Here is a 230,686-nt window from a genome sequence, read left to right as displayed (position 1 = left end):
GTCGCGATAAGATCGGGGTTATCAAGCACTGCGCCCCAGCCAACGGATAATGAATAACCTAATTCACCACCTTCCAGAATTTGTCCTGGTGCTTCAGGATTAGCATGTGAAGGATAACCGTATGCTGCTGAGAACTTTTTACAAATATCCTCAATGCCCGTTTCATTATAAGGAATGGTTTCTGGATAGTAGTGGCTTAGAGAGCCTTCAATGAATAAGTTAGCTTGTACGGCAGGGAAGCCGTGTCCTGGACCAACTAAGTAAATAAAGGGACGATTGTGTTTTACAATGAGTCGGTTAACGTTCGCGTAGACAAAGTTGATACCTGGACAGGTTCCCCAGTGACCGAGCAAGCGAGGCTTAATGTCCGAGTGCGCTAGTGGGCGCTTATGAAGTACGTTTTGCTTTAAGTAAATCTGGGAGGTGGCTAGGAAGTTAGTGGCTCTTACGTATTTTTTAAGAGCATTTATCTCATGTGTTGTCGTCATATTAAGCCTCACTAGAGCAGACGGAAGTGAATAATGTTTTCTTGGAGTTACTATATTTGTAATTTTATTACAAAAATGTGCCCTACATCCAAATTTTAAAACTTGTGTTTGTCGTTAACGCATGTGAATGAAGTTTGTTAAATTGTTAATTCAATATTAACAGTAACTTATCTAAGCTTTATGAACGTGAGCTTGTAGCTATTTAACAATGTAAACCTAGGCTTGATCACATGAGTAATTTCGAATACTGTGCTATTTTGCTGCGTTGAATTCGGTAGCCGTGATGTTGTAAATTCACGGAAGGATAATTTGAAAGAATAAATCTACCGATATTCTTACCTTTATTTGGAAGGATTCATTCACCACAAATGTTGCACCTCGCTAAGTATAGGTGGGGGAGGGCATTTGCTACGGGAAGAAGTAAAATAATATGTTAGAAACGATTGTAAACTTTTTGAACGCACTGCTCTGGGGCAAATTGCTCGTTTACGGACTGGTGGGTGCGGGGCTCTATTTCACCTTACGACTTGTATTTATTCAACTTACACACTTCAAACACTCTCTAAAAGTCATGACCATGAGCCGCCAAGGCTGTGAAAGTGGTTTGTCTTCATTCCAAGTATTCTGTACGAGTATGGCTGCCCGAGTGGGTGCCGGAAACATGGCGGGTGTAGCGGTGGCCATTGGCTCCGCCGGACCTGGCGCTGTCTTTTGGATGTGGTTAATTGCCATGTTGGGTATGGCAACGGCTATGGTAGAGTCCACTCTTGCGCAGGTTTATAAGGTGCGTGATACCAACGGCCAATTTCGTGGTGGCCCTTCTTATTATATGGAGAAGGGACTTGGTCAGAGATGGATGGGGGTGTTGTTCGCTTTCTTCCTGATCATCGCTTTTGGTTTGGTGTTTAACGCGGTGCAAGCCAATACCATTACGGGGGCGATGGAGCGCGTGTTTGGCTTCGATCCGACCTATGTCGGTATCGGCTTAGTGTTAGCCAGTGGTTTTGTTATCGTCGGCGGCTTACGTAAAGTTGCGCGAGTATCTGAGTTTATCGTGCCAATTATGGCGTTGGCTTATATTCTAATAGCTTTCATTATTGTGTTGTTCAATTTAGAGCAATTACCCGCAGTTATTAGCCTGATTGTAAAAAGTGCTTTCGGTTGGCAAGAGGCAGCAGCAGGTGGCGTTGCTTATACAGTCGCTCAGGCGATGCAAGCAGGTATTGCCCGTGGTTTGTTCTCAAATGAGGCGGGGATGGGCAGCGCGGCAAACGTGGCGGCGAGTGCCTCACCTAATCCTAATCATCCAGCATCTCAGGGCTTTGTGCAGATGATGGGAGTTTTTGTTGATACTATTGTTATTTGTACCGCAACGGCTGCCATTATCTTGTTGTCTGGTGACATAGGTTCTAGTGATGATGGTATTCGTCTTACTATTAATGCGATGTCGAATCATGTTGGTGATTGGGGCGGTGCCTTTATTGCGATAGCGATTTTTCTATTCTGCTTTACCTCAATCATTGCTAATTATTCCTACGCCGAAACCAATGTGATGTTCTTAACGGGTAACAGTACTAAGGCGTTACCGTTATTTCGCCTGTGCGTATTAGGCATGGTGATGTTTGGTGCCGTAGCCAAAATCAGCTTAGTGTGGAACTTAGCCGATGTGTCAATGGGGCTAATGGCAACGGTCAATATCGTCGCATTGTTGCTGTTATCTGGCTTGGCGATACGGGTTATCAACGATTACTGTGAACAATTAAAGAGTGGCAAAATGCCTGAGTTTGACCGCAGTAAGTTCCCCGAATTGATGGAACAACTTGATGATGGCATTTGGCAGGACAATAGTGCCAATGAGTTGGCTAAATCGCGTACTGAATCTGCGGTTAGTCGCTAAGCTCAAGTTCACTGATTAGCGCTATCGGAAAAACCACGTCATCCGTACGTGGTTTTTTTATGCTTGTTCAGTATCATAGTGGCGTATTTTATTTGTTGGAGCGTGTTAATGTTGATTTTGGTTTCACCGGCGAAAACCCTAGATTTTGAGCAACCTCCCTTGACTCAAACCCATACTCGGCCCGATTTTTTAGCTTATAGCCAAGAGCTCATTCAAGTTTGCCAACGGTTAACCCCCTGTGACATAGCAACATTAATGAAGGTCAGCGATAACATTGCGGGCTTAAATGCGGCACGTTTTGGCGAGTGGACACCCGATTACAGTATTGATAATGCTAAGCAAGCTATTTTCGCTTTTAGAGGCGATGTTTACACAGGTTTTGATGCTGAGACCCTGACACCTGAACAGCTTGAACGTAGTCAGTCGCAGTTGCGCATTTTATCTGGGCTATACGGGTTACTGCGGCCATTGGATTTAATTTTACCTTATCGCTTAGAAATGGGGACGGCCCTTGCCAATCCTAAAGGTAAGAATCTCTACGATTTTTGGGGCAACACTCTCACCGTAGCGGTCAATAATGCGGTCGCTGCGCAGGGGGATGAGATCATTATCAACCTTGCATCCAATGAATATTTTAAGGCGATAAAGCCAAAGCAATTAGCAGGACAATTAATCACTCCTGTTTTTAAAGACTTTAAAAATGGTCAATACAAAGTCATTAGTTTCTTTGCGAAAAAAGCGCGGGGAATGATGGCAAGATATATTATTGATCAGCAAGTGAGTTCGATTGATGAATTAAAAGCATTTGATGTGGCAGGTTATTACTACAGTGAAGAATTGAGTAAACCGAATGAGCCAACATTTTTACGTGAAGCGCAATAACGTATTACGGCTTAAATAAAAAGAGCTGCTTAGGCTTAATGCCAGTCAGTTAAGCTGACTGGCATTTTTCTTCTTATGGGTGAATGATTTACTTATGCGGCTTATTTCGATTCAGTGCTAATGGGCGTTAACACTAAATTTGAGTTTGCCATGATATAAGCAAATTGAGCATATGCCGCCACATTTTGTGCCAGAGCCTTAGGATTGATTTTATCTAAGGTATCGTTAGGTGTGTGGTGATAATCGAAGTAATCGTGGCCATCCTGTCTTAATGATGCAACAGGTACGCCTAATGCGGGTAGCATAGAGACATCAGGTCCGCCAGAGGCCTGATTATTACCAAGGGCGACACCGTTGTATGTCATTGGTTTAATGCTCTCTTGAACTTGGGCGAAAACGTTGTCACTTACTTTAGTATCGATTTGATAAATCGGACCCGCGCCGAAATCTGATTCTGCAGCAATATAATGTAGAGGTAACTCGGCTTTGTGTGCTTCAGCATAAGCCTTACCCCCCACTAAGCCAATTTCTTCGGCTGCATATAGTACTACTCGCACTGTACGAGCGGGCTTTTGTGGAAGATCTTGAATATGTTTTGCTGCCGCTGTCACAATCGCAACGCCAGCGCCATCATCAATTGCACCTGTACCTTCATCCCATGAATCTAAATGGGCACCAATCAGCACGATTTCGTTAGGTTTACTACTGCCAGTGACTTCTGCAATAACGTTGTAAGAGGTATTTGTACCTAAATCCTTCGGTGACATATGTAGCTCGAGCACCGCATTCGGATCGCGTTTTAACATAGCATCGACTAAGTCTGCATCGGGATTAGACATCGCCGCAGCAGGGATTTTAGTCACACCATCTTGATAACGCATCACGCCAGTGTGTGCCATGCGGTCATGGTCGGTGCCTATTGAGCGAATGACGATTGCTACGGCTCCCTTTTGTGCTGCTGCGACTGCGCCCTTCGAGCGGCCGCCGACACTTTTACCGTAACCTTCACCAGTTATATGACGCTCCGTTTTTTGATCGATAAAGGCAATTTTACCTTTTACATCATCAGGGTTGGCTTGTTGTAATGCTTCTAGGCTATCAAAGCGAGCTATTCTAGCCCTAATGCCCGTTACTGGCGTTGCAATGCTGCCACCCAATGCAGTAATCACCAAAGGTTGCTCTACCGGAGAGATAATCTTGGCTTTGGCTTCTCCACGTTCCCAAATAGGAACCTGTACTGGCTCTTTATAAACCTTATCAAACCCGAGGCTGGTTAACTTATTCATTGCCCAGTTCACGGCAATAATGTCTTTTGGACTACCAGCAAGGCGCGGTCCTACTTCTACCGTAAGAGATTCGACAATGTCATATCCAATCGAAGAGGCTAAAGCGGTTTGTTGTAATTGAGAAGGGATATCTGTTTTGACTGGTGTTTCGATATGAGTTTGGCAAGCGCTCAAACCACTAATAAAAAGGCCTGTTATCAACGTTGTTTGGTAGGGTTTCATAGGTTTCCTTTGTTTTTATTAAGCATGTCCCACTTTTGAAAACAATCTAGCAAAAAGTGTGCTTTATGTCCCGACTATATCTGTAAGGCAACGCTATATTAGCGCAGGGGTTAGTTTTAGGAGAAAATGTGCGTAATGAATATTGAATTAATGCAGGAGCGAGCCGATCATGCCGTGGTGCTATTAAAGGCACTCGCAAACGAACGCCGTTTATTTATCCTTTGTTATTTACTGAATGAAGGAGAAATGTGCGTTGGCGAAATGAATAAAAAATTAGGCTTAAGTCAATCGGCACTATCACAACACCTTGCTTGGTTACGCAAAGATAATTTAGTAACCACACGCAAAGAAGCGCAGACCGTATTTTATTCACTGAAGAGTGATGAAGTGCGTGAGATGATCCATTTACTAAACAATATTTATTGTCATTAATGGTTTTCAGCAGATATAAAAAAACCGGCAATTGCCGGTTTTTTTTATTTACTAAGATAATTAAGCAACAAGCGCTTTGATCTTAGCGTTCAAACGAGCCTTATGACGAGCAGCTTTATTCTTGTGAATAAGGCCTTTAGTCGCCATACGGTCAACGATTGGTTGTGCAGCAGCGAAAGCTTCGGTTGCTGTTTTGTGATCACCAGCTTTGATAGCTGCGATAACTTTTTTAACGTATGTACGTAACATTGAGCGACGGCTGGCGTTATGCTGACGACGCTTTTCAGATTGAAGCGCGCGCTTCTTTGCAGACTTGCTATTAGCCAAGGTGCAACTCCTAAAAACTGGATTTGATACTTTTAAAGGCCGAGGAATATGCCTGCATTTAGTCACTTTGTCAATGACTATGATTGAATAATCATCATAAAGATAAATTAATTCAACCTGCCTTGGCTATCTTCAACCCAACTCGTGTAATATGTGGCGCAATTCTAGCAGCTATTACCGCAGTGTGACAGAGCCTGAGTCGATTTTTTGAGATGAATCACCTAATCCATTCGATATAGGTCTGGGGGACGTTTGAGTAAAAAATTATTGAAGTCAGGCATGATTGTTAGTGCTATGACATTGATTTCCCGTGTTTTAGGTTTGGTTAGAGATGTTGTCGTTGCCAATTTAATGGGTGCAGGGACAAGCGCAGACGTTTTTTTCTTCGCGAATAAAATTCCTAACTTTTTACGCCGATTATTTGCTGAGGGGGCTTTTGCTCAGGCATTTGTTCCCGTACTGACCGAATATCAAGAAAAACACACTTCGGACGAGACTCGAGAGTTACTCAGTAAAGTGGCGGGAACCTTAGGGCTGTTGGTGACCATTGTGACGCTTGTCGGTGTCATCGCATCGCCTGTGTTGTCCGCCTTATTTGGTGGCGGCTGGTTTGTGGCTTGGCTTAACAATGAGCCCGATGGCGCTAAGTTTGAGTTAGCAACGGTCGTACTAAAAATCACTTTTCCTTATCTGTGGTTTATCACCTTTACTGCTTTAGCGGGCTCAATCTTAAATACTCGAGGACGCTTTGCTGTATCGGCTTTTACGCCAGTGTTTCTAAATGTGGCCATTATTGTGGCGGCAATGTTTTTCGCGCCGACGTCTTCTCAGCCCGAAATTACCTTGGGATGGGGGGTATTTTGCGGTGGTTTAATTCAGTTTTTATTCCAAATTCCGTTTCTGCTCCGAGAGAAAGCGTTAGTAAAACCTTCGTGGGGTTGGCAACATCCCGGGGTTGTGAAGATTAGAACTTTGATGATCCCTGCATTGTTTGGGGTTTCTGTCTCACAAATCAACTTGTTATTTGATACCTTTATCGCCAGCTTCTTGATGACTGGTTCTATTAGTTGGCTCTATTATTCAGACCGATTATTAGAGTTTCCACTTGGTTTATTTGGTATTGCTATTGCAACCGTGATTTTACCCGCGTTATCGCGAAATCATGTGAATGCAGAAGGAGATGGCTTTGGTAACACCATGGATTGGGGAATTAAAGCGATTTTATTACTCGGTTTGCCTGCGATGATGGGGTTGATAGTGCTCGCGCAGCCTATGTTAATGGTACTGTTTATGCGCGGCGCCTTTACTATCAATGATGTGCAAATGGCCTCTTACAGTTTGATGGCTTACGGAAGCGGTTTACTGAGTTTTATGTTAATCAAGGTCTTAGCGCCAGGATATTATTCTCGCCAGGATACTAAAACCCCCGTACGCTATGGCATCATCGCTATGATCACCAATATGGGCTTTAACTTAATATTTGCAATCCCATTTGGTTATGTGGGTTTGGCGATTGCTACATCCATGTCAGCCTTGCTTAATGCCACATTACTTTATCGCGGCCTGCATAAAGCAGGGGTTTATCGTATTACCAAACCAACTATGGTGTTTTTCCTTAAAGCCGTGGTCTCTACGGCATTGATGGTGGTAGTCTTGTACTATTTATTACCCACGCAATCTCAATGGGTAGAATGGCATTTAGCTTTACGTGCTAAGGCTTTGATTGGCTTGATTGCTGTTGGTGCTATGACGTATTTACTTGGCTTATTGGCGTTAGGAATTCGTCCTTGGTCAATGAAACGGGGAGTTTGATTGCTGATTCTTATCGTTAGCTGTTATATAATCAGCCGATTTGCGCTTGGCAGTTGTCTAAAGTTATGGAATTAATCCGCGGTATACATAACATTTTGTCATCTCACCATGGCTGTGTGCTGACGATAGGTAATTTTGATGGCGTGCATCGCGGCCATGCACAGGTGATTGCTAATTTGGTGCAAAAGGCCAAACAGCTTTCATTACCTCCGACAGTGATGACATTTGAACCTCAACCACAGGAGTTATTCCGTGGTGAGAATGCGCCCGCGCGTCTGAGCTTATTGCGGGACAAAATCATCCTGCTCGATGAGTTAGGCGTTGAACGGTTAGTGTGTGTTAACTTCAACCGTGCCTTTGCAGATCAACCAGCGGAGCATTTCATCGAAGAACTGCTGGTGCGCAAGCTCGGGGTTAAATACCTCGTCGTTGGCGATGACTTTTGCTTCGGTCAAGGCCGAAAAGGCAATTTCGAAATGCTGATGCAGGCGGGAGTTCGTTATGGCTTTACCGTGGTCAGCACCCAGAGTTTTATGGTGGGCTCGCAACGTGTGAGCTCGACCGCGGTAAGAGAACAATTGGCTAAAGGAAACCTGGAGCAGGCGAGACGCCTACTCGGTCACCCCTTTACCTTAAGCGGCCGTGTGGCCCATGGCCAAAAAATTGGCCGAACCATAGGTTTTCCCACCGCCAATATCGCCCTCAAGCGCAATGTGGTGCCAGTGCGCGGGGTGTTTGCGGTGAAACTCTATTGGGAAGATAGCGATATTTATGAAGGGGTTGCCAACATTGGTTTCCGCCCGACCGTAAATGGTCAAGTTTGTCAGCTTGAGGTGCATCTTTTTGATTTTGAAGGTGACATTTATGGCAAGCATGTTGAGGTTGAGTTAGTGGCAAAACTTCGCGATGAACAACCTTTTGATTCATTGGATGCACTAAAACAACAAATTTTGAATGATGCAAATGAGGCCAGAGCTTTATTTGGTAACGATGCAGGCTGATATTTATCAGTTTAATTAACGGTATAGGATCAATGAGCGACTATAAATTTACTTTGAATTTGCCGGAAACTGAGTTTCCGATGCGTGGTAATTTGGCAAATCGCGAGCCAGAGATGTTAGAGCGCTGGACGAAAGACGGTCTGTATCAGCAGATCCGTGATAGCCGAATTGGCCGCACACCTTTTATTTTGCATGACGGCCCACCGTATGCGAACGGCAGCATTCATATTGGTCACTCAGTCAACAAAATTCTTAAGGACATTATTGTTAAGTCAAAAACTATGTCAGGTTTTGACGCGCCTTATGTGCCGGGTTGGGATTGCCACGGTCTGCCAATTGAACTGAAAGTTGAGCAAAAAGTCGGTAAGCCTGGTCAAAAAATTTCTGCGGCCGAATTCCGTGAAGAATGCCGTAAATATGCTGCCGAGCAAGTCGATGGCCAACGCGAAGATTTTATTCGTTTAGGCGTGTTAGGCGATTGGCAAAAACCTTATCTAACAATGGATTTTGCCACTGAAGCCAATATTGTTCGCTCTTTATCAAAAGTGATTGAAAACGGTCACTTACATAAAGGTGTTAAACCTGTTCACTGGTGTACAGACTGTGGTTCTGCCCTTGCTGAAGCCGAAGTGGAATACGAGGATAAAACCTCTCCCGCTATTGATGTGGCCTTTACTGCAACTGACAGCAAAGCCGTTGCCGCTCAGTTTGGTGTAAGCGATTACTCACATCCAGTCGCTATGGTGATTTGGACAACCACACCTTGGACGCTGCCTGCGAACCGCGCGTTATCTATCAGCCCTGAGCTTGATTACAGCTTGGTTGAATTTGTGAAAGAGGGGGCGACTCACGCGGTTATTCTGGCCGACGTGTTAGTTGAAGCTTGTATGACGCGTTACGGCGCCGAGAGCCATAGCGTGTTAGGTAAAGTTAAAGGTGTAGCGCTTGAATTGGTTCGCTTTAAGCATCCATTCTTAGCCTTTGACGTCCCAGCGATTTTAGGCGACCACGTGACCACTGACGCGGGTACTGGCGTGGTTCACACGGCACCAGGCCACGGTCAAGACGACTTCGTGGTAGGTCAAAAATACGGTTTAGAAGTGGCAAACCCAGTTGGTGATAACGGTGTCTACAAACCAGATACTGAGTTCTTTGCTGGCCAACATGTATTTAAAGCAAACGACAATGTGGTTGCGCTGCTGAAAGAAAAAGGCGCGCTATTACACCATGTTGCGTACCGTCACAGCTATCCACACTGCTGGCGCCATAAAACGCCCATTATCTTCCGTGCTACGCCGCAATGGTTTATCTCAATGGATAACCACAACCTGCGTAAGCAAGCATTAGGTGAAATTGAGCAGACTCAGTGGATCCCTGACTGGGGCCAAAGCCGCATCGAAAAGATGGTTGAGAATCGCCCTGATTGGTGTATCTCCCGTCAACGAACTTGGGGCGTACCAATTACATTATTCGTACACCGCGAAACTGAAGAGCTGCACCCTGACAGCGTGTCATTAATGGCACGTGTAGCTAATCGTATTGAGCAGGAAGGCATTCAAGCTTGGTGGGATCTCGATGCTGCTGAATTACTCGGGGAAGAAGCTGAACAATACCGTAAAGTGACCGATACCTTAGACGTATGGTACGACTCAGGTTCAACCTTTGCTTCAGTGGTAGGCGCGCGCCCTGAGTTTCATGGTCATGGCGTCGATTTATACCTCGAAGGTAGCGATCAACACCGCGGTTGGTTTATGTCATCATTGATGATTTCTACCGCGATGACTGGTAAAGCACCTTACAAGCAAGTGCTTACCCACGGCTTTACCGTTGATGGTAAAGGTCGCAAGATGTCGAAATCTATTGGTAACGTGATTGCGCCGCAGCAAGTGACTAACAAACTAGGTGCGGACATTTTGCGCCTATGGGTTGCAGCAACCGACTACAGCGGTGAAATGACTGTATCGGATGAAATCTTAAACCGTAGCGCCGATGCTTATCGCCGTATTCGTAACACCGCTCGTTTCTTACTGGCGAACCTTAATGGCTTCGATCCTGCTAATGACTTAGTGGCAGTAGAAGATATGGTGGCGTTAGATCGTTGGGCTGTGCGCCGCGCGGCCGCTCTTCAGCAAGAAATTATCGAAGCTTACGAGCAATATAACTTCCATATTGTGACGCAAAAGCTGATGCAGTTTTGCTCGGTTGAGCTAGGTAGCTTCTACTTAGACATCATTAAAGACCGCCAATATACCGCTAAGCAAGAGGGCCATGCCCGCCGTAGCTGTCAATCGGCATTGTTCCATATCGCCGAAGCTATGGTGCGTTGGATTGCGCCAATCCTGAGCTTTACTGCCGATGAAGTGTGGCAATTACTGCCAGGTCAACGTGATGCTTACGTGTTTACCCAAGAATGGTATCAAGGTCTGCAATCTATCACTTTAGATACTGATTTAAGCGATGCGTACTGGGAAAATCTGCTGACTGTACGTAACGAGGTCAACAAGGTCATCGAGCAAGCGCGCCGTGATAAACGTATTGGTGGCTCCTTAGAAGCCGAAGTCACACTGTTTGCTGATGCGGCGTTAACTGAACAGTTAACGCACATTGGTGATGAGCTGCGTTTCGTCCTGTTAACTTCAGAAGCTAAAGTATTGCCATTGGCAGATGCGACAAGCGATGCCGTTGAAACTGAGCTGGCGTCATTGAAGTTAGTGGTAAATGCAACAACAGCAGAAAAATGCGAACGTTGTTGGCACCACAGGGAAGAAGTGGGCACGATTGAGGCTCACCCAACGCTGTGCCATCGCTGCGTAACCAATATTGAAGGTGACGGCGAAGTTCGTCTGTTTGCGTAAAGGATCTGTATGCCATTAACTTGGAAAGACAGTGGCTTACGTTGGTATTGGGTAGTTGTATTGGTGTTTTTGGCCGATCAACTATCCAAACAATGGGTCTTAGCCAATTTTGATTTGTTCGAATCGGTGCAGTTATTACCTTTTTTTAATTTCACCTATGTACGTAACTATGGCGCCGCATTTAGCTTTTTAAGTGAAGCGGGCGGTTGGCAACGTTGGTTATTTACCTTAGTGGCCGTTGGTTTTAGTACCTTGTTGACTGTGTGGCTGCGTAAGCAAGCGGCATCCCTATGGAAGTTAAATTTGGCTTACACCTTAGTGATTGGTGGCGCCTTAGGTAACTTAATCGATCGATTGATGCATGGTTTTGTGGTGGATTTTATCGATTTTTATTGGGGTAAGAGCCATTATCCCGCCTTTAATATCGCCGATTCCGCGATTTTTATCGGCGCAGTGCTGATCATTTGGGATTCGTTTTTTAACAGCAAATCCGAACAAGATAAAACCGAAGAGGTGAAGTAGTGACTGTGACACGTTCGTTATTGTGCCATATGAATATTGTGCTTGAAGATGGTTCGACCGCCGATAGCACTAAAGCCTCGGGTAAGCCAGCACGTCTCAATATCGGTGATGGTAGTTTAAGCCCAGCATTTGAAGCGCAGCTTGCCTCCTTGAATGAAGGTGATAAGCACAGCTTTACGCTTGAAGCGGTCGATGCGTTTGGTGAGTCAAATCCCGATGCTATTCATTATATGGATAGAACCCGCTTTCCAGCCGACATGGAGCTAGAAGTGGGTGTTATCGTCAGTTTCGCTGGTCCTGGCGGCAGTGAGATACCTGGAATTGTGCGTGAGGTTGCGGGCGACTCGATAACGGTCGATCTCAATCACCCTCTAGCGGGACGCAAAGTCACATTTGAACTCGACGTGGTGAAGGTATTTTAAGATGAAATTAGATCCTACCAGCCCAAGTTTAAATATTATGCTGGCAAATCCTCGCGGCTTTTGTGCTGGTGTGGATCGTGCCATTAGCATCGTTGAGCGTGCGCTCGAGTTATTTTCACCACCGATTTATGTTCGCCATGAGGTCGTGCATAACCGCTATGTGGTGCAAAATTTGAAAGACCGCGGTGCTGTTTTTGTCGAAGAGTTAGACCAAGTGCCTGATAACAATATTGTTATCTTCAGTGCTCATGGGGTTTCTCAGGCGGTACGTGCCGAAGCTAAAGCGCGTGGGTTGCGAGTATTCGATGCAACTTGTCCATTAGTCACCAAAGTGCATTTGCAGGTCACTCGAGCAAGTCGCAAGGGTATTGAATGTATTTTGATTGGCCATGCGGGACATCCTGAAGTTGAAGGCACCATGGGACAATATGATAACCCTAATGGTGGGGTTTATCTGATTGAATCCCCGGCAGATGTCGAGACTTTAGAAGTTCGCGATCCTAATAACCTCTGCTTCGTGACTCAAACGACCCTCTCGGTAGATGATACTCTCGATATCATTAGCGCCTTATTAAAGCGTTTCCCGTCCATTGAAGGCCCTCGTAAGGATGATATTTGCTATGCGACGCAAAACCGTCAAGATGCGGTGCGTAACTTATCGGCCGATGTTGATTTGTTGATTGTGGTCGGTTCGAAAAACAGTTCTAACTCTAATCGCTTACGTGAATTAGCATTAAAAACGGGTACAGAGTCTTATTTGGTTGATACTGCAGATGATATTGATTCATCTTGGTTTGAGGGTGTAACTAAAGTTGCTGTAACAGCTGGCGCGTCTGCACCAGAGGTTCTTGTACAGCAAGTGGTTCAAGCCATAGCGAAATTAGCGCCAAGTGTGGTGACTGAAGTCGAAGGACGAAAAGAAGATACTGTCTTTGCCGTACCCGCTGAACTACGTTAATTAATGTAGAAAATAGTAGTCAATTGAAAGAGGCCAATGGCCTCTTTTTTATTGTCTAAGTATGACTAAATTCAAACAAAGCATAATGAGATTGCAGCTTATATGCTATTGTTACTGGCCACTTACATTTTACTCATCTATTATTAACTGTTAGCAATGGTTTTATCGTAAGATTAAGATTTAAAAGGGTAAATAGCTGAAAAGCATGTCAAAAATATGACTAAATTCGAACGATTGACACATCAAGAATTTCAACGAGGCTTCTCACTAATAGAAGTGCTTGTTGCATTAGTGATCTTAGTGATTGGCCTGATCGGTATTTTTAATTTACACATAGTGGCTAAGCGCGGCAGCTTTGAATCTTTTCAGCAGACACAAGCTTCTTACTATGCCAACGATATTATTAACCGTATGAAGCTTAATCGAACGCAATTAGCCAATTATAGCGGAGAATATACTGGAACGCTGGCTAAGCCGGCTAAAGAGTGTGATGTTGCTGTTGGCGCAGTCAGTTTATGTTCTCCAGCTGAAACTGAAGCTTGGGACCTTTATCAATGGGAGCAGAGTTTCATGGGCGCTGCGGAAATCGTTGATGGCCAAAATGTCGGTGGATTAGATACTCCAACAGCTTGTATAGCCATTGATGGAACGACGGTGACTGTTGCCGTGGCGTGGAGAGGTATTCGTGAGGGAGCCGGCACAACATACACAGGGAATGAATGTGGTGAAGATCTTGGCACTCGTCGACGTATTTTTGTCGTATCAACAGTGATTATTTAGGCGAGCAGACAAAATGACGAATTTTCAAAAGGGAATGTCGTTAGTGGAGTTAATGGTTTCGATGCTGATCGGGCTATTTCTTACGCTAGGGCTGTTCTCTATGTTTAGTATGTCATCTTCAAATGTGGTAACGACTAGTCAATTCAACCAATTACAAGAAAATGGCAGGATTGCATTGGCGCTGATGGAAAGAGATATTACCCAACTCGGCTTTATGGGTGATATCACTGGAACCGATTTTGTACTTGGCACCAATATGACATTAAGAGATGGCATCGCGAATGATTGTATTGGGGCTGGGATAAATAATGGCACATTGCCCAATAATGAACCTGCACACTTTAGAAGACTGTGGGGATATGAAGCAGGTAAAAGTGCTGTGGAGTTAACGTGCTTAAATGGTGTTAATGCAAATACGGATGTGATCCAAATAAAAAGGCTGATCGGGCCTCCAGTTACAAATCCCAACGGAGAGCGCTATTACATGGCAGCAAATTCTAGTCAAGCGGTGTTATTTAAAGGGGGTAATCCTCCGAATCCTGCGCTTGAAAATGCACGATTTTGGGAATATCAACATCATATTTATTTTATTAAGAATGATGGTTTAGTACCGGTGTTAAGACGTAAAACGTTAACAAAAAACAATGGTATGAACAATGAAGAACAATTAGTCGAAGGCATAGAAAATATGCGTATTCTCTATGGTTTTGATAATGATGGCGATGATACCGCTGATAGTTTTATGCCTGCTGAAAATGTTACACCTTTAATGTGGGATAACGAATTATTTCAGCGTTTAGTTGCTGTTAGAGTTTATTTATTAGTTAGAGCAATCGATGAAGATAAAAGCTATACAAATGATACGACTTACACTTTAGGTGACAAGGAAATCAAAGGATTAAATGACCACTTTAGACGAAAAGTGGTTTCAACCACTATGGTGCTTGCCAATCCTGTGTTAATTCGCAATTAGAGGACGAATAGATGAGAAAGCAGAAAGGGATAGTATTATTTTTCGCACTCATTGTACTGCTTTTAATGACAATAATAGGTGTCGCCTTAGCCGTCAATTCAACCCAAGCCATACGTATGTCTGGAGCCGGAGCTGAGCGGATTGAAGCTAAATCAATTGCTGATGGTGGGCTACAGCAAGTGATACTAAAATATGAAGGCATGCTATTGGCGAATCTAAATGTTGCTACTACGGAAAAACTTTTTAATGGTGTACAGCAACTTACCCCATACCCCCTTACAGGAGTTAGAAATGTAGCCTGTCAGCGAACAGCAAACGCAACTGGGGCTAATTTAGTGAATTGTCGCCGAGTGGAAATTAGTAGTACAAGAACATTTGGTCGAGATGACTTAGGTCAACTAACCGTTGTATCAGGTGTAGAGCAGCAAGTCTTGCCTTAATAGGATTAATATCATGTTAAACAAATTGCTCATTGGAATATTTATAGTTATCACTTTTTCAGCAGGCTTGACGTTTGCTGATGATACTGAACTCTATTTGGTGGATTCAACAGTTAGAACAGGCAAACGCCCGCAGGTACTCTTTATTTTTGATAATTCTGGCAGTATGTCCACCGTGGAAGAAAATGCTGTAACTTCTTATTGCTCTGAGGCAGATAAAAATGCAGGAGTTTGTACTTATCCTGATGGATTTGGAACTTTTTTGGAGAATTACTCAGGTTATATTAACGACAAGGGAACCTACTGGAATGCAGGGGGAATTGATAATACTAGTAATATGCCTACTCCCGATAAGCCTAATGATGGGAGACGATTTTATAAAGATAATAATAACTGCAATACAGCTGCAAAGGCTTTAGTTTCTAAAGGACGTTATACTGGTTATTTAAGAGAGTTTAGTAGCAACAGAAATACATGGAATAATCTTGCTGATAATAATGGTTTTAATCAAAATGATATTGTTGATTGCTATGAAGATATTTTAAATGCTGATCCTGTTAATCCGGGTAAATTGAAAGGTAACTCTTTTGCAAATGGTTATCCCATAAACAATAAATCGATGTATACAACCAGCGCTACCGAAACCGACCGCTTAAATAGTTTAAAAAACACTCAGTTTGGCTCAGGGCAACCAGTGACGCTTTATACTGCTCATTATCTAGTCTGGCACAAATGGGTTACGACAACTAAAGAAGGACAAGAGAGTGGTGGTGTTGGTACTCGTCTTGATGTTGCCAAGAAAGCATTAATTTCTGCTTTAGACTCACTTGCTGTACCAATTGATGCTAGTCTGGCTGTATTTAATCTTAATTTTCCTGATGAATCTAATGCTGATGGTGGCCGAGTTGTTTATGACTTGGCTGAAATGAATTCAGTGAATAAAACAAGTTTAACCAATTTAATCAAAGGTATGCCGGCGCAAACAAATACGCCATTATGTGAAACTCTTTATGAGGCTTACATGTACTTTAGTGGTGGTCCAGTAACCTTTGGAAATAAAGATACTGATTATAAGTCTTTAAATTATAAAAAAAATACCCCGCCAAGCATTCTAATGACAGGAAATTATTCAACTCCTTTTAAAAAATGTCCTGATACAGCTTATGTTATTTATATTACTGATGGTGCACCAACAGTTGATAAGTCAGCTGATTTACTAATTAAAAATTTAACTTCGACAGCTAAAAATAAAGATGCTGATTATACTATATTTAACTTTAAAAATCCTCAGAATGAAAATGATACTAGTTACATGCCGGCTTTAGCTGCCTATATGTACAACAATGATGTAGTTATCGGAAATAAAGATTCTATGGGAGTTGATAACAAACAAAATATTCGTATTTTTACTATTGGTTTTTCGGACGGTGCTGATGCGGCAGCAGATTTATTGGAAGAAACAGCTTTTAGAGGTGGAAATCCGCGCAATAGTGATGGTATTTCTAAAGGATACTATGTCGCAAAAAATGGTCTTGATTTAGTAACGGCTTTGGACGATGCGTTAAAATCAATTTTAACGATTGACTCTACGTTTACATCTCCAAGTATTGCCAGTAATAATTTTGATAAAACTCAAACCTATAATGCCGCATATTATGCTATGTTTCTGCCTGGAAATGGTCCGCGTTGGAGTGGTAACCTTAAAAAGCTAAAGGTGAACTCAGCAGGGGAGATTGTCGGTCCTGGCGGTAGCGCTAATGCTATTGATACAAATGGTAACATTTCTATTGATACATGTACCTATTGGAATGCTTGTTCCGGTGTAAACGATGGAAATAAGGTGCTGTCTGGTGGGGTATTACCGACATTAAGAAGCCAGCTTAAAAATCGCAAAATTTATACTAATAGCGGTACCAATCTAGTGAATTTGGCAACGTCTTCCTTCGTTTCTAGCTATTCACAAACTGATTTGGATTGGTTGTATGGTGTGGATGTCGATGATGATGATAATGACGATAGCACTTCAGATCCTAGGGAGGATATGATGGGCGATCCTCTGCACTCTAAACCTTTAGCAATTAATTTTGGATCTGCTACCACTATGGATGTGAGGATTATTCTTAGTACTAACCAAGGTTTAGTGCATATGTTTAAGGACTCCGATTTGGGTAGTGCAGATTATTCTGTGGGTTCAGTTTCTGAATCCTGGGCATTTATCCCTAATGAGCTTTGGGGCAATATTCCTAAACTAAGAAATAATCCTGCAACGGGTGTGCATTCTGTTTATGGGATGGATTTATCCCCAGTGGCTTACACAAAAACAGATAGTACGGGCAAAGTAAAAGATGCTTGGCTTTACTTAGGTATGCGTAGTGGTGGTACATCTTATTATGCTTTAGATATTTCAAAACCAGATTCACCAACATTTAAATGGATGATTAATTCTGATTCAACTGGCTTTGAAGATTTGGGCCAAACTTGGTCAGAGCCTGTTGTTACATTTTTAAAAGGAATTAGTGATCCTGTATTAATTTTTGGTGGAGGTATGGCATCGGCTCAAGGTTCTGGACAAGCGGTTTATATCGTAAATGCAAAGGATGGCACGCTTATCACAAAATTTACCGATACAGGTATGGGGAGTGTTGTTGCTAAAGTTGCTATACTCGATAGTGATAATGATGGTAATACTGACCGCATATACTCTAGTGATATTTCAGGCAATGTTTGGCGTATGGATTTATTTGGCACAGACAAGGATAAGTGGACAGTATTTAAGTTCGCATCCATTGCCGGGCCTGCACCGGATAATCGTATGTTTTTTGCGGGTCCAGTGGTTGCTCAGACTGAATTTAATAATGTGCATTCAGATGGCGCAACTTTAAGTTATCAAAAAATTCCTTATGATGCTGTGACGATTGGTTCGGGTAATCGTGATAACCCACTAGGCTTAAGTATTAAAGATAAATTTTATGTATTCCAAGACCGTAACGTTGTAACGCAAAATTTTACTACAAAGCCTGTAACATTGACTTCTATGGATCTTTATGATGTCACCAATTCAGCTCCTAGTGATAAAGATGGTGATATTGCATTTGGAAAAATGAAAGGCTGGCAGTACAGCTTTACAGCTATTGGAGAAAAGAGTTTATCAGCATCACTAATTTTTAATGGTAAAGTCTATTTTACCTCTTTTGTACCGCCAACTAATCAATCAGTTGATTTGGATTCAGGTGTGTGTGGTTTTTCAGGGCAAGGTAGGTTGTACGTGTTCGATTTGCATAAGGGGACTCGTTCTTATAGCCAAGTTTATTACGAGGTAGGTGAGCGGGTACCTGATACTCCCCAAATAGTTATTCCTAAGCCTAAAGATGGAGAAAAAGCTGAAGCGTATATTATTGGTGTAGGAAAAGGGGAGTGTGAGAATGGCGAATGCAAAGGAACCATTGGATTGGGTGGTGGTTTAAATACCAATAAAATTTATTACCATATAAATGAATAAGTAAATATGAAGATTAAAGATAAAGGATTTACATTAATTGAAGTGATGATTGTTGTTGTCATTATTGGCATTTTATCGGCAATTGCATATCCTTCTTATACTCGATACGTTGCGCAAAGTACGAGAGCTGAAGGATTGTCGGCGTTGATGAGATTAGCTAATTTACAAGAACAGTATTACTTAGATAATCGTAAGTATGCTACTGATTTAACTAAGCTGATAGGCGCAGATCCCTATATTACTGAACATGGTAATTATTCTGTGACATCAAGTGGTACAACATCATTTACGCTAAAAGCAGTCGCTCAAGGGATACAGGCAAGTCGTGATTCTTCCTGTGCTCCTTTGACCTTAACAGATACAGGGGCTAAAGGTCCAAGTGCGGAGTGTTGGAAATGAAACGAGTCATTCTCTCCACGATTTTGGTGTTGATATCGAGCAAAGTTTGGGCTGTTACTGGAAATCCTCAAGTCGAACAGGATTTCAAATGTTATGTAACGTTTAATAATAATGCTGAAATTGCTTTTTATCGTTGGAAGATGAGTGAAATGCCGTTACGAATGGCTAGCCTTGTAGGCACTCTTCGTCATCACTCAAATGATGGTAAAAAGTCATACATCAATGCAGTTGAAGAATGCGTTGAACTTAATGCTTCTTTCAACAGCCTTAAGGCTCAAGAATTGGATAAGTTGACACCTAGATAAACACTTTTAGTGATTCATTTTAAGCTTAATAAAAACTTAGCGCCAAAACGATGTTTTTAAACTCAGTATTAAAAATGCCAAATCGTTTCATTTGATTTGGCATTTTTGAAATTTAATATAGTGATAATTTGTAAGTGGATGCTCAGTCAGTTATAAGCAACTTTGGTTATCACTTCCCTCTTTAATTAATCCTGATGTACTAATTTTTATGCTTTTAGAACCATCACTTTCTCCACTTGGGCAATATATAATAGATGTTTCAGTAGATACTAGGCCATCAGAAGTAAAGTTCACGGTTTTATCTGTCGGGCCAGTTAGTGAAATCGTATCTTTAGAGTTAAATCCATCTATTACCTTTAGGACTTTTTTTGAACCATTTTTTTCAATATACACACTAAACCCCTTACTCCAGTCATTACCACAGGGGGAGGCTGCATAGGGGCATACTGTGACTGTAGAACCGTAATTCACCGCTTGATTTCGCGCAAAGGCAAAAAGGTCATTAATTTTTTGTATTTCATTTGCGCTACGAGTCGCTTCATACATTGCTGTAAAAGAGGGGACGCCAATAGAAAGAAGTAAAGCCGCAATTGCGATGGTGACCATTAGTTCAACTAAAGTAAAACCTTTTGAGAGAGTAAACATTGAATAATCCTCGCGTTAACTCGGTTAAGTATATGCGAGAGAGCCTACAAGATCAGTAACTATCTAAGATATTCAATATAACCAATAAGTTGTTTTACAGTGTCGTTTATAATTAGCACAGCCAATACACAAGGTTTAAATGGTTTTAGTTATGTACGAGTAATTTATATTCAGTATAGAGAAAGCTGATGCTCTGCATCTCAATACTGTGGCAGTGCATTAACAACTTAGCTGCATTCAATGGGTCGTGTACTAGCATATTTATCAATATGCATTTATTTACAGTCAATATTTTTTGCGGTAGATAAGCGAACTCGTCCCGCTTGATTGACCACTATTGCTTTAGAATTTTTGTTATCTATTGTTCGTGGGCAATATTTAAAGGTTCCGTTACTGCCTGATGCAAGCCCATCTGGCTGAAATCTTACAGAGCTACGGTTGTACTTTATAAAATCTTTGCTATCGAACTCATCAATAGTCATTATCACTTTATCATTTAAATCAAGTGTTTCAGCTGCACCTGAGTCAGTAAAAACTGAGATACCTTGCTGCCAGTTATCAGTGCAGTGTCCATTAACGAGAGGACAAGCAGTTACCCTATATCCGTAGTTTATTGCGGTGTTACGTGCAAATGCGAATGTTTGTTGAACAGTTTTTATATTCGAATCTGCTCTAAAATGGTCAGTTATGTCAGTATACGATGGAGCCCCAATCGTAAGGAGAAGTGTTGATATGGATAAAGTGGTGAATAGTTCTATCAGGCTAAAACCATTTTGATGGGTTTTCATAACAGTTCCTTTGTCATAAGTGTCCCGCGTCCAGCAGGGGTTTAAACATCAACAGCTAACTCCAAGTATAACTGTCAGGCTAGGATCTGCGATGTAATTTTTAGATTTTTATGTGCTAAGAACCGTTTTATAGAAACTGTGTTTTATGAGTAAAGCGATGCCAATGCTTCAATAATGCCTTAACCACGTGTAAGCTAGTGTTATTCTGTTTGATTATCTGTAAGCAAGTGCTGAGGAATGTTTGATGAAGAAAGTTGAAGCCATTATTAAGCCTTTTAAATTAGATGATGTGCGCGAGTCACTTGCTGAGATTGGGATCACGGGAATGACTGTGCTCGAAGTCAAAGGTTTCGGTCGTCAGAAAGGACATACGGAGCTTTATCGTGGTGCTGAGTATATGGTTGATTTTTTGCCAAAAGTAAAAATTGAGCTTGTGATCCAAGATGATCTCGTTGATCAAGCTATAGATGTGATTGTTGAAACTGCACGTACTGGTAAGATTGGTGATGGCAAAATATTTGTGACAGATGTTGAGCGGGTTATCCGGATTCGAACTGGGGAAGAAAACGAAGAAGCGGTTTAAATCTATTCTTTTAAAATTAGGGCCTGAGGGCCCTTTTTTGTTGCCTAAATTTTATCACGTAGCTCATTAAGTCGTTCGATTTCTGAAATATCTTTAATGTAAAATGGTCTGCTTAGTTAGACTAAAGTAGTTATCTCTTATCTGTTCCATGGTATAACTTAGCCACTTAAATGAGCTTGTGAGGTTGTTATTTTGGCTACGAAACGAATCGTGATTGTGGGCGGTGGAGCTGCAGGTTTAGCGCTGGCCTCAAAATTAGGCCGTAAGTTGGGCGGTGGTGATGTCGTCGATGTCTGCTTAATTGATAAAAGCCCTATTCATATCTGGAAGCCAAAATTACACGAAGTTGCTGTGGGGGTTATCGATCAGTCGATTGAGGGATTACTTTACAGAGATCATGGCCTTAAAAATGGATATCGTTATATTCGTGGTGAAATTGAGCAGTGTGAACCAGATGCAAAGACTATTCAGCTTGCTGCTGTATATAGTGATTCAGGAGAATTATTGCTTGAACCTCGTCAGATTGAATATGATTATTTAGTTCTGGCCTTAGGTGGAGTATCCAATAGCTTTAATACCCTAGGAGCGGAGCAACATTGTATTTTTCTCGATAGTTTAGATAACGCTAACTTATTTCATCAAAAGCTCTTGGATGCCTTGTTACAACTCAATGAAACACAAGAGAAAGTCAGTATAGGCATTGTTGGCGCAGGCGCAACAGGCGTTGAGTTAGCCGCTGAACTTCATCATGTGATTGAATCAGTTAAAGAATATGGTTACCTTAATATCTCAAAACATCATCTTGATGTGCATCTTATTGAAGCCTCTCCCAAAATTCTTCCCCAACTACCAGAGCGTGTAAGTGCTAGAGCCCAAGCCGTACTTGATAAAATCGGTATTCGTTTACACATCGGGGTGCAGGTAAAGGAAGTGACGCGTGACGGCTTCATCACTCAAGATGGTGATGTGATTGAGGCAGGCCTAAAGGTTTGGGCGGCTGGCGTTAAAGGTCCAAAAGCCTTCCGAAATTTTTCTAAACTGCCTATTACGCCGCGAAACCAAGTCGAAGTTGATGCCTGTATGCGGGTGAAAGGCCATCAAGATATTTATGCCATTGGGGATTGCGCCCTATTAATTCTCGAGTCTGGTCAACCTGTTCCGCCACGCGCTCAAGCCGCTGCTCAGATGGCAGATACGCTATATGAGAATATTGTGAACCGGCTACAAAATAAGGCTGAAAAGGCTTTTGTCTATAAAGATTATGGTTCCTTAGTTTCATTAAGCCGCTTTTCGGCCGTGGGTAATTTAATGGGGAATCTACGCTCTGGCACTTTCTTCGTTGAAGGCCATATCGCAAGGCTGATGTACATCTCTTTATATCAAAGGCATTTAGCAAGCCTATATGGCTGGTTCTCTGCGATTATTTATCGCATCGCACAAAAGCTACTCAAGTGGCAAAGACCAAAGCTGAAATTACACTAATGGTATAAACACGAGTGAGCTATGCTCTCTCGTGTTTTTAGTATGGCATTTTTCGATATTGGATTTGATATTACTGCTACTAGAGAATCCGTTTACGTACTACGACGACAATGCGCCACTTTTGCATCTCACACTACGAATATAAGTCTAAAACATCAATATATCCTAGTGTTTAGGTGAGGCAGAAGAATCGCGGATAACTGGCTCTGGGGTAAATGTTTTTGCAAATTTAGCATCTAGCTCACGACGTTTATCGATTAACAGTTCTGTCGCAACTTGGGCAATTTCAGAATTGGGTTGATGAACAGTGGTAAGCTTCGGCCAAGTTTGGCGTGAAAATGGGCTATCTTCGAATCCTACAATCGACAAGTCACCAGGAATATCAAGCCCTGCTAAACGTGCGGCAAAAAGTGCTCCTGCTGCAATTTCGTCGTTACAAGCAACAATCGCAGTAGGACGATTTTTAAGTTTAATCAGGATATTTGCGCCTTCGACCCCCGATTCAAATGAGTATTTCCCTTCAATTATGTAATCCTCATTCAGAATTAGATGGTTTTTTGTTAATGCTTGTTTATAGCCAAGTAATCGTTCTTTAGTGGATTCGTGGTGCAAATCACCACTTATAAAAGCGATATTTTTATGGCCCAAATCAATCAAATGCTGGGTTATTTCAACCGCCCCCGACTTGTCATTCACTAAAATGGTGAGCCCATCTGGCTCTTTAACTCCTTCCCCTGCAATAATGCGGACATAATTTGCATCGATCTCGTTGAGAGATTTCAGTACTTTTGGATCTTCTGAAAGTGGCGGTGTTAACACTAAACCTGCAAGCCTCGAATGTTTAACAAGCTGAGTCAGCTCATCACAAATTGTGTCAGATTTAGCATTACAAGGGTGGATAACAAGCTCGTAGCCTTTATCTTTACATGCCGATAAAATCCCATTTTGCATATCAATAATGTAATACGCGTTAGGATTATCATAAATAAAACCAATAGCATAGGATTTTGTCCCTGCCAGATTTCTTGCGGCAAGATTGGGCTGATAATTTAATGCTTTAATGGCCTCGTTCACTTTATCAATCGTGGCTTGTTTCACCGATGGCTCATTATTGGTTACGCGGGAAACTGTCTTGATTGACACTCCAGCATATTTAGCGACGTCGTTGATAGTGACTTTCATTGATCTAAAAACTCTTTATTCGAATTTGCGAAGGGCTAGCAGATTGATGAACCTCAATCCTTTAAGCGTAATTTACAAGCCGACAGCGTTGTCAGTTAACTTTTTATTATGTTGCTTATAGTGCGAGCATTTATGCCGTATAGCAATGCTCATTTGTTACAAACTGCGGCATTTTTCAACTGTTAACACTCGGTTATAAGTTGTAATTTTACATCAAATTATTTAAGTGATTATTTTTGCTTAAATATATTCAGATTCTATCCTGCCAAAGTCAGTGTTATGACATTTTTTTTCGTCCAGAGTTATTTTGTTGTGGCAAGGCTGTTAATTATTGTGTAATGTTTGCTCTAGACATGACAGCGTTGTCATTCCATCGGAATGGTTATGAATACTAAAACGATAATAAAGTTATGGAAGGGAAACGAGATGCGACCATCATCCTTTAAGAAAAGTGTACTAGCTACAAACATTGCTATCCTCCTCGGCAGCGCGGTTTCAATCAGTGCTGTCGCTGCAGAAGCAGCTGCAACTGCTGCCGCTCCTGAAAATATTGAAAAAATTGAAGTGCGTGGTATGAGAGCTTCAATGAAAGCTTCTGTTAACGACAAACGTTTTTCTGACGCTGTTGTTGATGCTGTGACCGCTGAAGATATTGGTAAATTTCCTGACGGTGACGTGGGGGAGTCTTTAGGCCGTATTCCTGGTGTTGCGGTAAACCGTCAGTTTGGCCAAGGTCAACAAGTTTCTATTCGAGGTGCTTCTAGCCAACTTACTAGCACATTATTAAATGGGCATTCTGTCGCCTCAACAGGATGGTTTGATCAACAAGCCATTGATCGCAGTTTTAATTACAGCTTACTTCCTCCCGAATTAGTTGGTGGTATAGAGGTCAAGAAATCTTCTCAGGCTGATGTTGCAGAGGGCGGTATTGGCGGCACAGTGTTAGTTAAGACTCGTAAGCCGCTTGATTTAGAAGCTAATTCTGTATTTTTAAGTGCGAAAGGTGATTACGGTACTGTTTCTGAAGCGACAGATCCGCAGACTTCAGGTTTATATAGCTGGAAAACGGAAGACGAAAAATTTGGCTTTTTAGTTGCTGGTTCATTAGATAAAACTGAATACCAACGTAATGGTATTGAGTCGTTACTTGGTTGGGGGGAAATTGTTCCTACAACTTTCCAACAAGACCGTGAACGCACTGCTGTTAATGCTGCTTTCCAATACAGACCAACTGATAGCCTTGAGTTCGGTCTAAATGTTATGAGTTTGCAGCTTGATGCAAACAATGCCAATACGTCAATTTTCTTATTCCCGACCCAACAGGGTGAAAACAAGTGTCTTAAGAAAAATGCCGCAGGTGTTTGTACTTTAGTTGAGCATACCGATAAAGGTGGTTTTGCATGGGCACAAACTTGGGCTCGTAAGGCAAGCATGTCCTCTGATACAGTGGACCTCGATTTTGCATATCAAGCTGATGCCTATAAGTTAGAAGGCCGTATCGGTAAGACTAAAGCTGAGGGTGGTACCGATTTGACATCCAACTATGGTCAGTCTATTGGTAAAGCGGCTGATTTTGCGGGTATTTACGATGCAACTGGTGATGTTATCAAAATTGACATCGCTAATAATGCTTTCGATGCCAGTGATTTCAATGGCAAGTTGGAAACTGCGGGTTGGGCATTGAAAAAACAACCTAATACTGATGAAGAGTCATTTGCGACCTTTGATATAACCGTTCCAGTTGAGTTTGGTGTTATTACCTCAATTAAATCAGGTATTAGTTATGCTGATCATGACGTAACTCAAACGACTGAAGCTGCGCAATCATCAAATATTACTGCAAAAGACGCCTCTGAATATTACTCAGGAACTATATCATCAGGTGCAGGTTTTACCTTACCTAAGCCTATCTTTGACAATATGATCAGAGATGCTTACGCCGCCATTGATGGCTTTACTTTAGACAAATCTGGTTACGGTACGCTTCAAGAGAAAAACTTAGCTCTATACACTATGGCCACATTTGCTGGTGAAGGTGTACGGGGTAATTTCGGTTTAAGATATATCTCTACCGATGTTGAATCGGATTATTACGCATTCAGCACAAAAGGTACTTATGCCGATGATTTAAGTACAGATAAGGCAAGCTATAATGATGTTTTACCAAGCGTAAACATTGCATTTGATTTAGCAAGCGATTTAATTTTAAGAGCATCAGCAGCACAAGTTATGTCTCGCCCTAACTACGCAGATCTTTTTGCGACTTCTAAATTACCTGGTTTTAACGACGGTACTCCAGGTAACGAAAAGAAAGTAACTGGGAGTGTGAATCTGTTGCCATTTAAAGCCTCTCAAGCAGATTTAAGCTTAGAGTGGTATTTCAGCGGCGAAGGTTTATTTGCAGCAACTTACTTTATTAAAGATGTTAGTTCATTTATTTCAACCCGTGAAAAATTAAATCAACAAATTGGTATTGAAGATCCAAACTTAGTGAGTCAAGGTGGTAGCTCCTGTGGTGCAGGTATATATGACTGTTGGACAGTGAGTGAAAACTATAATGCTACAGGTGGTTCAATCGATGGTATTGAACTGCAATTACTAGATTCATTCGATAACGGTTTTGGTTACTCCGCTAACTACACCTTTGCCGATGCAACCTCACCTGCTGAAAATTATGCTGATCGTGTAGGAGTGTTCTCAGACTCATCTAAGCACACTGTAAACTTAGTCGGTTACTACGAGATGGATGATTTCTCTGCTCGTATAGCATATAACTGGCGTTCAGAGTATATGATGCGTGAATTACCAGGTTTCTACGGTAACCGCGAGCATCAAGCTTATGGCACAGTAGATTTAAGTGCTAACTATAATGTGACAGATTATCTATCTGTAACATTTGAAGTCGTTAACTTACTTGAAGAAGACAGTATTCAGAAAGGTGTTTCACCTGTTGATGCAGAAGGTGTTATTAGTGAATTTAAAGATAACTACCCAGTATGGAGCTTCGATGGTGAAGCTCGCTACAAGCTTGGTGTAGCGTTACGCTTCTAATTCAATTTAATCACGAAAAAGCCTAGCATTCGCTAGGCTTTTTATTATCAATAAATTTAATAATAAACTTAGGTTTCTCCAATTTAGAGGCTCGTGATGACAATCAGAAAAATAGCTATTATAGGTGGCGGTACTTCAGGTTGGTTAGCGGCGAACCACTTAGGCCGAGCATTGAAGGGGCGTTCTGGGTTATCTATTTCAGTGATTGAATCTCCTGATATTCCTATTATTGGTGTCGGGGAAGGTACAGTGCCTTCGATTAGAAAATCATTACAGAGTTTTGGTATTAGTGAGTCAGAATTTATTCGAACATGCGATGTCACGTTTAAACAGTCTATTAAATTTGTGAACTGGTTAGATAAATCGCGTCACGGTAAGCATAATTTTTATCATCATCTATTCGATATCATTAATTTACACCAAGGTGACGCTGTATCGACGTGGTTGGCCGAACAAAGCGGATATTTTGCCGATTTTGTTTCCCCACAGCATTTAGCTTGCGAAGCGGCTAAAGCACCAAAGCTCATTACTACGCCAGAATATGCTGGTGTTTTAGGCTATGCCTATCACCTCAATGCAGCAAAGTTTGCCAAATTACTCGCTAAAAATGCCATTGAGAAATTTAATGTAGAGCATATTTTAACGACGGTACACGACGTGTGCTTAGGTGTAGATGGCGCTATCGAGTCATTGCAGACTGAGCAGGGGAATCTATCTTTTGATTTCTATATTGATTGCAGTGGCTTTGAATCTATTTTGTTAGCTAAGGCATTAAAAGTGCCATTTATCAGTAAAGCGCAGCAACTTTTTATTGATACGGCATTAGTTGCGCAAATTCCGACTCAGCCTGCTGATGTTATTCCTCCTTATACTAAAGCAACAGCACATCAAGCCGGGTGGATTTGGGATATTGCGCTTACCCAGCGCCGCGGTACAGGATTTGTATATTCATCAGCGCATATGAATCAAACTGAAGCTGAACAAAAGTTTGACCGTTATCTTGGTGGTAAACTTGCCGATATTCCCCATCGCAAAATCCCTATGACGGTAGGCTATCGTCAACAATTTTGGGTCAAAAACTGCGTTGCATTAGGGCTGGCACAGGGCTTTTTAGAACCCATAGAAGCGACTTCAATTTTATTAACGGACTTTTCTGCTCGATTTCTTGCTGAACGTTTCCCTGCTAATAAAGATGAGGTGGATTACTTATCAATGCGTTTTAATCGCACTGTTAACCACGCATGGGAAAGGGTCGTCGAATTTGCCAAATTGCATTATTGTTTGTCAGATAGAAATGACTCGGCATTTTGGCTTGATAATCAGCGTGAAGAGACAATTCCTGAGCCGTTAAAAGAGCGGCTTAACATGTGGAAGTCATTTAGCCCTATTGCAGAGGATTTCCCCTCAAAGTTTGAGGTGTTTAACTTAGATAATTACTTATATGTTCTTTATGGGATGAAATATCCGACTCAACCGCATGATAGAGGTTTAGTCGCAAAAGCTAATTTGAATGCTTATATGAGTAACATGTCTAATGTGAAGCGCCAAATGTTTGAGGGGTTACCAGAACATAGAGAATTGATTGATAAGATTTGTACTTATGGCTTGCAAGCTATCTAAGCGCTTTAATTTAATGTGTAAAAAGGAAAAATAAAATGAAAACACAATTTGTACCTTTAAATGACGCAAGTCATAAAAATTTAGCGATTGGGGATAAGGTTGATTACAGCCTTTTTGAAACCATGCATATGCTCCCTCTTCAGGTTCAAGAGTTTATGTCTGCTGCGACCAGTTTCCCTATCGTGTTTACAAAAAACGCTCAAACTGGTGAGTTCCTCTCCATTGCGATTACTGCACTTAAGCCTAATACTAATAAGTTACTCAAAAACGGTCAGTGGCAATGTCGCTATTTACCTATTCAAGTTCAATTGTATCCTTTTGGAATGAGTTATATAGATAACGACAAAGTTATCTTGGGTGTCGATGTCAATAATTCATCAGTGGCAGAACATGAAGCGCATCGTTTATTTGATGATTCAGGCAATCAAACGGTTTATTTATCAAAAAAACTTGAATTGGCGAGTTTACAGGCTAGTTATCATGAGATGACAAAGTACTTTATCAAAGTGTTACTCAATCATGGACTGTTGCAACCACGTACATTAACAGTGACTACACTTGATGGCACTAAAACCAATATTGATGGAATATATACCATTGACGAAGGAAAACTGCAGCAGTTAGATGATACGACATTACTTGATTTTGCTAAACGAGGTTTCTATTCGGCTATTTACGCGCATCTTTGCTCATTAAATTTAATTGATTTAGTGATGGAAAAATAAACTCAATTTTATATAGTTCGTTTTAATAATATTAAAGCGAACTATTGTAATTGAGGCTATTTAGTTTGCTAGCATCACACTCCCAGTCAAAATAATCCAGCTTGCAAAAAACAGTTTTAAGGTTTTGACTGGAAGATATAGCGCCAGCTTGCGGGCTAACAATCCTCCGATAATTGCACCGGGTCCTGCAAATAGCACTAATTCATATAAAGCGTGACTGTGGTCGGAGAACACGTGTATTGGGCTTGCCGACCAAACGGTTATGGCTGATACCACAACGCCAACCGCGACCGCCATCTTGGCGCAGATACCTCGTAACATCAGATAGATTACAATCAGTTCACCTACACCAACAGACAACCAAGCGGTGATGATCCCGCCAAAGTAACCAATAACCGCTAAACAAAAATAGTCTATGGATTTAAGACTATTACTTTGCAGATAGCGGTGTTGACTGCTGAAAATGATTGCTATCCCAAGTGCGATAGAGAAAAGGCTAAAACTGGTGTGGAGCGAAGAGGGCGAAGTCAGTTGCCATAACTCGCTGCTCCAAAGGCCGAGTACTGAAAAGCATGCACAAAGCAAGATACATGGAATAAAACCATACCAAGTTTTATCCATATGGTGATGCCGTTGATAGTATTTTGACCATGAAATTGCGCCAGCAGTCATGCCAAAACACTGGATCATAAAAGACGTTGAAACGCTTTGAGTTTCGGTAAAATCTAAACTAGAGAAAACAGGGATGAAAATAACGCCTCCGCCTGCTCCAGTTGAATTAGCAAAGATAGCTCCTGTTATTCCTAAAAATATAAACTTGCCATATTCTTTAATTAACTCAAATGGTTGTGCGAATTGAACAAACCAAACTATCCATGTGCTTAACAGAGTGAGCAGTACCGTTAACGACCGATAATATTGGCCGCTGAAGGTGTTTTTACGCTTAAAGGTAGGGATATATGTGAGCATCTTTTTAAGATAACTGAGTGTGTCGTTTGAGTTGTTGCGCCTATGTTATCAGTCAAAGACAGCGTTGTCACATAGGTTGATAAATATAGATTTAAATTTAACAAATTGAAATTTAAAGAATAAATTTATTTTTCTTAAAAATATAAAGCTAATTGTCAAAAAAATGTAGAAATCCTGTTCTTTCTTGTGTAATTTAATGAATGACAACGCTGTCATCTGCTTGTGTGATGCGTTGTTTAGTAAGGTCTGCATGAAGAGGATGAGGTCTCCTTATTCATGTGTTTGGCAGAAGTATTGCTGGTCGGGCGGCGGTACGTTTGTCTTTAATATTTGATAGTCTCTCCCCAGAAACTAGCGTTGGCTGGGTACTGTAAGCAGTGCCCAGCCATTTTTTTAGGTAGAGCGACCTTGCTTAGTATAAGCAAACAAGTTAGCGGCATTAATAAATAAAACTCGCTGGATTTTCCAGTTATAAAAGAGGCTGCGATTCATGGTTATTCATATTGCTACATTGCTTTGCAGCGTAGTGACAACTCTGGCTAAGCGTTTGTTGATGTCCATCTTGAGACTCTGGCCGAGCGTTATGCTGTGTGCGTTGAGTTTCACCGCGATAGCCGCTGTGGAGCAAATGTCGTTCACGCTTACTAATGCTGCTTTTGCGGCTGGCACTTCTTCGGCAAGCAATCCCACTCCTATCAAGATAGTGACTACCATCCAACAGCAATGGCAGTTTAATCTGCTTAAAGAGGCGCTGCGCCGCTCCGGCAAGCCGTATCAAGTAGAACAAATGTCGACGCAGATGAACCAAAAACGCAATGCAGAAGAAGCACTTGCCGGCACTGTTGACGTATTTTGGAGCATGACTTCCAAAGAGCTTGAGGAAACCATGCTGCCCGTACGGATCCCACTGTTTAAGGGATTGCTTGGTAACAGATTATTAATTATCCGTAAGAGTGATGAGGCTAAGTTTGCCAACGTAAAAACACTGGCGGATTTTAAACAATTAACCGCTGGGCAAAACCGTTATTGGCCCGATGCGAGCATTCTCGAAGCCAATGATGTGCCGTTGGTAACGAGCTATCAGTACACCAATCTATACCCGATGTTAGAAGGTGGACGGTTCGACTACCTTGCGCTTGGCGCACAGGAAATCGGCGATGAACTTGCGAGCCACCCCGATCCCGCACTTAAGATTGATAGCCATATCCTGCTGCAATATCGCTCTCCGGCCTATTTTTTTGTCTCACCAAAACGCCCCGAGTTAGCTGAGGCAATCTTAGCGGGGCTTGAACACATGATTAGCGACGGTAGCTTCGATGAAATGTTTAATCGTGAACTTAAGATTGAGCAGCTCTACCGTGATGCGCAGTTTGAGCGGCGCGTGATTATCCGCTTAGATACGCCAGATTTACATCCCTTAACGCCGATTGAACGCCAGGAGCTGTGGTTAGATCTATTTAGTATGCAAGGTGCAACATAATGAAAAATTTAGCCTTAAAAGTACAAATTGGGCTAGCTGCGGCGATATTTACGATCGTGAGCGCCTTGTTTGGAGCATCCTATTGGTTGGCGAGCGATAAGCTAATGAGCAGCGAAATGGCCTTTGAAGACAATACGGTCGCTAATCTGCAAGTCACAATGGCACAGCCGATTTTTACCTACGATTACGAACAGATCCGGGCTGTATTATCCGTCATGTTAAAGTCTGAACAAATTTATCAAATTACCGTTGTGGATCATCGCGGTAAGCTGCTCGCAGAGGATAAACAAGCCGAGGAAGTTGCCGTCAACTATCTACAAACAAGAGAGTTACAGTTCAGCGACCAAGGTAATCCTACCGGACGCTTAACCATTACTTTTTCCATTTTGCCCGTAAAAGCGCAGTTATCCGAGTTGTTGCTGAGCTACTTTATACAGGCTTTGTTGATTTTAGCGGGCAGCCTCTTCGTTATTTTCATTATTTTAAAGCGTTTAGTGATCACCCCATTAGATAAGGTTGTCACCGCGTTAGAAGAGATTGCTAATGGTGATGGCGATTTAAGTCATCGATTACCCGTTGAAACTGAAGATGAAATTGGCAAGCTCGCCAATGCTTTCAACGGTTTTGTCGAACACATTCACGGCACGATTTCAAGGGTGCATGAAACCTCTGCTCTGCTATTGGGCGATGCTAAAGCGCTGGGCACGTTGTCGCAAAGTAACAACCAGCGTGTGCAAGCTCAGCTTAAAGAAACCGAAGCCGCGGTCACGGCCGTGACTCAATTGAGTGCCAGTGCCAACGAAGTGGCCATCAATGCTAAACGTACCGCCGATGCGGCAACCCAAGCCGATAGGGCGGTTGACGATGGCCAGCGTCAGTTTGACTCGGGCTTAGCCATTACTCGCCAACTTGCGGCTGAGTTAACACGTTCGGCTCAGTCGGTGTCGCAGTTACAACAGGAAACGCAGCGTATTGATGAAGTTGTGGTGGTGATCAGCAGCATTGCTGAGCAGACTAATCTGCTGGCGTTAAATGCCGCGATTGAAGCTGCCAGAGCGGGTGAGCAGGGGCGTGGTTTTGCCGTCGTTGCCGATGAAGTGCGCTCTTTAGCGAGTCGCACCCAACAGGCGACGGGAGAAATCCAAAAAATGATCCAACAGGTGCAGAGCCGAGTTGCCGAAACCGTGAATGTGATGCAATCGAGTCAGACTCTCTCCAATCAAGGGGTCAACCGTTCGGAAGAAATTAAACTCGTTCTATCTAAAGTGACTGATTTAGTTTCAAATATCAGTAATATGAATATCGAAGTTTCCCATGCGGCGCAGGAGCAGACCTGTGTCACCGAAGCGATTTCTCGTACATTAAATGATCTTGCCAATGTCTCAGGTTCAGCCTCCCTCGATAGTGAGCATCTAGCACAATCGAGTGAGCGACTGTTTCACCAAGGGGAAAGACTGCGGACGTTAGTAACTTCCTTCAGATTGTAGCCATTTCTGAAGCTAGAAAAGGAATATCATGAATAAAACGATTGCCGCCACCGCCATTTTATTTGCATTAGGTTTAAGTGCCTGTAGCCAAGCGCCTAAAACAGTGAATGTGCCAGTGCCAAGCTCAGCCGAGCTCGCCACGCCTGCGTCATTAACCCAAGCGCAATTGCAGCAGTTTGGGGATACCTTGGGCGTGAGTTATCGCGTGCTCACTAACCGACCCGATAATAACTGTGACAAAGCCGCCGCTGAAGGTCGTTGTTTTGTAGCTGAAATTGATTTTGCCCCTGGCGTTGATCTCAAAGGTCACGACTGGGCGATTTATTTTAGCCAGATGCGTCCGGTGCAATCGGTTGAGGGCAAAGAGTTTTCCATCACTCATGTCAAGGGCGATCTTTATCGGATAACGCCTACTGAGGCATTCAGCGGTTTTAACAAAGGGGTTAAAAAGACCTTAAGGTTCCGTGGTGAGCTTTGGCAACTGTCCGAAACCGATGCTATGCCAAACTATTACATCGTTGCTGGGGATTTATCGCCAGTGGTGATTGCCAGCACGCAAGTGAAGCAAGATCCTGAAACGGGGATGGAAGTGCGCCACTATGTTGAGGCGTACACCGATATGGTGAAGCAGTATCGCCGTACTGATGCGGATAAATTAGTGCCTGCGACCGCATCACAGCTATTTAGCAATAACCAAAATGTCAGTGAAGATGCCAGTTTAGCGGTCAATACCATTATTCCCACGCCGCAAAAAGTCGCGATCCATTCTCATGATAAAGCGGTATCACTCACCTCTGGCATTACATTGGATGTCGCGTCAGTATTGAGTCCATCTGCTGGAAATCAGTCTTTTAAAACCGAGCAAGTGGCTGCGGCGCTTGAACGCTTAGCACGTTTGGGCGTTAAAGAGTCAGAACAAGGCTTAGTGGTGAAATTGAGCTGGCGCCAAGGTGCAGAGAGCAGTTATCTGCTGGATATCAAACCCGATGGTATCAAGATTGCCGCAGGTGATGCGGCAGGATTTTCCTATGCGCTATCGTCACTTGCCAGTTTGATTGATGTGCAAGAGCTGCGCGTAAATGCGATGACAATTGAAGATAGCCCAAGATATCCATTCCGCGGTATGCATATCGATGTGGCCCGTAATTTCCACAGTAAGGCGATGATTTTTGCGCTGATTGATCAAATGGCGGCTTACAAACTCAACAAATTACATCTGCATATGGCCGATGATGAAGGTTGGCGCTTAGAGATTGATGGTCTGCCTGAACTGACCGATATTGGTAGTAAGCGTTGCCACGATCTTGAGGAAACTACCTGTTTGTTACCGCAGCTTGGCAGTGGGCCTGTTGCGGAGTCGAGCGTTAATGGTTTCTATAGCAAACAAGACTATATCGATATAGTCAAATATGCCGATGCCCGCCAAATTCAAGTGATCCCTTCGATGGACATGCCTGGCCATAGTCGCGCAGCGATAAAATCCATGGAGGCGCGTTACCGTAAATTACTCGCCCAAGGTAAGCCTACGGAGGCGAAAACCTATTTGTTGTCGGATGCGGCTGATACGACTGTGTATTCTTCGGTGCAGTATTACAACGACAACACCCTGAATGTCTGTATGGAATCGACCTATCAATTTGTCGATAAAGTGATTGATGAAATTGCCAAATTACACCAAGCCGCGGGTCAACCATTAACTCGATACCATATCGGCGCCGACGAAACCGCTGGGGCGTGGAAGCAATCTCCTGAGTGTTTATCCTTTGTAGCCAATAACGATAAAGGCGTGAAATCCATCGAGGATTTAGGCGCTTACTTTATTGAGCGGATATCGAATCAACTGGCGGAAAAAGGCATTGAAGCCGCAGGTTGGAGTGATGGCATGAGCCATGTTCGCCCAAGTTATATGCCAGCTAAAGTCCAATCTAATATTTGGGATGTGATCGCCTATAAAGGATATGAGCATGCCAATCAGCAAGTGAACAACGGTTGGGATGTGGTGCTCTCTAATCCTGAAGTGCTGTATTTTGATTTTCCCTACGAAGCCGATCCTAAAGAGCACGGCTATTACTGGGCAAGCCGTGCCACCAACGCGCACAAAGTATTTAGCTTTATGCCGGATAACTTAGTGGCGAATGCGGAGCAGTGGACCGACTTGCAAAATCTGCCTTTCGAAGCCGACGATAGGGCAAGAACCGATGAGAAAGGCAAAAAATCTGGACCACGGGAGCAAGGTAAAAACTTTGCTGGTTTACAGGGGCAATTGTGGAGTGAAACCATTCGCAGCAACGATACCGTTGAGTACATGATTTTCCCGCGTTTATTGATGCTGGCTGAGCGTGCTTGGCATCAAGCAGAGTGGGAAGTGCCTTACCAATATCAAGGTGCATTGTATAACCAAAGCACTGGGCACTTTACTGCGGCAATGCGTGACGCGCAGGCACAATCTTGGCTGCAAATGGCTAACACCTTAGGACATAAGGAGTTTATCAAACTCGATAAAGCGGGTATCGATTACCGAGTGCCGACTGTCGGTGCCGAGATCCGTGACGGTAAACTGTTTGCCAACGTGGCTTATCCAGGACTTAAGATTGAGTGGCGACAAGCGAGTGGGCAATGGCAATCCTATCAAGCAGGGCAGGCGGTAACTGCGCCCGTTGAGATCCGTGCTATTGCTGCTGATGGTATCCGCAAAGGCAGAAGCTTAATCGTTAATTAATCTGTTATGTATCTTGCTGTATTTTAAAAGAAAAGTACAGCCTTTTTCTTTTTCACTTTCAGTCAATTCTTTCGCCTGACATTTGATTATAAATTGCTTCAAAAAGTAAATGACAACGCTGTCATTTTTACTGTAACATTGAGTTAACTAAAGTTGAGTGTCGTATTAACGGCATAAGTATAAGCAACGGTAGCGCTGCATTAAGAGATGAAGAGGGATGTCATGGGGTTAGTCCAGACAAAAGATCAACAACTGTTTATCGGTGTTGATGGGGGCGGCAGTAAGTGCCGAGCCACTATCTATACTGCGGACGGTACCGTTTTAGGGACAGGTGTTGCTGGGCGCGCTAATCCGCTGCATGGTCTTGCACAAGCATTTGCATCGATTGAAGCATCGACTCGCCAAGCTCTGTTGGATGCGGGCATGAAGGAAACCGATAGCCATTTACTCGTTGCGGGCTTAGGGCTGGCGGGAGTCAATGTGCCGCGCCTGTATCAGGACGTGATCAGCTGGCAGCATCCGTTTGCTGCCATGTATGTCACTACGGATCTTCATACCGCTTGTATCGGTGCACACCGCGGCGCGGATGGTGCGGTGATCATTACGGGTACGGGGTCTTGCGGTTATGCCCATGTAGGTGATGACAGCTTAAGTATTGGTGGCCACGGTTTTGCGCTGGGTGATAAGGGCAGCGGTGCTTGGCTTGGCTTAAAAGCCGCCGAGCATGTGTTACTCGCCCTCGATGGCTTTGCCGCGCCGACTGCTTTAACCAAGATGCTGTTAAACCATTTTGGGGTAAGTGATGCCTTGGGCATCGTCGAGCATCTCGCCGGTAAGTCTTCGAGTTGCTATGCCGAATTAGCCAGAAGCGTACTCGATTGTGCAAACGCGGGTGATGAAGTCGCTCGCGGGATTGTGCAGGAAGGAGCCGATTACATCAGTGAAATGGCACGCAAGCTGTTTAGCCTCAATCCGGTGCGTTTTTCGATGATCGGTGGCCTTGCCGAACCGCTACAGGCCTGGCTTGGCAGCGATGTGGTAGCAAAGATTTCTGAAACCTTAGCACCGCCAGAATTGGGTGCCATGTACTTCGCTCAGCAGCAATTTAACTCAATCAACATTAATGAATAAGCCGTTTTAGCGCATCAGTGCTAAAGCAATACCCGTATTGATTTGTAAGGTAAATAACATGACAAACACTATTATGGAGCAAGAAGCTCGCACCGCGCCGCAGAAGATTGCGGGTCAGTTAGCCGCTAACGCCGATTTAATGCAGCAGTTAGGTGAAAAACTGCGTGCTTTCGATCCCCGTTTTGTGATGATTGTGGGCCGTGGTTCATCGGACCATGCGGGTGTATTTGCTAAATATCTTTTTGAAATTGAAGTCGGCGTGCCAACGTTTGCCGCCGCGCCATCGGTAGCCAGCGTTTATGGTAAAACCTTGAAGTTAGAAGGCGGATTAGTGATTGTGATTTCACAATCTGGCCGTAGCCCTGATATTTTAGCCCAAGCGCGTATGGCGAAAAACGCAGGCGCGTTTTGTGTGGCGTTAGTGAACGATGAAACCGCACCAATTAAGGACATCGTCGATGTGGTGGTACCATTACGTGCAGGCGAAGAAAAAGCCGTAGCTGCAACAAAGAGCTACCTTGCGACTCTGTCGGCGATTCTACAATTAGCCTCGGCGTGGACGCAGAGCGAATCCCTCGCCGCAGCGGTAAGCTCTTTACCACAAGCGCTGCAAACGGCGGTTGATGCTGAGCCACAACTGACGCCTGAATCAGTTGAAAACGTTAAAAACTTAGTCGTGTTAGGCCGTGGCTTAGGTTATGCGGTGTCTAAGGAAATTGCGCTTAAGTTAAAAGAAGTGTGCTCAATCCACGCTGAAGCCTTCAGTAGCGCAGAGTTTCTCCATGGTCCAGTGACCTTAGTTGAGAAAAAACTCACGATTGTGGATGTGTGCATTGGCGATGAGTCTTACGCTAGCCATATCGAACAGATTGAAAATGTGAGCCAACGTGGTGCCGATTTAGTCCATTTAAATCAAACATCGACGGATATTCATCCACGTGTGGCGCCGTTAGCCCTGTTACAACGTTTTTATATCGACGTGGCCGCAGTTGCGATTGCCCGTGGTATTGACCCTGACCAACCCGCAGGGCTGAAAAAAGTCACTCAAACGCTGTAATGGCTGGCCGTTATCGCCGCGTTAATTTGAAAAGAGGTTTGGATGAAATTCACCTTAATTGCCGAGCAACTGTTTGATGGTGAAGCCTTCCATCGGGATGTGCCAGTCACCATTGAAGATGGGCTGATAGCCAGCTTAGACACCGCATCGGGTGCTAAGGAAATTCGCTACCCAGGCACCCTAGTGCCAGGGTTTATCGATGTGCAAGTTAACGGCGGTGGCGGCGCGTTATTCAATAGCAGCCCAACGGTTGCTTGCATTGAAACCATACGCAAGGCGCATGCTCGCTTTGGTACCACAGGCTTTTTACCCACGCTGATTACCGATAATGTGCAGGTGATGGCTAAGGCGGCCGATGCCGTTGCTCTTGCGGTTGCGCAAAAAAGTGCAGGCGTATTAGGCGTACATTTTGAAGGCCCGCATCTTTCGGTACCTAAAAAAGGCGTGCATCCACAAGGCTTTATCCGTGAGATCACCGAGGCTGAACTGGCGATTTTTTGCCGTCAGGATTTAGGTATTCGAGTGGTGACCTTAGCACCTGAAAATGTCTCGCCCGAGGTGATCCGCCTGTTGGTGGCGTCGGGCGTTAAAGTGTGTTTGGGCCACTCCAATGCGGACTACGATACGGTTGTTGCGGCTTTAAAGGCTGGGGCGACAGGTTTTACCCATTTATATAATGCGATGTCACCCTTAGGTTCCCGCGAGCCTGGTGTGGTGGGTGCGGCAATTGAGAGCGAAACCGCTTGGTGTGGTTTGATTGTCGATGGTCATCATGTGCATCCCGCTGCAGCTCGTGTTGCCCTACGTGCCAAACCCCGTGGCAAAGTGATGTTGGTGACCGATGCTATGCCGCCTGTGGGTCTGGATGATGAAACCAGTTTTGAGCTGTTTGGTACACAGGTGCTGCGTGTCGGCGACAGATTAAATGCGGTGACGGGTGAACTGGCTGGCTGTGTGTTAGATATGGCAAGTGCGGTCCATAATACGGTGAATATGCTAGGTTTACCGCTCGGTGAGGCCTTGCGGATGGCATCTTTGTATCCAGCCGAGTTCCTTGGCATTGCCGAGAGCGTCGGTCGGTTAGCCGTAGGGCAGCGTGCCGATTTAGTGCTGCTAGATAATCAACACAAAGTGCTGGCCAACTATATTGCTGGAAATGCGGTTTATGTTCGCCCTTAGTGTGTTGAGTCCGTAAAGCGTTCACCTTGGCCCTTGTCGTATTTTGATGACAGGGGCTAAGTTTTTTTATTGTACAGTCTGCATTTTGCTCTACATCTTGAAAAATAAATTAAATAACAATAATAAAGGATAATGGTATGAGTACGACTGCGCCGGAATCTGTCGCCAATGCGGGCGTTAATGCTCAGGATGCTGCCGCGAAAAAGCGTCAGCCAAAGCCAAGATTGATGTCCCTTGATGCCCTACGCGGGTTTGATATGTTTTGGATTTTAGGTGGCGAAGCCCTATTTGGCGCCTTGCTTATTTTGACTGGCTGGGCGGGCTGGCAATGGGGTGATACCCAAATGCATCATAGTGAGTGGAATGGCTTTCGCTTCTATGATTTGATTTTTCCGCTGTTTATTTTCCTCTCCGGTGTTGCCCTTGGATTATCGCCAAAACGCTTAGATAAACTGCCGATGCATGAGCGCCTGCCTGTGTATCGTCATGGCGTTAAGCGGCTGTTTTTGCTATTGTTGCTTGGTATTCTTTATAACCATGGTTGGGGAGCGGGAGCACCTGCCGACCCTGAAAAAATCCGTTATGCTAGTGTATTAGGCCGTATTGCCTTTGCGTGGTTTTTTGCCGCCTTGCTGGTGTGGCATACCCGTTTACGGACCCAAGTGCTGGTGGCTCTAGGCATATTAGTGGCCTATGGCGCGGCGCAACTCTGGTTACCGTTTCCTGGTGGACAGGCGGGTGTGTTATCACCCACTGAGTCAATCAATGCTTATGTGGATAGCCTTTTATTGCCGGGTGTGAGTTATCAAGGAAGAACGCCCGATCCTGAAGGCCTGTTATCGACACTGCCCGCCGTAGTCAATGCCTTAGCTGGTGTGTTTGTCGGTCACTTTATTGTGAAATCTCATCCTAAAGGTGAGTGGGCTAAAGTCGGCCTATTGAGTGTTGCCGGTGGTGTTTGTTTAGCCTTAGGTTGGTTGCTGGATGGGGTCATTCCCGTCAATAAAGATCTGTGGACAAGCTCTTTTGTGTTGGTTACTAGCGGTTGGAGCATGCTGTTGTTAGCACTGTTTTATGCCCTAGTGGATGTACTGAAATGGCAAAAGCTCGTCTTTGTGTTTGTGGTGATTGGTACTAACGCCATCATTATTTATTTGGCATCGAGCCTAGTGGATTGGAAGTATATTGCCCAAAGTGTGTTTGGTGGCGTTATCGCGGTATTGCCGGAAAATGCTCAACCTTTAGCTGCCGTGATTGGTTTGCTCACCGTTCAATGGTTAGTGCTGTATTGGATGTATCGGCGCAAGATTTTTGTGCGGATTTAATCTTTCGTTATTTTGTGCTTTCAACAGGCCGCAGAGTAAACTCTGCGGCTTTTTTATTTCACATGAGTTATTCGTCGTATGTGTCTTTTGCTTTAAATCAGTAGTGAGTGAAAGTTTAGGAGCCACAGTGGCGTTTAACGCGGTATTTTAGGATTAAATTGCAAATGACAGCGTTGTCTTTTTGTGTTGTTTGTTTTAACATCACTGAAACAATGGTGAGTTCGAATGATAACATTAGCCATTGCAGATGAGTTGCAATAGGGATGTGTGCAATACTCAGCGGATTTTTGTCCCGCAATCACCTTAAAATTAATTACTATAAGAAGCAGGTTTATGGAAATGACACTCGATAAAAGCCAGCAGAAAAGCAGTTTTATCCCCATGGCGATAGTGGCAGCACTCTTTTTCATCCTCGGGTTTGCAACCTGGTTGAATGGTTCTTTAATGCCCTATTTAAAACAAATTTTGCAACTCAATCCCTTCCAAGCTTCATTAATCCTGTTTTCTTTCTATATCGCGGTGACTTTTACTGCACTGCCCTCGGCTTGGCTTATCCGTAAAGTGGGCTACAAAAATGGGATGGCCTTGGGTATGGGCGTGATGATGCTCGCGGGTTTACTGTTTATTCCAGCGGCGAAGACCCAAGTCTTCGCCCTATTTTTATTTGCTCAACTAGTGATGGGGGCGGGGCAGACGTTACTGCAAACCGCAGTAAATCCTTATGTTGTTCGTCTTGGGCCTGAAGAGTCTGCGGCGGCGCGTGTTAGCGTGATGGGTATTTTGAACAAAGGTGCGGGGGTGATTGCACCGTTAGTGTTCTCAGCGTTGATTTTAGATAGTTTTAAAGACCGTATCGGCACAACATTAACGCAAGTACAAATTGATGAAATGGCCAATAGTTTGGTTTTTCCTTACTTAGGCATGGCGGTGTTTATCGGTGTTTTAGCCTTGGCGGTGAAAAAATCCCCATTACCAGAATTATCTAATGAAGATGAAGTCGCTGAGCATACAGATAAAAGCCAGATTAAAGCGGCGTTATCTCACCCTAACTTAGCATTTGGTGTGTTGGCATTGTTTGTGTACGTAGCGGTAGAGGTGATCGCTGGCGATACTATAGGTACCTTTGCGCTATCTTTAGGCGTTGAGCATTACGGGGTCATGACCTCATACACTATGGTTTGCATGGTGCTGGGTTATACGCTGGGGATTATCCTTATCCCTCGCATTATTTCTCAACCGACAGCGCTGATGATTTCCGCAATTTTAGGCATATTACTCACCTTAGGCATTCTGTTTGGGGATAACAATTCCTACGCTATTGCTAACACTTTGTTGGTGCCTTTTGGGGGCGTAGCTTTACCTGATACCTTGCTATTGATTGCTTTCTTAGGATTAGCCAATGCGATTGTATGGCCTGCCGTATGGCCTCTTGCTTTGTCGGGCATGGGCAAATTGACGAGTACGGGTTCTGCGCTCCTTATCATGGGGATTGCCGGCGGTGCCTTTGGTCCAGTGTCTTGGGGTTTAATGAGTTCGGCAACCGAAATGGGGCAGCAGGGCGGGTATATGGTGATGTTACCTTGTTATCTGTTTATTCTCTTCTATGCAGTCAAAGGCCATAAGATGCGCAGTTGGTCTTCAAATTAATAATACATTCATGACAAAAATAACTAAGCCCTCGAAAGAGGGCTTTTTAATGACTTTTGTACTAGGGTGTTTTGTCTAATGAGATAACCCTATTAGAAAGCGTAACTAACGCTCGCGAGGACGGTATCGTCGTTTTGGTATACACCGTCGGAGACTTTTTGATCGCCACTTAAATCTGTGCCAAGCCAAGCAAGTGAAAGGCCAAATCCCATTAATTCCGTGGAGACACCAACAGAATAGTCGGAGTAACTATCGAAGCCTTCACCATCATCTAATGCATCGCCAACGTTGTAGCCGTAATGCAGATCGAGATTCCAGTTTTCGACAAACTCATAGGAATAATTGACTTCACCGTAGTGGTAATCTAAATCAGTGCCACCGTAGTCATTGGTATACCAATAGGCTACGCGAAATCCGCTAAACTCGACGCCAGCCGTTACTTCGAAATAGCCAAGATCACTCTCGCCCGAATAGTTATAGCGGTTCAGTGTCACGTCGTAGCTGACGTTATCATTGATATCACCGCCGTAGGCAACATAGAAGTCATACTCAACATCTGGGCCATTATAACCAGGTTCATCAAAGTCGACGTTACTGGCCCAGGCGCCGACGGAAAATCCTGATTCAAAACTCCAGTCTATTCCACCTTGTACAGCGGGATCTCCAGCGGTTTGCGAGACACCGCGGAAGCGATAATCGTTAGTTAAGCTAATCTCACCAGACACTTCTGCACTGGCTATGCTGGAAAATAAGCTGGTAGTAAGCGCGAGTCCAGCAAGTTGTGCTAGCCGTTTTTTCTGTAGGTTGTTATTCACGGTATTTCTCCCATTTTCTTGATTGACACGGATGCACAAGCTTCTTTTATGTTTTAAAACAGGTCTGTACATCCGATAATTTGCCAAACAACAGCCAAGGAAACTCCGTTGCTGTGACCTCATGGCGGTAAAGCTAACTCACTTTAACTTTGTTCATTGAGGCAAAATGCACCTCTGTATTACTGTGAGTTTTGTTCGAAGATGACATACACCTTGCGACAGGGGGTGACGACTTGCCACACACCTTGAAATCCCGCTGGAATAATAAAGCGATCACCTACGCTAAAGGTTTGAGATTGTCCCTCAAGATCGGTGATCACACTGGTTCCTTCGAGAATTTCACAATACTCATATTCAGTGTAGTTGATTTTCCAAGCGCCTGATTCACTTTGCCAAATTCCACTATGGAATTGATTACAAGGGCTAGAATAATGATTTTGCAATTGCTGGGTGGGATTGCCTGCAATACGCTTTTCAGGGGCGACTTGATAGCTCTCCACTGGCGATTGTGCGCTGGCAAAGCGAATGATCGACGTGACGCTCACTGTCATAAATGGCTCCGGATTATTTCATGGTGGGCATAACAAACTCAGCTTGAGTCTGTTTGCCTACAGGCCAGCGAGCGGTAATGGCTTTGCGTTTGGTATAAAAACGAACACCATCAGGGCCATGCATATGCAAAGGACCAAAGAGCGAACGCTTCCAACCACCAAATGAATGGAAGGCCATAGGCACAGGAATAGGAACGTTAACGCCGACCATACCCACCTGCACATGGTGACAAAAATGACGGGCAGCCTCACCGCTTTGGGTGAAAATGGCGGTGCCGTTGCCAAATTCATGTTGGTTGATAAGTGTAAGTGCACTGGGATAATCGTTGACTCGAACAATAGATAGCACAGGGCCAAAGATTTCTTCGCGATAGATCCGCATATCCGGCGTGACATGGTCGAATAAACACGCCCCTAAGAAGTAACCTTGTTGATGATCGGCAACGGTTAATTGTCGGCCGTCTACCAGTAAGGTTGCTCCTTCCTGAACTCCAGTTTCTACATAGTCAGTGACTTTGGCTAAGTGTTGTTTAGAAATAAGGGGGCCCATTTCCATCTCTGGCGTGAGGCCATTGCCCACTTTTAATTGTTGGATTTGTGGTAATAACTTGTCGACCAGTTTATCGCCCACATCGCCCACAGCCAACACCACCGATATCGCCATACAACGCTCGCCTGCACTGCCGTAGGCTGCGCCCATCAGTGCACTTACCGCTTGATCTAAATCCGCGTCTGGCATCAGCAGCATATGGTTTTTGGCACCGCCTAAGGCTTGTACCCGTTTACCGTGTTTGGATGCGGTGCTGTAGATATACTCAGCGATTGGAGTGGAACCAACAAAGCTTATGGCTTGCACATCTGGATGAGTGAGCAGGGTATCGACGGCCTCTTTGTCGCCATTGATCACGTTAAACACTCCATCAGGTAAGCCAGCTTGTTTGAGCAACTCGGCAATCCGCATCACTGAACTTGGATCTTTTTCTGAGGGTTTCATAATAAAGGTGTTGCCGCAGGCAATGGCGATTGGGAACATCCACATGGGAACCATCACGGGGAAGTTAAAGGGCGCTATGCCAGCGACAACACCTAAAGCTTGATTAACGGACCAGGAGTCCACACCACCGCCAACCTGTTGCGTGTGCTCCCCTTTGAGTAAGTGCGGGATACCACAGGCAAATTCGACAACTTCGAGGCCGCGGATAAGTTCTCCTTTGGCATCATCGATCACTTTGCCGTGCTCTAGGGTGATGAGCTGCGCCAGTTCATCCATATGCTGCTCGACTAACGCTTTGAATTTAAAAAGCACACGGGCGCGATTAAGGGGCGTTACCTGTGACCAAGTCTCAAAGGCCGCTTTGGCGATGGCAATCGCGGCAGCGACTTCATCGCTGCTGGCGAGGGATACTTGACCTCGGCATTCGCCAGTGGCCGGTTCAAAAATTTCTTGGCTTCTTGTACTCGCTGGAGTGTGTTGGCCATTCACATAGTGGGTAATCTTAAGCATACCTAACCTTTCTTTTCCCTAATTTCTGGGCGTGTGATTGAAAATTGTGCATCATCCAACGGCATGAATGGCATCGCTGAGACTATTTACCATTTGGTCAATTTGATGTTTCTCAACAATGAGTGGTGGGGACATGGCGATAATATCGCCTGTTGCCCGCACGAGCGTGCCTTGATGAAAACAGCGCTCGAACACCCGATAACCACGTTTGCCAACGCCTTCGTTATTAGGTGCAAGCTGGAAACCCGCAACTAATCCGGTGTTGCGAATATCAATCACATTGGGTAACCCTTTGAGGCTATGAACAGCCTCTTCAAAATAACGTTCAAGTTCGAAGCTGCGTTCAAACAACTGCTCATTTTCGTAGATTGAGAGCGTGGCGAGTGCTGCGGCGGCAGCGACTGGATGGCCCGAATAGGTATAACCGTGGAAAAATTCAATCAGTTCGGTTGGCCCTTGCATGCAAGTATCGTGGATATAATCCTGCACAAACACGGCGCCCATGGGGATGGCGCCATTATTAATGGCTTTGGCTGTGGTGATTATGTCGGGGATAACGCCCCAACGTTGGCTGGCGAATGCTGCACCTACACGGCCAAATGCGGTAATGACTTCATCGAAAATCAATAAGATGCCGTGTTTTTTAGTGATTTCACGTAAGCGTTTTAAGTAGCCTTGAGGTGGTAAAATTACCCCTGCAGAACCTGACATAGGTTCAACAATAACGGCAGCAATATTTTCGGCGCCATGGAGTGTGACTAATTGTTCTAATACCTCTGCTTTTTCAGCACCGAGGCTTGGTAAGCCACGGCTAAAGGCTGAATGTTGAATATCTAAAGTGTGAGGCAGGTGATCCACGCCTTGCAATAGCTGGCCGCTGAAGGCTTTACGGTTATTGCTTAAACCACCCACCGAGATCCCACCAAATCCTACGCCATGGTAACCCATTTCACGACCAATAAAGCGGGTGCGTGACGCTTGGCCATTGGCTCTATGGTAGCAAAGTGCCATTTTAAGCGCGGTATCTACCGACTCAGAGCCTGAGTTGGTAAAGAATACTTTGTTGAGTCCTTCAGGGCTGAGTTCGGTTAAACGCTCTGCCAATTCAAAAGCGATGGGATGGCCCATTTGGAAGGAGGGGGCGTAATCCATTTCTCGAATTTGTTTGCTGACGGCCTCACTGATCTCACGTCGACCATGGCCCGCATTACAACACCATAACCCCGCGGTTGAGTCTAATACCTTGTTGCCATTGATATCTGTGTAATGCATGCCTTCAGCTTTGGCGAGTAATCGAGGGCTCGCTTTAAATTGGCGATTGGCGGTAAAAGGCATCCAATAGTGTTCAAGTGAAGGATGCTCGTGGGCGAGATTGTTGGGTGAGTCGGCCATAGATGTTTACCTTGTCCTTTTCCTTGTTAAATGGGGTCAGGTCTTCGTTAAGAGTGGCTAATATTTGCTATGCTATGTTAGAAATAATGAACATGGAAGAGGCGTGTGCAGTTATTTGTGGCAAAAATGCTATTTTTGTAAAAAATATTGAATTTTGATGTCTTAAAAGCGTAATCTAGGCAGCAGTTACAGCCTTAGGTCATCTTTGGCAGTTGTTAGTCGAGATAGCCCTTATCCCAATAAAGATAAAATAAACGAATACAAACGATTAAGAGGTCATCATGAGTACACCTAAAACACGGAGCGATTGGGAAAACCTCGCTGCAAGCCTAGCAATCAATGGTAAGGCTTTTATTAACGGCGAGTATCGAGATGCGACATCAGGCAATACCTTTGATTGCATCAGTCCAATCGATGGCCGTTTATTAGCGCAAGTTGCCAGTTGCGATTTGATGGACGCCAATATCGCCGTGGCTAATGCTCGTGAGGTTTTTGAGTCTGGGGTATGGTCAAAGGCTACGCCTGTTAAACGTAAACAAGTGATGATCCGTTTTGCCGAGTTATTGGAAGAAAATGCCAATGAACTCGCTCTGTTAGAAACGTTGGATATGGGTAAACCGATACGTTTTTCAAAGGCGGTAGATATTGCCGGCGCTGCCCGTGCCATCCGTTGGTCGGGGGAAGCCATTGATAAACTCTACGATGAGCTGGCGCCGACGGCACATAATGAAATCGGCATGATTACTCGTGAACCCGTGGGCGTGGTGGCAGCGATTGTGCCTTGGAATTTCCCGCTACTAATGGCCTGCTGGAAGTTAGGCCCAGCACTCGTGACGGGGAACAGTGTTATCCTTAAACCCTCTGAAAAATCACCGCTCACCGCCATTCGTATTGCCGAGCTTGCCGTTCAAGCTGGGATCCCTAAAGGTGTACTAAACGTGCTCCCCGGTTATGGCCATACCGTCGGCAAAGCACTGGCGCTGCATATGGACGTGGATACCTTAGTCTTTACTGGCTCAACAAAAATCGCCAAGCAATTAATGATTTATGCTGGCGAGTCGAATATGAAGCGGGTCTGGTTAGAGGCGGGCGGTAAAAGCCCGAACATCGTATTTAACGATGCGCCTGATCTTAAAGCAGCGGCTGTGGCTGCCGCTGAAGCCATTGCTTTTAACCAAGGTGAAGTTTGTACCGCAGGCTCGCGTTTACTGGTGGAAGCTGGTGTTAAAGATCAGCTGATTGCACTTATAGCAGAAGAGCTCGCCACGTGGCAGCCTGGGCATCCACTGGATCCTGCTACCGTTAGCGGCGCAGTGGTCGATAAGCAGCAATTAGATACCATCTTAAGCTATATCAAGGCGGGCCAAGATGAGGGCGCGAGCTTAGTGCATGGTGGACAACAAGTGCTGGCCGAAACGGGCGGTGTGTATGTGCAGCCAACGGTATTTTCAAATGTGAAAAACCAAATGAAAATTGCCAGTGAGGAAATCTTTGGCCCTGTATTATCTGTCATTGAATTCAATGGTATGGAGGAGGCGATTGCGATCGCTAACGATACCATTTACGGCTTAGCGGCAGGTGTTTGGACAGCGGATATCAGCAAGGCGCATAAAACGGCTAAAGCATTGCGTAGTGGTATGGTGTGGATTAACCATTATGATGGCGGCGATATGACAGCACCTTTCGGTGGATATAAGCAATCGGGTAATGGCCGAGATAAATCTCTACACTCCTTTGATAAATACACTGAAATCAAGGCAACGTGGATAGTGCTATAAGTGGATAGTGCGATAACGCTTTAACGCATACTTGGCCTCTTTCAATGTTATTGAAAGGGGCTTTTTAATGCCTTTTTTACTTCGATGGCTTGGATTTTCATTGGTTTGTCTGTGCAGAATAACTGACATGTATCGCGATTTAATTAAAACCTTACACTCTAGATATCTAGGTTAAACCCATACACTGACTTCCTAACCTGACTTTATAAACTGTGATCTTAGCTTGTGACTTTTCATGTTAACATCATTAGAATAATCTGATTGAAATAAAACTAATGGAGTTTGTTATGGCTGAAAAAGTTGTTGAAGTCACCACACATATGGCAAGCGGTTGGAAGGTTACAGCGCAGGTGCGGGAGCATTTACTGGTTATTGATCAACCTAGCGCTACCAATGAAGGAGCTAACCCTTTAGAGACTTTTTTATTCTCGCTTGGTGGCTGCATTTCTGCGATAGCTAAGATGGTTGCGCGTGAACGCAATATTACCATCCATCAGTTTGATGTGCATGTAAGAGCCGTGATGAATTCGGCGGGATTATTAGGCCAACCCTCGGACGATCCTGTTGGATTTAAAGAAATCGCCATCAATGCCAGCATAGACGCCGACTTAACCGATGCAGAAAAGAATGAGTTTTTAGATACTGTGTGTAATCGTTGTCCCGTCCATGACAATCTGCTGCGTCCAAGTCTGGTCACTCATCAAGTCCAGTGTTAACTCGATACTCATCTCGATTTTTTTAGCGTCTTAAAAGCATAAACCCCAGTGTTCACTGGGGTTTATGTCAATAGTCATATGCTAATCGTGCTATCACGGATTATTTTTCGGAAAGTTAGCTAACACTAACTCAGCCACTTTGCGTAATTCATTGGGGCAAATGCCATTGGTGGCTTGCACAGCCATGCCTTGCAGCACTGTGCCAATATATCGAGACAGTAGCAGCGGATCGGCATCCGCGGGAAGATCGCCTTCATCCTTTGCTCGTTGCAGGCGTTCGCATAAAGCCTGTTCACCATCACGACGGCGGGTGATAAGAGTTTCTTTAATCGCTTGTCCTGCTTCGCTACAGGCGAGGGCGCCTTGTACTATCAAGCAACCTTGGGGGTGGCTCTCATCCACTAAGGAGGATGCAGCGCCATAGAGCATAGATTCAACGACTTGATAGGCAGTTTCTTTTTCAAGAGAAGGATAGAAAAACGCACAGGGGCGCTGTTCGTATAACTCGATCGCTTTCAGAAACAGCTGCTCTTTATTACCAAAGGCGGCGTAAAGGCTGGGTTTGTTGATGCCCATGGCCTGAGTGAGATCGGTTAACGATGTACCTTCAAAACCTTTTCGCCAGAAGACTTCCAAGGCTTTGGCCAATGCATCGTCGGCGTCGAAGGCTCGTGGACGACCTACGCAGGGCGTCTGGGTGACGGTTGACATCATTAGGCTCCTCAATTCTCAATTGCCCCTAGGATAGACATGGGTTTAGTTCATGTCCAGCCACTCTTGCCTGCTGTCTGCGGGTTAGGTGAGTAACTCACCAAAATATATCGTCCATTCAAGCCCACATAACACGTTCGCTGTGGCTAGGGCGTATTGACGTTTCAGGGTTATTTTTGCAGCAATTTAGCTGGCTTTTATGCAAGGCAACGTCCGTGCAGTGTAGTTATTCTACATAAACGGACGATAACGCAGCAGAAACGCCAGCCAAATGCTGCCCGAAGGGTTCGTCTGGCAAGCCCTTGCTCTTACTTTCTGTCATAAGAGCCGCTCGTCATTTGAGTAGAATCACTACACATCATTCCTCGTTTCGCGAGCACGTGCTTGCCAGAACGAACAAAATCTAATCTCGAAACGTCAACACGCCCTAATTACCTCAAAGGCTTAACTACAAAGTTTCACGCTGTCACAAAAAATTAAATACTCATCGGTACAAAAATCTGTTGACAGGGTCATTTTACACTATATATTACCGCTCAGTACATAATATTTTTTACCAGTCGGTATTTATTGGTTTTGACCGAGTGCCTATTACTGATGTCTGTCTTAAACGAGATAAATGCCTGCCACATGAGGATTGTAAGATGAAAAGTAACCAACCTTTACGGATATTGATGTTGACTGCCGTGGCGGCTTTTGTCCTTTCGGCCTGTGGTGAACCCGAAGCCCAGCAGGGGCAAGCACCGGGTGCACCTAAGGTCGATGTTGCGCAGGTATTGCATGAGCGCGTTACCGAGTGGGATGAATTTACCGGCCGTTTGCAGGCGCCAGAGAGTGTGACCTTAGTGCCACGCGTGTCAGGCTATATCGCGTCGGTAAACTTTAAAGAAGGCGCCTTAGTGAAAAAAGGCGATGTGCTATTTCGTATCGATGCAAGTGTGTTTGAAGCGGAAGTGGCCCGGTTAAAAGCAGATCTTGCTAGCGCGCTCTCTGCTGAGCAACTGGCCACTAACGACTTAGAACGTGCCCGCAAACTCTTTGCCCAAAAGGCAGTATCGGCAGAATTACTCGATACCCGCGAGTCTAACAAACGCCAAACCACGGCGGCCGTGGCCTCTGTGAAAGCGGCGCTGCTGCGCGCCGAGTTGGACTTAGATTACACCCAAGTGCGCGCGCCGATTGATGGCCGAGCCTCCTACGCCAATGTCACTGCGGGTAACTATGTGTCTGCGGGGCAGAGTGTGTTAACCAGCTTAGTGTCGACCGCCAGCATGTATGCCTACTTCGATGTGGATGAGCAAACCTATCTGAAATACGTCAAGTTAACTGCCGAGAAAAAGCGTAAAGACCCTCGTGCCGGCGACAATCCCGTGTATATGGCGCTGGCTAACGAACGCGAATATCAACACATAGGTCTAGTGGACTTTGTCGATAACTCGATGGACAGACAGACGGGCACTATTCGAGTACGTGCCACGTTTAGCAATGAAGACAACAGCTTGCTCCCTGGTCTGTTCGCCAGATTACGTACCGCAGGTAGTGGCGCCTACGACGGCATCTTAATTGACGATAAAGCCGTAGGCACGGATCTGAACAACAAGTTCGTCTTAGTGGTGGCAAACGATGGCACCGTGGAGTATCGCGGTGTCACCCTAGGTGAAAAAGTTCAAGGTTTACGCATTGTTAAGCAAGGTTTAGCGGCAGACGACAAAATCGTCGTCAATGGTATGCAAAGGGTTCGTCCTAAGATGCAAATTGAGCCACACCTGGTTGATATGGCCGACAGCGAACAGCTAGAGGCGCTTCGTCAAGCTCAATTACTGCTTGATAAACATCAAGAAAATATCACCACTCCAGACGTTGAAGTAGCGAGCCGCGGTTAAGGAATCCAACAGAATGTTGTCGCAGTTTTTTATTAAAAGACCGATATTTGCAGCCGTTCTCTCGCTGCTGTTTTTTATCACAGGGGCGATTGCCGTCTGGCAATTACCCATTACCGAATACCCTGAAGTGGTGCCACCAACGGTCGTGGTCACCGCCAATTACCCTGGCGCTAACCCTAAAGTCATCGCCGAAACGGTTGCCTCGCCCTTAGAGCAGGAAATTAACGGCGTCGAAGACATGCTGTATATGTCATCGCAGGCGACGTCCGATGGACGCATGACCTTGACCATCACCTTTGCGATTGGCACCGATGTGGACAGAGCGCAAACCCAAGTACAGAGCCGGGTAGACCGTGCTATGCCGCGTTTGCCGCAGGAGGTTCAACGCCTCGGGATTGTGACAGAAAAATCATCGCCAGACTTAACCATGGTGGTGCATTTACTGTCGCCAGATAACCGTTATGACATGCTGTATTTGTCTAACTACGCGGCGCTCAACGTAAAAGATGAGTTAGCACGCATCAAAGGCGTGGGCGCGGTGCGTTTATTCGGTGCGGGCGAATATAGTCTGCGGATCTGGCTTGACCCGAATAAAGTCTCGGCGCTTGGCATGTCGCCAACTGAAATTATCGCCGCCGTACGTGAGCAAAATCAGCAAGCGGCAGCGGGCAGTTTAGGGGCGCAGCCTAGCGGTAATGCCGACTTCCAACTCTTGATTAACGTTAAGGGGCGTCTGACTGAACTGTCAGAATTCGAAGATATTATCATCAAGGTTGGTCAAAACGGTGAGGTGATCCGTCTTAAGGATGTGGCGCGTGTCGAACTCGGTGCAACTAGTTATGCGCTGCGTTCATTGCTGGATAACAAGGATGCGGTAGCGATCCCAGTGTTCCAAGCATCAGGCTCGAATGCGATTCAAATCTCCGACGATGTGCGCGCCGAAATGGCAAGACTGGCGAAGTCATTCCCCGAAGGGCTGCAATACGAGATTGTGTACGATCCAACTGTGTTTGTGCGTGGCTCGATTGAAGCTGTGATCAAAACCTTACTTGAAGCCGTGCTCTTAGTGGTGTTAGTGGTGGTGCTGTTCCTACAGACTTGGCGCGCTTCGATTATTCCACTGGTGGCCGTGCCTGTGTCTTTGGTGGGAACCTTCGCCTTTATGCACTTGATGGGCTTCTCGCTTAATGCGCTGTCGCTGTTCGGTCTGGTGCTGGCCATCGGGATTGTGGTCGACGATGCCATTGTGGTGGTAGAAAACGTGGAGCGAAATATCGCTTCGGGTTTAAGCCCAATTGCCGCAACGCAAAAGGCGATGAAGGAAGTGACTGGGCCTATTGTGGCAACCACTTTAGTGTTGGCCGCGGTGTTTATTCCTACCGCCTTTATGAGCGGATTAACGGGGCAGTTTTATAAGCAGTTTGCGCTGACTATCACTATCTCTACCTTTATCTCGGCCATTAACTCGCTCACCTTGAGCCCTGCGTTATCGGCGTTGTTACTCAAGAGCCATAATGCGCCAAAGGATGGTTTAACTCGTCTAATGGACAAGTTGTTCGGTGCTTGGTTGTTCACGCCTTTTAACCGTTTATTCAACCGTGCATCAGAGGGTTATGGCTATCTAGTACGTAAGGTGATCCGTTTTGGCGGCATTATCGGACTGGTGTATCTGGGCATGGTTGCGCTTACGGGCGTGCAATTTGTGAATACTCCAACGGGCTATGTACCCGGCCAAGATAAACAGTATTTAGTGGCATTTGCCCAATTACCGGATGCGGCCTCACTCGAGCGTACCGATGCGGTGATCAAGAAAATGTCCGACATTGCCTTAAATCACCCCGGTGTGGCGCACTCTATTGCCTTCCCCGGTCTGAGTATCAACGGTTTTACCAATAGTCCTAACTCGGGCGTCGTGTTTGTTGCCCTAGATGATTTTGAGTTACGTAAGCGTCCTGAGCTGTCGGCGAATGCGATTGCCGGGCAATTAAATCAGCAATTTGCTGGTATTCAGGATGCGTTTATTGCCATCTTCCCGCCGCCACCTGTGCAAGGCCTCGGCACTATTGGAGGGTTCCGTCTGCAAATTCAAGACAGAGCCAACCTTGGTTATGAGGCCTTGTATCAGGTGACCCAACAAGTAATGTACAAGGCGTGGGCCGATCCACAATTAGCGGGGATTTTCTCTAGCTATCAAGTGAACGTGCCACAACTTGAACTGGATATCGATCGGACTAAAGCGAAACAGCAGGCAGTGTCGCTCGATCAAATTTTCCAGACATTACAAACCTATATGGGCTCGACCTATGTCAACGACTTCAATCGTTTCGGTCGAACCTATCAGGTGAATATGCAGGCCGACGAAGCATTCCGTCAAAGCCCGCAGCAGATTAGTCAGCTAAAAGTGCCTAATGTGAATGGCGATATGATCCCACTCGGCTCCTTTATCAATGTGAGTCAGAGCGCAGGTCCCGATCGTGTAATGCACTATAACGGTTTCACCACGGCTGAGATTAACGGTGGCCCTGCACCCGGTGTGAGTTCGGGCCAAGCGCAGGCAGCGATTGAGAAAATCCTCGCCGAGACTTTGCCGATAGGCATGACCTACGAGTGGACTGAGCTGACCTATCAGCAGATCCTCGCCGGTAACACAGGCTTGTTAGTGTTCCCTCTGGTGATCCTGCTGGTGTTTATGGTGCTGGCTGCGCAGTACGAGAGTTTGAGTTTACCATTGGCGATTATCTTAATTATCCCAATGACCTTACTCTCAGCGCTCAGTGGCGTGCTTATCTATGGCGGTGATAATAATATTTTCACTCAGATTGGTCTTATCGTCCTCGTGGGCTTAGCGACCAAGAACGCGATTCTGATTGTCGAATTTGCCAAGGAAAAACAAGACCATGGTATGGAAGTCATGGAGTCAATTCTCGAGGCGGCCCGCTTACGCTTACGCCCCATCTTGATGACCTCTATTGCCTTTATCATGGGAGTGGTACCCATGGTGTTTTCAACGGGCGCGGGGGCTGAAATGCGTCAGGCCATGGGGGTTGCGGTATTTGCCGGCATGATAGGGGTGACACTGTTTGGTTTGATCCTGACACCATTGTTTTACTATGCCTTAGCAAAACGCGCCCGTCATAGTACAGCATCAGAGGTCTAACTTAGCTGTGTCATAAGTTCTATTTTATATCGATAAAAAAGGCCTGAAATTTCAGGCCTTTTTTGTATTTTGCAGCTAATTATCAAGGTATTGACTATATTTTAGTGAGGGACAAATAATTTATTAGGAAAATTCAATGAATGCCTTTCAGCCCCATGACTTCAAAGTCAATATTGATGTAAGGCATGCTTTATTAGCCGTTGCGACGGCATTGGATTTTGTTGGGGTGGACGATTTGCACCACGGTCATCGGGTTGGTTATATGGCTTACGAATGTGCGAATGTGCTCGGTTGGCCCGATGAAAAAAAGCAGTTCGCCTATTTTGCCGGACTTATTCATGATTGCGGCGTTTCTTCCTCCGAAGAGCACTTACGTCTGCTCAAATTAATGCAGCCAGAAGATGCGCAGTGCCATAGTCAACGTGGCTATGAGGCATTGCTTAAATGCCCGATTTTAGATGTTTTTGCGCCTGTCGTTCTTTACCACCACACACCTTGGCTTGAGTTGCAATCCCATGAGCTTTCCGTATTTGACCGTGATATTGCAGCACTGATTTTCTTAGCGGATCGTACCGACTTTTTAAGAGCCAGATATACGCATGGTTGTCATGAGGAGCTGATTACATTGCATGAAAGTATGGTCGCAGAGAATTTATTGGCCCATAGTGGAACCTTATTTGAAGCAGAAATGGTCAATGCAATGTGTCAACTGGTCAAAAAGGATGGCTTTTGGTACAACATGGATGCAACTCATATTGAGTTATTAGGTCTGGAGTTCAAAGCTAATCACTTTTACGACAAAGAATTAGATATTGAGGGGGTGAAGCAGTTAGCGCGATTTTTAGCTCGAATAGTTGATGCTAAGAGTCCCTTTACATTTCACCATTCAGAAAAAGTCGCACTGTTAGCAAAATTAGTGGCAAAGGACTGCGGTGTATCAGATACCGATGCTGAATTATTGTACGTTGCGGGATTGTTACATGATGTCGGTAAGCTCAAAACGCCTGACCTATTGCTGCATAAAGAAGGCAAATTAACAAAGGAAGAGTATTCGATTGTCAAACGTCATACTGTTGATACAGAGCATACTTTACATCGTTTTTTCCCTAAGTCTGTAATAGGCGAATGGGCCTCAAATCACCATGAACGTCTCGATGGTTCAGGCTATCCCTTCAGTAAGCAGCAGGGACAATTAGATTTACCTTCGCGTATTCTTGCTGTGGTCGATGTTTTTCAGGCGTTGACTCAAAAGCGACCCTATCGAGGCTCTTTATCGCTATCAGAGATTGGCGACATTATGCAGCCCATGGTCGATAAAGGGCAGTTAGATGCAGGTGTTTACAGTATTTTGTTGGCAGATATAGATAATTTTTATCAATTATCAACCCAAGAATTTTCAGCTTAATATTCATTGTTGTTAGAGCAGTAAGGCATCATCAATCGGATTAAACTGTGTTGCTGCATCCATCAGTGATTTTGCTGTCAGTTGGGGGACGCCATAGACTTCTGTCTTAACGTCATATTTTTGCGTTATTTTCTCAAGCAAGATTGCAAAATCACCATCGCCAGAAAGCAGTATTACGGTATCCACATTGGGAGCGGTATCGAGTACATCAATTGTGATCCCCACATCCCAATCTCCCTTTGCTGATCCGTCACTGCGCTGGATAAAGGGCTTAAGTTTTAACTCAAAGCCGATATGTCTCAAAGCATCTTGAAACTTAAGCTGGCCATCATCACCTCGATGAATGGCATAGGCGACAGCACTGACAATATTTCCTTGCGCACTCAAGTGTTGCCAGAGTTGACGATAGTTAAACTGGCGCTGATAGGCCTCACGGCAGGTGTAATAAATGTTTTGCACATCGACAAAGAGGGCGATTCTTTTCAAGGGATAAGTTATGGCTATCAGTTGGAAGACTCTGCGCACTATAGCACAGCAAGGTAGCTAATGGCGCGAGCAGGCAAAAACAGCAATGGATCTAATCGGGAATGGCCGAGTTTAGCTTTGCTTAACGGATTTTTAGTTAGGTTAATGGATTGATTATTTAAAGTATTGCGCCGGTGTTGTGCCGGTATGTTGTTTAAAAAAGCTGATAAAGGCGCTGTCACTGTTATGCGTCGGACTTGATTTTGCAGATCATGTAGGTTGAATAAAACATAGAAGGAACTCATCTGAAACCTAAATGAAAAAGCCAAGGGACAGCTCCCTTGGCTTTTATGATTTAAGCAAACGCATTATTTCGCGCCTGTTTACATCATGGCGATAAATTAGGCTTTTGCCGTTTGTTCCTGCTGTTTCGCTGCCTCTTGTGCCGCTAACTCTTGTGCTTTAATGGCCGCTTCGAGTTTTGCTTCAACATAACCCGGTGAATGGGTCGCGGCCGAGATTAAACGGTACATTGCCGGGATGACAAACAGGGTGACAAAGGTCGCAAAGGCCATGCCGAAAAACACCACAGTCCCCACCGCAATCCGGCTCTCAGAGCCTGCGCCCGTTGAGAAAATCAGCGGTATCGCGCCGACTAAGGTGGTGAAGGCCGTCATCAAAATCGGGCGTAAACGGCGGGTTGAGGCATCGATAATGGCTTTATCTAAGGCTAAACCTCGGTCACGCAGTTGGTTGGCAAACTCGACAATTAAGATCCCGTTTTTGGTCACCATGCCAATCAACATAATCATGCCGATCTGGCTATAGATGTTAATACCTTGGCTGGTCACTAACAGGCCGAGGAAACCTCCAAATACTCCCATTGGCACGGTAAACATCACCACTAGGGGGTTGATAAAACTCTCAAATTGCGCAGCGAGTACCAAGTAAGCTACTAGTAGCGCTAAACCGAATACAATAAAAATACTACTTTGGTTTTCTTTAAAGTCTTTTGATTCACCGGTATAGCCAATGGAAATATCCTTGGGTAATAACTCTATGGACTTGTTTTCCAAGAACGTTAAGGCCTCGCCTAAGGTGTAACCTTTACTGATGTTGGCCTTAAGGGTGATGGATTTTTGTTTATTGGTATGGCTCAATCTTTGCGCTGAGGCCACTTCTTCGATATGGGTGACCGTATCGAGCGTGACTAATTCGCCCTTGGCTGAACGCATATAGATTTGGCTTAAATCGCCGACGTTGTTAAAACTGTTTTCATCACCGCGCAGATACACATCGTACTCTTCGCCGCGATCCACATAGGTGGTTTCTTTACGACCGCCGAGCATCACTTCTAAGGTTTGTGAGACGTCATCGACGCTGATCCCAAGTTCTGCTGCGCGCTCTTTATCAACGCTGACAATCAGTTCTGGTGTGGTTTCGGCGTAATCCAGATCCGCGCCTTCCATCATCGGGCTGGCATTGGCTTGCTCTTTTAACACCTGTGCCCATTTAAAGAGTTCCGCATAATCAGAGCCACCCAGTACAAATTGTACTGGCTCACTCGATTGCCCCCTAAAACCTGGCATCATAGGGCGAACCATCACATCGGGAATATCTTTCAATGCTTTACTTATAATCCCTAGCGCCTGTTGCGCCGTGACATTGCGATGTTCCCAATCCTCTAGCTGCATGATCACATAGCCAGTTTGATCGCCAGCACGACCACCAAAGGCAGGAGCTTGCACACTGAAAGAACGCAATACACCTTGGCCAAGGAGTGGCATTAATCTGTCTTCGACGATATCCATGTTCGCCGTCATACGGTTATAGCTAGTGCCCTCGGCGCCTTTCACAAAGGCGTAGAGTACACCGCGGTCTTCCTGCGGCGCTAATTGCGAGGGGACTTGCTGCATTAACCATGCACTACCGCCAATACAGGCGAGAATGACCAGTGGTGCCAGTAATCTAAAGCGGATCGCATGGGTTACACCCACACGGTAAACCCTTTCCATGCGCGCAAAACCACTATCCACAATGCGATTGAAACGGTTAGGTTTTACATTGGCTTTGAGTAATTTGCTACTCAATACTGGCGTTAGCGTGAGGGCAATGAGGGATGAGAACAGTACAGACACTGCCAGCATCACGGAAAACTCGGTAAAGAGTAAACCGACCATGCCATCCATAAATGAAATCGGCAGGAACACCATGACTAACACCGCGGTGGTTGCCACGACCGCAAAGCCGACTTCCCGTGTGCCTTTGTAAGCCGCAAGCAGCGGCTCTTCGCCTTTTTCGATATGGTGGAAAATGTTTTCGACCACCACAATCGCATCGTCGACCACGAGACCAATGGCGAGGATTAATGCCATTAATGTCAGTAGGTTAATTGAATAACCTAGCATGTTGGCGGCAATAAAGGCGGAGATTAATGATACTGGAACCGTTACCGCGGGGATAAGGGTTGCCCTTGCTTGACCGATAAAGATATACAGCACTAACACCACGAGGGCGCCAGTGACATAGAGGGTGTTGTAGACCTCGTTGATTGAGCGGTCAATAAAGACGGTGGAGTCAAAGTCGACTACAAGACTGGTGCCATCGGGTAAAAAGTCTTGAATTTTATCGACTTCTTTATGGACTTCCTGAGCGACTACTAATGGGTTTGCATCGGATTGAGTGATCACCCCTAAGCTTAGGTTAACAATACCATCACTTTTAAAGGTGGAGTTTTCATTCTGTGCGCCCACGGCAACATCGGCCACATCTTTTAAATAGATAGGTGTCCCGTCGCTGGCGGTGCGTACGACTAAATAGTCAAAATCCTTTGGGGTGTAATAGAGCCTTTTGGTACGCACCGACATCACTGTGGTATCGTTACGCACTTGGCCGCCAGGGGTTTCGATGTTCTCTTTACGTAGGGCGCTGGTAATATCGGTGACGGTGACGTTGCGCCCCGCCATTTGCTCGGGTCTGAGCTTGACATACATGACCTTATAAAGACCACCCGAAATGCTGATGGAACTCACGCCGCTGATCAGACTGAATCTGTCTTCTAAAACCCGCTGGGCATAATCGGTCAGCTGGGTTCTGTCCATCACGGTTGAACTTAAGTTCACATACACGGAGGGTTCGCCTGAGCCATTGTCCTTCGATACTACAGGATCGTTAGCGTCTTCCGGCAGACGGCGCTGGGCGCGGGCCACGGCATCACGCACATCACTCACCCCTTCGGTTAAGTTCCAACCGAGGAGGAATTTGACCGTGATCCGCGAGCTACCATTACGAGTGGTAGAGGTGATTTCATCGATACCGCTGATCCCCGTGAGTTCATCCTCAAGGGTCTTGGTGATTTGACTTTCCATAATCGCTGCCGATGCACCGGAATAACTGGTGCTGACTGTCACCACTGGGCTTTCAACATCGGGCATTTCCCGCACTGAAAGTTTAGTAAAGGACACTAAGCCAAACACGCATAGCAGTAAGCTTAAAACAATTGCAACGACGGGGCGTTTAACTGAGACATCGGACAGCCACATTATTTCGTCTCCGCAGTGTTGACGTCTGACTTGGCTGGGCGGTTATTACTATTCTTAGCTTCAAGAGCGACTTCATTGATTTTTAAGCCATCGCGCATATTCACAAGCCCTTGAACCACCACTTTATCGCCAATTTTAAGGCCGCTATCGATAAGCACTTGGTCGCCAACACGGGCACCCAAAATCACTTCGGTGCGATGGGCGATATGATCCTCACCAACCACATACACATAGCGTTTAGTGCCTGAATATTCTAGGGCTTGCACTGGCACTATGGGGGCTGAAATCGGTGGGAAGGTGATGGTTGATGACATCATCATGCCAGGTTTTAAGCGATTATCGCTATTTTCAAATTGTACGCGGATCTTCAGGTTTAAGGTTTCTTCATTCACGCGGGGATCGATGGCGACCACTTTGCCGATAAAGGTTTGTCCTGGCCAAGCTCGGCTGGTGGCCGATACTGGCATGCCAATGCTAAGTTGTGACAGAAAATGTTCAGGCACTTGTAAGTCCAGTCGCATGCTGGATAAATCATCTAAGGTCATTAACTCTGTGCCAATACTTACCATCTTACCTTCGCTAAAGTTAATCAGCCCGGTTTTACCGGCAAAAGGTGCAATAAGGGAATGATAATGTAAATCCGCCTGCGCAGAGGCTAAGCGTGCTCTGGCAATATCGACACTGGCTTTTTGAGCATCGATTTCGGTTTGAGTGATGGCATTGCGGCTGATAAGTTTTTCAAACTCTCTGAGCTTGCGGGTTTCATCATTTAAAAAGGCATTAGCTTCAGCCACCGCAGCTTGAGCTTTCATATCATCGAGTTCGATTAGCAACTGGCCTTTTTTCACTGTTTGATTCGAAGTCACGGCAATTTGTTTAATTTTGCCGGTGACTTGCGGCGCGATCACCACTGCGCGCTCAGCGGCCAGTTTACCAATCAGTGAAATAGATTGAGCCAGTGGATGTTCAACCACTTCCCCTGTGACAACCGGCACGGTACGCATAAGCTGGGGGGCACTTTCGGGTTTGGCAGCCTGCAATACATCACTAAAGCTCACAGCGGCGGCAACCGCCGCAACTAAGGCAATGGCTATTATGGTTTTTTTCATTGGAATAATTATCTCGCACAAAGACGGTTAACAGGCGTTAGCACTAATGGCGCTATTCTAGTGAATAACCGTCATCAGGTGGGTAAAAGTTTGTAAAGTTAAGCACTCGAAAGTGAAAGAAATTGTGTTTTGTGTCGAGATACCCCATGGCAATCTCATTCGCCCCATTCGAAGTGCATACGATAGCTGAGTTATTCTGCTAAGGATGTGCTTGTGTTCGTATTTTTTCTATCGGATCTACGGCTGATTGAATTTGCGGATACTGGCTTAAAATTGCCTCAAGACGACCATCTTGGCCCATGCTTTCAAGGCCTTTGTTAAATTCGTCGATCAAGGTGGACTGATCTGTTATCGCCAAAGAGACGCCCAGATGGAATACCTCAGTGGCGATGGGGTCTCCTACCTGCTCGAAAGTATCGGCATATTCACTTTGATTTTGCTTGATTAAATATTGAGCAAGATTGTGGCCGATTAACACTAAGTCAATGCGTTTTAGAAACAATTTCTTAAGATTCATTTCGTCGGAATTACCTTCCTCTGTCGTGAGTCCTGTGGCGGCTATTTCGGGTGGATTGGCGTAACCGCGGCCAATGCCGATGGTAAAGGGCTTAAGTTCGCTTAATTGACTAAAACGTAACGGGTTATCTTTACGTTTGTAGAAGACAATCTGTACGGCTTGTATCGGTGCAGAATAATGCGCCCATTGCTCACGTTCTTTGCGGTACCAAAGTCCAATAATACCATCGGCTTGGCCGGTTTTTACCAGTAATGCTGCTCGCGCAAAGGGATAAAACTTAACACTGGCATTGTAGCCTTGGCGTTTAAAGGCCTCTTTAACGACTTGGGCAACGCCACCTTGCTCGGGTAACGAATCGGCATAAAAGGGCGGATAATTGGTCGCAACTAAGTTTAAATCTCGTCCTGCAAAACTGCGGGAAGGCAATCCTAGCAACAGCAATACAAGGCTTAAATTTATCAGCAGTTTGAAGTCCATACGCATCCCTAACGTTAAAGCGTTATTTGCTGAGTATAGGGGGTGTTAAGCCGATGAGTTGAATTTTGTATAGAGAGGTAAGTTATCGCTTACTCGATATGGAGTCGACTCGTTATCCTTTTATTGAATAATAAAAAGGGCTTATGGATTAAACCTATAAGCCCTGAATCGATTTAAAGTGCTACTTGCTCACCCTTATATAGCCCGCGGGTGAGTTTATTGTCGTCTATCAGTAATAATTCTCCTGACTGACCATCCTTAATACTACTATCTATTGCAATGATTTTATTATGGTAAAGTCCAAGTACTCGTTCCTGTGAAGTGTGGCCGACGATAATATGATCAACCTTAAAGTAGTTTAGGATTCGGTCGATTTCGGGTTCAGCGAGTGCATCTTTAAAGTAGCCACGGTACCAAGTGGGGCCATTAGTGAAAAACAGGAAATTCAACAGATCGTTTTGTTTTAAATCTTCTTTTTTATCGTCTAAATGTTGACGGAATAACTGATTAGCATCGCTGATATTGAGTTTACGCTCGACCCATTCAGGGCTTATTCCTCCGTGCATAAACAGCAGATTATTGATTTTCACCAGCGTGTTTTTACTGCGAAGCCAACGGCCGATTTCGGTGTCTTTATTGTAGAGCGCATCATAGCTGCGATTGAGTAATCCCGCCGAGGTTTGATAGCGCTCATTCACATAACGTAAGTCGCCGCGAAACACCATTTGCTCGTGGTTGCCCATAAGTAAATGTAATCGACCACCGGCGGCTTGGGCTTGCTTATCTAACTCATATAAAAACCACAGAACTTCGTTAACTTGGTGACCACGGTCGAACATATCTCCCGTCATGACCATATGGCCGTCACCAAAGGCCCAGTGATTATTTTCATCGATAATCTGATGGGCTTTCAGCAGGTTAATCATCACATCGAATTGCCCATGCACATCGCTTAAGGCCACTATCTTGCCTGCATGAGTGTAGGTATCAGCTTCAACTTTGGGAGCATCGGTATGGCGTTTGGGCTGTGGCAAGTTGCCACAATCATTTGGGCGAGCCAATTGATTGTTTGCGATAGGGGTTTGTTTTAACTGACTCTGGCAGATCCAGTAGGCGGTATTTTGGTTACCTTGGTCGAGGAAAACATAAGGACCATCGGTCACGGATGATGGCGTAAGTTCAGTGCTAAATGCGCCAACAGAAAATAAACTTAGCAAAGTAAACAGTGTAGCCTGAGCCGAAGTCAGTCTCTTCTTCAATGTGAGCGAAGATATATTCTGTGGTTGAGGTGTCGAGTGACCTAAACCATGGCGGAAGAGCGCGTGCATTCAAAGCTCCTGAGTTATTAAACGTGGTTGGTTAGCATAATGTTAATAACTTGGTAGGGCAAGGGATCCTATGTTGGGATATTTTCATGGTGAGAATGCTTTATCTCTATGTTTGTTGTTCAGCCTGTTTTGTTTTGGCAAGTTAAATTAATGGTATAGCATTTTTTATATTTTTGGGGCAGGTGTTCTCCTTTATTTCCTATAACGTTAATAGCGCATTCTCAATATCATAAGTGTCACTTTTTTTATTTTTTTAGCTCATTACTATGATGGTGATATTTTTATTAGATACATTTTTTATTTATTTGTTGTCAATTCGGTGTGCATAATGGTAATAATTGCTGAAAGTAACCTAAGTTTATGATTTTACTGTTTTACGTTCGGTTAACTTACTGTTTGTTGTGCGGTTAATTTGGCCTTTTTTAAACAATTTAAATCCTAGTTTTGTAAATGCAGGTGCTTTTATTATTCCTTAATAACAGATGCGCATACTGTATGAGTCAGTTTTTATTTAAATGTCAGAAAAGCTCGTTGATGATCTTTTCGCTTAATTACGTTTTATTGAAACATATTTGTCAATCTCGCCTTCAAAACGTCCGCCATACGTTAACATCAATAGTCGCTTTTATTATTTCGAGCCTCGTTGTCGGCGCGGCGAGTTTATTTACCGCGTCAAGCGTTGCTGATGATACAGAGCTTTATGTGTTCGAAGCGTCCGCCCGTAATGGCTCGCGCCCGCAGGTGCTGATCATTTTCGATAACTCCGGCAGTATGAGTAATCTTGCCTATGGGGTCGATGCTCCTTACGAGAATAAACGTAATGCTAACTATGCCCAGTCGGGAAAGCTATTTTATAGCCGAGGTTCGGCTGATAATGCTGAGTTACCTAATCCTGCCTCTTCGCGTGAAATGCGTCAGTTTAATGCAGCACTCAATGGCTGTGAAAGCTCGTGGGATTACCTCAATCGGTATGGCACCTTCACTGGTTTCTTTCGTGAGTATGGTTTTTCGGGGGGGACTGGTGCGTGGAAAGAATTTTCTGAACTAAATGGTAGCTCGATAGCTGCTGTCGATTGCTTTGAAGATATCCAAGAGGAAAGACTCGGTAATGCAGCAGGAGAGGCTAACGGTTTACCCGTTGACAGTTTAGGCTCTGCGGCTAAACCCGTTCGGTACACGGCAGTCAATATTCACTCATCCGAGAGTGCTAAGGCAAGCGCGAAGGCAAAGGCGCAGAAAACAGGTTTTGGCTCCGGCAAAGTGGTCACTGTTTATACCGAAGATTATTTAAAATGGCACCATGGTACTAAAAAGAAGGTCAATAAAACCCGTCTAGAGCTGGCACAAGATGCGATTGAAAGTGTGGTTTTAACTACGCCGGGTGTGGATTTTGGTTTAGCTATTTTTAATATGAATGGGCCACGTGATGGTGCGCGTGACGGTGGGCGGATTATCTCTGGGATTAAGACTATGTCCGCCCAAGCCAAAATTGATTTATTGAAAAGGGTTAATCTTATTAGTTATGCCCAAAATACGCCGCTATGCGAAACGCTCTACGAAGCCTATCGTTATTTTGGTGGGCAGGAACAGTATTTTGGCGATGATGATAGCGATTATAATTACTACGATAATTGGGGGCGTTACCAAGGTACCTACAACGCCAGTTCTAATCCCTTTACTGACCCAGCTGCGCTTATTATTGGAAGTAACACGTACAATTCGCCGTTTAAGCCTTGCCAAAATGAAGCGTATATCGTCTATATCACCGACGGTGAGCCAACGCTGGATAACGCGGCCGATGGCATTATTGAGCGTTTAACCAATGGTGTAGGTAAGCATACCTCCAACCCGAAAAGTTATCTCAGTGCGCTTTCTGGCTGGATGCGAACTGAGGATGTGAATCCTAATTTAGCCGGAAAACAAACCGTTAGAACCTTTACCATTGGGTTTAGTGAAGGCGCAGCCAGTGCTGAACACCTACTGAAACAAACCGCCGATAATGGCGGTGGTAAGTATTTTGATGCCACCGATGCCAGTCAATTGCGTTCTTCATTGCAAACGGCTTTAAATAATATCCTCGAAAAAAATGCCAGCTTTACTTCCCCCTCGGTAGCGAGCAATAACTTCAATCGTACTCAAACCTTTGATTCAGCTTATTACTCTATGTTCTTGCCTAATAAGGGACCAAGATGGCTAGGGAATATTAAAAAGTTCAAGGTGACCAGTGACGGTGATGTTGTCGATAGCAAAGGCAAAAATGTGATAGGCGAAGATGGCAATATCAAAGCCGATGCTTGCTCCTATTGGACATCAGCTGAAGAATGCGGAAGCAGCGGTGATGGTAATGATGTTAAGCGTGGTGGGGTGCTAGCCGCGATGCAGCAGGCGACTAGTCGCACTTTATACAGTAATTTTGGCAGTGGATTGAGCGCTTTTACTCTGTCAAATGCAGCTCGAAAAGCTGGGGATAATGTGCGTTTAGCCACCTATATGGGGGTCGATGAAACAGAACTCACTGGGCTATTTGACTGGGCGAAGGGAATCGATGTTGATAACGATAAAAATCAGGACTTAAGTACTGCCAGTGGCGCAACCCCAAATTGGCGCGCCGATATAATGGGAGATGCTCTACATTCCAAGCCCTTAGCACTCAATTTTGGTTCTGAAGCTAAACCCGATATTCGAATTCTTGTCGGGACAAACCATGGGTTCCTGCATATGTTTAAGGATGAAGGTGATAGCGTGTCTGAGACTTGGGGATTTATCCCCTATGAGCTACTGCCGAATTTTCGCGATCTCAAGGCTAACGCGCCGACGGGCGTACACTCGGTATACGGTATTGATGGCTCGCCAGTTGCCTACACCAAAATGCAGGGCAAACGGATTGAAAAGGCATGGGTATTTGTGGGAATGCGCCGAGGCGGCAATGCGTATTACGCCCTCGATGTGACCACACCTGATAACCCCAGTTTTATGTGGAAGATAGATGCCAGTTCACCCGGTATGGGCGAGTTAGGGCAATCTTGGTCGACGCCTGTAGTTACCACGATTCCAAGCGCTTCAGGGGATAAACCCGTGCTTATCTTTGGTGCGGGATATTCCCCTTCAACTAAAGATGGCGCTGAGATTGGTACTGATGACAGCAGTGGCCGTGGCGTGTTTATTGTCGATGCGCAAACGGGGGCGTTAATCCATCAATTCGGCGGCAGTGGGGCTAACACGCCATTGCCAGGTATTGCCAACAGTATTCCAAGCAGTGTTGCTGTATTAGACGGCAATGGTGATGGTCATACCGATAGAATCTATGCCACAGATATCCAAGGTAATGTATGGCGGATGGATATGCCCTCCGCGAATGTGTCGACCTGGTCGGGATTTAAATTTGCCGCATTAGGGGATAAGAGTTCAGTGGCAGGAGATAGGCGATTCTTTTCTGGGCCTATAGTGGCCCAGACCTTGATCTCCAATACCTTTGAGCTGACTAAAGTCGTTAATGGAACATCGACCAAAGTTGTCACATCACAGAATATTCCTTACGACGCAATTGTTGTCGGGAGTGGCCACAGGGCAAAGCCAAGTGATGTGTCTCGCTCGGATATGTTTTTTGCATTGCAAGATAGAAACATAGTCACTCAATCATTCCAAGGTAAATCAAATCAAAAGCCTGTGCCTAAAACACTACAGTTAAGTGATTTATATGATGTCAGTTCGGCGGCGCCCAATGATCAGGCCAGTGAAATCGTTTTTAGTCAAAAACGAGGTTGGTACTATAACTTCTCTCGTAAAGGCGAAAAAAGCCTGTCGTCTGCGACCATAGTCGGGGGGGAGGTGTACTTCAGCAGTTTTGTGCCTGGTAGTGATGGCTCAGTCAACCAATGTTTGAGTTCGGGCAAAGGCTATCTTTATAAAAAGAATTTGCACAGGGGCACTCGTGGTTACAAAACAGATTATTTGTATGCAGGTGAGTTGGTACTGGATACGCCGCAGTTGGTGATCCCGCCTGCCGAGCAGCCTAAGGACCCGAATGCTAAAGTACCAACGCCAGATATGTTTTTGATTGGTATCGGTAATGCGGTGCCAGATGAGGCGACATGTGAAAGTGGTAACCCTAAGTGTATTGGGGGCGGGCCAACAACGAACAAAATTTATTATTACATCAGTCAATGATGTAAAGAGTTAACGAGTCGAGATGAGTAATAGCCTTATGATGAAATACGGTGCCCTTGGTTTGTTGCTGCTAGCGGGATTCCAATGGTCAGCGCTGGCGACAGAAACTGAGAAGCGACAGGATTACAAATGCTATTTAGAAACGAATCAAGGATTTAAATTGATACGTTTCTCGTGGTTTGAATCTAAGGTGAATGACTATTTACTCAGGTTGCCAGGTACACAATTACCGCGTTTACCTCGGGATAAGCCGATTCCGCTCTACGCGAAAGCGGTACTTGAATGTGTAAAAAGGAGTGAGCCTTTTACGCTAGAACAGGCAAAGCAAGCCGAGCTTGCGCCCGAGAATCAGGGTTAACTTGGCCTGTGGTATCAACATTGAAAATGCCGATGGGATAAATCCTATAGTGACTTATCCCATCGTTTAAGGGGGAAACCCCAGACTCAAAAAGCCAAGGTTTGAGTCTTCATAAGTAAAATGTAAGACTGGCGCACTTTCAAGAAAGTGGCGTGTTAAGACACTTGTTCATTCAGATACTCAAGCCACTTGCTCGGATGACCGTAAAAACGGCTGTGATTGAGTAAACGCAGATTTCCCTCACTTGTCGTGAGTGCTACTGAAGGGAAACCTTGGGCACCCAGCTGATTCATCAGCGCCCGTGATGCCAAAATGTGCTGGTAAAACGCGTCTTCATTTTGGGCAAATTCCTTCGTAAAGGCAGCGCCATCTATTCCCATTTTTTCCGCTAAAAGATGTAGATTCTGTTCATCGCTGGCGTTTTTGCCATCGCGATAATGGGCGAGTTGCACTGCATGTAGGTAAGCTAGCTCATTGCCCCCTAAGGCTGCAACGGCAAGCATAGCTCTAATGGGGGGCGCAGAATCCAGTACAATGCTGGTATCACGTAATAAGCCTTCATAATAGTTTTCACCAAAGGCTTGTCCGGTTAACGCGGCTATCCGTTGATCATGGGGCATCACATAATCGCGCCATTGGTTATCTATCTGTTTGCGCCTTGGGCCGGTGAGCATGCCGCCTGCGTGGAGTTTGATGGTAAATCCGGCAGCGGCTGCTGCATCAAACAGCGGTGCGGCTGCGTAACACCAACCGCACAAGGGATCGATAATGGCATGTAACACGGCCTTAGCTTTCATGGTGGTATTGATAGTTGGGTTCATCGCAATTATTCCTACAAAAAACAGTCTTTTGTTCTGGCTTTTTGGCTTAAGGGCTAGCCTAAGCGCGAATGTCAGATTGAATGGGACATGGAGATATCCATGCCCCTATTCCCTTACATTGGCCAGCGCATTTCACCCATGATGACTTTGGCACTGATCTCAAGCCCTGCATCTAAAGGAATTTGTGGGTAGAGTGCGAGCATCTTGGCGATTAAGTCCGCAGAATCTTTTGCTGTTTTGGCTGCCTTTTCAAAGGCATTAATATAATCGCGAGTAAAAGCGATGGCGCGCTTATCAAATCTGGCATCACCGAGATAATGTCCAGGGATAACCTCTTTGGGAGATAAGGCTTCCATCTTTTCTAAATGGGTTAACCAGGCTTTACGCGACTCAACACTTTGGGTATCTGCCATCCAAACATGGGTGTTATCAAACACTTCAACGCCACCAGTGATGGTTTTAGCCGACGGTACCCACAGGAAGGTATGCTTAGGGTGAGCATCCTCTAGCCCTTCTATCAGCACTTGTTCACCGTCGATACTAAAGCGATTGGTGGTGACCACTTTTGGCAGCACTAATTGGCTCGGAGCATTGTCCTTTAAAATCGGTCCCCAGTAGGCGAGCTTGCCGTCCATCGAGGCTTTAATGTCATCGACCGTAGTTTGAGTGGCGACGATTTCGACCTCGGGGAAGTTTTGTTTAATCACATCCAACCCAAAGTAAAAATCCGGATCGCTATGGCTGATATACATCAAGGTAAGCTTTTTACCGCTGGCTTTAATGGTATCCACTAAGGTTTGGGCATCATTTTTTTGAAATTGTGCATCGACCAGCATCATTTCATGTTCACCGCTGATAAAGCTTGAAGACACCGCAAAAATACTGTTTTCGCCCGGATTAAAATGGCTCACTTGCAAAGGTGCTGCCTGAGCAGTAGCCATTCCCGCCACCAGCATGGTTGCGGCTAACTGGGGTTTCAAAGAGGTTAATTTTAGAGCATTCAATAGTGTCATTTCTGTTCTCACTTATTCATTCAAATAGGATTCGGTGATTTGCACTGCTGCAAAAGTGAGCTTAGTTTAGGTTGCAAAAAACGTTAGATAAACACGGAAACTTGCGCTTATTTGTTGCATAATTCGGATGAATCAACGTTTGAAACCGATTATTTAGTGCAAGGCAATCAACACAAGGGGCGGATAAACCATGGATAGACTCGAAGCGGCAAAGGTATTTGTGACTATCGTTGAGCGGGGCAGTATGATTGGCGCCGCAGAGGCGTTGGATATGTCTCGCTCTATGGTGACCCGCTATTTAAGTGAGATGGAAGAATGGTCAGGTGCACGCTTACTGCACCGTTCGACAAGACGTTTGAGCCTGACCAGTGCGGGCGAGCAAGTGCTCGATTATTGCCAGCGCTTGCTTGAATTAGCGCAGGAAGTCCCCGCGGTCAGTCATGTACAAAGCGCCCAACCGCGAGGATTGCTGCGGATCAGTTGCTCACAATTTATGGCCCATTTACTCCTTCCCACGGTCGTGCGTCCTTACTTAGCCCAATATCCTCAGGCGAGTGTTAACTTTCATGTTAGCAGCCAAACCGTTGATTTAGTTGCCGAACGTATTGATCTTGCCATACGTATCACTAATGAGCTCGATCCTAGTCTAATCGCCAGACGTTTAGGGGAATGTGAGTCCGTGGTCTGCGCCGCACCGCGTTATCTTGCCACCCATTCACTTATTAGCCATCCCGAGGATTTAACTCGGCATAACTGTTTAACCTATTCCTACTTTGGCGATGTGATGTGGCGTTTTACTCAAATTAATCATCCTGATGGTATCGAGGCGGGACAGCTTTTTAATATTCCCGTAAGAGGTAATTTAAGTGCCAATGATTCTATGGTGGTGTTAAACGCTACTTTAGCGGGGGAGGGGATTGCCATGCAGCCCCTGTGGGCGGCGAAGCCCTATCTCGACACTGGCGAATTAGTGCCATTGTTGCTGGAGTTTCAACCTCAAACCTTGGGCGTATACGGCGTATATCAATCCCGTAAACATATGCAGCCTGCATTAAGAGTGATGATGGATATGCTAGTGGCCTACTTTGCTAGCATGAACCAGCATGAATATAGTGCCAGCCTTAAATAACGGAAAATCCTCACCCTAAATTCAATGCAATAAAAAGGAGCTTAACCCTTTCGAGTTAACCTCCTCAGATGCACGCTTGCCTAGATTCTAGATTCTAGATTCTAGATTCTAGATTCTCGATCTATTTCGTCATACGCTTGTATTTCAGGCGGTGTGGTTCAATCACATCGGCACCATAGGTGTTCTTCAACCATGCCGAGTATTCGGTGTAGTTACCTTCGTAGAAGTTCACTTGGCCTTCGTCGCGGTAGTCCAGAATGTGGGTCGCGATACGGTCTAAGAACCAACGGTCGTGCGAGATCACCATAGCGCAACCTGGGAATTCGAGGATCGCTTCTTCCAGTGCGCGCAGGGTTTCAACGTCTAAGTCGTTGGTGGGTTCGTCGAGGAGCAGTACGTTACCGCCAGCCTGCAACAGTTTAGCTAAGTGAACACGGTTGCGCTCACCGCCCGATAGAGTACCGATAATCTTTTGCTGATCTGCACCACGGAAGTTAAAGCGGCCCACATAGGCGCGACTTGGAATTTCCATGTTGTTGATGCGCATGATGTCTTGACCACCAGAGATTTCTTGCCAAATGGTGTTTTTGTCATTCATCGAATCGCGGAACTGTTCAACCGACGCAAGTTGCACGGTTTCACCTATCTCAATGGTGCCGCTATCGGGTTGCTCGCTGCCTGACAGCATGCGGAACAGGGTCGATTTACCTGCACCGTTGGCACCGATAATACCGACGATCGCGCCTTTAGGTACAGAGAACGACAGGTTGTCGATAAGGACGCGGTCACCATAGGATTTGGTTAAGTTCTTCACTTCGATGACTTTGTCACCTAAACGTGGTCCGGGCGGAATAAACAGCTCGTTGGTTTCGTTACGTTTTTGGTAATCGTTAGTGTTCAGCTCTTCGAAGCGCGCCATACGGGCCTTGCCCTTAGACTGACGGCCTTTTGCGCCTTGGCGAACCCATTCTAATTCTTTCGCAATGGTCTTTTGACGCGCGCTTTCTGCGGCAGATTCCTGCTTCAAGCGAGCATCCTTTTGCTCCAGCCAAGAAGAGTAGTTACCTTCCCATGGGATACCCTCACCACGGTCAAGTTCTAAAATCCAGCCAGCAGCATTGTCGAGGAAGTAACGGTCGTGGGTAATCGCCACAACGGTGCCCGAGTATTCCTGCAGGAAGTGTTCGAGCCAAGCGACTGATTCGGCGTCCAAGTGGTTGGTCGGTTCGTCGAGTAGCAGCATCTCTGGTTTTTCCAGCAGCAGACGACAAATTGCCACACGGCGACGCTCACCACCCGATAACACTTCAATCTTTTCATCCCAATCTGGCAGACGCAGCGCATTCGCCGCACGTTCGAGGATGTTGTCCAGATTATGGGCGTCCTGCGCCTGAATGATGGCTTCGAGTTCGCCTTGCTCTTTGGCAAGCGCGTCGAAGTCCGCATCGGGATCGGCGTAAGCTGCATAGACTTCGTCTAAGCGTTTGAGGGCATTTTTGGCTTCAGAAACCGCTTCTTCAATCGCTTCACGCACGGTTTGCGTTGGGTCGAGTTTCGGTTCTTGCGGCAGGTAACCAATCTTCAGGCCCGGCATTGGACGCGCTTCACCCTCAATTTCGGTATCGATACCGGCCATGATGCGCAGTAGGGTGGATTTACCAGAACCGTTAAGACCTAACACACCGATCTTAGCGCCGGGGAAAAAGCTTAAGGAAATGTCTTTAAGGATCTGCTTCTTAGGAGGAACAACCTTGCCCACCCGCAGCATGCTGTAAACAAACTGAGCCATTTTTCTGCATCTATAAGTGACTAATGATGCGGCTAATTCTACTCGATTGTGCGCCGAACTCAACTCGGCATTGAGGCGAGTTCAAGGTAAAACTGTAGGATTTTCATGTTTCAGAGACTGGGATTGTCGGCTCGTTACGAGTAGAATACCGCGCAACCCTACCTACAAGAATTGGCAGCTGGAGTAAGCAATGCTGAAAAAAGATATGAATATCGCAGATTATGATCCGGAACTGTTCAACGCAATTCAGAACGAAACTCTGCGTCAAGAAGAGCATATTGAGCTGATTGCTTCTGAAAACTACACCAGTCCACGCGTGATGCAAGCGCAAGGTTCACAATTAACCAACAAGTACGCCGAAGGTTACCCAGGCAAGCGTTACTACGGTGGTTGTGAGTATGTGGACGTAGTTGAAACCTTAGCGATTGAGCGTGCAAAACAACTGTTTGGTGCGACTTACGCAAACGTACAACCTCACTCAGGTTCTCAAGCAAACAGCGCCGTTTACATGGCATTGTTAAAACCAGGCGATACCGTTTTAGGTATGAACCTCGCTCATGGTGGTCACTTGACCCACGGTTCACCTGTAAACTTCTCTGGTAGACTGTACAACATCATTCCTTACGGCATCGATGAATCAGGCAAAATCGACTACGACGAAATGGAACGTCTGGCGGTTGAACATAAGCCTAAGATGATGATCGGTGGTTTCTCTGCTTACTCAGGCATCGTTGACTGGGCAAGAATGCGCGAAATTGCAGACAAAATCGGTGCTTACCTGTTTGTCGACATGGCGCACGTTGCGGGTCTTATCGCCGCTGGTGTGTATCCAAACCCTGTGCCACACGCTCACGTTGTGACGTCAACTACTCACAAGACCTTAGCCGGTCCTCGTGGTGGTATCATTCTGTCTGCTGCCGACGATGAAGAGCTGTACAAGAAGCTGAACTCAGCGGTATTCCCAGGCGGTCAAGGCGGTCCTTTGATGCACGTTATCGCGGGTAAAGCGGTCGCCTTCAAAGAAGCTTTAGAGCCAGAGTTCAAAGCTTACCAACAACAAGTGGTTAAGAACGCTAAAGCCATGGTTGAAGTGTTCTTAGAGCGCGGTTACAAAATCGTTTCAGGCGGTACTGACAACCACTTAATGCTGGTGGACTTAATCGGTCGCGACCTGACGGGTAAAGAAGCCGATGCCGCGTTAGGTAGCGCAAACATCACAGTAAACAAAAACTCTGTGCCAAACGATCCACGTTCTCCATTCGTGACCTCTGGTGTACGTATTGGTACGCCTGCGATCACTCGCCGTGGCTTTAAAGAAGCTGAAGCGAAAGAGTTAACCGGTTGGATCTGTGACATCCTCGACGATGCCCACAACCCAGCGGTTATCGAGCGCGTAAAAGGCCAAGTATTGGCACTGTGCGCCCGTTTCCCTGTTTACGGTTAATTCGTTAATTTATCTGAATATGACGGCTGAGTTCACAACTGCTTAGGGTGTCACTCTTAGGTGGTTAACCTCAGCCGATAAATAGGATAAAATCCCATGGCCGCATTAAGCGGCCATTTTTATTGCTAAAATCTTAGACTTAAACCCGCTCGGTTTAAGCGAGAAACAGCGAAAGCCACAGGCTTTATTCCATTCACGGCAGGAGGCTCAATGCATTGTCCATTTTGCAGCGCGACAGATACTAAAGTGATCGATTCCCGATTAGTGGCGGAAGGCCATCAAGTGCGTCGTCGCCGAGAATGCACCGAATGCCACGAAAGATTTACTACCTTCGAAGGGGCTGAATTAGTCATGCCACGGGTGATTAAACGCGATGGCACGCGCCAACCCTTCGATGAAGAAAAGCTGCAAGCAGGCATGTTACGCGCGGTCGAAAAGCGCCCCGTGTCTATGGATGAAATCGAACAGGCCTTAAGTAAAATCAAGTCAACGCTGCGCGCTACTGGCGAGCGCGAAGTGCCATCCGAGATGATAGGTAACTTGATGATGGAACAGTTAATGAGCCTGGATAAGGTTGCCTATATTCGTTTTGCCTCGGTTTATCGCGCCTTTGAAGACGTCTCCGAATTTGGTGAGGCGATTGCGAAACTGCAAAAGTAACATGGGTTATCTTAGGTTAGCGCTTAGGTTAGCGCCTCGTTATGCGCCGCATTCGGGCACGCTTCCTCAAGATTTCATAGGGTTTATATGAATTGGTCAGAACTCGATAACCAGATGATGAGCCGAGCCATACAACTGGCTCGCAAAGGATTTTATACCACTCGCCCCAATCCCAGTGTGGGCTGCGTTATCGTAAAAGATAATCAGATTGTCGGTGAAGGTTATCATCAAAAAGCCGGCGAGCCCCACGCCGAGGTGCATGCACTGCGCATGGCTGGCGAGCTTGCCCGTGGCGCGACCGCCTATGTCACCTTAGAGCCTTGCAGCCATTATGGTCGTACGCCGCCCTGCGCCTTGGCGTTGATCAACATAGGTGTAAAACGTGTGGTGGTGGCGGTTGAAGATCCCAATCCTCAGGTCGGTGGTCGCGGTATTCAAATGCTGCGCGATGCGGGCATTCAAGTGGATGTCGGTTTACATCGCGATGAGGCCTATGCTTTAAATCTTGGTTTTATGAAGCGCATGGAGTCGGGCCTACCTTGGGTGACGGTAAAGCTTGCCGCGAGCCTCGATGGTAAAACCGCATTATCCAATGGTGTCTCTAAGTGGATTACAGGCCCCGAAGCTCGCCGCGATGTGCAGCGCTTACGTTTGCGCGCCTGCGCACTGGTCACTGGGATTGAAACCGTACTGGCCGATGATCCATCCCTCAATGTGCGTTACTCAGAGCTTGGCAGTCTTAACTCACTATTGAGTGAGGCGCAAATTTTACAACCGCTACGGGTGATTTTAGACAGTCGCTGCCGCATGCCGATTAAGGCAGCCTTGCTTGCGATTGAATCGCCGATTTTATTAGTCTCAACTGAGCCATACTCGCCAGCCTTTATGGCGCAGTTGCCGTCCCATGTGACTTGTCTTCAATTACCGGCGATTGATGGTCGAATCTCGCTGCCCACACTCTTAAGCTATTTAGGCAAAAGCTGTAATCAGGTGCTTATCGAAGCGGGCGCGACCTTAGCTGGTGCCTTTATCGGCGCGGGATTAGCCGATGAGTTAGTACTGTATCAAGCGGTGAAAATTCTTGGCGGCCAAGGACGTAATCTACTTGAATTACCCGATTATCAAATGATGGCCGATATTCCGCCCCTCAAATTGGTCGATGAGCGTAAAGTGGGCGCAGATACGCGCCTCACCTTGAGGCTCGAGTCCAATCCATCTTTATCGAATAAGTGAGTTAGCCATGTTTACTGGGATTATTGAGGCCGTTGGCACGCTGCGAAAGCTAGAACGTAAAGGCGATGATATTCGCTTAACGGTCGCCAGTGGCAAACTGGATTTAAGCGATGTGCGTTTAGGCGACAGTATCGCCACCAATGGTGTGTGTTTGACTGTGGTTCAGCAATTAGCCGATGGCTATGTGGCGGATGTGTCGGCTGAAACTGTCAGTCTCACAGGCTTTGCTAACTACAAAGTGGGTACTAAGGTTAATCTTGAAAAAGCCGTTACCCCGACAACTCGCCTCGGCGGGCACATGGTGAGCGGCCATGTGGATGGCATTGCCACCGTAGAGCAGCGTCTTGCTCGTGGTCAAGCGATTGAGTTTTGGTTAGCGGCGCCAACTGAGCTGGCTCGCTATATCGCCCATAAAGGTTCTATCACCATCGATGGCGTGAGCCTCACGGTAAACGAGGTCGATGGACACCGTTTTCGTTTAACCATAGTGCCTCATACGGCGGGTGAAACCACACTGGTGGATTTGAAAGCCGGCGATAAGGTGAATATTGAAGTGGATTTAATCGCCCGCTATTTAGAGCGTTTAATGCGCTTTGATACTAAAGAAACCCAAGGCGGTGGGGTGACCATGGAAATGTTAGCCCGTGCTGGCTTTGTGCGTTAGGGCACTGGCACTTAGCTCACTTAGGTATAGAATTTCATAACAACAGTAAAATCATAAAGGTCCTACAATGGCGCTGCACAGTATAGAAGAGATCATCGAGGATATTCGTCAAGGCAAAATGGTTATTTTGATGGATGACGAAGACAGAGAAAACGAAGGCGACCTGATTATGGCGGCCGAGCTGGTCACGCCTGAAGCGATCAACTTTATGGCGAAATACGGCCGCGGGCTCATCTGCCAAACCATGACTAAAGCCCGTTGCCAGCAGTTAAATCTGCCCTTGATGGTGACTAACAACAATGCGCAGTTCTCGACTAACTTTACGGTATCGATTGAAGCGGCAGAAGGCGTAACCACCGGGATTTCGGCCCACGATCGCGCTGTCACGGTGAAAGCGGCCGTAGCAAAAGATGCCAAGGCATCGGATTTAGTACAACCTGGTCATATCTTCCCATTAATGGCGCAGGACGGCGGCGTGTTAACCCGCGCAGGTCACACTGAGGCGGGTTGTGATTTAGCCCGTTTAGCGGGGCTTGAGCCATCGGGTGTGATTGTTGAGATCCTCAATGAAGACGGCACTATGGCCCGTCGCCCTGATTTAGAGATTTTCTCTGAATTGCATGGGATTAAAATCGGCACTATTGCGGCGCTTATCGAATATCGCAACACCAAAGAAACCACTGTCGTGCGCGAAGCTAAATGTAAGCTGCCAACCCGCTTTGGCGAGTTCGACATGGTGACTTTTAGGGACACTATCGACAATCAACTGCACTTTGCCTTAGTGAAGGGCGAGGTGAAACCGGATTGTTTAGTGCGCGTACACTTACAAAATACCTTCAACGATTTACTCCACTCAGAGCGCGATCAGCAGCGTAGCTGGCCGCTTGAAAAAGCCATGGAGCGCATTTCTGCCGAAGGTGGAGTGTTGGTGCTGCTGGGCAATCAAGAGCATACCTGTGAAATTCTCGCTAAAGTCAAAGCCTTTGAGGCGGAAGATCAAGGTCAGGCTCCCGCACCAGCAAAATGGCAAGGTACTTCACGCCGCGTGGGTGTTGGCTCGCAAATCCTTGCCAGCCTTGGAGTAACTAAAATGCGACTCTTAAGCTCGCCTAAGCGTTACCATTCACTCTCAGGCTTTGGGCTTGAAGTGACCGAATACGTGGCGGAGTAACAGGCCGAGCTTGTTAGACGTTACACTAAGGTAAAATTAATCATTTGTATAATTTGCATAGGGCTGTGGGCGATTGACTGTGGTATTATGTCGCCACTTTTCGCCCAAGCCGGGTGCTTTAGCTAAATTAGGTAAGAAAATGAACGTAGTTCAAGGTAATATCGAAGCGAAGAATGCCAAAGTTGCGATTGTAATTTCGCGTTTTAACAGCTTTTTAGTTGAGAGCCTGCTTGAAGGTGCACTTGACACGCTGAAACGTTTTGGCCAAGTCAGTGATGAAAACATCACTGTCGTCCGTGTACCTGGTGCGGTTGAGTTACCACTGGCTGCACGTCGTGTTGCCGCAAGTGGTAAGTTTGACGGTATCATTGCACTTGGTGCTGTGATCCGTGGTGGTACCCCTCATTTTGATTTTGTTGCAGGCGAATGTAACAAAGGTCTAGCTCAAATCGCATTAGAGTTCGATCTGCCCGTTGCCTTCGGTGTATTGACGACAGATACCATTGAACAAGCTATTGAGCGTTCAGGTACTAAAGCGGGTAACAAGGGCGGCGAAGCTGCGCTAAGCTTGCTTGAAATGGTCAACGTTCTGCAACAGCTTGAACAACAGTTGTAATAGTAGGAAAAATAATGAAGCCTTCTGAGCGCCGCAAGGCCCGCCGTTTAGCCGTTCAAGCCATTTATTCATGGCAACTAAGCGGGAATAATATTGCCGATGTCGAGCATGAGTTTTTAACTGAACAGAGTCTCGATGGTGTAGACGTAGCTTATTTTCGTGAGCTATTTGCAGGCGTAGCAACTAAGAAAACCCAATTGGATGAGTTGATCATTCCACACTTAGATCGCCCCATTGATGAGGTGTCTCCAGTGGAGAAAGCCATAGTACGCCTAGCGGCCTATGAGCTGACTTTCCGTAAAGATGTGCCATTTAAAGTTGCCATTAACGAGGCGATTGAATTGGCTAAAGCTTTCGGTGCGGATGAAAGCCATAAGTTTGTTAATGGATTACTCGACAAACTGGTTGCACGTAAGTAATAAGGACAAACGGTATCTTAGGATACCGTTTTTCATTGCTAACAAAGGTGGCCGATGTGAGTCGCGCCAAACTGTACAGTGAAAGAATTCCAGCTTATTGAATGTTATTTCAATCACCGCGGCCCAGCACGCCGTGATGTCAAATTGAGTATTGGCGACGATTGCGCCCTTGTGCAGCCCGCCGAAAACAAGTCGATCGCCATTTCCTGCGATACCTTAGTCGAAAATGTTCACTTCTTCCCCGATATTCCACCTCAAGCCTTAGGTTACAAAGCCTTAGCTGTAAATCTTTCTGATTTAGCGGCAATGGGGGCCGAGCCTGCGTGGATGACGCTTGCACTCACTTTGCCAGAGGTTAACGAGACCTGGCTGAGTGGTTTTAGTGAAGGCCTGTTTGAAGCGGCAGAATATTATGGCATCGCCTTAATAGGTGGTGACACAACTCGCGGGCCTAGGGCAATTAATATCACAGTGCACGGGCAAGTCCCCCATGGCAAAGCCTTGACCCGTCATGGCGCTAAGGCCGGTGACTGGATTTATGTAACGGGTACGCTTGGTGATTCTGCGTTAGGGCTGGACTTGATCCGCGGCGTGCAACATGCGCGAGCGGAGCATAAAGAGTTTTTGATTAATCGCCATTATCGACCCACTCCTCGAGTATTGGCTGGGCAATCATTGCGCTCTTTGGCATCCAGTGCCATCGATTTATCCGATGGTTTTATCTCGGATATTGGGCATATCCTCAAGGCATCAAAGGTTGGCGCTGTAGTCGATGTGGGGGCGATTCCTTTGTCGCGTGCGATGCAAGATACCGTGAGCGAAGAACATGCATTAGGCTATGCGCTGACGGGGGGCGAGGATTATGAACTGCTCTTTACCGTGCCTGAGGCACAAAAAGGTGCGTTAGAAACCGCCCTCAGCCATGCTGGCACTAAGTTTGTCCGTGTTGGGCAAATCTGTGCGGGCAGTAAGCTTAAGTTGCAACTTAATGGTGAGCTATTTACGCCACCGTACCACGGTTTTGAGCATTTTTAATGAAGTTGTTATCCCAAGATCAGGCGCTGTCGCGCCTGTCCCTTAAAAATCCTATTCATTTTTTAGCCCTTGGTTTTGGCAGTGGTTTAGCGGCTAAGGCTCCAGGTACTTTTGGTACCTTGGCGGCAGTCCCGCTCTATTTATTATTGGCCCAGTTGCCCTTGAGTTGGTATTTAGCCGTGACCTTAGTGTGCGTACTCGCGGGGATTTATATCTGCGATAAGGCCGCTAAGGACATGGGCGTACATGACCATGGCGCGATTGTATGGGATGAAGTTGCAGGTTTATTGATCACTATGATTGCCGCCCCCGCTGGTATTCTGTGGCTCGCTGTCGGTTTTGTGCTGTTTCGGCTATTCGATATCCTAAAACCTTGGCCGATACGTTGGCTCGACGCCAAAGTTGAAGGTGGTTTTGGCATTATGATAGACGATGTATTAGCAGGATTTTTTGCACTTATTTGCCTGCAAGTAATTGTCTTTATTAGCCAATAATATCTTTAGTTAACCCAAACTAAAGTTCGTTACCCTATAAATGCCAATGCATTATCTGCTGTAGATAAGGCATTGGCTATCAAGCTTTATTTTCGTTGCAGTGGCTTACTGTATTTTTACTGTAATAGTTCTCGTGCATTGGCGAGAGTGTTAGAAGTAATTGTATCGCCACCAAGAAGTCTGGCTAATTCTTGGATACGTTGCTCCCTATCCAAAGGCATCATTGTGGTTTCTGTACTGCCCGCCTTGTTGAATTTATTCACAAACATATGTTGATGGCCATTACCAGCAACTTGAGGTAAATGGGTTACACAAAGTACTTGAGTCGATTCCCCTAGACTACGCAGCATTCTGCCAACCACTGCAGCGGTCGGGCCTGAAATTCCCACATCCACCTCGTCGAAAATCAGGGTAGGAGTGGCAACCTTTTTCGCGGTAATCACTTGGATGCCTAAACCGATACGCGACAATTCACCGCCAGAGGCTACCCGTGAAATCGGTTGTAAAGGCTGGCCAGGGTTGGTTGTGACCATAAACTCGATGTTATCGCTGCCATTTACCGACATAATCTCGGGATTAAAATTCACTTCAATGGTGAACTTACCCTTGGGCATGTTGAGTTCGTGGATAGATTGAGTCACTAACTTATCCAGTTCTTTTGCATAACGGGCGCGGCTCTGGCTCAGTTTTTGTGCGTTCGCTAAATAAGCTGTTTTACTCGCTTCAACTTGGAGTTGGATTTCCTCTAACTTAGTTTCATCGTCATCGAGGGTTGTGAGTTCCGCTTTGAGCGCCAAATGATGTTCGGCTAATTTGTCAGGGCTAACATGATGCTTACGGGCCAGTTGCATAGCCTTTGAGAGTCGTTCCTCTAAATAGGCAAAATGTGCGGGATCGAGTTCGAGTTTACTCAGGTAATGCTGTAATTCTCCCGCGCTCTCTTGTACTTGAATGAGGGCCTCATTCAACATGGTACTGACATTGGTTAATGCGGGATCGTAGCTTTGCAAATTTTCAGCAAGGCTTACAGCCTTGTTAAGCAGTGATTCAATATTGCTCTCTTCGCCATCTGTGAGTAAATATAGGCTGGCTTGGCAGCTATCCACCAGTTCAGTGCCATTGGCGAGGCGTTTATGCTCTTGCTCAATATCTTCAAATTCACCGATCTTGAGGTCGAATTCATCTAGCTCTTCAACTTGATATTGCACCAGTTGTTTTCGGGCAATACGTTCATGCTGTGAGGCTTCTAATTGCTTGAGTTCGGCTTCGATTTGTTTGCAGCGTTGATAGCTTGCTGCCACTGTGTCTATCAGTAGTCTGTGATTGGCGTAGCTGTCGAGCAAGGTGAGTTGATGATCACTCTTTAGCATAGCGTGGTGGGCGTGCTGACCATGAATACCGACCAGCAATTGCCCGAGTAATTTCAGTTGAGTTAACGGCACAGGATTGCCATTAATGTAGGCGCGTGAGCGGCCATCACTGCCAATAGTTCGACGCAGAATACACTCATCATCAAGTTCGAGATCGTTATCTTCGAGCCAACGTTTGGCAAGGGGAACATCGTGTAGTGAAAATCGAGCACTGACTTCGGTTTTACTTGCACCAGGGCGAACACTACTGGCATCGGCACGATTACCTAGGCACAAACCTAATGCGTCGATGGCGATGGATTTACCTGCGCCAGTTTCACCAGTAATGCTGGTCATACCGGGACGAAAATCCAGTTCGAGAAAACGAACGATAGCGAAATTATTGATGCTGAGTTGGCAAAGCATAATGAGTTCCTGTCGAAAAACTTACCAAATCACTGTATTGATAAACAGTATATACTGATTTTATATACAGTAAAGTGGCTTTGGGTAAATATTCGACACATTGCAATGAGCTAGAGTTTAATCGCTTGTTTATGAATAGGTTTTAACAAGTTGTTCTAAAATAGGTAAGCTAAAAAAAGTCACTATAGTGCCAAATAATATCCCCTGCGCACTGGTTGAGGCTTGGGTGTTATAGCGCTGAGCAAGTAAATAGACGCTGGCCGCCGTAGGTAAGGCACTGAGGATTACACCCATCACTAAGTAATCTCCACTAACGCCAACGCTTTTAAGCATGAAGAAAACCAATGCGGGTTGTAGGATTAATTTAAAGAGGTTGATAAGGCTAAGTTCGATAAGATTCGTCAGGCTAAATACCTTGCTATCTTTTTGGTAGCGCATGGCTTTGGCTAATACCATGCCAACGGCAAATAAAGCGCAGGGGCTTGAGGTATTGCCAATTTGTTGGATCATCATCGCTACGCCAGAGGGTAGTGTTATCCCCAATGCCGAAATTGCAATGCCGATAAAGCAGCCGATAACGATGGGATTTTTAACCACAGCTAAACACATGATCACTACGGCGTGGTGTTGTCTGTGGGTATTTGTCGTAAGCTCCAGCGAGACCAAGGCCACGGCAAACATAAGCACGGACAATAAACTGGCTATGGCGGCGGCAACTAGGGCGCTTTGTTGTTCAGGAAATATAATCACCAGCAGCGGAATACCAATAAATGCGGTATTGCCAAAGGTGGCATTTAAGGCGCGCACGGCGGCAATTGCATGCTGTTTAGGATTGAAAAGTAAGGATATACCAACACAAATCAGATAAATCATCAGCATGGCGGCGCTATAGCCTGCAATAAATCCCCATTGCAGAATTTCTTGGATCGGTTGCTGGGCCAGTGCAATCAAGAGAATGGCAGGAAACGCAATATAGTAGACATATTGATTGAGCACTTGGTCGGTTTCTACTGGGAGAAAACGCAGTTTTTGTACAAGTGTGCCGAGCAGCATGATCCCGAAGACGGCAAACAGAGGGGTTAAAATGGTCATATCCCTCACTCATCCTTTTGTGTTTTTGCTTTCCCGCAAGAAGACGTTGTGGGTGCGCTAGCAGGGAATAATACCTAGGGTAATTGACAATAATCGGTGTTAGCGCAGTAAACTTATTGGCAAAATAGCATAGGATTAACCTTGGAAGCTATTGCGCTATGGTCGTAGAAATGAATAATTCTACGTTTAAAACACAATGAGTTAGTGCCTTATACCTGTGAGCGGCACTCACGCTAAACGATGGGATTGAACATGGCTGATGATGTTGGCGCTGAGCTGCAGTTAATTTATCTGTTTGTGCATTTGGTGAATGCGGGCAGTTTTTCTCAAGCCGCGAAAGTGCTCGATATGCCTATCGCCACCGTGAGCCGTAAGCTGGCCAAGCTTGAAGAAAAACTCGATAAGCAATTGTTTATGCGAAGTACCCGTAAGCTGAGGTTAACCGAGGAAGGTTTAGCGTTATTTCAGCGATATCAGAGTGCGATTGCACAGTTCGATGAGCTCAGTGGCATTGGCAGCGATAAACCTGAAGGCACATTGCGGATAGCTGCGCCAATCTCAATTATTTCAATTATCTTTATTCACGCATTAAACGAGTTTGGCCGTTTATATCCCGATATTCGTTTACACATTTCCCAAAGCAATGAGTTAGTGGATTTAATTGATAAAGGGATTGATGTCGCGATTGTCGGTGGTGCACAGCCTGATTCTTCTTGGGTGTCGAGTACTTTAGGTGAGCTTGATTATCGTTTGTTTGCGACGCCGGAATATTTAGCCCATGCCCCTGAATTAATCCATCCCGATGATCTTGAAAACCATCAGTTGATCAAAGTTTGGCCGCTGTTTAATTGGCATTTAAAGCATCCTAATGGCGAGTCTTTCTATTTTAATGGCCCAACAAAACTCACGCTCACGGATCTCCATGGCGCGATTCAGGCGACCTTAGATCATGGTGGTATTCTGTATGGGCCAGAATTATTTGTAAAACAACAGATTAAAGAAGGGCGTTTAAAAGTGCTCTTACCGGAATGGATTGGCGAACAACGTAGAATTTCGATTCTTTATCACCAGCGTAGTCAGCAACCGCTGAAAGTGAAGGTGTTTATCGAGTTTATGCAATCCAAAGCGCCCGAACTCTTTTCAATGGCTTAAGATTAACGTTTACGGGGTTTTAAAGTATTTTGGCTCATGGAGTTTTGCGTTTGCTTCGCATCTTGCAGGCTCGCGCGGGTGGCGGGCACAATCCCAAGCTCACGGTAATAATTCACTAAACGGCGTAATTCAAATAGAGAACCAATACGGTTTTGCCCGCCTATGGTGAGTTTCCAGGTATCGGTAAGGCCTTCGCTATTGGTTAAAATAAAACCTTGGTAAACAATTTTTTTCATATTGAATGGGTTATAGAGTTAACTCTATCCTCCGGTGATTCAAACCCGTCGTTGATGCTACCTAAGCAGTAAAAATGTTAGGTAACATCACCGGATTTTCAAGGCAACTGAAGAGATAAACCCTAGACCTTAAACGGGTTTATTATGCGACGCTGATCCCGATATTCGATACACCCGCTTCGATAATCTCTTTGCGTAAACCCTTCACTAATTCGGCAGTGATCTTAGGGTTTTCTTCGATAATTTCCAGCAGGGTATTTTGTAGCGCGCGCTCTTCTTCCATCACTTCATGGGCGAAGACGTAGTCATCTAAGGCATCATCGGTTAACTCTACATCGCTGATAGTCTCGATATAGTTCGCCACAGTGCTTGAGGATAACTTACTGATATTGGTGATATCTTCCTCAAGGTTGGTTTGAATCGCCCCAAGCAAAGTGGAAAGTGCAACCACGGCATCCATTGCTGGGTATACGCCATAGCTATCAAAATCGGCAGGATCTGGGGTGTTATCTTCTAAGCGTTGCAGATGCACATCGATGTTGAATTTCAGCTTATTGTCGTACTGGGATTGCCAAAGAAGCTCGAGCACAGTGCTTAATACCGCAGGATCACCAAACTCACAAACCTCTGAAAACAGTTGATAGTTAGGCAACATTCGTTGGCAAAGGGCAATGGCAAAGAGTTTTTTCTGTGGTAGTTCTAGCGCTTTTAAACGCTTAAAGAAGCCCGTTTTTTTGGTCATCTGTTATTTCCGCTGATAGCTGTGATAGCACTTGTTTTGCCGCCGATTCTACCTTAGTTAGCTCATCAAGTAACTCTAGTATTTCCGGTTCGAGATCTTCGACACGGGCATCACGTTTCAATGCCGATTCAATCTCTTGGCATAATCGCTGTGTGGTCGGCACCCCGCAATAGCAACTGGCGCCATGAAGTTTATGGATAGTGCTGAGCATCGTGGTTTGATCGTTTTGACTCAGTGCCGTCTCTATCGCCGAGACCGTTTGAGGTAACGATTCCAATAACATGCGTAGCATATCTAATGCTAGGTCAGACTTATGGTTAGCTTGGGTTAAGCAAAGATCCCAGTTGAGGGTATGTAAATCAAAGTGAGTGAATTTGGGCCGAGTAATCCAGCGGTTAATCTCTGCTTTAAGTGCGGCTTCATCTATGGGTTTGGGCAAATAACCATCCATGCCACTACCTAAAATTAGCTCACGTTCCTCGGCAATGGCATGGGCGGTTACGGCAATAATCGGCGTATTGCGGTTCATCGACCCTTGGCGAATTTGCTTGGTCGCACTGATGCCATCGGTGCCCGGCATCTGGATATCCATAAAGATAAGATCAAAAGTGCGAGTCTTTGCCTGTTTTACCGCTTCTTCACCGCTATTGACAGCGATAACGGTAGTGACTAGTTCGTTAAGCAGCGTATCAATCAGTTTTAAATTGGCGAAGTTATCGTCCACCGCTAATACGGTAAGCGATTGGCGCGCCGCTGGAACTGTAATATTTGCGGGTGGTAATAGGTCATATTCCATTGGTGGATAGAGCATATTACGCGCCAGTTGGTGCTCGCTTACTGGCAGAGACAATACCACGTCAGCATTGGGGCGAATAAACTGACTTAACATGTCTTGCTCTTGGCAGTCGAATAGCACGACTAAACAATCTGTTTTTGTCTTGGCTAGATTTAACGTACTCACCAATTGATTGGGATTGCTAAATCCATGGCAACTCAATAACACATAATCAAACGGATGCTCAGTCGTTGATAGGGTTGTCAGCAAACTAGGAATATGTTGATGATGAGTGACCTTAGTATCCCACTGTGTTAGTTGGCGACTAATCACTGAATGGGTGAGCACTCTGGGCTCATAAAAGAGCACGGTTTTATCTTTCAGTTTTTCAAGCGGTAGTGAATCACCAATTTGGAATTGACCAAGGCCCAAAGGCAGCGTAAACCAGAAGTTCGAGCCCTTATCCACTGACGAGGTAAAGCCAATTTGCCCGCCCATTTGGTTGACGAGGCGTTTGGTGATGACTAATCCAAGCCCTGTTCCGCCAAAGCGGCGGGAAATCGAGGAGTCCGCTTGACCAAAGGCTTGGAACAGGAAGTCTTGCTGACTTTCATCAATCCCAATCCCAGTATCGATAACATCACAGCGCAGCACCACTTGTTCATCGGTCTGCGCTTGTAATTCTAATTTAACCAGTACGCTGCCTGAGTCGGTAAACTTGATAGCATTGCCCACTAAATTATTGATAATTTGGCACACTCGCATGGCATCGCCGTTAACGTTGTCGGGGACGTTGGGCGCAATATCGACGACCAATTCCAGCCCTTTGGCCTGCGCGCTACCGGAGATTAAAGTGATGGTTTCACCCAAGGTTTCCCTTAGGCCGAATGGCATGTTTTCTAACACCATTTTGCCGGCTTCAAGTTTCGAGAAGTCGAGGATATCGTTGATAATCGCCAGTAGATTAGTCGCGCTGCGCTCAATGGTATTAATGTAATCGACTTGGCTCGAGTGCAGCGGGGTTTTAACGAGTTGGCGCGCAAAACCAATCACACCATTAAGCGGTGTTCGCAGTTCATGGGACATATTCGCCAAAAACTCTGACTTAATGCGGCTAGCTTCTAACGCGCGTTTTTTGGCTAAATCGAGCTCGACGTTTTGGATCTCAATTTGTTCTAAGGTTTCCCGCAGATCCGATGTCGCCTGATCGATATTTTGCTGCATCTCATCGTGGTATTCCGATAACGATCCTGCCATGGCATTAATGCCGCGTTTTAGCAGATCCAGCTCGCCGATAAGATTGCCTTCGAGCCGCGCATCCAGTTTACCCTCACGGATTTTGGCGACCACCCGCACCATTTCGGTAATCGGCTGGGTGACGTTTTTAACCAGACGAAAGGTAAACAACAGGTTCAATTGCACCCCAATCAACACGATAATAAAGGCGGCCACGGCGGCTCTGTGTTGCTCTAGCAAGGCGCGTTCTTTATTGATAATGACCGAAATATAGCCGAGTAACTCGCCATTATCGGTTTGGATATCAAAATTTGCAGGCTCGCCACCCGTAGGCTGAGCGGTGGCAAAGATCGGTGTGCGTAGAATAAGGCTGTCGCCTACATGTTCAATTTCGGTTTTGTGCAGATTGGTTAGCGCCTCTTTGTAGCGCATGATCTCGAAATCTTTATGGTAGTGCGATGTAACAAAGAGTTGATTATGGATATCAAAAATCGCAATCGATTTAACCAGCGTGGATTTATTGAGTTGGGCTGCGGCAAGGAGTCTTTTCGTTGCTTCCCTATCATTACCGACCAGTCCCACTTCGCTGGCAATTGCTAAAGGCTCGATAATATTACTGCCCTGTTCAATCAGCGTATCTTCGAGTTCATAGAAGCGATTTATGGTAAAGTAGCTGCCCAGCAGAATACCGACTAAGATCGTCGGCGCAAGCGCAAGCACCAGAACCCAGGAACGTAAGCTGTATTTGGTCATGTTGTTGACAGGGTTCATAGCCGCAGCGCAGTTTCCTAAGTTCTAGGGACGATATAATTTTATAAGACTGCCAGAAAAAGGGCGGTCTTGACCAGTTTTTTATTGATTTAGAGGCCGGAATGGCACAATTTTTTAAAGCAAAACCAAATAGTTCCAAGCAATTGTCCGCGAAGCAATCCTTTAGCGTGCAACAGCTCGATCACCTTGGGGCAGGTATAGCACAACATCAGGGAAAAGTCGTATTTATCCCCGGCGCCTTGCCCAGTGAAACCGTGCAGGCGCAGCTGACCGAACAAAAGAAAAACTATGCCCGAGCCAAGCTTATTAAAGTCGAGACGCCAAGCGCTGAGCGGGTTTTGCCGTTATGTCCACACTACCAAAGCTGTGGTGGCTGTGATTTGCAGCATATGTCATTAGCTGGCCAGCGTGAGCATAAGTCGGCGGCCTTGATTGATATTATGGCCAAATTTGCTGGCGCCGAAGGCAACTCAGTGCCCGCATTGACCGGCGAAGGCTGGCACTATCGCCGCCGCGCACGCCTTGCGACCCTATTTGATAAAAATACCAAGCAGTTAAGCCTTGGGTTTCGTGCCTCAAGCAGCAACCAAGTCGTACCTATTGATAGCTGTTTAGTCTTGGCTAAGCCCTTAGCGGATTTAATCGCCCCGTTTGCTAAGTTACTTAATCAACTGGCGGCGAAATCAAGCCTTGGGCACTTAGAATTGATTGATGCCGACAATGGTCATTTTGCGGTAATTCGAATCACAAAAACCTTAAACGATAAGGATATGGCTAAGCTTGCGCAGTTTGCCGAGCAGCATCAAATCCATATTTGTTTGCAAGACAACGACGGCGAGTTCCATGGGGTGAATGGCTCGCTGTTATTGCCCGTCTATCAGCTGCTCGATGATAAAGCCGATGCAACGCCTGTGAGCTTAACCTTTACCCCTGGCAACTTTGTGCAAGTCAATGCGCAAATTAACAAGGCCATGGTGGCGCAGGCGTTAGACTGGTTAGCACCGCAGCCGGGTGAGCGCATTCTCGATCTCTTCTGTGGTATGGGGAACTTCAGTTTGCCTTTAGCTAAACTGGGCGCCGAAGTGATTGGGGTTGAAGGGGTGCCAGAAATGGTTAGCCAAGCCCGTGAAAACGCGGCGGCAAATGGCTTAAGCAATTTAACCTTTTACCATGGCGACTTAAGTGCCGATTTATCCTGCGAGCCTTGGATGGGTAAGATTGATAAATTGCTACTCGATCCAGCACGCGCGGGTGCATTTGAGAGTTTGCAATGGCTTAAGAAGATGAAACCCCGCCAAGTGGTGTATGTGTCTTGTAATCCGGCGAGCTTAGCCCGCGACAGTGCGGTGTTGCTCGAACGTGGCTACAAGTTACAAAAGTTAGGCTTAATCGATATGTTCCCGCAGACACATCATATCGAAGCCATGGCGTTGTTTGAGCTTGCAAAATAAGTCTTGTATGTCGGGCAAGGTTTTCTCATTTGCCCGCGTTATTCGTGTGTAAAGTAAGCAAAGCGTTTGAATAACGTAAAAAATGTGAAGTTTCGTCTCGTTGGGTTTGACAAGTCCGTGCCAATGCTGAAGATAGGAGTGCCGAGGTGGTGCCACTTTTCTCTGAGCACGAATAAGGAAACAAATTAAGATGGTCTCTGTTCGCGAAGCGCACTTTAATGATCCCGATTTTCATCTTGAAGAGTGGGTGGCTCGCTATGTTAGTCATGTCGATGAGGCGCAAACCTTACTCGACCTGATTGAGCAGGTCGATGCTTTACCCGCTAAGAGTCCTGCCGCGAAAAGAGAACTGCTTGAACGTGCCCGCGAGATGATTGAAATCCTCGCGCCTCTGAATATGGACATTGAGACGCTGCAAGCGGCCATCCTGTTTGTGGTGTTTGATGCGGGCTTATTAGACGAAGAAGCGATCAAAGAAAAGTTTGGTGAGCCGCTGGCGCGTTTAGTCGCCAGCGTGGTGACCATGGATGCTATTGGCGCGTTAAAAATCAATCCCAATAGCCGCTCAACCGAGCCGCAAATCGACAATATCCGCCGCATGTTGCTGGCGATGGTCGAAGACGTGCGCGCCGTGGTGATAAAACTGGCCGAGCGTGTTTGTTTGCTGCGCGCCGTGAAAAATGCCGACGAAGAAACTCGCGTCTTGCTGGCCCGCGAAATCGCCGATATCTATGCGCCGCTCGCTAACCGTTTGGGTATTGGTCAGTTAAAGTGGGAATTAGAAGATATTTCCTTCCGTTATCTGCATCCAGATACCTACAAGGATATTGCCAAACAGCTTGATGGTAAGCGGTTAGACCGCGAAGTCTATATCGAAAAATTTGTTGAACAGTTGCAACAACGCCTCGATGAGGATCATATCCGCGCTAAGGTGTATGGTCGTCCAAAACATATCTACAGCATCTGGCGTAAGATGAAGGGCAAACACCTCAAGTTTGATGAGTTGTTTGACGTGCGCGCCGTGCGGATTGTCACCGAACGTTTGCAGGACTGCTACGGCGCCTTAGGGGTGGTGCATACACTTTGGCACCATATCCCGCGCGAGTTCGACGATTACGTGGCCAACCCTAAACCTAACGGGTATCAATCCATCCATACTGTTGTGGTGGGGCCAGAGGGTAAAACCGTTGAAATTCAAATTCGTACCCAAGATATGCATGAAGATGCAGAGCTGGGGGTTGCCGCGCACTGGAAATACAAAGAGGGTAATCACTCCGGTAAGCAAAGCGGTTACGAAGAAAAAATCAATTGGCTGCGTAAAATTCTGCAATGGCAGGAGGACGTGGTCGAAAGCGGCAACTTGGTTGAAGAAGTCCGCAGCCAAGTGTTTGAAGATAGAGTCTATGTGTTTACCCCAAGCGGTGAAGTGGTCGACTTGCCACTTGGCTCAACCGTGCTCGACTTTGCTTACTATATTCACTCGCAGGTCGGCCATAAGTGTATCGGTGCTAAGGTCGATGGCCGCATTGTGCCGTTTACTTATCAGGTTGAAACGGGTGAGCGTATCGAGATCATTACCTCGAAGCACCCCAATCCTAAGCGCGATTGGCTCAATCCAAACTTAGGTTATATCCGCACATCGCGGGCGCGCTCGAAAATTCAGCATTGGTTTAAGCAGCAAGACCGCGATAAAAACATTATCGCCGGTAAAGAAATGCTCGAAGCCGAGCTGGCGCGAGTGAGCCTTAAAATCAAAGATGCTGCCATCGCTGTTGAACGTTTTAACATGGCAAGTATGGACGACTTGCTTGCGGCCATCGGTGGCGGTGATGTGCGTTTACATCAGGTTGTTAACCATATCCAGAGTAAGTTGCGCCTCGATGAGGCGAGCGAAGAAGATGCAGTTGAAGAATTAGTTAAGAAGAGCCAACCCAAATCTGGTACCAACAGCCGTGGGCAGGTGGAAGTGAATGGCGTGGGTAACTTACTCAGCCATATCGCCCGTTGCTGCCAGCCCGTGCCTGGGGATGAGATTTTAGGCTTTATCACTAAAGGGCGCGGTATTTCGGTGCATCGCTCCGACTGTGAGCAGGTGAAAGAGTTAATGCGCGTTCACCCAGAACGTGGCGTCGATGTGGTTTGGGGCGAGAACTATTCAGGTGGTTATCGCATGCGCCTGCGCGTCTTAGCCCATGATCGCAGCGGCTTATTGCGGGATCTCACCTCAGTACTCGCCGCCGAAAAATCCAATGTACTCGCCATGAGCTCCTCATCGGATATTAAGAATCAGACGGCAGCCATTGAGCTGGAATTAGAGCTATACAACCTCGATGGCTTATCGCGGGTGTTATCTAAGCTCTCCCAAGTCGATAGCGTGATTGAAGCGCGCAGATTGTAATTCTCGACGCTGTGATGATGCGTTGTAAAAAAGCGGTAGAGCATAAAGCGCTACCGCTTTTTTGTATCTGACGGGCACAAGTAAGTTAAAAATAGACTGCATAGCTCCGCGGAGTTGGGTGATGCTTAGATGCAGAGGTTGGCTGCTCGTGGGGCATGGCATTTTATCTATTCAGGGCGTTTATTATCATTATTTCGCAGTGAAAGTTGCACGTACGGTTATTAGTAGGGCGATAGTGAGTACAAAAAAGGGGAGTCAGTTAATCTGACTCCCCTTGATATTTAAGGTTATGTTGCGCTTAGAACAGCAGGTGAGCCACGCCGGCAATTACTGGCAGAGTCACTAAGGTGCGCAGTACGAACACGACAAAAAGCTCAACAAAATTCACTGGGATCTTACTGCCAATCAGCAGTGCGCCCACTTCACTCATGTAAATTAGCTGGGTTACGGATAACGCGGCAATCACAAAGCGGGTCATATCCGATTCGATAGAGCTGGCTAAAATCGACGGGATAAACATATCGGCAAAGCCAACAACGATAGTTTTAGAGGCTTCGGTGGCTTCTGGGATATGCAGCAGTTCCAGTAACGGAATGAATGGCATACCTAAGTAATTGAAGATAGGCGTATGCTCGGCGATGATCAGCGCGGTGGTACCAATGGCCATTACTACAGGGAGAATGCCAAATATCATATCGATAACGTTTTTAATACCTTCATTTAAGACGGCTTTGATACCACCAGCACTGGCCGCTTTCTCGAGCGCTTTATCAAAGCCCCAAGAGAGTGCGCCGTGTCCTGCGGGGATCATCTCATCATCGGGTTGACGTGGCGTATCGTCGATATAGTTATCCTTCTTCCACGACAGTGGCGGTAACTTAGGTACAATCACGGCCGCCGCAAAACCCGCTAAACACACGGTCAGGTAGAAGGGCACAAACATATGCTCTAACTTCACCTGTGAGATCACCACTAAGCTGAAGGTAATTGACACCGCCGAGAAGGTGGTACCGATAACCGCGGCTTCCCTTTGGGTGTAAAAACGCGCTTCGTATTGCTTGCTGGTCAGCAGGATCCCAACGCTACCATCACCTAACCAAGAGGCCATACAGTCGATGGCGCTGCGACCTGGCAGGTTAAACACGGGGCGCATCACTTTAGTCAGCAGAGTACCAAATAGCTCTAATAGACCGAAGTTTAATAGCAGTGGCAGCAACATACCGGCGAAGATAAACACCGAGAAGAGTACCGGTAACAAATCGTTCAGCACTAAGGCACCGGTACTTGAAGAGTTAATCGCTTCGGGGCCAATGCCAAAGTAGGTCAGCACGATAAAGACAGCGCCAACGACACGGGTGGTAAGCCACAGCGGGCTGATATTGAGTAAACCATTGAGGAAGTGATTGTTCAGCACAAACTTAGGTTTGAGTAACTTTGTCAGCACAGAGGCAAAGGCCATGGCGACAACAATCACAGTCACGATTAAGGTTAATACATCGCTTAACACGCTTTGCAGTGCTTTAGAGATGATTGCGATGGGAATAGTTATCGCATCGTTATAGCTGATAGGGGTCATAAACAGCAGCAGACCGATCAGCGAAGGGACGATAAAGGTGAGTATCGTCTTAATGTTGCGGTTTTTATGTTCAGTAGCCAATGGTGTACACCTTAAAGTACGAGTCGCACAAATAAACTTGAATCAATGCTCTCTCAAAACCGCATTCTTTGCTGGGGTGAGGTGCATTTTAATTCAACTCAAAATCGAGAAGGGGGAAGATTACTCGCTTAGCGCCGCTATGTAAAACGATTCGGAAATTTGTTTGAGATAAGCAGCAAAATAGCATAGTTATTTGGGCGATTTCTAATGAATGATTTGGGCGTAAAATAGCGTTTTTATGCAGATTATTTTAATTGAATCAAGTGATTACATTGTTGTGTTGCGAATTGTTTATTGAGTTGTTTTACTCTTGGGGTTGTTGGTTTTTTTGTGATATTTTGTTCAAAATTTTCTCAATGGATCTTCACTAAATACACTTTTAGATGCTTTTTTGTCCATGAATCGTATCGGGGCTTCAGTTGTTGCTAACTTAATGTGAGCGAACTAACACTGGTGGCAATGATGGGTTAACCTTTTGGGACGATACAGCGATAATTGAATTTATTGTGATTATTTATTCATTTTTAACTTTGGATTTGCATATATTTTATTGAAAAATGACTAAATTCGGAGTGTTTTTGCGATGACTAAAAAATCGCGAATAGTGATGAAATAAAATATTACGCTAAAGAGGATAGGGGCCGCTTTAATTCTTTGTAATTCCATGTAAGTTAGTACTACTTTGGTTTGGCTAAATTATCCATGACTGTTATAAAAATGAATATGGCAACAAGGGGCTCGGCACTTGCCACTAAGTTTGGTTTTCTTGGTATTTTTGGATTGATGCTGGGGATCTGTGTGGCGGTATTCGGATTTGATTATTCTGAAACACGCTCCTTCAATTTTTTAAATCATACACTGAGTGAATTGGGTACCTATGGCCATTCTAGCTTTGCCGTGGTGCTCAATGGCGGTTTATTTTTTGGCAGTTTAAGCGTTGTTTTTTATTGTCTTTCCTCCCTACAGACTGTAAGCGGGTTTTGGGGGTATCCTTTCTTTTGCGCTTTAGCACTGACGTTTTTAGCCTTAGCCTGTGTTGGGCTATTTCCAGTCAATGTGTATCACTTGCATATCCTCGCACTTAAATGGTTTTTCTACTTTGGCAGCTTAAGTGCAATTTGTTATCTACTATGGGTGGGATTCGGCTCGCAGCACCGTCAGCGCTTGACGATATTATTAGCGCTGTTGGTATTGCTCAGTATGATGACTTTTCTCTATGTGCCGCTGTTAGCATTGGGCTTAACGGAAGGAGACAGACCTTTCTATCAAGAAATGGTACTGCAATTGCCAAGGCCCGATTTATGGTGGCCTGCATTGCTGGAATGGATTGGGCTTGGGAGTCTATTAAGTTGGACGGTGGCGCTGCTATTAACACCACCATCATGTATCCCCACATTGACCCAGCAGCAAACGCTTGAGTGAAGTAGGCTATGTCTTTTATCTGACCAAGGATTTTAGCCCTGCTTCGCCAAACCAGTAACCGTTACAGTGATCATCGCTAAGAGGAAACTGAGCGTCCGTTGCCTCGCTAGTTAATGCCTCGACCAGCGTATCGGCCTGAGTGATACAGGCTACGCTGCTGGGCGAAACCCGAAACACATCTACGCCAACCTTTATCATTTCATTGATTTCGCTGCGCAAATCGACACAGCTGGCCGACTGGGTTTGAATGCCATTTAACCTCAGCAAAGGCTGAGCTTCTTGGGTTTGTGCTAGTAAACCCTTGCTGTATTGGCGGCAAACGGTTTCGCAGCTGTCCTTCGACAAATGTTGATGCCTTGCAGTAAAGCAACGCGCCGAGTGGGCGAGCGGCAAGTAGCCATGGCCGAGTACTTCGACTTCGAATTCGGGCTTTTGCGCGACCACTTGGCTAAGCCAAGTCTTCGACAGTTCTACCGGCATCACAAAGCGCTGCATGCCAAAGCGCTGCAAAATATCTAAACTGGCGCGGTTGTAGTTATTGATGCTGGCGCCGCAGACAAAGGGCAGCTTGTGCTCCTTGGCGAGATACACGGCCGCCATGTCGTTGGCCTCAATGCTAAATTCGCCATTGTCGACTTGGCGTTTAAGCTCAGTGTATTCAGAGGGCGCTTCGATTAGGGCGAGCGTCGACAGCACCACCTCTTTACCCGCAGATTTAAGCATTTTGGCCAGTTCAAGATAGTCGCCAAACTTGAGTTCGCGTCGACGGCTACAAACGGCTTCACCCAGATAAACTAATGGGATCTGGCTGTTGGCTACTTGCTGGTAAAAGTCGATGACCTGTTGTTTTTCCCAGCAATAGAGCAGTGGGCCGAGGGAAATTTTCATAATCGTTTCTTCTTCGTGGTTATTGCTAGGGCTATTGCCAGTCACGCTCGTAGGCGCCTAAGGTGGTAATTTGACCTTCGGAGACTTTTGCTAGGGCTTGCTCCCAATGGGCCTGCGTCTGGAATTTATCTGGCTGTTTAAGATAAGTATCAATCGCTTGACGCCAAACTTTAGTCACTTGCTCCACATAGGCTGGGCTGCGTTGACGCCCCTCAATCTTGAGTGACACTATGCCCGCCTTGGCAAGCTCAGGCAGCAAGCTAAGGGTATTTAAGCTGGTGGGAGACTCGAGCAGATATTGCGGTTTATCATCGTCTTGGGTGAGATAACGGCCCTTACAGACCACAGGATAGCCCATTTGTTCATCGAGCCCTGATTTATCAATTAAGACCTCGTTGAGGCGAGTCAGCCTGTCTTGGCCCTGTTCCTGCCAGCGCACGTGTTTCGCTGGCGAGCAAGAGCCACCAGTGTTTGGCGATTGACCGGTAACATAGGAGGATAAGTGGCAGCGGCCTTCGGCCATAATGCACAGGCTGCCAAAGGCAAAGACCTCTAAATCGACTGGGCTGACCTTGGCTAAGTCACGTACTTGTTTCATCGACAGCACTCTGGGTAATACCACCCGCGCGATATTAAAAGCCTCTTTATAAAAACTCAGTGCGCCCAAGTTGGTGGCGCTGGCCTGTACCGATAAATGCAGCGGAATATGCGGATATTGCCTGTGGGCATAGTCGAGCAGCGACAGATCGGCAACGATTAAGGCATCAACGCCAATACTGGCCGCCAAGTCGATAGCTTGATACCAACGGTGCTCTTCATTTGGCTTAGGAAAGGTATTTAAGGTGAGGAAGATTTTCTTGCCCCGCTGATGGGTGAGCTCGGCGGCTTCCTGTAATTTTGCAGGGGTGAAGTTTAAGCCCGCGAATGAACGTGCATTGGTATCATCCTTTAACCCAAGGTAGACAGCATCGGCTCCGGCCTGCAGCGCCGACTTTAGCGAGGCCAGGTTTCCTGCTGGACACAACAACTCCATAATGGTGCTCCCGATAAAATAACAGGGGCAGAGTGTAGGGAAGATTGAATGGCGGTGAATTGATTTAAAACAGGTTTAAGATCATAAAATCTCGGTAAACTGGGAGATATAGTGTTTTTTATCCTTAGGTAACTGCTTATGTCCGCTGTTTTTTCAGCTAATCTTGCTAAACAATTGTTAGAACTCACCCCAAAACTGATCCGTTTGCCACTCTCTAAAGTGCCCTTTAGCCTCAAGGCCAAGGTGCTAAGCCAACTACTAACACAGTTGCTGGCATCGCAGGCCGAAGATGGCGAGTTAGATTTTTTGGCAGGTAAGTGGGTTGCGATTCGAGTTGAAGATCTAAATCTGCATTTTGAAGTGAGTTTCGATGGCCGTTGGCAGGTGCGTGAACTGACCGATGCCCAAGTGACATTTAGTGCCAAGTCTGCGGAATTATTGTTGGTTGCGGCGGCGAAAGAAGACCCAGATACGCTGTTTTTCCAGCGTAAACTGAGCATTGAAGGCGATACCGAGTTAGGGCTTGAGGTGAAAAACCTGCTGCTCAGTATCGAATTTGCTAGCTTACCTACGCCGATCCGCTTAAGCGTTGAAAAGCTGGCCGATGCCATTGTGCGTTTGCAGCTTGAGGCAAAACCGACGGTGATTTTAGCTAAATCCCCAAGCTTAAGCTGATGCGAACGTGGTTGTAATCAACCGATAAACAAAGCCCCGCTTACATTGCGGGGCTTTTTGTTAAGTTTAAACGGCTGACGCTCACTCAAATTTTTTGCGTGAGAATGGCAAATTTGACCAACAGCTCGTCGTGGGACTCGACGCGGTTAGGGTCAGGGTCAATACAATCAATCGGACAGACGGAGACGCAGGTCGGCTTATCGTAGTGGCCTACGCATTCGGTGCAGCGGTCTGGGTCGATTTCATAGATTTCTTCCCCCATGGTGATGGCCTGATTTGGGCATTCAGGTTCACACATGTCGCAATTGATGCAGCTGTCGTCGATCAGTAATGCCATGCCTTAGCCTGCTTCGTGTGGGTTACGGGTATCCTGACCTTGAGGCAGGTTACGCAGTAAAATACCGTGGTTCAGATCAACCTCTTTTGGCACGGGCAAGTAAACGGTATGGCCTGAACCTAAACCTGCCTCAACCGCTTCGGCTTTGCGGTTTTCGAGTTGTTCGATAGTGAGGCTGATATTGCCCTGCGGCGTCATTAATTCAACACTATCACCGACAGAGAATTTGTTCTTCACTTCGATTTCGGCAAGGCCAGCCAGATTGCGTTTACCGGTTAATTCACCGACAAATTGTTGGGTATCGCTAACCGAGTAGCCATAGTCGTAGTTTTGGTATTCATCATGCACGTGGCGACGTAAGAAGCCTTCGGTATAGCCGCGGTGCGCTAAGCCTTCGAGTTGGTTCATTAAGCTGCGATCGAAGCTCTTGCCTGAGGCGGCATCGTCGATGGCCTGACGGTATAGCTGGGCGGTACGGGCCACATAGTAGAACGACTTAGTACGACCTTCGATCTTCAGCGAGTCGATGCCCATTTTGGCCAAACGCTCAACGTGTTGGATTGCGCGTAAGTCCTTAGAGTTCATGATATAAGTGCCATGCTCATCTTCAAACGCTGGCATGTATTCGCCGGGGCGATTGGCTTCTTGCAGCAGGAAGATTTGGTCGGTCGCAGGACCCGCGCCTAAGGTCGGCGTCTCGATTTGCACCGCATTAGCTTGTGGCGACAGAGCGATGATATCGCCCGAGTCGGTTTGCTGCGCTTCATGCACATCGTATTTCCAGCGACAGGCGTTAGTACAAGTGCCTTGGTTTGGATCGCGTTTGTTGATGTAACCCGACAGTAAACAGCGGCCAGAGTAGGCCATACACAGGGCGCCGTGGACAAACACTTCTAACTCGATATCCGGGCAGCGTTGACGGATTTCTTCGATTTCATCTAAGGATAATTCGCGGGATAAAATCACCCGTTTAATGCCTTGGGTCTGCCAGAATTTGACCGATGCCCAGTTAATGGCGTTGGCTTGTACCGATAAATGCACCACTTGCTCAGGGAAGGCTTCACGCACCATCATGATTAAACCTGGGTCTGACATGATCAGCGCATCGGGCTTCATCGCCACTACGGGTTCCATATCCTTGATATAGGTTTTGAGCTTAGCGTTGTGGGGGGCAATGTTACTCACCACATAAAGCTTTTTACCTAACGCATGGGCTTCTTCGATACCTGTGGCTAGGTTTTCCATTTTAAAGTCGTTATTACGTACCCTTAGGCTGTATCTCGGCTGACCGGCATACACGGCATCTGCACCATAGGCAAAGGCGTAACGCATGTTTTTCAGCGTCCCAGCGGGAGATAACAACTCTGGTTTAAACATAATGACTCTCGAATTGGTTGGTAGATGGAGGCGCAGTGCGCGGGGGCGGCATTTTACACAATCAAAGTAGGGTTATGCAAATTGCTACGTCTAAGATTAGGTATAGTTCGCGTTTTACGAATATACCTACCATTCTTGCTCTGACGATCGCGCGAGACCATTAATCCATTTGTGTGTTTCCATTGATTTTCACCTTTAACTTAATCTGAGATATCAAAGCGTAAAATGTTTTGTCGTGAGACTAAATTGATAACAGCGTCATACAAATAATTAACGTCTGATGCTTTTTTCTGCCCATCAAATGATCGTCAACTGATATACTCCAACTATTACCGCTTTATGTTTGCAGATTGATGGGAGCGAAGATGTCTACTGAACATCTACTGTTAGTCGGATTACTTAAAAAATTAAAAGATGATGCCTTAGTATTGCCAACCTTGCCTGAAGTCGCCATGCGGGTGCAAGAAGTGGTGAGCCGCTCAGATGCAAGTCTTAAGCAAGTGGCAGAGGTGATCGGTCAAGATGCGGCCATTTCGGCGCGTATTATTAAAGTGGCCAACAGTGCCTTGTATAGTCGTGGGATTCCCGCCGAGAGTATTAATAGCGCAGTCTCCCGTATTGGCTTAATCCAAATTAAGAGTATTGCGACATCAGTGGCGATGGAGCAGCTATTTATTTCCACCAATGAAATGGTGTGGGAAGTGATGGATGAGGTTTGGCGTACTTCTATCGATGTGACGGCCGCGGCTTGTGCCATATTGCAGATGTACAATAAGCGTCGTCCTAGCCAGTTAAATTTAGACACTTTAACCCTTGCAGGTTTAGTCCATAATATCGGTGCTTTGCCTGTGCTCACCGAGGCGGAGGCCCATCCTGAGTTATTTACCAGTATTGAGCAATTGCGTTCTTTAGTACGTAAAATGCAAGGCCCTTTAGGTCGTGCCGTGTTAAAAAGTTGGGATTTTGCACCAGAGGTGATGGAAGTGGTTGAGCGATGGGCTGATTTGCCCTATTTACCCGACCATGTTACCTACTTAGATTTTATTCGCGCCGCGGCATTTTACACTGGTGAGTTACGCGCAGGAGCTGATTTTGAGCAGCGGATGGATGTGTTTGTTAGCCGTGGATTGCCCGTCTCGGCGAATGACTTAGCAAGTGATGAATTTATGGATAAATTCCATTCAATCAAAGAAAGTTACCAGTAATCCTAGGGCTTAGAAGGAAATTAATCTTGTCCTATGGTGAGGAAATATTGGTCATTAGCTTACGCTGTAAGATTGAGGCCTAGATATGGTTATTCTGGAGTTTATCAGTTTAGCGTTGGTTATCGTTTTGATCGCCGTGCTGTTTCTTTTACGCACAAGATCCCAAGCATTGCGCCAACAGCAGCAATTCTTAGCACAGTTATGCCCTCAACTTGAAAAGCAAAAGACGGACCGAAGCCCACTTAACATTACAGACGTGCCGCAAGAGTATGCGTCCCTGTATCATTCCTTAAATGAGATGTTAGCCGCGTTACCCGCGGGCATGGGCAAAGATAAGCTGACAGGGTTAAATAATCGTGTTGGACTTAAACGCGCACTGGCTTCGTTAATGCCTATCACACAAGGTACTTTAGTACTTATTGATATTTATCGTTTTCGCTATGTGAACGATCTTTTTGGGTTTGTGTTTGGCGATATTTTGCTAAAACAGTTTGCCGAGCGGTTAACTGGCTTAAGCCTAAAGCCGAAACTGATTGCCCGCTTAAATGGTGATGAGTTTTTTCTCTATTATGAGCAGAGTTTGTCGCAGGAGTCGTTGCTGCATTTACGTGGTCGCTTGCAGGTACCCTTTAAAATTAAGGATACGCCAGTCAGTGTGCGCCTACAAATTGGCTGTTTGCAATTAGCGCAGCACCATGCCGACGTGAGTAATATGCTCAGAAGACTCGATTTGGCACTCAAAAAAGCCCGTTCAACTCGAATCGAAATTGCCTGTTACAGTGAGAATGACGATATTCGCCAGCTGCGAGAATTAAAGATTATTGATAGCTTGCCTAATGGTTTACAACGCAATCATTTATACATGGTTTACCAACCTAAGCAGGATGTTGCTTCAGGCGGATGCACTCAGGTCGAGGCATTAATCCGCTGGGAACATGAAGAGCTAGGATTGGTTTCTCCTGGGGAATTTATCCCACTTGCCGAATGCGCGGGTATGATCGATCTCGTTAGCCATTGGGCCTTAGAACAAGTGCTCCAGCAGCAGGTAAAATGGCGATTAGCGGGGATTTCTGTTTGTGTTGCGTTGAATTTATCGACTCGCGATCTCGATAGTGAAACCTTACCCCATGAAATCGATGCGCGCCTAAAGCATTACCAGTTACCGCCAGAATGCTTAATGATTGAAATTACTGAGAGTACTTTGATGGCAGATTTAAATAAAGCCGTTGATACCTTAGCGCAAATCCGCAGCCTTGGGGTAAAACTCGCCATCGATGATTTTGGTACTGGTCATTCTTCCCTCGCTTATTTAAAACACTTACCTGCAAACGAAGTGAAGATTGATAAAGCATTTCTTGAGGATCTGAAACCGAACGAACCCTCTGAATATATCCTTGAGGCCAGCATTAATATTGCTAAAAAACTCGGTTATGAGGTAACGGTCGAAGGCGTCGAAACCCAAGAGGTGCTTAATTTCTTAGTCAAGATGGGCGTCGATCGGATTCAAGGCATATGCTACGCCAAGCCAATGCGGGCAGTAGAGCTTGAGATGCACTGGCATCGACTTCGTCCTGCTCCCAAAATGCTTTGCGTCAATATGGGGTCACATTCCTAAGCTTAATTGAGTTATTAACTCTGCTGGCATCGGCGCGAGTTGTCGCGCTTGATTCATACAGACCATTTCAATGGTGGCCGTAACCGCAGGTTTTTTGCCGTTGGGTCGCCAAATTTCCTGCTGCCATACAGTGCGGTATTTACTCTCAAAGTAGAACTTAGTGCGGATATCGATGATGTCGGCAAATTCCACGCCTTCGTGGCACAACATATCACTGCGATACACGGCGAAACCTAATTGTTGCTGTTGCCAGAGCTCGCGTAAACGCTCGGCGCCAATCACATGCTCACGGGCGCGCTCGAAGTATTTCAAAAAGTTCGGGTGATACACCACACCAGAAAAGTCGGTATCTTCGTAGTAAATTTGCACAGGAAAAGAATAAGTCGGGCTAAATTGCGGCATAAAATCATCGATATAGGATTATTCATTTGAGCGCAGTCTAGCGGTTTATTTTGTGAAACAAAACCCAAGAGAGTCGCTCAGTCCCATTGGAATGGGGGATGAGTATAAAAAGCAAAAGTAAAAAGCCATATTCGCCGAAACGAATATGGCTTTTTTGTAGGGTAATCGATGCGTTAGCGAATGATCATTTGATCGCGCTCAGGTCCAACTGACACCATGCTGACGCGCACGCCCATGAGGGCTTCGATGCGTTCAACATAATGTTGTGCAGCCTTTGGCAGACTTTCGAAGGTACGGCAAGTGGTGATGTCTTCACTCCAGCTTTCCATTTGCTCATACACTGGGCTTAATGCAGCCGTTTGTGGCCAAATTGGGTTCTCAGTGTGCTCACCGTCGTAGGCAACACAAATCTTGAGATCTTTCATGCCTGTCAGGCAGTCAATCTTGGTCAGGGCGATTTCAGTTGCTGCTTGCAGCTCAACACCATTACGAGTAGCAACGGCATCGAAGTAACCCATATCACGTGGACGACCCGTAGTCGCACCAAACTCGTTGGCGTTTTTACGGAAGTCATCCTGCTCTTCCATCGCGGTAACTAAAGTACCTGTACCGACAGATGAGCTAAAGGCTTTGGCTACGGCAATGATGCGCTCTGGGCGCAGCGCGGGTAAGCCACTGCCTAAACCTGCGAAAGCCGCCGTCACGTTAGAAGAGGTTGTGTACGGATATTCACCGTAAATTAAGTCACGACCTGCGCCTAATTGCGCTTCAAACAGTAAGTTAGCATCTTGTTTTTGCAGCGCTTTTAATGGCTCTGTCACGTTACAGATAAAGGGACGCCATGGCGCGGTGACATCTAATAACCACTGAGTCATTTCGGCGGCAGTTTGGGAGAAGTCACAGCTTGGATAGAGCGCCTTTAACTGTGGTAGCTTCCAATCAAGCATAAATTGAATGCGCTCTTGCAGTACTTCGGGTTGCTTTAACCAACCAACCAGAATGCCTTTTTTCATCACACGATCGCCATAGGCGGGAGCGATACCTTGACGGGTTGAACCGTAGGCCAGATCGCCTAAGCGTTGTTCTTCTAAGGTATCTTCCAGTGCGTGGATAGGTAAGCAAAGGGTTGCGCGGTCAGAAATGCATAACTTAACTTCAATGCCAGCCGCTTCGACTTCGGCGATTTCAACACTGAGTTTTTCAGGGCTGATCACCATGCCTGGGCCAAGTACTGCAACGCAGTTTGGATTGAAAATACCGCTAGGTAATTGGTGTAATTTAAAGGTGCCATAGTCGTTTACGACTGTATGGCCTGCGTTGTTACCGCCTTGAAAGCGAACACTCGCAGCAGCATCAGCGGCTAAATAATCTACGATGCGGCCTTTGCCTTCATCACCCCAATTTGCACCCACAACTACGATAGACGGCATAACATCATCTCCACAGGAATTAAGCGGTTATGCTAGACCCCGTTATCGAATAAGAGAAATTAATTATAGTTATCGCATCGATAAGAAAGTCATATATCATGACGCAATTGGGAATGATGGATGGAGATAAAAGCAATGCTCGAACTTCATTGGCTAAAAACCTTTGTGACATTGGCTGAGTGTAAACACTTTGGTAAAGCAGCTGCGGCGCTGCATATGACACAGCCCAATGTCAGCCTACATATCAAACAACTTGAGCAGAACACGCGGGTGAAGTTGATTGAACGCAATCCGTTTAGGTTAACTCAGGCGGGGTTCCGTTTGCTCGAGAGCAGCCAGAAGACCTTGATGGAGTTGCAAGTGTGTCAGGCGGATCTCAATGCCATCAACGATCTTAGCCAAGGTACCTTAACCATAGCGGCTAGCGACATCATTTCTCGCTTTTTGTTAATTCAGCCTTTTCAATTGTTTAAAGCGGAATTCCCCGGGATTGATTTTTCCCTGCTTAATACGACTTCGTTTCAAGCTTCGGAACTGGTCACCAATGCCGAGGCGGATTTAGGTTTTGTTATCGCTCAAAAGGAAAGTCAGCCGCTACATTTTACTGAGTTGCAGCAAATCAAATGGTGCGCACTTGGGAACAATTTAGCGCTATGGCAGCAGAGTCAAGGGCGTGATGATATGCCATTAGCGGAGCAACCTACCTTGATTTTACTTGGGCACGATACCCGTACCCGCGAGCTGCTTGATCCCGCCTTACCTAGCTTAAATTTGCCTCGCTATCGGATTATGGAAGTCGGCAGTGTTGATGCCCAAATCGATTGGGCGGAGGCTGGCTTTGGGGTGGCTATTGTGCCTGAGTTTTCCATTTACACTAAGACAAACTTAAAGAGTAAGGTGACACCACTGCCGGATTTTCCAAGTACAAGCCTAGGCTATATTGTGCGCCAAAATCAGATTTTATCTAAAGCCATTAAACAGTTATTGCAGTGGGTCAATCAAGAGATTATCCGCATTCAAGGACAGAGTGTGGGGAGCTAACTTCAAGGCTGGATTAGGTAATTAATTAGCACTCAACAATTGCTGATATTGGCCATTTTCTTTCAGCATGGATAAGCCTTGATCGAGGGCTTTAGCCAATAACGCAGCTTTAGGGTTTTCCTTCGAGAACGCTAAATAAATCTGACTGCTGTGGTTGTCAAAGGCGGCGATGACTTCATCGCTTACACCCATTTTTTGCAGGTTTTCTTGTGCGACAAGATCAAACATAACAGCCGCATCGATTCGGCCAATCAGCAGTAAATTGATAAGTTGCTGTTGGGTGGCGACCGTGACGATGTTCAATTGACGTTGTTTGACTAATTCAGGAAATTCGTCCCCATATTCATAGCTTTTTATTACTCCAACATTGCTGCCTTTTGGTATTTGCCATTTGTTTTCAGCAAGTAAAGAACGTTGCTTTCGTTGATAGAATGAGGCTGTTGCGACAAATAATGGCATCTGCCCAAAGACGAAACGTTGCTCAGTGCTGGCTTCTCTGGTGACATTAAATACTCCATCGACAGCCCCTTTTTCGGCCATCATCAAGGCTCGGCTGTAGGGCACAACAAGACTATTGACCTCAATGTGAGCTTGTTTAAATGCGGCTTCGATCAGTCGATGAGAAATGCCTTGGCCAAACTGGTTTGCAAATGGGGGCCAACTGTCTTCGGCTGCTAAGGTAACAGTCTGAGATGAGGAGTTTTGTATAACATTTTGACTTTCTTGAGCTTTAGCTTGATGGCTGACTAAGAATAACAATAATAGTGAGGTACTCAGTAAAAAAAACAGTGTCGAAAAACATCGCTGCTCAATTTTAGCCTTAGTCTCACCGCAAACACGCATTTTATGTCCATATTAGCCTATTCCTAATGGGGTAACTTATAGCATAAGTCTTTATTATGAGGCCAATTATTTTGAGCTGTGCACATACAATTGTGACTCTCACTTTACCTACAGATAACGAGTAAACGGTACCTATGAGACTAGAAGTCGTGAAGGCGAAGATGGCTAGCTGATGAGCTAGGGTTAAAGATAAGATGGTTTATCTGGCGCTACCTCGGTTTACTCTTTGCAGTAACTAAAGTTGAGCGTATTTTTTATATTGTTATTCAATGTATTGGCTTAGTTTTGATTCAGCGATTATAGGCCGTTAAGTATCAAGGTTATCGAAAAATGCTTGTTGCACCTGTAGAAAATAGCTGGTTTAGTGGAGGTGAATCACCACAAAGCCTAAATCATTTTGAAAGTATTTAGGGGGCGTTTTCAGGTTAAATTGCTGTCAAAATACCTCGAAACTTCAATACGCCATTAATGCAAGATAATCGCGATGGGGTGTTGAATTTGAATCAATAAAACAACAATAAGGACAACCAATGGAATATCCTCTCGTCAGTACTCAATGGCTCGAAGCGCATCTTACCTCGCCTGATTTAGTGTTACTCGACGCCAGTATGGCCGTGGTTTTGGGCAAAGAGCCGATTGTCTATTCAGAGCCTGTATGTATTCCTCGCTCGAGGTGCTTTGATGTGGAAGAGGATTTTTGCGATAAAACGTCTTCTCAAACCCATGCGTTACCCAAATTTGAACAGTTTGTAGAAGGAATTGCCAAGCTTGGTATTAGCCCGAACAGCGTGGTTGTTATCTATGATAATCAAGGTATTTATTCATCTCCGCGCGCTTGGTGGATTTTCAAAGTAATGGGATTTCACCGTGTGTATGTGCTCGATGGTGGCTTACCTCAATGGATGGCTGAAGATAGAGTCACCTCATCTCGCTACCAGGAAGAAGGGATAGATTATGGCGCAAGCGATAGTGAGGAACTGACTGCTGTACTGGAATATCAGCCTGCGAAGGTGATGGATGCTGAGGCTGTGTTAGCCAAACTTGATGATAGCGATAGTGCAATTATTGATGCACGGGGATCGGCGCGCTTTTTAGGCCAAGTGAGTGAGCCGCGACCTGGAGTGCGCAGCGGGCATATTCCCCATTCGGTCAATCTCCCCTTTGGTGACGTGCTCAATGGCTTCAAAATCAAAGATGTGGCCGAATTGGTTAAGCTGTTTCAAGGGCTTGTTAGCGATAAACCGTTAAGGATTTTTAGCTGTGGCTCGGGTATTACCGCCTGTATTTTAATCTTAGCCTCGGTCGCTGCGGGGCATACTGATGCTGTACTTTACGATGGTTCTTGGGCGGACTGGGGCAGTCGCAACGATTTACCCATCGAGCGTTAAACGATATTAGGTGGAGTGCAGTCCTTCGGAATGCTAACCTTGCCGCAATCAATTGACGGTGATATGTCCTTTGACTTATCAAGGAGTTTGTCATGATAACCAGATTGTTCGATAAATTGATCTTTGGCTTTATCTTAGTGATGGCGCTGCAACTCCCCCAATTAGCCGATCATTATCAGCAATTTTTGGCGGGGCTCTATACTTCGACTCAATGGCAAGTTGAGGGCTATAAGGCCACGGCTAAGGCGTATCACTTCAGCGATGTGGAAACCATGATCGCCCGCCATTTGCAAAATGAAGAGCCTAGCGTTAGGGCGGATGCCGAGCAAAAGCGCCAGACGTTGGCTCTGCTGCAAACACTTCAACAGGGAATGCAGACTTTTGAGCAGGGCAATCTCTTCGAGAAAACCGCCTATATGTTCAATCCCGCTCGTTTTGAATATTTAGAGCAGACTATTGTTAACTTTAAGCCTGGCATCCCGTTAACCGCCAGTGGTATCGGTTTTGGCGTGTTGGTGGCGTTAATCGTGCATTATCTTGGTTCACTGCCTTTTATTCTGTGGGCAAGGCGGCGTAGGCGGATTAAATTAACCCGCGCCCTATAGGTCGTTGGATACTTGCGCGTTTATCCAACGACAGAGCAAACCTTAGAATAAGTCCTTAAACCTGTGGTACAGCATACCTGCAGCCAGCATAGGCGAGCGGAATGTGGGGCCGCCAGGGAAGGTCATATGCTTAATCTTGGCGAATACATCAAAATATCCTGCTTGCTGACAAATGGCTTCGGCTAGGAGTTTTGCTGCCATGTGGGTGGCATTTACGCCATGACCTGCATAGGCTTGGGCGTAAAAAATATTACTCGCATCGGGTAGGCGACCAATTTGCGGCATACGGTTGGCGCCAATGCCTATCATGCCGCCCCATTCGTAATCGATGCGTACGCCTTTTAATTGTGGGAATACCTTTTCAAGATTGGGCCTAAGCGCTGCCTCTATATCCTTTGGGTCTTTGCCTGAATAAGTACAAAGGCCACCAAACAGTAAGCGTCTATCCGCTGATAAGTGGAAGTAATCTAGGGCGATTCGCATATCTGCAAATGCCATGTTTTGCGGGATAAGGCTTTGGCATTGCGCTTCTGTGAGTGGTTCAGTTGCAAGTAGATAACTCCCCGCAGGAAGCACCTTACCGCCGATGTAGCTATTTAATTTATGGCCAATATAGGCGTTGCCTGCGAGTACGAGATATTGGCAAGTCACTTCGCCTTTTGCCGTTAATACTCGCGGTTTATTGCCTGAAATAATCTTTTCTACGGCGCTGTATTCAAATAATTGCGCACCTAATTCACGGGCAACACGAGCCTCACCCAAGGCCAAGTTAAGTGGATGTAAATGGCCACTTCCCATATCCACTAGGGCACCTTGGTAAAATTCTGAGCCGATAACTTCACTGAGTTGGGATTGGGTCAGCAGCTTTATTTCATGCTGATATCCTAGGCTTTTAAGACTGTCGAATTCGTCTTGAAGCTCAATCATATGTCGAGGCTTCACTGCAAGATCGCAATAGCCCATTTGTAAGTCACAATCGATATCATGGGTCTGTATCCGATTTCTAACGATCTCCACGGCTTCAAAGCCCATTTGCTGGATCGCACTAACACCTTCTTGTCCAATTTCGTTTATAAATTGCGCTGGGTCATGGCCAATACCTCGGATCAGCTCGCCGCCATTGCGTCCTGAAGCGCCCCAGCCAATTCGTTTTGCCTCAAGCAACACCACACTTAAGCCTCGCTGTCTTAGCTCAATCGCTGTGTTAATGCCGCTAAAGCCGCCACCCACAATACAAACATCTGCCGTTATGCTGCCTTCAAGTTGAGGGTGAGCGTAAATTTCTTTAGCAGTATCAAGATAATAAGAGTGAGGGTATTGTTCACTATGCACTGGAGGTTTAGTGGCCATTAGGGCTCCAAAAAATTGTTTTTATTGTAAATTGGGCTTGTCTCAGTATACTCATCACACTTTTGTGATACTGCTTTAAAGTGTTCGTTTTATTTAACACACTTTTTAGCTAGAATACAACGGAAGCGATTAAACTCACGCTTTTAGGGCTAAAATGTGTTTGGGATGGTGTTTATCCTGAACAACCGTTCTTCATCTATCGGGGCGACCGATCCTTTGGGGAGATGTGAAATTTGGATATTGGAGCCAGTCTCAGAACTGTTCGAAAAATGAAAGGCTTATCTCAACGCGAGTTGGCTAAGCGTGCTGGTGTGACTAACAGTACGATTTCAATGATCGAAAAAAACAGTGTTAGCCCATCCGTCAGTTCTTTGAAAAAAGTATTGTCGGGTATCCCTATGTCTTTAGTCGATTTTTTCTCAATTGAAGCTTCAATTGAGTGTGAGCAAAAAGTGGTATATCGCTCCGATGAACTCCTCAACATAGGTACAGGGCCATTAGAATTCAAATTGATTGGTCGTGATTTTCCCAATCGTGCCATGTCGGTGATGAGTGAAACCTATCCACCGGGTTCGGATACGGGCGAGGAAATGCTGAAACACGAAGGTGAAGAAGCTGCCATGGTGATTGAAGGTAAGTTCGAGCTTACCGTTGGCGACGAGGTATATATCTTAGAAGCGGGTGATAGCTATTACTTTAATAGTGAGCTACCCCATCGATTTCGCAATCCCTTCGATGAGCCTTGTCGGCTGATCAGTGCTACAACCCCTGCTAATTTCTAATTGCGTAACGCTGTCCTAGATTGCCTAGGGTAGCGTTCTCTTTGAGAACCCACCAGTTACTCACCATGTTAGTCCGGCTTTGGATTGTAATATATCATTCAAAGTGTAAATAATATTTTTCAAATGAACTTAGGTTTTCAGTCTTTATCTTTGGCTAATTTTTATCCTAACAATACTGCTGGTGGTTGTTTTATCATCAAAAAACAAAGATTGTTAGTTTAAGTTTCTGTATTAAAACTAAAAATTACGCATTAAAATCAAACTGTCATTAACAAGTGTTTAACCTCTTGCCTGGGGTTAAATTTCGGTGTACTGTGTGAAAAAATGAACATTAAAAATTAACTTGTTCATTGTACTCGTGAATAAATGCTTGGAAGGTGAGTTATGTCTACCCTGTTACCCCTTATTGGTGTTATTGCGTGTAACCAACGATTGGGTTCACACCCTTTTAATATTGTTGGCGAAAAATACCTATTAGGTGTGGTAAATGGTGCTAAGGGGTGGCCACTTGTGATCCCATCCTTAGGCGCGGACCAACCTATCGAAGCCATTCTGGCAAGACTTGACGGTATTCTGTTTACGGGTTCGCCCTCTAACGTTGAGCCACACCTTTATGCGGGGGTACCGAGTGAAGCGGGTACTCACCACGATCCTAAGCGAGACGCTACGACACTACCACTTATTCGAGCTGCCATTGCTGCGGGAGTCCCCGTGCTTGGGATTTGTCGCGGTTTTCAAGAAATGAACGTGGCTTTTGGTGGCAGTCTGCACCAGAAGTTACACGAAGTGGGCGGTTTTATTGAACATAGAGAAGATAAAGAGGCCTCGTTAGAGGTGCAATATGGGCCATCCCACAGTATTACTGTGGAGCCTGGGGGGGTCATTTACGAGGCTTGGGGCCGTAACTCTGCAGAGGTTAACTCTGTGCATACTCAAGGCGTGGAGCGCCTTGGGATGGGGTTGCGGCCAGAAGCTTGTGCTCCTGATGGTCTTGTGGAGGCTTTCTCCGTGATCGATGCCACTGAATTTGCCCTCGGTGTGCAATGGCATCCTGAATGGAAAGTAAGTGAAAACCCATTTTACCTCTCAATATTCAATGCCTTTGGCGATGCGTGTCGTCGTAGGGCTACAACTCGAGTGAAATAAAATGAATAAGCTAATCGCTTTTTTAAAAGAACGAAAAATCACAGAAGTCGAATGTGTTATCAGCGATATGACTGGTATCGCCCGTGGCAAAATTGCCCCAGTAGATAAATTTCTCGATGAAAAAGGTATGCGCTTACCCGAAAGCGTGTTGCTGCAAACCGTCACCGGTGACTTTGTCGACGATGATATCTATTACAGTTTGCTCGATGATGCCGATATCGATTTTGTCTGCGTTCCCGATGAAAATGCAGTATTTATGCTGCCTTGGACGATTGAAGCTACGGCACAGGTGATCCACGATTGTTACGACAGAATGGGCAATCCTATCGAATTATCACCTCGTAACGTCTTGAAAAAAGTGTTGTCTCTTTATGATGAAAAAGGCTGGGAGCCTGTTATTGCACCTGAGATGGAGTTTTACTTGACCAGCCGCAGCGATGATCACGATTTACCCCTCAAGCCGCCTATTGGCCGCTCAGGCAGACCGGAAGCGGGGCGTCAGTCTTTTTCAATTGATGCCGCCAACGAATACGATCCTCTGTTTGAAGATATGTATGACTGGTGCGAAATTCAGGGTTTAGATATTGATACGCTTATCCATGAAGATGGCCCAGCACAGATGGAGATTAACTTCAGTCACGGTAACCCGTTATCATTGGCGGATCAGGTATTTGTGTTTAAGCGCACTCTACGTGAAGCGGCATTAAAGCATAATGTTTGCGCTACCTTTATGGCAAAACCCGTAACCGATGAGCCGGGTAGTGCTATGCATATTCATCAAAGTGTGATTAACAAAGAAACCGGTAAAAATATATTTACCAACGAAGATGGTACGCAAAGTGCGTTGTTTTTGAGTTATATCGCAGGGCTACAGAAATTTATTCCTGAACTCCTACCTTTGATGGCGCCAAATGCTAACTCATTCCGTCGATTCTTACCGGGAACCTCTGCGCCCGTTAACTTGGAATGGGGTGTTGAAAATAGGACCTGTGGTTTACGTATTCCGGAATCTTCACCTCAAAATCGTCGTATTGAAAACCGCATTCCTGGTGCGGATGCTAACTGCTACTTAGCCATTGCTGCGAGTTTACTCTGTGGTTATATCGGTATGGTCGAGGGACTTAAACCCTCCACACCCGTTCAAGGTAAATCCAATGAAAGCCGGAGCAATAACCCACACTGCTTACCATTAACCTTGGAAGAGGCGTTAGCCGCGATGGAAGAAAGTGATGCCTGTAAGGAATATTTAGGTGAGTCCTTTACCACGGGCTTTGTGGCCGTCAAACAGGCCGAGCTTGAAAATTTCCGCAGAGTGGTGAGTTCGTGGGAGCGAGAATTTTTATTACTCAGTGTATAAAATGTTTTACATAGGTTGCACTGTTTTTGTTCAATGTTGCCATGTTGTTAACGGATTCTAACGCCTGACAATGAGAACATTCAAACAGTGATTAAAAACTCTCTGCACCATTTTGGGTTGCTTGCTTAACTTTGGTGCAGAGTGCTTTTAACCTTAAGTGCTTACTTTGGATAAAGGGAAGATTTATCTGCTCTTTTGAGTGCTCATTCATTTAGTGTCTCTGTGTGCGGTGCTTGGGTCCTAAGAGTAAATACATAAAGTTGAACCTGTAAGTTTGGTTTTAACTGGCTGTTAGTTAATAACTTTGTAAGATGGTTGCAGCGGTTTCCCTAGGGGCTTGAGGCATTTGCCTTAATATTGCAAGATGTATGGTGTTACGATAACTAGTCTATTTTTATGCTTGTTAATGCAAATATAGATATAGATAAATTTGGCATGAAATCTGATAATCCCATTCATTGCAGCGACCTAGAGATGAAGGCATTATGGTGCTGTAGAGACTGCCGATGCGGTTTTTAAGGTGTAGCATTGGTCGAGAATAACAACAATAACCGAGCAGATGGTCGGTGACACAATTTCAGAATTGTTAAAGGCAATTCTGCTACCCGAGAAAGGAGAAAGCATGAAGCTATTTAATAAGATGACGACTTTGGCGCTAGTAACCGCAGGATCACTTGCCAGCGTAGCTGCTCAAGCTGAAGAAGTTGTGCGTGTATATAATTGGTCTGATTATATTGCAGAAGACACCTTAGAAAACTTCAAAAAGGAAACTGGGATTCGGGTGATTTACGATGTGTTTGATAGCAACGAAGTCGTCGAAGCTAAGTTATTATCTGGTCGCAGCGGCTATGACATCGTTGTCCCATCTAACCATTTCCTCGCTAAACAGATTAAGGCCGGTGCATTCAAGCCACTAGACCGCTCTAAACTCACCAATTTTAAAAACCTCAATGCTGACCTGATGAAGCTGTTAGAGAAGGCCGATCCAGGTAATCAATATGCAGTCCCTTATCTCTGGGGAACGAATGGTATTGGTTACAACATCAATAAAGTGAAAGCGGCTGTGGGTGAAGATGCACCATTAAATTCTATGGAGCTGATCTTTAACCCAAAATATGCTGAAAAAATCTCTAAATGTGGCTTTGCCATGTTAGATTCGGCCGATGATATGGTGCCACAGGCGATGATTTATCTTGGGCTCGATCCTAACAGTACTAAGGCCGAAGATTACGAAAAAGCCGGTGAGTTACTCGAAAAGATTCGTCCCTATGTGACGTATTTCCATTCATCACGTTATATCTCTGATCTCGCCAATGGTGATATTTGCGTGGCTTATGGTTTCTCTGGTGATGTGTTCCAAGCTGCTGCCCGCGCCGATGAAGCGGGTAATGGCAATAAGATTGGTTACTCTATTCCTAAAGAAGGCGCCAACCTGTGGTTTGATATGTTAGCCATCCCAGCAGACGCCACTAACGTGGAAAATGCTCACAAGCTTATCAACTACTTACTTCGCCCTGAGGTGATTGCACCTATCTCTAACTATGTGGCTTACGCAAATCCTAACGATCCTGCACAGCCCTTAGTCGATGAAGCGATTCGCAATGACCCAGCGATTTATCCACCAAAAGAAGTATTAGATAAATTGTATATTGGCGAAATTCGTCCATTGAAAATCCAACGTGTATTAACTCGCGTCTGGACCAAAGTGAAATCTGGCCAATAATCGACATGGGGCAAGCACAGCTTGCCCCTTTTGATAAACAAGACAATGGCTGCTCCTTTGGACATTAAGTCTTCAAGATTAAATCTCTATTCATTAATTCATTGTGTAAATCTCAAGTGTTGAATGTGTTATCACATCAATACTCGGGTGGAGAAGTACTATGGCAAGCACCTCGGGCGTCACCAATAAACCCACTACAAAGACGCAAGAAAAAGTCCTGCTTAAGATTGAGCGGGTCAGTAAGCTGTTTGATGATGTGCGTGCAGTTGACGACGTATCATTGACGATCAATAAAGGCGAAATTTTTGCCTTACTTGGAGGCTCAGGCTCGGGTAAGTCTACCTTGTTGCGTATGCTCGCGGGGTTCGAAAGACCGACCTCTGGGCGGATTTTTCTCGATGGTGAAGATATTACCGATCTACCGCCTTATGAACGTCCGATCAATATGATGTTCCAATCCTATGCGCTATTTCCCCATATGACAGTGGCACAAAATATCGCCTTTGGTTTAAAGCAAGACAAATTACCGAAAGCTGAAATTGAGCAACGCGTACAGGAAATGCTCAAGTTGGTACATATGGAGCAATACGGGAAACGTAAACCGCATCAGCTTTCTGGTGGTCAGCGCCAACGGGTCGCCCTTGCTCGATCTTTGGCAAAACGTCCGAAATTATTATTGCTTGACGAGCCCATGGGTGCGCTAGATAAAAAACTGCGTACTCAGATGCAGTTGGAAGTGGTTGAAATCCTAGAACGTGTTGGTGTGACCTGTGTGATGGTGACCCATGATCAGGAAGAGGCCATGACCATGGCGGGCCGGATCTCGATTATGAGTGATGGTTGGATAGCTCAAACCGGCTCTCCTATGGATATCTACGAGAGTCCAAATAGTCGCATGATTGCCGAATTTATCGGTTCAGTGAACCTCTTTGGCGGTGAGATTGAAGTGGACGAAGTCGACCACCTCATCATTAAACCCAATGATTTAGTACAGCCTTTCTATGTGGGTTACGGGGTAACCACCAGTGTTGAAGAAAAGCACGTATGGCTCGCTGTCCGCCCAGAGAAAACCATTATCAGCCGTGAACAACCTGAAGGTGAATACAACTGGGCTAAGGGCATAGTGCATGATATAGCCTATTTAGGTGGGATCTCGGTGTACTACATTCGCCTTGAAAATGGTCAGATTGTGCAATGCAGTATGACAAACCGTGAACGCCGCGCCGACCATGCAACCTGGGATGATGAAGTGTTTATCAGTTGGGAGGACACCAGTGGCGTGGTGTTAAGATCATGAAGATAAAGTCCAAACTTAAATGGCTTAAAGGACGCTTCTGGACGATAAGTCTACCTTATACTTGGCTATTGCTGTTCTTCGCCTTGCCCTTTGCCATTGTCCTTAAAATTAGTTTCTCTACGGCGGCGATTTCAATTCCGCCCTATGAGGCGACTTTTCAATATGCAGATGATGTACTAAATATCTTCCTGCATTTGGGTAACTATTTGATGTTGCTAGATGATTCGCTGTATTACACCGCGTATCTCAGCTCATTAAAAATGGCGCTCATTTCAACCATTGGTTGTTTGATCATTGGTTATCCTATGGCCTATGCCATTGCCCGTGCGCCAGCAAGGTTGCAAACTGTGCTGTTGTTATTGGTGATGCTACCTTCTTGGACCTCGTTCTTAATCCGCGTTTATGCCTGGATGGGGATCTTAAGTAACACGGGTATTATCAATAACACATTGATGTGGTTAGGTGTCATTTCTGAGCCATTGCAAATCTTGAACACCAATATCGCGGTCTATATCGGGATTATCTATGCCTATTTGCCCTTTATGATCTTGCCGCTGTATGCGACCTTAGTGAAGTTAGATATGAGCTTGATTGAGGCTGCTTCGGATTTAGGATCAAGCCGGATTAACACTTTCTGGAAAATTACTTTTCCTTTATCCAAAAGTGGGGTGATTGCTGGATCGATGTTGGTATTTATTCCGGCAGTCGGCGAGTTTGTGATCCCTGAACTGCTCGGCGGTCCAGATTCGTTAATGATAGGTAAAGTGTTGTGGCAGGAATTCTTCAATAACCGTGATTGGCCTATGGCCTCATCACTGGCGATTGTGATGCTGGCACTACTGATTATTCCTATTACCTTATTCCATCGCTATCAAGCACGTAGTTTGGAGAAAGACCTATGAAAAAGCTGAGTTTTTCTTCTGTAATGCTGTGGTTTGGGTTGTTCTTTTTATACGCGCCTATGCTGATTCTAGTGATCTATTCTTTTAACGAATCCAAGCTTGTGACAGTGTGGGGCGGTTTTTCACCTAAGTGGTACGGCGAGCTATTTGCCGATCAGCAGATCCTCGATGCCGTATGGACCAGCCTAAGAATTGCGTTTTACAGCTCCACTATGGCGGTGATTATCGGCACTATGGCTGCCTTTGTGATGACGCGGTTTAAGCGTTCATGGGCCAAGCTCACTTTGTCAAATATGATCACAGCGCCCTTGGTTATGCCAGAGGTCATCACGGGTTTGTCATTACTGCTGCTATTTGTGCATTTGGCAGATCTTTTAGGTTGGCCGAAAGAGCGCGGCATGGTGACTGTATGGATTGCCCATTCGACCTTCTGTGCGGCCTATGTGGCTGTGGTGGTGTCTTCAAGATTGCGTGAGTTAGACATGTCAATCGAAGAGGCGGCAATGGATCTTGGTGCAACACCGCTTAAGACCTTCTTCCTGATCACTGTGCCTATGATTTCGCCGGCATTAGTGGCGGGGTGGTTGTTATCCTTTAGCCTGTCACTCGATGACTTAGTGATTGCAAGCTTTGCCTCAGGCCCCGGTGCGACGACCTTACCTATGGTGGTGTTCTCCTCGGTGCGCTTGGGGGTATCGCCTAAGATCAACGCCTTGGCAACACTTATCATTCTGTGCGTGTCGTTAATTGCCTTCCTGTCGTGGTATATGGCAAGACGCGCCGAAAAACGTGAACGAATGCCGCTTAACTAACGTGTACTAACATACACAAATAAGCGGGGATTCCAGTGCTGAGATTCAAGAGCAGAGTGAGCAAGCACTGAGTCGAAATCTCGAGTGAAAAAGGATGGCCTTAATACCAAAGGCCATCCTTCTCTCTTCCCGCCAAGTCTTCTTATCTGTACCTCTACACTCAATTTTCAAATCTGTTTAAGACATAAAGGACACAATGTTTGAAATATCAAACATTGTGTAAATTATTGTGCTTTTATGGCTAGTGTTTCCCGATTTGAAGGTGTAGGATGTGATAGTTGTTTAAAATAATGAACATAAAAATCAAGGGAACATCATGTCAGCCATACCTCACACTGGATCATATTATGCGGCATCGGCCAACGATAAGGTTGAGCGCGCGCGTTTACAGGAATCGATTGAAGCCGATGTTTGTGTGATTGGTGCGGGGTATACAGGCCTGTCTGCCGCACTGCATTTACTCGAATCGGGTTTTAGTGTGGTGGTGCTCGAAGCGGCGCGAATTGGTTGGGGAGCCTCGGGGCGTAATGGCGGACAAATCGTCAACAGCTATAGCCGTGACATTGATACCATTGAAAAAACCGTTGGCAAAGAACAAGCCAAGCTCTTTGGTCAAATGGCCTTCGAGGGCGGACGCATCATCCGTGAACGTATCGCTAAGTACAACATTGACTGCGATCTCAAAGATGGCGGCGTATTTGCGGCGATGAACGAAAAGCAGATGGGACATTTACGCCATCAAAAGCAGTTATGGGAAAGCCATGGTCATGTTGGCAAGCTTGAGATGCTCGATGCAAACGGCATTCGAACTGTGGTAAATACTGAGCGCTATGTCGGCGGTATGTTGGACAAGAGCGGCGGCCATATTCACCCGCTGAATTTAGCCTTGGGTGAAGCCCGTGCAGTAGAATCCCTCGGCGGCAAGATTTTTGAAGACTCAGCGGTGCTGCGGGTCGATGAAGGCGATAGTCCTGTCGTACACACCGCTAAGGGTAGTGTAAAAGCCAAGTTTGTGGTGGTGGCAGGTAACGCTTACCTCGGTAAACTTATGCCAGAATTACAAGCCAAGTCTATGCCTTGCGGTACACAAGTGATCACCACAGAGCCCTTGGATGAAGAGCTGGCTGCAAGTCTGTTGCCCCAAGACTACTGCGTCGAAGATTGTAACTATCTGCTTGATTATTTTAGGCTGTCTGGCGACAAGCGCCTGATCTACGGTGGTGGTGTCGTGTATGGTGCCCGCGATCCTGCGGATATTGAATCCCTGATTATCCCGAATATGCTCAAAACCTTCCCACAGTTAAAAGGAGTTAAGGTTGATTATGCTTGGACGGGTAACTTTTTATTGACCTTATCGCGTCTACCACAGGTCGGTCGTATTGGTAAAAATATCTATTACTCACAGGGTTGTAGCGGCCATGGCGTTACTTATACCCACTTGGCAGGCAAGTTAATTGCCGAAATGCTCAATGGTCAAGCCAAGCGTTTCGATGCTTTTGCGGCGCTGCCCCATTATCCCTTCCCCGGCGGACACGCCTTACGTGTGCCTTTTAGTGCATTGGGGGCATGGTATTACAGTCTAAGAGACAAATTAGGTATTTAATTTGAATTTTTTATACGAGGTAAGGCATTACCTCGCAGCGAGAGGAATTTCCAGTGTTGTTAAAAGACCCGAGTCTGCTGCGTCAGCAATGTTATATCAATGGTCAGTGGTGCGATGCGCAGTCAAAAGAAACTGTCGCTATCGCTAATCCCGCGACGGGCGCGGTGATCGCAAGCGTCCCTGTGATGGGGCAAGCCGAAACGCAAGCGGCGATTGCGGCAGCTGAAGCGGCGTTGCCTGCATGGCGAGCACTTACCGCAAAAGAGCGTGGTGCCAAGCTGCGTCGCTGGTTTGAATTACTCAATGAAAACAGTGATGACTTAGCGTTAATGATGACCACTGAGCAGGGCAAACCCCTTGCCGAAGCTAAGGGGGAAGTCACCTACGCCGCCTCCTTTATCGAATGGTTCGCCGAAGAAGCGAAACGCGTCTATGGCGATACGATTCCTGGGCATCAGGGCGATAAACGTATCATGGTGATCAAGCAGCCCGTGGGCGTGACTGCGGCCATTACCCCTTGGAACTTTCCTGCGGCGATGATCACCCGCAAAGCCGCGCCAGCACTGGCGGCGGGTTGTACTATGGTGGTGAAACCTGCGCCGCAAACGCCTTTTACCGCATTAGCTTTGGCCGTGCTTGCCGAGCGCGCCGGGATCCCCGCTGGAGTGTTCAGCGTGATCACTGGTGATGCTATCGGCATTGGTAATGAGATGTGCAGTAACCCAGTCGTGCGTAAGTTGTCTTTCACCGGCTCGACCCAAGTGGGCATTAAGTTGATGGAGCAATGCGCGCCGACGCTGAAGAAATTATCTTTAGAATTAGGCGGTAACGCACCATTTATCGTATTCGACGATGCCAATATCGATGCGGCGGTTGAAGGTGCCATGATCGCTAAGTATCGCAATGCGGGGCAAACCTGTGTCTGCGCTAACCGCATTTATGTCCAAGCGGGCGTGTATGACGAATTTGCCCGCAAGCTCAGTATTGCCGTGGGCAAATTAAAGGTCGGTGAGGGCATTACTGAAGGCGTCACTACGGGACCGCTTATCAATCGCGCGGCGGTCGAAAAAGTCCAGAGCCATCTTGAGGATGCGCTCAGCAAAGGGGCGACGGTGGTTGCGGGCGGCAAGCCCCATAGCTTAGGTGGCAACTTCTTCGAGCCCACGGTACTGACACATGTCGATAGCAGTATGCGCGTGGCCCGTGAAGAAACCTTTGGCCCACTGGCGCCGCTGTTTAAGTTTACCGATGTGGACGATGTGATTAAGCAAGCTAATGATACCGAGTTTGGGTTAGCGGCTTATTTTTATGGCCGTGATATCTCCTTAGTGTGGAAAGTGGCCGAGGCATTGGAATACGGCATGGTAGGCGTCAACACTGGGTTGATCTCCACCGAAGTCGCGCCGTTTGGCGGAATGAAATCCTCAGGGCTCGGCCGAGAAGGCTCTAAGTTCGGTATCGAAGAATATTTAGAAATCAAATATATCTGTATGTCTGTTTAAGTGACTGACGCTTGACAGGCAATGCGACTTCAGCAAGTTGGGAATGCAAGTAAGGAACACAAAATGAGCACAACTAATGATTCATTGATGGCACGTCGCCAAGCCGCTGTAGCTGGTGGAGTGGGTCAAATTCACCCAATTTTTACTGCCCGCGCTGAAAACGCGAGTGTGTGGGATGTTGAAGGTCGAGAGTTTATCGACTTTGCAGGTGGTATTGCTGTGCTCAACACTGGGCATTTACATCCTAAGGTTAAGGCGGCTGTTGCGGCGCAGCTTGAGGACTTCTCCCACACCTGTTTTATGGTGCTGGGTTATGAAAGCTATATTCAAGTCTGTGAAAAACTGAATCAGTTAGTGCCGGGGGATTTTGCCAAGAAGACAGCCTTATTTACCAGCGGCTCAGAAGCGGTTGAAAATGCAGTTAAAGTTGCTCGAGCATACACTAAGCGGGCGGGCGTGATTGCCTTTACCTCGGGTTATCATGGTCGCACTATGGCGGCACTGGCGTTAACGGGAAAGGTTGCGCCTTACAGCAAAGGTATGGGATTAATGTCGGCTAATGTGTTCCGCGCTGAGTTTCCCTGTGTGCTACACGGCGTGTCCGATGATGATGCGATGGCGTCTATCGAACGCATCTTTAAAAATGATGCTGAGCCAAGTGATATTGCCGCAATTATTCTCGAACCTGTGCAGGGCGAAGGCGGGTTTTATGCCGCATCGCCAGCCTTTATGCAACGTTTACGCGCACTGTGCGACCGTGAAGGCATTATGTTGATTGCCGATGAAGTGCAAACGGGTGCGGGTCGTACCGGGACCTTCTTCGCGATGGAGCAAATGGGCGTGAGTGCCGATATCACCACCTTTGCGAAATCCATTGCTGGTGGCTTCCCACTCTCAGGTATTACGGGTAAAGCTGAAGTCATGGATGCCATTGGCCCCGGTGGCCTTGGCGGCACCTACGGCGGTAACCCGCTGGCCTGTGCGGCGGCGCTTGCCGTACTTGAGGTGTTTGAAGAGGAAAAGCTGCTTGAGCGTGCCAATGCGATTGGCGAGCGGATTAAGTCGGCGTTAAATACAATGCAAGTCGAACATCCACAAATTGCCGATGTGCGTGGTCTAGGGGCGATGATCGCCATTGAATTAATGGAAGATGGCAAACCTGCACCTCAGTACTGTGCTCAAATCTTAGCCGAGGCAAGAAACCGAGGATTGATTCTCCTCTCCTGCGGCACCTACGGAAACGTGCTGCGGATTTTGGTGCCATTGACAGTGCCAGACGAGCAGCTTGGAGCGGGGCTGGGCATTCTTAAAGCCTGCTTCGATGCCGTGTTAAAAGGTTAATAGCCATAAAAAATCCCGCTTAGGCGGGATTTTTTATGGGGTGGTTTAACACTTAAGTGCCTTTAATCTCCATTAGGATTTGCAGTGCTCGCTCACGTTTGTCCTGATCATACAAATCGTTGGTAAAGATAAACTCATCGACACCTAGTTCTTTCACTATCATCTCTAAGCGGTGCTTGATGGTGGTGGGGCCACCGGTGACGGATAAGCCTAAGAAGTTATCGACATAGGTTTTTTCCTGCTCGCTCCACAAGCCATCCATGCTCTCCACTGGCGGTTTTAACCAAAGCGCCTCACCACGGATTAGCGCAAGTACTCGTTGCTTGGAGGTGGTACTCAAGTATTCGGCTTCGGCGTCTGTCTCTGCGGCGATAAGCGGCAGGCCAAGCATGACATAGGGCTTATCCAACACCTTAGATGGCTTAAAGTCGCGGCGGTAAATCTCAATCGCATCGTAGAGGAACCTTGGCGCAAAATGCCCTGCAAAGACATAGGGTAAGCCGCGCTGTGCCGCAAGCTGGGCGCTAAACAGGCTCGAGCCGAGTAGCCAAATCGGTACATGGGTGCCTTCGCCGGGAATCGCTCTCACGGGATGATGGCCATTGTAGTCGCCGAGTAGGGTTTGTAACTCGCTCACCTCGGCGGGAAATTGCTCCGCGCGGCTCATATCGCGGTTAAGGGCGCGGCTGGTGATTTGATCGCTCCCTGGGGCGCGGCCAAGCCCTAAATCGATACGCCCAGGATAAAGACTCTCGAGCGTACCAAACTGTTCGGCAACCACTAATGGCGCATGGTTGGGCAGCATAATCCCGCCCGCACCGACGCGAATGCGTTTAGTATTTTCGGCAATAAAGCCAATTAGTACTGATGTCGCGGCGCTGGCGATACCGGGCATATTGTGGTGCTCGGCAAACCAGAAACGATTAAAGCCTAAGTCATCGGCTACCTTAGCGTATTGCAGGCTGGCGCGTAGCGTGTCTCCGATACTGGCGCCATAGCGAACAGGGGCAAGCTCTAACAGTGAAAAGGGAATCTCCGCCAGGGGAGATTTAGCCGCGGGCAAAGCCTGCGATGGGATGACAGATGATGTGGATGGTGTAGCCATAAATTAAGCGCCTCTTTGCGTGTGTCAGCCCTGTAGCAACGGCTTTATTTGTCTCCCACGGATGAATGTGGTGGGCGCTAAAGCGATTGTTCTATCAGTGCTGATGGAGTCTTACCCTAGGATATGGTGACGTATCAACAATAAACAAGCTCAAGGCTTTAGCTTAACACTGAGTTAAAATTGGAACCGAACATCTTAGTTTTGCAAACAGGGGTGAAAGCCTTATCCCAAGCCTATGCATGAAAAATCAGCACAGAAAGTTCAGATTGTTTGGTGATGAGCAGTAACCTAAAGGTATAAAAAAACTGCCGCAAGCGGGGCTTGTCGGCAGTTTTTATTGCTCACATATGACTTATGTGAATGAAGAATTATTGCTCGGCTTTCACATCACGTAGTGATGCCGCCGCGTTATCTTCAATGCTGTTATGGGCGTGATGACTTTCTGTCAAACGGCGCATTAGCGGTAATACGGCTAAGGCGATAAAAGTACAGACCACGGCCGCAATACCTAATTTATTGAATAGATTGGTATAGACGGGCAGAGTTTGCAGTGGATCGACTAAGTCCTGTGGCACGCTGGCAAAGTTAGCCACAACGCCGCCCAAGTACTGGGAAATCCCCGATGCCACGAAATACGCGCCCATCATAAAGCCGCCCATACGAGCCGGTACGTAGCGAGCGATCATGGCTAAACCAAGACCACTGACCAGTAATTCACCCAAAGAGTAAGAAGCGTAACCCCAAATCATTACCCAAGAAGAGGTTTTACCCTCAACGGCAAATTGACCTGCAAATCCGTAGATAAAGAAGCCAATCGCGACAACCGCAAAACCTAAGGCAAACTTAGCGGCAATCGAAAAGTCTTTATTATTGCGACCAGCCCAAGAATAACTCCAAGCCAGCACAGGGCTTAACACCATGATCCAGATTGGGTTAAGTGCTTGGAATTGTGCAGGAGACCAAGTCCATAAATGGGTACCAAAGACTTGGAAATCCCAATCGACGTTACGCAGCGCAAACAGGGCCAGCGAAGTCGACATTTGTTGATAGAAGATAAAGAAGAAGACGGTTTGCACTGTGAGGATAAGCGCTGCTATAAGGCCGGCACGCTCACTTGGCTCACTGGTACGAATTAAGTGGAAGAAAATCCCTAATACTGCCACACCCGCGGCATACACGAATACTCGGGCAACATCTTCATATTCAAGAATGATCGCCGAAGCAACAACGGAAAGTGCCGCTAATATCAATACGATCGCAAGATTCTTTTTGTTGACGGGGCGAGTATCAGGCTCTGAACCATAGTTGGCGAGGCTCTTATACATCAGGGCATAGTTACCTAAGCCGACGATTAGGCCCACACAGCACACGGCAAAAGCGGCATGCCAGCCAAATTCGTTACCATATTGCGCGTTAACATAGTCCTTAATCCAAGGCGTTAACAGCATAGAGAAAGTCGAACCTACGTTTACCGCCATGTAGTAGATGGTAAAGGCGCTGTCGATCTTAGAGTCATCACCTTCGTAAATCTTACGGACTAAGTTACCGGCATTGGGTTTAAATAGGCCGTTACCGACCACAATCACCCCAAGAGCGGAGAACATAAACCAAGTGTTTTCGGTCGGCACTGTCATCAGGGCATAGCCGACAGATAAAATCCCCGCACCGAGCAACATAGTGCGTTTGGTGCCGAGAATTTTATCCCCAACCCAACCACCTATGGCTGGCGACACGTAAATCAGCGCCGCACAGGCACTCCAAACTAAGTTTGCACGGGAGTCATCAAAGCCAAGACGCTGCACCATAAAGTACACGATCAGCGCTTGCATGCCGTAATAACCAAAACGTTCCCATAATTCGATAAGTGACACAGTCATAAACGAATGTGTCTTGCTTACCTGATTGGTACCAAGAGTCATAAAGCTTGCTTCCGTTATTGTTGTTTTGTGTTTAAGGCCAAGAGTATAAGGCGATAGCCTGCGCAAACCAATGCCACAACGCCAAAGAATAGACTTTGTTACAAATGAAATGGGTGTTTTTAATCTGGAATTAATTTTTGTAAAAAAGTGTGGCTCGCTAATCTTTGTGGTTTGTGAGTTTGGTCATATTTGCGTTCATCGATTTGGGATAAATATCAAATTGCCACCTATTGGGATAAAGGTCGCAATTGGCCCTAAATCTGTCGGTGAAAAGTTTTACTTATAGTTAACAATTCACTATCTTAAAGACTGGTAATCCCGACGCAGAGTGCTATTTTTTAAATTAGTCAGCAAAAATAAAAATGAACTAGATCAAAATAATTAGGCTCTTGACCTTATATTTGGAGTTTACTCGATGAAGCATTTGTCCATCAGTACTAAGTTGTTGTGGATCACTTCCGCCTTATTTCTCTCAATAGTGGCTATTCTCTCCATCAGTCTATGGTGGACCCTCTCGGATCAAAATGCTGAACTTTCCTACCAGGTTCAAGAAACATTGCAAAAGGAGACCCACGATAAGCTTGAAGCGCGAGCGGGCGAATATGGCGAAATGGTCGCAGGTTTTATCAACGAAGCTTACCGGATCCCTTATTCCTTTTCAGGCATACTTGAAAGCACGTCAGAAGAATTGCCACTCAAGCGTGATCGTTTAGAACTCGCTGTGGCTGCTGTGTTAAAGAAAAATACGCAAATCTCGTCAATGTATGCCCAGTTCGAAGCTAATGGGTATGATGGACTCGACAGTGAATTTTTAAATGTTAATGTCAGCCATAGTGTTGCTTCATCTGGAGCATTGGAGGTGTATTACACTCGCAATGATGATGGCACAGTTGAACATAACCAAGTTGATGATTCATCGGAAAAATATAAAACAACTCTCAACGAATTTGGTATACGAGATGCTGAATGGTTTTTATGTGCAAAGGAGACCTTAAAGCCTTGTTTAATGGAACCTTATCTCTACGAAATCACCCCTGGCAATACAGCGTTAATGACGTCGTTAACGGTTCCTGTACTTAAGCATAAACAATTTATTGGTGTGGTTGGGGTGGATCTCAACCTACCAGTATTCCAAGTGTTAATTGATAAACTGTCTAAAAGCCTTTATGACGGCCAAGCTAAAGTGACTTTGCTCAGTACCCGTGGTTTAGTGGTTGCCGCAAGCCACTACAGTAAAAAGGCGCGTCCGTTAGCCGAGTCTATTGACCCCAAATTGGCAACACAAATTGTTGGATTGCATAAAAATGGCGGTTACATGGCAAATGACGATGAAATTATCGTCGCCTATCCGATTAATATTCCCCTTGCCAACGCAGAGTGGTCACTTGCGATTCAAGTCCCTAAATCAATGGCACTCAAGAGTTCGATTCAACTAAATGAAAAAATGGACGAAATGGCAACATCACTTGGCAGCATCTTATTGATTGTTGGCCTAGCGGTTTCCATTCTAGCGGTTGTTACCATCAGCATAGTAATCCGCAGCGTGATTGCACCGCTCAAAGTCATTCAGGGACGCGTTGAAAATTTAGCCAGTGCCGATGGCGATTTAACTCAATCGATTGAAGTCGATTCACACGCAGAACTTATCGCTCTGGGTAAAGGATTTAATTCCTTTATCAATAAACTTAAGGATTTAATCTCCGAGCTTAAAGCGTTGGCAGGGCGGACACAGGAGGAAAGTTTATCCTCTGCAAAAATTGCAGAATTAACCCGCGATAGCGTACATCGTCAATATGGTGAGATTGAGAGTGTTGTGACTGCGGTTAATGAAATGAGTGCTACAGCCCTTGAGGTTGCCAAAGCTTCTGAACAAACCGCTGCCGAAACGGAGGCTATGTCACGCAATGTGCGTCTCAGTGAAGAGAGTCTGACTAAAGCAATGGATTATGTGACTACTATGTCGCAAGAGTCTATGCAGGCTAAAGTCGCCGTCAGTAAAGTGGCTGAAAGTAGCACTAATATTAGCCGAATCCTCGAAGTGATTAGCTCGATTGCCGCGCAAACAAACTTACTCGCCTTAAATGCGGCTATTGAGGCTGCTCGCGCAGGTGAGCAAGGACGGGGTTTTGCGGTGGTGGCCGATGAAGTAAGGGCACTTGCCTCCAAAACCCAAAGCTCCACCGACGATATTAGCGTGCTGATTGATGCGCTCCAAAAAGAGGTTCTTAGTGCATCGGGGATTATTGATAAAGGTGCTGAGCGTGCACAAATGGCCGTTTCGCAAACGGAGCAAGCGCTTACCTCCCTTAATTCTATGGTTAGCCAGATTGAGGAGATTTCAGCGCAAGTGACCCATATTGCTGCGGCGGCAGAGGAGCAAAGTGCCGTTACTGAAGAGGTTAATCGAAATATTACTGGCATATCCGACTCAGCCTCTGAACTCGCTCGTCTTGCTGGCGAAGCACAGCAAAGCAGCGTCGTTCTCGCCGAGCTGGTAAAACAACAACATCAGCAATTAGGTAAGTTAAAAACCTAACCAGATGGTCAGCCTCCTGCTATTTAAGGTCTGACAGGTTTTCTAACCTTATCAAGGCGCTAACGTGGTTATCAGTTAGTGCCTTTGTTTTTGCTTTAATTGGGCCATTACCTAAAGGGACAAATCGAAAGCGCGTTTGAGTTAGTTATCGGGAATGAGTCGCGTTGGTATGAGTCAGTATCGACAGATTGCAGAAACAAAAAAGCCCATTATTAAATGGGCTTTTTTGTTGAATTTGGTGGTGGCCCCTCACGGACTTGAACCGTGGACCTAACGATTATGAGTCGTGTGCTCTAACCAACTGAGCTAAGGGGCCTACTAAAGGCAATCGTCATCACCTAAAGCGAGTGGCAGTATACTAAGCTTGTTTGCGCTTGTCACCCGTGTTTTTCGATGAAATTCACCGAATTGATTCAATTGGTTATCTGTTAATCAACAGTTGTTTCTGCAAAGGTTTTTTGCCGTGCGATTCATGGTCAAGGTAATTTAACTCTCTGATTTTGAAAGAGGGTTGAGCTGTATATTGTGCTGGTTTGTTACTCGTTAACTGAATGATGGCGAAAAAAAGCCCCGCAGTGCGGGGCTTAGGCTTAATATTTGACACTTATCTATTCGTCTATCTATTCGTCTAAGAAGGACTTTAAGATTTCTGAGCGTGAAGGGTGACGCAGTTTACGCAGCGCTTTTGCTTCAATTTGACGGATACGTTCACGGGTTACGTCAAATTGTTTGCCCACTTCTTCTAGCGTGTGGTCGGTGTTCATGTCGATACCAAAACGCATGCGCAGTACTTTGGCTTCACGGGCTGTTAGGCCTGCTAATACCTCATGGGTAGCGCTCTTCAAGCTTTCGCTGGTGGCGCTGTCCAGAGGTAATTCGAGGGTGGTATCCTCGATAAAATCGCCTAAATGCGAATCTTCATCGTCACCGATTGGGGTTTCCATGGAGATCGGTTCTTTAGCGATTTTCAGTACCTTACGGATTTTGTCTTCCGGCATCATCATTCGCTCTGCCAATTCTTCAGGTGAGGGTTCGCGGCCCATTTCCTGTAGCATTTGGCGAGAGATACGGTTCAGCTTGTTGATAGTTTCGATCATGTGTACTGGAATACGGATCGTACGGGCTTGGTCCGCGATTGAGCGGGTGATTGCCTGACGGATCCACCAAGTCGCATAGGTCGAGAACTTGTAACCACGGCGATATTCAAATTTATCAACAGCCTTCATCAGACCGATGTTACCTTCTTGGATTAAGTCCAAGAATTGCAGACCGCGGTTGGTGTATTTCTTAGCGATAGAAATTACCAGACGTAAGTTTGCCTCAACCATTTCTTTCTTCGCACGACGAGCTTTAGCCTCACCGATTGACATGCGGCGGTTAATATCTTTAATCGCGGCAATAACTAAGCCTGTTTCTTCTTCGATGGCGGCCAGTTTGCTACGGCAGCGCTGCACGTCATCCTCAACCATTCTTAAGCCTTCGGCATAAGGTTTGTTTGAGGTTTTTTCTGCATTAAACCAATCGAGATTGGTTTCGTTACCAGTGAAGAACTTAACAAAGTTTTTCTTTGGCATTTTGGCTTGTTCGACGCAAAGCTTCATCAGGAGACGCTCTTGTACGCGAACACGGTCCATCATCGAACGCATACTTTTCACTAAGCGGTCAAATTGCTTAGGTACCAGGCGGAACTCTTTAAAAATCTCACCGATCTCAAACAGTGCTTTGATCGATTCTGGATGTTCACGGCCTTTGGCTTCGATGATTTTGAGCGCGTTTTCGTAGGCGGTTCTTAACTGGCTAAAGCGTTCACGAGCCTCTTCAGGATCGGGACCTTTATTACCATCATCATCGCCGTCGGCATCACCGTCTTCGTCTTCCTCGTCTTCCTCATCATCTTCATCTTCAAGATCTTCTTCTGATAATTCAGAACCGATGTGAGTAGCGGTTGGGCCTAAGTCTTCTTCGTCAGGGTTAACAAATCCAGAGATAATATCAGACAGGCGCAGTTCATCGGCTTCATACTGGTCGTATTGCTCAAGGATCATGGCGATCGCTTGTGGGTATTCGGCTACTGAGCTTTGAACTGTGTTAATGCCTTCTTCGATGCGTTTAGCGATAACGATTTCGCCTTCACGGGTCAGCAGTTCAACGGTACCCATTTCGCGCATGTACATACGCACAGGATCCGTGGTGCGGCCAAGCTCACTTTCTACCGTGGCAAGGGCGGCGGCTGCTTCTTCTGCTGCATCTTCGTCTGTGTTGTCTTCCGACATCATCATGTCATCGGCATCGGGAGCCTCTTCGAATACCCGAATACCCATGTCATTTATCATCTGGATAATATCTTCGATCTGGTCAGAATCGACCATGTCTGCAGGTAAGTGATCGTTCACTTCTGCATAGGTTAAGTAACCTTGCTCTTTACCTTTGGCAAGCAACAGCTTGAGTTGCGACTGCGGAGTATGATCCATAGATATCATCCAAGTTGGGAAACTGTTACAACGACGGACAGTTAGCTCGTGCTAAGTGCCGCGCAAATCGTCAATTATAGCCATGTGCACTTACCTGTGCTAGTCACTGGGATACTGAATGAGGACATTTTTGCCTCAGTTTAGTCCTTTCATGACTGAGATCAGCTTCTGCAGCTGGATCTTTTCTTCCTTAGTATGGGTCTGTTTTAGACTCAATTCCTGATATCGTTGTTCAATATATTGATTGTTCAACCAAACCAGGGTCTGTTTAAACTTTTCGAGCAAGTTTTCTTCCGCCACTTGATGGTCCCATTGGGCTAATTTATGCAGCGTCCCGCTGTGGGGGCTGTCTCTGAATTGCTCAAGTAGTTGTGCGCTGTTTAACTTATGCTCTCGAGTTAACGCCAACAGCAATGGCAGCAAGTCGATGCCTGGCATTTGCAGATGGTTTAATGCTGGTTGCGGAGATAACCCCAGTCCCAGCTCGGGATGCTGTACTAACAAGGCGATGGCAAGTCGCAATGGTGTACCGCGTCCTTTGAGTCCTTTTCTTTCTATCGAATGAGTTGCAAATTTAATTTGAAGTTTTTGTTTAAGTTCTTCAACTGACTGCATTTGCACTTCTTTCATTAACCCATGTAGCAATATATTTTGTAGCAATGGGTCTTTTACTGTTTCGATCATTGCTTTTGCTTTTTCAGCAATTAGTTTTTTGTCATTGGAATATTTTTGCGCCAATGTATCAAATAAAAACGTTTCAAGCGGTTGAGCATTATCAATTAACAGCTCAAACTGCTCCTTACCTTTTTGCCGTATTAAAGAGTCTGGGTCTTCACCTTGAGGCATAAACGCGAATTTTACGGTATTACCTGGTTTTAACATTGGTAAGCCCGTTTCTAAGGCTCTCCAGGCTGCTTCACGGCCAGCTCTATCGCCGTCGTAGCAGCAAATGACTTCTTTAGCACTACGCAGCAACAATTGAAATTGTTCAGCTGTCGTCGAGGTGCCAAGCGATGCAACCGCATAATCGACACCATATTGGGCTAGGGCAACGACGTCCATATAGCCTTCGACAATCAGTATTTTGTCTGGATCACGATGACGTTGCTTTAGCTCGTATAGGCCGTAGAGTTCATTGCCCTTATGAAATATGGGCGTTTCTGGAGAATTCAAGTACTTGGGTGTGCCATCTCCCAATACTCTGCCACCAAATCCAATCACACGACCACGGCGGTCGCGAATGGGAAACATCAGGCGGTCACGGAATCTATCGTATCTTTTACCGCTGTCATTGCTGATCAGCATGCCTGCGGTCAGGAGTTTATCCTGTGCATCTTGACTGTGTCGGTAGCGGCTTAATAACCCATCCCAACCGTCGGGTGCAAAACCAATCCCAAAATGCTCAACAATATCATCGGATAATCCGCGATAGGCGAGGTAGTCGATGACTTTTTGTTTGTCTTGGTGTTGTCTTAACTGGGTTTGAAAAAAGCGACTGGCTTCTTCCATTAATTGGTAGAGATCACGGCTTAGGCCATCGTCTTGGCGTTTACCCGTGCCTTGTTCCCTTGGGACTTCTAAGCCCAGTTGTCCGGCAAGATCTTCAATAGCATCGATAAAATCGAGTCTGTCGTACTCCATCACAAAATCGATGGCGTTGCCGTGGGCTCCGCAGCCAAAGCAATGATAAAACTGTTTATCGCGGCTAACGGTAAACGAAGGTGATTTTTCACTATGAAAAGGACAACAGGCCGAGTAGTTTTTACCCGCCTTTTTCAAGGGCACCTTGCGGTCGATCAGTTCGACGATGTCGGTGCGAGCGATTAGCTCATTGATAAAATCACGAGGTATTGCCATTGAGTGCTTAAAATCTCGCCTTGCGCGAATTTAAACAAACAAGCCGCGCATAGGCACGGCTTGTTCATACATTGAAACGCTAATTATTGCAATTTTGCACGGATCATAGCGCCGATAGCGCCCATGTCTGCACGTCCTTGAACTTTAGGTTTTAATGCTCCCATTACTTTGCCCATATCCGCCATGGAGGATGCGCCTATTTCAGCAATAGCAGCATCGATGAACGCGGCAATTTCCGCCTCAGAGAGGGGAGTGGGCAGGAAAGTTTCAATAACTTGAATCTCTTCTGCTTCTGCTGCGGCCAACTCGCTACGACCCGCTGCTTCATATTGAGCAATCGAATCGCGACGTTGTTTCACCATTTTGGTTAAGACAGCTATAACCTGCTCATCATTCAGAGTTTCGCGGGTATCCACTTCAATCTGTTTGATGGCTGCAAGTGCCATACGAATAGTGCTCAATCTCGCCTTCTCTTTGGCGATCATGGCCTGTTTCATATGGTCTTTTAGCTGATCAATTAGGCTCATAAGAGATTAGTATAAACGTACGCGACGTGCGTTTTCGCGAGAAAGCTTTTTAGCTAAACGTTTAACTGCAGCTGCTTTTGCGCGCTTACGAGCAGTAGTTGGCTTCTCGTAGAATTCACGAGCACGCACGTCGGCTAAAATACCAGCTTTTTCACAAGAGCGCTTGAAACGACGCAGAGCTACGTCGAATGGTTCGTTTTCACGTACTTTAATAATTGGCATACGCCATCACCCCTTAGGTGTAGGTTGTCTGGTTCAATGACTTGAACCAAGTGTATTTAAAATGGTGCGGAATTTTATACCGAGACCACTAGGCTTGTAAAGCCCTAATCATTTCAGCTTGGTTTGGGGGGCTGGATAACGTGATTGTCGGCTGGAGTAATTGTCATCATGCAGGTAGAATTAGCGCCCTTTAAACGTTTTGATTTGAGGCACCATGCGGGTTCTAGGTATTGAGACATCCTGTGACGAGACAGGTATTGCCGTTTATGACGATAAGCTGGGGTTACTTTCCCATGCTTTATATAGTCAGGTTAAGTTGCATGCGGATTATGGTGGCGTGGTGCCTGAACTGGCCTCCCGCGACCATGTGCGCAAAATTGTCCCGCTGATCCGCCAAGCGTTGAAAAACGCCAATACCGACATTGCCGACATCGACGGTATCGCTTATACCAAAGGCCCTGGATTAATTGGGGCTTTATTAGTGGGCGCCTGTGTTGGTCGCTCACTTGCCTTTGCGTGGAACAAACCCGCCATCGGTGTACATCATATGGAAGGGCATTTGCTGGCGCCTATGCTTGAAGAAGATGCTCCGGAGTTTCCTTTTGTTGCACTGTTGGTGTCAGGCGGTCATTCCATGTTGGTCAAAGTCGATGGTATCGGCCTTTATGAAGTCTTAGGTGAGTCGGTGGATGACGCTGCCGGTGAAGCCTTCGATAAAACGGCCAAGTTAATGGGGCTGGATTATCCTGGGGGGCCACGGCTTGCCAAACTTGCCGCCAAAGGCGAGCCTGCTGGTTATCAATTCCCGCGTCCAATGACAGATAGACCTGGGCTTGATTTTAGTTTCTCTGGCCTTAAAACCTTTACCGCCAATACCATTGCCGCTGAACCTGATGATGAGCAAACCCGCGCCAACATCGCCCGAGCATTTGAAGAAGCGGTTGTAGATACCTTAGCGATTAAATGTCGCCGCGCCTTAAAACAGACCGGTTATAACCGTTTAGTGATTGCCGGTGGCGTGAGTGCCAACACCCGCTTACGCGAAACCTTGGCTGAGATGATGACCTCTATTGGTGGTCGCGTTTATTATCCTCGTGGTGAATTTTGTACTGATAATGGCGCCATGATTGCCTTTGCTGGATTACAGCGTTTGAAGGCTGGGCAGCAGGAAGACTTAGCAGTAAAAGGTCAACCGCGATGGCCGCTCGATACCTTGCCGCCTGTTGCTTGATATTCTGCGAGTTAATCTAAATAAAAACAGTGCATTAAGCACTGTTTTTATTTATGTATGATAATGCTCAAATGGCTTAGGGCGGAGGAGGACGCTTTTTACGTGATACCTTAGATTCTTCCCCTTTGAGAAGTCGCTGAATATTCTCTTTATGGCGAATGATTATCAGGGTCGAGAGCATCGCAACTGGAATGGTAAACCTATCGTCAAGCCACCAAGTATAAAGTGGTGCAAGCAATGCGGTAATAATGGCAGCAAGTGAAGAGTAGCGGCTAATCAAGACTAAGACGACCCAGGAAGCCATCAAGCAGATGGCCAAGTCATCACCAATTGGCGCCATGGCTCCAAATGCTGTTGCAACGCCTTTGCCACCTTTAAAACCAAAAAAGATCGGATAGATATGGCCAAGACAGGCGGCGATTGCGATAAGGCCGAGGGAAATGGCGTCAATTCCCATTAAATAGGCAAGATACGTTGGTAGAGCACCCTTCAGCATGTCGAAAAATAACACCATGGCAGCCGAACTTGCGCCGCCAATGCGCAGCACATTGGTTGCTCCGGGGTTGCCCGATCCCTGCGTTCTTGGGTCGGGAAGGCCTCTTATCCTACACACTAGCACAGCACTTGAGACAGAACCGGCTAAATAGGCGGCCACAATCATCAAAAGTGTCAGTGTTAATTGACTCACATTGGTTTCCTTACACGTCTTAAGGTATTATCGCGCCACAATTTAACGGCCACTTGGCAAGCATTCAGTCATAAGCGATGGCGATTACGCAACTTATCAGGTTGCGATAGTTTCTGAACGAACAAATCCTTTTGGGCGTTATCCTACTTCGGATTGGCCCGAGTAGAAAGTAAATTAGTCGTTCAATTGAACGGTGGATTATACAGACTCTATGGCGTTTAGCTTATCAGACCTCATTGGTATGAGTGAGTAGGAATTAATATGGATAAAGTGCTTATTCGACAATTACGTATTGATACTGTGATTGGCGTCTATGAATGGGAAAAGAAAATTCACCAAAGCTTGTTTTTAGATCTGGATATGGCTTGGGATAATAAGGCCGCAGCGGTAACAGACGATTATCAATACGCGCTCTGCTATGAGACGGTATCGAATCGCCTGACTCAGCTCATTACCGAAAAGCCCATTGAGTTGATTGAGACGGTTGCCGAGCGGGTTGCCCAGTGTTTGCTGACCGAGTTTAAGGTGAGTTGGGTAAAAGTGGTGGTGATGAAGCCAGGTGCTGTCCCTTCAGCCGCTTCTGTTGGGGTTGAGATTGAGCGCTCACGTTAATTGAATCTTTAGATTCGGGTTTTCGGTTTGGACGGTTCGGACATTCGTATGGCACGTATATACATTAGTTTAGGTAGTAATATAGAACCCACTCGCTACCTTAAGGCGGGCTTGCTGTCCTTACGGGAATACTTTGGCCCGCTGCAACTCTCCTCAATGTACGAGAGTGAAGCGGTTGGATTTAATGGTACCAACTTTTTAAACATGGTGGTCTGTGCACAAACGAGTCTGAATATTGCTGAGGTAGTTGCGCAGTTTAAGCAAATCGAGCAAAATCACGGCCGGTTGGTGGGGGCCAAAAAGTTTAGTCCAAGAACCTTAGATATTGACCTATTGCTTTACGATGATGTCGTTTGTCAGACCCCAGTGGTACTGCCCCGCGCCGAAATTGTCAGTAATGCTTTTGTGCTTTGGCCTTTAGCGGAAATCGCCCCTAATTTGATTCACCCATTGCAGCTAAAAACCTATGCCGCAATGTGGGATGAATATGATAAAACGTCACAAAAGCTGTGGCCGGTGGCCTTTGAATGGCCTTTGGGACTGACTTTTTAATTGATTGATAGGATTGTCATGGATACGTTTCAGGTAATTATTTTAGCGTTAATTCAAGGATTAACAGAGTTCCTCCCCATTTCAAGTTCGGCGCACCTTATCCTACCTGCACAGCTTTTAGGCTGGGAAGATCAAGGGTTATCCTTCGATGTTGCCGTGAATACAGGTTCATTGTTTGCCGTAGTGATTTATTTTAGGCATGAACTTTGGGCTATGTTTAAGGCGTGGATTGCCAGCATGGTTAAAGGTCAGCATTCTGACGATAGCAAACTGGCATGGTGGATTATTCTTGCTACTTTACCTGCTGTATTTTTTGGTTTTATGGCCAAAGACTTTATCGAAACCCATTTACGCAATGCCGGCGTTATTGCAGTGACAACAGTGGTCTTTGGTTTGCTGCTTTGGTGGGCTGATAAGATGTCACGCCGTGATTTGACGGTTTATCAAACGGGGTGGCGCAAGGCATTATTAATTGGTTTTGCTCAGGCGCTGGCGTTAATCCCGGGGACATCTCGCTCAGGTGCGACGATGACCGCCGCGCTGATGTTAGGTCTTAGCCGCGATGCTGCTGCGCGTTTCTCGTTCTTGATGTCTGTACCTGTCAGCTTAGGCGCGGCTATTTTAGTGGGTAAAGATTTGGCTGAAAGCCCGCTTCCCATTGACTATCAAGCGCTTACACTAGGCACTGTGATTTCTTTCGCTGCGGCTTATCTGTGTATACATTATTTCTTGAAAATCATTAGCCGCATGGGTATGACGCCTTTCGTTATTTATCGTCTTGCCCTTGGTGCTGTGTTGTGTGGATTTATCTTCTTATAATGCACTCGCTCTTTTGCCAAAAAATCGGGTCAAGTACCCGATTTTTGTGTTTTTAGGCATGAATTTTCGTATTTGGAGTTGTTTATGAGCCTTCAATATCAATGTCCTACATGTAGTTTGCCACTGATGCAACATCAGGCGTCCCAAGGTTTTTATTGTGCCAATAAGCACCACTTTGATAAGAATGAAGCTGGATATTGGGTGTTCACCAAGCCTGCTCGTCAAAAGCCGACGGGGGATAGTCGTCAACAGGTCAGAGCTAAACGTTTCTTACTCGAGTCGGGGATTTTTACGCCTTTAATCGACAAAATGGGTGAGATGATTGCTGCGCATTTACAGGCTGATGATTGTTTGTTGGACTACGAGTGTGCTGAGGGCTTTTATTTACGTGCGTTATCTTCGTTGCTGTCAAGGCTGACAAATGGGATGAACGTCCACTACAGTGGCGTTTCGGATGCAGAAAATACTATTTTTGCTGCAGCTAAAGCGCAAACGCCAGCATCGCTCTATCTCAGTACATCCAAAGCGTTACCCTTTGCAGATAATTGCTTCGATTTTATTACTGTTGTCGATAAGCCGTTGAAGGGAAAAGAATGCGTCCGCGTGCTTAAAGAGCAAGGGCTTATGTTGCAGGTGATCCCAGGTGCTCGGCATTTATGGCAACTCAAGACACTCATTTATCCAGAACTCATTGAAAAATCAGTCCAAATAAATTTACCTACTGGGTTAATCGTAAAAGAGCAGCAGCGAGTGCAATTTAGTTTATCGATAACAGGTGAACAAGTTTTGGTATTGCTTGATATGACACCTTATGCGTGGCGTGCATCGGATAAAGTCAAACATCTTATTCGGACTCAAGTATTCAATAATCTAGAAATTGACTTTATTTTAGTCTTAGCACAAAAGTCTTTAATCAGATCTTAACTCGCTAAAATAAATAATCGTATTGGGTGTTTTTTAACCTATTCATAAGCTTAGGTATTCTATTTCTTGATGCTTCTGTAGGGTGAATAATGCAAGTGCATGATAATAATCGAGCTTTTATGTTGCTTTCATGTTAACCCAAGACTGCATGCCTTGAAGTTTGTATTTATTCAGCCGTCGTTCATTACAGATATAACCTTTTAACTGCTTTTGTCTCGCAAATTGCTTGAGTTTGCGCTGTTGTACTTTCATTAAAATACCCGTTAAGAGATTTAATAAAAATAACGTTTTTAGTGAGAACAGGGGAGAGGATTATGAAAAGTGAAAAATCGATTTTACGATGGATATACCAGTTTAAGAATGATTAATACTGGAAAGTCGTTTTCTTTCGATAAGAGTTTATCTTGATGTCAAGCTGAGAGTTTGGTTTGTGAAGCTAATAAGCATTAGCTAAATTTCAGTTATTCAACACAGCTTGGCTTATTACGGAATTAGCTTGTGAAAGCTGACAATCAACCATAAAAAAAAGGCTTGGATCGATGTGCTATTCGCTTTCATCTCTCTCAAGCCTTTGATCTTAACCTGATGAATTACAGGTTAATTACCTATCATTACTTCTTGTAACGAGAAGCAACGTTGTCTAGACGGTCGTTAGCGCGTTTAGCTTCTGCTTGTGCGTCCATAGCTGCTGCTTTAGCATCTTTAACGTCTGCAGACAGTTTGCTTTGCTCTGATTTCAGAGAGCCAACATCAGCTGACAATTGATCAACTTTGTTGCCCAGAGTTGCAACGCTTTCTTCCAGAGCAGTAGTGTTTGCACAACCACCTAGTAGGGCAGTCATTGCTAAACCAGCAATCATCAGTACTTTTTTGTTCATTGTAAAAAATCCCTTAAAATAGGTTGGATTTGAATGTTTCGTCACTTGGTAATCGAAACTGCCTAATTATGACATAGCTATTTTAATTTGCTACGAATATTAATGCGTTTAACCACTATAGACATATAAATTTTTTTTTAAAAGCGTTTTTTCCCGGTTATATCGTCATCTCTCATCGAAAAATGGTGTCCCATTTACTAGAAAGTGTTTATGTGTTTACAAAAAAATTACAATTTTATGGCGTCAGTTTGGCTTGTTGGTGTGGCCAGTTGAGTTTCACTTGCTCGACGTTATCAATCCGCCTCAAATTGAGCGCTTGTTTTATCTGTCCTCCCTGAAATCCTGCTGCGATGATGGCTTTTATATCCACATTATTAGCGGCTAAAAAACACGCATTAAGGTAGTCACTTTGCGGGTAGGCTTGATGCTCGAAGCCTGTGCGTCCTCGCATATCGGCGATACAAGCCAATAGGAGTTGATTTAGTCGTTCTGGTTTACGCCAAAAATCGGCTTTATCGAAGACTTTAACAATTGTCTCCGCTCTTAATTCAAATGCTTGGTGCACGTTTTGGTGCTGATCACTAACCAATAGAGCGAGGTCGCGATACTCGTTAGGGACTCGTAACCGTTCACACAGTTTTTTAATGATGGGTAATCCTTTTTGTCCATGGCCATGGTGTTTAGGCCAGTGTTCTTTGGGGCTTAATGCCTTACCCAGATCGTGCACTAAGGCTGCAAAGCGTACGGCTTTGTCTTGAGTCAGTAATGTTGCCTGTGTTAACACCATCAGAGTGTGCAGACCTGTATCTATCTCAGGGTGCCACTTTTCTGGTTGTGGGATGCCAAAAAGTGCATCAATTTCGGGGAATAGGATTTTCAATGCACCACATTGACGCAGCACTTGGAAAAAAATCTCTGTATTGGGGCCGCCGAGACTTTTATCGACTTCTTGCCAAACGCGCTCAGGCGTAAGCGCCGTTAACTCCTCGGTTTGGCTCATATGCTGCATCAAGGACATGGTTTCTTTGGCAATCTTGAAACCTAAACTATGAAAACGTGCGGCAAAGCGTGCCACTCGTAACACCCTTAAAGGATCTTCTGCAAAGGCTGTTGACACATGCCGCAGTTGCCGTGCCTGTATGTCCGCGACACCATTATAGGGATCATACAAATTGCCTTCTTCATCTTGGGCAATCGCGTTAATGGTGAGATCGCGTCTTAGCAAATCTTGCTCTAGGGTAACATCGGGACTGGCATAACAGCTAAAACCACCATAACCCAAACCCACTTTACGCTCCGTACGCGCTAACGCATATTCTTGCTGGGTTTTAGGGTGTAAAAAGACCGGGAAGTCTTTACCTACTTGGCGATAGCCCAATTGCTGCATTTGCTCAGGAGTGGCGCCGACAACCATATAATCTTTATCTTTTATTGGAAGGTTTAGCAGGCTGTCTCGTACAGCGCCGCCAACTAAGTAAATTTTCACAGGATTATTTTAGCGAGTGTGCCATAGGCATAGCTTATCATGATGATGCCATTGCAAGGCGAACTAGAGTGTAGATATTTATTAGAATGTCACATCCATGTTGCTGATGCTTTGACAATATCCTTTGGACGTTTTAACGTGGGGCGTTATTTTTAGCTTAGGATGATTGGTGGTATGTACAAGGCCTTTTATGGACTCAGTGATAACCCTTTTTCGATTGCACCCAATCCACATTATTTATTCTTGAGTGACAGACACAGAGAAGCCTTAGCCCATTTAACCTATGGGTTAGGTGAAACGGGTGGCTTTGTGTTACTAACGGGAGAGGTCGGCACAGGGAAGACAACAGTATCTCGTTGTTTGCTTGGGCAATTACCCGATCATACCGATACGGCGTTTATCTTAAATCCTTCGCTGACGGAGTTGGAATTACTCGCTACACTCTGTGATGAATTGAAGATTAGCTATGGTGAAAACCCAACCCTTAAACAGCTCACTGACCATCTGAGTCGTTTCTTACTGGCCAATCATGAGAAAGGCCGCAATACCGTTCTCATCATCGATGAGGCGCAGCATCTGCGTGCCGAAGTATTAGAGCAATTAAGGTTGCTCACCAATCTCGAGACCGATACGAAAAAACTGCTGCAAGTCATTTTGATTGGCCAACCTGAACTGCAGCTGCTACTCAAACGACAAGAACTGCGGCAATTAGCCCAGCGGATCACTGCTCGTTATCATCTATTGCCTCTTAATGAAGATGAAATCGCACTCTACGTTTTGCACCGTTTACAGGTGGCGGGTCGTTTTGAACCTTTATTTACGCGAAAAGCCATTAAGGTACTGCATAAATACAGTGGTGGTATTCCTCGTCTCATCAACTTATTGTGCGAGCGAGCCCTTATGGCTGGGTATGCTCAATCTAAGGTGCCCATTGATCACCATATGGTGAGACAAGCGGCTGCTGAAGTATTAGGGGAGGAAGAACCGCAGCAGCATAAGTATCTGTGGCCAAGTGCTATCGCCGCCGCATTGGTACTAGCTTTTGGAGTATCCTATTGGTTGTTTACGGATAAACTCGCGGTTGCCAATGTGACGACCGAGCCTGTGACCCACGCCGAACAAACAGTTGTAGCTGACAATTCTGTTCAGCAAAGCCAAACGCCAGTAAATAATACTGTACCAGCACTCACTCAAGTGCAAAATACTGTTGTAGCGGCTGATCCAAGTCTGCGGGTATTACAGGAGGCTATCAAACAAAGTCGAAGTATTGATACCGCCTTTGCAGGTCTTTTTAATGTGTGGGGTAAAGTCCCATTTAAAGGCCTCACTGCCTGTCAGTCTGCACGGGAGCAGGGGCTGTCATGTTATCAACAGCAGGGAAATTGGATGTCGATTACGCGGCTAAATTATCCTGCCGTTGTATATTTAGTTGATGATAATCAACAAGATTTTTATGGTGCTGTCATTGCAGTTGATGGTGATCAGCTATTGATGCAATTGGGCGAGCAGCAGCTTTGGGTTGATAGAGCTTGGTTCAATCAACACTTTAGCGGCACTTTTGAAATTCTCTGGCAGGCCCCAAATTTACCTATGCTGGAAATTAGCCAAAAATCGAGCCCTGGGCAATTACAGTGGCTGGAGAATGCGCTTGCCCATGTGGCTAAACGACCTTCACGCCGAGTCAGCCAATTTGATCTTAAGTTGGAGAATGATCTTAAAGCCTTTCAAAGCCAACATGGGTTGAAGGCTGACGGTATTGCAGGCAATCAAACGTTAGTGAGACTGAATTTGTACTTAAGTGATCAAGGGCCGCGCCTAACCGATAATGGAGCCCAGAGTTAATGTCCATTTTACTCGACGCGGTAACCCGTAATAAACAACAGCAAGCTTCACCTTTACCCGATGCGGTACTAACGCCGAGGGCAAGTTATCCTGCGCCACGCAAGGCTTCTTTCCCTGCTGCAAAATTGTCGCTGCTTGCCGTTGCGATTACTCTTGGTATCGGTGTGGCATGGGGCGTTGCGCATTGGCAACAGGTCAATTCAATGATGCCCTTGAAGGCTAATGATGATAATAGAAGTGATCTTCAAACGGGCACAGTGATAACTCAGCATGCTTCAAATACAGGTTCTGATAGCTTTGTCTCAACGAGTCAGGCTAACCGGACCGCATCCTTAAATGACCCAGTAAGTGCAGCCACTACGGTTGCCACGCAGGAAGATACTGTTATTCAGGGGAACGCCGCAGGATTTCGATTAGCTGGGAAGGTCGCTTTGCCCAGGGAGCAGGTATTAAATGATGTGCCTTTAAGCGCCCAAGCTTATCCGAGCGTAGATTCGTCACAGGTTGTCGCTACAAATACTTCCTCAAATGCTGATCCTAGTTATGATGACTATCTTGCGACGTCAGCGGCCTTAGATGAAACAACTCGCGCCCAGCCATCATCTGCCGAAAATGGGGAGCTGGCGCAAGAGTTTGCCGATCCTGAACCAATAATGTTGGGGGCGAATGCTAATCGTCAAGGGTTAGCAACACTTGAGGCGCTGCGTCAACAAGTTAATGCTGCGGCGACGGATGTTGGCTTGGATACGGCGCAGAGTCGTCAAGATGATGAATTGGTCGCGACCTTCCAAGATGCACTGAAAGAGGTGGAATATGTCAAAGCGGCTAAAACGCCTGTGACAGAGCCTAAGCTTGATCCTATCCCTAAAACGGAAAATGGCGATATTCCTAAATACGGGCAACTGCCAGCGGGATTACAACTACAAGTACCGGAATTTAATATTGTTGCCCATGTTTATTCCACGGATGCGAGTCAACGTTGGTTAAACGTTGACGGTGCCGAGTTACAGGAAGGCGATATGATTGGTGGTAAGTTGAAGATCATTGCCATTCGTCCGCGGGATGTCGTTTTAGACATTCAAGGAACACAGTTTAGGGTTCCGGCGATGTAAGGCATTCTCTTAAGACAAAAGGCGCCTGTTGGCGCCTTTTGTTTATCGTTTTAAATTAAGCAAAGAAGTTATATGCGAGGAATAAAGTTAAGCCATAGCCAACACAGTAGCATAGGAATAGTGCAGGTACATATTTCAAGTAGCTTACAAAAGTGAGCTCTTTTACTTTGCTCATGGCGACGATACCCGCAGCCGAACCAATCACTAACAATGAACCACCTACGCCCACACTGTAGGTTAAGCCTAACCATTCTGGAGTGTTGAGTACAGGTTCTGCTTTTAATAGGGCAGCAGTGAGTGGCACGTTATCGATAAGAGCTGAACCCATGCCTGTGACAAAGTTTGAGATATTTGGATTAAATAGGGCATAGGCCTCGGTCAGCATATCTAAGGTGCCGATTTCTTTAAGCATGCCAACTAGCAATAAAATCCCTAAGAAGAATAACAAAGTGTCATATTCAACTTGGCGGATATATTCAAGGATCTTGATTTCTTCTTTATCGCTGCGCGTTGTATGACCAATCAGGAACATGATGGACAGACCGGTTAAGAAGGTCAGTACTGGAGGGATGCCAAACAAAATGTTGAGTAACATGGTCATTAAAATCGTGCAGAAGAACACGAGGGCAATCAGTAGATCAACCGTTTGATAACTATGTTTAATTGGGGTTGTTGAGACGATACCTTCAGCTTTTAGCGAAAAGAGCGTTGCCAGTAAAACGACACTCACGGCTGATGGGATGAATAGCATTAACAGTTCGGAGATATGTACGTGACCCGCGAGGAAGATCATCAGCGTGGTGACGTCACCAGTGATCAATGCTACACCACCTGAGTTCACTGCGAAAATAATCAACACCGCCATTCTGCGACGCATCTGTTTATCGAGTTTGAAGGTGGTTAATAAGCCCAAAGAAACCAATGTAGCGGTGACGTTATCACAAAAGGCGGACAGAATTAGCGAGAATAATGCGACTTGTATCATCAATAACCGAACAGAAACCTTTTGTGGAAAGAGCTTCTGCACCATGATTTGAATCATACCTTTGGCGTTAAGATAGGCCACAAAGGTCATTGTCGACATTAAAAATAGCCACAAGGTGGCAATTTCAAGCAAGTTTTCATTGAGTTGATGAGCAACTAACTTCTCATGGCTAGGATCTCCAGCAGCCATGAATAGTGCTACCCATGAAATACAGCCAAAGAATAAGGTGGTTTTTGCTTTATTAAGGTGGGTTACTTCTTCAAAAATAATACTGAGCAATGCAAGCAGTGCCAGTATGATCAGAAAGGTATATAGCATAACTGCAATTCCAACTGCTGTTTTAATGTCGTGGCAGGCCAAAGGCGAGCTATTGAGTGGCATTATCAAGGCTTAATTAAGTTTGCCGTGTTAACGCGTGCGGATCAGAACATAATGGCGCGAATAACGCAACTGTTAGCTGTAACTCAGTTTTGCGTTGCTTTGTGATGTGTATCTCAGTTGTTTGGGTGTGTTTTTAGTTTTAAATACTGTCTTGTGGTTTTTTGTTGGTTTTTTATGTTGTTTATTTTGGGTTGGTTATTGAGTGTAAAGTAAGATCTACGATTAAAGTCTAAGCCGTTATTTTATCGATCCTGCAATTAATTTTTCTTTAGAGAGAAAATTCTGATTGAAAATTCAATGGTTCAAATTAGATGCTGGATTTGAGTTTATTACCGACAATTGTACGGAATGTGCTGAGTGAGTCACAGATATGGCCACGTCGAAATATTGACCGAACAGAAAGTGAGCGGTATCTTGTGCCTCTTTTATCGTTAGGACACTGGATGTTGTATTTTGAGGATGATGCAAAATGAACTTTGTACTCCGGAGTCTCTTACTCTTAGGCTCTTTGGTTTGGCTGATCTACAGTGGTAAACAATTACTTGCTTTGGGTATATTCCACAATCCTAGCTTAGTGATTGATCACATCACGTTAACTCTACAAGCCTTAGTCGCAGCGATTATCTTTAAGTCGGCCTTAGGTTCAAAAAAGTCCGATAGCTATTGATTGGGCTAAGATTTGCACAATATTACTTTCAAAAGCTAAGTAAGAAAAAGGGACGCTAATGCGTCCCTTGATATTTTAAGCGCTCGCTTACATTGCCGCTTTCATGCGAGCTAATACGCGATCAGCCGCTTCAAGCGTGAGGCGCAATTCTTCTTCGCCATGGGCCATCGATAGGAAGCCAGCTTCATAAGCACTCGGTGCTAAGTAAACGCCTTCATCTAACATGCCATGGTAGAAAGTGCGGAAGTGCTCAATATTGCACTTAGTCACTTGGTCGAAGCGAGTGATCTGCTCTTGCTCAGTAAAGAAGAAGCCGAACATGCCGCCAACATAGTTGATCGCCATTGGGATGCCGTGCTTATCCGCCGCCGCTTTAAAGCCTTCGGCGATGCGCTTGGTTTTAGCGCTCAGCGCTTCGTACAGACCTTCTTCACACAGAGCTTCCATTTGTGCTAGACCCGCTGACATCGCAATAGGGTTACCTGAAAGCGTGCCTGCTTGGTATACAGGGCCAGTTGGTGCGATAAACTGCATCACATCTTTACGGCCACCAAATGCACCTACAGGCATACCGCCACCGATGACTTTACCGAGTGTGGTTAAGTCTGGTGTAACGCCATAGTGACCTTGAGCGCCACTTCTTGATACACGGAAACCTGTCATCACTTCGTCGATAATCAGCAGCGCACCAAACTCATCACACAGGCTACGCAGACCTTCGAGGAAGCCTGGGATAGGTGGAATGCAGTTCATGTTGCCAGCAACGGGCTCGATAATGATACAAGAAATCTCAGTTGGATATTGCTCGAACAGCGAACGAACAGAATCCAGATCGTTATACACAGCAGTTAAGGTGTGCTTTGCGAAATCTTCAGGAATACCAGGTGAGCTGGGTTGGCCTAAGGTTAATGCACCGGAACCTGCTTTAACTAATAGACAGTCAGCGTGACCATGGTAGCAACCTTCAAATTTTAAGATCTTGTCACGATTAGTAAAACCGCGCGCTAAGCGAATTGCACTCATGGTCGCTTCAGTACCTGAGCTCACCATACGGACTTGCTCGATAGAAGGTACCATGGCGATCACTTTCTCAGCCATTTGTACTTCAAGTTCGGTCGGCGCGCCAAAAGACAGACCATTATGTACCGCAGCCAATACGGCTTCACGGATCTTCGGATGGTTGTGGCCGAGGATCATCGGGCCCCAAGAACCGACATAGTCGATATAAGCTTTACCATCGGCATCGTAAATATAAGCGCCATCAGCTTTTTCAATAAACAGGGGGGAGCCACCTACACCGTTAAATGCACGAACCGGAGAGTTAACACCGCCGGGGATGGTTTTTTTAGCCTGTTCAAATAGCGCTTCGGAACGGGTCATGTTAAGTCCTTAAAGTATGTAGCCGATTAGCGATCGGCTTTACGTGAATACCAATTAACGGGACACTCATATTTTTCGAGTTGCGAGTCAACCCCGAGTGTCAATGCAAACAGTGCCATACGAATTAACAGTCCATTGTCCGCCTGTCTGAAGATAGCGAGATTAGGATGGCTGTTTAAATCATTATCTAACTCATTAGCTTGTGCTCGCGAATCCCGTGGCAGTGGGTGCATGATCACAGTGTTAGATTTGCAATGTTGGGTGTAAATACTGCGATTCAAACGGAATTTACCGCGGTATTTGTTTGCTTCTTCCTGAGATGGGAAGCGCTCTTCTTGAATGCGGGTCAGATAAAGAATATCTGCTTTATCTAAGTGGCCTTCAAGCTGGTCTGTTATTTTGATGCTATGGCCAGCATTTTCAATGTCTGAGATCACATAATCAGGCATAGCTAATTCAGCTGGTGAAATCAGTGTGAAGCTGATGTTCTTATACATGCACAGCAAGCGCGACAATGAATGCACGGTGCGGCCAAACTTTAAATCACCGACCATAGCGATATGCATGCCATCGATACCTCGGCCAGCATGACCTAACTCTTTTTGAATGGTAAACAAATCGAGCAATGCTTGGGTTGGGTGCTCGTTCGAACCATCACCGCCATTGATTACGGGGACGCGGCTACCTTCGGCAAACTCTTTGACAGAGTATGAGTCAGGGTGGCGCATCGCAATCACATCGGAATAGGTTGAGAGTACGCGGGCGGTATCGTACAGGGATTCACCCTTAGATAAGGACGAAGAGGCCATACCAGTGGTTTCACGCACATGGCCGCCGAGTAAGTTAAAGGCACAGCCAAAACTGACGCGGGTACGGGTACTTGGCTCGAAAAACAGGTTACCTAAAATGGCGCCTTCGAGCACTTTTGTGCGCTTCTCACGAAGTGCATAGGGCATCATGCGGTGGGCGACATTAAAAATAGTTTGGATTGAATCAAGATCTAACTGGTTTACGGAGAGGATGTGGGATCCTTCGAACTGGTTCATCAGCCTGTTTTCCAATTGCTAGGGGGCGTTCAAGTGCAGATATTGCGCTCGTAGCCCTAATGTTATGTAGGGTGGCTGAGGCGCGATTGTAACAGATGCACCAAGGCAGCGAAATAGCACCCTTGCCTCTGTAATGTATTTTTACCGTGAAACAACAGGATTTTGTGAATCCAATCCACTCTTGGTTGACTGTTTAGTCTGTGATTTGGCTTAGACTTGGCCTGAGCGAATTTCTTGCTGTAGGTTCGACCAACTAATCACCCCTACCACGTTATCTGGCGTGTCTTGATAGATAAAGACTTCACCGCTGCGCTTGGGTGACAGTATTGAATAGACCTCATCTAAGGTTTTGGTATCACTTAGTCCCTGCATGGGATGGCGTGAGAGGGTGATGTTGTCATCAAAGGATTGCATCTCAAGGCTGAGCATTTCTATTAGCCCATCGGCATTACGTACTAACACAGGGCGACCTTCGGCGCGTTTTAACACCTCGAGCAGTAGCTCATCGTTGTTGTTAACGATAACGAAGCGCTTATCCATCAGGGCGCGTACGCCTTTTTTCTGTAGCGCCAGATTCACGGGGGCCACTTTATAGCCTAAGCCCATAATTTCTAACTGCTTGAAGAAGATAGAGTTAGTTTTAAAACCTTGATAGGCAATCAAAAATGCGGGAGCTGTGACAAACATCGCGGGCAGAATAATACTGGCATCGTTGGTCATTTCGAGCAGCGCGACTAATGCAGCGAGCGGCGCACTTAGGCAAACGCCCATCATGGCCGTCATGCCTATCACTGTATAGAGGCCAACGTAAGGCGCAATCGAAGGGAATAACATCGCACTGACTAAGGCTAAGATAGCACCGATCAAGGCGCCAATGCCGTAGAGCGGGCCAATCAATCCGCCCGGGATCCCAAGCCCTATAGCCGCAATCGTCGCAATAATCTTTGCGGCAAGCAGGGCGATTAACAGCAATAAACTGGGATGCTCGCTAATGGCTTCACTGATCGCTAAATCTCCAGTGCCCAGCGCCTGCGGCAAGATTAAGCCAATCAGGGTGGTGATACCGCCCGCCAGCAAAAGCCGATAAATCAGTGGCCAGTTTTGCCCCGTAGCAGTGACTTTAAGGAGCGCGTAATTGAAGAAGGCGGCGGCGCAGCCTAGTGCAATACCGCCAAGGGCTAAAATCGGATAGTGATCCAATGGAATATGGATCACCTGAATGCGGTCAAACTCATGCACATTGCCAAACACCAGCTGGCTGGAAACCGCGCCGCAAATGGCGGATAGCATAATCGGGAAGAAGTAATGCACTTTGTACTCGCGCACGATCACTTCGAGTACAAAAATCACTGCCGCTAGTGGGGCGTTAAAGGTGGCGGCAATCCCCGCGGCAATGCCGCTGGCGCACATAATCCGTACACTATTGTCGGGAAGATTAAATTTTTCGGCTAGAACACTGGCACTTACGGCGCCAAGGTGAATGGCGGGGCCTTCACGGCCCACCGAAAAATTAGTCCCTAAGGCAAACAAGGCCTGAAAAAATTGCCCTGCAGCAGATTGCAAGGGGATTTTGCCGTAATGCAATTTAACCCTATGTAATACATAGGCAATCCCCATGCGCTTGTAACGTTTAGAGCCGAGTTTGGCGACAATCCAGATCAACAAGGCGCCAAAAAGTGGCAACAATGCTCGCCAGTCGGTGATGTTACCCGTAAAATCCTGCGTCTCGATTTGGGTGTAATGGTTTGCCCACTGGAGTAAGAGTCGAAACAACAGGATCACGCAGGAGGCGAAGATGGCGAATAACAAGGCCAGTAAGCACAGCTGCGCACTGATCTTGGCTTGAGATAAATGATCACGTAGCTCGTTAGTTAAGTACTTTTTAGCTGTGCTGATAGCGTCTTGAATCGCGGCTTTATTTATCGTTAATTGCACTGCATTGGCCTGAGTTGTATTGTATCGAACTCGTTCTTGAGTTGATTGTATTTTATATAAGGGGCTGTTACCTAATGCCAAATTATCATCGTTGGCTAGACCGGCTGCAAGTCATGGATTTAAAGTATCGTCCATCGACCAAGTATTTATTGCTATTAGTTTTTGTAGCATTTTTATTGGGCGCTTGGGTGAGCTTTATTGTATTAAACAGTGATGAAGCTGTCGTGAAGCACATTGGTGGGGGTAAATTACAACGTGTTACCGCTGAACTTGAGTTGCAAACCCAGGAACTCGCTACCCGCAATTTAGAGCTATCTGTCGAACGCGAAGCCAATGCGCAAATGCAAGATATGTTTGCACAGCAGATGAAAAAACAAAAAGAGCTAGAGCACGAATTAGCCTTTTATCGCAGCATTATGTCACCAGATGACAACGCTGAAGGTGTGGCTATCCATGGCCTTGAAATGACGCCAGGGGCCTTAGTTGATGAATATAATTTCAAACTGATTTTGACTCAGCTGCAAAAACGTAAGCAGGCGATTCAAGGCCGCACCGAAATCACGCTTATTGGTGTGCAAGATGGTAAATCTGTTGAGTTAAGTGTGAACAAACTCACGGGTTCTAAGCTTGAATTTGATTTTCGCTATTTTCAGGTCATAGATACCAAAGTTACTGTGCCAGCTGGCTTTAATGTGGTGCAAGTCAAAGTGAAAGTGGTGGTGCCTTCGAGCCGCTGGACTAAAAATTCGCAGACAGAACATGTCTATAGTGTCCCTGAATTATTACAGGGTGAAAAAGAACCGCGGGTAATACTTGAACAAAATAGTCAGGTAACGGATAATTTGCCCCAGAAAACTGATGTAAGAGGTAGTAATGACTGATCAAGCTGACGCAACAATGCCAATTAAATTTACCGATGCGGCAGCCGCTAAGGTAAAAGGCTTGTTGGAAGAAGAGCAAAATCCTGCACTTAAGCTACGCGTGTATGTTACTGGCGGTGGTTGTTCTGGATTTCAGTACGGCTTTACCTTTGATGAAAAGGTCAATGAAGGCGACTTCACTGTTGAGAAACAAGGCGTCCAATTGGTCGTCGATCCCATGAGCTTACAATACCTCGTTGGCGGTGAAGTGGATTACACTTCAGGTCTCGAAGGTTCGCGTTTCTTTGTGAAGAACCCTAATGCCACAACCACCTGTGGCTGTGGTGCAAGTTTCTCTGTATAAGCTTGTGTTACAAATGTAGTTAGCTGATATAGAAAATAAAAAAGCCGTCGACAAGACGGCTTTTTTATTGGTAATGATCTACTGAGCTGCGTTGGTATAGGCCGTTAGTTCATAATATTGAGGTTTAACTTGGGCTTAAACCAAGCTTTAACGTCCTTATCGAATGCGATCCAAACCTGCAATAAAGATAAGACAATCAACACAGTAAAAATCACATAGTCAGGTAGTTTTCCCTGCCACTGGCCAAGGTGCACGGTGGTTGGTCCTGCGACGAGGTTGTCAGGATCGTATAACAGTACTGGTAGCATACTCACTAATGCTAACTGCACTAAGGTATAACCTCTTAGCATAATTAGCCCAGCCTTTTGGCGACCTATAATCCCGAGCACCATCAATAGGGTTAACAGGCAGAAAAGTACCCCTTGTTTGGCGATTAAACCGCTTACCGATGCTGCGACGTAAAGTAGCAGCAAAGCAATTAAGCGTTTAGGTAAACGGGCTTTTGCCAAGTGTGGCGTAGCCTGCGTTGCCAAAGAGGATTCTTGCTCGCTCAGCGACATTGTGGTTTGCCCTTGTGGATTAGTGGCTTTGTTTAGTGACTAAACGTTGATCTAATTCATAGGGTGGGATCACCACACCTAAGTCGTCCTGTACAGGGAATACGGCAACGAACAGATCGTCATCTTCCATGCCTGGTACCCATCGTTCATGCCATTCATCATAGGGAATCGCTAAGGTTTGGCAGTCGCTCCAATCATCGACTGCCCAAGATTCAGCCGCTTCTTCGGTTGGCCACATTGGGATACAGTCTTCATCTTCAGTGGTTAGCATCACGCAACCATCTTGATCTTGAAGCGTCCATAACACTTTATGTTGCTTGATTTGTTCAACGAGGTAGTCGTAACGCGCTTCTGGAGTCATGCCAGCGGCTTCTGCAAAGGTTTTAACAGTCTTGCTCATGAAAATATCTCTTATGCGTGAATAGGGCGAAGCCTGTCGTGCCACAAAAGTAAAAACGTGGGCACAGCAAAACTCACCAGTTGCCAAGATGGTAACATTAGAGCGGGGTTTGAAAAAGCACAACAGCGCAGCCAAAGCGCTGTTGGCATAGAGGGATTACTTGGCAGCGTTGAAATAACGGTAGATAACGCCCGCTAAAATGGCACCAATGATCGGAGCTGCCCAAAATAGCCATAATTGTGAGACGGCCCAATCACCAACAAATAGCGCTGGGCCTGTGCTGCGGGCAGGGTTTACTGAGGTGTTAGATACAGGAATACTGATGAGGTGGATTAGGGTTAAGCATAAACCAATAGCGATCGGGGCAAAGCCTTTAGGCGCTCGTTCATCGGTTGAGCCTAAAATGACGAGTAGAAAAAATAAGGTCATTACAATTTCGCAGATCATTACCGATATCATGCTATAGCCGCCTGGAGAATGTTCACCAAAGCCATTAGAAGCAAAACCTGCCGCGAGACTAAAACCTTCTTGCCCTGAGGCGATTGCGTACAACACGCCAGCACCGACAATACCGCCCGCAACTTGGGCAATGATATAAGGCAACAGTTCCGATGCAGGAAAACGTCCGCCAGCCCAGAGCCCAAATGATACCGCTGGGTTGAGGTGGCAACCTGAGATATGACCAATCGCGAAGGCCATAGTGAGAACGGTTAAACCAAAGGCGAGTGACACTCCGAGTAAGCCTATGCCCACCTCAGGAAAAGCTGCTGCCAGTACTGCACTGCCACAGCCACCAAGTACCAGCCAGAGTGTACCCAAAAATTCTGCCGCCATTTTTTGTGACATATTCATTGATTGATTTCCTATTCAGTCGATTGATGCCGGTATGGCTTTTTGACGCCATTGCATAAACCATTGTTAATCTTGCTGGTTAAGTGTAGCTAGATAAATAACCATTCCCTTAATTGAAGTGTTGTGCCCGCAGATTGTTCGGATCTCTATAGACCATCACAACCTGGCTTTGCGTATTTACGGCTTAGTTAACAACCACTTTAGCAAGTTTGCATGACACAACTGTGATCAAGCATAGATGGGTTTTAAGTATTTAGATTAATATCAAAGACAAAGATAACTTTAATGTGAGGGGATATTGGTTGTTGGCGGTGTTTTTGAATTGGCTTTATTAAAAGTGATTTAGTCGATAGAAGAGAATCATCAGGACACAAATACTCAAGAGCATTTGTGTCCATTAATATTACTTAGCGCTAAAACGTCCACCCAAAACGGCTTCGCGGGAAGCGCCAGTGACGGCAGGTAGATTGGCTGGCAGGCCTAAGTGATGGCGCATCGCAAGCCATGCAAAGGCGATGCCTTCGGCCCATTTAGGATCGACTCCGAGTGCAGAGGTGGTATTGATATGATAATTCGGCAGTAACTCCGCTAAACGCTGCATTAGCTCGCCATTGAAAGCGCCACCACCACAGACAAATAATTCCCCTGCTTGGGCGAGTTTAAGGATGTCGCGGGCAATACTGTGACAGGTTAAATCGAGCAGTGTCGATTGAATATCTTCTTCATCTAATTGATTAAACGCCGATAATTGCTGCTCTAACCAGGCCTGATTAAATAGTTCTCGCCCAGTACTCTTTGGATAAGCAAGGGAGAAATAAGGGTGCGACAACAATTGCGCGAGTAGCTGTTGATCGGTTTTACCCGATGCTGCCCAAGTACCATTTTTGTCATAGGGTTCATTCTTTACTTGCTGAATCCAGGCATCAATTAAGGTGTTGCCCGGCCCAGTATCAAAACCTAAGACTTCATCGCTATTACCCGGCAGATAGGTGATATTGGCAATACCACCAATATTGAGGATGATGCGTTTTTTTCCGACTTGGGCAAAGGTTTGCTGGTGAAAAGCGGGCACTAATGGCGCGCCTTGGCCGCCTAAGGCGATGTCTTTGCGGCGAAAATCGGCAATCACATCTATGCCCGTTTCGGTTGCTATGGTGTTGGGATCGCCAATCTGCAGGGTAAAACCTACCTCAAGATTTGGCATATGGCGCACAGTTTGGCCATGGCTACCAATGGCTATGATGTCTTCTTTGGCTATCAGGGCTTTGGCGAGCAAGTTATTGACTGCAAGAGCAAATAATTTGCCAACACTGCGGTCTAGGCGGCCAAGGCGGTTAATTTCATCATTGCCTGGCAGACACAGGCGTTGTAATCCTTTGAGCAAATGGCTCGGGATCGCCTCGGTATGCGTTGCAATCAGCTGCGGCTGCTCGCCCGCAAAGTCGACTAGCACAGCATCGACACCATCCATACTGGTGCCTGACATCAGTCCAATATAATAAGCCTTGTTCATTTGATGGGATCCATCCGTCGTTATTGCATCGCCAATTGGGTTTGCTTGTTCTGTGAAATGCTTGCCATCAACTGTTTGCTGATAGTATCGAATTGAGATTTTTCTTTACGGGCGATTGATTCGGCCTTGGGCAAATCCACTGTTCTTGGATTGCGGTGCACCCCATTGACGATAAATTCATAGTGTAGGTGAGCACCCGTGACGCGTCCTGTTTTGCCTAATGTGCCAATAATTTGCCCCTGCTTAACGCTAGCCCCTTTGCTGACATTACGCTTGGTCAAATGTAAATACTTGGTCGTGTAGGTATCGTTGTGCTTAATGAACACATAGTTACCATTAAATTGATTGTAGCCGGATTCGATAACTCGTCCATTGCCTGCCGCTTTAATGGGGGTGCCAATTGCGGCAACATAGTCAACACCACGATGAGCTTTAACTTGTCCTGTCACTGGATGCAGGCGTCTAGGATTAAAGTTTGAACTGACATATTTAAAGTCAACCGGTGAGCGTAAGAATGCCTTACGCATACTTGTGCCATTTTCGGAATAGTAGTTACCGTCGGTGTAGCGCACTGCAGTGTAGCGCTCATCTTGGTTAATAAACTCCGCAGCTAAGATATTGCCATTACGTAAAAACTCGCCTTCGGCATACTCTTGCTCATAGATAATGGCGAAGCTATCGCCCTCGCGTAAATCTAAGGCAAAGTCGATATCCCAACCAAATACGGTTGAGAGTTGCATAATTTGGTTAGCATTTAAGCCCGCATCTACGGCAGCGTTCCAGAAGTTACTCTTAATTTTCGCGCTGGTGAATTGAGTGCGAATTTCAATGTCTTTTTCGGTGATTTTTTCAAAATACCTGTCGTGATCTTTAGTGATCACTAAGGTTGATATCGCATCAACACGGTAGCGCACTTCGGTTAAATCACCATTGACGTCCTTAGAGATCACAATTTCTTCGCCAGGAATGATTTTTAATAGATTCTGCTTGGCGAGCGGTAACTGAGTGATTTCATATACATCTTTGCTGGTGAGTCCTGCTCGCTCAAAAACGGCGGCTAAAGTATCGCCATTCTTAACATTAAAATGCTCAACATCCCTATGGTGGGCGCTCTCTAGGGTTTCGGGGGCTGAATGATTACCCGCAGCTAACGCGTCTACTGAAGACAAGGCTGTGGCTCGATTTGCCTCATCCTGTGTTTGTCCTTCAATGCCTTCTGGACGCTCTGGTGAGCGAAAGGCTAAGGGCACATCGTAACGGGTGTTGACTTGATGATCTGCAATACCTTGAGTTTGTCTTGAAGCTTGGGCTTCTTCAGAGGGAAAGAGCAAGGTTATCATTGTGATAACAGAAAGAATGCTGAGGAGAATTTGATGCTTTTTAGGCAACAATTTAAATAACGTTATAACCTTTCCCATTGACGCCGATACCGATAACCTAAGGCTTGAATAATCCCGTTAGTGTACACACTTTCAATTGTGGTGGCTAACAAGTAACATAAGTCTCCTCATTTTATGACTATGGCCTTAGGAGTCCCCGCCGAGATGGCTGATTTAGACCAAGTATTAGCAGAAATTAGACGTGGTACCGACGAGATCCTACTCGAATCGGATCTGCTGGAAAAACTCAAAGAAGGACGTCCACTTCGTATCAAGTTAGGCGCAGATCCTACTGCACCGGATATCCATCTTGGACACACAGTAATTTTAAATAAGTTAAGATTATTCCAAGAGTTAGGTCATGAGGTCATTTTCTTAATTGGTGACTTTACCGGTATGGTGGGTGATCCAAGTGGTAAAAACAGCACTCGTCCACCACTGACTCGTGAGCAAGTGTTAGCCAATGCCGAGACCTATAAAGAGCAGGTTTATAAAATCCTTGATCCCGCAAAAACGCGTATTGAGTTCAACTCGAGCTGGTTAGAGCCATTAGGCGCGGCTGGGATGATTCGTTTAGCCTCACAGCAAACTGTTGCTCGTATGATGGAACGTGATGACTTTAAGAAGCGTTATGCATCGGGTCAATCAATCGCTATCCACGAATTTATGTATCCGCTACTGCAAGGATATGACTCTGTAGCGCTCAAGGCCGACGTTGAATTAGGGGGGACTGACCAGAAGTTCAACCTATTAATGGGTCGTGAGTTACAGAAAGCCGAAGGCCAAAAACCACAAGCTGTGATTATGATGCCACTGCTTGAAGGTTTAGATGGCGTGAAGAAAATGTCTAAATCGGCGCACAACTACATTGGTGTGAGTGAGCTCGCCAATGAAATGTTCGGCAAGATCATGTCGATTTCTGACGAATTAATGTGGCGTTACTTTGAGCTGCTGTCATTCCGTCCTTTGGCCGAGATTGAACAGTTCAAACAAGATATCGCCAACGGTGCTAACCCTCGTGATACCAAGATTGCACTCGCGAAGGAAATCATTGCGCGCTTCCACGACGAAGCCGCCGCTGAAAGTGCCCATCAAGCCTTTATCGACCGTTTCCAAAAGGGTGCTATCCCTGATGATATCCCAGAGGTTGAACTAGCGGCGGGTGAAGGCTTAGCGATTGCTAACTTACTTAAAGATGCCGACTTAGTCGGTTCGACTTCCGATGCGATGCGTATGATCAAGCAAGGCGCGGTGAAGATGGATGGTGAGAAGGTTGACGATAGCCGTATGACCTTAAGCGCTGGCACGGTTGCCGTATTCCAAGTCGGTAAGCGTAAGTTCGCGAAAGTGACTCTGGTTTAAGCTGAATCGGATATCACCATGTGACTACAGCCAGTGAGTGCTTAAACGGTTAATAAGTACTTACCAAGCAGTAAAAAGAGCGCCAACTAAGGGCGCTCTTTTTATCTCTGTATTTTATCTGGTGCTGGCTACATCTGAGATGCAGGCTTAAGGTGCCGTACTGGCCTCATGTTCACCAATATTACATCTGTCGGTGCCAAAATGCTGGCCATCACGACACTTCCAAGCTAGTTGAGCTGAATCGACCTGCCAGCGTTGGGCATCTTTTTTGAGTGATAAAATCAACAGCATTTGTGGATGTTGTTTAGATATTTCACTCACTTGATAGGTCAATATTCCATACTTTGTCGGCTGGGTCCGAACTAGGGTGAACTTTTGCCCCGCGTATTGGTTACTTATGGTTTTGGGATCTTCACTCCAAGCTTGATGTTGTGCTTGGGCAATACGCAGTTGTTGATTGAAATGGCTTACAGGTTGCACCGCATAGGAAACAATAATCGGCTGCTGCGCCTGTGCGTTGGGCACGAGTATCAAAGCATTTAGGGCGAGCAGGGCAATCAGTCCAAAAAACTTCATACAAACCTCATTGAAACTAAACGAACGAATTAGGCATTCAGCGCCATGGTTCGGTCGCATGACTCATTGTAGATTTCGACTCATTTTTAGGGCTCAAGTTTCAATCAAAGCGAAATTTTGTGATTATTGCATCGCTAATTGGTCTGACATGGTCTGATAGTCAATCAGATCCACATGCTCTGCGACTCTATGGTTGCGCATATCAAGTTTAAGGCTAGTCACGCCAGGGATAGCGACATCAATGATTTTGCCGGGCTTACCAAATTGCTCCCCTGGCCCCTTAAAGTGATAGTTACCAATCATCACCACTAATGAGCCCGCGTTATACATATGCTCGATATTAAAATCATATTCGAGCACTCCCTCATGGGCGCGCTCGAAAAAGTCGATAATAAAACGACCACCCGTGTATTTACGATTGGCAGTTTTATCGAAGAAAATACTATCGCGGTTATAGAATTTGCCGAGTGTTTTATAGTCGTGTTCAGTGAGCGCGTTCATATATTTGATGGCTAACTGTTGTTCCGCAGGCATTTCTCCTGAGTTTGCATGTACAGACACAGGAAACAATGCGGGAATAAACATAAGGCAGACTAAAAGACACAATATTCGCAAACTATTCCCTCTTGGTTTTGAGATCAAAGGCGGGTAACGACAAATGCCATTTGATGGCGCATAGGCGGATCATTAATGCACTGGTCATGGCTAAAAACAGTGCCGTTTTTTCGCCCATACCCAAGGCTAAGCTTACGGTATAACCAATACCGCCGATAATTGAGGCCGTGGCATAGATTTCAGTGCGCAACACCATAGGGATTTGTCGGCACAGTAAGTCTCGAATAATGCCTCCTCCTACGCCCGTGATCAAGCCCATCACGACGGCAATCATGCCACTTAGCCCCATATTGAGGGCTTTTTCTGCACCAATCACAGTGAACAGGGCTAAACCTAAGGCATCAGCTACGGGGAGCGTATACTCAGGCATCTTGCGTGGGCGACGTACTAACAGCAAACAAGCCACTACAGTCGCAAGGATAACGATGATGTAGTTTGGGTCGCGGATCCAAAACACGGGTGTGGCACCAATCAGCGCATCACGGATACTGCCACCACCTACAGCAGTAACCGATGCAAGCACTATCACCCCAAAGGGGTCCATGCGATGACGTCCAGCAGCTAAGGCGCCAGACAGGGCAAATACTGCCGTGCCACATAAATCGAAGAAGTAAATCCAATGGTTCATTTACTCATCTCTTTGATATGGATATTAAGCGCATCCACAGAAATACGAATTTCAATGACAGATAAAATCAGTGAATAAAGTAAGAGTAACAAGCTGGCACCAAAGATGATGGAGCCAGTCTTGTTAAAACCGATATAAATAAAAATCATACAGAGCACACACAGGGCAAAACTCGATACACCAGCTTCCTGCATGCGGCGAATAATCCTGATCCGCTGACTTAAGTTTTTAATCTGATCCTGATGCACGGGTTTGTCGCCGTTACTTAACTGACGGATCAATGCTGCCAGTGCAAAGAATCGGTTGGTGTAAGCTAGTAATAGCAAGGAAATTGCCGGAAATAACAACGCAGGAGTTGTTAATGAGACATGCATGTTTTCGAACAAGATAGTCAGCCTTTAACCTAATGTTAAGATGAGAGGCATCATATCACAGGGTTTGTAGCCAGCGTAAACCCGCCCAAAGGAAGGGAAGAAGCGTGATAAAACTAAACCAAATTGCGCAGGCGCGTGAGGTGAGTTTTACTGCGGGAGTAATATTCTCATGGTGCGGCTGTGGGCCATAGACTATCTTCGCCACATCAATGCGTTGCCCCGAAAACTTCTGCGGTCCGCCTAATTCAATCCGTAAAATATTCGCCACTAAGGACACACTCATCACATAACCCCGTAGGGCGGGATGATTTTTAGAGGTGCGAAACAGTAATGCCAAGGCTTTAGGGCCCCCCTGAATGGCAATAGATAGGCTCCATAACCAAGCGGGTATTGCCAGTAGTACCGTTGAGATAATATTCACAGTACTGCAAAAATGCTGATATTTAGGTTGTATAGGTGGCCAGCTGAGCTCGAGTTGTTTAATCATTCTGACCGCCAGCACCATAGGCGCACCCGCGATCGCAAAGAAGAAGATAGTCGAAGCCGTACCGTAAATTGGCGCTGTAGCCAATTTTTCAATCGTCGCTTTGGTTAAGCCCACTTCCGATAGGTTATCCGTATCACGGACAACCCACGGCTGTAATAGCTTTTTTGCGCTGGCATTATCCTCGCGTTTTAATGCCTTAGCGATTTCGTCGGCGACTTGGCTAAAGCCTCCATCACTCAAACACAGATACAGAACTAAAAACTCAAAAAACCAAGGGAAAGCCGCGAGCTCGAGTAAGAAAGTGATAATCGCCCAAAAGGGAAATACCAGCAGCAACATGGATAAAAAGCCGGCGGTTGCCTGTTGGCTGGGCGCGCGTCCGGGGCGATTGACTTTGGCGGCGAGCTGTTTGGCTAAGTGACTAAACCAAATCAGTGGCTGCATTTCCCTCGGCAATGGCGCTAAACGCGCCAGCAATAAAGCAAAGAAAAGTACCAAGAAGCCCTCAAACAAAGCGCCATCAATTTCGACAAGTTGTTGATAAAAAGAACTGTGCATCAGGTACTTTCCGCAATCATGCTTTAGTCAATTACTTTACTGAGTTTGGATCTAATTGCTCAAGCAGCAACATCACCATCAATGCTGAATGGTAACCTGCCTTCACAATGTAAGAATCGAAGTCGACGGGGGAGTCGTTGTTGGCGTTGTCAGAGAGCGAGCGGATCACCACAAATGGCACGCCGAACTGATGACAAACTTGGGCAATTGCCGCGCCTTCCATCTCACAGGCCGCCATGGTTGGGAAGTGCTCCAACATGGTCTTGGTGCGAACAGGGTCGCAAATAAAGCTATCGCCAGTACAGATTAAGCCTTCAATCGCTTTCACTTCGCCTAATTGTGCGATGGCCTTATTGGCTGCTTCGACTAAGTATGGCGCTGGAATAAAGGCTGCGGGTTGCTGCGCCATTTGGCCTATTTCGTAACCAAATGCGGTGACATCCACATCGTGGTGGCGCACTTCGGATGAAATCACGATATCGCCAATCGACAGTGAATCGACAAAACCACCCGCAGAACCTGTGTTGATCACCGCATCGGGGGCGTATTTTTCAATTAGCAGTGTGGTGGCGATACTGGCGGCAACTTTACCAATACCAGAGCGGGTGACTACAACGTCTTTGCCCGCTAAGGTGCCAGCGATAAATTCAACACCTGCAATCGTTTGCGAAGAGGCGTTTGTCATAGCCGCAATAAGATGGGCAACTTCTGGCTCCATTGCGCCAATAATACCAATTTTCATGGGAGACCCTTTTGATTCAACTGAATGTGTGATGCCACTAAAAGAGTGGGATAACAGAATGGCGGCTAATATACCACAGTTATGCTTTGACGTTATTGTGGGATTGCGATTGCTTGATTGGGATAATGTTAAACGGCGAATGGGTAAAAAAATGCGCACCCTAAGGTGCGCCAAAATTCACAAGCAAATGGTGGACTCGTGGGTACGAGTCCTAGACTCACAGCTACAGCGGTACAACAAAAAACCATTAATCTAAGTAGTTAAGAATGCCTTGCGCGGCATCACGTCCTTCGGCAATTGCGGTCACAACTAGATCCGAGCCACGGACCATATCGCCGCCAGCAAATACCTTTGGATTGGTGGTTTGGAATGGATTATCGGCCTGTTTACTGGCTTTTACTCGGCCCCATTGGTCGAGTTCAATGCCGTAATCGGCAAACCAAGGCGCAGGGCTAGGTTGGAAACCGAAGGCGATAATTACCGCATCGGCGTCGAGTAGCTGTTCACTGCCTTCAATCGCTTCGGCACGTTGACGGCCACTCGCATCGGCTTTACCCATTTGAGTTTCAACGCATTCGACACCCACCACTTTGCCATCCTGGGTTTTAATCGCCACGGGTTGACGGTTAAACAGGAAGTTCACTCCCTCTTCACGGGCATTTTGCACTTCGCGGCGAGAACCCGGCATGTTGGCTTCGTCACGGCGATAGGCACAAATCACGCTGCTAGCCCCTTGGCGCACGGCGGTGCGAACACAGTCCATGGCGGTATCACCACCACCTAAGACCACCACGCGCTTACCGGCAAGGTTAAGGTAAGGCGTATCAGGGCTTGTGCTGCCCATCAGGTGATGGGTATTGCCAATCAAGTAGGGTAGGGCTTGGTACACGCCTTGGGCATCTTCGCCCTCAAGGCCCGCTTTCATGGCGGTGTAGGTTCCCATACCGAGGAAGACAGCATCGTATTCCTCAAGCAGTTGGTTAAAGGCGACATCTTTGCCCACAGTTACGCCCAGTTTGAACTCGATACCCATGCCTTCTAACACAGTGCGGCGAGTTGCCATCACGGCTTTATCCAGCTTAAAGGCGGGAATACCGTAGGTCAGCAGGCCACCAATCTGGGGATATTTATCAAACACCACAGCCTTAACCCCATTACGGGCAAGAATATCGGCGCAGCCTAAGCCAGCTGGACCTGCGCCCACAATCGCCACTTTTTCTTTACGGGGCGTGACCTTGCTCATATCCGGACGCCAGCCTTGGGCGATGGCGGTATCGGTAATGTATTTCTCCACATTACCAATAGTCACGGCGCCAAAGTCGGCGTTTAGGGTACAAGCCCCTTCACAGAGTCTGTCCTGTGGACAGACGCGGCCGCAGATCTCGGGCAGGGTATTGGTCTCATGGACTAAGTCCGCCGCCTCCATGATCCGACCCTGTTGCGCCAGTTTCAGCCAGTTGGGAATATAGTTGTGCAGCGGGCATTTCCACTCACAATAAGGGTTACCGCAATCGAGACAACGGTCCGCTTGTTCACTCACCTGTGCTTGCGCAAAGGGTTGATAAATCTCAATAAACTGAGTCGAACGCTTTGCCGCAGGGTGTTTAGTTGGGTCTTTACGACCCACTTCAATAAATTGAAAATCGTTACTCATCTGCTATTACCCCGCTTTTACTGCCAGTTCCGGGCTCGATTGCTCTAATTTGAGCAGATCTGCAACGGCGATATTTTTCGGTTTCACTAATACAAAGCAATCTAACCAGTTGGCAAAGTCGCTTAAGATCATCTTCGCGTGCTCACTGCCAGTCTCGGCCACATGCTCCTCAATCAAGCCTTTTAAATGTTGCTGATGAATAGGCGATTCGAGCTTTTGGGTGTCTACCAGTTCGCTATTGACGCGGCGATTAAAGCGGCCAAATTGGTCGAAGACATAAGCAAAGCCGCCCGTCATCCCTGCGCCGAAGTTCACCCCAGTTTTACCGAGCACGACAACGATACCGCTGGTCATGTATTCGCAGCCGTTATCGCCTAAGCCTTCAACTACAGCAATCGCGCCCGAGTTACGTACCGCAAAGCGTTCACCCGCTTGACCTGCGGCGAAGAAGCGTCCACCAGTCGCACCATACAGACAAGTGTTACCGACAATCGCGCTGCGCTCGCTCTGGAATGGGCTACCCAGCGGTGGATAAATCACAATCTTACCGCCCGACATGCCTTTACCGACGTAGTCGTTGGCATCACCGCAGAGCTTGAGTTCGAGGCCTGGGCTGTTCCATACCCCAAAGCTTTGGCCGGCACTGCCATTAAAGCTGAGTTTAATCGGTGCCTTAGTGCCTTTAACGCCAAGGGTAGTTGCGATATAGCCCGACAGGCGTGCGCCCACTGAGCGGTCAGTGTTGTTGATACTGTAAGCGGCATCGAAACACTCGCCCTTATCTACTGCACTCTGGCACTCGTTGAGCAGATGTTGGTTGAGTAAGCCTAAATCTGCTGGTGGATTGGTTTCCTGCCAAGTACGCGAGGTGCTGGCTCTGACCTTAGGCTGATACAGGATCGGCGCTAAATCGAGTCCGCGTTGTTTATCGGTCTGGCCTTCTAAGGTATGTAGCCACTCACTGCGGCCCACTAAGTCTTCGAACTTGCTGACCCCTAGGGTTGCCATCCATTCGCGCACTTCCTCGGCGACAAACTCAAAGTAAGTCATCACTCGCTCTGGTAAGCCGTGGTAGTGGTTATCGCGCAGTTTCTTGTCCTGAGTTGCGACACCAGTAGCGCAGTTGTTCAGGTGGCAAATACGCAGGTACTTACAACCTAAGGCAATCATAGGCACAGTCCCAAAACCAAAGCTTTCGGCGCCGAGTAAGGCCGCCTTGATGACGTCGGTTCCGGTTTTTAGGCCGCCATCGACCTGCAAGCGGATCTTATGACGCAGGCCATTTTCCACCAGAGATTGATGCACTTCGGCAAGGCCGAGTTCCCATGGGCTGCCGGCGTATTTCACCGAGGTGATAGGGCTCGCGCCTGTGCCACCATCGTAGCCAGAAATAGTGATCATATCGGCATAGGCTTTTGCCACACCTGTAGCGATAGTGCCGACACCGGGCTCAGACACTAACTTCACAGAGATCAGTGCCTTGGTATTGATTTGTTTTAAATCGAAAATCAGCTGGGCTAAGTCTTCGATAGAGTAAATATCATGATGCGGTGGTGGTGAAATTAAGGTTACACCTGGGCGCGCGTGGCGCAGCCCTGCAATTTCCACACTCACCTTATGGCCTGGCAGTTGTCCGCCTTCACCGGGTTTTGCACCCTGGGCCACTTTAATCTGCAACACATCGGCATTGACTAGGTAATGGGCGGTTACGCCAAAACGTGCCGAGGCAATTTGTTTAATCGCCGAGTTACGTTCGGTGTTAAAGCGGCGAGCATCCTCACCACCTTCGCCCGAGTTGGAGCGGCCGCCTAAGCGATTCATGGCAATGGCTAATGCTTCATGGGCCTCTGGGCTTAAGGCACCGATACTCATGGCCGCACTGTCAAAACGTGGGAACAAGTGGCTAGCAGCTTCGACCTTATCCAGTTCAATTGCGGCTTGGTCAGCCTTAATGCCAATCAAATCCCTTAGGGTGGCAACTGGGCGGTTATCGACTAATTGGGCAAACTTCTTATAGGTCGCAAAATTTTTGTCGATTAAGGATGCCTGCAATGTGTTGACCACATCTGGGTTGAAGCAGTGGTACTCACCGCCATCCACGTATTTGAGTAAACCACCCTGTGGCAGCGGCACATGGGCGCGGTAAGCGGCCTTGTGCAGCAGCGCTTGATCGTTGGCGATATCCTCAAAGCTTGCGCCTTCTATACGGCTCACCACACCTTTAAAGCAGAGTTCAATCACATCACTGGCAATACCAATGGCCTCAAACTGTTGGCTACAACGGTAGGAACCGACGGTGCTGATCCCCATCTTCGACATGATCTTACGTAGACCCTTCTCGATGCCGTAACGGAAGTTGAGCATCAATGCCGTGGTGTCGGTCAGTCCATGACGTTTAGCCAGATCTGAGATTGATTCATACACTAAATAGGGATAAATCGCCGTGGCGCCAAAGCCGAGTAGCACTGCAAAGTGGTGCGGATCTCGCGCCGAGGCGGTCTCAACAATGATGTTGGTATCGCAGCGTAGGCTCTTACTCACAAGCATTTGTTGTACTGCGCCGACCGCCATGGCCGCCGGAATTACCTGCGCCGATTTATCAATTGCGCGGTCGGATAAAATCAGCAGCGTTGTGCCACTGCGGGCTAAACGCTCGGCTTCCGAGGTGATACGGCGAATCGCCTGTTCTAAGCCTTCCTTCGGATCGTAGTTTAAATCGACGATATTGGCGCGATAGTAAGTGCTATCTAATCCGAGTAATTGATTGAAATCACTGAATAATAATATCGGTGAGTTGAACATCACTCGATAGGCATGGCCAGTAGTTTCGTTGAAGAGGTTTTGCTCGCGGCCGATACAGGTCGCCAGAGACATCACGTGCTTTTCACGCAATGGATCGATAGGCGGGTTAGTGACTTGAGCGAATTTTTGCCTGAAATAGTCATAGAGCGAGCGTGACTTTTTCGACAATACGGCCATTGGCGTATCATCGCCCATGGAGCCTGTCGCTTCTTCGCCTTGTTTTGCCAGCACCCAAATCACTTGTTCAAGTTCTTCGCGGGTGTAACCAAATTGCTTTTGGTATTGCAGTAGTTGCTCAGGGCTTAATTCACTGGCGCCATGTTGCTCTGTCGTTAGCTGCTCGGCAGGAATTAAAGTACGACTGTTTTTGGCCATCCATTCTTTGTAGGGGTGGCGACGCTTAAGATCGTTATCGATTTCGAATGACTGATATAGACGGCCATTTAATGTATCTAACACTAACAACTCGCCAGGGCCGACACGGCCTTTTTCAATCACTTCATCGGCGGCGTAGTCCCAAATGCCGACTTCTGAGGCAAGGGTTAAGATACGATCTTTGGTGATCACATACCGAGATGGGCGCAGACCGTTACGATCGACCGCGCAAGCGGCGTGGCGGCCGTTGGTCATTACGATCCCCGCAGGACCATCCCATGGCTCCATATGCATGGAGTTAAAGTCATAGAAGGCTTTTAGCTCGTCATCCATCTCAGGGTTACTTTGCCATGCTGGCGGGATCAGCAAACGCATGGCGCGGTATAAGTCCATCCCGCCTGAGAGCAGCATCTCGAGCATATTGTCGAGGGAGGAGGAGTCAGAACCCGTTTCATTCACAAAGGGGGCCGCCTGCTGTAAGTCAGGCAGCAGCGGCGAATTAAATTTATAGGCGCGAGCGCGAGCCCATTGGCGGTTACCGGTAATCGTATTGATCTCGCCGTTATGGGCAAGATACCTAAAGGGCTGAGCGAGTGGCCATTTAGGTGAAGTATTAGTTGAAAAGCGTTGATGGAATAGACAAATAGAGCTCTTCAAACGGATATCGGCAAGGTCGGGATAGAATGCGGGTAAGTCGGCAGGCATCATCAAGCCTTTGTAGACGATGACTTGGCCTGAAAGACTCGCGACATAAAAGTCTTTATCGTCAGTAATTTGTTGCTCTAAACGGCGGCGAGCCATGTAGAGACGTCGCTCAAGATCTTTCTCACGCCAACCAATGGGGGCGTTAATCAGCACTTGATAGATTTGCGGTAGGCTCGATTTACCAATCTCACCCAATACCTCAGGATTGATAGGGACTTTACGCCAACCAGCGATACTTAATGTTTCACGCTCCAGTTCGCGTTCGAGGATGAATTTAGCTTGGTCGGCTAATTCCTCATCTTGGCTTAAAAACAACATGCCTACAGCGAATTTGCGGCTCAAGTGCCAGTCATTTTCTGCGGCTACGGCCTCAAAGAATTGCAATGGTAGCTGCATCAATAAACCACAGCCGTCCCCAGTTCGACCATCAGAGGCGATACCGCCACGGTGTTTCATGCGATCAAGGCCATGGATGGCTGTGCGCACTATACGATGACTGGCTTCGCCATCCATTTGTGCAATCAAGCCAAACCCACAATTGTCCCGCTCAAAACTGGGATGATATAAGCTCATACAAAAACCTCCCTTGACCTCAACGAAATTACTACTCGGGAGAAATGTAAAGACTTTCTATAGATATGCACCCGAACCACCCAAATTATCCTGAGATTAACTAAAGGTCAAACCAAAATTTTGCATAAAATATGGGTATTAATTCATGTTTCATACACAAAACACAATTGCTTGACGTTAACGTTAACTGATTAAAGTGCCGTATAACATTATGAATAAAAAGAATTTTAAAAAATGAAAAACTTGCAAGTTACCAAAATGTAACATTGGCGCGGATTGTTTTTGATTTAGAAATAGTGATTTTTATTGCAAATACAGTGCGTGTATAAAAATATGAAATAAGTGAATTGTTATTCTGTTTGGTTGTGAGTGCTATCACAGAATGTAAAGGCACTGTGAGGGGCGGCTCAGGTTTTTAGCTTGGATATGGTGAATATTATGAGAGTTTGATTTACCGCCAAGAAAAGTGTGCTCGCTTTGTTTATCATGAGTTTTTTCGTCTATCTACACATCATTATTTCTTCTTTCTTGTGATTTTATCTTGGTTATTTTTAATGAAACGACATGAAATATGGCAGGCGAGCTAATGGGGCTCGATGCATATGTAAACACATTTGGTGCTGTTTGTAAGGCTAAATACGGTGAGCGATTACGCAAGCTCACCATAGATGCCAAATTCACTTGTCCTAACCGTGACGGCACGCTTGGACGTGGTGGTTGTACCTTTTGCAACGTGGCGTCCTTTAGTTATCAGCAAACGGAAACACTTAGCATCAGTGAGCAGCTAGAACAAGGGAAAGCCCGTTATAAGGAGGCGAAACCCAAGCTGAATGCGGATAAGTTTATCGCTTATTTTCAGGCTTATACGAGCACTTATGATGAGTATCAAGTGCTGATGGCTAAATACGATGAGGCGGTCAAAGACAGTGAGATTGTGGGCCTGTGTGTTGGCACTCGTCCTGATTGCGTACCAGATAATGTGTTAGATTTACTAGCAAGTTACCAGCAAAAAGGCGTTGATGTGTGGTTGGAGCTTGGGCTACAAACCGCCAACGACAAGACACTATACAAGATTAATCGTGGCCATGATTTTGCCTGTTATTGCGATACCGTTTTGCGGGCGAGAAGTCGAGGATTAAAGGTGTGTACCCACCTTATCTTAGGTTTACCCGGTGAGACTCGTCTCGATTACATGGCGACCCTTCAGGCCGTGCTGACGCAGGGCGTAGATGGTTTAAAGCTTCATCCATTACATGTGGTTGAGGGCAGTACTATGGCAAAAGCTTGGCGTGCAGGGCGCTTACCTTTGCTCAGTATTGAGGAGTATGCGGCTTGTGTCGGCGAACTGGTTCGACATACACCGAAAGAGGTGATCTTTCATCGGGTGACCGCCTATGCGAAAAAACCGATACTGCTGGCACCCGATTGGTGTGGTTATCGTTGGAATGGCTTAGTGGCGATTGTTGAGGATCTTGCGAGTAAGGGTGGACAAGGGGCGGCATTAGCGCGACCATAATGTCCATATTTGCTGAATGGATTCATTTGGTAATTTTTTATCGCTAATAGTATTTGATATAGTTGATTTTTTGTTAATAAAAACTTCTTTTGACCACAAATGCTGCTATAAGTTGCGCTGACAATTTTAGTGGGTATCATGTCATAAATTTGTTTTAAGCATTGGACTACTTAAGGGAGGCCTAGATGGCCACAGTTGAATTAGAGACAATTCTAGATCTCAATACGTTAGAACAGTATTGCAGCGCGATTGGTGCCGGTACTTTGCTAAAGAGCGTGGTGTTATTTGAGCAATTAATGCCTGAATATGTTGGGAATCTAGTAAAGGCTAACGAAGCTGCTGACAAGGACACTTTATGTTCTGAGGCCCACAAATTTAAAGGTGCAGCGGGTTCAGTTGGTTTAAAACGTATTCAGCAAATTGCCCAATTACTGCAGCATGGCGAAGAAGCGCGTTGGGAAGTTGAACATGCAACTTGGGTCGCGCAAATTGTTGAATTTGCGAGTGCCGATCTGCAGCAATTAAAGCAATTCTTACAGGCTAAAGCCTAGTTTGGTTTGCGAGGTGCGGCGTAAAGGTTGCACCTCGATAACTTCTTCCTTCCCGTTTTATCCCCCCTTTTGCTTTTCCCTCCTTTATTCTGAGTCGCCTCAAGCGTTTTACCTTGATTGAAAATCGATTTTGCTCACACTATTGAGTAATTTAGCCGCGTTTTAGTTGATAACTTATGGTAGAGTTGATTAAATTTATTAATTCATAACCGTAGTGGCAATCGATAAAATGAAAAATTTACCTAGCCTTAAGAATCTATATTACTTGGTGAATCTTCATCAAGAGCAGAATTTTAATCGCGCCGCTAAGGTGTGTTTTGTCAGCCAATCGACTCTGTCAAGCGGCATTCAGAATCTTGAAGAACAGCTTGGCCACCAGTTAATTGAACGGGATCACAAGTCTTTTATGTTCACCGCTATTGGTGAGGAAGTGGTGCAACGTTCTCGCAAAATCCTCACGGATGTAGATGATTTAGTTGAATTGGTTAAAAACCAAGGTGAGCCTATGACGGGGGATATCCGCTTAGGTTGTATTCCTACCATTGCTCCATTTTTACTCAGCCGCGTTGTCAAACAGTGCCAACACGCTTATCCCGCGATGAGCCTATTACTCAAAGAGGATACAACAGAGCGCTTACTCGATGCGTTGGGTAAAGGGGAATTAGATATACTCATTCTTGCTCTACCCGTTGATACCAGTGGCTACCACAGCATGAAGGTAGGTATTGATCCCTTTAAGATGGTTATCCACAAAGATTTAGTGGGGGGAATTCATCAGCCGATCGATTATCAGACATTACCTGATGAGAGTATTTTTCTGTTGCAGAGCGAGCATTGTATTACTGGCCATGCCATTACTGCTTGTCAGTTGGGCGACAGTGCTAAAGTCAATCCTTTTGCTGCCACGAGTCTGCATACCTTAGTACAAATGGTAAATAGCAAACTGGGCACAACGTTCTTACCGCAAATGGCGATTGATGCAGGGATCTTGAATGATACCGATCTGGTGGTAATGACTCCGCCAGGTGAAGCGCCATATCGCGATATCGGTTTAGTATGGCGACAAACAACCAGCCGAATTTTAACTTTCCGTACGCTAGGTTTATTGATCCAAAAATTGTTAGCTAACGAAACCGCATAATCACTGAGTATTTTTGCTTTTGGTGAGGTTTATAAAGGGGAAACACCAAACACTTCAATCGAGTGTTGTTTCCCTTTTAATTTAATTGGGCCCAGATTAGTCAAACGATACTCACTGTTAGGATTATCGAGTCGTCCCGCTAAGGCGCCAGAGATCAACATACGCTGTCCTAAGGGATTACATTGATCCTGCAGTCTCGCTAACGTATTTAGCACATCACTAAAGAAGCTAATTTCTTGTTTTTGAACACCAACAACTGCTGCAACGACTTGCCCACAGTGAGCTGCCGCTTTAAATTTAGGCACAAAACCATAGTGTTCTTCAAAGTAACGTCTCTGCCAATTTAATTGCTGGCTAAATTCAAAATAGATATTCATGCAGCGGTCGTGCACAACACCTTCCTCTAAGGGCCAATGGATTAATACGGCATCACCCATATAGCGGTAGATTTCAGCTTCGTTATTACTCACAGTATCTGAAAGTAAGCTAAAACTATCTTGGATTAGGCGACTAAAGCGATAATCGCCAAGGGATTCAGCGTGAGTTGTTGAGGCGACCATATCTAAGTAAAGAAATAAACGCTGTTCGTATCTTGGCTTATGGTATTTACCTAAACCAATATTGAGTAAAATACGTGGCCCAACTAAAAGCCCCATCTGCTCAACAAAGGCTAAGCTCACTCGTACTACGACTAAATAAACAATTAAGGCTTGGAATGAGGGACTATAGAGAATATGCGCCGTAAGCATTTGTCTAAGAGTCGACATGTGATTTTCAATGGCCCACATATTTAGAAATTGGGTCATATAAGCTAAGGTTGTTGCACCCAATAACAGGAACAATCCTTTAAAAATGACTGAGAAGATATAAGGTAGGCGATTGATAGCGCTAAAATCAGCTATCAGATTGGACATCCAGTGTAAGCTGCCAAAAATAATCCCCATATAGACGGCGAGTGTCGCGAGATCAGCCGAACCTACAGCCCATTGCGGCAGTTCTGGTGATTGGGCATATCGAAAAAACACGAATGCAGCCATGGCTATCGCCCAAGCTAATATCGCAAAAAGAAGTTTTTTCGCTTGTCTACGAGTTCTCACAACGGGTTTTGTATCCGAATACGGCCATATATTTCAGGATGCCGTAGTTTATAGAAAATCATCACTAGAGTGCCAGTGATATTTGTGATCTGGATCAATACAACGCTATATAGCTACGAAAATTTAACCAAACACTTTATTTAATATCATTGCTGTAAAGGCGGTCTTGAGATAAAAACCGCGAGGATTGGTCATTTTGAGGCTGCCATCCTCGGCAATACTTTGAGTCAATGCCTTACTATTAGCAGCTTTAGGGCGTAATTGGAGAACTTCACCGTGCCTAGCGGTGAGATTTTCGACTTTACCAAGAGCAATCAGCTCCATGATTTCTTCCCAATCCTGTTGCAGTAATGCTTGCTCTTGTGGATCGGGCTGCCACAGTATTGGTGTGCCAACTCTGCGTTCACCCACAGGGATATGTCGCTCCCCCTCTACTGGTACCCACAGTACTCGTTGTAACTTGTGACACACTAAGCTGTCTTGCCAAGTTAATCCTTCGATATTGGTCAGCGGTGCAACACACACATAGGTGGTTTCTAGTGGTTTGCCCTGATGATCAATGGGGATAGTTTTTAGCTCTACTCCGAGGTGAAGAAAATCTTGCTCGGGTTTCGAACCTGCTATCGCACCTAATTCCATTTCAATGAGTTGTCCTACCCAACCTTTATCGCGTTTCAGATTGTCGGGGACATGAATGCCGCGATGGGCAGCAATTTGCGCCAAAGATACGCCGGCCAACATATTGGCACGTTCGAGCAATTCGCTCAGATTTTGAGGGGGAATAATAGGTTTCATAGGCGAATTTTACTGGAAAATAACTGCTTAGCAACCAAGGTCAAAAAATGAACATTAAAATAAGAATAAACGCATTGCTAACTTTTTGTGTTTAACAATATGATTTTTATTGTTTTTATCTGATTTTAGGCAAGTGTCAGTTAAAGTGTTCAAAGTTACTCTCGGCTTTCCCTTGCGTTTCTCACATATTTATCCACAGATATTATGGATAACTCACAATGCGTGTGCCTTTAACTGAATAAAATCTTTGAGTCAATGGTAGTAAGTGGCATTTTTAAATAGGAATGTGGGTAATTTTGGGTGTGCTCTGTGTATAACATTTAAGGATTACTCTAATTAAATAATAGAATTTATTTTAGGTTAAAAAGTGAGCATTTGTGTGTTTGGATAGATATTTTGTAAATTGTTAAGGTTTATCCTGATGATTTATAGGTTATTTTTTTGATGTGGTATGCGTTGTGATGTATATTCTATTTGTTGTTTTTTGAACGATATACCTAGTTTACCCTAGTTTCAAACAGAGATATCCACAGAAAATGTGGATATCCCCTTAGATTAAGTCGATGAGTTGTTGATAAAGTAGTAAGTTGAAACTATTTATCCAAAGATAAGCTGAAAATAGAGGTTTGCTGAGAGACGGGCTTTGTGAAACAATCGCTTTATTAAAATTTATCCTTATTTGGAGTCCATGTGATTGATAGCGACGGCTTTCGCGCAAATGTGGGCATAATAATTTGTAACAGATATGGCCAAGTCATGTGGGCCAGACGGTTTGGACAACACTCATGGCAGTTTCCCCAAGGCGGTGTAGATGATGGTGAATCGGCCGAAGAGGCAATGTACCGTGAATTGTATGAGGAAGTTGGCTTAAAACCCGAGCATGTCACTATATTAACCTCGACGCGCTCTTGGCTAAGATACCGTTTACCTAAACGCTTAGTGAGACAGGACAGTAAGCCTGTGTGTATTGGCCAAAAGCAAAAGTGGTTTCTGTTACAACTCAAAAGCCAAGATAGTGCGATTAATTTAAGTTCTTCAGGCCACCCTGAGTTTGACGATTGGCGCTGGGTAAGTTATTGGTATCCGGTGCGGCAGGTTGTCTCATTTAAGCGTGATGTTTATCGTAAGGTCATGAAAGAATTTGCGGTAACGGCATTGTCATTCCAAACCCAGGAAATACCGAGGAAGCGGGTAAGACAAAAGACAACGGGCTGATTTTCAAAAGAGGATTGAAAACAGTGTTAAATACGCTCAGGGATATTACCCAAGCTGTGGCTTCTGCCCACAGCTTAGAAACCGCATTAGAAGTCCTAGTTTCATCGACCAAGGCTGCGATGGAAACCCAATGTTGCTCGGTCTATATCCTAGAGCAGCAAGAACTCGTTTTATCCGCAACCGATGGTCTCGAAAAGAGCGCTGTCGGTCGAGTGCGCATGCCTTTAACTCAGGGCTTGGTGGGCTTAGCTGCCGAGCGTGAGGAGGCGGTGAATTTAGCCGATGCACGTTTACATCCGCGCTTTAAGCTCTTTCCCGAGGTTGCAGAAGAAGAATACCGTGCCTTTTTAGCTGTCCCTATTATTTATCAAAAAGCGGTTGTGGGTGTGATTGTGGTGCAGCAAGCTAGTGCACGGCAATTTAGCGAAGGCGAAGAAGCCTTTTTAATGACCTTGGCTGCGCAGCTTGCGATGGCGATCCGAGGATTAAAACAAAAGGCGCAGGTCAGTTCACTCCATCAACAGATTTTATTCCAAGGGACATCTGCATCCAGTGGGATCGCTATTGCACACGCGTTAGTGCTCGGTGGGGAGATTTCCCTCGAACAGCCCGATGTGCGCTGCGAGGATATTGCCCTTGAATCCAGCCGTTTAGTCGCGGCAATGGGGCGTTGTAAAGAGGCGATTGGTGCGCTATCTCAGCGTTTCGACCGAGAACAGGATGAGGAGGTCGCCTCAATATTCAATGCTTTACAGTTACTACTCGATGATGCCAGCCTCGGTGGTGAATATACCCGTGAAGTACAGCAGGGCTGGGAGGCTGAATCGGCGGTGAGCCGGGTTTCGTTGCGTTATATTCAGCAGTTTTTGGCGATGGAAGATCCTTATCTCAAGGAGCGGGCGAGTGATATCCGCGATTTGGGGCAAAAGGTGCTAAGGCAATTGATTGAGCCTGAGCGATTAGAGCATGAACCTGATAAACCTGTAATTTTAGTGACGAAAGAAGCCGATGCTACAATGTTGGCTGAATTTCCTCGGCAAAAATTAGCTGGGATTGTGACCGAGCTCGGTGGCGTTAACTCCCATGCGGCGATTTTAGCGCGGGCGCTTGGTGTACCTGCGATTACAGGCGTTGAACAGTTGCTTTCCGCTGATATTGATCAAAAGCTGTTAGTCGTCAATGCCAGCCGTGGGCAGCTTATGGTGTCGCCATCGCCTGCTATTGTTAGCGAATATCGCAGCCTTATCTCAGCGCAAAAAGCGTTGCAGCGCCAATACGCACAGGAGTTAGCGCTGCCTTCTGTGATGCTTGATGGCACGCGAATTAGACTCTATCTCAATGCGGGATTACTCAGTGGTGTCGCCTCGGAAATTGCCGAAGGGGCAGATGGTATTGGGTTATATCGCACTGAAATCCCCTTTATGTTGCAGCAGCGTTTTCCGAGTGAATCCGAGCAGGTAAAGGTTTATCAACAGGTACTCTCAGCGGCTTCGGGTCGCCCTGTAGTGATGAGAACCTTAGACGTTGGCGGCGATAAGCCTTTGCCGTATTTCCCGATTAAAGAAGACAATCCTTTCCTCGGTTGGCGTGGTATTCGACTATCACTGGATCACCCTGAGCTGTTTCTTGTGCAGTTAAGGGCCATGTTACAGGCTGGCGCAGAAGGCAAGCAGTTAAGCATTTTGTTACCCATGGTCAGTAATTTAGATGAAATCGATCAAGCGTTAGCCTACTTAGAGCAGGCCTATGTTGAACTCAAAAATGATGTCAACAGCAATATCGAAATGCCGCGTATTGGCATAATGCTCGAAGTGCCTGCAATGCTATATCAGTTAGATGAAGTGGCAAAGAGAGTGGATTTTGTGTCAGTTGGGAGTAACGATTTAACCCAATATTTACTCGCAGTCGATCGCAATAACCCGAGGGTCAGTTCATTATTTGACAGTTATCATCCGGGGATTTTGCGGGCCTTACATCAGGCAAGAATAGATTGTGAATATCATCATCTTGATATCAGTATCTGTGGTGAGTTGGCTGGCGAGCCCATGGGCGCGATCTTGCTTGTGGCGATGGGATACAACCAATTGAGTATGAACCAAGGCAGTTTAGCGCGAATTAACTATCTGCTGCGCCGAGTCTCTGGTGATGATTTAGCACAGCTACTCGCGCAGGCGTTAAGCCTATCTAACGGTTTCCAAGTGCGTGAGCTGGTTAAAGAATATTTTACTCAGCAAGGATTAGCCACAATTCTTAATTAACTAATCGTGCCTTTTGCTTTAAGCTAAGGCTTCACTTAATCACGCTGTAGGTATTCGTGTGGATAGTTTGTTGTTGGTGTTCTTTATTTGCTTGGCGTTAGGTGCGTTTGTCGGTTTTATGGCAGGATTATTAGGTATCGGCGGCGGCTTGATTGTCGTGCCTGCATTGCTTTATATTTTGCCATCGGTCGGTATTAGCTCAACTCAGCTACCCCATATTGCGATTGCCACTTCGCTAGCCGCCATTATTCTTACCTCTATTTCATCGGCACGTGCCCACCATAAGCGCGGTAATGTGCCTTGGGAATTGTTCAAATCAATGTTACCGGGCCTGATTATAGGCGCGCTGGCTTCAGGTTTTATTGCTGAGCGTATTCCTGCTGATGCTTTACAGAAAGGTTTTGCCATCTTTGTGATTTTAATGACAATTCAAATGGCTTATCCCGTAAAAGCCGAATCAAATCGCCAATTACCTAATTCAGTCGTGCTTTTTGTTGTATCAGCTTTGATTGCGGTTTTGGCCGGTTTGACAGGAATAGGTGGCGGTATACTGATAGTGCCATTTTTGACTTTTTATGGTTTACAGATGCGTCAAGCCGTAGGTTTTTCTGCTGCGATGGGCTTTTTAATCTCTCTTTCTGGCAGTTTCGGCTATATTATTGCGGGCATGAATGCCCCTGAATTGCCTTATGGTACCTTAGGCTATATCTATTTACCGGCGTTATTTGGCTTAATCATAACCTCAATTTTAATGGCTCCGGTTGGTGTGAAGGCTGCAAGCACTTGGCCCACCCCAGTCCTTAAAAAAATATTTGCACTTTTACTCCTTTGTGTCGGTCTCAAATTAATTCTGAGCTGATTTTTAGTTTTTAGCCCTCAATTTGAGGCTGTTGATGGATAAGTTATGGCATTGAATTTTCCCAATATCGATCCTGTGATCGTGAAGTTTGGTCCCTTTGATATTTTTGGACAAACCTTTGAACCTGCGCTGCGTTGGTATGGATTTACTTACTTAGTGGGTTTTGTGGCGGCGATGTGGTTACTCAATCGTCAGGCTGACCGTTCCAATGGTTTATGGACGAGAGAGCAGGTTTCCGATTTACTGTTTTATGGCTTCCTAGGGGTGATATTAGGCGGTCGTATTGGCTATGTGCTCTTCTATCATTTTGATTATTTTCTCGCTAGTCCAATGTATTTATTTAAAATTTCAGAAGGTGGCATGTCCTTTCACGGTGGTTTGATTGGGGTGATTACCGCCATGATTTATATCACTTGGAAGCAAAAGCGTACCTTCTTTGCCGTGGCGGATATGGTGGCGCCCGTGGTGCCTATTGGGCTTGGGGCCGGCCGTATTGGTAACTTTATAAATGGTGAGCTATGGGGCCGCGTGACTGATGTGCCTTGGGCTATGGTGTTCCCAAGCGGTGGACCAGAACCACGCCATCCCTCGCAGCTCTATCAATTTGCTCTTGAAGGTGTTGCATTATTCTTGCTCCTTTATTGGTTCAGTAAACGTACTAAGAAAGTCGGCGCAGTATCGGGTATGTTCTTACTAGGCTACGGTATTTTCCGCGTGATTGTCGAAACGGTAAGGCAACCTGATGCACAGTTAGGACTCTATTGGGGCTTTATGACAATGGGGCAGATCCTCTCAGTGCCGATGATCCTCTTCGGTTTATATTTAATTCTTCGTCCAGAGGGTAAGCAGTAATGCAGCAGTATTTAGACTTGATGAAACACATTTTAGCCGAAGGTGTGGATAAATCAGACCGCACAGGTACAGGCACTCGCTCGGTGTTTGGCTATCAAATGCGTTTCGATTTGAGTAAGGGCTTCCCCTTAGTGACCACCAAGAAGTGCCATATGCGCTCGATTATCCATGAGCTGTTGTGGTTCCTGAAAGGGGAGACCAATATTGCTTATCTGCGTGACAATAAGGTCAGTATTTGGGATGAATGGGCCGATGAAAACGGCGATTTAGGCCCTGTGTACGGCGCGCAGTGGCGCAGTTGGCCGACCCAAGGTGGTGAGGCTATCGATCAAATTTCGCAGGTCATTGCGCAAATTAAATCGCAACCCGACTCGCGCCGTTTGATTGTCTCTGCATGGAACGTGGGCGAGCTGGATAAAATGGCACTGGCGCCATGCCATGCGTTTTTCCAGTTTTATGTCGCCGACGGCAAATTATCCTGCCAGTTGTACCAACGCAGTTGTGATGTATTTTTAGGTTTGCCATTCAATATCGCCAGCTATGCGTTGCTGACGATGATGGTCGCGCAACAATGTGATTTAGCCTTAGGTGACTTTGTTTGGACGGGTGGCGATACACATTTATACTCCAACCATATGGAGCAAACTGCGTTGCAGTTGACCCGTGAGCCAAGACCTTTACCCACCATGACAATTTTGCGTAAACCTGCCTCTATTTTCGATTATCAATTCGAAGACTTCGAACTGACCCACTACGATCCACATCCACATATCAAAGCGCCTGTTGCCGTTTAATGGCGAATTAATCGACCAACACCTCGGAATAGCCGAGGTGTTTTGTCGAAACTAACGATTATACTTGTTCATTTTCTTCGTCTACACTCAATCTATTATGATTTTTGGGAGTGCAAGATGGAAAAAGCGATTAGAAATTTTTTAAGCCAAGAGTCCGCCGGCGGCATCCTTTTATTGATTGCCGTTGCCTTTGCCATGCTGATGGCCAATTCTCCTCTCGCGGGACTCTATCAAGGTTTTCTCGGTACTGAAGTACAGGTGCGTGTCGGTGCACTCGATCTGCATAAGCCATTGTTGCTGTGGATTAACGACGGTCTAATGGCGCTGTTTTTCTTGCTGATTGGTTTAGAAGTTAAGCGCGAGCTACTCGAAGGCGCATTATCGAGTGTGGCACAGGCTTCTCTGCCAACTTTTGCTGCCATTGGTGGCATGTTAGTGCCTGCGGGAATTTATCTTTTATTTAACTATGGTGATCCTATCACTCAAGCGGGTTGGGCAATTCCTGCAGCGACGGATATTGCTTTTGCTTTGGGGATCATGGCGTTGCTAGGTAGCCGCGTACCCGTTGCTTTAAAGGTCTTTCTGCTGGCATTAGCCATTATTGATGATTTAGGCGTTATTGTGATTATCGCCCTCTTCTACAGTACCGATTTATCAACCATTAGTTTAATCATTGCCAGTATTGCGATTGTTGGTTTAGTTGCTTTAAACCGTAAAGGAGTGACTTCATTAGCACCCTATGGCGTATTAGGGCTTATCCTGTGGGTTGCAGTGCTCAAGTCAGGTGTTCATGCCACATTAGCGGGTGTCATTATTGCCTTCTGTGTTCCTCTTCGGGCAAAAGATGGTAGTTCGCCTTCTGAGCATTTAGAGCATAGTTTACACCCATGGAGCACCTTCCTAATTCTGCCTGTATTTGCCTTTGCTAATGCCGGAGTCGCTTTAGGAAACATGAGCTTAGATACGCTTATTTCCCCTGTGCCAGTGGGGATTGCGTTGGGATTAATGTTAGGTAAACCGATAGGGGTGATGCTGTTTAGCTTTGTTGCTGTCAAGCTTAAGTTGGCACAGTTGCCTGATGGTATCGGTTGGAAACAGATCGCACCCGTGGCGGCGATGTGCGGGATTGGTTTTACCATGTCGATGTTTATTGCTTCGTTGGCATTTGAGCAGGCAGACCCTATGTTCGGCGATTTAGCACGCCTTGGCACCTTGATTGGCTCAATTCTCGCAGCCTTGATCGGGTATTTCTGGTTATCAAAAGTGTTACCAAAAAAAGGAGTATAACTATGATAAATATGAAATTAGTGGGAGTTGCTGCATTGTTAGCATTATCTTCAAGTGCCATGGCTTCGCAAATTGATGCCTGTAACAAAGATGTCGCATCACAAACCTGCCAAAGCTATCTTGAGGGGATAGTTGATGGGGCATTAATGTTTAAACCTGAGGCATTAGGCGCGAGGCTTGAAACCAATGGTTACGAGTCTAGAGCATTAAAATACCGTGGCGGTAAACGTTTCCAAGAAGCAAACCGTACTTATTGTGCTAGTCGAATTCCTGATCGTGACAGTTTAGTCTCTGGGGTGACTGAAGCGGTTAGCACTGGTACTGCCGCAGATTTAGAGCAACTTCAAGGAATCGTTGTTAACTTATTGGATTGCCAGCGTTTAAAATAGCGATATTGACTCATTATTTGTTAAGCTGGGTCATTGCTACCCGATATGCCACAGCATAGATGCTGTGGCATCCCTAATAGGAAGCTCATTGGCGATGCTCCATCTCAATTACAACCATCTTTACTATTTTTGGATGATTAAGAAAAAGGGCTCTGTGGCAAAAGCTGCAGAAGCCCTTTATTTAGCTCCACAAACGATTACTGGGCAAATCCGCGCCTTAGAAGACAGGCTAAACGGTAGCTTATTTAAACGTGTCGGCAGAAATCTAGAAGCGACAGAGCTCGGAGAGCTCGTCTTTCGTTATGCCGATAGAATGTTTTCTCTCAGTTATGAGATGCTCGATTTACTTAACTATCAAAAAGATGACGCTATTCTATTTGAGGTTGGGATTGCTGATGCTTTATCGAAAGCCTTATCAAGTAGAGTGTTGCTCTCGGTTGTTCCTAATGATGGCTCTATGCACCTTGCCTGTTATGAGGCGACCCATGAAAGCTTAATGTCTCGCTTACGCGAGCATAAACTCGATATGATCCTTTCAGACTGTGCGGGCGAGTCACTTAAATATCCCGAAATTCTATCGAAAAAACTGGGTGAGTGTGGTGTGAGTTTCTTTTCTGCTGAAGCTTACAGTGCGGATTTCCCTGCCTGTTTAGAGCAAGGGCCGCTATTGATTCCCGGTCGTAGAACTTCGCTCGGTCAGCAACTATATCGTTGGTTTGATGAGCAAAATCTTAAGGTGAGTATTTTAGGAGAGTTTGATGATGCGGCCATGATGAAGGCTTTTGGTTACCTTAAGCGCGGTATCTTTGTCATGCCGTCGATTTATCCCCAAGAAGTGATTTCCCATGGCATGCATTTACTTGGTGAAACCTTAGATGTGAAAGAAGAGTACCATGTGATGTTTGCCGAACGGATGATCCAGCATCCTGCAGTTAAACGCCTCCTAGAAACGGATTTTAGTGATTTATTTGCCGGATTAGATACTCAAGTTAAGCAGTATTAAACTTGTGTTTCAACAACGCTTGCATCGACACTCCATGGACTGAACTGGTAGACTAAGGCGAATTTTGTTTTGGGAGAGATTAACTTGGAGTTAATGAACATTGCACGGGTCCGTTGGGCATGTCGCCGCGGAATGCTCGAATTAGACGTTTTGTTCCAGCCCTTCGTTGAGAATGTTTATCAGGATTTGTCTGATGAAGATAAAGCCCTGTTTATTCGTTTGCTCGAGTGTGAAGATCCTGAATTATTTGCATGGTTTATGGGTCATGAAGTTTGCCCTGATCCTGAGCTTGCCCGCATGGTAGTGCAAGTCCGTGGCCGAGCTGCGCCATAGTTTTAGTGTAAAAGCCTCCTTTGACCAACGTCTCTCGTTGGTCGTATTTGTTTGTGTCTGTAGCACTTCTTTACTTCTCTGGCCAGAAACGGATACCGCAGTACTACATGAACTGAGGGCTATACTCGCCGTCTTAATATTGGGATTCTTGTGCTCTCAGTTATGGCAACTGAGGAAATGGCATTGCCGTTTTGAGCTTAATGGTCAAGGAGACGGCTGGCTATCAACGGGGGAGGCGTTTCATGTATTGCCCAGAACTTGGGTAACGCCGTTTATCTGCTTGGTTTACTATCAATCTGCCGATAGGTTGCATCTCTTACCTCTATGGGCGGATATGTTTAGTGATACAGATTATCGCCACTTGTGTCGGCTATTACTTAAAGTTAAAACTCAGGCTGTGAGCCAACACGAACTACTTTAATCTAAATCTGAATCTGAATCTGAATCTGAATCTGAATCTGAATCTGAATCTGAACTGTGAGTGATGCGACTTTCACACCGTCTAAATAACAAACGGGCTAAATCCTTGTTAAGATTTAGCCCGTTAAAAGCGTTTAAGTTAAGCTATCCGCTTATTTTTCAGGTTGCAAAATGGTCGGTAGTGGAGAAGCTGACTTTTCAGGATGGTCAATATTATAGTGCAGCCCTCGACTTTCTTTACGTTCCATCGCGCAGCGAATAATGAGTTCCGCCACTTGCACTAAGTTACGCAGTTCAAGCAGGTTATTACTGACTCTGAAGTTGCTGTAATACTCTTGGATTTCCTGCTGCAACATCAAGCAGCGGCGCAGTGCGCGCTCTAAGCGTTTATCTGAGCGTACGATACCCACATAGTCCCACATAAACAGGCGCAGTTCGTGCCAGTTGTGGGCGATAACGACTTCTTCATCAGAATTAGACACTTTACTTTCATCCCATGCGGGAATTGGGCCTGGTAAGGGGATTTTATGCAGTTGACTCTCAATATCTTGGGAGGCTGCCCGCGCAAATACCAAGCACTCAAGCAGCGAGTTACTTGCCAAGCGGTTGGCGCCATGCAAGCCTGTATAAGCGACTTCACCAATGGCATAGAGACCATTGAGATCGGTTTGACCATGTAAGTCTGTCATCACCCCACCACAGGTATAGTGGGCTGCCGGGACGACCGGAATAGCGTCCTTTGTAATATCAATACCGAGTTCTAAGCAGCGACTGTAAATCGTCGGGAAATGCTTCATTACAAAGTCAGCATCTTTATGGCTGATATCCAGATACACGCAATCGGCACCGAGACGTTTCATCTCATAGTCAATGGCGCGGGCAACGATGTCACGGGGAGCTAACTCTGCACGTTCATCAAAGTCTGGCATAAAGCGGCTGCCATCAGGGCGACGCAAATAGGCACCTTCACCACGTAGAGCTTCGGTCAGTAAAAAGTTACGGGCATCAGCGTGGTATAAGCAAGTTGGATGGAATTGATTGAATTCCATGTTGGCAACGCGGCAACCTGCCCGCCATGCCATCGCAATACCATCACCACTAGCCACATCGGGATTTGAAGTATATTGGTAAACCTTAGAACTACCGCCAGTGGCTAAAGCGACAAACTTAGCCTTGATGGTTTCAACTTGCTCGGCATTTCGGTTCCACACATAGGCACCTAACACGCGATTACCGGGACGATTTAATTTGCGGGTGGTGATAAGGTCGATGGCGTTATAGCGTTCTAAAACTTGAATGTTTGGATGGGCGAGGGCTCGTTCTTGCAGTGTGGTCTGCACCTCTTTGCCCGTTGCATCCGCAGCATGTAGAATGCGTCTATGGCTATGGCCGCCTTCGCGGGTAAGGTGATAAGGGGCATCTTTAGCATTGTTCCCCGTGGCTTCTTCTTTATCGAAAGCCACGCCACATTCGATTAGCCATTGCATTGCACTCTTGGCGTTTTCGGCGGTAAAAGTCACCACCTCTTTATCGCACAAACCAGCACCAGCCACTAATGTATCGGCTACATGGGATTCGATAGTATCACTTTCATCGAAGACGGAGGCGATACCGCCCTGCGCGTAGTATGTCGACCCTTCCGAGAGAGGGCCTTTTGAAAGCAGAATTACGTTTGCTTTTTCAGCAAGATGCAAAGCTAGTGTCAGACCTGCGGCACCGCTACCTATGACTAATATGTCAGATTGGTGTTCAACTACTTGTTTCATCGGGTATCATGCTATGACTGAGAGTACCATCTATGGTAAACCAACTGACGAATTATGGGTACTTTCCTTTTAACCTTACTTTTTTTGTATAATTCTTAGAACTTTTTCAAAGCACGCGAGTCTACATAAGTGAATATGATTCGAGCGACTGAGAAATCAGCATTTTAGATTTGGGAGAAGTCGGCTCGGATGAGTGGACAAATAAGTGATCAACAATTAGTTGAGCGCGTACAACGGGGAGATAAAAACGCTTTTAACCTGTTAGTGCTTAAATATCAGAGTAAAGTGATTAGCTTGATTTCACGCTACGTGCGTAACCAAGCCGACGTTGCTGATGTAGCACAGGAAGCGTTTATTAAAGCTTATCGAGCTTTGCCAAACTTTCGTGGTGAAAGTGCGTTTTATACCTGGTTGTACCGCATAGCCGTTAATACGGCTAAGAATTACCTCGTATCACAGGGGCGCAGGGCGCCTGCAAATGATGTCGATGCCGAGGATGCCGAATATTATGAAGGTAGTGATGCGCTAAAGGAGTTTGCCTCCCCAGAGCGACTAATGTTATCGGATGAAATCAAGAAAGTGGTTTTCGAAACATTAGAAACATTGCCGGAAGAATTACGTATGGCGATTTCATTGCGTGAACTCGATGGGATGAGTTACGAAGATATCGCCATCATCATGGATTGCCCTGTTGGAACGGTAAGATCTCGAATCTTCCGTGCCCGTGAGGCAATCGATAAAAAGCTTCAGCCTTTGCTGGAAGCCTAAATTCTTATTTTAAGAAACCCTTAAATTTAGACAGGTGAACAATGGATAAATTAGGTCAAGAATGGGTATCAGCCGCTGTCGATGGAGAGACAGATGTGCAGACGATGGCAGAACTTGCTGCCGATACGCATTCACATAATAAATGGCGTAACTATCATTTGATAGGTGATGCTATGCGGGGTGAATTACCCCAGACTATGGCGTTAGACCTTAGTGCAAGTATTGCTGCTGCAATTGAGCTTGAGCCTGCCATTGTCTCGCCCCAAGCCAAGGCTCCGATAGGCGTTACTGAACAAGTTACAACGGATAAAAACCGCGTAGTGCCACTATTTAAGCAGTTTGGTCAGTATGCAATTGCCGCTACTGTGGCCATGTTTGCCATCGTCGGCGTACAGAACTTTAACCAAACAGCTGATGATGCCGCGTCGCCATCACCTGTGCTTGTTACTCGTCCTTTGATGGGTAGTGCGTCGCCAGTGAGCTTACAGACGGGGCCTGTTCAACAAAATCAGAGCTACACTAATGACCAAATGAACGAGCAACGTCGCCGAATTAATACGTATATACAAGATCATATGTTACAACAACGATTGAATACGGGTGCCGTTGTAGAAGACAATAGCGAGGTTATTCCCGTTCCTGTCAATCAGTAGTAAGGAGTTAGCTTGCGTCTAATCCTGTTGGCTTTGTTAGCCTTGGTATTTCCTGCGGTGGCGCAGGAAGATATGCCTGCCAAAGTCTGGCTTGAGAAAATGAGTCAGGCTTTAAAAGAGAAAGAATTTAAAGCATCGATTATACAACTTCAGGCCGACCATATTCGGCCTTTGGTTTATCTTCACGGTAAGGTGAATAATCAAGAAGTTGCCTTTCTTGAGTACCTCAACGGTCCTCCCAAAAATGCGGTAAGAGTGGGAAATCGGGTCACCTTTATCGAACATGATCAACCCGCATACAGTATCATCTCTAATCATATTCAGGGCGTGTGGCCTGCGGCTTTCTCATCAAAAATGAGCGATTTAGAAGTGGGTTATCAATTTGTATTAGGGGGCCGCACTCGCATTGCTGGGCGCCCAGGGCAAATGATCCGCTTGTTGCCTAATGATGAATACCGATATGGTTTCCAAATCTGGTTAGATATGGACACCTATTTGCCACTCAGATATGACATGTTGACTCAAGATAAGCAATTGCTTGAACAACTAATGGTGATTGAATTAATTGAATTTAGCGAGCCCCCATCGATTCTACAGGAAGCCTACAAGCAAGAATGGCCTGCTGTGATCGATCAGGCTGAACGTCAAGATGGACAAAATTGGCAGTTTTCTTGGCTCCCCGCTGGATTTAGCGTAGTAGTGCGTGATCATCACCGTTTGATTGGTAGCCACGAGGCAGTTGAATATATTGCCTTGACTGATGGCTTAGCCAATATTTCTATTTATGTTGCTCGGGCTGGAGCAACGCCATTGCCTGAAGAGTTAATTACGCGTAATGGCTTATCTTTAGTGTCAGAAAAAGTCGGTAATGCTGAAGTGGTGGCTGTGGGTAAAGTGCCAACTGAGACCTTAGCCCGTATCGCGAAAAGTTTGATGTTAAAATAGAGCGGTTCATCATGATGGAAGAAGTGGCGCGGGTTGTCGCCTGTGATAATCAAGGTTGGCTCACCGTTGAGGTCGAGCTTAAAAGCACCTGCAAGAGTTGCAGTAGCAGTGAGTCCTGCGGGACGTCTGCTGTTGCACAGGCTTTTTCTGCAAAGACACAGCAATTCTCTATTCAGAGTGAACGTGCCTGTGAGGTTGGTGAACTGCTAAAGTTGGGGCTACCAGAGAGTGTTATCTTGAAAGCGGCTGCCTTGGTTTATTTGACGCCACTCTTCGGCTTATTTGCGGGGGCATTATTAGGGCAGTTTTTTGCTAGTTTGTTAGTAATCAATTCTGATCTCTGTGCGATAGCCTTTGCTGCTTTAGGCGCGTTAGCCGCTTGGTTTTTTGGAAAACGTAAGGCAAAACAGCTTGAAGTAGATTCGCAACCTGTGATTTTAGCTTATTTAGGCACAGGGATCAGTTTAGATAAATTATCTGTTTGATTTCATGTTGTTATTGATTTCAATTAGACAATAAACTTTTGCTGAGGGCGGCATTTTTCGACATAAAGACAACTATGAGTGAATCTGATTGGTATTGAATCCGCAATCAGGTACAATTTCCCACCTTTGAACCGTATCCATTTTTCAGTATTAGTCATAGCAGCATAATGAAACACATTAGAAACTTCTCAATTATTGCCCATATCGACCATGGTAAATCGACGCTGTCAGATCGTCTTATTCAGGTTTGTGGCGGTTTAAGCGACCGTGAAATGGATGCACAAGTTCTTGATTCTATGGATTTAGAACGTGAGCGCGGTATTACCATTAAGGCGCAGAGCGTTACGTTGGAATATACAGCCAAAAATGGCGAAACCTACCAACTCAACTTTATTGACACCCCTGGTCACGTCGACTTTTCCTATGAAGTATCTCGTTCATTAGCCGCCTGTGAAGGTGCGCTGCTTGTGGTGGATGCTGGCCAAGGCGTTGAAGCTCAAACGCTGGCAAACTGTTACACTGCGCTGGATATGAATCTGGACGTGGTACCTATCCTGAACAAAATCGACTTACCTCAGGCTGATCCTGAGCGTGTTGCCGCCGAGATTGAAGACATCGTCGGTATTGATGCGATGAACGCGGTGCGTTGTTCTGCAAAAACCGGTGTGGGTATTGATGATGTATTAGAGGTTATCGTCGAGCAAATTCCACCGCCAGAAGGCAATCCAGATGCGCCGTTGCAAGCCCTCATTATTGACTCGTGGTTTGACAGCTACTTAGGCGTTGTTTCTTTAGTGCGTATTAAACATGGCGTGCTCAAGAAGGGTGATAAGTTCAAGGTGATGTCTACAGGGCAAAACCATACCGCAGATCGTGTCGGTATTTTCACGCCAAAACAAACCGATAAAACCGAGCTAAAAACCGGTGAAGTAGGTTTCGTTATCGCAGGTATTAAAGAAATTCACGGTGCGCCAGTGGGTGATACCTTAACACTGGCTAAAAATGGTGCCGATAAGCCATTACCCGGCTTTAAAAAAGTGAAGCCTCAGGTTTATGCTGGTGTGTTCCCGATTTCTACCGATGAATATGAAAACTTCCGTGATGCACTGAACAAACTCAGCCTGAACGATGCCTCATTGTTCTTTGAGCCTGAAAGTTCATCTGCGTTAGGCTTTGGTTTCCGTATTGGCTATTTAGGCCTGCTCCACATGGAAATCATTCAAGAACGTTTAGAGCGCGAATACGATCTTGACCTCATCACGACCGCACCTACGGTAGTCTATGAAGTGTTGATGACCAGTGGTGAGACTATCTATGTTGATAATCCAGCAGATTTACCTGCAATTAACAACATCGAAGAGATGCGTGAACCGATTGTTGAAGCCAATATTCTGGTACCAAAAGAATACTTAGGTAACGTAATTACGCTGTGTATCGAAAAACGCGGTACTCAAGTTAATATGGTTTACCACGGTAATCAAGTGGCCGTGACTTACCATCTGCCAATGGCGGAAGTGGTGATGGACTTCTTTGATCGCTTAAAATCAACTAGCCGTGGTTATGCGTCATTAGAGTACAACTTTATCCGCTTCGATCCGGCGGACATGGTGCGCTTAGATATTCTGATCAACGGCGACCGCGTGGATGCGCTGGCGATGATTATTCACCGTTCGAATATTCGTCACCGTGGTTTGGCGTTGGTTGAGAAGATGAAAGAGCTTATCCCGCGGCAGATGTTTGATATCGCGATTCAAGCCGCGGTCGGTAGCCAGATTATTGCCCGTTCTACCGTAAAAGCGTTACGAAAAGACGTAACAGCTAAGTGTTATGGTGGTGACGTTTCCCGTAAGAAGAAACTCTTAAATAAACAAAAAGAGGGTAAGAAACGGATGAAACAAGTTGGTAACGTTGAGGTGCCACAAGAGGCGTTCTTAGCGGTACTTAAGCTAAACGAGTAACACTCGAGATAACACAATTTAGCTATTATTGCGCCGCAGTTTGCGGCGCTTTACTTAGCTTATCGTATGTTTTGTGGTGTTTTTTTATAAATGCGGTAAGTTAACTAAAGTTCGCGAGTCGAAATACAATAGTCGCTGAGTTTAGATCTTTACATTTCAAGGCAGGAGTTCAATACGTAATGGCAGCCTATTTTTCCATTATTTTAGTGCTAGTCACTCTGATTTCAGGGTTGATCTGGTTAGTCGATGTGCTGGTATTTGCGCCTAAACGCCGTGAAAGCTTAGCCTTGGCCAAGGCTTCTCAGGCCAATTTAACTGAGGAAGCCGAATACAATATTATCCGTGAACCCACTGTGGTTGAGACTGCGCACTCCATCTTCCCAGTGATTGCCTTTGTGCTGATCCTGCGCTCGTTTATTTATGAGCCATTTCAAATTCCATCGGGTTCTATGATGCCAACGCTGTTAGTGGGCGATTTTATTCTGGTTGAAAAGTTTAGTTATGGCCTAAAAGATCCCGTATGGCGCACTAAACTGATTGAAACGGGCGAGCCCAAACGTGGTGATGTGATTGTCTTTAAGTACCCAGAGAATCCTCAAGTCGATTACATTAAGCGTGTTGTAGGTTTACCGGGCGACCGGATTATCTACCGCAACAAGCAGTTGATGATCCAAAAGGCCTGTGGTGCTGAGCAAACTAATTGCCCAGAGCCAGAACTGGTGGCGCGTACCGAAATCAGCCGTGGTGATTACAGCCAAGATGGTGTGCCTTTACTGCGTTATAAAGAGCAACTCGGTGAAGTGGCACACGATATTTTAATTAATCCAAGCCGTCCTGATATGTTGGGTTATTTCAAGCGTGATGGCAATTTACCCGCGGGTGAATTTCTTGTTCCCGAAGGCCATTACTTTGCGATGGGTGATAACCGCGATAACAGTACCGACAGCCGTTTCTGGGGCTTTGTCCCTGAAGAAAATCTTGTCGGTAAAGCGGTGGCTATCTGGATCAGTTTTGAGTTTGACCGTTCAAAAGCCGACTTCCTGCCAACCTGGGTACCAAGCGGTGTGCGCTTTGAACGTGTAGGTGGAATTCACTAGTATGGAACCGATTAAAAATTTGCCGCGTTTGTGTCGTACATTGGGTTATGAGTTCAAGAATATTGACCTTCTAACCCAAGCGTTGACCCATAGAAGTGCGGCAAATAAGCACAATGAGCGTTTAGAATTTTTAGGTGATTCGATTTTATCGATAGTCATTTCGGATGCCTTATATCATCAGTTTCCTAAGGCGACTGAGGGCGATTTAAGCCGGATGCGCGCCACTTTAGTGCGTGGCGATACGCTGACCTTGATTGCTCAAGCCTTTAAACTTGGGGATTATTTATTCCTCGGTCCTGGCGAATTAAAGAGTGGCGGTTTTCGACGCGAGTCGATTCTGGCCGATGCGGTTGAGGCGATTATTGGTGCGATTTACTTAGATTCGGACCTCGAAGTGTGCCGTGAGCTGTTGCTTAAATGGTATGCCGAGCGTTTATCTGAGATTCAACCCGGTGTGAATCAAAAAGACGCTAAAACCTTACTGCAAGAATATTTACAAGGGTTAAAGAAGCCGCTACCCGATTACCAAGTAATCAACATAGAAGGCGATGCCCACGATCAAACATTCACCGTTGAATGTCGTATAGATGACTTGAGTGAAAGCGTGATTGGCGTTGCGAGCTCACGCCGCAAAGCCGAGCAGATTGCCGCGGCTCAAGTATTGGAGTTACTGAAGAAATGACCAAAAAAACAGACTTGCCAGCTGTCGATGCCGCTAACGCGAGCAATGAGCCGAGCTTAGACGAATTACTGGCAAGGATGAATGCAGCGAGCGCAGCAGCGCCGTCTGTTCACTATGATGTGACCTACTGTGGCATGGTGGCTATTATTGGCCGGCCTAACGTGGGGAAATCGACCCTGCTGAACCGTTTGCTTGGGCAAAAGATCAGTATTACCTCGAAAAAGCCGCAAACGACGCGTCATCGCATCATGGGTATCCATACCGATGGTCCGCGCCAAATCGTGTTTATCGACACACCCGGTCTGCATATTGAAGAGCAGCGTGCGATTAACCGTTTAATGAACCGCGCGGCGGCGAGCTCGCTTGCCGATGTGTCTATGGTGATTTTTGTGGTCGATGGTATGACATGGACCGCCGATGATGAGATGGTGTTAAGCAAACTTCGCCGCGGCGGTGAAGAGCGTAAAACTGTTTTAGCCATCAACAAAGTCGATAATATAAAAGACAAAGAAGCCCTTTTCCCTTATTTGGAAGAAGTGGCCAAGAAGTATCCCTTCGATGAGATCCTGCCGATTTCTGCCAGTAAGGGCACTAACGTTAAGCGCATTTTAGATATGGCGGCAGAGTCTCTGCCCGAGAATCCATTCTTCTTCCCCGAAGATTATGTGACCGACCGTTCGCAGCGTTTTATGGCCTCTGAAATTGTCCGCGAAAAACTGATGCGCTTTTTAGGTGATGAATTGCCCTACGATGCGACGGTTGAAATCGAGCAGTTTAAGATGATGGAAAATGGGGTTTACCAAATTAACGCCCTGATCCTCGTCGAGCGAGAAGGCCAAAAGCGGATGGTGATTGGTAGCAAAGGCGAACGCATCCGTACCATCGCTACACAAGCGCGCCTCGATATGGAAACCTTGTTTGATAACAAAGTGTTCCTCGAAGTCTGGGTGAAGGTTAAATCCGGTTGGGCCGATGATGAACGCGCCCTGCGAAGCTTAGGTTACGGTGACGATTAATCGTTACTGATGATAGGCCTAGCCTGACCATGAACGAGCGTGCAGATTGATGAAACGGGGTTATGTTTTGCATCATCGCCCCTATCGGGAGTCTAGCGCGCTGGTCAATCTCCTGGTCGACGGGATTGGGCGTGTCGATGCCGTCGCGCGTGTCGGGAGCGGTAAACGCTCCATCAAAAGTATCCTTCAACCTTTTCAGCCGCTGATTTTTGCATTTAGCGGTAAGTCTGAACTCAAGAACATCAGCCAAATTGAAGCGGCCGCGCCAGCCGTGCCCTTATCGGGTTATAGCCTGTATGCCGGCATGTATATCAATGAGTTGCTGATGCGAACCCTGTCTGTTCACCATAATGCCGAGGCGTTATTTCTCATCTACCACCAAGCCTTAGTAGGGCTTGCGGCGCAGTTTTGTGAGTCGAAACTGCGTTACCTTGAACTGGCGCTTTTGCGGGAACTCGGGGCTATGCCATCCCTTATCCGCGATACACAAGGCGAGCCTTTGATCCCTGAACATTACTATCAGCTTGTGCCTGAACTCGGGTTTCAATTTGTGCTAAACAGCCGAGCAAAGCACACCTATCAAGGCGCGATGTTAACCGCACTTAACGATAATGAGCTGTTGCAAGAGCAGTTTTTAGCAGCTAAACGACTGATGCGGTCTATGCTGCAACCATTGCTCGGAGATAAGCCACTGGTGAGTCGGCAGTTGTTTATGCAAGCGACAGCACCAAAGATGAATGGGAATAATTAGCCCTAGCTCCTGTTTTTTACAGTCTGTCCCAGTACAATAGGGCGCAAATCAGCGTTAATTCTCGCCTTAACAACATAAAGGAGTTCCCGATGAGCCGTATCTTATTGGGTGTTAATATCGACCATATTGCGACCCTGCGTCAGGCTCGCGGCACCAGTTATCCCGATCCTGTCCATGCGGCGGCGGTTGCCGAGCATGCGGGTGCCGACGGTATCACCATTCATTTACGGGAAGACAGACGCCATATTATCGACCGCGATGTGTATCTGCTGGCAAAAACCTTAAAGACGCGGATGAACTTTGAGTGTGCTGTGACTGAAGAAATGCTCAACATCGCCTGCGAAGTCAAACCAACCTACGTTTGTTTAGTCCCTGAAAAGCGTCAAGAAGTGACGACTGAAGGCGGTTTAGATGTGGCTGGTCAATTAGATAAAATCACTGCTGCGGTAAGCCGCTTAGCCGCCAATGGTATTCAAGTGTCACTGTTTATCGATGCCGATAAGACGCAAATCGATGCAGCAGTCGCCTCTGGCGCGCCACTTATCGAAATCCATACCGGTTGCTATGCCGATGCCAAAACGGCTGATGATGAGGCAAAAGAGCTTGCGCGTATCAGCGAAATGGCAAAATACGCCCACGGCAAAGGGTTGGTGGTGAATGCTGGCCACGGGCTGCATTATCACAATGTTAAGCCGATTGCGGCAATCCCTGAGCTGTATGAACTCAACATCGGCCATGCCATTGTTGCGCGAGCGGCCATTGATGGCTTAGCGACAGCGGTTAAAGATATGAAAGCGCTGATGTTAGAAGGTCGTCGAGGCGAATAATGGCAATCGTTGGGCTTGGCACTGACATAGTTGAAATCGAGCGTATCACGGCCCATGTGGCACGTTCCGGCGATAAGCTGGCCAAACGCGTACTGACAGAGGCTGAGTTCGATATCTATCAACAGCATAGCCAACCGAGCCGCTATTTAGCTAAACGCTTTGCCGCCAAAGAAGCCGCCGCTAAAGCTTTGGGGACGGGGATTGGTCGTGGCGTATCTTTTCAGCATATCCACATTGGCAATACGACTGATGGTGCGCCGACAATTGATTTTACTGAAGGTGCGCTGCAACGTTTAGTTTTGCTCAATGGCGTGGTTGGACACATTTCAATCGCAGATGAAAAATCCTACGCTATTGCGACGGTTATCCTAGAATCTCGCTAGTTTTTAACCCATTAGCACAAAGGGAGCCTTAGCTCCCTTTTTTATTGCGTAAAATGCATGGCAACATTTTTGTTACTTTTTACTGTTCAGTCTGGCATTTTTGGGCTAGGTTAGGTCAACAGTTTTATCTATAAACTAATTTTCAGGGACACAGCAAAAGGAGCCCAAGATGAAATCCGCCGTAGAGCAGTTATCAACCTATAAAAGTGTGCATTTAAATCCGCGAAATATTCAAACTCATTTTATTGGTATTCCATTAATTATATGGTCGGCTTTTCTATTATTAGCGACAATCCGTATTCCACTTGGTAGTGCTGGCGATGTGAGTTTAGGTGTGATTTTAGGGGCTGGCGTGCTGGTTTATTATTTTCGTTTGCATGCAAAGTTAGCGATTGGTCTGGCCTTGTTTATCGCCCCCGTCGTGTATTCAACAGAGTTAGTGGCCTCCTCTCCCAACGCCTTCTGGTTGGCTATATCGGTATTTATCGTCGGTTGGGTTTTTCAGCTGATTGGCCATCAATACGAGAAGGCAAAGCCTGCCTTTATTGATGATTTAAACCAACTGTTAATTGGCCCGTTTTTCTTAATGGCCGAAGTGTATTTTATCCTGGGGTTAGAAAAGGCGTTAGATGCCGAGATTACACCTATCGCTATCGAAAAGCGCCGAGCACTCGATAGCAAAAAAGTGTAGTTTGGGTTTTATAGCCTTTTGTCTTGGGATCTGCACGGCTAATCATTTACAACTCAATAAGTAAATCAATTAGCTGTGCATTCATATCTTCCGACTCGAATGTTGCGGTGAGTGAGACATTGCCTTTTCGGTAAAATACTTGTTCGAAATTATCTTCCGACTCTTGGTTTTTTGATAAAAAATCAGATTTAGTGATGGGAATGTTGTAGTTTTTCAACGTTTTCATAAATTCGTCGTTGTTTTGGTTTCTCGTTAGTGACTCTGTAAATCGAATTTTACTGACTTTTCTTGCCTCAATATCATTAATGCCGAGGAGAATATTTTCAGTGGCGATGACCCATTGCTCACTGCGTGAGGAGTCAACCTGATTGGGTATTTTTATAATGTTGGCAAGTTGAGAGGGGCTTAGAATAAATTCATCCTCGTTTTTATCTGAGATGATTTGTTTTATTTTATTGTTGTCAAATTCATTAAAATTTATCGAAGTACGCTTGCCGCTGTTTCCTCGTGGAACAAACGAAAATCCAGTTAACATCTCTGCTGTTTCATGTTTATTGTTTAAACTGAAGGTTTCGAAATACAATATTAGCTTATTGTTTTTTCCATCGAGGCGATAATCGTTGCCTTCTTGTTCTATTTTCTCGAGCGACAGTATTTGCGCTAGCTTAGCTTTAAATTGTATCTTGCCATCGATAATCCAGTTATCTTGGTCATAATTATCACTAGGCTCAATCATATTACTACCATGATTATTTAGAATGCTCTGGTTTTTATCGATCCTAACAATCTGGCTGTTTTTTGCATAAATCCATAGCGTTCTGCCGTAAACATACGCTGTTGAACCGTCCAGCATAGACAATTTTACGCTCTCTGGCCCCATCAATTGGTTTATAGATGATTCAGGCTCACCATTACTTAAGCCATAAGCACGATTTAATGTAACATTCGCAGCTGGAGCAAGGTGGTTTTTAGCTTGTTTATATATATTTATATAATCATTTTTAGCTAGTGTGGTTAAATGTATTTCTTTATCTTTAGCTATATTCTCGCCTTTGCTATTGTAAGGGGTTGGAGTGGTAGGGGGAATGTCATTCTGGCATGATTTTATATTTGTTGTAGTGGTTATAAATTTTATTTTATCTATGTATTCATTATTTTTTATTTTTTTTACGCTAATTATCCTTAGGGTGATTCTTTCAATTATAATTGCATCGGCACCTTCTGATAATGCATCTTGTTGAATGCTTTTTAACACTTTTTCAAAGTATCTGCTATAAAATGGAGTTGAGTCAGTGTATTTTATTTCTAATAATTCATTTTTATCTATTTCAACGGTGTAATGGTTGTTTTTTGTACTTATGTTTTTATATTCACAGGTAGGATAGTAATCAAGGACTTGCGGGAGATTATTTGAGGCTAAAGTACTGGAAGAATAAAGTAATGAGCATGAGATTGCTAAGTATTTAAACATTTTTTCATCCTTGATTATTTCTACTTAGGATGATTTTTATCAGAGATTTGAGGCAGTAACAAGTTTTTTAATTGTGCCCATTTGGATGTTTTGTTGTCAGTGGGAATGGCCGTGGATTATGAGTACACATCTAAAGTGTGTGACATATCTAAATTGTTGCTCCCTGTGAGGATGTTGTTTACCAAAAAGTTAGACGTAATAGCTTAAATGCACCATCGAGATTAATAGGGGAATCTAGACTGGCTCAATTTTAAGCTATTTTCTAAAGATAAAATCAACCACGCATTTAGCGTAGAGAGGTAATCTAGTTACTTTTGAGACTGATAATACTGCGGAATGATACGCACTGTTTTGACCATATTGTCAGCGACTTCAATGACTTCTAGCGGGTAGCCTGCAAGGCGTAGGCTCGTGTTTTCGGAGGGGATGTCCTCCAAATACTCTAAAATCAGGCCATTGAGGGTTTTAGGACCATCGGTTGGAAAATCCCATTTCATCTCTTTGTTCAAGTCTCGGATGGTGATACTGGCATCAATCAAATAACTGCCATCCTGTTGTTGGTTAATCTCTTCACTCGCGGTTGGTAACATTGAAGTAGTGAAGTCGCCGACAATCTCTTCGAGGATATCTTCGAGTGTTACCAGTCCTTGGATGTCACCGTATTCATCCACGACGAGGCCAATACGTTCTTTGTTGTGCTGAAAATTGGCTAATTGCACATTGAGTGGTGTGCCTTCAGGAATAAAGTAGAGCTCTTTGACTGCGCGCAGCAATGAGGATTTACTGAACTGCTCTTTTGATTGCAAGCGCAGCGCATCACGCAGATGAATAAAGCCGACAGCATCGTCAATGGTATCGCGGTAAACCAACACGCGAGTATGTGGGCTTTGGATCACTTGGCGATTGATATACTTAAAGTCATCATTGACGTTAATTGCATAGATATCCGAGCGTGGCACCATGATATCTTCAACAGTGACTTTTTCTAAGTCTAGGATCGATAACAACATTTCTTGGTGGCGTTGGGGGATCAATGCGCCAGCTTCATGAACGACTGTGCGAAGTTCTTCCTTGCTTAATGCATCGCTGCTGTTGATAGACTTTATCCCCACTAAGCGCAGTATGCCCGTGGTGATAAAATTGACGCTAGTGACGACATAGGAAAATACTTTCGATAGGGCGATAAGTAAATAGCTTGATGGAAAGGCGATACGTTCAGGATTGAGTGCGGCAATGGTTTTAGGTGTGACTTCACCAAAGACGAGCACGACCAATGTCAGTACCCCTGTTGCAATCGCGACCCCTAAATCGCCCCACAGACGCATTCCGATAATCGTGGCGATGGCTGAAGCGAGAATATTAACCAGGTTGTTACCAATCAAAATCAAGCCAATTAAGCGGTCTGGACGTTCAAGTAACTTGAGGGCACGAATGGCACCTTTGTGACCATTTGAGGCGAGATGCCTTAATCGATAGCGATTAAGAGTCATCATGGCGGTTTCAGAACCTGAAAAATAGGCAGAGAAAAGGATAAGCACCAATAAGAAAATGAGGAGTGCGCTTGTCGATATAGCGTCCAAAAATAGGCTCCAATTAGGCCGATAGGGTTAAGTTGATACCGAGAAATAAACGGGGTGTCAAGTCAGCTTAGCGAGTAAGCACCTAAGCTGACTTGAAATTATTAACTAAGAATTAATTCTTTGACAATGCGAGCGCCAAAATAAGCTAAGGATAACAAGGTTGCACCAGTTAAAGTGTAAATGACTGCGGTGCGAATCTTACAGCCAACCCAATACTGCTGCCACAGCATAGCGATATACACAAACCACGCGATAATTGACAAAATCGCCTTATGGCCTTTGCCATCGGCAAACATGTCATCGAGGAAGATAAAGCCTGTGGCCAGGGATAAGCTCAGTAAAATGACCCCAATAATTACAAGATGATAGAGCTGTTTTTCTACCGTCATCAGTGGTGGGATGCTAGGGCTTAACATGAGTTGTTTCTTTTTGAGCTTGTTTTGGATCATCGCCAGTTGAATCGCGTACAGGGCGGCGATCATCAGGGCGCTGTATGCCATGAGAGAGAGCACAACGTGCGCTAAGACCTCAGGATACAGCTCAAAGTGAGTAATAAACTTAGGCGGCAATAACCAGAGCAGGGCTACAGAGAGCACGGAACAGGCATAAACCACGGGCACAACCACAATCACTTTTAGCCTAAACATCATCACGGTAAAGGTGAAGGCGATGATCCAGTTCACTAACGAGATCACATTAGTGAGGCTGAAGTTTTGTCCATCAGGGGTAAATATCGCTTGTGAGAGGGCGGCTGCGTGTAGAATCACCGCAATCGCTGCGATACCTGCAACGGCTTTACGATTAGGGCCTTCAGGATGGAACAGCCGGCTTGTCACTAATACCAATGCGATGCAATAAAAAAACATGGCTGAGGCAGAAAAAATGACCATGGGTAATTAACCTATTTGTGTTGTTAAAGGTGCCTTATATCCCCAAACTACTTGAAACTCGTATTTTCAGATTGTTTGAGTTTTAACTGGGCATACAGATCAATATTTTGCCTAGAATAGCATGAGCTATCAGCAAATGGGCAGTGACATAAGTTGCAAAATTTAGCAGATTCTTATTGTTAGGTGTAAATAGTCGCCGTCAAGTCGCAAAATAAGTGTGGTAGCAGATTAAATGCCTAAGTTAACGCAACCGGGGCGTAGCAGTAGCATAATACGCACGCATGGTTATAATACTGCCCATTAATCGAGATCCTTAAAGGTATAGAGCAGGACGATGTTTGAGAATCTAACCGACAGACTGTCACGCACGCTGAAAAATATCAGTGGCCGTGGTCGCTTAACCGAAGAAAACGTTAAGGAAACCCTGCGCGAAGTGCGTATGGCGCTGCTGGAGGCCGATGTTGCCCTGCCTGTGGTGCGTGAATTCGTTAACAATGTAAAAGAACGTGCCGTTGGCCAAGAAGTGGCGAAAAGCCTAAGCCCTGGCCAAGCCTTTATTAAGATTGTTCAAAGTGAACTTGAAAAATCCATGGGCGAGGCAAACCAAGCTCTGGATTTAGCCACTCAGCCGCCAGCCGTGGTGATGATGGCGGGTCTGCAAGGTGCGGGTAAAACAACCAGCGTTGCCAAACTGGGTAAGCTGCTGCGTACGCGCCATAAAAAATCGGTATTAGTCGTCAGTGCTGACGTTTATCGTCCAGCGGCGATTAAACAGCTTGAGACCTTAGCGACCGAAGTCGATGTGGAGTTCTTCCCATCGGACGTGAGCCAAAAGCCAATCGATATCGCTAAGGCGGCCATTGCCCACGCTAAACTTAAATTTATCGATGTAGTAATTCTCGACACCGCGGGTCGTCTGCACGTCGATGAAGCTATGATGGATGAGATCAAGGCGCTGCACGCGGCGGTTAAACCGATTGAGACACTGTTCGTGGTTGATGCCATGACAGGTCAAGACGCGGCGAACACGGCAAAAGCCTTTAACGAAGCGCTGCCGCTCACCGGTGTGATTTTAACTAAGGTCGACGGTGATGCGCGCGGCGGTGCGGCATTATCGATTCGCCACATCACAGGCAAGCCAATTAAATTTTTGGGTGTGGGTGAAAAGACCGATGCCTTAGAACCTTTCCATCCTGACCGTATCGCCTCACGCATATTAGGTATGGGTGATGTGCTCTCACTTATTGAAGAAGTGGAGCGTGGCGTCGATAAAGAAAAGGCGATGAAGCTGGCTTCCAAAGTGAAGCAGGGCGGTAGTTTCGATCTCGAAGACTTCCGTGAACAGCTGCAGCAAATGAAAAACATGGGCGGCATGATGAGCATGATTGAAAAGCTGCCCGGTGTTGGTCAGTTGCCGCCAGATGCTTTAGCGCAAATTCAAGATGGTAAGATGACTCGCCAAATGGAGGCGATCATCAATTCGATGACAGCCAAAGAACGTAAAAACCCTGATTTAATCAAGGGCTCACGTAAGCGTCGTATTGCTGCGGGTTCGGGGACTGAGATTCAAGATGTAAACCGTTTATTGAAACAGTTTACCCAAATGCAAAAAATGATGAAAAAAATGTCGGCTAAGGGCGGCATGCAAAAGATGATGCGTGGAATGCGCGGTATGATGCCTGGCGGAATGAAATTTCCTGGGCGCTAATCTCAACGATTTTCATCAAAGTTGATGTCTTATCAGTTGGTTGATTGTATTTGGAATGAGGCGGGCAATTCTATGGCAGGTTTAATAATCGCCAGATTGGGTTGCATTCGTTGAAAAGTCAGGTAAAATCTTCCGGCTTTCTATCTGGGACTCTTCGCGAACACGGGGTTCCAGTTTTTATTTTTGCTTCAAGCAAATCATTAGAGGATTGAAAACGCATGGTTACCATTCGTTTAGCTCGTGGTGGCGCTAAAAAGCGTCCATTTTACAACATCGTTGTTGCTGACAGCCGTAACGCTCGTGACGGTCGTTTCATTGAGCGTGTTGGTTTCTTCAACCCATTGGCCCGTGGCCAAGAAGAAACTTTACGTTTAGACCTAGCTCGCGTTGAGCACTGGGTTGCGAACGGCGCTGCGACAACTGATCGCGTAGCAAAATTGATTAAAGACGCTAAAGCTGCTGCTTAATAGCGTTAAGGTATAGATTGATGAGCAGTAACCAACAGCCAGTCGTACTGGGGAAATTAGGCTCCTGTCATGGCATTAAGGGTTGGCTGAAAATCACCGCCTATACCGATTCTGTTGAAGGTATCTTTGATTATTCGCCTTGGCTTATTAAAGAAAATGGCGAATGGCGTGAAGTAAAAGTCACTCAGTGGCGTTACCAAGGCAAGGCCGTTGTGGCCGAACTTGAAGGTGTCACCACGCGGGAGCGAGCACAAATGCTCACCAATTGCGAAATTGGTATCCTGCCGCAGCAGATGCAATCATTGCCAGAAGACGAGTTCTATTGGCGTGATCTTATCGGTTGTGAAGTGATTAATACTACCGGCTATAACATGGGGATTGTCGATCAAATCGTGGAAACCGGTTCGAACGATGTCCTACTTGTTAAGGCCAACGCTAAAGATAGTTTCGGCAAAGTGGAACGTATGGTTCCCTTTGTCCCAGGGCAATTCATCTTGAAGGTGGATGTCCAAGGTAAACAGATTTTAGTGGATTGGGATCCTGACTTTTAAGTCGAGGTACAACATATGTGGTTAGGGGTAATTACCCTGTTCCCAGACATGTTTCGTGCCGTAACAGACTTTGGGGTTACGGGTCGTGCCGTGAAAAACGGTCTGCTTGAGTTGCACACGTGGAATCCTCGCGATTTCACCCATGATAGACACAGTACTGTGGATGACAGGCCTTACGGCGGTGGTCCTGGTATGTTGATGATGGTGCAACCCTTACGCGATGCCATTCATGCTGCGAAAGCAGCAGCAGGCGAAGAGGCAAAGGTGATTTACTTGTCACCTCAAGGACGCAAGCTGGATCAGCAAGGCGTTACTGAGTTGGCTAAATCATCCCGGTTGATTTTGGTGTGTGGTCGGTACGAAGGTATTGATGAACGCATCATTCAAACGGAAGTGGATGAAGAATGGTCGGTTGGGGATTACGTGCTTTCGGGCGGCGAATTACCCGCAATGACCTTGATAGATGCAGTATCGAGATTGGTTCCTGGCGTGCTAGGAAAACAAGCTTCGGCGGAGCAAGATTCTTTCTCCGACGGTTTACTGGACTGTCCTCATTACACGCGCCCTGAAAGTCTGGATGGACTCGATGTACCTGCAGTACTGCTAAGTGGCAACCACGAACAAATTAGACTCTGGCGTTTGCAGCAAAGCCTTGGTAGGACTTTTCTAAGACGGCCAGAATTATTTGAAAATCTAGCTCTGACTGACGAACAATCGACTCTTTTAGCGCAGTTCGTTGAAGCAATGGACAAGCATGCTTAGTCGTAGCTCAGTTAATTCTAGAACGGAGTAAGTTATGAACAACATCATTAAAATGCTCAACGATGAGCAAATGAAACAAGACGTACCTGCGTTTGGTGCTGGTGATACAGTAGTAGTTCAGGTTCGTGTTAAAGAAGGTGATAAAGAGCGTTTACAGGCTTTCGAAGGCGTTGTAATTGCTAAACGTAACCGTGGCCTGCACTCTGCATTCACAGTACGTAAAATCTCTAATGGCGAAGGTGTTGAGCGTGCATTCCAAACGCACAGCCCTCTGATCGCTAGCATTGAAGTTAAGCGTCGTGGCCGCGTTCGTCGTGCCAAACTGTACTACTTACGTGACCGTTCAGGTAAATCTGCACGTATCCGTGAAAAGCTGGCTACTAAGTAATAGTACCCGCTACAGAAAACAAGACGTAGTGTTCGCACAGAAAACCGCCCTAGTGGCGGTTTTTTGTTGGCTGAAGTTTGCCATTTTAGTGATTTCGCGTGCGTTTAAGGCTTTCGACAGAGAGCCACTGTGCCTTCAAGCCTTTGCCTTGTTATAAGAGCCGCTCGTCATTTGAGTTGAATAACTACACATCATTCCTCGTTTCGCGAGCACATGCTTGCCAGAACGAACAAAATCTAATATCGAAACGTTAACACGTCCTAATGCGATTGGTATAAATGCCGAATTTGTTAAATTCTTCCTTGATCTTCTGCCAATTAATAGGCATATTGGTCGCCTATTGTAATGGTGTATCATTACGATATTACATGGTGGCCTCGGCTATTTAATTCTTCCCCCAGCGGTTTGAGATCCAGACTCCTGATAACCTGGGGATATGACTTCAGTTTTAGGTGGTAAGCATGCAACAGGATACGATCAATAACGTACACATCAGTTCAGAGAAAGTCCTTATTACACCGCAGGAGCTAAAAGCGACTCTGCCACTCTCTGAGCACGCGTATCGTTATATCCTCAATGCACGCAAAACCGTGGCGGATATTGTCCATAAGCGCGATCACCGCGTGCTTATCGTCACTGGACCTTGTTCTATCCATGATATCGATGCCGCCAAGGAATACGCTTTAAAGCTTAAAAAGTTACACGATGAACTCAGCGATGAGTTCTACATCTTAATGCGAGTCTACTTTGAGAAGCCACGTACCACAGTGGGTTGGAAGGGGATGATTAACGACCCCGATATGGATGAATCCTTCGATGTCGAAAAAGGCTTAAAGATGGCGCGTGAGCTGATGATTTGGCTTGCAGAGCTTGAGCTGCCCGTCGCCACCGAAGCGCTCGACCCTATCAGTCCGCAATATATTTCGGAGCTAGTGACTTGGTCGGCCATTGGTGCTCGCACGACTGAATCGCAAACCCACAGGGAAATGGCGTCGGGTTTGTCTATGCCCGTTGGCTTTAAAAATGGTACAGATGGAAAGCTCGATGTGGCAATTAATGCCCTTAAATCGGCGGCCAGCAGCCACAGATTTATGGGGATTAACCAACAGGGTCAAGTCGCTCTGTTGCAAACGGCGGGAAACCCCGATGGGCATGTGATCCTGCGCGGCGGCGTAACACCAAACTACGATGCGGCCAGTGTGGCTGAATGTGAAGCGCAGCTACATAAGGCCAAACTCAATGCGCGCCTTATTATCGATTGCAGTCATGGCAATTCCTCTAAGGATTACACCAGGCAAGTCCCTGTGTGTGAAGATGTGTTTGCGCAGATCTACAACGGCAATAAGTCCATTATTGGCGTGATGCTAGAAAGTCATTTAAACGAAGGTAATCAAAGTTGTGATAAACCATTAAGCGAATTGGCCTACGGGGTTTCTGTGACAGACTCCTGTATTAATTGGGAAAAAACCGAAAGCGTTTTACGTGCGGGCGCATCGAAGTTATCTTCGGTATTGCCAACGCGTTTTGATATGCTCAAAGTGGCCAATGCTTGAGAGCAAATCTTAAGTGCCTAACGTTTAAACACCTTCCTTTTAGGTGGGTAGTGGACCGATAACATGAACGAAAAAACCACAACTGAATTAGAACACCTTCGCGGCCTTATCGACGGCGTCGACCAGCAATTGCTGCATTTACTGCGTAAACGGCTAGATTTAGTCGCGCAGGTGGGCACAGTTAAGCATGCCGCAGGCCTGCCGATTTATGCGCCGCAACGTGAAGCCGCAATGCTGGCAAAACGCCGCGAAGAAGCCAAAACCATGGGTATTGCGCCTCAACTTATTGAAGATATTTTGCGCCGCTTGATGCGTGAGTCCTATCTCAATGAGAAGGATGTCGGCTTTAAGCAAGTGAAAAATGACCTAGGTTCAGTTGTGATTGTGGGCGGGAAAGGCCAGCTTGGTGGACTGTTTCAACAGATGCTGTCGCTCTCGGGTTATCAGGTCAAAGTGCTCGATAAAGACGACTGGCAGCAAGCGGAAACCTTATTTGCTGATGCCGGATTGGTACTGGTAACTGTGCCTATCGCCATCACCTGCGACCTTATCCGTGCAAAACTAACCCAATTACCACAGGACTGTATTTTAGCCGACTTAACCTCTATCAAGACTGAACCGATGAATGCCATGTTAGCTGCCCACAAGGGACCCGTTGTTGGCTTTCATCCTATGTTTGGCCCAGATGTTGGCAGTTTAGCTAAGCAGGTTGTGGTGGTGTGTCATGGACGCGAAGCGGATAAATACCAATGGTTACTCGAGCAAATTACGATTTGGGGCGCACGAATTGTCGAAGCCGAGCCTGAACGCCACGATAATGCGATGCAGTTGGTACAGGCGATGCGCCACTTCTCAACCTTTGTGTATGGCTTAAACCTTTGCAAAGAAGAAGCAGATATCGAAACTCTGCTGCAATTTAGCTCGCCCATCTATCGCTTAGAGCTCGCCATGGTAGGGCGCTTGTTTGCCCAAAGCCCAGAGCTTTATGCCGATATTATTTTTGCCCAACAGGACAGCCAGCATGCGATTGGCGATTATTTGGATAACTATCGCGAGGCATTAGAGCTATTAAAGCGGGGCGATAGGGAAGCGTTTATCAACCAGTTCCAAACGGTTGCTAAGTGGTTTGGTGATTTTGCGCCGCAGTTTCAGCGTGAAAGCCGCATGATGCTGCAATCGGTAAGTGATATGAAAACGAACTGATAATGAATGAGTTAGTCATAAAAAATGCCCATCTTTGATGGGCATTTTTTATGGGTTTTGAGTCACTTTTATTGTGTAAATTAGTAATTGCTTAAGGTGATCATTCTCTAAGATTTGGCATTCAAGGTAAGAAAACACTGTCGCTTATTTTCGGTTTAGGTAGACTAATTTTAAACATGCATAAATAAAGCATGAATTTAAATTAGGAGTCTATCCATGTTCTGTATTCAGTGTGAGCAAACCATTCGTACACCCGCTGGCAATGGTTGTAGTTATTCCCAAGGTATGTGTGGCAAATTAGCGGCAACCTCGGATCTGCAAGACTTATTAATCTACATGTTGCAGGGTGTTTCCGTTTATGCGGTAAAAGCGCGCGAGTTAGGCATTGTAGATTCTGAAGTCGATACTTTTGTTCCTAAAGCTTTTTTCTCAACCTTAACCAACGTCAACTTCGATGATGAGCGGATCATTGCTTATGTACAGCAAGCTGCAACACACCGTGAAAATCTAAAAACAGCCTATGAAGCCGCTTGTGAAAAGAGCGGGAAAACGGCAGAGCAGATGCCGCCAGTCGCGCAGTTAGTGTTAGGCACAAGCAAGCTTGAAATGCTGTCTCAAGCACCTATCGCGTCGCTAAATAAAGACAAAAATCACATTCATGAAGATATTTTAGGACTTAGATTACTCTGTTTATACGGCCTTAAAGGTGCGGCCGCTTATATGGAGCATGCGCGTGTACTAGGTAAAACCGATGCTGAGATTGCTGCGGATTTCCATCAAATCATGGCGTTTCTCGGTGAACCGAGTGTTGATGCAGATAAATTATTCTCCACTGCGATGGAAATTGGCCAATTAAACTACCGCATTATGGCTTTGCTTGACGCGGGCGAGACCGAAGCCTTTGGTCATCCTGAACCGACAGTCGTCAACACTAAACCGGTAAAAGGCAAAGCGATTCTGGTTTCTGGCCATGATATGAAAGACTTAGAGCTTATCCTTGAGCAAACAGCGGGCAAAGGCATTAATGTTTATACCCATGGCGAAATGCTGCCCGCACTTGCATACCCAGCCTTTAAAAAATACCCCCATTTAGTGGGTAACTATGGTAGTGCATGGCAGAACCAGCAAAAAGAATTTGCCAACTTCCTTGGCGCTGTGGTGATGACATCTAACTGTATTATTGACCCGAATGTGGGCCAATATAGCGACCGTATCTTTACCCGTAGCATCGTAGGTTGGCCTGGTGTGACTCATGTAATTGGGGATGATTTTTCAGTTGTGATCGACAAGGCTCTCTCACTTGATGGTTTCCAATACGATGAAATTCCACACAATATCACCATCGGTTTTGCCCGAAATGCCTTAATGGCTGCCGCCCCAACAGTAGTTGAAAATGTGAAAAACGGTTCTATCAAACACTTCTTCTTAGTCGGAGGTTGTGATGGTGATAAGTCGGAGCGGAGTTATTTCACCGATTTAGCGAAATCGGCGCCAAAGGATTCCGTCATCCTGACCTTAGGTTGTGGTAAGTACAAATTCAACAAGTTGGAATTTGGCGATATCAACGGTATTCCGCGCTTACTCGATATTGGCCAATGTAACGATGCCTATTCGGCAATCCAGCTAGCTATCGCGCTATCACAAATCTTTGAATGCGATATCAATGAATTACCATTGAATCTCGTGCTTTCATGGTTTGAGCAAAAAGCCATTGTCGTGCTGCTGACGCTATTGTCGCTCGGGGTGAAAAATATCCGTACAGGCCCAACGCCACCGGCATTTTTAACTGCAAACTTAGCCAAGATTTTGGAAGAGAAATTTGGCTTGCGTAATACCACCACAGTGGAAGCCGATCTTAAGACCATGCTAAACGTAGCCTAGGTCGATTGATAGCATAGAATCACTGCGGCTTGACGATAAGGCCGCAGTGTTATGGATACAAAGATTATGAATATCAATACCCTACCCGATATCACTTTATCCTCCACGCCTGCGCGTCAAGACAGTTTCAGTCAGTTAGTGTGTGTGGAACGTTGGAACGAAACCGCTGATGTGGTGAGTTTTCGCTTTCAAGCGGGTGAGCCGATGAAGTTTGATTATAAGCCGGGTCAATTTATGACCTTAGTGCTAGACATCAACGGTGAACAGGCTTGCCGCAGTTATACCTTATCTTCGACGCCGTCCCGACCTTACTCGTTAATGTTGACCATTAAGCGGGTTGAGGGAGGACTCGTATCGAATTATCTGATTGATCATCTACAGCCAGGACAAATGGTACGAGTCCTGCCGCCAACAGGGCAGTTCAATCTGTTTGATATTTCAGCCCAAAAATACCTCTTTTTGAGCGCAGGTTGCGGTATAACACCTATGTATTCGATGTCGCGTTATTTGACCGATACCCAAATGAATGCCGACATCGCTTTTGTACATAGCGCGCGAACTCAAGCCGATATTATTTTTAAAACTTCATTAGAGACCATGGCTACGCGCCATCGAGATTTTAAACTGCGTTATATTGTGGAGAATGTCACCACTGATACGGTTTGGCATACTGAGGAAACATTACACGATATCGGCTGTTTAAGTGCCAATAATCTACGAGATTTAGTGCCTGATTTTGCCGAGCGAACCGTATTTTTGTGCGGGCCAGAGCCTTATATGCAGGCCGTGAAAAAGATTCTGACTGATCTTAACTTTGATATGAGTAAGCTGTATCACGAGAGTTTTGCTACCGCAGTGAAAGAAGCGCAAAGCCGAGTCAAGCAAGCTGAAATGCAATCAGCAAATCAAGTTAATGCCAGCGCAAGCTTTATGTTATCTATTGGGGATAAAAAGCGGGCCTTAACGGCAGAGCAAACGTTACTTGAGGGGATTGAAGCTGAAGGTTTACCGATTATTGCGGCTTGCCGCTCGGGTGTATGTGGCGCGTGCAAATGCCAAGTGCTCGAAGGGGAGACTGAGTCAACTAGTAGCATGACATTGACGCCAGCTGATATCGATGCCGGATATGTGTTAGCCTGTTCAACTAAGCTTAAGTCGGATGTAACGCTGTCGTTGGGCTAATATTGAGTTGTTTGAGCCATCCTTAACGGAAATATTTTGGTAGCGTAGTTGCGATTATATCGCTGAGAACGTAAGGTTAAAGACAAGGGCGGAGTTCACGCCCAGTCTCATCGTCCGGCTGGAGTCTCTCAATGACAACGACAACCACTTATGCCGCAAAAATTGAAGATCGCAGCTTAGGCCATTTACTTTACGCCTTAATGTCCGGCTTTCCGTTGTTACTGCTTCCTGTGCTGCTGAGCTTGTTTATTAACTTGTCTCAGCGACACTCTCAAGGCAATGCGGTGCTAGCTTCGCACCTGCGTTGGCAACGCCATTCTAATATGATTTTTTTAGGACTCTTAATATTAGGTTATTGCTTGCCGATTACTTGGCTTAGTCTTTCGATTTATCTCTTTGGTATTATTTGGTTTTGTCATCGGATAATTAAAGGCTGGTTAAGTCTATTGGATGGTTTAGAAGTCTAAAACTTGTGCTAGAGTCTTTTCATCTTAACGAGATAAGAGGCTCTAATGTCTAGTTATCAAATTCTGTGTATTCTCTGTGCGTTAGCCTTAGTCACCTCAGTGGCATCTTCACGTTTACATAAGCTGCAAGAAACCGTCGCCATTACCGCATTAGCATTGGGCATGAGTCTGTTGCTATTGTTGGCGGGTAAAGCACTTGGCGGTAATGTTTATGGTTACTTTGTGGCAGGGCTGGAGAAACTCGACTTTCAAGCCTTATTGCTCAATGGCATGTTAGGTTTTCTCTTGTTTGCTGGGGCATTACAGATCCGCTTAAAAATCTTAAGGCATCAGAAATGGGAAATCCTCATCCTTGCCTTCGTCAGTACCTTGCTCTCGACTTTTATCGTCGGTGGTTTGCTTTACTACATAGCTCCCATGTTGGGATTGCCCTTGGCCTTAAGCCATTGTTTGCTCTTTGGCGCATTAATTTCACCCACAGATCCGATTGCCGTATTAGCCATTTTGAAGAAGATGGGCGCGCCCGAAGATATTGCTATTCAGGTGGAAGGGGAGTCGCTCTTTAACGATGGCATTGGGCTGGTGATTTTTGTGGCCATCTCCCATCTAGCCTTTTCAACTGAGCCGCTGACCTTCACGCAAATCTCGTTATTGTTTGTTCAAGAGGCGCTTGGGGGCATCGTTTATGGTGCAGCGCTGGGTGTATTGTTGCACCATTTCTTTCGCTACTGTGAGGAAGAAACCCAATTAATGCTGGTCACTTTACTGATCCCCACCGCAGGTTATGTGATGGCAGAGGTATTAGGTGTGTCGGGGCCGCTGGCGATGGTGAGTGCGGGGATGATTATCGGCAACTACAGCGTGCCTAAATATTTTGTGCGCCATGAGCGGGTAAAACTCTATACTTTTTGGTCGTTGATTGAATCCTTCTTCAATGCGCTGCTGTTCCTCCTGCTGGGATTATTACTCCTGCTTGTCACCTTTAAAGCGCCATTATGGTGGTTTATGCTGCTGGCTATTCCGCTGGTATTAACGGCGCGGGCGGTGAGTGTGTTTTTGCCCTATATCGGATTTAGGTTGGTTAAGTCTTACAATCCCTATGCCGAGTCGATACTTATCTGGGGTGGGCTCAGAGGCGGTTTAGCCTTGGCCATGGCGATGAGTTTACCCGAGGGCGTTATTATCGATTCACAAAGCAGTGTCGAGCTGCGAGAGCTACTGCTCGTGATGACCTATGCCGTGGTGGTGTTTTCAATCCTAGTGCAGGGCTCGAGTATGACGGGGTTAATTCGCCGCAGTAATGCGGTGGCAACAGATACCAATAGCCAGATTGCGCCTGAGCGAACCTAGCCCTGCTGCGTTTAAGCTTGAGGCCTAAAATCCTAAAAGCCCTAAACAAGACAGCCACGATATTCGTGGCTGTATGTTCTTTGGTATCGTTATTCGCGCAAATTAGCGATATAACTCCCTGACGACCTCGACCATCAGCGCCAGTGTGTCATGTGCTTTATCTTCTTCGAGGGAGCAATTCAGCACTAGACCATCGGCTTTGAGCTGTTTAATCCCTTGAGTTTGCAGTAGCAGCGCATCTTCGCTGATGGCATAACAAGGATTAATCACTATAGGGAGATGACTGTTGGCCTTGATTTGGATGAGGCTTGCTAAATCCAAAGTGGGTAAGTTGGCATTGTTATAGGTACGAATGCCCGAGTCACATAGGATAAGCTGTTGGTTACCTTGGCTTAAAATCGTCTCCGTTGCCGCCATAAACTCCTCATAGCTTGCCATATCGTGACGTTCGAGGAATAGCGGAATCGGCAGGGTGCCTGCCTGAGTCAGCAAGGCCTGATTAAACATTTGTTTGCCCGTTAAGAACAACATATCCGCATGGCCTGTCGCCAACGGCATATCCGTCGCCTGTTCGATGGCAATAACACAAAGCAAATCATACTGATGCAGGGTTTGGCGCAGCTTAGGGATGATGGCTTCTGCTGAGGCGAGCGAGTGGCATCCGTCTAAAATCACCGCTTGGAAACCCGCTTCTTTTAGCTGTTTCACTCTGCGCTCAAAGGCGGATAAGACGGTTGGTGACGACTCTAACAGCAGGCTTTTGCTCAGAGTCATCTTGGCAATAGCACCAAGATGGCCTGCGCCAATGGTAAAGGGGCCGCAGTGAATTTCACTCGCCTGCGCCTTATAAGCCTTAGTGTAACGATAGGGAGATGACTTAGTGCTTACTTCACTGAATACTTCGGCTTTAGAGGTATTAGGTTCAATCAACAATTGGCTATTGCTGAGTTGTGTCGGTTTTACGGTTTCGCAGGGGTAACACCCCAATACTTTGATAAACCGCGTGATCCTCTCGAGCTGTTTGAGCCCTTGCTGCATGGCTTCGCTGGAAATATTGGCATCGATATCCAGATAGAACATTTCTTCCCACGGTGTGCCAGGAATAGGGCGAGATTCGAGTTTGCTCATATTCAGTTGATGCGCCTTGAGCACCAATAGGGCTTCAACCAACGCACCCGCCTTTTGGCCTGTGGCCATAATCAGGGTAGTTTTTGCGGGCAATTGCTCGGGTACGGCTACGGCTTTTCGTGCCACAACAATAAAGCGGCTTTGGTTAATCTTTTGATTGGCAAGGCCAGACTCAATTGACTCGAGTTGGTACAGCGCGCCACCTTCTGTGCTACCAATCGCAGCGGCGCTATTGTCGGTAGACTGGTTGACCTTCTCCATGGCCTCGGCGCTACTTGAGCAATATTCCAGTCTTAAGCCTTTGTGCTGGCTAAGATAGCGGCTGCACTGACTGATGGGCTGCGGGTGAGCATAAACAGTTTTGATATCGCTCAGTTTGCTGCCCGGTTTGCCCAATAGACAATGGCTTACTTCGATAGTCGTCTCGCCCACGATGGAAAGACTGGTATGTTGCAGTACGTCATACACTTCGTTGATTGAGCCGGACGAAGTGTTTTCTATCGGCAAAAAGCCATAGTCGGCGTGACCTGACTCAACGGCTTGGACTATCTCATCGAAACTTTGGCAGCCTAAGTCGAGCATCTCAACCTGACGACGTTGGCAATAGCGAGACGCGGCAAGGTAAGAGTAGGAGCCGCGGGCGCCAAGGTAGGCGATACAGTATTGTTGTTTTTGCGTTTCAGGGTTCGCGCGGCCGTGAAGATAAGCCTGTTGATTCAGTACCGAGTCTTCGATAATGCTTTGATACAGCGAGATAACATAATGCGCATCTAAGCCTTTTTCTCGTCCTGCCATCACTAATCTTGCCAGCAGTTCTTTTTCCCTTTGGGTGTCACGAATGGGTCTCACATCCACTTCTTTACTGCGGGCCACTTCAAGACTTAAGCGGCGACGTTCGGCGAGTAACGAGAGAAGCTCATTGTCGAGCTGGGTTATTTGCTCTCGAGTGTGATTTAAAGGCTGTGGTTTTTGCATTCTGACCTCATTTGCCGCCGGATTCTCAAGCGTTTAAGACGAAAAAGCCTCCCAGTGGGAGGCTTTGGATTTTTACTTTCGTTTTTACACAGTAAATCCGCCTCCTAGAGTGGGGGTGTAAAAAAGAAAGTAAAAAACGCTAAGGTATTTGTTTTCATAGGGACTAAAACTAAAGGGCGAGGGCGTGGCTGTCAATCAAAAAATATTCAATAGCAGTATTCTTTCACATCTCGGTTGTTAACTCTTCTCACGCAATCAAATTGAGTGAACAGATAGTTAATCGCATTAGTCTCAGTGGCATTTCGCTTTCTTTGCTGCATAAAAAAGGCGAAGAAATGTTTCTTCGCCTTTTGGTCTTGTTAGGGATTATTCGCCTAATTCGACGCCAGCACGGTTGATCAGGAACTGAGTCAAAATCGGTACTGGGCGGCCGGTTGAACCTTTATTGGCACCGCTGTTCCACGCCGTACCTGCGACATCTAGGTGAGCCCAGTTGTACTTTTTCGCGAAACGCGAGAGGAAACAAGCCGCCGTAATCGCGCCCGCTGGACGACCACCTAAGTTGGTCATATCCGCAAATGGGCTATCGAGCATATCTTGGTACTCATCCCACAGTGGCATGCGCCATGCGCGGTCACCACTTTGCTCACCAGCATTGAGTAGCTCATGGGCGAGTGGATTGTGTGATGAGAACAGGCCAGAAGCATGTTTACCTAAGGCAATCACACATGCACCAGTGAGTGTTGCGGTGTCGATTACCAGTTCAGGGTCGAAACGCTCAACATAGGTCAACACGTCACACAATACTAGACGGCCTTCGGCGTCGGTGTTCAGAACTTCAACAGTTTGCCCTGACATGGTGGTTAAAATGTCACCTGGGCGGTAAGCGTTGCCCGATGGCATGTTTTCACAACCTGCGAGAATACCGACGACGTTGATTGGTAGCTTCATTTCACAAATGGCTTTCATGGTGCCGATCACACCAGCAGCGCCACCCATGTCGTATTTCATTTCATCCATGGCTTCGCCCGGTTTTAATGAAATACCGCCTGAATCGAAGGTCAAGCCTTTACCAATCAATACGATAGGTTTTTCCGTGCTATCGACGGCACCCTTGTATTCCATCACTGTCATAATGGATTCATTGGCGCTGGCGCGGCCTACGGCAAGGTAAGAGTTCATGCCGAGTTTCGCCATTTGCTCTTCACCTACAGTTGATACATGTAGATTTTCGTGAACTTCGGCCAATTGGCGAGCTTGAGAGGCTAAATAGGCTGGATTGCAGATATTTGGCGGCATGTTAGCCACATCGCGGCATAAATGCATACCGGCAGAAACGGCCATGCCGTGCTCAATCGCGCGTTCACCTAAGGTTAATTCGCGACGTGTTGGCACATTAAATACTAATTTACGCAGCGGACGACGGGTCTCACCTTTACGGGTTTTGAGCGCATCAAAGCTGTATAAACTGCTATTGGTGGTTTCGACCGCTTGGCGAACTTTCCAATAGGTATCGCGACCTTTAACGTGTAACTCGGTTAAGAAGCATACCGCTTCCATTGAACCTGTTTCATTTAAGGTGTTGATGGTTTTAGTTATGATCTGCTTGTACTGGCGCTCGTCTAGTTCTCGTTCTTTGCCGCAACCGACTAACAGCACTCGTTCACTCAATACATTAGGAACGTGGTGCAGTAATAACATCTGCCCAGGCTTACCTTCTAAATCGCCGCGACGCAGTAGATTACTGATATAACCTTCGCTAATCTTGTCTAATTGCTCGGCGATACCGGATAGACGGCGGGGTTCATAAACACCGACAACGATGCAGGCTGAGCGTTGTTTTTCGGGGCTACCGCTCTTTACGCTAAACTCCATGAGCACTCCTAGATTCTTAAAGACAAATTTTTATATTTATTGGATAATGTCTGCTTGTCCCGAAAAGGGCCTAAGTTATTACTCCAAAGGTGATTTATTCTCGGCACTTGAGTCACGTTTTTGTGAAAAAGCCGTGACATTTAATGTAAGCCAGGAACCCCTGAAGTTGGTCAGAAAACTACCAAAAGTAAACAGTTTACATGAAAGTTAGTCTGTTACCAGCAAAAAGATAAGTTTAGAGACCGGATCCTACCTGTGATTGTATTTAGATACCTTATTCGAGAAGTTTTAAAGGCGCAAATTGCGGTACTTTTTGTACTGTTAACTATTTTTATTAGCCAGCATTTCGTGCGCATATTAGCCGACGCCTCAGACGGTGAATTTCCCGCTTCTCTTATCGCCACCTTGATAGGCCTTAATTTACCCTATCTGGTTGTTCTGGTTTTACCTTTAAGCTTATTCCTTGGGATATTAATGGCCCATGGTCGCATGTATGCCGAGAATGAAATGGTCATTCTGCACGGTGTTGGTGTGAGTGAATGGTATGTTACCCGAGTAACTTTGATTCTCGCCGTTATTAACATGTTGTTTACTGGGTATTTATCCCTTTATGTTGCGCCTTGGGCGGAGGAGCAACAAAACCAAGTGCTGGAGAAAGCACAATCTGAAGCAGGCCTTGCCGCGCTCGTGCAAGGGCGTTTTCAGGCCAGTCCCAATGGCCGTGCGGTACTGTTTGTCGAACGCATTGGCAAGGATAATGAGCTTGAAAAAGTATTTGTGGCCCAACTCCCCGATCCAAATGATGAAATAGGCTTAACCAATGTGGTTGTGGCTAAGGGGGGGCGCGTTAATGAAGATCAAAATGGCTCACAGCAGTTACAACTCAATGATGGGGTGCGTTATCAGGGTAGCCCACAACAAAAAGACTACCAAATGATTGAATTTGGTGGCTATAAGATGCAAATCAAAGAACAACAGGTCGATGAACGTCGCCGTAAACTTTCAGCTTTACCGCTGGCAGACTTGATGAAAGTAGAAGGTTCTGAAGCCGTGGCTGAGTTTCATTGGCGTCTAGCAATTCCGTTGGCTATTCCTATTATGACCTTAATTGCAGTACCTTTGGCTCGGGTCAATGTGCGACAAGGCAAGTTCGCCAAAATGCTCCCCGCTGTTCTCTTGTACCTAGGTTATTTTGGTCTGATGGTTGCGGGTCGTAAAGCGCTGCAAGATGGCGTTATTCCACAGTATTTAGGCATGTGGTGGATCCATTTGTCGGCACTGATTATGGGGATTTTACTGCTCGGTAAAGACAGGCCCCTATTTGCCCGTTTATCAGCGGCAATGGCGCGTAAAAAGGTGGCTGCATGAAGATTTTAGACCTTTATATCGCCCGAGTTTTATTAAGCACCTCGGCGTTATGTTTACTGGTGCTGACAGGTTTGTCGGGCATTATTAAGTGGGTGGACCAACTGCGTTTAGTGGGCCGCGGCACTTACACTATGATGGATGCGGGGATTTATGTGCTATTTCTGGTGCCCCGCGATATTGAAATGTTTTTCCCGATGGCTGTGCTGTTAGGTGCCTTGATCGGTATGGGGATGTTAGCCTCTAATTCGGAGCTTGTCGTCATGCAAGCATCGGGCATGTCGCGTTTGCAGATCACGCTATCGGCGATGAAAACTGCAGTGCCGCTGATGCTGATGGTAATGGCATTGGGTGAGTGGGGCGCTCCAATTGCGGAGCAAAAGGCTAATGAACTTCAGGCCATCAAACTCTCCGGTGGCAGTTTGATTAAATCTCACCGAGGTATTTGGGCAAAAGATGGTGATTTGTTCGTGAATATTGGTGAAGTTGCGGATATCGATAAGCTCAACAATATCACTTTATATAAGTTTAACAGTGAGTTAAAACTCACCAATGTCGTGCATGCTAAAAGTGCGTTATTTAGTAAAGATAGTTGGCATCTCTCGGATGTTAAGCGTACCGATTTAAGCTACGACGAAGTGAAACTTGAGCATTTAGATGAAGATATTTGGCGCTCAAGTTTAACGCCTGACAAGCTCAGTGTGGTATCGGTTAAGCCTGAGGCCTTATCGATACGCGGCTTAATGGGATACTTAGAGTATCTTAATAGCAATAGCCAAGACCCAAGTCGTTACGAATTAGCCCTTTGGCGCAAGGTGATGCAGCCTGTTACCGTAGGGGTGATGATGCTGGTGGCGTTATCCTTTGTATTTGGACCGTTGCGGACAGTGACTATGGGGGCGCGGGTGTTACTCGGGGTGGTTGCTGGATTTAGCTTCTATATCAGTAATGAGATATTTGGCCCCATGAGTATCGTTTATGAACTACCTGCGTATGTCGGGGCAATGGCGCCAAGTCTACTATTTACGGGTATTGCCTTTTACTTTATCCGGCGGTGATAAACGCGGGTAATAAAAAACGACGCAATGGCGTCGTTTTTTATTGGGACAATTTTATAAGCGACTAAAAGCTAAATTTAAGCGCCATGCCAATTACGCATTTGGTTAGCTTCTTTGGATAACACGACTACTTCAGAACGGGTCATCATATCCTGCAGTGCGAGTTTATCGTCGTTGATAAGCACCCACAGATTACCAATACCAAGTAATGACCACACAATGCGAGCGTAAGCGGTGATAAGGCTTAGATTTTGGCCGTTTGGGTGCTGGATCTTAAGGCGCCAGGCGCGCATCCCGAGGGTTTGGCCGCCCTTACTCCAAAAAAGCGCATAAAAAGTACCTACGCAGAGCGCTAACCAAAGTTGATAAATCCCATGGTAAATCGGTGTGCCATTGAGGGCGTCGGACACATGCTCAAAGCCATTCATGCTAACGAGGCCAGAGGCTGTGAGTCCAAAAAAAATACCAAAGCCAATAGCGCCCGAAAACATATATACGGCTACCGCTAGCAGTAGGTCATAGATCATTGCCCCTAGGCGGCGAAAGAATCCGGCGCGGGGAAAGTTGGCATGTTCAGCATTTAACATCGGCGATCCTAATTCTAAATGGATAAATGACGATAAGGTTTAGGCTTCGGGTTCTTCATCACGTACAAAGTGGATATTGCTAAACCCAAAGCGAGCAAATTCGACTTTGCGATAATCTTTTTCAGCCTTGGCGCCTTTGCGTGAGGTCATGGCAATTTGTTGCTCCATCGCCAGAAACTTGGTTAAGTCTATACCTTCGGCCTCCGCTACGGCCTCGTATAAATCGTGGTGTTTAGCATAACTAAAGGCAATGGTTTTCGTCTCACCTTTGAAGGTGTAAGTCACTTGACGCGCCATGGTTTTCTCCTGAAATAAGTCCTGAAATGGTTCTGAAATTAATTAAATTCGCTTCTAAAAATAAAATACACCGCACCGAGGATGCACAGACCCGCCCAGAGATAATCGAGTTTGAGTGGTTCCTTCATGTAGAAGTAGGCGAAGGGCACAAACAAGCTTAAGGTAATGACTTCCTGTAGGATTTTTAATTGTCCGACATTCATCACTGTGTAGCCGATACGGTTAGCCGGCACTTGCAGAAGGTATTCAAACAGGGCGATGCCCCAACTGACCAAGGCAGCGATAATCCAAGGCTTTGAGCCTAAGGACTTTAAATGTCCGTACCAAGCAAAGGTCATAAAAATATTGCTAAGACAGAGTAAACCGATAGTCGTCAGGGTTGGATTCATCATTCTTCTCGATGATTAAGTTTATAAATCATGTACATGGCATCATCAGTGTAGCTAGCAAGGCATTTCTCTATGGCTTTAGGTTTAAAGCCCATTTTGCGCCAATAGCTATCAGCGCCTTGCACTGCCACTAAGGAGAGGGAGCTCAAGTTAAAGCGATCGGCAAGCTGCTTTAGACGCATTAAGGCTTTAGACCCCGCGCCTAAACCTTGAGCCTTTGCCGATATCGCAATATCGTGCAGATACAAAGTATCGGCCTTAGGTAAATGGATGATTGGCTCATAAAGTGCGGGAGGCATATTGGTGGTCCAAGGATGAGCAAGACAATAGCCCACCACTGAGTCATTTACCTCAAATACAAAGCAGGATTGAGGTGAGACGTGCCACTTGCTTTGCAATACATGCAGGGGTTCAGGATCCAGTTGAGAATAACATTCTTCCTGGATCTGTAAAATAGCATCCCAATCCTGTGGGGTGATTGCACGCAATAACATGGTCGACCTTTTTCCGTCCAAAACAGTTTGAATAAATAAGTCCGGGATTATATACCCAAATCGCAGCAAAAGCTTTGAAACTCCGATAGTGATGCGATTGCGCCAAGTCTAAGCGCTAGAGTGTTATTGCCAACGCTTTATGACCTAGCGCTACTGCATTTAGCCCAAATAGCGTTGAGTTAAATGCTTAGCCAGATATTGACTGTTTAACGGCTCGCCTGTGGCTTGAATGATGAGTTCATCCGTTGTCAGTAATGAGCCTTTGGACCAAATATGGCTTCCAAGCCAGTCAAATACTTGGGATAACTGCCCATTATCGATAAGGTTTTCAATAGGGCCTAAACTTCGCTCCATTGCAAAACGGCACTGAGCAGCATACATGGCGCCTAGGGTATAGCTAGGGAAATAGCCAAGTTCACCGACTGCCCAATGGATATCCTGCATACACCCATCGCGATAGTTACCATCGGTATTGATCCCGAGCAGTTGTTGCATCTGGCTTGACCAAAAGTCGGGTAGATCATCCACACTCAAGCTACCGTCGATAAAGGCTTTTTCGGCCTCAAAGCGCAATAAAATATGGCAAGGATAGGTGACTTCATCGGCATCGACGCGGATAAGCCCTGGATTGACGCGGGTGTAGTGTCTTGCCAAGTCTTGGGCGCTGAAATCGCAGCCTAAGTGCTGTTTAATCAGTGGCTGCAATTGCCGTAAAAACGCGGGATTGGCACCGAGCTGCATTTCACAAAATAAGCTTTGGCTCTCATGGACGCCCATGGAACGAGCCAGTCCTGCGGGTTGACCGCGCCATTGTTTCGGTAAACCCTGTTCATAACGGGCGTGGCCAGTTTCATGCACTATGCCCATGATAGCGCTGCTAAAATCGGCTTGGTTATAGCGCGTCGTAATGCGCACATCACTCGGTACACCGCCACAGAATGGGTGACTACTGATATCGAGCCTGCCATGGTTAAAATCAAACCCTAAATAGGCCATCACATCGAGGCCAAGGGCTTGCTGCGCCATGATATCGAAGGGGCCGTTAAGCTTAAGTGTTGGCTCACCGGCTTGTTTTTCGAGTACATTTTGGATGAGCGTGGGTAGCCAAATTTTTAAATTACCAAAGGTTTGCTCAAGCTTGGCGGTAGTCATGCCAGGCTCAAATTTATCGAGCAGGGCATCATAGGGGGAAATATTTTGCGCTTGAGCGCGGATTAAAGCTTCTTCCCTCGCAAGGGCGATTATCGCCTTAAGATTAGGTTTAAAGCCTTGCCAATCATTGTTTTTACGTTGCTCACGCCAGGCATTTTCACACTGATAGGCCATCTTGGTTTTGGCTTGAACCAGCTCACCCGGCACTAGAGTCGCCTGTTGATACTGATATTGCATTTCCCTTAGGTTGGCGTGTTGTTCTGAGGTAAGCGCTTCTTGCGCGGCAAGAGCGAGATTATCACCAAGGTGAGGGGACGTTTTAAGGGTATGGATATGCAATGCGAGTTCAGCCATGGCATCGCCACGCTCACTGCCGCCGCCCAAGGGCATCATTGCTGCCTGATCCCAATCACCTAGCGCACTAAAATGTTCAAAATGTGAAATTTTCTGAAAATGCGCCATAAGTTTATCGTAACTTGGCGTAGGTTGTTTGGTGTTCATAGCGGTATCCATAGACTCAATCTTAAGGTGCGGTCGTTATCTATTAGCACGAAAAATAACAATAACAGCATGATAATATCATGCAGTCAAAAGCACACTAGACCCCTAAAGGGAGGACGTGAACATTATTGACCATAACGGCTCACGCCATTATGGCGTAATGGGGAGTTATTCAAATCTGCTTTAGGATAAATATTTGTTTGGAAACTAAGCTTGCCTTGCTATGCTGTCACTCGTAAGTTGATAATTACAGTGAAGTAAATGGACTGCTGTATCGTTCAAGGAGATGACTATGTGGGCGTTTTTAGTTGAACAGCCTAACCTACCTTACACTATTGCCTTCGCCTGTGTGCTTGTCCTTGGTGTTTTTGAAGCCTTATCACTCGTCATAGGATTAAGTATGATGAGCGCCTTAGACCAGTGGGTGCCTGCTGATGTTGAGTATGATGCTGATATTGGTGGTAGCGGACTCACAGGGATTGCTGGCTGGCTTTGCCTCAATCGTTTGCCGCTACTTATCTGGTTTGTGCTGGCACTAACCAGTTTTGCCATTGCAGGCTATCTCGTTAATTACATTAGCTTAATAGTCTCGGCTACCTTGCTGCCGCAACTATTTACCTTACCTATCGCCATAGTCGGCAGTGCATTGTCTTGTCGCTATCTTGGCCGAGTACTGGCCGATTTGCTCCCCAAAAATGAATCTACCGCCATATCCCTTGATGACTTAAGCGGTTATGTCGGCACTATCACCTTAGGCTGCGCCATTAAAGGCATGCCATCGGAAGCGGTTGTTCGCGATAAACATCAACAAAAACATTATGTATTAGTCGAGCCTGAAACTTCAGGTATCGAGTTTGCTAGTGGTACTCAAGTGGTGCTGCTTAAAAGAGAGGGAAGAGTCTGGTCTGCGACTCGCTTTGATAATTAATTTTCCAAAGCTATTAACGAATAAGGAAAACAAATGGATGTGTTAAACGAAGTCACCAGTTCGAGCAATTTTGTGTTGTTGGTTGCCGCAATGGTATTGATTGGCCTGATTGTAATTGGTCTGATTTTCGCCAAGTTATACAAACGGGCAACGAAGGAAATGGCTTTTGTGCGTACTGGTTTTGGTGGTGAAAAAATCATTAAAGACGGCGGCGCAATCGTCTTACCCGTGCTGCATGAAACCATAGCCGTAAATATGAATACCCTGCGTATCGAAGTGGAGAAAACCCAAAAAGATGCGCTGATCACTAAGGATAGAATGCGTGTCGATGTGAAGGCCGACTTCTATCTGCGTGTGGCGCCCAATGCTGAAGGCATTTCGATGGCGGCACAAACCTTAGGTACCCGTACCACGCGGGTGGAAGAGCTGAAAAAGCTGATGGAATCTAAGTTTGTCGACGTGTTGCGTGCCGTTGCAGCCGAAATGACCATGACTGAGATGCATGAGCAGCGTGCCGATTTTGTACAACGGGTGCAGAACAACGTTGCTAACGATTTAGAGAAAAACGGTTTAGAACTTGAATCCGTTTCCTTGACGGGATTTGACCAAACCGACTTGCAGTTTTTCAATGAAAACAACGCATTCGACGCAGAAGGTCGCGCGCGTCTAGCTAAAATCATTGAAGAAAAGCGTAAAGAAACCAACGATATTCAGCAGGAAAACCGCATTAAGATTGAGCAGCGTAACTTAGAGGCTGAAAAAGAATCGCTGGAGATTGAAAAGTCGGAAGAAGAAGCACGTCTTATCCAGCAACAGTCACTCGAATTTAAGCGCGCAGAGCAAAAAGCTGAAATTATTAAGCAAAAAGAAAACAAGGCGCGTGAAGAACGTGAAGCCGAAATTGCCAAAGAACGTGCTATCGAAACCGCGGAAATTGAAAAGACCAAAGATATTGAAACACGCGAGATTGAAAAACGTAAATCTATCGAACAGGCGCGTATTCAACAGCAACGTGATATCGAAGTCGCCGAGCAGGAAAAACACATCGCGGTAGCCGCTAAATCGGAAGAAGAGTCGGCCGCCCGTGCCCGCGCAGCAGAAGCGGAAAAGCTGAAAGTGGAGAAAGAGGAAGCGGTTATCACAGCGCGCCAAGTGGCGGAAGCCAATCGTCGCAAAGAAATTGAAGTGATTGATGCCCGTAAGGAAGCGGAGCGCGATGCTGTTGGTGTGACAGTGCAAGCTGAAGCCGAGAAACGTGCCGCGGAAGACAGATCGAGTGCGATTTTGATTGAAGCGCGTGCCAGTGCCGATGCGAAAAAACTGCAAGCCGAGGCGGATGAAAAAGTCTATGCCGTTGAAGCGGCTGGTAAACAAGCTCTGTACGAAGCCGAAAACGTGCTGCGTGATGAGCAGATTGCGCTGCAAAAATCCCTTGCGATCTTAAAAGCCTTGCCAGAAATTGTTGCTCAAGCGGTTAAACCATTGGAAAACATCGAAGGTATTAAAATTCTTCAAGGTTATGGTGCTGGTCATCAATTTGCTACGGGTGGTGATAGTTCCGCCATCAACCAAGGTGGTATCGCTGAACAAGTGACTAGCGCAGCCTTAAACTATCGCGCCAATGCGCCAGTTGTCGATGCCATGCTACGTGAATTAGGCTTAGTCCAAGCGGATTCTGGCACTTTGAACGATCTGCTCAATGGCAATAATGCACTGACGACCGAGGCCTTAAATGTGGTGAAATCGGCCAACACTGGGCTGAATGGTTATAGTCAGCAACAGGCCATGATTGAACCAAAGATAAATAATTAAGAGTGGTCAATCACCAAAGACTAAAGCGCCTACGGGCGCTTTTTTATGCCTGAAACGGCTGTATCGATTTGTAGTATTCCACTATTACCCTAAATTTAATGGTCGGAGTAGAGTGAAATCCGCTGTTGCGTTTTCCCTTATCGAATAAAAGGAGTTTCTCATGGCCAATATTTTGATTATCGCCGGTGATTTTGTTGAAGATTACGAGTTAATGGTACCGTTCCAAGCCCTGCAAATGGTGGGTCACAGTGTCACGGTTGTTTGTCCCGATAAAGTGGCGGGGCAAACCATTAAAACGGCAATTCATGACTTTGAAGGCGACCAAACCTATACCGAAAAACCAGGACACTTATTTGCCTTAAATGGCAATTTTGCTGGTTCGAACGCGAGTGATTTTGATGCGCTGTTGCTTCCAGGTGGTAGGGCGCCAGAGTATTTACGCCTAAACCCTGCGGTGATTGCCCTCGTGGCAGAATTTGCCGCCCAAGATAAACCGATTGCGGCTATTTGCCATGGCGCGCAGTTACTCACGGCGGCCAATGTGGTTCGCGGTAAAAAAGTGTCAGCCTATCCCGCTTGCGCGCCCGAGGTGAAACAAGCTGGCGCTGAATATTGTGATATTGAAGTCACTGCGGCAATTACCGATGGCAAATTAGTTACCGCGCCCGCATGGCCAGCGCATCCTGCATGGTTGGCGCAGTTTAACAAGTTATTGAATTAACGATACTCATCCTGTGTAATTTATGGCATAACAGTTCGGGTAGAGGCTTAAGTTGAGTATTCGCTGGGGACTTAAGCAAGGCGCAATGGCTGGAGCAAAGCGCAATAGCTGCTTGGGGAGTAATATTGTGTGTGAAATCTATTCCGGTGCCGAACCTGAACTGTTTGAACTCAAAACCCGCTCCATTCGCATCGATGGTGTGGTGACGAGCGTGCGCCTCGAGGCGATTTTTTGGCAGATTATTGAAGAGATTGCCGAAGATGCCGAGCTGAGTGTCGCGGTATTTTTAACCCGTATTTACCGAGAGGTGTTAACTCGCCACGGAGAAGTGGCTAACTTTGCTTCTTTATTGCGGGTCGCCTGCACAACCCATCTTAATCAGGGGCAGCGTTTGGTGTTAAAACCTAAGGTTGCACTAAACGCGAAATCCTCTTGAATATCCATTGCATCTTTGCGATTTGAAAAGACTAAAGTTGCTGCATACTTGCCGCGTTATTGCAGAGCCATTTTCTTGTGAGTACTTGGAAACATGAGCTTTTATCGATTTAGCTTGCGAAGGCTTGGGTATATTTTTGGATAATCTGCTCTACTTTTCCATTGGCTTTTAGCTGCGCTATCGCGTGATTGAGCGCAGGTAGTAGAGCAGCATGCTCTTTCCGTAGCCTTAGCACCAGTAGGCCATCAGAATGCACCGCGGCTAATCCAACGGGGATCTTAAGCTTGTTTGACCAATATAAGGCGGGATAGTTACCCGAGATAATGGCCGTGATGCGGTGTTTATCTAATGCCTTAATCAACTCTTGTTCAGAGGTAAAATCGACACGGATAAACTCCTTGTCGTCATGGTACAAATATCCCCTGACGGTACCGATTTGCTTGCCTTTAATTCCAGTGATTTCTTTGAATGATTCAACATCTTCGGGTCTGGTCACTACGTACTCAGTGATAGGCATGATGGGATCGGATTTCACGAATAAGGGACCAAAATCTTGGTTTTCAAACCAACTGGGGCTAACCACATCAAAATCTAGTTGACCCGTTTCAAGGGCGTTGTTCGTCCGTTTGGGCGGCAAGGACAGATTTTCTCCCTCAATATTCGCTAAGGATAAAATCTGCGGAATTAATTCAGAAATTATTCCCGGAGCATCGGGTTGATTGGCAATAAAATACGGATACCAAGAATATGAGCCAGTAATGTTGTACTTGAGTTGTTCTGCATAGGACTGAGGGGCAAACAAAATCAGTAATAAAACGCCTTTAACGAGGCAACGATAGAGAATACTTCCTTTACCCATCGAGTCCTTCACTCCTTGGTTGATCGAGCTTAGTGGTTACTACGCTACATTGTATTCTTTCGTTGTGAAAAAATGGTTATCTGTGGCGCAGTTTACCTATTCAAGCAGTTTTAAGCCGTTAAGCCAACAGTTGGCACAATGCAGGTTGCTGATTGTGAGGATAAATTCGATAGGTCTTATGGTGTTTGATAAGACTCGTTTTCTTATTGCCCTGGCTTATCAGCAAACCATGGGAGAGAGCGATTTGAGTCAACTGTTGCTCATCGGCACGGACATATAAGTTGATGGGTTTGATGAGCTGATTATCTTGAATATGCTGGGTAAATTCTTTTACATCAATGACTAAGCTAGATTGGCCATCGCCGTCTAGCTTCAGTTTCGTATTAATTTCGGTATCGGTAAACACTAACCACTTGCGCTCAGTCAACTCGGCAATCATGGCATTTAAGGCTGTACCTAATGCGAGTTGCGAATTCTCAACAGCTTGATATTGGAAAACAATTCTTTCCAATAACCGCTTAAGTTCGGCGCCAGCCCCTTGGCTGCGAGCCATACGGATCCACGTGGTCAGATCCTCGGCAACCAATTTTGAAAAGCGTTTTTCCTTCAGGGCCTCAACCATCCAGTTGCATAAAAAATGGCTTTCCTGTGCGGGTGTGCGTTGGGCTTTTTTGGCTTGAGCTGAAGTGGTTAAATCGGTAAGCCCCGCCAGTGCGAGTTCGAGTATGGCTTGATTATAGGTTTGAGAATTCATTGTGGCTCCGCCGCGGGCTAAAGGGATTGATCTGATTAAATTGGGGCGATATTTATTGCGGCGGAGCTAGTTTAGCAAAGCAGTCGCTAAATCGATAACGATTCTTAGCGGCTGCTTGGGTGGGATATGGATTATTATGGCGCACCGACGAGGCTAGCCGCCGTCAGAATCAACTTAGGCGCAGGTCTCACCTTGTAGTTGGGATTCACATATTGGAAATGGATTAATCCTTGAGTATCAGCAATATAAATTGCCGGTACTGGCAGGACTAATCTTTTATCGCCTTCGGGCGTTGTCCAAAGTGGATTATCCAGTTTTAAGCGGCTCAGGTAAGTCTCAGTAACTTGCTTGCTGGTATAAAAGGCAAGGCCAAAGGCTTGCGATGCCTGCATTTTTTCATCGGAAAGGAGCAAGTATTTGAGCTCATTTTTCGCCGCCGAGGCTTTTAACAGTGCTGGCGTATCGGGTGATATACCCACTAATTGAAAACCCATTTCAATGAGTTTTGGCTCGATCGCTTTTAATTGTCCCATTTGGTTGTTGCAAAACGGGCACCAGCCGCCACGGTAAAAGAAGAAAATCGTTGGTTTTTGTGCCGTTAATTTGGCTAAATCAACATTTTGGCCATTCATGTCTTGCAAAGTGATTGCGGGGATTTGCTCGCCATTGAGTAGTGGGCTAACCGAATATTCATCTTTAGCGATAGATTGAGCGAGCGTGCTAAAACTGCCGAGCAGTAGGCTGATGGTCAGTAAAAATCGCTGTAGTGTGGACTGCATTAGAGCATATCTCCTTGTCATTAGTTTTTGTTTCAATTAAATATTCTGCTGTTAACGGTAAACCGCCATTAGCCTGTGTGCTTGGGTGGACTGAGCATGGGTGGTAAACGTAGAAATAAGAACGGCGAGATGCGAAATTTATTGCAGTATTTGTCGTTATTTATTGGGTTTGTTAATCAGTGCTATCACTCGGATATTGCAATAAGAACAAGATGTCCGCAAATCACTCTGAGTCAGATAGGTTTTAAATGGTAATAAAAAAGCGTCCGTTTAAGGACGCTTTAACATTATTATTAGTGTATTAAATTAGCGCGTTAAGATAGTTATCAACACAACATTATTTGAGTTTTTTGCCTTTGCTTGGGGCTTGACCAACTTTCATTTTCACGCGGCGGCCCTGCATGCTTTTTTCGGCGATGATCTGCTCGCTGACGTTGTCGAGTCGCTGTTGTTTTTTGGCAAAACTGCGACGGTTTTGCAGCTGTTTTAACAACAACTCACGGCTACCGACCTCATATCCTGGCACGGTAATGCGGCGAATTTTTTGGCCAATTAGCTTTTCAATATCCGCTAGGGTGCGCTCTTCTTCACGGCTCACAAATGAAATCGCCACGCCACTTTTACCTGCACGACCTGTTCGGCCTATACGGTGAACATAGTCTTCGGCAAGGAAGGGTAAGTCGAAGTTGACCACATACTCAAGGCTGGGAATATCTAAACCGCGGGCGGCCACTTCGGTCGCCACTAGCACACGTACTTTACCGGATACAAATTCGCGCAGCGCACGGCGACGGCTACCTTGGGCTTTTTCACCGTGGACGACTTCAGAGGGAATACCATCTAAATTTAATTCTTTAACCAGAGTATCCGCTGCATCGCGGGTCGCGGTAAACACTAACACTTGTTGCCAGTTTTTCTTACCAATCAACTCCGATAATAGCTCGCGTTTACGACGCTGCTCTACCGGATACACCACTTGGCTAACGGTATCGGCGGTGGTGTTTTGTTTATCGGCGCTGATCACTTGGGGTTTGACCATCATCTCGTTAGCCAGTTTTTTCACTGCGCTGGAGAAGGTGGCTGAAAACAGTAGGTTTTGACGCTTCTTGTTGACCGCTTGAAGGATTTTTTGAATGTCGGCACTAAAGCCCATATCCAGCATGCGATCGGCTTCATCGAGCACTAAAAAGTCAACGCTAGACAGACTTAAGTTACAGGCGGTAAGGTGCTCGAGTAAACGGCCAGGGGTCGCGACAATAATATCGGCACCGCGTTTTAACTTTTGGGCTTGAGTCTCAACCTTTACGCCACCGTAGATCGTTAATACGCTGAAATTTAAATACTTGCTGTAGGCTTCAACGTTTTCTGCTACTTGGGCGGCAAGTTCGCGAGTCGGAGTGAGGATTAATACCCGCGTGTTAGATTTTAAGGTTTCACTTGGGTTTTCAACCATTTTTTGTAGGATCGGCAGTGCGAAGGCGGCGGTTTTACCTGTGCCGGTTTGCGCGCTGGCGAGCACATCTTGGCCGCGGCGGATGGCTGGGATCGCTTGCTGCTGAATCGGTGTCATTTTTTGATAACCGCAATCTGAGATAGCGCGTAAAATCTCGGGGCAAAAACTAAAAGATTCAAATCTCATTTTGGATTCCTGTCATTCACTCATTCAATCATTCAAGCGCCTCACCCTATTACAGACACTTTTACAGCAAAGTATTCTGCCATGGGCGAACGTTAACGCACTTGTTTGTGCCTTTCTAACGCTTAGCGGTCAGAAAAATGGCGGGCGCGGAGTATAGCAAAATTTTCGGTTAAAACCTGTACTTTTTAACCCTTTGGCTGTTTATAACGATATTGCTGCTGTTTTGCTGATAATAGAGGATTAACTTAAGGCGTGGATTGGCTTGGATAAAGGATGCCGCGCTATTGTGTGTCGACAATCGCGCGGCATTACAGCTAGCCAAAGGCGCGGCGTAGGCCAAGTGCTTTTTCAGCGCTGTGTTTTAAATGATTGGCGGCATCACCAATCTGATGCGTTGCCGCGAGGTTTTCACTGCTGCTTTGGGTGATGAAATGAATATTGTTGGTGATTTCATGCACCACTTGGCGCTGCTGATCAGCGGCCACCGCATTTTGCTGTGCAAAGGTGTGGATCTCGCTGACTTCTTGGTAAATGGTGTTGACGTTTTTGGCGGAGGTTTGAATGTCGTTAGCGCATTGCTCTGCATGTTGGCGGCTTTGCTCCATTTCTTTTGCCCACGCATTTAACATGCTGAACATCTTATCGACACTCTGCGAAATACTGTTGGTCGATAACTGAGTGCGGCTCGATAGGGCGCGCACTTCATCGGCCACCACTGCAAAGCCGCGCCCTTGTTCACCCGCTCTCGCGGCTTCAATGGCGGCATTGAGGGCAAGCAGGTTAGTTTGCTCAGCAATAGAATCAATCTCACCCATGGCACTGGCAACTCGTTCAGCTTCTTGATTAAGCAGATTGGCATTATTCGCTGCATCGGCGACGGATTTAGCCAGCTGTTCGACCTTTTGGGTATTAGCCTTCATATTGGCGCTGCTTTTTAGGCAGAGATCATAGGCGGTATTAATGCTGGTTGAGGTTCGTTGAGTGTTTTGAGCAACTTCGGTAATCGTCGAACTCATTTCTTCCATTGCACTTGCCAGTTGCTCGAGCTGGTTTTTCTCTTGATCTAGGCTGGCATAGGTTTGTTCAGTGGTGACCACAAGTTGATCGGCTATCGCATGCAATTGATTAGCTTGATCTTGAGTGCGGCCGAGTACGCCATTCATCTTGGCTTGTAATAAAATCAATTGAAAATCGAGAATCGATGAGGTGTCAGCTCCCGAGTAGATGTAGCGACTTATAGAATCGTATTTTGTTTGCATATCAATCAACTTGGCCGGAATACGAAAGGCTTCATCGTAGAAGATAGCTAAGTTAAGGCCCATTAAAATCGCGCCAGCGATAATCACTCCCCAACCCCAAAGGTAACCCGCAATTAATAATCCTGTCGATGCAACTACAGCAGAGACAACACGTTTTTGCATCAAACTAAGTGGCTTAGCAATGGATTTATTGTCCAATAACCTGCGGTAAATAGCTGTTGCTCTAGTGACATAGGCTGCCTGTGGTTGCAGACGAACCGACTGATAACCAACAATTGTGCCATTCTCAAACACGGGAGAAACAAAGGCATCAACCCAATAAAAATCGCCATTTTTACAGCGATTTTTAACTATGCCACGCCAAGATTGGCCCGATTTTAGTTTTTGCCACATCTCTTTAAAAGCGGCACTAGGCATATCGGGATGGCGCACTTTGTTATGCGGATGCCCAATTAATTCTTCGGTGCGGTATCCTGATACTTCGACAAATCGTTGATTAACATAGGTAATAATCCCTCGGGTATCTGTGGTGGAAATCAATTCGTCTTGAGGAGTGAGGCGGATCTCTTGTGCGTGATGATGGTTGTTACTGATTTTATTGTGACTAGGGTTACTCTGGCTCATTTCATGTGTCCATTCTGGGCCGATATTATGATTAGGGTAAATGTAATGCTAAAGCTTGTGCCGACTCTCATGGGGGGCGGCTAATTATGTGATAATGGTATCATTTTTGTGTGGATATTGGAGAGTGGTTTTTAGCATTATCCATAAGAAAAGTAATGCATTTTTATTTTTCTAACTTTTTAAAAATATTAGTTTTTTTATTGCTATTTAAACGAGTGTTTATCCTGTTCATCGGCATATTTAGTGTGATATCTACTTTAGTATTAGCGGTTTTTGTCAGGTTAATAAGGTTGTTTTGAAGCAATAGGGAGAGGGTTTATACAAGCCAACGTCAGTGCATAAAGCGCTTTATATAGTGAATATTCGTCGTCCTTTGTGAGCCTCACAGGCATTGTGCCCACATGTTGCACTGACTCAAAAGAAAGTCGCGTCAATGCACCTTGGATTGAAATACCAGTGATAGTCCGAATTGATTAGATATCTAGGGCGTGTTGACGTTTCTAGATTAAATTTTGTTCGTTCTGGCAAGCTCATGCTCACGAAGCGAGGAATGATGTGTAGTTTACTCAAATGACGAGCGGCTCTTATGACAGAAAGTAGGAGCAAGTGCTTGCCAGACGAACCCTTCGGGCAGCACTTGGCTGAAGTTTCTGCTGCGTTATCGTCCGTTTATGTAGAATGCTACACAGCACGGACTTTGCCTTGCATAAACATCAGCCAAATTGCTGCAAAAATAACCCTGAAACGTCAACATGCCCTAATGTTGTTGGTATTACATGATGATCTGCGGTTTACTGACGCACAAACCTAAAATGGTGTAGCTTCAATACTCTAAAACAATAAACCCAAGACAGTGTGTCTTGGGTTTATCTAGTTACGAGGGGTTTTAACTATGAGTCATTAAATAGCTTTTGTCGCCTGTGTGAGCCACTCTAGTTCAGTGCCAGACATCAAAGGCGACAGGGTATTAAACACTTTCTGATGGTAAGCATTAAACCAGTCGATTTCGCCTTGGGTTAACAGGCTCTTATCGATAAGGCGAGCATCCATTGGGATCAGCGTTAGGGCATCGAATTCATACATTTCACGTTCGGCGCCCTTTAAGGCTTCGCAATGCTGCACTACCACTAGATTTTCGAGGCGAATACCAAAACTGTCGGCGCGGTAATAACCTGGCTCATTTGATAACACCATGCCAGGCATTAAGGCGATAGCATTAAGATTTTTACCTATGCGCTGTGGGCCTTCATGCACACTCAGAAAATGGCCGACGCCATGGCCTGTGCCGTGGTCGTAATCAAACCCATGTTGCCACAGATGTTGGCGGGCAAAAGCATCGAGTTGTTGGCCTGTCGTGCCTTTAGGGTAGCGGGCTTGATCTAAGGCGATATGGCCTTTAAGTACCAGTGTCACCATCTTTTTCTGTTCATCACTTACTTCGCCAATGGCGATGGTGCGGGTGACGTCCGTGGTGCCATCCAGATATTGAGCGCCAGAATCCACTAAGTAGATGCTGTTCATCGTCATCATCGCAGGCGTGCCATTGTTATGGTTATAGTGACACATGGCCGCATTGGCGCCAGCGGCGGAGATGGTGTCGAAGCTTGGCTCGCGATACTTGGGATCTTCGAGGCGGAAACTTTCTAACTTGTCGGCAAGAGTGGCTTCATCGTGCAGACGATTAGCCACGACTTCGGCATCGAGCCATGCAAGAAAACGGCTCACTGCTACACCATCACGGATATGGCTGGCACGCATGCCCGCTAATTCGGCGGCATTTTTTTGGGCTTTAGGCAGAGAGACTGGGTCGATACCAGCAATCAATTTGGCGCCAGCATCGCGGGCAAGATTTTGCGCCCAAGCGTTAGCAGAGTTGGGATCGGCCAGCAGTTTCACACCCTGTAAGCTTGCCAAGGTATCGGCAAGTGAAGCTTCACTGTTAAAGCTCACACCCGCTCCAACGTGTTCCTCAATGCCTTCGGGGAGTTTGCTCAAATCGGTAAACAGCTGCATATCACCATTGGCATGGAGCAGGGCGCAGCCGAGCACGACAGGGAGGCGAGGAACATCATTACCACGGATATTAAGCAGCCAGCAGAAAGAATCTAAAGCGGCAATCAGCGCAACATCGGCGCCGGCTTTTTTGACTAGTGCGCCAATCTCGGTCCGTTTTTGCAGGCTGGTCTTACCCGCACTTTCATTACTAAATAAGGTGATAGCT

Annotated in this window: 198 protein-coding genes, 1 tRNA gene, 1 pseudogene and 1 other annotated feature (2 of these 201 cut by a window edge); of the genes and pseudogenes, 119 read left to right on the top strand and 81 right to left on the bottom strand. The window is 45.9% G+C overall.

Translation table 11 applies throughout. From position 1 onward, the window contains the following. A protein-coding gene (locus tag IEY09_RS03105; RefSeq protein ID WP_037421225.1) for a phosphoketolase family protein crosses the window boundary here: on the bottom strand, positions 1 to 488 show its start. It extends 1,879 nt beyond the left edge of the window; only the first 488 of its 2,367 coding nucleotides appear in the window; it begins with the start codon at positions 486 to 488; the stop codon falls past the left edge of the window. 430 nt (positions 489 to 918) lie between these two features. On the opposite strand from IEY09_RS03105, the gene IEY09_RS03100 reads away from it, so the two are divergent. Together IEY09_RS03100 and yaaA are read left to right on the top strand one after the other, a co-directional pair. Continuing rightward, complete coding sequence (locus tag IEY09_RS03100; RefSeq protein ID WP_037421222.1) at positions 919 to 2,385, top strand: alanine/glycine:cation symporter family protein; 1,467 nt, start codon at positions 919 to 921, stop codon at positions 2,383 to 2,385. 108 nt (positions 2,386 to 2,493) lie between these two features. Beyond that, entirely contained in the window at positions 2,494 to 3,267 is a 774-nt protein-coding gene (gene yaaA, locus IEY09_RS03095) for a peroxide stress protein YaaA (RefSeq protein ID WP_109277787.1), read from the top strand. Positions 3,268 to 3,368: 101 nt separating this feature from the next. Here the strand turns inward: yaaA and IEY09_RS03090 are convergent, their stop codons facing one another. After that, positions 3,369 to 4,775, bottom strand: a complete 1,407-nt coding sequence (locus IEY09_RS03090) for a M28 family metallopeptidase (RefSeq protein WP_037421215.1) — start codon at positions 4,773 to 4,775, stop codon at positions 3,369 to 3,371. Positions 4,776 to 4,910: 135 nt separating this feature from the next. On the opposite strand from IEY09_RS03090, the gene IEY09_RS03085 reads away from it, so the two are divergent. After that, positions 4,911 to 5,207 carry an ArsR/SmtB family transcription factor gene (locus IEY09_RS03085; RefSeq protein WP_006084975.1) on the top strand — a complete coding sequence of 99 codons (297 nt, stop codon included), beginning with the start codon at positions 4,911 to 4,913 and terminating at the stop codon, positions 5,205 to 5,207. Positions 5,208 to 5,267: 60 nt separating this feature from the next. Here IEY09_RS03085 and rpsT read toward each other — a convergent pair whose 3' ends face one another. Beyond that, the gene (gene rpsT, locus IEY09_RS03080) at positions 5,268 to 5,534 is read right to left on the bottom strand and encodes a 30S ribosomal protein S20 (RefSeq protein ID WP_037421209.1); all 267 of its coding nucleotides are present in this window, start codon (positions 5,532 to 5,534) and stop codon (positions 5,268 to 5,270) included. A gap of 252 nt (positions 5,535 to 5,786) precedes the next feature. On the opposite strand from rpsT, the gene murJ reads away from it, so the two are divergent. The 12 genes from murJ to IEY09_RS03020 all read left to right on the top strand — a co-directional run bounded on the left by murJ (position 5,787) and on the right by IEY09_RS03020 (position 19,500). Next, the gene (gene murJ, locus IEY09_RS03075; RefSeq protein WP_188869789.1) at positions 5,787 to 7,346 is read left to right on the top strand and encodes a murein biosynthesis integral membrane protein MurJ; all 1,560 of its coding nucleotides are present in this window, start codon (positions 5,787 to 5,789) and stop codon (positions 7,344 to 7,346) included. 65 nt (positions 7,347 to 7,411) lie between these two features. Beyond that, positions 7,412 to 8,347: a bifunctional riboflavin kinase/FAD synthetase gene (ribF, locus tag IEY09_RS03070; protein ID WP_055648482.1), complete on the top strand. Its 936-nt coding sequence runs from the start codon at positions 7,412 to 7,414 to the stop codon at positions 8,345 to 8,347. A 32-nt stretch (positions 8,348 to 8,379) separates the two neighbouring features. Then, positions 8,380 to 11,202: an isoleucine--tRNA ligase gene (ileS, locus tag IEY09_RS03065; protein WP_037421199.1), complete on the top strand. Its 2,823-nt coding sequence runs from the start codon at positions 8,380 to 8,382 to the stop codon at positions 11,200 to 11,202. A gap of 9 nt (positions 11,203 to 11,211) precedes the next feature. Continuing rightward, positions 11,212 to 11,724: a signal peptidase II gene (gene lspA, locus IEY09_RS03060; protein ID WP_037421196.1), complete on the top strand. Its 513-nt coding sequence runs from the start codon at positions 11,212 to 11,214 to the stop codon at positions 11,722 to 11,724. Next, positions 11,724 to 12,146: an FKBP-type peptidyl-prolyl cis-trans isomerase gene (gene fkpB, locus IEY09_RS03055; protein WP_037421195.1), complete on the top strand. Its 423-nt coding sequence runs from the start codon at positions 11,724 to 11,726 to the stop codon at positions 12,144 to 12,146. The genes lspA and fkpB overlap by 1 nt, the downstream gene beginning before the upstream one ends. A 1-nt stretch (position 12,147) precedes the next feature. Further along, complete coding sequence (ispH, locus tag IEY09_RS03050; protein ID WP_037421194.1) at positions 12,148 to 13,104, top strand: 4-hydroxy-3-methylbut-2-enyl diphosphate reductase; 957 nt, start codon at positions 12,148 to 12,150, stop codon at positions 13,102 to 13,104. Positions 13,105 to 13,296: 192 nt separating this feature from the next. Next, complete coding sequence (gene pilV, locus IEY09_RS03045) at positions 13,297 to 13,884, top strand: type IV pilus modification protein PilV (RefSeq protein ID WP_037429624.1); 588 nt, start codon at positions 13,297 to 13,299, stop codon at positions 13,882 to 13,884. 13 nt (positions 13,885 to 13,897) lie between these two features. Next, positions 13,898 to 14,857 (top strand): PilW family protein, encoded by a 960-nt coding sequence (locus tag IEY09_RS03040; protein ID WP_188869787.1) that lies wholly within the window; start codon positions 13,898 to 13,900, stop codon positions 14,855 to 14,857. Positions 14,858 to 14,868: 11 nt separating this feature from the next. Further along, positions 14,869 to 15,297 (top strand): pilus assembly PilX family protein, encoded by a 429-nt coding sequence (locus tag IEY09_RS03035; protein ID WP_037429627.1) that lies wholly within the window; start codon positions 14,869 to 14,871, stop codon positions 15,295 to 15,297. Between the two features lie 13 nt (positions 15,298 to 15,310). Continuing rightward, the gene (locus IEY09_RS03030) at positions 15,311 to 18,796 is read left to right on the top strand and encodes a pilus assembly protein (RefSeq protein WP_037429629.1); all 3,486 of its coding nucleotides are present in this window, start codon (positions 15,311 to 15,313) and stop codon (positions 18,794 to 18,796) included. 6 nt (positions 18,797 to 18,802) lie between these two features. Next, positions 18,803 to 19,195: a type IV pilin protein gene (locus IEY09_RS03025; RefSeq protein ID WP_037429631.1), complete on the top strand. Its 393-nt coding sequence runs from the start codon at positions 18,803 to 18,805 to the stop codon at positions 19,193 to 19,195. Next, on the top strand, positions 19,192 to 19,500 hold the full coding sequence (locus IEY09_RS03020; protein ID WP_037429632.1) for a TapY2 family type IVa secretion system protein: 309 nt from the start codon (positions 19,192 to 19,194) through the stop codon (positions 19,498 to 19,500). Before IEY09_RS03025 ends, IEY09_RS03020 begins: the two co-directional genes overlap by 4 nt. 150 nt (positions 19,501 to 19,650) lie before the next feature. Here IEY09_RS03020 and IEY09_RS03015 read toward each other — a convergent pair whose 3' ends face one another. Both IEY09_RS03015 and IEY09_RS03010 read right to left on the bottom strand, forming a co-directional pair. Then, entirely contained in the window at positions 19,651 to 20,145 is a 495-nt protein-coding gene (locus IEY09_RS03015; protein WP_055648542.1) for a GspH/FimT family pseudopilin, read from the bottom strand. Between the two features lie 275 nt (positions 20,146 to 20,420). Then, positions 20,421 to 20,933, bottom strand: a complete 513-nt coding sequence (locus tag IEY09_RS03010; protein WP_055648541.1) for a GspH/FimT family pseudopilin — start codon at positions 20,931 to 20,933, stop codon at positions 20,421 to 20,423. 244 nt (positions 20,934 to 21,177) lie between these two features. On the opposite strand from IEY09_RS03010, the gene glnB reads away from it, so the two are divergent. Both glnB and IEY09_RS03000 read left to right on the top strand, forming a co-directional pair. Beyond that, entirely contained in the window at positions 21,178 to 21,516 is a 339-nt protein-coding gene (glnB, locus tag IEY09_RS03005) for a nitrogen regulatory protein P-II (protein ID WP_011073353.1), read from the top strand. 192 nt (positions 21,517 to 21,708) lie between these two features. Further along, positions 21,709 to 22,998 carry an NAD(P)/FAD-dependent oxidoreductase gene (locus IEY09_RS03000; RefSeq protein WP_037421015.1) on the top strand — a complete coding sequence of 430 codons (1,290 nt, stop codon included), beginning with the start codon at positions 21,709 to 21,711 and terminating at the stop codon, positions 22,996 to 22,998. Between the two features lie 165 nt (positions 22,999 to 23,163). Here IEY09_RS03000 and IEY09_RS02995 read toward each other — a convergent pair whose 3' ends face one another. Next, positions 23,164 to 24,180, bottom strand: a complete 1,017-nt coding sequence (locus tag IEY09_RS02995) for a LacI family DNA-binding transcriptional regulator (protein ID WP_037421020.1) — start codon at positions 24,178 to 24,180, stop codon at positions 23,164 to 23,166. 426 nt (positions 24,181 to 24,606) lie between these two features. Between IEY09_RS02995 and IEY09_RS02990 the strand changes: the two genes are divergently transcribed. The 3 genes from IEY09_RS02990 to IEY09_RS02980 all read left to right on the top strand — a co-directional run bounded on the left by IEY09_RS02990 (position 24,607) and on the right by IEY09_RS02980 (position 29,576). After that, positions 24,607 to 27,231, top strand: a complete 2,625-nt coding sequence (locus IEY09_RS02990; protein ID WP_037421023.1) for a TonB-dependent receptor — start codon at positions 24,607 to 24,609, stop codon at positions 27,229 to 27,231. A gap of 96 nt (positions 27,232 to 27,327) precedes the next feature. Beyond that, positions 27,328 to 28,851, top strand: a complete 1,524-nt coding sequence (locus tag IEY09_RS02985) for a tryptophan halogenase family protein (RefSeq protein ID WP_188869785.1) — start codon at positions 27,328 to 27,330, stop codon at positions 28,849 to 28,851. Positions 28,852 to 28,886: 35 nt separating this feature from the next. Beyond that, on the top strand, positions 28,887 to 29,576 hold the full coding sequence (locus IEY09_RS02980; protein ID WP_037421029.1) for a SapC family protein: 690 nt from the start codon (positions 28,887 to 28,889) through the stop codon (positions 29,574 to 29,576). Positions 29,577 to 29,636: 60 nt separating this feature from the next. On the opposite strand, the gene IEY09_RS02975 is transcribed toward IEY09_RS02980, so the two are convergent. Next, entirely contained in the window at positions 29,637 to 30,545 is a 909-nt protein-coding gene (locus IEY09_RS02975; RefSeq protein ID WP_144376118.1) for a sulfite exporter TauE/SafE family protein, read from the bottom strand. A gap of 490 nt (positions 30,546 to 31,035) precedes the next feature. On the opposite strand from IEY09_RS02975, the gene IEY09_RS02970 reads away from it, so the two are divergent. The 8 genes from IEY09_RS02970 (at position 31,036) to nagP (ending at position 42,570) form a co-directional block, all read left to right on the top strand. After that, complete coding sequence (locus tag IEY09_RS02970; protein WP_188869783.1) at positions 31,036 to 32,025, top strand: substrate-binding periplasmic protein; 990 nt, start codon at positions 31,036 to 31,038, stop codon at positions 32,023 to 32,025. Continuing rightward, positions 32,025 to 33,512, top strand: coding sequence for a methyl-accepting chemotaxis protein (locus IEY09_RS02965; protein ID WP_188869781.1), 1,488 nt, complete (start codon positions 32,025 to 32,027; stop codon positions 33,510 to 33,512). The genes IEY09_RS02970 and IEY09_RS02965 overlap by 1 nt, the downstream gene beginning before the upstream one ends. A gap of 28 nt (positions 33,513 to 33,540) precedes the next feature. Then, positions 33,541 to 36,231: a beta-N-acetylhexosaminidase gene (locus IEY09_RS02960; RefSeq protein ID WP_188869779.1), complete on the top strand. Its 2,691-nt coding sequence runs from the start codon at positions 33,541 to 33,543 to the stop codon at positions 36,229 to 36,231. Positions 36,232 to 36,453: 222 nt separating this feature from the next. Then, positions 36,454 to 37,362 (top strand): N-acetylglucosamine kinase, encoded by a 909-nt coding sequence (gene nagK / locus IEY09_RS02955; RefSeq protein WP_037431467.1) that lies wholly within the window; start codon positions 36,454 to 36,456, stop codon positions 37,360 to 37,362. 58 nt (positions 37,363 to 37,420) lie between these two features. Then, on the top strand, positions 37,421 to 38,419 hold the full coding sequence (nagB-II, locus tag IEY09_RS02950; RefSeq protein ID WP_188869777.1) for a glucosamine-6-phosphate deaminase NagB-II: 999 nt from the start codon (positions 37,421 to 37,423) through the stop codon (positions 38,417 to 38,419). Between the two features lie 42 nt (positions 38,420 to 38,461). Continuing rightward, positions 38,462 to 39,598, top strand: a complete 1,137-nt coding sequence (gene nagA, locus IEY09_RS02945) for an N-acetylglucosamine-6-phosphate deacetylase (protein WP_188869774.1) — start codon at positions 38,462 to 38,464, stop codon at positions 39,596 to 39,598. 137 nt (positions 39,599 to 39,735) lie between these two features. Then, on the top strand, positions 39,736 to 40,923 hold the full coding sequence (gene nagX / locus IEY09_RS02940) for a transmembrane glucosamine N-acetyltransferase NagX (protein WP_188869772.1): 1,188 nt from the start codon (positions 39,736 to 39,738) through the stop codon (positions 40,921 to 40,923). 339 nt (positions 40,924 to 41,262) lie between these two features. Next, the gene (nagP, locus tag IEY09_RS02935) at positions 41,263 to 42,570 is read left to right on the top strand and encodes an N-acetylglucosamine MFS transporter NagP (protein WP_055648328.1); all 1,308 of its coding nucleotides are present in this window, start codon (positions 41,263 to 41,265) and stop codon (positions 42,568 to 42,570) included. 92 nt (positions 42,571 to 42,662) lie between these two features. Here the strand turns inward: nagP and IEY09_RS02930 are convergent, their stop codons facing one another. The 4 genes from IEY09_RS02930 to aptA all read right to left on the bottom strand — a co-directional run bounded on the left by IEY09_RS02930 (position 42,663) and on the right by aptA (position 46,832). Further along, entirely contained in the window at positions 42,663 to 43,385 is a 723-nt protein-coding gene (locus IEY09_RS02930; RefSeq protein WP_055648319.1) for a TorF family putative porin, read from the bottom strand. A 179-nt stretch (positions 43,386 to 43,564) separates the two neighbouring features. Next, complete coding sequence (locus IEY09_RS02925) at positions 43,565 to 43,936, bottom strand: cupin domain-containing protein (RefSeq protein WP_055648318.1); 372 nt, start codon at positions 43,934 to 43,936, stop codon at positions 43,565 to 43,567. Between the two features lie 13 nt (positions 43,937 to 43,949). Continuing rightward, positions 43,950 to 45,440 carry a CoA-acylating methylmalonate-semialdehyde dehydrogenase gene (locus tag IEY09_RS02920; protein WP_188869770.1) on the bottom strand — a complete coding sequence of 497 codons (1,491 nt, stop codon included), beginning with the start codon at positions 45,438 to 45,440 and terminating at the stop codon, positions 43,950 to 43,952. A gap of 51 nt (positions 45,441 to 45,491) precedes the next feature. Continuing rightward, the gene (gene aptA, locus IEY09_RS02915; RefSeq protein ID WP_188869768.1) at positions 45,492 to 46,832 is read right to left on the bottom strand and encodes an omega-aminotransferase AptA; all 1,341 of its coding nucleotides are present in this window, start codon (positions 46,830 to 46,832) and stop codon (positions 45,492 to 45,494) included. Between the two features lie 281 nt (positions 46,833 to 47,113). On the opposite strand from aptA, the gene IEY09_RS02910 reads away from it, so the two are divergent. Together IEY09_RS02910 and IEY09_RS02905 are read left to right on the top strand one after the other, a co-directional pair. Next, positions 47,114 to 48,610 carry an aldehyde dehydrogenase gene (locus IEY09_RS02910; RefSeq protein ID WP_188869766.1) on the top strand — a complete coding sequence of 499 codons (1,497 nt, stop codon included), beginning with the start codon at positions 47,114 to 47,116 and terminating at the stop codon, positions 48,608 to 48,610. Between the two features lie 287 nt (positions 48,611 to 48,897). Then, positions 48,898 to 49,326 (top strand): OsmC family protein, encoded by a 429-nt coding sequence (locus IEY09_RS02905; RefSeq protein ID WP_140907385.1) that lies wholly within the window; start codon positions 48,898 to 48,900, stop codon positions 49,324 to 49,326. Between the two features lie 93 nt (positions 49,327 to 49,419). Here IEY09_RS02905 and IEY09_RS02900 read toward each other — a convergent pair whose 3' ends face one another. Beyond that, a complete protein-coding gene (locus IEY09_RS02900) occupies positions 49,420 to 50,040 on the bottom strand; it encodes a TetR/AcrR family transcriptional regulator (protein ID WP_188869764.1) in 621 nt (206 codons plus the stop codon). Positions 50,041 to 50,681: 641 nt separating this feature from the next. Here IEY09_RS02900 and IEY09_RS02895 point away from each other — a divergent pair. The 3 genes from IEY09_RS02895 to IEY09_RS02885 all read left to right on the top strand — a co-directional run bounded on the left by IEY09_RS02895 (position 50,682) and on the right by IEY09_RS02885 (position 56,482). Continuing rightward, the gene (locus tag IEY09_RS02895) at positions 50,682 to 51,920 is read left to right on the top strand and encodes an efflux RND transporter periplasmic adaptor subunit (RefSeq protein ID WP_188869762.1); all 1,239 of its coding nucleotides are present in this window, start codon (positions 50,682 to 50,684) and stop codon (positions 51,918 to 51,920) included. Between the two features lie 13 nt (positions 51,921 to 51,933). Next, positions 51,934 to 55,077, top strand: coding sequence for an efflux RND transporter permease subunit (locus IEY09_RS02890; protein ID WP_188869760.1), 3,144 nt, complete (start codon positions 51,934 to 51,936; stop codon positions 55,075 to 55,077). Between the two features lie 136 nt (positions 55,078 to 55,213). Next, positions 55,214 to 56,482 carry an HD-GYP domain-containing protein gene (locus IEY09_RS02885; RefSeq protein ID WP_188869758.1) on the top strand — a complete coding sequence of 423 codons (1,269 nt, stop codon included), beginning with the start codon at positions 55,214 to 55,216 and terminating at the stop codon, positions 56,480 to 56,482. A gap of 12 nt (positions 56,483 to 56,494) precedes the next feature. Here IEY09_RS02885 and IEY09_RS02880 read toward each other — a convergent pair whose 3' ends face one another. The 6 genes and pseudogenes from IEY09_RS02880 to IEY09_RS02860 form a co-directional block, all read right to left on the bottom strand. Further along, entirely contained in the window at positions 56,495 to 56,968 is a 474-nt protein-coding gene (locus IEY09_RS02880) for a LabA-like NYN domain-containing protein (protein WP_188869756.1), read from the bottom strand. Between the two features lie 153 nt (positions 56,969 to 57,121). After that, positions 57,122 to 57,193 (bottom strand): annotated as a pseudogene (locus IEY09_RS20195) (helix-turn-helix domain-containing protein); the annotation flags it as partial. 155 nt (positions 57,194 to 57,348) lie between these two features. Continuing rightward, positions 57,349 to 60,489, bottom strand: a complete 3,141-nt coding sequence (locus IEY09_RS02875; protein WP_055648308.1) for a multidrug efflux RND transporter permease subunit — start codon at positions 60,487 to 60,489, stop codon at positions 57,349 to 57,351. After that, entirely contained in the window at positions 60,489 to 61,598 is a 1,110-nt protein-coding gene (locus IEY09_RS02870) for an efflux RND transporter periplasmic adaptor subunit (protein ID WP_037421088.1), read from the bottom strand. Before IEY09_RS02870 ends, IEY09_RS02875 begins: the two co-directional genes overlap by 1 nt. Positions 61,599 to 61,797: 199 nt before the next feature. Further along, entirely contained in the window at positions 61,798 to 62,592 is a 795-nt protein-coding gene (locus IEY09_RS02865; protein WP_047534748.1) for a substrate-binding periplasmic protein, read from the bottom strand. Between the two features lie 173 nt (positions 62,593 to 62,765). Further along, positions 62,766 to 63,920, bottom strand: coding sequence for a metallophosphoesterase (locus tag IEY09_RS02860; RefSeq protein WP_188869754.1), 1,155 nt, complete (start codon positions 63,918 to 63,920; stop codon positions 62,766 to 62,768). 534 nt (positions 63,921 to 64,454) lie between these two features. Between IEY09_RS02860 and IEY09_RS02855 the strand changes: the two genes are divergently transcribed. Together IEY09_RS02855 and IEY09_RS02850 are read left to right on the top strand one after the other, a co-directional pair. After that, positions 64,455 to 68,087 (top strand): pilus assembly protein, encoded by a 3,633-nt coding sequence (locus tag IEY09_RS02855; RefSeq protein ID WP_229777657.1) that lies wholly within the window; start codon positions 64,455 to 64,457, stop codon positions 68,085 to 68,087. Between the two features lie 22 nt (positions 68,088 to 68,109). Beyond that, on the top strand, positions 68,110 to 68,445 hold the full coding sequence (locus tag IEY09_RS02850; protein WP_188869750.1) for a TapY2 family type IVa secretion system protein: 336 nt from the start codon (positions 68,110 to 68,112) through the stop codon (positions 68,443 to 68,445). A gap of 155 nt (positions 68,446 to 68,600) precedes the next feature. Here IEY09_RS02850 and IEY09_RS02845 read toward each other — a convergent pair whose 3' ends face one another. Further along, the gene (locus tag IEY09_RS02845) at positions 68,601 to 69,266 is read right to left on the bottom strand and encodes a DsbA family protein (RefSeq protein ID WP_188869748.1); all 666 of its coding nucleotides are present in this window, start codon (positions 69,264 to 69,266) and stop codon (positions 68,601 to 68,603) included. A gap of 113 nt (positions 69,267 to 69,379) precedes the next feature. Continuing rightward, on the bottom strand, positions 69,380 to 70,279 hold the full coding sequence (locus IEY09_RS02840; protein WP_188869746.1) for an MBL fold metallo-hydrolase: 900 nt from the start codon (positions 70,277 to 70,279) through the stop codon (positions 69,380 to 69,382). Positions 70,280 to 70,469: 190 nt separating this feature from the next. Here IEY09_RS02840 and IEY09_RS02835 point away from each other — a divergent pair, with 190 nt between their 5' ends. Then, the gene (locus IEY09_RS02835) at positions 70,470 to 71,408 is read left to right on the top strand and encodes a LysR family transcriptional regulator (protein ID WP_188869744.1); all 939 of its coding nucleotides are present in this window, start codon (positions 70,470 to 70,472) and stop codon (positions 71,406 to 71,408) included. A 121-nt stretch (positions 71,409 to 71,529) separates the two neighbouring features. Here the strand turns inward: IEY09_RS02835 and ettA are convergent, their stop codons facing one another. Beyond that, complete coding sequence (gene ettA, locus IEY09_RS02830) at positions 71,530 to 73,197, bottom strand: energy-dependent translational throttle protein EttA (RefSeq protein WP_188869742.1); 1,668 nt, start codon at positions 73,195 to 73,197, stop codon at positions 71,530 to 71,532. 190 nt (positions 73,198 to 73,387) lie between these two features. On the opposite strand from ettA, the gene glyA reads away from it, so the two are divergent. The 9 genes from glyA to IEY09_RS02785 all read left to right on the top strand — a co-directional run bounded on the left by glyA (position 73,388) and on the right by IEY09_RS02785 (position 80,933). After that, complete coding sequence (gene glyA / locus IEY09_RS02825; protein ID WP_011625551.1) at positions 73,388 to 74,641, top strand: serine hydroxymethyltransferase; 1,254 nt, start codon at positions 73,388 to 73,390, stop codon at positions 74,639 to 74,641. Positions 74,642 to 74,851: 210 nt separating this feature from the next. Next, positions 74,852 to 75,301, top strand: coding sequence for a transcriptional regulator NrdR (nrdR, locus tag IEY09_RS02820; RefSeq protein ID WP_011073317.1), 450 nt, complete (start codon positions 74,852 to 74,854; stop codon positions 75,299 to 75,301). Positions 75,302 to 75,388: 87 nt separating this feature from the next. Next, positions 75,389 to 76,534 (top strand): bifunctional diaminohydroxyphosphoribosylaminopyrimidine deaminase/5-amino-6-(5-phosphoribosylamino)uracil reductase RibD, encoded by a 1,146-nt coding sequence (ribD, locus tag IEY09_RS02815; RefSeq protein WP_188869740.1) that lies wholly within the window; start codon positions 75,389 to 75,391, stop codon positions 76,532 to 76,534. A 7-nt stretch (positions 76,535 to 76,541) separates the two neighbouring features. Beyond that, entirely contained in the window at positions 76,542 to 77,198 is a 657-nt protein-coding gene (locus IEY09_RS02810; RefSeq protein ID WP_011716201.1) for a riboflavin synthase, read from the top strand. Positions 77,199 to 77,265: 67 nt separating this feature from the next. Beyond that, on the top strand, positions 77,266 to 78,369 hold the full coding sequence (gene ribBA, locus IEY09_RS02805) for a bifunctional 3,4-dihydroxy-2-butanone-4-phosphate synthase/GTP cyclohydrolase II (RefSeq protein WP_188869738.1): 1,104 nt from the start codon (positions 77,266 to 77,268) through the stop codon (positions 78,367 to 78,369). A gap of 139 nt (positions 78,370 to 78,508) precedes the next feature. Continuing rightward, positions 78,509 to 78,985: a 6,7-dimethyl-8-ribityllumazine synthase gene (ribH, locus tag IEY09_RS02800; protein WP_011073313.1), complete on the top strand. Its 477-nt coding sequence runs from the start codon at positions 78,509 to 78,511 to the stop codon at positions 78,983 to 78,985. Positions 78,986 to 78,999: 14 nt separating this feature from the next. Further along, a complete protein-coding gene (nusB, locus tag IEY09_RS02795; RefSeq protein WP_011073312.1) occupies positions 79,000 to 79,404 on the top strand; it encodes a transcription antitermination factor NusB in 405 nt (134 codons plus the stop codon). 78 nt (positions 79,405 to 79,482) lie between these two features. Beyond that, the gene (thiL, locus tag IEY09_RS02790; protein WP_047534785.1) at positions 79,483 to 80,439 is read left to right on the top strand and encodes a thiamine-phosphate kinase; all 957 of its coding nucleotides are present in this window, start codon (positions 79,483 to 79,485) and stop codon (positions 80,437 to 80,439) included. Further along, complete coding sequence (locus IEY09_RS02785) at positions 80,439 to 80,933, top strand: phosphatidylglycerophosphatase A family protein (RefSeq protein ID WP_188869736.1); 495 nt, start codon at positions 80,439 to 80,441, stop codon at positions 80,931 to 80,933. The genes thiL and IEY09_RS02785 overlap by 1 nt, the downstream gene beginning before the upstream one ends. 116 nt (positions 80,934 to 81,049) lie before the next feature. Here IEY09_RS02785 and recN read toward each other — a convergent pair whose 3' ends face one another. Then, the gene (recN, locus tag IEY09_RS02780; RefSeq protein WP_144376138.1) at positions 81,050 to 82,708 is read right to left on the bottom strand and encodes a DNA repair protein RecN; all 1,659 of its coding nucleotides are present in this window, start codon (positions 82,706 to 82,708) and stop codon (positions 81,050 to 81,052) included. Positions 82,709 to 82,837: 129 nt separating this feature from the next. After that, entirely contained in the window at positions 82,838 to 83,800 is a 963-nt protein-coding gene (locus tag IEY09_RS02775) for an AEC family transporter (RefSeq protein ID WP_037426245.1), read from the bottom strand. Positions 83,801 to 84,052: 252 nt separating this feature from the next. On the opposite strand from IEY09_RS02775, the gene lldR reads away from it, so the two are divergent. Then, positions 84,053 to 84,952: a LysR family transcriptional regulator LldR gene (lldR, locus tag IEY09_RS02770; RefSeq protein ID WP_037426242.1), complete on the top strand. Its 900-nt coding sequence runs from the start codon at positions 84,053 to 84,055 to the stop codon at positions 84,950 to 84,952. Positions 84,953 to 84,954: 2 nt separating this feature from the next. Here lldR and IEY09_RS02765 read toward each other — a convergent pair whose 3' ends face one another. The 3 genes from IEY09_RS02765 to barA form a co-directional block, all read right to left on the bottom strand. Further along, positions 84,955 to 85,188 carry a DUF3319 domain-containing protein gene (locus IEY09_RS02765; protein ID WP_037421131.1) on the bottom strand — a complete coding sequence of 78 codons (234 nt, stop codon included), beginning with the start codon at positions 85,186 to 85,188 and terminating at the stop codon, positions 84,955 to 84,957. Between the two features lie 142 nt (positions 85,189 to 85,330). Then, on the bottom strand, positions 85,331 to 85,930 hold the full coding sequence (locus IEY09_RS02760; protein WP_037421135.1) for a YjaG family protein: 600 nt from the start codon (positions 85,928 to 85,930) through the stop codon (positions 85,331 to 85,333). Continuing rightward, positions 85,905 to 88,712 carry a two-component sensor histidine kinase BarA gene (gene barA, locus IEY09_RS02755; protein ID WP_188869734.1) on the bottom strand — a complete coding sequence of 936 codons (2,808 nt, stop codon included), beginning with the start codon at positions 88,710 to 88,712 and terminating at the stop codon, positions 85,905 to 85,907. Before barA ends, IEY09_RS02760 begins: the two co-directional genes overlap by 26 nt. A 101-nt stretch (positions 88,713 to 88,813) precedes the next feature. Between barA and rlmD the strand changes: the two genes are divergently transcribed. After that, complete coding sequence (rlmD, locus tag IEY09_RS02750; protein ID WP_188869732.1) at positions 88,814 to 90,163, top strand: 23S rRNA (uracil(1939)-C(5))-methyltransferase RlmD; 1,350 nt, start codon at positions 88,814 to 88,816, stop codon at positions 90,161 to 90,163. Positions 90,164 to 90,353: 190 nt separating this feature from the next. Further along, the gene (gene relA / locus IEY09_RS02745) at positions 90,354 to 92,561 is read left to right on the top strand and encodes a GTP diphosphokinase (protein ID WP_188869730.1); all 2,208 of its coding nucleotides are present in this window, start codon (positions 90,354 to 90,356) and stop codon (positions 92,559 to 92,561) included. Between the two features lie 298 nt (positions 92,562 to 92,859). Here relA and IEY09_RS02740 read toward each other — a convergent pair whose 3' ends face one another. Further along, positions 92,860 to 94,218, bottom strand: coding sequence for a YjiH family protein (locus tag IEY09_RS02740; protein ID WP_188869728.1), 1,359 nt, complete (start codon positions 94,216 to 94,218; stop codon positions 92,860 to 92,862). Between the two features lie 702 nt (positions 94,219 to 94,920). Between IEY09_RS02740 and IEY09_RS02735 the strand changes: the two genes are divergently transcribed. Continuing rightward, positions 94,921 to 95,640 (top strand): DUF998 domain-containing protein, encoded by a 720-nt coding sequence (locus IEY09_RS02735; RefSeq protein ID WP_037428556.1) that lies wholly within the window; start codon positions 94,921 to 94,923, stop codon positions 95,638 to 95,640. A 15-nt stretch (positions 95,641 to 95,655) separates the two neighbouring features. Here IEY09_RS02735 and IEY09_RS02730 read toward each other — a convergent pair whose 3' ends face one another. Next, positions 95,656 to 96,528: a U32 family peptidase gene (locus IEY09_RS02730; protein ID WP_188869726.1), complete on the bottom strand. Its 873-nt coding sequence runs from the start codon at positions 96,526 to 96,528 to the stop codon at positions 95,656 to 95,658. A 31-nt stretch (positions 96,529 to 96,559) separates the two neighbouring features. Continuing rightward, positions 96,560 to 97,561 (bottom strand): ubiquinone anaerobic biosynthesis protein UbiU, encoded by a 1,002-nt coding sequence (gene ubiU / locus IEY09_RS02725; RefSeq protein ID WP_188869724.1) that lies wholly within the window; start codon positions 97,559 to 97,561, stop codon positions 96,560 to 96,562. Positions 97,562 to 97,699: 138 nt separating this feature from the next. Between ubiU and ubiT the strand changes: the two genes are divergently transcribed. Continuing rightward, positions 97,700 to 98,236 (top strand): ubiquinone anaerobic biosynthesis accessory factor UbiT, encoded by a 537-nt coding sequence (ubiT, locus tag IEY09_RS02720; protein WP_055647294.1) that lies wholly within the window; start codon positions 97,700 to 97,702, stop codon positions 98,234 to 98,236. An 85-nt stretch (positions 98,237 to 98,321) separates the two neighbouring features. Here ubiT and IEY09_RS02715 read toward each other — a convergent pair whose 3' ends face one another. Both IEY09_RS02715 and trhP read right to left on the bottom strand, forming a co-directional pair. After that, on the bottom strand, positions 98,322 to 98,573 hold the full coding sequence (locus IEY09_RS02715) for a YfhL family 4Fe-4S dicluster ferredoxin (RefSeq protein ID WP_011621854.1): 252 nt from the start codon (positions 98,571 to 98,573) through the stop codon (positions 98,322 to 98,324). Between the two features lie 3 nt (positions 98,574 to 98,576). Next, a complete protein-coding gene (gene trhP, locus IEY09_RS02710) occupies positions 98,577 to 99,950 on the bottom strand; it encodes a prephenate-dependent tRNA uridine(34) hydroxylase TrhP (protein WP_037415375.1) in 1,374 nt (457 codons plus the stop codon). A 365-nt stretch (positions 99,951 to 100,315) separates the two neighbouring features. Here trhP and IEY09_RS02705 point away from each other — a divergent pair, with 365 nt between their 5' ends. Both IEY09_RS02705 and IEY09_RS02700 read left to right on the top strand, forming a co-directional pair. Continuing rightward, positions 100,316 to 101,155, top strand: a complete 840-nt coding sequence (locus IEY09_RS02705; protein WP_037415376.1) for an HDOD domain-containing protein — start codon at positions 100,316 to 100,318, stop codon at positions 101,153 to 101,155. Positions 101,156 to 101,240: 85 nt separating this feature from the next. After that, positions 101,241 to 102,770, top strand: coding sequence for a putative bifunctional diguanylate cyclase/phosphodiesterase (locus tag IEY09_RS02700; protein WP_088585927.1), 1,530 nt, complete (start codon positions 101,241 to 101,243; stop codon positions 102,768 to 102,770). On the opposite strand, the gene IEY09_RS02695 is transcribed toward IEY09_RS02700, so the two are convergent. After that, the gene (locus IEY09_RS02695) at positions 102,759 to 103,172 is read right to left on the bottom strand and encodes a thioesterase family protein (protein ID WP_037415381.1); all 414 of its coding nucleotides are present in this window, start codon (positions 103,170 to 103,172) and stop codon (positions 102,759 to 102,761) included. The genes IEY09_RS02700 and IEY09_RS02695 overlap by 12 nt on opposite strands. A 173-nt stretch (positions 103,173 to 103,345) precedes the next feature. Further along, on the bottom strand, positions 103,346 to 104,602 hold the full coding sequence (locus IEY09_RS02690) for an adenylosuccinate synthase (protein ID WP_037415384.1): 1,257 nt from the start codon (positions 104,600 to 104,602) through the stop codon (positions 103,346 to 103,348). A gap of 135 nt (positions 104,603 to 104,737) precedes the next feature. On the opposite strand from IEY09_RS02690, the gene IEY09_RS02685 reads away from it, so the two are divergent. After that, positions 104,738 to 105,643, top strand: a complete 906-nt coding sequence (locus tag IEY09_RS02685; RefSeq protein ID WP_188869813.1) for a LysR family transcriptional regulator — start codon at positions 104,738 to 104,740, stop codon at positions 105,641 to 105,643. 21 nt (positions 105,644 to 105,664) lie between these two features. On the opposite strand, the gene IEY09_RS02680 is transcribed toward IEY09_RS02685, so the two are convergent. Continuing rightward, positions 105,665 to 106,486 carry a substrate-binding periplasmic protein gene (locus tag IEY09_RS02680; protein WP_188869723.1) on the bottom strand — a complete coding sequence of 274 codons (822 nt, stop codon included), beginning with the start codon at positions 106,484 to 106,486 and terminating at the stop codon, positions 105,665 to 105,667. 530 nt (positions 106,487 to 107,016) lie between these two features. On the opposite strand from IEY09_RS02680, the gene IEY09_RS02675 reads away from it, so the two are divergent. Together IEY09_RS02675 and IEY09_RS02670 are read left to right on the top strand one after the other, a co-directional pair. Next, the gene (locus IEY09_RS02675) at positions 107,017 to 107,874 is read left to right on the top strand and encodes a sulfurtransferase (protein ID WP_188869721.1); all 858 of its coding nucleotides are present in this window, start codon (positions 107,017 to 107,019) and stop codon (positions 107,872 to 107,874) included. Between the two features lie 92 nt (positions 107,875 to 107,966). Beyond that, on the top strand, positions 107,967 to 108,479 hold the full coding sequence (locus IEY09_RS02670) for a DUF2937 family protein (protein ID WP_069454462.1): 513 nt from the start codon (positions 107,967 to 107,969) through the stop codon (positions 108,477 to 108,479). Positions 108,480 to 108,521: 42 nt separating this feature from the next. Here IEY09_RS02670 and IEY09_RS02665 read toward each other — a convergent pair whose 3' ends face one another. Then, positions 108,522 to 109,829: an NAD(P)/FAD-dependent oxidoreductase gene (locus IEY09_RS02665; protein ID WP_188869718.1), complete on the bottom strand. Its 1,308-nt coding sequence runs from the start codon at positions 109,827 to 109,829 to the stop codon at positions 108,522 to 108,524. Between the two features lie 233 nt (positions 109,830 to 110,062). Here IEY09_RS02665 and IEY09_RS02660 point away from each other — a divergent pair, with 233 nt between their 5' ends. From IEY09_RS02660 to gabT, 10 genes are all read left to right on the top strand, one after another. Beyond that, positions 110,063 to 110,611: a cupin domain-containing protein gene (locus tag IEY09_RS02660; protein ID WP_037415400.1), complete on the top strand. Its 549-nt coding sequence runs from the start codon at positions 110,063 to 110,065 to the stop codon at positions 110,609 to 110,611. Positions 110,612 to 110,995: 384 nt separating this feature from the next. Further along, on the top strand, positions 110,996 to 111,757 hold the full coding sequence (locus IEY09_RS02655; protein WP_037415404.1) for a gamma-glutamyl-gamma-aminobutyrate hydrolase family protein: 762 nt from the start codon (positions 110,996 to 110,998) through the stop codon (positions 111,755 to 111,757). A 1-nt stretch (position 111,758) separates the two neighbouring features. Continuing rightward, positions 111,759 to 113,114, top strand: coding sequence for a glutamine synthetase family protein (locus IEY09_RS02650; RefSeq protein WP_037415407.1), 1,356 nt, complete (start codon positions 111,759 to 111,761; stop codon positions 113,112 to 113,114). A 622-nt stretch (positions 113,115 to 113,736) separates the two neighbouring features. Then, the gene (locus IEY09_RS02645) at positions 113,737 to 114,837 is read left to right on the top strand and encodes a polyamine ABC transporter substrate-binding protein (protein WP_037415411.1); all 1,101 of its coding nucleotides are present in this window, start codon (positions 113,737 to 113,739) and stop codon (positions 114,835 to 114,837) included. Positions 114,838 to 114,997: 160 nt separating this feature from the next. Next, positions 114,998 to 116,134: a polyamine ABC transporter ATP-binding protein gene (potA, locus tag IEY09_RS02640; RefSeq protein WP_037428537.1), complete on the top strand. Its 1,137-nt coding sequence runs from the start codon at positions 114,998 to 115,000 to the stop codon at positions 116,132 to 116,134. Continuing rightward, a complete protein-coding gene (locus IEY09_RS02635; protein WP_037415417.1) occupies positions 116,131 to 117,036 on the top strand; it encodes an ABC transporter permease subunit in 906 nt (301 codons plus the stop codon). Before potA ends, IEY09_RS02635 begins: the two co-directional genes overlap by 4 nt. Beyond that, positions 117,033 to 117,848, top strand: a complete 816-nt coding sequence (locus tag IEY09_RS02630) for an ABC transporter permease subunit (protein WP_037415420.1) — start codon at positions 117,033 to 117,035, stop codon at positions 117,846 to 117,848. The genes IEY09_RS02635 and IEY09_RS02630 overlap by 4 nt, the downstream gene beginning before the upstream one ends. 316 nt (positions 117,849 to 118,164) lie before the next feature. After that, positions 118,165 to 119,451, top strand: coding sequence for an NAD(P)/FAD-dependent oxidoreductase (locus IEY09_RS02625; protein ID WP_055648534.1), 1,287 nt, complete (start codon positions 118,165 to 118,167; stop codon positions 119,449 to 119,451). 53 nt (positions 119,452 to 119,504) lie between these two features. Beyond that, positions 119,505 to 120,953, top strand: coding sequence for an NADP-dependent succinate-semialdehyde dehydrogenase (gabD, locus tag IEY09_RS02620; RefSeq protein ID WP_069454466.1), 1,449 nt, complete (start codon positions 119,505 to 119,507; stop codon positions 120,951 to 120,953). A gap of 63 nt (positions 120,954 to 121,016) precedes the next feature. Next, positions 121,017 to 122,294, top strand: a complete 1,278-nt coding sequence (gabT, locus tag IEY09_RS02615) for a 4-aminobutyrate--2-oxoglutarate transaminase (RefSeq protein WP_188869716.1) — start codon at positions 121,017 to 121,019, stop codon at positions 122,292 to 122,294. 52 nt (positions 122,295 to 122,346) lie between these two features. Here gabT and IEY09_RS02610 read toward each other — a convergent pair whose 3' ends face one another. Beyond that, a complete protein-coding gene (locus IEY09_RS02610) occupies positions 122,347 to 123,399 on the bottom strand; it encodes an LLM class flavin-dependent oxidoreductase (protein ID WP_229777655.1) in 1,053 nt (350 codons plus the stop codon). A 368-nt stretch (positions 123,400 to 123,767) separates the two neighbouring features. Then, the gene (locus tag IEY09_RS02605; protein ID WP_037415432.1) at positions 123,768 to 125,318 is read right to left on the bottom strand and encodes a peptide MFS transporter; all 1,551 of its coding nucleotides are present in this window, start codon (positions 125,316 to 125,318) and stop codon (positions 123,768 to 123,770) included. A gap of 415 nt (positions 125,319 to 125,733) precedes the next feature. Here IEY09_RS02605 and IEY09_RS02600 point away from each other — a divergent pair, with 415 nt between their 5' ends. Then, positions 125,734 to 127,854 carry a methyl-accepting chemotaxis protein gene (locus IEY09_RS02600; protein ID WP_037415438.1) on the top strand — a complete coding sequence of 707 codons (2,121 nt, stop codon included), beginning with the start codon at positions 125,734 to 125,736 and terminating at the stop codon, positions 127,852 to 127,854. Positions 127,855 to 128,093: 239 nt separating this feature from the next. Here the strand turns inward: IEY09_RS02600 and IEY09_RS02595 are convergent. From IEY09_RS02595 to rpsU, 5 genes are all read right to left on the bottom strand, one after another. Continuing rightward, a tRNA-Ile gene (locus IEY09_RS02595) sits at positions 128,094 to 128,170 on the bottom strand. Between the two features lie 304 nt (positions 128,171 to 128,474). After that, positions 128,475 to 130,325, bottom strand: a complete 1,851-nt coding sequence (rpoD, locus tag IEY09_RS02590) for an RNA polymerase sigma factor RpoD (RefSeq protein WP_086024099.1) — start codon at positions 130,323 to 130,325, stop codon at positions 128,475 to 128,477. A gap of 135 nt (positions 130,326 to 130,460) precedes the next feature. Beyond that, positions 130,461 to 132,182: a DNA primase gene (dnaG, locus tag IEY09_RS02585; RefSeq protein ID WP_037415444.1), complete on the bottom strand. Its 1,722-nt coding sequence runs from the start codon at positions 132,180 to 132,182 to the stop codon at positions 130,461 to 130,463. Positions 132,183 to 132,265: 83 nt separating this feature from the next. Continuing rightward, on the bottom strand, positions 132,266 to 132,709 hold the full coding sequence (locus IEY09_RS02580) for a GatB/YqeY domain-containing protein (RefSeq protein ID WP_011717923.1): 444 nt from the start codon (positions 132,707 to 132,709) through the stop codon (positions 132,266 to 132,268). A gap of 6 nt (positions 132,710 to 132,715) precedes the next feature. Next, complete coding sequence (gene rpsU / locus IEY09_RS02575; RefSeq protein WP_006080725.1) at positions 132,716 to 132,931, bottom strand: 30S ribosomal protein S21; 216 nt, start codon at positions 132,929 to 132,931, stop codon at positions 132,716 to 132,718. Between the two features lie 214 nt (positions 132,932 to 133,145). On the opposite strand from rpsU, the gene tsaD reads away from it, so the two are divergent. Then, complete coding sequence (gene tsaD / locus IEY09_RS02570; RefSeq protein WP_037431043.1) at positions 133,146 to 134,162, top strand: tRNA (adenosine(37)-N6)-threonylcarbamoyltransferase complex transferase subunit TsaD; 1,017 nt, start codon at positions 133,146 to 133,148, stop codon at positions 134,160 to 134,162. A 76-nt stretch (positions 134,163 to 134,238) separates the two neighbouring features. Here tsaD and plsY read toward each other — a convergent pair whose 3' ends face one another. Continuing rightward, positions 134,239 to 134,850, bottom strand: a complete 612-nt coding sequence (gene plsY / locus IEY09_RS02565; RefSeq protein ID WP_037415454.1) for a glycerol-3-phosphate 1-O-acyltransferase PlsY — start codon at positions 134,848 to 134,850, stop codon at positions 134,239 to 134,241. 261 nt (positions 134,851 to 135,111) lie between these two features. Here plsY and folB point away from each other — a divergent pair, with 261 nt between their 5' ends. The 4 genes from folB (at position 135,112) to IEY09_RS02545 (ending at position 137,757) form a co-directional block, all read left to right on the top strand. Beyond that, on the top strand, positions 135,112 to 135,462 hold the full coding sequence (folB, locus tag IEY09_RS02560; protein WP_037415457.1) for a dihydroneopterin aldolase: 351 nt from the start codon (positions 135,112 to 135,114) through the stop codon (positions 135,460 to 135,462). A 48-nt stretch (positions 135,463 to 135,510) separates the two neighbouring features. Continuing rightward, entirely contained in the window at positions 135,511 to 136,014 is a 504-nt protein-coding gene (folK, locus tag IEY09_RS02555) for a 2-amino-4-hydroxy-6-hydroxymethyldihydropteridine diphosphokinase (RefSeq protein ID WP_144345794.1), read from the top strand. A gap of 18 nt (positions 136,015 to 136,032) precedes the next feature. Continuing rightward, complete coding sequence (locus tag IEY09_RS02550; RefSeq protein WP_037415463.1) at positions 136,033 to 136,833, top strand: undecaprenyl-diphosphate phosphatase; 801 nt, start codon at positions 136,033 to 136,035, stop codon at positions 136,831 to 136,833. An 84-nt stretch (positions 136,834 to 136,917) separates the two neighbouring features. Next, a complete protein-coding gene (locus tag IEY09_RS02545; protein ID WP_037415466.1) occupies positions 136,918 to 137,757 on the top strand; it encodes a putative RNA methyltransferase in 840 nt (279 codons plus the stop codon). Between the two features lie 611 nt (positions 137,758 to 138,368). Here the strand turns inward: IEY09_RS02545 and IEY09_RS02540 are convergent. Together IEY09_RS02540 and IEY09_RS02535 are read right to left on the bottom strand one after the other, a co-directional pair. Then, a complete protein-coding gene (locus IEY09_RS02540; protein ID WP_007650000.1) occupies positions 138,369 to 138,635 on the bottom strand; it encodes an Lpp/OprI family alanine-zipper lipoprotein in 267 nt (88 codons plus the stop codon). A gap of 235 nt (positions 138,636 to 138,870) precedes the next feature. After that, positions 138,871 to 140,121, bottom strand: coding sequence for a multifunctional CCA addition/repair protein (locus IEY09_RS02535; RefSeq protein ID WP_188869714.1), 1,251 nt, complete (start codon positions 140,119 to 140,121; stop codon positions 138,871 to 138,873). 174 nt (positions 140,122 to 140,295) lie between these two features. Between IEY09_RS02535 and IEY09_RS02530 the strand changes: the two genes are divergently transcribed. Both IEY09_RS02530 and IEY09_RS02525 read left to right on the top strand, forming a co-directional pair. After that, entirely contained in the window at positions 140,296 to 141,963 is a 1,668-nt protein-coding gene (locus IEY09_RS02530; protein WP_188869712.1) for an AAA family ATPase, read from the top strand. After that, on the top strand, positions 141,963 to 143,075 hold the full coding sequence (locus IEY09_RS02525) for a general secretion pathway protein GspB (RefSeq protein ID WP_047537774.1): 1,113 nt from the start codon (positions 141,963 to 141,965) through the stop codon (positions 143,073 to 143,075). The genes IEY09_RS02530 and IEY09_RS02525 overlap by 1 nt, the downstream gene beginning before the upstream one ends. A 55-nt stretch (positions 143,076 to 143,130) precedes the next feature. Here IEY09_RS02525 and nhaD read toward each other — a convergent pair whose 3' ends face one another. Continuing rightward, positions 143,131 to 144,378 carry a sodium:proton antiporter NhaD gene (gene nhaD, locus IEY09_RS02520; protein ID WP_037427613.1) on the bottom strand — a complete coding sequence of 416 codons (1,248 nt, stop codon included), beginning with the start codon at positions 144,376 to 144,378 and terminating at the stop codon, positions 143,131 to 143,133. Positions 144,379 to 144,910: 532 nt separating this feature from the next. Between nhaD and IEY09_RS02515 the strand changes: the two genes are divergently transcribed. Further along, complete coding sequence (locus IEY09_RS02515; protein ID WP_037415478.1) at positions 144,911 to 145,108, top strand: hypothetical protein; 198 nt, start codon at positions 144,911 to 144,913, stop codon at positions 145,106 to 145,108. An 87-nt stretch (positions 145,109 to 145,195) separates the two neighbouring features. Here the strand turns inward: IEY09_RS02515 and hemL are convergent, their stop codons facing one another. The 3 genes from hemL to IEY09_RS02500 all read right to left on the bottom strand — a co-directional run bounded on the left by hemL (position 145,196) and on the right by IEY09_RS02500 (position 149,469). After that, positions 145,196 to 146,488: a glutamate-1-semialdehyde 2,1-aminomutase gene (hemL, locus tag IEY09_RS02510; protein WP_037427610.1), complete on the bottom strand. Its 1,293-nt coding sequence runs from the start codon at positions 146,486 to 146,488 to the stop codon at positions 145,196 to 145,198. A 26-nt stretch (positions 146,489 to 146,514) separates the two neighbouring features. Beyond that, entirely contained in the window at positions 146,515 to 147,534 is a 1,020-nt protein-coding gene (locus tag IEY09_RS02505; RefSeq protein WP_037427609.1) for an aspartate carbamoyltransferase, read from the bottom strand. A gap of 210 nt (positions 147,535 to 147,744) precedes the next feature. Further along, positions 147,745 to 149,469, bottom strand: coding sequence for a chloride channel protein (locus IEY09_RS02500; protein ID WP_099458505.1), 1,725 nt, complete (start codon positions 149,467 to 149,469; stop codon positions 147,745 to 147,747). Positions 149,470 to 149,543: 74 nt separating this feature from the next. Here IEY09_RS02500 and IEY09_RS02495 point away from each other — a divergent pair, with 74 nt between their 5' ends. Continuing rightward, on the top strand, positions 149,544 to 150,350 hold the full coding sequence (locus IEY09_RS02495) for a DUF6776 family protein (protein ID WP_047537771.1): 807 nt from the start codon (positions 149,544 to 149,546) through the stop codon (positions 150,348 to 150,350). Then, entirely contained in the window at positions 150,343 to 150,693 is a 351-nt protein-coding gene (gene erpA / locus IEY09_RS02490) for an iron-sulfur cluster insertion protein ErpA (RefSeq protein ID WP_011071517.1), read from the top strand. The genes IEY09_RS02495 and erpA overlap by 8 nt, the downstream gene beginning before the upstream one ends. Positions 150,694 to 150,797: 104 nt before the next feature. On the opposite strand, the gene IEY09_RS02485 is transcribed toward erpA, so the two are convergent. From IEY09_RS02485 to IEY09_RS02465, 5 genes are all read right to left on the bottom strand, one after another. Continuing rightward, positions 150,798 to 151,253, bottom strand: a complete 456-nt coding sequence (locus IEY09_RS02485; RefSeq protein WP_099457685.1) for a hypothetical protein — start codon at positions 151,251 to 151,253, stop codon at positions 150,798 to 150,800. A gap of 19 nt (positions 151,254 to 151,272) precedes the next feature. After that, a complete protein-coding gene (locus IEY09_RS02480) occupies positions 151,273 to 151,653 on the bottom strand; it encodes a DUF2750 domain-containing protein (RefSeq protein ID WP_037415505.1) in 381 nt (126 codons plus the stop codon). A 156-nt stretch (positions 151,654 to 151,809) separates the two neighbouring features. Continuing rightward, positions 151,810 to 152,505, bottom strand: a complete 696-nt coding sequence (gene aqpZ, locus IEY09_RS02475) for an aquaporin Z (RefSeq protein WP_188869710.1) — start codon at positions 152,503 to 152,505, stop codon at positions 151,810 to 151,812. A 403-nt stretch (positions 152,506 to 152,908) separates the two neighbouring features. Further along, entirely contained in the window at positions 152,909 to 154,018 is a 1,110-nt protein-coding gene (locus IEY09_RS02470; RefSeq protein ID WP_037415511.1) for an anhydro-N-acetylmuramic acid kinase, read from the bottom strand. Between the two features lie 20 nt (positions 154,019 to 154,038). Then, positions 154,039 to 155,436 carry a peptidoglycan DD-metalloendopeptidase family protein gene (locus tag IEY09_RS02465; protein WP_037415514.1) on the bottom strand — a complete coding sequence of 466 codons (1,398 nt, stop codon included), beginning with the start codon at positions 155,434 to 155,436 and terminating at the stop codon, positions 154,039 to 154,041. 126 nt (positions 155,437 to 155,562) lie between these two features. On the opposite strand from IEY09_RS02465, the gene tyrS reads away from it, so the two are divergent. Beyond that, positions 155,563 to 156,759, top strand: a complete 1,197-nt coding sequence (gene tyrS, locus IEY09_RS02460) for a tyrosine--tRNA ligase (protein ID WP_188869708.1) — start codon at positions 155,563 to 155,565, stop codon at positions 156,757 to 156,759. A gap of 147 nt (positions 156,760 to 156,906) precedes the next feature. On the opposite strand, the gene IEY09_RS02455 is transcribed toward tyrS, so the two are convergent. The 8 genes from IEY09_RS02455 to gltB form a co-directional block, all read right to left on the bottom strand. Further along, complete coding sequence (locus IEY09_RS02455) at positions 156,907 to 157,335, bottom strand: hypothetical protein (protein ID WP_037415525.1); 429 nt, start codon at positions 157,333 to 157,335, stop codon at positions 156,907 to 156,909. A gap of 123 nt (positions 157,336 to 157,458) precedes the next feature. Continuing rightward, a complete protein-coding gene (locus IEY09_RS02450; RefSeq protein WP_037415527.1) occupies positions 157,459 to 157,950 on the bottom strand; it encodes a nuclear transport factor 2 family protein in 492 nt (163 codons plus the stop codon). A 1-nt stretch (position 157,951) separates the two neighbouring features. Then, the gene (locus IEY09_RS02445) at positions 157,952 to 158,578 is read right to left on the bottom strand and encodes a trimeric intracellular cation channel family protein (protein WP_188869706.1); all 627 of its coding nucleotides are present in this window, start codon (positions 158,576 to 158,578) and stop codon (positions 157,952 to 157,954) included. Then, on the bottom strand, positions 158,575 to 158,952 hold the full coding sequence (locus tag IEY09_RS02440; protein ID WP_037415657.1) for a DUF2721 domain-containing protein: 378 nt from the start codon (positions 158,950 to 158,952) through the stop codon (positions 158,575 to 158,577). Before IEY09_RS02440 ends, IEY09_RS02445 begins: the two co-directional genes overlap by 4 nt. Positions 158,953 to 159,007: 55 nt before the next feature. Next, positions 159,008 to 159,997, bottom strand: a complete 990-nt coding sequence (locus IEY09_RS02435) for a cobalamin biosynthesis protein CobD/CbiB (protein ID WP_188869704.1) — start codon at positions 159,995 to 159,997, stop codon at positions 159,008 to 159,010. A 31-nt stretch (positions 159,998 to 160,028) separates the two neighbouring features. Continuing rightward, entirely contained in the window at positions 160,029 to 160,739 is a 711-nt protein-coding gene (locus IEY09_RS02430) for a 5'-methylthioadenosine/adenosylhomocysteine nucleosidase (RefSeq protein ID WP_144375339.1), read from the bottom strand. A gap of 247 nt (positions 160,740 to 160,986) precedes the next feature. Then, on the bottom strand, positions 160,987 to 162,393 hold the full coding sequence (locus IEY09_RS02425) for a glutamate synthase small subunit GltD family protein (protein WP_088585908.1): 1,407 nt from the start codon (positions 162,391 to 162,393) through the stop codon (positions 160,987 to 160,989). 6 nt (positions 162,394 to 162,399) lie between these two features. Beyond that, complete coding sequence (gene gltB, locus IEY09_RS02420; protein WP_069454482.1) at positions 162,400 to 166,848, bottom strand: glutamate synthase large subunit; 4,449 nt, start codon at positions 166,846 to 166,848, stop codon at positions 162,400 to 162,402. A gap of 586 nt (positions 166,849 to 167,434) precedes the next feature. On the opposite strand from gltB, the gene mnmL reads away from it, so the two are divergent. The 3 genes from mnmL to oxyR all read left to right on the top strand — a co-directional run bounded on the left by mnmL (position 167,435) and on the right by oxyR (position 170,056). Beyond that, positions 167,435 to 168,364: a tRNA modification radical SAM protein MnmL/YtqA gene (mnmL, locus tag IEY09_RS02415; RefSeq protein WP_144345786.1), complete on the top strand. Its 930-nt coding sequence runs from the start codon at positions 167,435 to 167,437 to the stop codon at positions 168,362 to 168,364. Between the two features lie 185 nt (positions 168,365 to 168,549). Next, positions 168,550 to 168,915 (top strand): Hpt domain-containing protein, encoded by a 366-nt coding sequence (locus tag IEY09_RS02410; protein WP_037415552.1) that lies wholly within the window; start codon positions 168,550 to 168,552, stop codon positions 168,913 to 168,915. 229 nt (positions 168,916 to 169,144) lie between these two features. Beyond that, positions 169,145 to 170,056 (top strand): hydrogen peroxide-inducible genes transcriptional activator OxyR, encoded by a 912-nt coding sequence (oxyR, locus tag IEY09_RS02405; RefSeq protein WP_050991326.1) that lies wholly within the window; start codon positions 169,145 to 169,147, stop codon positions 170,054 to 170,056. A 29-nt stretch (positions 170,057 to 170,085) separates the two neighbouring features. On the opposite strand, the gene IEY09_RS02400 is transcribed toward oxyR, so the two are convergent. Then, positions 170,086 to 171,093 carry an adenylate/guanylate cyclase domain-containing protein gene (locus IEY09_RS02400; RefSeq protein WP_211164521.1) on the bottom strand — a complete coding sequence of 336 codons (1,008 nt, stop codon included), beginning with the start codon at positions 171,091 to 171,093 and terminating at the stop codon, positions 170,086 to 170,088. A gap of 183 nt (positions 171,094 to 171,276) precedes the next feature. Next, positions 171,277 to 171,948 carry a DNA mismatch repair endonuclease MutH gene (gene mutH, locus IEY09_RS02395; protein WP_188869702.1) on the bottom strand — a complete coding sequence of 224 codons (672 nt, stop codon included), beginning with the start codon at positions 171,946 to 171,948 and terminating at the stop codon, positions 171,277 to 171,279. A gap of 690 nt (positions 171,949 to 172,638) precedes the next feature. Between mutH and rppH the strand changes: the two genes are divergently transcribed. From rppH to IEY09_RS20190, 10 genes are all read left to right on the top strand, one after another. Next, entirely contained in the window at positions 172,639 to 173,163 is a 525-nt protein-coding gene (rppH, locus tag IEY09_RS02390; RefSeq protein ID WP_037415562.1) for an RNA pyrophosphohydrolase, read from the top strand. A 23-nt stretch (positions 173,164 to 173,186) separates the two neighbouring features. Further along, a complete protein-coding gene (gene ptsP, locus IEY09_RS02385; RefSeq protein ID WP_047537749.1) occupies positions 173,187 to 175,421 on the top strand; it encodes a phosphoenolpyruvate--protein phosphotransferase in 2,235 nt (744 codons plus the stop codon). 58 nt (positions 175,422 to 175,479) lie between these two features. Next, positions 175,480 to 176,280, top strand: coding sequence for a sulfite exporter TauE/SafE family protein (locus tag IEY09_RS02380; protein WP_037415568.1), 801 nt, complete (start codon positions 175,480 to 175,482; stop codon positions 176,278 to 176,280). A gap of 45 nt (positions 176,281 to 176,325) precedes the next feature. Continuing rightward, positions 176,326 to 177,132, top strand: coding sequence for a prolipoprotein diacylglyceryl transferase (gene lgt / locus IEY09_RS02375; protein WP_037415571.1), 807 nt, complete (start codon positions 176,326 to 176,328; stop codon positions 177,130 to 177,132). Beyond that, positions 177,132 to 177,926, top strand: coding sequence for a thymidylate synthase (gene thyA, locus IEY09_RS02370; protein ID WP_037415574.1), 795 nt, complete (start codon positions 177,132 to 177,134; stop codon positions 177,924 to 177,926). The genes lgt and thyA overlap by 1 nt, the downstream gene beginning before the upstream one ends. Positions 177,927 to 178,043: 117 nt before the next feature. Continuing rightward, positions 178,044 to 179,213 (top strand): Na+/H+ antiporter NhaA, encoded by a 1,170-nt coding sequence (gene nhaA / locus IEY09_RS02365; RefSeq protein ID WP_188869701.1) that lies wholly within the window; start codon positions 178,044 to 178,046, stop codon positions 179,211 to 179,213. A gap of 2 nt (positions 179,214 to 179,215) precedes the next feature. Next, on the top strand, positions 179,216 to 179,602 hold the full coding sequence (locus IEY09_RS02360) for a hypothetical protein (RefSeq protein ID WP_037415577.1): 387 nt from the start codon (positions 179,216 to 179,218) through the stop codon (positions 179,600 to 179,602). A gap of 94 nt (positions 179,603 to 179,696) precedes the next feature. Continuing rightward, positions 179,697 to 180,605, top strand: a complete 909-nt coding sequence (gene nhaR / locus IEY09_RS02355) for a transcriptional activator NhaR (RefSeq protein WP_037415659.1) — start codon at positions 179,697 to 179,699, stop codon at positions 180,603 to 180,605. A gap of 84 nt (positions 180,606 to 180,689) precedes the next feature. After that, on the top strand, positions 180,690 to 180,938 hold the full coding sequence (locus IEY09_RS02350) for an FAD assembly factor SdhE (RefSeq protein WP_139122633.1): 249 nt from the start codon (positions 180,690 to 180,692) through the stop codon (positions 180,936 to 180,938). Then, positions 180,919 to 181,359, top strand: coding sequence for a protein YgfX (locus IEY09_RS20190; protein WP_172589578.1), 441 nt, complete (start codon positions 180,919 to 180,921; stop codon positions 181,357 to 181,359). Before IEY09_RS02350 ends, IEY09_RS20190 begins: the two co-directional genes overlap by 20 nt. Positions 181,360 to 181,510: 151 nt before the next feature. Here the strand turns inward: IEY09_RS20190 and nadB are convergent, their stop codons facing one another. Next, a complete protein-coding gene (gene nadB / locus IEY09_RS02345) occupies positions 181,511 to 183,124 on the bottom strand; it encodes an L-aspartate oxidase (RefSeq protein WP_037415581.1) in 1,614 nt (537 codons plus the stop codon). Positions 183,125 to 183,313: 189 nt separating this feature from the next. Between nadB and rpoE the strand changes: the two genes are divergently transcribed. The 12 genes from rpoE (at position 183,314) to IEY09_RS02285 (ending at position 193,380) form a co-directional block, all read left to right on the top strand. Then, on the top strand, positions 183,314 to 183,892 hold the full coding sequence (rpoE, locus tag IEY09_RS02340; RefSeq protein WP_037415584.1) for an RNA polymerase sigma factor RpoE: 579 nt from the start codon (positions 183,314 to 183,316) through the stop codon (positions 183,890 to 183,892). 41 nt (positions 183,893 to 183,933) lie between these two features. Further along, positions 183,934 to 184,545, top strand: a complete 612-nt coding sequence (locus IEY09_RS02335; protein WP_055646699.1) for a sigma-E factor negative regulatory protein — start codon at positions 183,934 to 183,936, stop codon at positions 184,543 to 184,545. A 12-nt stretch (positions 184,546 to 184,557) separates the two neighbouring features. Beyond that, a complete protein-coding gene (locus IEY09_RS02330; protein WP_037427579.1) occupies positions 184,558 to 185,490 on the top strand; it encodes a MucB/RseB C-terminal domain-containing protein in 933 nt (310 codons plus the stop codon). Between the two features lie 11 nt (positions 185,491 to 185,501). Then, positions 185,502 to 185,975, top strand: coding sequence for a SoxR reducing system RseC family protein (locus IEY09_RS02325; RefSeq protein ID WP_188869699.1), 474 nt, complete (start codon positions 185,502 to 185,504; stop codon positions 185,973 to 185,975). A gap of 167 nt (positions 185,976 to 186,142) precedes the next feature. After that, on the top strand, positions 186,143 to 187,933 hold the full coding sequence (lepA, locus tag IEY09_RS02320) for a translation elongation factor 4 (protein ID WP_037415595.1): 1,791 nt from the start codon (positions 186,143 to 186,145) through the stop codon (positions 187,931 to 187,933). 179 nt (positions 187,934 to 188,112) lie between these two features. Then, positions 188,113 to 189,030, top strand: coding sequence for a signal peptidase I (gene lepB, locus IEY09_RS02315; protein ID WP_037415598.1), 918 nt, complete (start codon positions 188,113 to 188,115; stop codon positions 189,028 to 189,030). Position 189,031: 1 nt separating this feature from the next. Further along, a complete protein-coding gene (gene rnc / locus IEY09_RS02310) occupies positions 189,032 to 189,712 on the top strand; it encodes a ribonuclease III (RefSeq protein ID WP_037427576.1) in 681 nt (226 codons plus the stop codon). Then, positions 189,709 to 190,728 carry a GTPase Era gene (gene era, locus IEY09_RS02305; RefSeq protein WP_037427575.1) on the top strand — a complete coding sequence of 340 codons (1,020 nt, stop codon included), beginning with the start codon at positions 189,709 to 189,711 and terminating at the stop codon, positions 190,726 to 190,728. Before rnc ends, era begins: the two co-directional genes overlap by 4 nt. A 49-nt stretch (positions 190,729 to 190,777) precedes the next feature. Further along, entirely contained in the window at positions 190,778 to 191,479 is a 702-nt protein-coding gene (gene recO, locus IEY09_RS02300; protein WP_188869697.1) for a DNA repair protein RecO, read from the top strand. An 89-nt stretch (positions 191,480 to 191,568) separates the two neighbouring features. Beyond that, positions 191,569 to 192,306, top strand: coding sequence for a pyridoxine 5'-phosphate synthase (pdxJ, locus tag IEY09_RS02295; RefSeq protein ID WP_088585901.1), 738 nt, complete (start codon positions 191,569 to 191,571; stop codon positions 192,304 to 192,306). Then, positions 192,306 to 192,689, top strand: coding sequence for a holo-ACP synthase (acpS, locus tag IEY09_RS02290; protein ID WP_088585900.1), 384 nt, complete (start codon positions 192,306 to 192,308; stop codon positions 192,687 to 192,689). The genes pdxJ and acpS overlap by 1 nt, the downstream gene beginning before the upstream one ends. Positions 192,690 to 192,858: 169 nt before the next feature. Next, positions 192,859 to 193,380, top strand: a complete 522-nt coding sequence (locus IEY09_RS02285; protein WP_188869695.1) for an Mpo1 family 2-hydroxy fatty acid dioxygenase — start codon at positions 192,859 to 192,861, stop codon at positions 193,378 to 193,380. 46 nt (positions 193,381 to 193,426) lie between these two features. Here the strand turns inward: IEY09_RS02285 and IEY09_RS02280 are convergent, their stop codons facing one another. From IEY09_RS02280 to IEY09_RS02270, 3 genes are all read right to left on the bottom strand, one after another. Next, on the bottom strand, positions 193,427 to 194,851 hold the full coding sequence (locus IEY09_RS02280; RefSeq protein ID WP_188869693.1) for a hypothetical protein: 1,425 nt from the start codon (positions 194,849 to 194,851) through the stop codon (positions 193,427 to 193,429). Between the two features lie 308 nt (positions 194,852 to 195,159). Beyond that, positions 195,160 to 196,431, bottom strand: coding sequence for an HlyC/CorC family transporter (locus IEY09_RS02275; RefSeq protein WP_188869691.1), 1,272 nt, complete (start codon positions 196,429 to 196,431; stop codon positions 195,160 to 195,162). Between the two features lie 101 nt (positions 196,432 to 196,532). Beyond that, positions 196,533 to 197,321, bottom strand: a complete 789-nt coding sequence (locus IEY09_RS02270; RefSeq protein ID WP_037415626.1) for a cytochrome C assembly family protein — start codon at positions 197,319 to 197,321, stop codon at positions 196,533 to 196,535. 334 nt (positions 197,322 to 197,655) lie between these two features. Here IEY09_RS02270 and ffh point away from each other — a divergent pair, with 334 nt between their 5' ends. The 11 genes from ffh (at position 197,656) to IEY09_RS02215 (ending at position 208,833) form a co-directional block, all read left to right on the top strand. Beyond that, positions 197,656 to 199,029 carry a signal recognition particle protein gene (gene ffh / locus IEY09_RS02265; protein WP_037415628.1) on the top strand — a complete coding sequence of 458 codons (1,374 nt, stop codon included), beginning with the start codon at positions 197,656 to 197,658 and terminating at the stop codon, positions 199,027 to 199,029. A gap of 218 nt (positions 199,030 to 199,247) precedes the next feature. Then, a complete protein-coding gene (gene rpsP, locus IEY09_RS02260) occupies positions 199,248 to 199,496 on the top strand; it encodes a 30S ribosomal protein S16 (protein ID WP_011071566.1) in 249 nt (82 codons plus the stop codon). A gap of 20 nt (positions 199,497 to 199,516) precedes the next feature. Then, the gene (rimM, locus tag IEY09_RS02255) at positions 199,517 to 200,047 is read left to right on the top strand and encodes a ribosome maturation factor RimM (protein WP_037415631.1); all 531 of its coding nucleotides are present in this window, start codon (positions 199,517 to 199,519) and stop codon (positions 200,045 to 200,047) included. A gap of 15 nt (positions 200,048 to 200,062) precedes the next feature. After that, on the top strand, positions 200,063 to 200,809 hold the full coding sequence (gene trmD, locus IEY09_RS02250; protein WP_037415633.1) for a tRNA (guanosine(37)-N1)-methyltransferase TrmD: 747 nt from the start codon (positions 200,063 to 200,065) through the stop codon (positions 200,807 to 200,809). Positions 200,810 to 200,843: 34 nt separating this feature from the next. After that, complete coding sequence (gene rplS / locus IEY09_RS02245; protein WP_006080791.1) at positions 200,844 to 201,197, top strand: 50S ribosomal protein L19; 354 nt, start codon at positions 200,844 to 200,846, stop codon at positions 201,195 to 201,197. A 461-nt stretch (positions 201,198 to 201,658) separates the two neighbouring features. Then, positions 201,659 to 202,750: a 3-deoxy-7-phosphoheptulonate synthase gene (locus IEY09_RS02240; protein ID WP_037415636.1), complete on the top strand. Its 1,092-nt coding sequence runs from the start codon at positions 201,659 to 201,661 to the stop codon at positions 202,748 to 202,750. Positions 202,751 to 202,813: 63 nt separating this feature from the next. Beyond that, the gene (tyrA, locus tag IEY09_RS02235) at positions 202,814 to 203,953 is read left to right on the top strand and encodes a bifunctional chorismate mutase/prephenate dehydrogenase (RefSeq protein ID WP_037431256.1); all 1,140 of its coding nucleotides are present in this window, start codon (positions 202,814 to 202,816) and stop codon (positions 203,951 to 203,953) included. Positions 203,954 to 204,169: 216 nt separating this feature from the next. Next, positions 204,170 to 205,834, top strand: a complete 1,665-nt coding sequence (gene hcp, locus IEY09_RS02230) for a hydroxylamine reductase (RefSeq protein ID WP_188869689.1) — start codon at positions 204,170 to 204,172, stop codon at positions 205,832 to 205,834. 51 nt (positions 205,835 to 205,885) lie between these two features. Next, positions 205,886 to 207,016: an FAD-binding oxidoreductase gene (locus IEY09_RS02225; RefSeq protein ID WP_188869687.1), complete on the top strand. Its 1,131-nt coding sequence runs from the start codon at positions 205,886 to 205,888 to the stop codon at positions 207,014 to 207,016. A 131-nt stretch (positions 207,017 to 207,147) separates the two neighbouring features. Next, a complete protein-coding gene (locus tag IEY09_RS02220) occupies positions 207,148 to 207,483 on the top strand; it encodes a hypothetical protein (protein ID WP_037425417.1) in 336 nt (111 codons plus the stop codon). A 45-nt stretch (positions 207,484 to 207,528) separates the two neighbouring features. Then, positions 207,529 to 208,833, top strand: a complete 1,305-nt coding sequence (locus IEY09_RS02215) for a cation:proton antiporter (RefSeq protein WP_188869685.1) — start codon at positions 207,529 to 207,531, stop codon at positions 208,831 to 208,833. Positions 208,834 to 208,935: 102 nt separating this feature from the next. Here IEY09_RS02215 and IEY09_RS02210 read toward each other — a convergent pair whose 3' ends face one another. Both IEY09_RS02210 and pepA read right to left on the bottom strand, forming a co-directional pair. Then, a complete protein-coding gene (locus IEY09_RS02210; protein ID WP_037415647.1) occupies positions 208,936 to 210,936 on the bottom strand; it encodes a chorismate mutase in 2,001 nt (666 codons plus the stop codon). A gap of 37 nt (positions 210,937 to 210,973) precedes the next feature. Beyond that, positions 210,974 to 211,092: a sequence feature (Phe leader region), on the bottom strand. Between the two features lie 210 nt (positions 211,093 to 211,302). Further along, a complete protein-coding gene (gene pepA / locus IEY09_RS02205; RefSeq protein ID WP_047538030.1) occupies positions 211,303 to 212,811 on the bottom strand; it encodes a leucyl aminopeptidase in 1,509 nt (502 codons plus the stop codon). A 255-nt stretch (positions 212,812 to 213,066) separates the two neighbouring features. Here pepA and lptF point away from each other — a divergent pair, with 255 nt between their 5' ends. After that, the gene (lptF, locus tag IEY09_RS02200; RefSeq protein ID WP_037415652.1) at positions 213,067 to 214,179 is read left to right on the top strand and encodes an LPS export ABC transporter permease LptF; all 1,113 of its coding nucleotides are present in this window, start codon (positions 213,067 to 213,069) and stop codon (positions 214,177 to 214,179) included. Then, positions 214,176 to 215,234, top strand: a complete 1,059-nt coding sequence (gene lptG / locus IEY09_RS02195) for an LPS export ABC transporter permease LptG (RefSeq protein ID WP_037425424.1) — start codon at positions 214,176 to 214,178, stop codon at positions 215,232 to 215,234. Before lptF ends, lptG begins: the two co-directional genes overlap by 4 nt. A 77-nt stretch (positions 215,235 to 215,311) precedes the next feature. On the opposite strand, the gene IEY09_RS02190 is transcribed toward lptG, so the two are convergent. From IEY09_RS02190 to IEY09_RS02170, 5 genes are all read right to left on the bottom strand, one after another. Continuing rightward, the gene (locus IEY09_RS02190) at positions 215,312 to 215,821 is read right to left on the bottom strand and encodes an RDD family protein (protein WP_069454493.1); all 510 of its coding nucleotides are present in this window, start codon (positions 215,819 to 215,821) and stop codon (positions 215,312 to 215,314) included. A gap of 39 nt (positions 215,822 to 215,860) precedes the next feature. Beyond that, the gene (locus IEY09_RS02185) at positions 215,861 to 216,118 is read right to left on the bottom strand and encodes a DUF2960 domain-containing protein (protein WP_011071581.1); all 258 of its coding nucleotides are present in this window, start codon (positions 216,116 to 216,118) and stop codon (positions 215,861 to 215,863) included. Between the two features lie 38 nt (positions 216,119 to 216,156). Beyond that, entirely contained in the window at positions 216,157 to 216,507 is a 351-nt protein-coding gene (locus IEY09_RS02180; RefSeq protein WP_037415674.1) for a DMT family protein, read from the bottom strand. Next, a complete protein-coding gene (locus tag IEY09_RS02175) occupies positions 216,507 to 217,001 on the bottom strand; it encodes a GNAT family N-acetyltransferase (RefSeq protein WP_188869682.1) in 495 nt (164 codons plus the stop codon). The genes IEY09_RS02180 and IEY09_RS02175 overlap by 1 nt, the downstream gene beginning before the upstream one ends. 159 nt (positions 217,002 to 217,160) lie before the next feature. Beyond that, entirely contained in the window at positions 217,161 to 218,654 is a 1,494-nt protein-coding gene (locus tag IEY09_RS02170) for a carboxypeptidase M32 (protein WP_373290336.1), read from the bottom strand. 292 nt (positions 218,655 to 218,946) lie between these two features. On the opposite strand from IEY09_RS02170, the gene IEY09_RS02165 reads away from it, so the two are divergent. From IEY09_RS02165 to IEY09_RS02150, 4 genes are all read left to right on the top strand, one after another. Beyond that, on the top strand, positions 218,947 to 219,582 hold the full coding sequence (locus IEY09_RS02165; protein ID WP_037415680.1) for a YqiJ family protein: 636 nt from the start codon (positions 218,947 to 218,949) through the stop codon (positions 219,580 to 219,582). Positions 219,583 to 219,615: 33 nt separating this feature from the next. Then, positions 219,616 to 221,394 (top strand): flotillin family protein, encoded by a 1,779-nt coding sequence (locus IEY09_RS02160; protein ID WP_188869678.1) that lies wholly within the window; start codon positions 219,616 to 219,618, stop codon positions 221,392 to 221,394. Positions 221,395 to 221,554: 160 nt separating this feature from the next. After that, positions 221,555 to 222,115: a DJ-1/PfpI family protein gene (locus IEY09_RS02155; protein ID WP_037415686.1), complete on the top strand. Its 561-nt coding sequence runs from the start codon at positions 221,555 to 221,557 to the stop codon at positions 222,113 to 222,115. Positions 222,116 to 222,242: 127 nt separating this feature from the next. After that, a complete protein-coding gene (locus tag IEY09_RS02150) occupies positions 222,243 to 222,551 on the top strand; it encodes a ribbon-helix-helix domain-containing protein (RefSeq protein ID WP_037416089.1) in 309 nt (102 codons plus the stop codon). Between the two features lie 109 nt (positions 222,552 to 222,660). Here the strand turns inward: IEY09_RS02150 and IEY09_RS02145 are convergent, their stop codons facing one another. From IEY09_RS02145 to IEY09_RS02120, 6 genes are all read right to left on the bottom strand, one after another. After that, positions 222,661 to 223,410, bottom strand: coding sequence for a type 2 periplasmic-binding domain-containing protein (locus IEY09_RS02145; protein WP_188869676.1), 750 nt, complete (start codon positions 223,408 to 223,410; stop codon positions 222,661 to 222,663). 118 nt (positions 223,411 to 223,528) lie between these two features. Next, positions 223,529 to 224,164, bottom strand: a complete 636-nt coding sequence (locus IEY09_RS02140) for a DUF2913 family protein (protein ID WP_188869674.1) — start codon at positions 224,162 to 224,164, stop codon at positions 223,529 to 223,531. Positions 224,165 to 224,298: 134 nt separating this feature from the next. Next, complete coding sequence (locus tag IEY09_RS02135) at positions 224,299 to 224,943, bottom strand: peroxiredoxin-like family protein (protein WP_188869672.1); 645 nt, start codon at positions 224,941 to 224,943, stop codon at positions 224,299 to 224,301. 337 nt (positions 224,944 to 225,280) lie between these two features. Then, positions 225,281 to 226,582 carry a DEAD/DEAH box helicase gene (locus IEY09_RS02130; protein ID WP_188869670.1) on the bottom strand — a complete coding sequence of 434 codons (1,302 nt, stop codon included), beginning with the start codon at positions 226,580 to 226,582 and terminating at the stop codon, positions 225,281 to 225,283. A gap of 314 nt (positions 226,583 to 226,896) precedes the next feature. Then, entirely contained in the window at positions 226,897 to 228,465 is a 1,569-nt protein-coding gene (locus tag IEY09_RS02125; protein ID WP_188869668.1) for a methyl-accepting chemotaxis protein, read from the bottom strand. A 900-nt stretch (positions 228,466 to 229,365) separates the two neighbouring features. Then, positions 229,366 to 230,686 carry the 3' portion of an aminopeptidase P family protein gene (locus IEY09_RS02120; RefSeq protein WP_188869666.1) on the bottom strand. Its footprint extends 485 nt past the window's final position, so only the last 1,321 of its 1,806 coding nucleotides appear in the window; the start codon falls outside the window, past its right edge; it ends in the stop codon at positions 229,366 to 229,368.

Source organism: Shewanella xiamenensis, from assembly GCF_014647135.1.
GTDB lineage: Bacteria > Pseudomonadota > Gammaproteobacteria > Enterobacterales > Shewanellaceae > Shewanella > Shewanella xiamenensis.
Note: the sequence above shows the minus strand (reverse complement) of the source record. Positions and strands in the feature narration are given on the sequence as shown.

What these genes read in the sequence shown, in the direction of transcription:
- IEY09_RS02925 (WP_055648318.1), bottom strand. Translation starts at nt 43,936, where the DNA reads ATGACAGTGAGCGTCACGTCGATCATTCGCTTTGCCAGCGCACAATCG.
- nagK (WP_037431467.1), top strand. Translation starts at nt 36,454, where the DNA reads ATGGGGTTAGTCCAGACAAAAGATCAACAACTGTTTATCGGTGTTGAT.
- nhaR (WP_037415659.1), top strand. Translation starts at nt 179,697, where the DNA reads ATGCTCCATCTCAATTACAACCATCTTTACTATTTTTGGATGATTAAG.
- nagX (WP_188869772.1), top strand. Translation starts at nt 39,736, where the DNA reads ATGAGTACGACTGCGCCGGAATCTGTCGCCAATGCGGGCGTTAATGCT.
- IEY09_RS02870 (WP_037421088.1), bottom strand. Translation starts at nt 61,598, where the DNA reads ATGAAAAAAACCATAATAGCCATTGCCTTAGTTGCGGCGGTTGCCGCC.
- IEY09_RS02360 (WP_037415577.1), top strand. Translation starts at nt 179,216, where the DNA reads ATGATAAATATGAAATTAGTGGGAGTTGCTGCATTGTTAGCATTATCT.
- IEY09_RS02190 (WP_069454493.1), bottom strand. Translation starts at nt 215,821, where the DNA reads ATGTTAAATGCTGAACATGCCAACTTTCCCCGCGCCGGATTCTTTCGC.
- IEY09_RS02505 (WP_037427609.1), bottom strand. Translation starts at nt 147,534, where the DNA reads ATGAACCAGTTCGAAGGATCCCACATCCTCTCCGTAAACCAGTTAGAT.
- ribBA (WP_188869738.1), top strand. Translation starts at nt 77,266, where the DNA reads ATGGCGCTGCACAGTATAGAAGAGATCATCGAGGATATTCGTCAAGGC.
- IEY09_RS02890 (WP_188869760.1), top strand. Translation starts at nt 51,934, where the DNA reads ATGTTGTCGCAGTTTTTTATTAAAAGACCGATATTTGCAGCCGTTCTC.
- IEY09_RS02730 (WP_188869726.1), bottom strand. Translation starts at nt 96,528, where the DNA reads ATGAAAATTTCCCTCGGCCCACTGCTCTATTGCTGGGAAAAACAACAG.
- IEY09_RS02835 (WP_188869744.1), top strand. Translation starts at nt 70,470, where the DNA reads ATGGATAGACTCGAAGCGGCAAAGGTATTTGTGACTATCGTTGAGCGG.
- IEY09_RS02545 (WP_037415466.1), top strand. Translation starts at nt 136,918, where the DNA reads ATGAGCCTTCAATATCAATGTCCTACATGTAGTTTGCCACTGATGCAA.
- mnmL (WP_144345786.1), top strand. Translation starts at nt 167,435, where the DNA reads ATGGGGCTCGATGCATATGTAAACACATTTGGTGCTGTTTGTAAGGCT.
- lldR (WP_037426242.1), top strand. Translation starts at nt 84,053, where the DNA reads ATGGCTGATGATGTTGGCGCTGAGCTGCAGTTAATTTATCTGTTTGTG.
- lgt (WP_037415571.1), top strand. Translation starts at nt 176,326, where the DNA reads ATGGCATTGAATTTTCCCAATATCGATCCTGTGATCGTGAAGTTTGGT.
- IEY09_RS02210 (WP_037415647.1), bottom strand. Translation starts at nt 210,936, where the DNA reads ATGCAAAAACCACAGCCTTTAAATCACACTCGAGAGCAAATAACCCAG.
- nagP (WP_055648328.1), top strand. Translation starts at nt 41,263, where the DNA reads ATGACACTCGATAAAAGCCAGCAGAAAAGCAGTTTTATCCCCATGGCG.
- IEY09_RS02540 (WP_007650000.1), bottom strand. Translation starts at nt 138,635, where the DNA reads ATGAACAAAAAAGTACTGATGATTGCTGGTTTAGCAATGACTGCCCTA.
- IEY09_RS02965 (WP_188869781.1), top strand. Translation starts at nt 32,025, where the DNA reads ATGAAAAATTTAGCCTTAAAAGTACAAATTGGGCTAGCTGCGGCGATA.
- IEY09_RS02650 (WP_037415407.1), top strand. Translation starts at nt 111,759, where the DNA reads ATGAATAAGCTAATCGCTTTTTTAAAAGAACGAAAAATCACAGAAGTC.
- IEY09_RS02580 (WP_011717923.1), bottom strand. Translation starts at nt 132,709, where the DNA reads ATGAGCCTAATTGATCAGCTAAAAGACCATATGAAACAGGCCATGATC.
- rpsU (WP_006080725.1), bottom strand. Translation starts at nt 132,931, where the DNA reads ATGCCAATTATTAAAGTACGTGAAAACGAACCATTCGACGTAGCTCTG.
- hcp (WP_188869689.1), top strand. Translation starts at nt 204,170, where the DNA reads ATGTTCTGTATTCAGTGTGAGCAAACCATTCGTACACCCGCTGGCAAT.
- IEY09_RS02485 (WP_099457685.1), bottom strand. Translation starts at nt 151,253, where the DNA reads ATGTCGCTGAGCGAGCAAGAATCCTCTTTGGCAACGCAGGCTACGCCA.
- IEY09_RS02125 (WP_188869668.1), bottom strand. Translation starts at nt 228,465, where the DNA reads ATGAGCCAGAGTAACCCTAGTCACAATAAAATCAGTAACAACCATCAT.
- pepA (WP_047538030.1), bottom strand. Translation starts at nt 212,811, where the DNA reads ATGGAGTTTAGCGTAAAGAGCGGTAGCCCCGAAAAACAACGCTCAGCC.
- IEY09_RS02155 (WP_037415686.1), top strand. Translation starts at nt 221,555, where the DNA reads ATGGCCAATATTTTGATTATCGCCGGTGATTTTGTTGAAGATTACGAG.
- ribH (WP_011073313.1), top strand. Translation starts at nt 78,509, where the DNA reads ATGAACGTAGTTCAAGGTAATATCGAAGCGAAGAATGCCAAAGTTGCG.
- IEY09_RS02860 (WP_188869754.1), bottom strand. Translation starts at nt 63,920, where the DNA reads ATGCACGCGCTCTTCCGCCATGGTTTAGGTCACTCGACACCTCAACCA.
- mutH (WP_188869702.1), bottom strand. Translation starts at nt 171,948, where the DNA reads ATGAAACCTATTATTCCCCCTCAAAATCTGAGCGAATTGCTCGAACGT.
- lptG (WP_037425424.1), top strand. Translation starts at nt 214,176, where the DNA reads ATGAAGATTTTAGACCTTTATATCGCCCGAGTTTTATTAAGCACCTCG.
- IEY09_RS02435 (WP_188869704.1), bottom strand. Translation starts at nt 159,997, where the DNA reads ATGCACAGTTCTTTTTATCAACAACTTGTCGAAATTGATGGCGCTTTG.
- folK (WP_144345794.1), top strand. Translation starts at nt 135,511, where the DNA reads ATGGCACGTATATACATTAGTTTAGGTAGTAATATAGAACCCACTCGC.
- trmD (WP_037415633.1), top strand. Translation starts at nt 200,063, where the DNA reads ATGTGGTTAGGGGTAATTACCCTGTTCCCAGACATGTTTCGTGCCGTA.
- IEY09_RS02240 (WP_037415636.1), top strand. Translation starts at nt 201,659, where the DNA reads ATGCAACAGGATACGATCAATAACGTACACATCAGTTCAGAGAAAGTC.
- oxyR (WP_050991326.1), top strand. Translation starts at nt 169,145, where the DNA reads ATGAAAAATTTACCTAGCCTTAAGAATCTATATTACTTGGTGAATCTT.
- IEY09_RS02715 (WP_011621854.1), bottom strand. Translation starts at nt 98,573, where the DNA reads ATGGCATTACTGATCGACGACAGCTGCATCAATTGCGACATGTGTGAA.
- nagA (WP_188869774.1), top strand. Translation starts at nt 38,462, where the DNA reads ATGAAATTCACCTTAATTGCCGAGCAACTGTTTGATGGTGAAGCCTTC.
- rlmD (WP_188869732.1), top strand. Translation starts at nt 88,814, where the DNA reads ATGGCACAATTTTTTAAAGCAAAACCAAATAGTTCCAAGCAATTGTCC.
- IEY09_RS02985 (WP_188869785.1), top strand. Translation starts at nt 27,328, where the DNA reads ATGACAATCAGAAAAATAGCTATTATAGGTGGCGGTACTTCAGGTTGG.
- potA (WP_037428537.1), top strand. Translation starts at nt 114,998, where the DNA reads ATGGCAAGCACCTCGGGCGTCACCAATAAACCCACTACAAAGACGCAA.
- tsaD (WP_037431043.1), top strand. Translation starts at nt 133,146, where the DNA reads ATGCGGGTTCTAGGTATTGAGACATCCTGTGACGAGACAGGTATTGCC.
- pdxJ (WP_088585901.1), top strand. Translation starts at nt 191,569, where the DNA reads ATGAGCCGTATCTTATTGGGTGTTAATATCGACCATATTGCGACCCTG.
- IEY09_RS02665 (WP_188869718.1), bottom strand. Translation starts at nt 109,829, where the DNA reads ATGGCCACTAAACCTCCAGTGCATAGTGAACAATACCCTCACTCTTAT.
- aptA (WP_188869768.1), bottom strand. Translation starts at nt 46,832, where the DNA reads ATGGCCGACTCACCCAACAATCTCGCCCACGAGCATCCTTCACTTGAA.
- thyA (WP_037415574.1), top strand. Translation starts at nt 177,132, where the DNA reads ATGCAGCAGTATTTAGACTTGATGAAACACATTTTAGCCGAAGGTGTG.
- IEY09_RS02705 (WP_037415376.1), top strand. Translation starts at nt 100,316, where the DNA reads ATGTCTACTGAACATCTACTGTTAGTCGGATTACTTAAAAAATTAAAA.
- IEY09_RS03100 (WP_037421222.1), top strand. Translation starts at nt 919, where the DNA reads ATGTTAGAAACGATTGTAAACTTTTTGAACGCACTGCTCTGGGGCAAA.
- IEY09_RS02855 (WP_229777657.1), top strand. Translation starts at nt 64,455, where the DNA reads ATGATCTTTTCGCTTAATTACGTTTTATTGAAACATATTTGTCAATCT.
- ubiU (WP_188869724.1), bottom strand. Translation starts at nt 97,561, where the DNA reads ATGGAGTTGTTGTGTCCAGCAGGAAACCTGGCCTCGCTAAAGTCGGCG.
- recO (WP_188869697.1), top strand. Translation starts at nt 190,778, where the DNA reads ATGAAACGGGGTTATGTTTTGCATCATCGCCCCTATCGGGAGTCTAGC.
- IEY09_RS02645 (WP_037415411.1), top strand. Translation starts at nt 113,737, where the DNA reads ATGAAGCTATTTAATAAGATGACGACTTTGGCGCTAGTAACCGCAGGA.
- acpS (WP_088585900.1), top strand. Translation starts at nt 192,306, where the DNA reads ATGGCAATCGTTGGGCTTGGCACTGACATAGTTGAAATCGAGCGTATC.
- IEY09_RS02810 (WP_011716201.1), top strand. Translation starts at nt 76,542, where the DNA reads ATGTTTACTGGGATTATTGAGGCCGTTGGCACGCTGCGAAAGCTAGAA.
- IEY09_RS03040 (WP_188869787.1), top strand. Translation starts at nt 13,898, where the DNA reads ATGACGAATTTTCAAAAGGGAATGTCGTTAGTGGAGTTAATGGTTTCG.
- glnB (WP_011073353.1), top strand. Translation starts at nt 21,178, where the DNA reads ATGAAGAAAGTTGAAGCCATTATTAAGCCTTTTAAATTAGATGATGTG.
- IEY09_RS02700 (WP_088585927.1), top strand. Translation starts at nt 101,241, where the DNA reads ATGGTTATTCTGGAGTTTATCAGTTTAGCGTTGGTTATCGTTTTGATC.
- IEY09_RS02695 (WP_037415381.1), bottom strand. Translation starts at nt 103,172, where the DNA reads ATGCCGCAATTTAGCCCGACTTATTCTTTTCCTGTGCAAATTTACTAC.
- ileS (WP_037421199.1), top strand. Translation starts at nt 8,380, where the DNA reads ATGAGCGACTATAAATTTACTTTGAATTTGCCGGAAACTGAGTTTCCG.
- IEY09_RS02975 (WP_144376118.1), bottom strand. Translation starts at nt 30,545, where the DNA reads ATGCTCACATATATCCCTACCTTTAAGCGTAAAAACACCTTCAGCGGC.
- recN (WP_144376138.1), bottom strand. Translation starts at nt 82,708, where the DNA reads ATGCTTTGCCAACTCAGCATCAATAATTTCGCTATCGTTCGTTTTCTC.
- era (WP_037427575.1), top strand. Translation starts at nt 189,709, where the DNA reads ATGACCAAAAAAACAGACTTGCCAGCTGTCGATGCCGCTAACGCGAGC.
- IEY09_RS02995 (WP_037421020.1), bottom strand. Translation starts at nt 24,180, where the DNA reads ATGAAAGTCACTATCAACGACGTCGCTAAATATGCTGGAGTGTCAATC.
- yaaA (WP_109277787.1), top strand. Translation starts at nt 2,494, where the DNA reads ATGTTGATTTTGGTTTCACCGGCGAAAACCCTAGATTTTGAGCAACCT.
- IEY09_RS03030 (WP_037429629.1), top strand. Translation starts at nt 15,311, where the DNA reads ATGTTAAACAAATTGCTCATTGGAATATTTATAGTTATCACTTTTTCA.
- ribD (WP_188869740.1), top strand. Translation starts at nt 75,389, where the DNA reads ATGAATTGGTCAGAACTCGATAACCAGATGATGAGCCGAGCCATACAA.
- IEY09_RS02625 (WP_055648534.1), top strand. Translation starts at nt 118,165, where the DNA reads ATGTCAGCCATACCTCACACTGGATCATATTATGCGGCATCGGCCAAC.
- rimM (WP_037415631.1), top strand. Translation starts at nt 199,517, where the DNA reads ATGAGCAGTAACCAACAGCCAGTCGTACTGGGGAAATTAGGCTCCTGT.
- IEY09_RS02690 (WP_037415384.1), bottom strand. Translation starts at nt 104,602, where the DNA reads ATGCCGTCTATCGTAGTTGTGGGTGCAAATTGGGGTGATGAAGGCAAA.
- IEY09_RS02170 (WP_373290336.1), bottom strand. Translation starts at nt 218,654, where the DNA reads ATGAACACCAAACAACCTACGCCAAGTTACGATAAACTTATGGCGCAT.
- relA (WP_188869730.1), top strand. Translation starts at nt 90,354, where the DNA reads ATGGTCTCTGTTCGCGAAGCGCACTTTAATGATCCCGATTTTCATCTT.
- IEY09_RS02970 (WP_188869783.1), top strand. Translation starts at nt 31,036, where the DNA reads ATGGTTATTCATATTGCTACATTGCTTTGCAGCGTAGTGACAACTCTG.
- nhaD (WP_037427613.1), bottom strand. Translation starts at nt 144,378, where the DNA reads ATGCTATATACCTTTCTGATCATACTGGCACTGCTTGCATTGCTCAGT.
- IEY09_RS02455 (WP_037415525.1), bottom strand. Translation starts at nt 157,335, where the DNA reads ATGAAGTTTTTTGGACTGATTGCCCTGCTCGCCCTAAATGCTTTGATA.
- erpA (WP_011071517.1), top strand. Translation starts at nt 150,343, where the DNA reads ATGACTGATCAAGCTGACGCAACAATGCCAATTAAATTTACCGATGCG.
- IEY09_RS02900 (WP_188869764.1), bottom strand. Translation starts at nt 50,040, where the DNA reads ATGATGTCAACCGTCACCCAGACGCCCTGCGTAGGTCGTCCACGAGCC.
- IEY09_RS02165 (WP_037415680.1), top strand. Translation starts at nt 218,947, where the DNA reads ATGTGGGCGTTTTTAGTTGAACAGCCTAACCTACCTTACACTATTGCC.
- lspA (WP_037421196.1), top strand. Translation starts at nt 11,212, where the DNA reads ATGCCATTAACTTGGAAAGACAGTGGCTTACGTTGGTATTGGGTAGTT.
- tyrA (WP_037431256.1), top strand. Translation starts at nt 202,814, where the DNA reads ATGAACGAAAAAACCACAACTGAATTAGAACACCTTCGCGGCCTTATC.
- IEY09_RS03010 (WP_055648541.1), bottom strand. Translation starts at nt 20,933, where the DNA reads ATGAAAACCCATCAAAATGGTTTTAGCCTGATAGAACTATTCACCACT.
- IEY09_RS02425 (WP_088585908.1), bottom strand. Translation starts at nt 162,393, where the DNA reads ATGAGTAACGATTTTCAATTTATTGAAGTGGGTCGTAAAGACCCAACT.
- tyrS (WP_188869708.1), top strand. Translation starts at nt 155,563, where the DNA reads ATGGCTGATTTAGACCAAGTATTAGCAGAAATTAGACGTGGTACCGAC.
- IEY09_RS02735 (WP_037428556.1), top strand. Translation starts at nt 94,921, where the DNA reads ATGACTGTTATAAAAATGAATATGGCAACAAGGGGCTCGGCACTTGCC.
- IEY09_RS02980 (WP_037421029.1), top strand. Translation starts at nt 28,887, where the DNA reads ATGAAAACACAATTTGTACCTTTAAATGACGCAAGTCATAAAAATTTA.
- ispH (WP_037421194.1), top strand. Translation starts at nt 12,148, where the DNA reads ATGAAATTAGATCCTACCAGCCCAAGTTTAAATATTATGCTGGCAAAT.
- lepA (WP_037415595.1), top strand. Translation starts at nt 186,143, where the DNA reads ATGAAACACATTAGAAACTTCTCAATTATTGCCCATATCGACCATGGT.
- gabT (WP_188869716.1), top strand. Translation starts at nt 121,017, where the DNA reads ATGAGCACAACTAATGATTCATTGATGGCACGTCGCCAAGCCGCTGTA.
- IEY09_RS02160 (WP_188869678.1), top strand. Translation starts at nt 219,616, where the DNA reads ATGGATGTGTTAAACGAAGTCACCAGTTCGAGCAATTTTGTGTTGTTG.
- IEY09_RS02990 (WP_037421023.1), top strand. Translation starts at nt 24,607, where the DNA reads ATGCGACCATCATCCTTTAAGAAAAGTGTACTAGCTACAAACATTGCT.
- IEY09_RS02840 (WP_188869746.1), bottom strand. Translation starts at nt 70,279, where the DNA reads ATGACACTATTGAATGCTCTAAAATTAACCTCTTTGAAACCCCAGTTA.
- trhP (WP_037415375.1), bottom strand. Translation starts at nt 99,950, where the DNA reads ATGTTTAAACCAGAGTTGTTATCTCCCGCTGGGACGCTGAAAAACATG.
- IEY09_RS02175 (WP_188869682.1), bottom strand. Translation starts at nt 217,001, where the DNA reads ATGTTATTGCGTGCAATCACCCCACAGGATTGGGATGCTATTTTACAG.
- IEY09_RS02430 (WP_144375339.1), bottom strand. Translation starts at nt 160,739, where the DNA reads ATGAAAATTGGTATTATTGGCGCAATGGAGCCAGAAGTTGCCCATCTT.
- IEY09_RS02140 (WP_188869674.1), bottom strand. Translation starts at nt 224,164, where the DNA reads ATGAATTCTCAAACCTATAATCAAGCCATACTCGAACTCGCACTGGCG.
- IEY09_RS02775 (WP_037426245.1), bottom strand. Translation starts at nt 83,800, where the DNA reads ATGACCATTTTAACCCCTCTGTTTGCCGTCTTCGGGATCATGCTGCTC.
- IEY09_RS02675 (WP_188869721.1), top strand. Translation starts at nt 107,017, where the DNA reads ATGGAATATCCTCTCGTCAGTACTCAATGGCTCGAAGCGCATCTTACC.
- ffh (WP_037415628.1), top strand. Translation starts at nt 197,656, where the DNA reads ATGTTTGAGAATCTAACCGACAGACTGTCACGCACGCTGAAAAATATC.
- IEY09_RS02135 (WP_188869672.1), bottom strand. Translation starts at nt 224,943, where the DNA reads ATGCAGTCCACACTACAGCGATTTTTACTGACCATCAGCCTACTGCTC.
- IEY09_RS02270 (WP_037415626.1), bottom strand. Translation starts at nt 197,321, where the DNA reads ATGGTCATTTTTTCTGCCTCAGCCATGTTTTTTTATTGCATCGCATTG.
- IEY09_RS03085 (WP_006084975.1), top strand. Translation starts at nt 4,911, where the DNA reads ATGAATATTGAATTAATGCAGGAGCGAGCCGATCATGCCGTGGTGCTA.
- IEY09_RS02185 (WP_011071581.1), bottom strand. Translation starts at nt 216,118, where the DNA reads ATGGCGCGTCAAGTGACTTACACCTTCAAAGGTGAGACGAAAACCATT.
- folB (WP_037415457.1), top strand. Translation starts at nt 135,112, where the DNA reads ATGGATAAAGTGCTTATTCGACAATTACGTATTGATACTGTGATTGGC.
- IEY09_RS02495 (WP_047537771.1), top strand. Translation starts at nt 149,544, where the DNA reads ATGCCAAATTATCATCGTTGGCTAGACCGGCTGCAAGTCATGGATTTA.
- IEY09_RS02875 (WP_055648308.1), bottom strand. Translation starts at nt 60,489, where the DNA reads ATGTGGCTGTCCGATGTCTCAGTTAAACGCCCCGTCGTTGCAATTGTT.
- IEY09_RS02480 (WP_037415505.1), bottom strand. Translation starts at nt 151,653, where the DNA reads ATGAGCAAGACTGTTAAAACCTTTGCAGAAGCCGCTGGCATGACTCCA.
- IEY09_RS02680 (WP_188869723.1), bottom strand. Translation starts at nt 106,486, where the DNA reads ATGCGTGTTTGCGGTGAGACTAAGGCTAAAATTGAGCAGCGATGTTTT.
- IEY09_RS03025 (WP_037429631.1), top strand. Translation starts at nt 18,803, where the DNA reads ATGAAGATTAAAGATAAAGGATTTACATTAATTGAAGTGATGATTGTT.
- IEY09_RS02895 (WP_188869762.1), top strand. Translation starts at nt 50,682, where the DNA reads ATGAAAAGTAACCAACCTTTACGGATATTGATGTTGACTGCCGTGGCG.
- IEY09_RS02765 (WP_037421131.1), bottom strand. Translation starts at nt 85,188, where the DNA reads ATGAAAAAAATTGTTTACCAAGGTTTTATTTTAACCAATAGCGAAGGC.
- IEY09_RS02600 (WP_037415438.1), top strand. Translation starts at nt 125,734, where the DNA reads ATGAAGCATTTGTCCATCAGTACTAAGTTGTTGTGGATCACTTCCGCC.
- IEY09_RS02960 (WP_188869779.1), top strand. Translation starts at nt 33,541, where the DNA reads ATGAATAAAACGATTGCCGCCACCGCCATTTTATTTGCATTAGGTTTA.
- ubiT (WP_055647294.1), top strand. Translation starts at nt 97,700, where the DNA reads ATGTCCGCTGTTTTTTCAGCTAATCTTGCTAAACAATTGTTAGAACTC.
- IEY09_RS02760 (WP_037421135.1), bottom strand. Translation starts at nt 85,930, where the DNA reads ATGACCAAAAAAACGGGCTTCTTTAAGCGTTTAAAAGCGCTAGAACTA.
- IEY09_RS02225 (WP_188869687.1), top strand. Translation starts at nt 205,886, where the DNA reads ATGGATACAAAGATTATGAATATCAATACCCTACCCGATATCACTTTA.
- IEY09_RS02440 (WP_037415657.1), bottom strand. Translation starts at nt 158,952, where the DNA reads ATGCATGTCTCATTAACAACTCCTGCGTTGTTATTTCCGGCAATTTCC.
- IEY09_RS02610 (WP_229777655.1), bottom strand. Translation starts at nt 123,399, where the DNA reads ATGGCTACACCATCCACATCATCTGTCATCCCATCGCAGGCTTTGCCC.
- IEY09_RS02470 (WP_037415511.1), bottom strand. Translation starts at nt 154,018, where the DNA reads ATGAACAAGGCTTATTATATTGGACTGATGTCAGGCACCAGTATGGAT.
- IEY09_RS02905 (WP_140907385.1), top strand. Translation starts at nt 48,898, where the DNA reads ATGGCTGAAAAAGTTGTTGAAGTCACCACACATATGGCAAGCGGTTGG.
- IEY09_RS02850 (WP_188869750.1), top strand. Translation starts at nt 68,110, where the DNA reads ATGAGTAATAGCCTTATGATGAAATACGGTGCCCTTGGTTTGTTGCTG.
- IEY09_RS02670 (WP_069454462.1), top strand. Translation starts at nt 107,967, where the DNA reads ATGATAACCAGATTGTTCGATAAATTGATCTTTGGCTTTATCTTAGTG.
- IEY09_RS02605 (WP_037415432.1), bottom strand. Translation starts at nt 125,318, where the DNA reads ATGACTCTTGGTACCAATCAGGTAAGCAAGACACATTCGTTTATGACT.
- IEY09_RS03035 (WP_037429627.1), top strand. Translation starts at nt 14,869, where the DNA reads ATGAGAAAGCAGAAAGGGATAGTATTATTTTTCGCACTCATTGTACTG.
- IEY09_RS02215 (WP_188869685.1), top strand. Translation starts at nt 207,529, where the DNA reads ATGTCTAGTTATCAAATTCTGTGTATTCTCTGTGCGTTAGCCTTAGTC.
- IEY09_RS02280 (WP_188869693.1), bottom strand. Translation starts at nt 194,851, where the DNA reads ATGTTTAAATACTTAGCAATCTCATGCTCATTACTTTATTCTTCCAGT.
- IEY09_RS02920 (WP_188869770.1), bottom strand. Translation starts at nt 45,440, where the DNA reads ATGCTTAAGATTACCCACTATGTGAATGGCCAACACACTCCAGCGAGT.
- IEY09_RS02400 (WP_211164521.1), bottom strand. Translation starts at nt 171,093, where the DNA reads ATGGCTGCATTCGTGTTTTTTCGATATGCCCAATCACCAGAACTGCCG.
- IEY09_RS02445 (WP_188869706.1), bottom strand. Translation starts at nt 158,578, where the DNA reads ATGAACCATTGGATTTACTTCTTCGATTTATGTGGCACGGCAGTATTT.
- gltB (WP_069454482.1), bottom strand. Translation starts at nt 166,848, where the DNA reads ATGAGCTTATATCATCCCAGTTTTGAGCGGGACAATTGTGGGTTTGGC.
- IEY09_RS02285 (WP_188869695.1), top strand. Translation starts at nt 192,859, where the DNA reads ATGAAATCCGCCGTAGAGCAGTTATCAACCTATAAAAGTGTGCATTTA.
- lepB (WP_037415598.1), top strand. Translation starts at nt 188,113, where the DNA reads ATGGCAGCCTATTTTTCCATTATTTTAGTGCTAGTCACTCTGATTTCA.
- IEY09_RS02910 (WP_188869766.1), top strand. Translation starts at nt 47,114, where the DNA reads ATGAGTACACCTAAAACACGGAGCGATTGGGAAAACCTCGCTGCAAGC.
- IEY09_RS02685 (WP_188869813.1), top strand. Translation starts at nt 104,738, where the DNA reads ATGCTCGAACTTCATTGGCTAAAAACCTTTGTGACATTGGCTGAGTGT.
- IEY09_RS02655 (WP_037415404.1), top strand. Translation starts at nt 110,996, where the DNA reads ATGTCTACCCTGTTACCCCTTATTGGTGTTATTGCGTGTAACCAACGA.
- IEY09_RS03020 (WP_037429632.1), top strand. Translation starts at nt 19,192, where the DNA reads ATGAAACGAGTCATTCTCTCCACGATTTTGGTGTTGATATCGAGCAAA.
- dnaG (WP_037415444.1), bottom strand. Translation starts at nt 132,182, where the DNA reads ATGGCAATACCTCGTGATTTTATCAATGAGCTAATCGCTCGCACCGAC.
- IEY09_RS02145 (WP_188869676.1), bottom strand. Translation starts at nt 223,410, where the DNA reads ATGGGTAAAGGAAGTATTCTCTATCGTTGCCTCGTTAAAGGCGTTTTA.
- IEY09_RS02335 (WP_055646699.1), top strand. Translation starts at nt 183,934, where the DNA reads ATGGATAAATTAGGTCAAGAATGGGTATCAGCCGCTGTCGATGGAGAG.
- IEY09_RS02515 (WP_037415478.1), top strand. Translation starts at nt 144,911, where the DNA reads ATGAACTTTGTACTCCGGAGTCTCTTACTCTTAGGCTCTTTGGTTTGG.
- IEY09_RS02130 (WP_188869670.1), bottom strand. Translation starts at nt 226,582, where the DNA reads ATGAGATTTGAATCTTTTAGTTTTTGCCCCGAGATTTTACGCGCTATC.
- IEY09_RS02180 (WP_037415674.1), bottom strand. Translation starts at nt 216,507, where the DNA reads ATGAATCCAACCCTGACGACTATCGGTTTACTCTGTCTTAGCAATATT.
- IEY09_RS02550 (WP_037415463.1), top strand. Translation starts at nt 136,033, where the DNA reads ATGGATACGTTTCAGGTAATTATTTTAGCGTTAATTCAAGGATTAACA.
- rplS (WP_006080791.1), top strand. Translation starts at nt 200,844, where the DNA reads ATGAACAACATCATTAAAATGCTCAACGATGAGCAAATGAAACAAGAC.
- IEY09_RS02465 (WP_037415514.1), bottom strand. Translation starts at nt 155,436, where the DNA reads ATGGGAAAGGTTATAACGTTATTTAAATTGTTGCCTAAAAAGCATCAA.
- rpoD (WP_086024099.1), bottom strand. Translation starts at nt 130,325, where the DNA reads ATGGATCATACTCCGCAGTCGCAACTCAAGCTGTTGCTTGCCAAAGGT.
- nusB (WP_011073312.1), top strand. Translation starts at nt 79,000, where the DNA reads ATGAAGCCTTCTGAGCGCCGCAAGGCCCGCCGTTTAGCCGTTCAAGCC.
- rpsP (WP_011071566.1), top strand. Translation starts at nt 199,248, where the DNA reads ATGGTTACCATTCGTTTAGCTCGTGGTGGCGCTAAAAAGCGTCCATTT.
- ribF (WP_055648482.1), top strand. Translation starts at nt 7,412, where the DNA reads ATGGAATTAATCCGCGGTATACATAACATTTTGTCATCTCACCATGGC.
- IEY09_RS02885 (WP_188869758.1), top strand. Translation starts at nt 55,214, where the DNA reads ATGAATGCCTTTCAGCCCCATGACTTCAAAGTCAATATTGATGTAAGG.
- IEY09_RS02630 (WP_037415420.1), top strand. Translation starts at nt 117,033, where the DNA reads ATGAAAAAGCTGAGTTTTTCTTCTGTAATGCTGTGGTTTGGGTTGTTC.
- nadB (WP_037415581.1), bottom strand. Translation starts at nt 183,124, where the DNA reads ATGAAACAAGTAGTTGAACACCAATCTGACATATTAGTCATAGGTAGC.
- ettA (WP_188869742.1), bottom strand. Translation starts at nt 73,197, where the DNA reads ATGGCTCAGTTTGTTTACAGCATGCTGCGGGTGGGCAAGGTTGTTCCT.
- IEY09_RS02325 (WP_188869699.1), top strand. Translation starts at nt 185,502, where the DNA reads ATGATGGAAGAAGTGGCGCGGGTTGTCGCCTGTGATAATCAAGGTTGG.
- nagB-II (WP_188869777.1), top strand. Translation starts at nt 37,421, where the DNA reads ATGACAAACACTATTATGGAGCAAGAAGCTCGCACCGCGCCGCAGAAG.
- rnc (WP_037427576.1), top strand. Translation starts at nt 189,032, where the DNA reads ATGGAACCGATTAAAAATTTGCCGCGTTTGTGTCGTACATTGGGTTAT.
- IEY09_RS02635 (WP_037415417.1), top strand. Translation starts at nt 116,131, where the DNA reads ATGAAGATAAAGTCCAAACTTAAATGGCTTAAAGGACGCTTCTGGACG.
- IEY09_RS03090 (WP_037421215.1), bottom strand. Translation starts at nt 4,775, where the DNA reads ATGAAACCCTACCAAACAACGTTGATAACAGGCCTTTTTATTAGTGGT.
- glyA (WP_011625551.1), top strand. Translation starts at nt 73,388, where the DNA reads ATGCTGAAAAAAGATATGAATATCGCAGATTATGATCCGGAACTGTTC.
- IEY09_RS02525 (WP_047537774.1), top strand. Translation starts at nt 141,963, where the DNA reads ATGTCCATTTTACTCGACGCGGTAACCCGTAATAAACAACAGCAAGCT.
- aqpZ (WP_188869710.1), bottom strand. Translation starts at nt 152,505, where the DNA reads ATGAATATGTCACAAAAAATGGCGGCAGAATTTTTGGGTACACTCTGG.
- IEY09_RS02785 (WP_188869736.1), top strand. Translation starts at nt 80,439, where the DNA reads ATGAAGTTGTTATCCCAAGATCAGGCGCTGTCGCGCCTGTCCCTTAAA.
- IEY09_RS02845 (WP_188869748.1), bottom strand. Translation starts at nt 69,266, where the DNA reads ATGAACCCAACTATCAATACCACCATGAAAGCTAAGGCCGTGTTACAT.
- rpoE (WP_037415584.1), top strand. Translation starts at nt 183,314, where the DNA reads ATGAGTGGACAAATAAGTGATCAACAATTAGTTGAGCGCGTACAACGG.
- barA (WP_188869734.1), bottom strand. Translation starts at nt 88,712, where the DNA reads ATGAACCCTGTCAACAACATGACCAAATACAGCTTACGTTCCTGGGTT.
- hemL (WP_037427610.1), bottom strand. Translation starts at nt 146,488, where the DNA reads ATGACCCGTTCCGAAGCGCTATTTGAACAGGCTAAAAAAACCATCCCC.
- nhaA (WP_188869701.1), top strand. Translation starts at nt 178,044, where the DNA reads ATGGAAAAAGCGATTAGAAATTTTTTAAGCCAAGAGTCCGCCGGCGGC.
- IEY09_RS02220 (WP_037425417.1), top strand. Translation starts at nt 207,148, where the DNA reads ATGACAACGACAACCACTTATGCCGCAAAAATTGAAGATCGCAGCTTA.
- IEY09_RS02530 (WP_188869712.1), top strand. Translation starts at nt 140,296, where the DNA reads ATGTACAAGGCCTTTTATGGACTCAGTGATAACCCTTTTTCGATTGCA.
- IEY09_RS02865 (WP_047534748.1), bottom strand. Translation starts at nt 62,592, where the DNA reads ATGGACTTCAAACTGCTGATAAATTTAAGCCTTGTATTGCTGTTGCTA.
- IEY09_RS02410 (WP_037415552.1), top strand. Translation starts at nt 168,550, where the DNA reads ATGGCCACAGTTGAATTAGAGACAATTCTAGATCTCAATACGTTAGAA.
- nrdR (WP_011073317.1), top strand. Translation starts at nt 74,852, where the DNA reads ATGCATTGTCCATTTTGCAGCGCGACAGATACTAAAGTGATCGATTCC.
- IEY09_RS03015 (WP_055648542.1), bottom strand. Translation starts at nt 20,145, where the DNA reads ATGTTTACTCTCTCAAAAGGTTTTACTTTAGTTGAACTAATGGTCACC.